Raw genomic sequence first — 230,686 nt, 5'->3', positions numbered from 1 at the left:
CCGGGCCACCGATCAGATGCGCAAGCCCACCGCCAACATCACGGCGGTCGTAGAAGCGAGCTTCGAGGTGATGGAAGCCTGCTGCCAGGTTGTCGACAACCCCTATCTCACCGAAGCGCTGTCCAACTTCAAACCCGCGGTCAGCCGGGCCTACTACCTGAGTGCGGATCGCTACCGGCAGGGACTGCAACAAACCCGCGCCTTTTTTACTGATCTGCCCAAGGCAGTCCTGAGCCGGGATTCGGAGCGGGCCCAGGCGCTCATTCGCCGCTTCGCCGAACATCAGAAATCCCTGATCCGTCAGGCGCTCGATCCCGAGACACCTGTCGTGGAAGAAGGCAGTTTGTGACCTGTCGCACAGAACCCGATCCAGCCCCGATTTATCGTAACAACCTGTAACAAACCAGAACCCGCAGTTCAGGTTGAGATGTCCCTGCGGCCCGGGTGCCCGATGACGGCCCGGAGAACAAGAAACCGATAAATGGATTTTGGGGCCATCACCATGACTCAACCCACCATCACCGCCCTTTTGCGGCGTCCGGTGTGCGCCACACTCTCGATCGCGCCGTTTCTGCTGGCAGCCTCGGGAAGCGCCCTGGCCGAGTTCCGGCCACTGGACGACAGCCGCCTGTCGGACGTCACCGGCCAGGCTGGCGTTACCATCGAAATGGCTGCGAAGGTCGAGGTAGGCCAACTCCGCTGGCAGGATGAGGGCTCTGTGGATGTCAATGGCATTCGCCTTTCAGGGCAGAACAACACCATGCTGGACAACATGAAGCTGACGCTGGATGTCGCTGGTGATGGTGAGGTGCTGAATTACGGATTTTCTGAACTCGCCGGACAAAACATTAGCGACCCCGAAGCCGTCAATGTTCTTGCGGGCTATGCGGTAAACGGCTCCTACGGCAAACAGTTCAACGACGGGGATCTGGTCATGCATCTGGGCGCCATCGACTATGGCGATCCCACCAACCTGACTGACTTCCTTCATGCGGTGGATTTCGAACTGGCGATCGACAGCATCAAAAACACGGGTTCCCAGGGAAGTTCAACGATGTTCTCCGACATCCTTTTGCAAGGTTACCTCGGCCCCACCGACCTGGTTATCCGGAACGATAACAGTACACGAACACTCTCCAACGGCGACGTGGTCTCCGGCTCCGAATTGCAGCTCGAAAGCCATTTCGAGATTACCAATGGCCATCTGAATTGGGACAAAGCGGATCTGATACTGATTTTCAATCTAGCCGCAGTCAGTATCGACGGTCTGGAGATCCACAACCGTCGCGGCAACGACACCGCCGGCCACTTGGGAATGGCGTCTGTCAAAGCAAGCCTCTCAAATGGAACCGGGGGCATCTCAGGTACAGACGGCCTTTCCGTCCACGACGTGGAGTTCAGGGCAGACGTCGACATGCCTGTCTTTCGGGTCGGGAGTAACAGCATCGGTGGTGTTTATTTCACGGACTTCGCCATCACCGACACCAACATGATGGTATATGGCCACTAAGGCGCCACTGGACAAGCACCGCCTCCTCCCCTGTAAACTGCCCGTCTTGATCTGACGGGCAGGCCATGACTGACAGCACGGATATCGACTACCAGAAGGGAACTTCCTGGCGGAAACTCGGCGTTTTCGGCCTGGTGTTCGTGGTGCTGACCGCCGCGGGTCTGTTAACGGTCTACCACCAGTTCGCCGATCGCAGCTTCACCTTCGATGCCCGGCTGATCGCGCCCGAAACACTGCTGGCCGTAGGCGGCCTGCTGCTGGTTTACTTCGCTTCCGACGGTCTCCGGCTGTATTACACGCTCCGGGCCCTCGACTACCGCCTGCCCTTCCGGGTGATGTTCAAGCTGGTGTTCATCAACCTGTTCTTCTCCAACGTAACCCCGATGGCCACGGGCGGCGGTTTCGCGCAGATCTGGTACCTGACCCGGCACGGAGTCCCGATGGGCCGGGCAACCGCTGCCACAACGATTCGCACGGTACTGGCGGTGATGTTCATCTTTTCCCTGACACCGGTCTTCCTGTTCACCCTGCAACCACTCCAGGGCCAGTCCATCTCCGGTCAGGTGGGCACCGCTCTGGCGGTTTTCGTGTCACTGTACCTCGGCTTTTTCATTATCCTGCTGTTTCGTACCCGCTGGCTGATCACCCCCCTTAGCAAGCTGTTTTCACTGATGCGACGGCTGCACCTGATCAGCGAGCGACGTCATGACCGCTGGCAGTTCCGGTGCCGAAGGGAAATGCTGCGATTCTCGTTCAGCTTCAACGACTACCTCAAAGGGCGCCCCCGGTACGTACTGCTGTCGATCCTGTTTACCGCCGTGTTCCTGCTGAGCCTCTTCAGCTTTCCCGCGCTTCTGATCCATGCACTGGGTTACCAGGTGGACTACCTGCTCACCGTAGGATTGCTGGTGGTCACCACCTTCATCATGTATTTCTCGCCCACACCGGGGGCCTCGGGTATTTCCGAGGGCGTGTTCGGCAGTTTCTTCCGCGGTATCCTGTCGGGTAACCATCTGGTCCTGGTCACTGTGGCCTGGCGACTACTGACCATTTACCTCGGTATGATCATCGGCCTGATTGTGTTGCAACGGGAACTGACAAAGGACAAACGGACGTGATCCTTCGCAATCCACTCAAGCTGCTGTTTTATCTGTGCCTGCTGATCGTCATCCTGCTGGTCGGCTATAAGACCTACCTGAACCTGTTCATGAAGGACTTCAGCGGGCTGCACAGCGCGGAGGTGGAGAAGATCTACGACCGGGTCAAGCCGGGGGAGCCGGTCAGCTTTGCGGTGGTGGGCAACATCAACAACTCCATCGGCATTTTCGAGGACCGCATCATTCCTGAGCTGAACGCTTCGAACCTGGATTTCATGGTGTCGGCGGGCAACGCGGTCAGCGGAGGCGGAGAAGACAAATACCGGGCGCTGTATGGTTCCCTCGGGCACCTGAAAATTCCCTACCTGCTCACTTTCGGCCCTCACGAATACGAGGACTTCGGCAGCTTCCGGTTCTACGATCACTTTGGTCCGCATTTCTACAGTGTACGGACTGGCAATGTCCGGCTGATTTTCCTCGACAGCACCGGGAAAACGCCGTGGCGATGGCAGATCCGCTGGCTAAGTGATCTGCTGAACCAGGACACCAGCAATGCCCGCATCCTGTTTATTGCCAATCCACCGCTTCAGCCAGAGCAGAACCCACTGTTCGACCAGAAAGACGACTACCTGCAGCCGAAGGCCTTCCGGGATGCGCTGCTGAAAGTGATCGACAGCCACGATATCGATGCGGTGTTTTCGACCAACGTCTCTACCTACTCGGAGCAGGAGCGCAACGGCACCGAGTTCATCACCACCGGCGGTGCCGGCGGTCTGGTGTTGAACAACGACACCAGCTTCTACCACTATGTCCGCGTCAAGGTCAGCCCGGACGGCGCCGTGAGCCACTCGCTCGTTCGCCTTAAAGTGGGCCAACACCCGGTGTGGAAAACCCTCGAGAGTCTCTGGTTCTTTATCTACTCGCTGTTCTACACGGGCTACCTGAACTTTATCCTGATCGTGGCGGTGTTTGCGGCCATTACCATCAAGCTCTACCAGCTGATTTTTATCGGCAAGGACTACTACCCGGACTACGATCTGGACCCGACGCCCTGGCTGGAGAAGCCGCTCAGGATTGCCATGTTCACCAACAACTATCTGCCGTTCATTGGCGGAGTGCCGATTTCCATTGAACGCCTAAAACGCGGTCTGGAAAAACTCGGCGATACGGTGATGGTCGTTGCGCCCAGCTACCGGGACCAGGCCAACGAGGAGCGCGTCCTGCGGGTACCGTCCCTGCTGACCATGGGCGAAAACCGGGAATTCCGACTGGCCAACATTTTTCTTGCGCGGATCCGAAAGGCCGTCCGGGCCTTCAAGCCGGATGTCATTCACCTCCATCATCCTTTCTGGCTGGGCAGCCTCGGCCTGTTCATCGGGCGCCGTCTGCATGTACCCGTGATCTACACCTACCACACGCGGCTGGAGCACTACGCGCACTTTGTACCGTTACCCGGCATGCTGTTCCGGAACCTGATTTCCCATGAACTGATCAAGCGCTTTGCCAACAAGTGCGACGCCGTGATCGTACCCACCTACTCCACCGAGGAGTACCTGCGCATGATCGGTGTAAAAACCCCGACCTTCGTGCAGCCTACCGGTATTGAATATGAGCGGTTCCAGTCGGTAGAGACGGCTCAGATCGAAGAACTCCGCTCCCGACTCGGACTGACCACCGAGAAGGTATTCATCAGCGTCTCCCGGCTCTCCAATGAAAAGAACATCGACTTCATGATCGATGCCATCGACACCCTGAGAAAACAAACGACAGAGCCATTCCGTTTCCTCATGATCGGGGATGGTCATCAAAAAGAGAGACTCCAGAGCCGGATCTCGGAGCTGGGTCTGACCGGACATATCACGCTGGCAGGCTCGGTGCCGCCGGATGAGATGCCCCTGTGGTACCGGCTCGGCGATGCCTTCCTGTTTGCCTCGAAATCGGAAACCCAGGGCATGGTGATCCTGGAGGCCATGGCCGCCGGCCTTCCGGTGGTGGCGGTGCGTTCCAGCGGTATAGACGATGTGGTCCGCCAGGGCATCAATGGTTTCAAAACGCCCGAACGCCAGGACCAGTGGCTGACACAGGTAAAACGACTGCTGGAAGACGACGAACTGCGTGAGGCAATGGCCGACCGGGCCCTGGAATTTGCTGCCGATTACTCGGTGGAACAGTTCGCCACGGACATTCGCCAAATATACGCCAGCGCACTGGCCATGGTGGACAAGAAACGCCATCAGCGGCAGCAGAGCTGACCGGAGCGGCTTTTTCCTGACGGGCAGATCGGTCTAGACTGTTGGAGCGTAATATTAGCAACCACAGCACAACCGGAGACTCAAGGTGAGCGGCATCCCTGTAGGAATCAGTACTTGCCTGTTGGGCAAGGAAGTTCGCCACGACGGCGGGCACAAGCATTCCCGTTACTGTACCCAGGTACTGTCAAAGCATTTTGACTTTCACTCCATCTGTCCTGAGCTGGAAGCTGGTCTCGGGGTCCCCCGGCCAGCCATCCACCTCCGCGAGTATCAGGACGGCCTCCGTTTGATCGAGAGCAAAGGATCCGCCGACCATACCGACGAGATGAACGCGTTCATCGGTCGTATCCTGCCGGATCTGGCCCACCTTCGCGGCTACATCCTGATGGCCAAGTCCCCCAGCTGCGGGATGGAGAGGATCAAGGTTCACAATGAGGAGGGCCGGGTAACCCGCCGGGATGGCCGGGGCCTGTTTGCCGACGCCCTGATCCGGGCCTATCCGCTGATGCCGGTGGAGGAAGAGGGTCGCCTGAACGACGACATGCTGCGGGAGAACTTCATCGAACGGGTCTTCGCCTACGACGACTGGATACAGAATGTGGCGGGCGACGCGCTCACGCCCCAGGCGTTGATCGAGTTCCATACCCGTCACAAGTTTCAGCTACTGGCCCACTCGGAAAGAATCTACCGCCAGCTTGGTCCACTGCTCAGTGACCTGAAATCCGAACCGCTCGAGAACATCGCCGACCGTTACATCCACCTGTTCATGGAAGCCATGAGCCAGCGGGTCAGCCGCGGATCCCACATGAACGCCATGCAGCACCTGATGGGCTACCTGAAGGACTCCATGCCGGACGAAGACAAGAAAGTGCTGATCGAGCAGATGGAGGCTTACCGGCGTGGCGAGGTACCCCTGGTGGTGCCGATGACACTGCTCAGGTTGGCCCAGCGACGAGAGCCGGTGGACTATCTGCACGTGCAGAAATACCTCACCCCCTACCCGGATGAACTGGGCCTGAGGAACACCCTCTAGACAGGGTTCAGAATCCGTAAAGCAGTGACAGGGACATCTCTGTGTCCGTTGCCTCGGAGTCGGGCGGCGGACTGGACAGATGCTTGACACGATAGGCCGCCTTCATGGAGAGATTGCCAACGATATTGGCCTGCAGCGCGGTTTCGGACTCGGTGATCACGTTGTTTTCATCCAGTCCGATCTCGGAACTCAGGGTCTGGCGAAACAGCGCGTTGTCCGAAAGGGCATAGTCAAACTGACCGGCCAACCGGGCGATCGCCTCTTTTTCGGCGTCCTGTCCGTCCGCATTGGTGTCATCCAGCTTGTTGTACCGGTAACCGAGACCCGCAGAGAGGTCCAGGAAGGAACGCTTACCTGACCGCCAGACCCGGTTACCGTAACCGGTCGTCAGGGACGATTCGAAGTCATAGCCGGAGAAACGGTCTGCCTCGTAGGCGCCCCGCAGGAACCAGTACTGACGCTCGGAGAACTTGTAATCGGTTTTGGCCGATGCCTTGTATTGCTCAGCGGTGGTTTCGTTATCGGATTCGGAGTACTTGGAACTGAGCTCGCCGTTATTCCGCCACCGCTGGGTTTCATGGGCCAGCGCAAACCGGCTGTTCAGGATCGTTTCGTCGGTATTACCGGAAGTGACCAGAACGCCGAGTTCGGCCTCTCCTTTCCAGTCCGGCGATTCCTGGGCGTGCACAAGTGGCACAAAAGCGGTAATCCCAATGGCAACGGCCTGCCTGAAACCCATCTGTCCTCCTGTCGTCTGGTTCAGGCCTCCGCGGATCTACGAGATTGCTCGCCCTCCAGACTCTTTTTTGCCTGACGCTCCCGTTCTGCCTTTTTGCGCGCCTTGCGCTCGGCAATGATCCGGGCCGCCTCACCACCAACATGCGCCTCGCCCCGTTCTTCCGCCAGACGCATCTGTTTTTCGCGCTCTTTGAATCGTTGGCGCTGCTCCACTGTCAGCGAATCGATGCACTGGTGACAACTTACGCCTTGTTCATACTCGGGCCGCTTTTTATCGTCTTCCGTGATCGGACGGCGGCAGGCGTGGCATTGATCGTAGGCGCCGCGCTCCAGTTTGTGGTTGACCGTCACCCGGTCATCAAACACGAAGCATTCGCCATGCCAGAGACTCTGTTCTTCTGGTACGTCTTCCAGGTACTTCAGGATGCCACCCTTGAGGTGATACACCTCATCGAAGCCCTGCTCTTTCAGGTAGGCCGTTGATTTTTCGCAGCGAATGCCCCCGGTGCAGAACATCGCGACTTTCTTGTGCTTCGCCGGATCGAGCTGTTCCTTCACGTACTCGGGGAATTCCCGGAAGGTATCCGTGGCAGGATTGACCGCATTCTGGAAGGTGCCAATCTCCACCTCGTACTGATTGCGGGTATCGATCAGCAGGACCTCGGGGTCGGAGATCAGGTCGTTCCATTCTTTGGGATCGACATAGGTGCCCACGATCCGTTTTGGGTCAATGCCTTCCACACCCATGGTGACGATCTCTTTCTTGAGCTTCACTTTGGTGCGTTTGAAGGGCTGGATGTCCACGAACGACTCTTTGTAGTCGATACCGTCGAAACGCTCATCACTGGCAATCCAGGCTTTGACAGCATCAATGCCTTCGCGGCTACCGGCGATGGTGCCGTTAATGCCTTCACGGGCCAGTAGCAGGGTGCCGTGGACGTCTTTTTCCAGCATCAGGTCGAGAAGGGGCTGACGCAGATCTTTGTAATCGTTCAGGACTGCGAACTTGTACAGTGCGCAGACAACAACGTTGTTGCTCATGGTTTTCTCCTGCGGGCCGGATCGTAAATCCGGAGCATGGGTTTTGAATCTGACACGGACGTGGCCGTGAGAGCGCAAAGTTTAACCAACTGAGGCTTGGACGCAAGTCAGGGGTGGCCGCAGCTTCTCCAACGTTCACGCCCTTGGATGGGGCAATCCAGACAGAATACGCTGTTAATACATCCCTGTACGCTCGGCTCCGCCATCCATGGCTCCGCACGATTCTGTCTGGATTGCCCCACCCAAGGGCTCACTCTTTACTCGGCCTGAGAATTGAGTTCCCTATCCACAACAGCCGACATCTGCGCCCATCCGGGACGGGTCAGGCGGATGTTATCCACCATCACGGTCGGAGTGCTGGTCACCCGTAACTGGATGGCCACGCGGCGACTCTGTTCCACTTCTTCGCGGTGGAGTTCCGTGGTCATGCAGGTCTGGAACCGGCGCTCCTCCAGCCCCAGGTCACCGGCGTAGCGGGTGAAGACCGCCACGGCATCGTCGGCGTCACTCCACTCGGACTGGGAGGCAAACAGTTTGTTGTGCATGGGCCAGTAGGCGTTCTGGTCGCCCGCGCATCGGGCTGCCAGGGCGGCGGGCATGGCGTTCTTGTGTTGTTGCAGGGGCAGGTCGAAATAGACGAAGCGAACCTGGCCGCTTTCCACGTACTCTTTTTTCAGGCGTTCGGTGGCGCTGAAGAAGCGGCCGCAGGCCGGGCACTGGTAGTCGGCGAATTCGCGGACCACGACCGGGGCATCCTCGGGGCCGATGGACACTCCGAACTGATCCAGCTGCTGGGGAAAGGGTTCCGCGCCGGGATCTGCCACCGGCAATTCGTCCGAGCTGGGCGCCGGGGGTGCCGTCAACAGGTAAATCCCGGCAAGCACCGCGATCGCAGCCAGAATACCAACAGCGATAAAGAACGGTCGGTTACCGGATTTGCTGGCTGACGGTGCACCGGTCTGCTTTCGGCGTTTCGCTTCACCCATGCTGAAATCTCCTTCTGCGTTGTTATTCGAGGTCCATGGTGATTCAGGTTGTCGTTTTCAGAACCGTTACGGCACGCTAGGATCCGTTATACCTTATAAAAGTTCCGTCTCACACAATAAGGACAATCGATGCCGCTCCCAACCCGTTTTGAAAATACACTCGCCCTGCCGCTGGTCGCAGCCCCGATGTTTCTTATTTCCGGACCGGAGCTGGCGCTAGCCTGTTGCAAGTCGGGCATTGTCGGCAGCTTTCCGGCGCTGAACCAGCGGACCAGTGAAGGGTTCGAGGAGTGGCTGGTTCAGATGAACACAGAGCTGGAACGCTACCAGAGGGAAAATCCCGATGCGGTCGTGGCGCCCTGGGCCGTCAACCTGATCGTGCACCGGAGCAATCCGCGCTGGCAGGCGGATCTGGAGTTGTGCGTCAAGCATGAGGTTCCGTTGATCATCACTTCCCTGGGGGCAGCCAGCCAGGTGGTCGAAGCCGTGCATGGATACGGTGGGCTGGTGTTTCACGACGTGACCAACCAGAAACACGCCCGGAAAGCGGCGGAAGCCGGTGTGGACGGCATCATTGCCGTGGCCGCCGGCGCGGGCGGACATGCCGGAACCATCAACCCTTTTGTGCTCGTGCATGAAATCCGTGAGGTGTTCGACGGGACCATCCTGCTGGCCGGCGGCCTGTCCCATGGGGAGGACCTTCTGGCCGCACAAGCGCTCGGCGCCGATCTGGCCTACGTGGGGACCCGTTTCATCAACACGGTGGAGTCCCGGGCGGACGAGGCCTACCGCAACATGATCATCGAAGCGGTCTCGGCGGATATCATCCATACGCCGGCCGTGTCAGGGGTACCGGCCAATTTCATGCGCCAGAGCCTGGAGGCCGCCGGTTACCCCATGGACCGCCTCCACGAAGCCGGCGATATCAATTATGGCGAAAAGCTCAAGCCGGTGGATGACGAAGCGAAAGCCTGGAAAACCGTCTGGTCCGCCGGCCAGGGCGTGAGCCAGATCCACGATGTACTAAGCGTTCAGGATCTGGTCGCACGCCTTTCCGATGAATACCGGCAGGCGCGGTCCCGGCTTTCACTACCGTCGGGCTAGACCCGGAACTGGGAAGCTTTGGACTGCAACGCCGTCAGCAGCTCCCCGATCTGATGGCTGGCCCGGTCGGATCGTTCGATGGACTCAACGGTTTCGCGGGACGACTGGGCGATTTCTTCCACGCTGACACTCACCTTGCCGGCGTGCTGCCCTTCCGTTTCAGCGACGGAGGCGATGGACAGTGCGCGCTCCTGCAATCGAGCAAGCAGGCTGTTGATTTCTTCGAAGTGCTCATCGGCCCGACGGAATTCCCGTGAGGACTCGGCGACGCGGCCCGACACCTCGCCAATGACGTTCACCGCCTGTTTGCTGCCCTTCTGCAGCCGCTCGATGATGCCCTGGATCTCGGTCGTGGACTCCTGGGTACGACTGGCCAGTGTGCGTACCTCGTCGGCCACCACTGCAAAACCTCGGCCGGATTCACCGGCCCTGGCGGCTTCTATCGCAGCATTCAACGCCAGAAGGTTGGTCTGTTCCGCGATCTCGCCGATCACTGACAGCACCGACTCGATCTGATTGCTCTGGCTGTCCATTTCGTGGACGGCGGCAACGGCCTGTTCGACCTCACGAACCACCTGGTCAAGGCGATTGCGCACGTCCCTGGAAATGCCCGCCGTCGCCTCACTTTCAGAACTGATCGTCTGCACCGATCCGGCCACCTCCTGAATGCTGCCAGCCACTTCCGCGATGCTCCGGGACATGGCGGCCATGGTGTCGGACACGTCCGCCACTTCCTGCTGCTGGCGGCTGACCGCAGAAACTGCCGTCTGACTGACTTCTCCCTGCTGACGGGCCTGATCCACAGCGCTTTCCGCCGAGGCCTTCACATCCGACACCAGCGCCTGTATGCGGGCGATGAACTGGTTCATGCCACTCGCCATCTCGGTCAGTTCATCCTTGCCTTTGAGCGTAACCCGGCGGGTGAGATCGGCCTCACCATCGGCGATATCCCAGATCGCCGAATTCAGCCGCAGGACCTTCGGCAGCAGCCCGCCACCAAGCACCGCTGCGACCGCCACGATAAGGATGAGGGCCGCGGCTACCGTCAGCCAGCTGAGATTCAGCGCCATGCTTTTGGCTTCTGTGTTGAGCGCATCCACCGTTTCGGTAATCCGGTTCCGGGTGACCTTGTCCATGCTGGCAAGCTGCCCCTGAAGGCGCTGGTTGACCTGATCGGTTTCCGACTCAAGGGTGTTTTTCAGGGCGGTGACACTGCCGTTGATGGTGGCACTGAACTCTTTCTGGAGAGTCGCCAGATCACTGTTGATACCTTCCAGGGAGAGCCCCATCTTCAGCTCACCGATCTTGGATCCCTGGGGTTTGATGTCAGCGCTGATGATCACGACGTTCGGATCCCGGCTGGCCGCATCAAGGACCTTGTTCGCGGCACCACGCCCCTCCCCCTTGTCCATGAGGGCCCGGACGCGGTCGTCAGTCCGGTCGACGTAGCGCGTCATACGCTTGCCATACTGGTCGTAGTAGACGGCAAACAGCACGGAGTCCCTGGCATCCGCCAGTTCCACCAGATCGGTGAGGCGGGGGATATCCCGGTCCCAGATCATCGGCGCCGCAACGGCCGCGAGTACATTGGCGAGGCCCTGAGCTTCAGACATCACGGCCTTACGAACGTTCTCCGCCATCCGCTGCTGCTGGGCTTCCTGCTGACGGGTCAGTTCGGCCGACAGCTCCTGGGTGGTCTGTTCCCGCATGGTCTGCAGGCGAGCTTTGACTTCCTCGCGCGTGTCACCAAAGGAGCCGCTGACGTGCCTCGCGCTCTCTTCCAGTGCGTTACCTGCGGTATCGACGAGGCCCTGCACCTGATTGGTGATCAGCCACTGGCTAACCAGTACCTGAACCACCCCGACGACAATGAGGATGACAAAGACGGGTCGCAGCAACCGGCTGCCGGCCAGTTGCCTGAAATAACGAAGGGTCATACGGACTCCGTAAACTGAGTGCCCCGGCTTCCTGCACGTTTGTTTCCAGCGTCCTGTGCCAAACGATTGTCCGTATGTATAGCAAACCTCAAGCCATTTTTGGGAGAACTTGTGTAGCGTTTGTGTTTCCCGGGACTGGCTTGAGGCCTGGTATCACTCCCCCATGAGGTGTCTCAGCCGCTGATCCAGCCGGGCGACTTCCCTCCGCAGCTCCTGGACTTCGTCCAGCAACTCCAGGGACATGGCCAGGCCCGGCAGGTTCAGTTTCAGATCCCTCTGCAGGCGCAACGCCTTGTGCATCCGGTTTAGCGCCGGCACATCAAATTGCCAGAGCCTGGCTTCCTGCGCCTCCTCCAGCGGAGCGATAATGCCGTAATCCACCAGCTTGATGACGAACTCCGCATGGCAATCGCCCCGTTCGCATATCTCCCGGAGGGTGAAGGTGTTCCCCTCCGATTCCACCACTTCCACGGTCAGAATCTGGTCCTGTTCACTCATCCCTTACCCTCGCTCAGACGTGAAGCTTGCTGCGTGGATTGAAATCTTTCTCGGCCTCGGCCAACTGCTCATAGAGCTTCTCCGCCCCGGCAGAATGCTCCTCCGGCATGGCAATCTGAAGGATCACGATCTGATCCCCGGGATGCTTGCCCGGCAAGCCTTTGCCTTTGAGCCGCAATTTCCGGCCGCTCGTGGAGCCCTTCGGCACCTTGACGTTTACCTTCGAGCCAACGGTCGGCACGGTGACCGTTGCACCAAGAGCCGCTTCCCAGGGTGCGACCGGCACGTTCACCAGTACGTCCCGACCTTCCACCGCGAAGTGCGGGTGCGGCGCATACTCGACTTCGATAAACAGATCGCCGGGCTCGCCACCGCCTATTCCCGGTGACCCCTGGCCCTTCAGGCGAATGTGCTGGCCTTCCCGCATACCGGCAGGGATCTTGACCTTCAGGGTCTTCTGGCGAGGACGGATACGTCCGTGTTCGTCAGCATCCTGCACGGTAAAGCTCACCTGCTTTTCACACCCATGAAAGGCTTCTTCCAGGAACAGGGCCAGTTTGGCATGGACGTCCTCTCCACGCATGCGGGCACTCTGGCGGAAGCCGCCACCGCCAAAGCCACCGGAGAAACCGCCGCCACGGCCACCCCCGAAGATTTCCTCGAAGAAATCACTGAACTGCCGGGCATCGGCGTCGGTAAATCCGCCACCGCCAAACCCGGACGCACTCTGCCAGCCGGGTGGCGGCTCGAACGAGCCATCGCCCCGGGCGCCGTATTTGCGCAACTGATCGTATTCGGCGCGCTTTTCCGGGTCCTTCAATACTTCGTAGGCTTCGCCCACGTCTTTGAATTTCTCGTCGGCATTCTCTTCCTTGCTGACGTCCGGGTGGTACTTCCGGGCCAGCTTCCGATAGGCCTTTTTGATCTCCTCGGGAGAGGCAGACTCACTCACACCGAGTACGGCGTAATAGTCTTTGAATTCCATTAGGGTCCTCACCACTGATTAGTCGTTATGAGCCGTTTTGCTCGTTTGCTAATCACTATATTTGATGAGGTTGGGGAAATTACAAGGGCTGGGTGTTGGTTACTTGAGGTGAGTCAGACGAAATGGGAGCGGAGGCCCCCGCAACCTTCAGGCTACAGGGGCGATCAACTACGATCTTATTTGATCTTCGGATCCAGCTCGCCAGCCGCATAACGCTCGAACATGCGCTCGAGGTTGATCGGCTTGATCTTGCTGGCATTGCCGGCGGTACCGAAGGCTTCGTAGCGGGCCACGCAGACTTCGGTCATGGCCTTCATGGTTTCCTTCAGGAATTTGCGCGGGTCGAATTCGGCCGGGTTTTCCGCCAGGAAGCGACGAACCGCACCGGTGCTGGCCAGGCGCAGGTCGGTGTCGATATTGACCTTGCGAACGCCGTGCTTGATGCCTTCCACGATTTCCTCAACCGGTACACCGTAGGTCTCCGGGATCTCGCCGCCGTATTCGTTGATGATCTTCAGCCACTCTTGCGGTACAGAGCTGGAGCCGTGCATGACCAGGTGGGTATCCGGGATGCGTGCGTGAATCGCCTTGATCTGGTCGATGGCCAGGATGTCGCCAGTAGGCGGACGAGTGAACTTGTAGGCGCCGTGGCTGGTACCGATGGCGATGGCAAGGGCGTCAACCTGAGTCTTCTTGACGAAGTCCGCGGCTTCTTCCGGATCGGTCAGCATCTGGCTGTGATCCAGGGTGCCTTCGGCGCCAATGCCGTCTTCTTCGCCGGCCTGGCCGGTTTCCAGAGAGCCCAGGCAGCCCAGCTCGCCTTCCACGGAAACGCCACAGGCATGGGCCATTTCCACGGTGCGGCGGGTGACATCGACGTTGTACTCATAGTCGGTCGGCGTCTTGCCGTCCTCACCCAGGGAACCGTCCATCATGACGGAGCTGAAGCCAAGCTGGATAGAGCGCTGGCAGACGGAGGGGCTGGTGCCGTGGTCCTGGTGCATGACCACCGGGATGTGCGGGAATTCCTCGATGGCGGCCAGGATCAGGTGGCGCAGGAAGGGTGCGCCGGCGTATTTGCGGGCACCGGCAGAGGCCTGGACAATCACCGGGGAATCGGTCTTGTCGGCCGCTTCCATGATGGCGCGCATCTGCTCGAGGTTGTTGACGTTAAAGGCTGGCACACCGTAACCATGCTCGGCGGCGTGGTCCAGAAGTTGCCGCATCGAAATCAGGGCCATGGGTTGTCTCCTTCGTTGGACTTTGGATGTTTGAATTCGGTCTTGTTACAGACTCTTTGAATTTCGCAATGGAGTCTGCTGCGGCTGGTGGCGGGGCAGGCCTTCCGGGACACGCTCTATATACATCCCTGTACGCTTGAGCGCAGCGTCCTTGCTGCGCACAGTCCCGGAAGGCCTGCCCCCCACCACCAGCCTTGCGATTCTTACTCTCTGCTAGCGCTATGCTTACGCGCCACGTTCTTCCAGTACGGCTACAGCTGGCAGTGTCTTGCCTTCCACGAATTCCAGGAACGCACCGCCACCGGTGGAGATATACGAGATTTTGTCAGCAACGCCGTACTTGTCAACGGCGGCAACGGTGTCGCCACCACCGGCAAGGGAGAAGGCATCGCTTTCAGCAATAGCGTGGGCGAGTGCCTTGGTGCCGTTGCCGAACTGATCGAATTCGAAGACGCCGACCGGGCCGTTCCAGAGGATGGTTTTGGCGTTCTTCAGCAGTTCGGCGAATTCACCGGCCGTTTCCGGGCCCACGTCGAGGATCATGTCGTCGTCGCCGACGTCGGAAATGTTCTTGGTGGTGGCTGTGGCGTTTTCAGAAAACTCGGGTGCGACCACCACATCCACCGGCAGGGGAATTTTCACGCGGGAGGCGATGTTCCTGGCGGTGTCGATCAGGTCGTGTTCACACAGGGATTTGCCCACCGGGTGTCCGGCTGCGGCCAGGAAAGTGTTGGCGATACCGCCGCCGACGATGATCTGGTCACAGACCTTTTCCAGAGCGTTCAGTACGTCGAGCTTGGTGGATACCTTGGAGCCGCCTACGATCGCGACGACCGGCTTGGCCGGGTTGTCCAGGGCCTTGCCCAGGGCTTCCAGTTCGGCAGCCAGCAGCGGGCCGGCACAGGCTTCGGGAGCGAATCTGGCCACACCATGGGTGGAGGCCTGGGCACGGTGGGCGGTGCCAAAGGCATCCATCACGTAGACGTCGCACAGGGCCGCGTACTTTTTGGCGAGGGCTTCGTCGTCTTTCTTTTCGCCCTTGTTGAAACGGACGTTCTCGAACAGGACCACTTCGCCATCGGCCACTTCCACGCCGTCCAGGTAGTCCTTGATCAGGCGGACTTCCTGGCCGAGGACGTCAGTCAGGTGATCGGCAACCGGCTTCATGGAGGAAGCCTCGTCGTAGACGCCTTCTTCCGGGCGCCCCAGGTGGGACATCAGCATGACCTTGGCACCGGCGTCCCTGGCGGCCTTGATGGTGGGCAGCGAGGCGCGGATACGGGCGTCGCTGGATACCTTGCCGTCTTTGACCGGAACGTTCAGGTCTTCACGAATCAGGACCCGCTTTCCGGCGAGATCCAGGTCAGTCATCTTTTTAATGGCCATTATCTTGTTCCCTTGATGTGGTCAGAAAATCATTCGTCAATCTTGCCCAGCCAACACTGGCTGACATCCAGCATCCGGTTCGCGAACCCCCACTCATTGTCGAACCAGCAGAGTACTTTGACCATGGTTCCGCCGGTGACTCGCGTCTGGCCACCATCGACGACGCCGGAGTGGGAGTCGTGGTTGAAATCGGAGCTGGCCAACAGTTCGTCGGTATACCCGAGGATACCTTTTAAAGATCCCTTTGAGGCGCTCTCTAACAGCTTGTTAACGGCATCGACGGACGTTGCCCTGCTCACATTAACAACCATATCGATAGCGGAAACATTCAGGGTGGGCACCCGCATGGCCACGGAGCTGAATTTGCCTTCCATGGATGGCAGGAGCCGCTCTATACCGCGAGCCAGGCCCGTTTCTACCGGCACGATATTGTGGAGCGCGCTTCGGGTCCGGCGAAGGTCCTGATGGTGGTAGGCATCGATGACAGGTTGGTCATTCATTGCCGCGTGGATGGTTGTCGTGGTGCCCTGCTTTACGCCAAGCGCTTCGTCCAGCACCTTGACTACCGGGACCAGGCAGTTGGTGGTACAGGAGCCGGCAGCCACAATGACGTCTTCACCGGTCAGCTCGCCGTCATTGATCCCGAACACCACGGTACGATCCACATCCGATTCGGCGGGCTGGGAGAACAGCAGCCTGCCCGCGCCGGACTCAATGTGCTTCTGTGCCGTTGCCCGGTCGGAGTAGGCACCCGAGCATTCAAGTACCAGGTCGACATCCAGCAGGCGCCAGGGCAAGTCGGCCGGATCCGGATGACGAAGCACCCGAATCCGGTCGCCATTCACAACCAGCTCGTCACCATCCACTTCAATGTCGCCCCGGAATCGACCGTGGGTCGAGTCATACCGGGTCAGGTGGGCAATGGTGTCAATGTCCGAAAGCTCGTTGATCGCGACCACCTGGAGGTGGTCGCGATAGCCATTCTCGAACAGCGCCCGCAACACGCACTGGCCGATACGACCGTACCCGTTGATGGCAATGCGAAACGGCTTTGGTTTGCTCATCAGGCGTCCAGCAGTTCGTCGGCTACTTCCAGGATGTTGTCGACGGTAAAGCCGAACTCCCTGAACAGCTCGCCCGCCGGTGCCGATTCGCCAAACGTGGTCATGCCAATCACCCGGCCGTCGAGGCCCACGTACTTGTACCAGTAGTCGGCGATGGCCGCTTCAATGGCGATACGGTTAGTCACCTCCAGGGGCAGAACACGCTGTTTGTACTCCGCCGGCTGGGCGTCAAAGACATCGGTGGACGGCATGGAAACCACGCGTACGGCCTTGCCCTGCTCCCGAAGCTTGTCAGCGGCATCCTGGGCCAGTGCGACCTCGGAACCGGTCGCAATCAGAATCAGATCCGGCGTGCAATTGCTGTCGGACAGGATGTAGGCCCCTTTGGCCACGTCCGCCAGCTGCTGGGCATCGCGGACCTGGGCCGGCAGCCCCTGACGGGAGAAGACCATGGCGGTGGGTCCATCCTTCCGTTCCAGGGCGGCTTTCCAGGCCACTGCGGATTCCACGGTATCGGCCGGGCGCCAGGTGCTCATATTCGGGGTGGTGCGCAGGCTGGCCAGCTGCTCGATCGGCTGGTGAGTCGGACCATCCTCGCCCAGGCCGATGGAGTCGTGGGTGAACACGAAAATGGACCGCTGCTTCATCAATGCGGCCATGCGCACGGCGTTGCGGCAGTACTCCATGAAGATCAGGAAGGTGGCGCCATAGGGCACGAAACCGCCATGCAGGGCGATGCCGTTCATGATGGCGGCCATGCCGAATTCACGCACACCGTAATAGATGTAGTTGCCGGACGCGTCTTCTTTGGTCAGCCCCTTGCTGCCGCTCCAGATGGTCAGGTTGGAGCCGGCCAGGTCGGCAGAGCCGCCCATCAGTTCCGGCAACAGCGGGCCATAGGCATTCAGGGTATTCTGGGAAGCCTTGCGGGAGGCGATGGTCTCGCCATTGTCCTGGCACTCCTGGATATACGCCTGTGCCTTCTCGGCGAAATCGGCAGGCAGATCACCGGCCATGCGGCGGGTAAACTCGGCCGCCAGCTCGGGCTCGGCCTTTTCATAGGCGGCGAACGTCTCGTTCCACGCTTTCTCGGCCGTGGCCCCTTTGTCTTTCGCATTCCAGGCGGCGTAAATCTCCTCCGGAACTTCAAACGGACCGTATTCCCAACCCAGTTGTTCGCGGGTCAGCGCGATTTCGTCATCACCCAGCGGGGCGCCGTGACAGCTTTCCTTACCCTGCTTGTTAGGTGAACCGAAACCGATGATGGTCTTGCAGCAGATCAGGGTCGGCTGTTCCGTGTTGGCGCGGCCAGCCTCGATGGCGGCGCGGATCGCGTCGGCGTCGTGTCCGTCCACCGCCGGGATCACCTGCCAGCCATAGGACTCGAAACGCTGCGGGGTGTTGTCGGTGAACCAGCCGTCTACCTCCCCGTCGATGGAGATGCCATTGTCATCATAGAAGAAGATCAGCTTGCCCAGACCCAGAGTGCCTGCCAGCGAACAGACTTCGTGGGAAATACCTTCCATCAGGCAGCCGTCGCCCAGGAACGCATAGGTGTAATGGTCAACAATCTCGTGACCCGGACGGTTGAACTGCGCCGCCAGGGATTTTTCGGCAATGGCAAAACCAACGGCGTTGGCAATGCCCTGCCCCAACGGGCCAGTGGTGGTTTCAATGCCGGGGGTATAGCCATATTCCGGATGGCCTGGCGTTTTGGAGTGCAGTTGACGGAAGTTCTTCAGATCGTCGATGGAAACGTCGTAACCGCTCAGGTGCAGCAGGGAATACTGGAGCATGGAACCATGGCCGTTGGACAGCACGAACCGGTCGCGATTGGCCCAGTGCGGGTTGGCCGGATTGTGGGTGAGGTAATCGTTCCACAGCACCTCGGCGATATCCGCCATACCCATTGGCGCACCCGGGTGGCCGGACTTGGCTTTCTGAACCGCATCCATGCTCAGCGCGCGAATGGCGTTGGCGAGATCTTTACGAGACGGCATTGACGTTTCTCCAGTGTTTTGCAGGAAAAGAATTCTAGTGATTAAAGGGCGATCAAAAATAAGGCGCGTATTTTCGCTGATTAGTGTGTGCCGGGGCAAATCAACGTGGTGGCGTTTCACGATTGTTTGCCTGCGGATTGCCGAAACGGACGGATTTCACAAAGCCATAAACCTATATCAAAATATTTTGATATGCCTATTGATTGACCACCGGAAGCGACCTACACTTCGCAACCATGACATCAATGAATGCACACGCAGGTGAACTGTCCCCGGTGGACGCGCTGGCTCCGATCTTCAAGGCGAGCGGCGATCCCCTGCGTCTGGAAATCCTGCGTGTGCTTCGGCGGGACACCTTTGGTGTACTGGAACTGAGCCAGCTGTTCGATATGCGCCAGTCCGGCATGAGCCATCACCTGAAAGTGATGCACAAAGCGGGATTGCTGGAACCCCAGCGAGAGGGAAACGCCATTTTCTACCGGCGCCCCCTGCACCTGGACAGTGACAAACTGACCGATCACACGATCCGGCAGATTTTTGAAACCGTGGACCGGGCGCCCCTGGCCACCCACCTGCAGGAACGGATAGACGCGATCCGTGCCCAGCGTGCGGATCAGTCCCAGGCATTTTTTGCCCGCCACTCGGACCAGTTCCGGGAACAACAGGAACTGATTGCAGCGTTTGACCTGTACGCAGAGCCCACGGCGGAACTGATCCGCAAGCGGGCAAACAAGCAGGACTGGACCACGGCCCTGGAAATCGGCCCCGGCGAGGGCGCATTCCTGCCGGTACTGTCGGAGCTGTTCGCCCAGGTGGTGGCGCTGGACAACAGCCGGGACATGCTCGCCAAGGCCACCCGTACCTGCATCGACGAGCGACTGGCCAACGTTGATCTTGTGGAGGGCGTGACCGACACCCTGCTGGCCCGCGGAGACGCCTTTGACCTGGTGGTCGCCAACATGGTGCTGCACCACGTCCCGAGCCCGGCGGATATTTTCCTGGACGCGGCGGCCCTCATGAACAACGGCGGCTGTTTCATCGTCAGCGACCTGTGCAGCCACGACCAGGACTGGGCCAAGGAAAACTGCGGCGACCTCTGGCTGGGTTTCGAGCCGGAAGAGCTGACCAGCTGGGCGGCCGACGCCAATCTGGTGGCCGGAGAGCAACTGTTTATCGGTTTGAGGAATGGCTTCCAGGTACAGGTTCGGGAGTTCTGGAAAAGCGCGCCTGTGTCATGACAGGACAAAGAACCGGGAACATCAAAAAGTTTTGATATACGCATACGTGTTTTTACGTATGCCTGATAACCACTGACAAACACAGCCGCCGGAATCGGTCATTTCAGGCCCCGGCACGAATTTGAAGCGCTCACAGAGGAGCAGAGAACTATGTCCGATTACAACATCTTTACCTCCGAATCGGTCTCTGAAGGCCATCCGGACAAACTGGCGGATCAGATTTCCGACGCCGTCCTCGACGCGATCCTGACCGAAGACAAGCACGCCCGCGTGGCCTGCGAAACCATGGTCAAGACCGGCGTTGCCATCATCGGTGGCGAAATCACCACCAGCGCCTGGGTGGATCTGGAAGACCTGGTTCGCGGTGTAATCAACGACATCGGCTACACCTCCTCCGACGTGGGCTACGACGGCAGCACCTGCGGCGTGATCAACATCATCGGCAAGCAGTCGGTGGACATTGCCCAGGGCGTCGACCGCCAGAAGCCGGAAGATCAGGGCGCAGGCGACCAGGGCCTGATGTTCGGGTTCGCCAGCAACGAGACCGACGTACTCATGCCGGCACCGATCAACTTTTCCCACCGTCTGGTCCAGCGCCAGGCAGAAGCCCGCAAGAGCGGCCTGCTGCCATGGCTGCGCCCGGATGCCAAGAGCCAGGTCACCTGCCGCTACGAAAACGGCAAAGTGGTCGGCATTGACGCCGTGGTCCTGTCGACCCAGCACGATCCGGACGTCACCCAGGCGGACCTGAAAGAAGCAGTGATGGAGCTGGTGGTCAAGCACACCCTGCCGGCCGAACTGCTGCACAAGGACACCCAGTTCCACATCAACCCGACCGGTAAATTCGTGATCGGTGGCCCGGTGGGCGACTGCGGCCTGACCGGTCGCAAGATCATCGTCGATACCTACGGCGGCATGGCCCGTCACGGCGGCGGCGCGTTCTCCGGCAAAGACCCCTCCAAGGTTGACCGGTCTGCCGCCTACGCCGGCCGTTACGTGGCCAAGAACATCGTCGCCGCCGGCCTGGCCGACAAGTGCGAGATCCAGGTGTCCTACGCCATCGGCGTGGCACAGCCGACATCCATCTCCCTGAACACCTTCGGCACCGGCAAGATCAGTGACGACAAGATCATCGAACTGGTCCGCCAGAACTTCGACCTGCGTCCGTACGCGATCACCCGGATGCTTGACCTCCTGCACCCGATGTACCGGGCAACCGCGGCTTACGGCCACTTCGGTCGCGATCCGTTCGAGATGACCGTCAACGGCGAGACCTTCACCGCGTTCCCGTGGGAGAAGACCGACCGCGCCGACGCACTTCGGGACGCGGCTGGTATCTGAGGTGTTTAAGGTCTGACTTTTGGAGTTGGACCTCGGTTTTGCCAAGCCCGCCATCCTGTGGGGTGGCGGCGCTGAGGCAAGGCCTTTGCGGACACGCTACAAGCACATCCATGTGCGCTTGTTTCGGGCCATCCCTGGCCCTCTACAGTCCGCAAAGGCCTTACCTCACCACCGCATCCAGACAAACTGGTGCGTGCTTATCAGGAGCAAGCCGTTCACGGCAGGAATGTCGAGAGGGCTGAAGAGGCACAGAACGCGTATTCAAGACAGCATACGCCGATAGACTGACAGGAGAACACCAATGAGCACTCCGGCAGAAAAACTGAACAGCTTTGACGACTACAAAGTTCGTGATATCGCCCTGGCCGACTGGGGCCGGAAGGAAATCAAGATCGCCGAAGGCGAAATGCCCGCATTGATGGCCCTGCGCAACAAGTACAAGGCAGAGCAGCCGCTGAAAGGCGCCAACATCATGGGGTGTATCCACATGACCATCCAGACCGCCGTGTTGATCGAAACACTGGTCGAGCTGGGCGCCAACGTCCGCTGGTCGTCGTGCAACATCTTCTCCACCCAGGACCAGGCCGCAGCCGCGATTGCCGCCCAGGGTATCCCCGTATTCGCCTGGAAAGGCGAGACCGAGGAAGAGTACGAGTGGTGTCTGGAGCGCACCGTTGGCGCCGATGTCGACGGCTGGGAACCGAACATGATTCTGGACGACGGTGGCGATCTCACCGCTCTGCTCCACGACAAGTACCCGCAGATTCTGGACAACTGCCACGGCATCACCGAGGAAACCACCACCGGTGTTCACCGCCTGCAGGAAATGCTGCGTGACGGGACGCTGAAAGTTCCGGCGATCAACGTCAACGATTCCGTCACCAAGTCCAAGAACGACAACAAGTACGGCTGCCGCCACAGCCTGAACGACGCCATCAAGCGTGCCACCGACCACCTGCTCTCCGGCAAGAAAGCGCTGGTTATCGGCTACGGTGACGTAGGCAAGGGCTCCGCCCTGTCCCTCCGTCAGGAAGGCATGATTGTGAAGGTTACCGAGGCGGACCCGATCTGTGCCATGCAGGCGTGCATGGATGGCTTCGAGGTTGTATCGCCCTACATCGACGGTGTGAACACCGGCACTGAGCAGGGCATCAACAAGGACCTGCTGGCCAACACCGACCTGCTGGTCACCACCACCGGCAACGTGAATGTGTGCGATGCCAACATGCTCAAGGCACTGAAGGTCGGTGCCGTGGTATGCAACATCGGCCACTTCGACAACGAGATCGACACCGCCTACATGCGCAAGAACTGGGAGTGGGACGAGGTCAAGCCGCAGGTGCACGTGATCTATCGCGACAAGGCCACCAACGACCACCTGATCCTGTTGTCGGAAGGTCGCCTGGTGAACCTGGGCAACGCCACCGGCCACCCGTCCCGCATCATGGACGGTTCGTTTGCCAACCAGGTACTGGCCCAGATGTACCTGTTCGAGCGCAAGTTTGCCGACCTGCCCGAAGAGTCCAAGGCCAAGGGTGTGTACGTGCAGGTGCTGCCCAAGCAGCTGGACGAAGAGGTGGCCCGTGCCATGGTGGAAGGTTTTGGTGGCGTGATCACCAAGATGACCCCGGACCAGGCCAAGTACATCGGTGTACCGGTCGAAGGCCCGTACAAGCCGGAAAGTTACAGGTACTAATCGGACACGATCATGGAATCCCAGAAGCAATTCAAGCGTCGCTTCAGCTTCGAGTTTTTCCCGCCCAAGACGGATCAGGGCAAGGAAAAACTCCAGGTTGTGCGCAACACACTGGCCGAGGTGAATCCGGATTTCTTTTCGGTCACCTTCGGGGCCGGCGGTTCCACACGGGACCGCACCATCGAGACCGTGCTGTCACTGCACAAACAGGGCATATCCACAGCGCCCCACCTGTCCTGCGTCGGGGGTACCCGCCAGGAAATCGGTGAGCTGCTGGATCTGTACAGGGAAAACGGCATCAACCGCATCGTCGCCCTTCGGGGCGACCTGCCCTCGGGCATGGGCGCCTCCGGCGAATTGCGTTACGCCAACGAGCTGGTGACGTTCATCCGGGAGCACAGCGGCGATCATTTCAACCTGGAGGTGGCCGCCTATCCGGAGTTCCATCCCCAGGCCCGCAACGCCGAGGAAGACCTGAAGAACTTTGCCCGCAAGGTGGAAGCCGGTGCCAATAGCGCCATCACCCAGTACTTCTTCAATGCGGACAGCTACTTCTACTTCATCGAACGGCTGGAAAAGATGGGCGTGACCATCCCGGTGGTCCCCGGCATCATGCCGATCGTCAACTTTTCCAGCCTGGTACGCTTCTCCGATATGTGCGGCGCGGAAATTCCACGCTGGATCCGGAAGCAGCTCGAAGCCTATGGCGATGATACCGACAGCATCCGCAAGTTCGGCGAAGAAGTAGTAACCGATATGTGTGAACGGCTACTGAAGGCCGGCGCGCCAGGCCTGCACTTCTACACGCTGAACCAGGCGGAGCCCAGCCTGAGCATCTGGAAAAACCTCGGCATCAGCGACCGGGAAAAAATCGCTTTTTAAACTCAGAAAATGCCTACAGGGGGCGAGGCGCCTGCCTAGCCCCCGTTTTTTCTTCCCGTCCCCAAACCCCCACCAATGCCTGCGAACGGCTTCCAAGCATTTGATTTTCGGCATCTCTCCGGGTAATAGTCTAAAGTGTACTTGATGCAGTTCCATTAACGCTCCCCGGAAACCACAGTCATCAGCAGTGGCCATTCCGGCTTGCCTTATCGGGCAACTGGAGCCTGACGAAAGAAAAAAAGGAGAAAGCATGAGCACGAAATGGCTGAAGACCCTGGGCGCCAGCCTGGCACTGACCGTGGCGGCAGGGACAGCGAGCGCGGAAACACTCAAGGTCGTTACCGACCCGAGCTTCGTTCCGTTCGAAATGATGGACCAGAAAAGCGGTGAGATGATCGGTTTCGACATGGAGATCATCGCCGAAGTCGCCAAGCGTGCGGGCTTTGACTACAACCTGCAGACCATGGACTTCAACGGCATCATCCCTGCCCTCCAGACCGGCAACGTGGATATCGCCATCGCTGGTATCACCATTACCGACGAGCGTGAGCAGATTGTCGACTTCTCGGACCCGTACTACGACTCCGGTCTGCGTATTCTGGTTCGTAAAAATGACGACAGCGTGAAGTCTTTTGATGACCTGGAAGGCAAGAAGATCGGCACCAAGATCGGTAGCACCTCCTACGATTACCTGGTGGACAACCTGGACAAGGATGACGGCGTTACTCCGTATCCGGGCAGCTCCGACATGTACATGGCGCTGATGTCCCAGGCTATCGACGCGGTGTTCTACGACGCGCCGAACGTTGGCTACTTCGCCCGCACCAAAGGCGAAGGCAAGGTCAAAACCGTTGGGCCCCTGTACGAGGGCCAGCAATACGGTATCGCTCTGGTCAACGGCAGCAAGTGGGTGGAGCCGGTGAACAAGGCCCTGGCTTCCATGAAGGAAGATGGTACCTACAAGAACATCTACGAGAAGTGGTTCGGCCCGATGCCGGAAGGCATGTAAAGGGCAGAAAGGCCGCAAGGTCTGATTCCCGCGCCGGGGCGCCATGCCCCGGCACTTTCGAGTCCAACTTCCTGCGGAGACACTGACCGTGGATTTTTCCTTTCAGTTCGATTGGCAAGCAGCCATCGATTCGATTCCTTTCCTGCTCAAGGGTATTCCATACACCCTGCTGATTTCCTTCGGCGGCCTGCTCATCGGCTTCGTCCTGGGCATCATCTTCGGCCTGCTGAGCATCAACAAGAAGTGGTTCCTGCGCTGGCCGGCCACCGCCTACATCGAGATTTTCCGGGGCACTCCGATCCTGGTGCAGGTGCTGTTCATTTTCTACGGCCTGCCGGATCTGATCGGCTCGCCGATCAACCCGCTCACCGCAGGCATCGCGGCGATCGCCCTCAACTCCGGCGCTTACATTTCCGAGGTGGTCCGGGGTGGCGTGCAGTCCATCGACAAGGGCCAGTCTGAAGCCGGCCTTTCCCTGGGCCTCTCCCGGACCCAGACCTTCTGGTCCGTTATCTGGCCCCAGGCCTTCCGTCGCATGATCCCGCCCCTGGGCAACCAGGCCATCGTCAGTATCAAGGACACCTCCCTGTTCTCGGTCATCGGCGTCGGCGAGCTGGTCCGTCAGGGGCAGATCTACATCGCCAATACCTTCACGGCATTCGAGGTGTATTTCGTGGTCGCACTGCTCTACCTGGCCATTACCCTGTCACTGTCCATGATTCTCCGTTTCGTCGAACGGCGCGGGCTGGCTTCTGTCTGAAGGAAAGGTACCCATGACTCATATCGTTGAAATGAAGGGCATGAACAAGTACTTCGGCAAACTGCATGTCCTCAAGAATATTGATCTGACCGTCGAGCCCGGTGAGGTTGTCGTAATCATCGGCGCCAGCGGCTCCGGCAAATCCACACTGATTCGTTGCGCCAACGGTCTGGAGGAATACGAATCCGGCAAGCTGATCGTAGACGGCCACCCGCTGGCCCCCAAGGGTGGCAATCAGAAAGCCCTGGCCGAGATCCGTAAGGAAGTGGGTATGGTGTTCCAGCAGTTCAACCTGTTCCCACACCTGACGGTGAAGAAGAACATCATGCTGGCACCCATGAAGGTCAAAAGCACACCGGAAACCGTCGCCAATGCCACGGCAGAACGATTGCTGAACCGGGTCGGGATTGGCAACCAGGCGGACAAGTATCCAAGCCAGCTTTCCGGCGGCCAGCAACAGCGGGTAGCGATTGCCCGGGCCCTGGCCATGGAGCCACGCCTGATGCTGTTCGACGAGCCGACGTCGGCGCTCGATCCGGAAATGATCGGTGAAGTACTGGACGTCATGCGCGAACTGGCAAAGGAAGGCATGACCATGATGGTCGTCACCCATGAGATGGGCTTTGCCCGCGAAGTGGCGGACCGCGTGATCTACATCCACGAAGGCCAGATCGTGGAACAGGGCAAACCCGACGACGTGTTCGACAATCCGCAGAACGAGCGCACCCAGGCGTTCCTGTCGCGAGTGCTGGCGCACTGACGATCACCTCGCATCGGCAATCCCGAAGCCTCACCGGTCCGGTGGGGCTCTTTTATAGAAGCCGGGCGGTTACACCATACTCACGGTCTATCTTGATACGGGAATCTTCGGCCAGGAACTTTGCGATTTTCTTGCCGAGCAAGGGCACATCGCAGCGCACATTCAGGATCACGTGATTGGTGCACTGATCCTCCGAGCCCTCCAGACGCATCATCCCCTTGATCCGCGCCGGCACACCCTCAATGTGGACACGGAATTCGCAATGCCATTCGCCGTCGCTCTTCTGAAACCAGTGCTCTTCCTGACGCACCGGATTCCACTCCCGATGAAAACTTGCCAGCATACCGGGCACCTCGATTGAGGGGGTCATCTCCCGCTCCACGACGAGCTTTGCCGAAGACTCCTCACGGACCAGTTCCGCAACCCGCACGTTCCGGGCGCCCAACTGCTCGTTTTTCTCCAGGATGTGCTCCTCATCGAAAAACCTGCCCAGAACATGCTCAATCCCCGCTGGGTAGGGGTGTGTCAGTTCCAGTTCCATTCGTCACCTCCGTTTTTGTTGTTCCCTGGATTGTGCGTTAACCGCACCTTTTCCAACATTGGCCCGGAGTTCATACGACGAAGGCACGGTGGCCAGATCTCGCCGTTAACTGTAATATCCGCGAAGGTTAACAGCGCCCACTCAGAAAGACGCCGAAAGACAAAGCGGAGACCCAGCATGCGTAACGCCGACCTCGTCGCCCGAGACCTGAAATCCGTCTGGCATCCCTGTACCCAGATGAAAGACCACGAATCCATCCCGCCCGTGCCCATCAAACGCGGCGAAGGCGTGTGGCTCGAAGATTTCGAGGGCAACCGCTTCATCGACGCTGTCAGCTCCTGGTGGGTCAACCTCTTCGGACATGCCAATCCACGGATCAATAACTCCATCCAGGAACAGATCGGCCAGCTGGAACACGTCATTCTCGCCGGGTTCACCCATGAGCCAGTCGTGAACCTTTCCGAACGGCTCATCGAAGTCACGCCGGCGGGCCTGAACAAATGCTTTTACGCGGACAACGGCTCCTCGGCCATCGAAGCGGCCCTGAAGATGAGCTATCACTACTGGAAAAATCACGGCCGGCCGGGCAAGAAAAACTTCGTGAACCTGAGCAACAGCTACCACGGGGAAACCCTTGGCGCCCTCGCCCTCGGCGACGTTGGCCTGTACAAGGACACCTATCAGCCCTTGCTCATGGAGGTAATGACCGCTCCGTCCCCCGACGCCTTCAACAAGGAGCCCGGCGAAACCGACGAGGCCTACGCGCTGCGGCAATTCGAGGCCATGGAGAAGCTGCTCGCCGAGAACCACGAGGAAATCTGCGCGGTGGTGGTGGAACCGCTGGTCCAGTGCGCCGGCAGCATGCGCATGCACCACCCGATCTATCACACCAGACTCCGGGAAGCCTGCGATCGCTATGGCGTGCATCTGATTGCAGACGAGATTGCCGTGGGCTTCGGCCGTACCGGCACCCTCTTCGCCTGTGAGCAGTCGGGGATTTCACCCGATTTCATGTGCCTGTCCAAGGGCCTGACGGCCGGCTATCTGCCCCTGTCGGTTGTACTCACCACCGATGACGTTTATAACGCTTTCTACGACGACTATGAGACGCTTCGGGCGTTTCTCCACAGCCACAGCTACACCGGCAACCCAATCGGTTGCGCCGTAGCCCTGGCGACCCTGGACATCTTCCGGGATGACAACGTGATCGACAACAACCGGCGACTGGCCACCTGCATGGCGGAATCCGTGGCGCACCTGGCAGACCACCCCAACGTGGGCGACATCCGCCAGCACGGCATGACACTGGCCATCGAGATGGTCAAGGACAAGGCCAGCAAGACCCTGTTCCCCTGGCAGGAACGCCGGGGCATGCGCGTCTTCAAACATGCGCTGACCCGCGAGTCACTGCTTCGGCCGCTGGGTAACGTGGTCTACTTCATGCCGCCCTATGTCATCACCGAAGAACAGATCCGTCATCTGGCCCAGGTCGCCACCGAAGGCATCGAAATCGCAGTGAGGGACTAAAGCTTCCATGCGCATACCGCGGATCTACACCGATTCGGATCTGGCGGCAGGACACACCTGCCAACTCGACGACAACGCCGCCCAGCACGTAGGGCGCGTTCTCAGGATGCAGCCTGGCCAGGAACTGCTGCTGTTCAACGGCGACGGGCATGATTATCAGGCAACCATCGTCGAAGCCGGCAAAAAGCAGGTCACCGTCGAGGTGACCGACAACACGCCCAACACCACCGAGTCGCCGCTCCACATCACCCTCGGCCAGACCCTGTCGAAGGGCGACCGGATGGACTACGCGGTCCAGAAAGCCGTGGAAATGGGCGTCACACGCATTGTCCCCCTCACCACCGAGCGCTGCGACGTCAAACTCAAGGGCGACCGGGAAGACAAGCGCCTGCGCCACTGGCAACAAGTGGCCATCAGCGCCGCCGAGCAGTGTGGACGCGCCCGGGTGCCGGAGATCCTGCCGGTCATGACGCCGGAACAATGGTTCGCAGAAGCCGGAACCTGCGACCTGAAACTGGTTCTCCATCACCGGACAGAACAAAGCCTGGATTCCCTGGCCAGACCCACCTCCGTTGCGCTGATGATCGGCCCGGAGGGCGGACTTACGGCGAACGAAATCACATCAGCCGAACAGGCTGGCTTCCTGCCCGTTGCACTGGGCCCCCGGGTATTGCGGACAGAAACCGCACCCGTCGCCGCCATGGCCCTGTGCCAGTGGCTCTGGGGGGACGTCGGCGGCTAGCTCATACGACCGTGCCGCCGTCCCGTTTCGGCGACTCAGTCATTGACAGCAGATGGCCCCATCAACATTATTCTTGTCTGACAAAAATGCCGTAAACGGTCCTTCCCAGATCGGGGCGGAGAAGCGGCGTGACCGACCCGGAACTGTGCGGAGCCATGGATGGCGGAGCTCAAGCGCCACATGGATGTGCCGCAAGGAGCGTGTTCCGGGGCGGTTACGCCGCTTCTCTGCATGCGACCCGGCATAAAAACAAAGAACGAGTGCGAGTACCGGATGACAAGCCTGCTGACGTCCCAAGAATTCTGGCAATACCTGAGTATTCCCGTCATCGCCGCCCTGATCGGCTGGTCCACCAACTGGCTGGCGATAAAGATGACCTTCTACCCCCTGGAATTCATCGGCAAACCGCCGCTGCTGGGCTGGCAGGGCATCATCCCGTCCAAGGCCCGGAAAATGGCTGCCATCAGCGTTGACGCCACCATCTCCAAGATCGGCACCGTCCAGGAAATCTTCCAGCAGATCGACCCCAAAGTACTCGCGGCCCACATCGTTCATTCCGTGGAGCCTCGCATCGAAGAGTACGTCGACGAGCTCATGCTTCGGGAATACCCGACGTTCTGGGAGAACCTGCCGACCTCGGCCCGCAAGATGGTGTACGACCGGGTCCGCAAATCGACGCCCCAACTGGTCGACAACCTGGTGGAAGACATCTCCGACAACATCGAAGACCTGCTCGACATCAAAGGCATGGTCATTGAACGGCTGGCCCGGGACAAACAGCTACTGAACCGCATCTTCCTCGAATGCGGCGAGGTGGAGTTCCGCTTTATCGTCAATTCCGGCCTCTACTTCGGCTTCCTGTTCGGCCTGGTTCAGATGGCCGTATGGTATGTCTACCCGAGCTGGTGGGTGCTGCCCTTCTTCGGCCTGCTCGTTGGCTGGGCCACCAACTGGATCGCCCTGAACGTGATTTTCCGGCCGCTGCATGCGAAAAAAATCGGCCCCTTCCGGATTCAGGGCCTGTTCCTGAAACGCCAGCCTGCGGTGGCAGAATCCTTCTGCCACATCGTGACCCATGAAATCCTCACCGTTGGCAACATCATCAATGCCATCCTCGAAGGACCCAAGGGAGATCGCGCCCGGAACATGGTGAAAAAGCACATCAAACCCCTGGTGGACGAAACTGCGGGAATGGGCAAGGCCCTGACCCAGATGGCCTTCGGCCCGACCGGCTTCGCCACCCTGAAAAATCAGGTCGGCGAAAAGGCCATCCAGATCTCCCAGACGTCTTTCAATAACCCGGTGTTCGAACAAGACCGGGCCCGTGCCGTCGAATCCATCATGGTGGAACGCATGATTGCCCTCTCCTCGGAAGAGTTCCAGGATCTGCTGCGCCCCTGCTTCCAGGAAGATGAAATCAAGCTGATTCTCGTAGGGGCCTTCCTGGGCCTGGCGGCGGGGGTCTGCCAGCTTGTCTTCGTTTTCGGCGAAACGGCTTTCTCATTTTAAGTAGGTTCCGTTGCTTCCAGCGCTGTCCAAGTACGGCACGCCCCACTATACTCTCCCGAGGGGATACGTACTTAATCGCGACTGATCGAACCGGAGGCAACGGATGCCAGGCTTTCTCTCCTGGATATCGGGCTTTTTTTCCAGTGGACAAATCGGCGAACCGGCGCCTGAAACCCGGCTCTTCAATCCTGCCAGTGAGAAGCTGGCTAACGAACAGTCCCACTCCGACAGGGAGCTGGCCACACAGCTTGAGGAACACCTGTTCTGCTGGCTCCTCGATTCTCCTCCCCAAACGCTCAGAGCAGATATCGGTCATCGTCAGCAGGAACTGGAAACGCTGGACCAACGCCTGCAATCGGGCGTGCTGGAGGAGTTGCCCCGTCAGCCACTGAGCCTGCCCATGCTGATGCGGGCACTCTCGGATGAGAGCACCGACCGCCAGAAACTGACGGACATTATCCTGAAAGATCCCGCCCTGACCGACCAACTCCTGCAGGTTGCCAATAGCCCATATTTCCGGCCCGGGGAACACACCATCGAGTCGGTGGACCAGGCGGTATTTGTGCTGGGAATCGATGGCATCCGGAACGTCATTGCGGCAGCCGTCATGCGGCCGATGATGGCGGCGCGCAACAGTCGCGAAGCCCTGTTCGCCCAACGATGCTGGCGCTGGGGGTTGAGCTGCGGGCGGGCCGCGGAGATGGTTGCGCGGCTTCAGGGCGCCGACCCCAGTGCCCATTTCATGACCGGACTGCTTCCCTCCCTCGCCTACCTGACCCTGCGCCGGGAGCTCAACCGCATCTGCCGCACCAGTGCCTCCGGTGCGGAACCGGAGCCCGCCTTGATCCGGCAGGTTACCGCCCGCTACCAGTGGACGACCTGCCAGTTGCTCGCCAACGAATGGGCCTTGCCACCGAAATACCATGCGCTGCTGATGTCAGCTGAGCGACCGTCACCGCGTCAGGTACACACACCGTTAACCGATGGCATGGTGCTGGCCAGTCGCGAAGTGCTTCGGCACGCCCACCAGAGAAACCTGGCGGAAGAAGATCTGCCCAGGCTGGTTTTGCTCAATGCAGAACAGATCGGCCAGGTTCGCAAGGCACTGCGTCGAATGCTTCAGGACGGCTAAGCCTTCTGAGGTATCCCGTCCCGCAACAACGACGCCAGGGTTGCAGAGTTGTGGCCATGGACGTTCGCCAAAAGGTCGGGCGGCAATATCGGCGGCAAACGGTCTGCAATCCCGTCCTCGTCTTCGCGTACCACCGTCAGGATATCGCCAACGCTGATCAGGTCCAGCGCCCGGCCGGGCGCCAGCTGGTCCCCCTGCCCGCCGGCCAGGGTCAGGAGTCCGGCGCGGATGAGTTTGTCACTGACGGTCCTGGTAACCTCCCCCGGCACCCTCAAGGCCTGCTCCAATGCTTCCTGCTGGGGAGCAGCGCGGCCTTCGCTGAAGGGTTTGGCCACCATCCAAATGAGAACCAGAGCCACTTTCTCCTGAAGTTCCGGGGCCATCTGGACACGGCTACGTTTGGCCACCGAACCGGGATTCTGCAAATAGAAGGCAAGACTGGCGCCCAGCAACAGCACCATCCAGTTCACGTAGATCCAGATCAGCAGGATGATGCCGATGGCGAAACTGGAATAAATGGCCGCATACTTTGAGGAACCCGCCACGAACGAGGCGAACAGCATGCCACCCGCCTGCCAGGAAATGCCGGCCACCAGACCCGCAATGAAGGCATAACGCAATTTTACCCGGGTGTTGGGAATGAACACATAAACGAAGGTGAACGCACCAACCACCAGGAAAAACGGGGTAAACCGGCTGATCGCGAGGATCAGCGACCCGAACGGCTCAATCGCCATCAGGGTCTGGACCATGTCGGAGGAAAAAATGGTCGCAGTAATCCCGATGGCAGACACCATCAGCAAGGGCCCCACCATGATCACGCTGAGGTAATTGCTGAAACGCTGGGACAGGGACCGCATGTCCGGCACGCGCCAGATCATATTGAAGGAACGTTCGATCTTCTGGACCAGCGAGATCACGGTATAGACCAGCAGGGCAAGCCCGACGGAACCCAGGACCCCCACCTTCATGTTATCCACGAACCCCAGGATCTTCTCGGCAAGGTCCACCCCTTCCGGCCCCATTGGCTGAAAGAACTGGAACAGGAAAGGTTCCATGCGCTGGTGAACCCCGAGCGCCTTGAGCACGGAAAAACTCAACGCCAACAGCGGCACGATGCTGAGCAACGTGGTGTACACAAGGCTCATGGCGTGCAGGGTCAACTGACCACTGATCACATCACGGATCAACGCATACGCCGACCGCCCGACCTTGTACAGCCATGTCCATGGCCAGCGTTGGGGCGGATTGGGATTCGCGAGTATCCAGTCTTCGGCCGCCTGCAGCCGTTCTTTTAATTGGAATGAAGCCACTTGAGGTCCCGTTTCCAGTGATTTTGCTCAGTTTATCAGCGATCTAGATCAACGCTACACAGTATGGCCCATCGTAGCCGGTTTGCGAGTTCAAACGGGCCAATATAACCATATTAGCTTTCATTACTTCAGCTTATAACCAATTTTCTGTATAAAACGAACCCACATTCAACATTTGCCAGATACGGGTTTTCGATATGCGCCTCAAAAAGGCTCTGACCATTGCCACCGCCAGCGCGCTGCTGCCAACGGCTGCATTTGCGACCAACGGCTATTTCAGTCACGGCTATGGCACCATCAACAAGGGTATGGCCGGTGCCGGCACCGCGCTTTCCCAGGACAGCATCGCCGCCGCTACCAATCCGGCGGGCATGGCGTTCGTTGGCAACCGGATTGACGGCGGCCTGGAGCTTTTCTCACCCCGCCGTGAGTACTCGGTGTCCGGAGCCAACCCCAACCCTGCTCCCAACAGTGCCTTTTATCTTCGGCCTGGTACCTATAAAAGCGACTCGAACGTCTTTGCGATTCCACACTTCGGCATCAACCACCAGCTGGATGACCGGAACACCGTGGGCGTATCGGTGTTCGCCAACGGCGGCATGAATACTGATTACTCCGGCGAGAACGGCGGCCCCTTCTATGGCGGCGACACCGGCGTCAACCTGGAGCAGCTGTTCATTGCCCCGACGTGGACCTGGAAATTCTCCGACAACCAGGCCCTGGGCTTCTCGCCGGTGATTGCCTACCAGCGCTTCGAGGCCAAAGGGCTTGAGAAATTTGCACCCTTCTCCTCGGATCCGGACCACCTCAGCAACAATGGTACCGATGACGCCTGGGGCTATGGCTTCCAGATCGGCTGGCAGGGGCAGATCACCGAGCATCTGCGCGGTGGGCTGAGCTGGCGCAACATCCTCGAGATGAACGAGTTCGACAAGTACCGTGGCCTGTTCGCCGAACAGGGGGATTTCGACATTCCCCAGATGTTCAATGCCGGGCTGGCCTGGTCCGGCATTGAGGACCACTGGATTGTGCTCGACGTTCAGCGCATCGAGTACAGCGATATCAACAGCGTGGGCAACCCGATGATGCCCCTGACCCCGGGATCACTCGGTACCGATGAGGGGCCGGGCTTCGGCTGGAACGACATGACCATCGTCAAACTGGGGTGGCAGTGGCAACAGACGCCCGCCCAGGCATGGCGAGCCGGTGTCAGTTACGGTGAACAGCCGATCTCCGAAGACAACGTCCTGTTCAACGTGCTTGCGCCGGGTGTTCAGGAGTGGCACTTCACCGGCGGATTCACCCGTACCCTGAGCAACGGTCTGGAAGTGTCCGGCATGGCCTTCTATTCCCCGGAAAAATCCGTCAAGGGCGAGAACCCGCTCGGTCCGGGCCAGGACATTGAATTGAGCATGCATCAGTTCGGCGTATCCGCCAGCCTGGGCTGGCGGTACTGAACGCGGCCGTCAGGAGGACAGGTTCTCCGCCGTAATCTCAACAATCCGTTGCCGCGCTTCCCGGCTGGCCCAGGCGGAGTGAGGGGTGATGATCAGATTGGGGATGTCGTCGGCCAGCAGCGGATTGCCATGGCGCGGTGGCTCCTCGGTCAGCACATCGAAACCGGCACCACCGATGGTGCCGGACCTGAGCGCATCCGCCAACGCCTGTTCATCCACCAGACCGCCCCGGCTGGTGTTGATGAGCAGGGCGTCCTTTTTCATCATTTCCAGCTCTCGCTTGCCAATCAGGTTCCGTGTCTCATCCGTCAGCAGACAGTGAAGTGACAGCACATCCACCTGTGGCAACAGCTCGTCCAGCGGAATCCGGGGATAACCATCCACCTCACCGGGCGCCTGCCCCGGGCGGGCACCGAGCAGGATCTTCATGCCAAACGCTTTGGCGCGCTCCACCACGCCCTGCCCCAGATCTCCATAACCGACGACCCCGAGTGTTCGCCCTTCGAGCTCAAGAATGGGGTGGTCCATCAAGCAGAACATGTCGCTTTTGGCCCAGCGCCCGGCGCGAACATCCCGATCGTAATCCAGCAGGCGGGTCGCCAGTGCCAGCATCAGTGCCAGGGTATGCTGGGCAACGGTCGAGCGGCCGTAGTGGGTTACGTTCAGAACCCGGATGCCATGTTCTTTGGCTGCGGCCTGATCGATGTTGTTGAGCCCGGTCGCGACCACGGCAATCGTCTTGAGTTCCGGGCAGGCTTCGAAATGCTCGCGAGTCAGCACGACCTTGTTGACCAGCACGGTATCGAACCCCCGCATGCGTTCCAGCACCTGATCCGGTGCGGTCCGGTCGTATTTTTTCAGTCCGCCCGTTGCGGTTTCGATGGATGACAGATCGACATCGTCACCCAGTGTGCTAGCGTCAAGGAATACCGCTTTCATGCTTTTCTCCTAACTCAAGAAGGCTACAGATTAAGGTAGACTGGAGAAAACGTCCAAATCCCGTGGAGGAACCGTCTGTGGAACACGAATTCTGGCATGAACGCTGGGCGAAGAAGGAAATCGGCTTCCATGAAGGAACCGTCAACCAGTACCTGCACGACCACTGGCCAGACCTTGCTGGCAAGGGCAGCGACGCGGTGTTCGTCCCACTGTGCGGAAAGGCCAGGGACATCTGGTGGCTGCATGACCGGGGCCACCCGGTGCTGGGCGTCGAACTGAGCGAGATCGCCTGCAAGGATTTCTTCGAAGAAGCCGGGGAGAAGGCAAAGGTGCGCCCCGGCGAACCGTTTACCCGGTTTGTCCACGACGACCTGGAGATCTGGTGCGGCGACTTTTTCCAGCTGGTCCCCGATGATCTCAAACACGTCCGTCTGGTTTACGATCGGGCCGCGCTGATTGCGCTGCCACCCTCCATGCGACAGCAGTATGTCGAGCATCTGACGACCATTATCCCCGATGGCACCCGGATTCTGCTGATCACCCTGGACTACGACACCGACATCAAGGGACCGCCGTTCAACGTCAGCAACGACGAGGTTCAGGAGCTGTACGGGCTCGACTACGAGATCGAGCACATCCTTACCAACACCCTCGCGAAGGACCATCCGTTTGCCAAGCGGCGGGGTCTGGAGGGCGCTTCGGAAAGTGTGTTCCGGTTGACCAAGCTTTGATGTTGCCTGTTTGGCCTGGATATTTCCTGCAAGTCTGATCGGAGTGTATCGGGGGTTCTTTTTCGGGGTGAATGTGATGTCTGAGCGAAGCGAGTTCACAATCCGCCCCGAAAAAGAACCCCCGGTGCGCTCCAGCCCCCCAGCCAGGAGAGCTACGAAAGCCCCGCCCCCGGTAACACAATTTAATGAACCTTAACCACTCCCTCACTGTCCAACCGTCCGAACCTGAACTAAGCTCAGGTTAAACAGGCCCGGAAGATCGAAACATCCAAATGGGCTTGTAAGTATCCATTCCTTCCACCCATAACCAGAAAACTACCGCCTGGACAGGCGGTGCCAACAGCAACGGGGAAATTGCGTGAATTGAATAGCTGAATAACAGCGAGCGAGGGGCCATCTATGAGCATACTGCAGCATTTCAAAGACCGGTATGAAGCGACTCAGGAGGAAGAATACTCCCTTGAGGAATACCTGGAGATCTGCAAAAAGGACCCAACGGCCTACGCCACGGCCGCAGAGAGAATGTTAATTGCCATCGGCGAGCCAGAGCTGGTCGATACCTCACGTGACCCGAGACTGTCACGCATATTTTCCAACAAAGTTATCAAGCGTTATCCGGAATTCTCCGAGTTCTACGGCATGGAAGATGCCGTTGAAAACATCGTCTCGTTTTTCCGCCACGCGGCCCAGGGCCTGGAAGAGAAGAAGCAGATCCTGTACCTGCTCGGCCCGGTGGGCGGTGGTAAGTCCTCCCTCGCTGAAAAGCTCAAGGCCCTGATGCAGAAAGTGCCCTTCTACGCCATCAAGGGGTCACCCGTGAACGAATCGCCGCTGGGGCTGTTCGATCCCGCCGAGGATGCCCAGATTCTGGAAGAGGAATACGGCATTCCCAAGCGCTACCTCAACTCCATCATTTCCCCCTGGGCGGTGAAACGCCTGCATGAATTCGGTGGCGACATCAGCCAGTTCCGGGTGGTGAAACGCTATCCGTCGGTACTGGACCAGATCGGTGTCTCCAAGACCGAACCCGGGGACGACAATAACCAGGACATTTCCGCCCTGGTGGGCAAGGTCAACATCCGCATGCTGGAAGATTTCTCCCAGGACGATCCGGATGCCTACAGCTTCAGTGGCGGCCTCTGCAAGGCCAACCAGGGTCTGTTGGAGTTCGTGGAGATGTTCAAGGCGCCGATCAAGGTCCTGCATCCATTGCTCACGGCGACCCAGGAAGGCAACTACAATACCACCGAGGGCATGGGTTCGGTTCCGTTCGACGGCGTGATCCTGGCCCACTCCAACGAGTCGGAATGGCAGACGTTCCGGAACAACAAGCACAATGAGGCGTTCCTGGACCGGGTCTATATCGTCAAGGTGCCCTACTGCCTGCGGGTGACTGAAGAGATCCAGATCTACAAGAAGCTGCTGACCAACAGTTCCCTGGCCGGAGCGCCCTGCGCGCCGGATACCCTGGACATGCTGGCGCAGTTCTCGGTGCTGTCTCGGATCAAGGAGCCGGAAAATTCCAGCATCTTCTCCAAGATGAAGGTGTATGACGGCCAGAACATCAAGGACACCGATCCGAAGGCCAAATCGATCCAGGAATATCGGGATGCCGCGGGCGTGATGGAAGGCATGGACGGGTTGTCTACCCGCTTTGCCTTCAAGATCCTCTCCAAGGTCTTCAACTTTGATACCACGGAAGTCGCCGCCAACCCGGTCCACCTGCTGTATGTTCTCGAGAAGCAGATAGAACAGGAACAGTTCCAGTCCGAGATTCAGGAGAAATACCTGCGCTTCATCAAGGAATACCTGGCGCCGCACTACGTTCAGTTCATCGGCAAGGAAATCCAGACCGCTTATCTGGAGAGTTACAGCGAATACGGTCAGAACCTGTTTGACCGTTACGTAACCTATGCCGACTTCTGGATTCAGGACCAGGAGTACCGGGATCCGGAAACCGGCGAGATTCTGGATCGCGCCTCGATCAACGATGAACTGGAGAAAATCGAGAAGCCGGCGGGCATCAGCAACCCGAAGGATTTCCGCAACGAGGTGGTCAACTTCGTGCTCCGGGCGCGGGCCAACAATCAGGGCCGGAATCCGTCCTGGCTCAGTTACGAGAAGCTGCGCAGCGTGATCGAGAAGAAGATGTTCTCCAACACCGAAGACCTGCTGCCAGTCATTTCCTTCAATCCCAAAGCCAGTCAGGAAGACCAGAAAAAGCACAAGCAGTTCGTCGAACGCATGGTCGAGCGAGGCTATACCGAGAAGCAGGTCCGGCTCCTGGCCGAATGGTACCTGCGTGTTCGCAAGTCTCACTGAATCAGTGATCGGTCACTGACAGGAGTAGCATTATGGGTACGACCCACATCGTCGACCGGCGGCTGAACGGCAAAAACAAGAGCGCAGTGAACCGGGAGCGGTTCCTGCGCCGGTACCGGCACCACATCAAAAAGGCGGTAGCCGATGCGGTGCACAAGCGCTCGATCACAGACGTGGAGCGGGGGGAAAGCGTCAGCATTCCCACCCGAGATATTGACGAACCGGTGTTCCATCACGGCCACGGTGGCCGCCGGGAGGTGGTGCATCCCGGCAACCAGGACTTTGTCGCCGGCGACACCATTCCCAAACCCGAAGGTGGTGGCGGCCAGGGCGGTGGCCCCGGACAGGCCAGCCCCGACGGCGAAGGCATGGACGAATTCGCCTTCCAGATCACCCAGGAGGAATTCCTGGATTTTCTGTTCGACGACCTCGAACTCCCCAACCTGGCGCGCAAAAAGCTCAAAGATACGGAAGCTTTCAAGTACGTGCGTGCTGGTTTCACCAACCAGGGCATTCCCGCCAAGCTCGATGTGGTGCGTTCCCTCAGGGGCGCCCATGCCCGTCGACTTGGCCTCGGTGGTGCCCGCCGGAAAAAGATCCGCGACCTGGAAAGGCAGCTCGAGGAACTGAAATCGGCCCCGGAGGAGCTGGATCCGGCGTTCAGTCACGAGGACCAGATCAAGGCACTGGAGGAGGAGATCGCACGGCTGAAGGCTAACGTGCGGCGGATTCCTTTTATTGACGAGATTGATCTTCGTTACCGTCAACACGTGAAGCAGCCCAAGCCGGCCACCAGCGCGGTCATGTTCTGCCTGATGGACGTGTCCGGGTCGATGACCCAGATGCACAAGGACATCGCCAAACGCTTCTTTATTCTTTTGTACCTGTTCCTGAAGAAGAACTACAAGAAGATCGAAGTGGTCTTTATCCGCCACCACACCAGCGCCAAGGAAGTGGACGAGGAGGAGTTCTTCTACAGTCGGGAAACCGGCGGCACCATCGTTTCCAGCGCCCTGAAACTGATGCAGAAGATCATCGAGTCCCGTTACTCCCCGTCGGAATGGAATATCTACGCCGCCCAGGCATCCGACGGCGACAACTGGAACGATGACTCCCCGGTCTGCGGCAAGTTGCTGGCCAATCAGATTCTGCCACTGGTGCAGTACTACGCTTATGTGGAAATCACGCCCCAGGATCACCAGATGCTCTGGTACGAGTATGAGAAGATCATGGAGCGATTCCCCCAGAGCTTTGCCATGCAGCAGATTGCGGATCCTGGAGAGATTTACCCGGTGTTCCGCCAGTTGTTCGAGAGGAAAGCCGCATGAGTGATATCGTCGATCGTCCGAATACACCGGACAACGCACCCTCCGACACCCGGAAGCCCATCTCCACAAGCTCGGAATGGACGTTCGACCTGATCCGGGAATACGACGAGGCCATTGCCGAGTGCGCCAGAGAGTTTGGCTTGGACACCTACCCCAACCAGGTGGAGGTTATCAGTGCCGAGCAGATGATGGACGCTTACAGCTCGGTGGGCATGCCAGTGGGTTATCACCACTGGTCATTCGGCAAACAGTTCCTCAACACCGCCAAGGGCTACCAGCGGGGCCAGATGGGACTGGCGTATGAGATCGTCATCAACTCCAACCCCTGCATTGCCTACCTGATGGAAGAGAATACCCTGCCGATGCAGGCGTTGGTCATTGCCCATGCCTGCTACGGCCACAACTCTTTCTTCAAGGGCAACTACCTGTTCCGCACCTGGACCGATGCCAGTGCGATCATCGATTACCTGGTGTTCGCCCGCAATTACGTGGCCGAGTGCGAAGAACGCTACGGCCTGGATGCGGTGGAACAGATCATCGATTCCTGTCATGCCCTGATGAATTACGGGGTTGACCGATACAAGCGCCCACCACCCATATCAGCGTCTGAGGAGGCGCGTCGTCAGAAGGAACGTGAGGAATACCAGCAACGTCGCATCAACGACCTGTGGCGTACTATTCCGAAGCTGGACGACGATGAGGACCCGGTGAAGAATCAGCGGCGTTTCCCCGAGGAACCACAGGAAAACCTGCTCTACTTCATCGAGAAAAATGCACCCCTGCTGGAAACCTGGCAGCGCGAGATCATCCGTATCGTGCGCAAGCTGGGCCAGTACTTCTACCCGCAACGCCAGACCCAGGTGATGAACGAGGGCTGGGCGACCTTCTGGCACTACACCCTGTTGCACCGGATGTATGAAAAGGGCCTGGTCAACGATGGCTTCATGCTGGAGTTTCTCCAGAGCCACACGGCCGTGGTCTATCAGCCGCCCTTCAACAGCCCCTGGTATTCGGGCATCAACCCGTACACCCTGGGCTTCTCGATGTTTACCGATCTGCGCCGCATCTGCGAGCACCCCACCGATGAAGACCGTGAATGGTTCCCGGATATTGCCGGCTCGGACTGGGTGGAAACGCTGCACTTTGCCATGCATAACTTCAAGGACGAGAGCTTTATCCAGCAGTTCCTGTCTCCGAAAGTCATGCGGGACCTGAAGCTGTTCTCTATTGAAAACGACGACCAGGAAGATCATTACACGGTCACCGCCATCCACGACGATCCCGGTTACCGGCCATTGCGGGAAAAGCTGGCGCGCCAGTACAACCTCAGCTACCGGGAACCCAACATCCAGGTCTGGAATGTGGACGTCCGGGGCGACCGCTCGCTGACCCTGCGGCATATTCCGGTCGACCGGGTTCCGCTGGGCGAAGACACCGAAGAGGTGGTCCGGCATGTCCACCGACTCTGGGGATTTGACGTGCATCTGGAAAGCGTCGATGAAGGCACCGTGGTGGAGGAATACCACTGCCCACCGCCTGATTTCGAGGATCTGGACAACCACTGAGGGCTGTCTGCGGAGCAGGAGACTCTGGGGAAACCGGGGCCAACAGGCCCCGGCTGAATGCACGTATCAGGCAGAAACGGAGGGCAGACCCGACAGGGCCATTGCCAGTTCCTGATCGTCGTACTCGTGATCGCTCAAGTCGCCGGCAAAGTACGCCGTGTAGGCCGCCATGTCGAAATGACCGTGGCCACACAGGTTGAACAGGATCACCTCGTCCTTACCCTCGCGCTTGCAGCGCAGGGCCTCTTCGATGGCCCCCTTCACCGCGTGATTGGCCTCCGGTGCCGGCACAATGCCCTCATTCCGGGCAAACAGTACGCCTGCCTCGAAACACTCCCGCTGGGTGTAGGACACTGCATCGAACAGGCCCAGCTCCTTGGCGTGAGACACCATGGGTGCCATGCCATGGTATCGCAGGCCACCGGCGTGGAAACCCGGTGGCGTGAAGCCGGAACCAAGCGTGTGCATCTTGGTCAGCGGCGTCATGTGCGCGGTATCACCGTAATCGTACGCGTATTTGCCACGGGTCAGCGTCGGGCAGGCGGAAGGCTCCACCGCTACGATGCGGGACTTTTCGCCACCGCGCAGAGCATGGCCCATGAACGGGAACGCGATGCCGGCAAAGTTGGAACCGCCACCGGTACAGCCGACGATCACGTCCGGCCAGCAATCGGCCATTTCCATCTGTTGCATGGCTTCCAGCCCGATAACGCTCTGGTGCAGCAACACGTGGTTGAGTACCGAACCGAGAGCGTACTTGGTGTTGGGATCCTGCACCGCCAGCTCCACCGCCTCGGAGATGGCAATCCCCAGGCTGCCGGTATGATCCGGATTGTCCGCCAGCACCTTACGGCCAAATTCGGTCAGCTCCGACGGTGACGGAACGCATTTGGCCCCGTACGTCTCCATGACCGCGCGGCGATAGGGCTTCTGATCGTAGGAGACCCGCACCTGGAACACGGTGACGTCGATATCGAACAGGGAACCGGCAAACGACAGCGAAGTCCCCCACTGGCCGGCTCCGGTTTCGGTGGTAAGCGTGCGGATACCCGCCTGCTGGTTGTAGAACGCCTGCGGGATGGCGGTGTTGGGCTTGTGACTGCCCGCCGGGCTGACGCCCTCGTATTTATAGAAGATCTTCGCAGGCGTGCCGAGCGCCTTCTCCAGACGATGAGCCCGATACAGCGGCGCAGGGCGCCAGAGCTGGTACACGTCCCGAACCGGCTGAGGAATCTCGATCTCCCGCTCGGTGGTCACTTCCTGCTGAATCAACTCCATCGGAAACAGCGGCTCCAGATCCGACGGCCCCACCGGCTGCTGGGTGCCCGGATGCAGGACCGCAGGCAACGGCTCCGGAAAGTCGGCCTGCAGGTTGTACCAGTATTTCGGCATCTGGCTTTCGTCGAGAAGAAACTTCGTTTGCATGGTTGGCTTGCCTCTGCGTGTTGTTGTCATCGTCTTTTAACGTTGTGCATGGAAATGTGCCTTAAAACAGCGCCTGCATCCAGTCCACCAGCCAGGGTACCAGTACAGCGGTCGCAAACGCCGACAGTGCCATGGCCAGGCCGGAAAACGCTCCCATCTGGGAACTCACCTGAAAGGCCCGTGCCGTGCCGATGCCATGGGCCGCCACCCCCATGGCAATGCCTTTTGCAGTATCGTCCCGGACCCGTATCAGCTCGAACAGCTTGGTGCCAAGCACGGCGCCGGTGATGCCGGTCACTACCACCAGCACCGCCGTGAGCGAAGGCAACCCTCCGATTTTCTCGGAGATCCCCATCGCCACGGGCGCCGTTGCCGACTTGGGGGCCAGGGACATCTGGATTTCCGTGGAACCGCCAAAGAAGCGTGCCAGCCAGATGGAACTCCCGGCGGCGATCACGACACCACTGAGCAGGGAAATGGTTACCGGCAGCCAGAGCTGGCGCAGGCGGGAAAACTGCTGGTATAGCGGCACCGCCAGTGCGACGGTCGCCGGACCGAGCAGGAAGTGAACGAACTGGCCACCCTCAAAGTAATCATCGTAGGAGGTGCCGGTCAGCAGCAGGAGCCCTATCAGCATGGCAACCGACGTTACCACCGGATTCACCAGTGGATTGGAATGGCTTTTCAGATAGAGGCGATAGGCCAGACCATAGGCCACGAGGGTGATGGTCAATCCCAGCAGTGGCGAAGCCGCCAGGTAGACCCAGATATCCTTCAGTCCGGGATCAGTCATTGCTCTGCTCCTCCGTCATCGGCTGTTTCACCAGCCATCGGGTCGTTGCCTGCATGATCAGGGCGGTCGCGACCATGGTGATGACCGTACTGAGCAACAGCGACAGGGTAATCGGCACCCACTCCTCGGCGATGCGATGAAAGTGGGCCATCATTCCGACACCCGCCGGAACAAACAGCAACGACAGGTGGCTGAGCAGTGCCCCGGAGGCCTGCTCCACCGAATCCGGCGCCGCCCCTCTAATCATGAGGGTGATGAACAGCATCACCATCCCCAGTACCGGCCCCGGAATCGGGATCCCCAGCAAACGCACGGTGACTTCACCCACCAGTTGGTAGATAAGAAGCAGGGTAATGCCATTGAGAAACTGCATATCAATCTCCGCCAGCCAATCGTGAAACCACTCAAAATCAGAGAACTTTAGCACCTATTTCATCGTGCATACTGTTGGATATCAGTATACTTGCACCCTGTGAATAGAAATCCCTTATAGGTGGAGTTAAACAAGGAATGAAACGTCTGGGAACACTGGATGCCTCATGGTTGGCCGTGGAATCTGAAGACACCCCGATGCACGTGGGTACGCTGCAGATTTTTTCACTGCCGGAGGGCGCTCCCGAAACCTTCCTGCGGGACATGGTCATCCGCATGAAAGAAGCCGGGGATGTTGCCCCGCCCTGGGGTTACAAACTGGCCTGGTCCGGCTTCCTCGGCCGTGTCGTCGCGCCCTACTGGAAGAAAGACAAGGACATCGACCTGGATTACCACGTTCGTCATTCCGCCCTGCCCCGTCCCGGGGGAGAGCGGGAACTCGGTATCCTGGTCAGTCGCCTGCACTCAAACCCTCTCGATTTTTCCCGCCCCCTCTGGGAATGCCATGTGATCGAGGGGCTGGAAAACAACCGCTTCGCCCTTTATACCAAGATGCATCACTCCATGATCGATGGCATCAGCGGCGTGCGGCTGATGCAACGGGTGCTGACAACGGATCCGGACAAGCGGGATATGCCACCGCCGTGGACAGTCAAGCCCCAGCGCCGCCGGGGCAGTAAAACCGACTCGGAAGCCAGCATCCCCGCCGCCGTTTCCCAGGCCATGGACGCGCTGAAGCTGCAGGCCGATATGGCACCGAGGCTGTGGCAGGCCGGTAACCGGCTGTTCCATTCGGTCCGCCACCCGGAAGACGGGCTGACGGCGCCGTTCACCGGACCCCAGTCGATACTGAACCACCGGGTCACCGGCCAGCGCCGGTTTGCCACCCAGCATTACCAGCTGGATCGCCTGAAGGCCCTGGCGCATGCCTCCGGCGGGTCGCTGAACGACATCGTCCTGTATCTGTGCGGTACCGCTCTGCGGCGTTTTCTGGTGGAACAGGACAATCTGCCCGACATTCCGCTGACCGCCGGCATCCCCGTAAACATCCGGCCGTCGGACGACCAGGGCACCGGCACCCAGATCAGCTTCATGATCGCCTCGCTGGCCACCGACGAAGCGGATCCGCTGACGAGACTCCAGGACATCAAAACCTCGACCCGTCGGGCCAAGGAACATCTGCAGAAATTGCCGCGCAGTGCCCTGACCCAGTACACCATGCTGCTGATGTCGCCGTACATCCTGCAGCTGATGTCAGGCATGGGCGGGCGCATGCGCCCGGTGTTCAATGTGACCATCTCCAACGTACCGGGACCGGAACACACGCTCTATTACGAAGGAGCGAGACTCGAAGCCATGTACCCGGTGTCGCTGATTGCCCACGGCGGTGCCCTGAACATCACCTGCCTGAGTTATGCCGGTTCGCTGAATTTTGGCTACACCGGCTGCCGGGACACTCTGCCGAGCATGCAAAAACTGGCGGTGTACACCGGCGAGGCACTGGACGAGCTCGAGAGTCTCATTCTGCCACCGAAACCGAAAACGGCCCGCCGCAGGAAAGCCGCCAAACCCGCCACACCAAAATAGTCAAAGAGTGGTTCAGGCGCTGTCGCTCTGCCAGTGGCCAGCGCCGAGGAAGATCATCTGAAGGAAGCGGGTCGTCCGCTTCCGGATCTGGCCGATCTGGTAATCGTCGTCCTGCGAGACGCTGAGCAGGTCGGTGAGGCTGAATGCCACGGTCCGGACTACCAGATCGCATGTCAGGTCCAGGTCAGTGTCGCTCAGATGCTCCATCAGCCGGAGCCGCCGCAGGTCGTTGGCCAGTTCACTGGCGAAAAAACGCATTTCGCTCCGGATACCTTCCTGCACCGCACGACTCTCTCCCGCCAGCCCCTGGGCCATGAACAGAAAAAAGCTCCGGTTGGCCTGGGCGTGGGCAACAAAAATCCCAACCGATTCCTCGATCAACTTGTCGGACTGCAGGACGTTGGCCCGGGCTTCCCGCATCATTCGCCGCAGCACCAGTCCCAGCTCATCCACCAGCTGCAACCCCAGATCGTCCATATTCCGGAAGTGCCGGTAGAAGGACGTGGGCACGACGCCCGCCTGCCGGGTGACTTCCCGAATTCCCAGACTGGCAAAGTGCCGGCCCTTGCCAACAAGCGCCAGCGCCGCATTCATCAGTTTCTCCCGGGTTTCGCCGGGCTTTCGCCGTTGTCGTTCTGTCATCTGCCATGCGCCATCGGAATACCAGGTTCACAAGTGTACACATTTCATAAAAAGAAAGTCTTTGAACCTTGTCATTTTGCGCCAACCCATCGACATGGATTGTTGCCGGATCAACTCGTGTGTACAGTCGTACACATTAGTGAACAAGTGTACACATCGATGAACGATGAGTACCAAGGATCCCATGGAGACCATGACCATGTTATCGAGCAACACACGCACCAAAGCGCTTCACTGGCTTGGAAAACAGCTATCCAACCAGAGCAATCCAACCTCCTGGCTGGACCCACTGTTATCAGAAATCAACCCGATGTGGGTACAGGCGTACACACCTGCTCGCGTACAACAGGTGATTCACGAAACCGAAGACACCAAAACCTTTGTCCTGAAGCCGGCTGGACGGTGGCAGGGATTTCAGGCGGGCCAGCATGTGAACATCTGTACCGAAGTGGATGGCGTACGCCGCACCCGTACTTTCAGCCTGTCCAGTTCGCCCCGGCTCTGGAAAGCTCAGGGACAGATCACCCTGACCATCAAACGCCTGCCCGGCGGACTGGTTACCAACTGGATGCACGACCATCTCGAACCGGGCGATGTCATTGGCCTGGGCGAGGCTTTTGGCGACTTCCTGATTCCGGATCCCGCCCGGCCGGTGCTCTACATTGCCGGTGGCAGCGGCATCACACCGGTGCTGAGCCAGCTGGAAACCATGGCGGCCCGGGACTACAACGCACCGGTCACTTTGCTGTACTTCGTGCGTACAGAAAACGATGTGATTGCCGGAGAAAAGCTCCGGGCTCTGGCAGCCCGCTATCCGGCTCTGACGCTGAAGATTGTTGCCACCAACGAGTCGCCCGATCCCCGGTTCCTGACCGGCAGTGATCTTGACGATGTCCCGGGCCTCAAGGCCCGACAGGTCTTTTTGTGCGGCCCCAAGGGGTTGATGGACCTGGCCAACGACTTGCTGGCGCAGCGCGGCATCCGCGAAGACCAGATTCACAGCACCTTTTTTGCGCCCCCGGCCCCGGCTCGCCTGGAAGGCGACACCGGTGGCAACGTGACCTTCACCAACAGTGATGTGCAGGTGAGTTCCGAGGGCGATGCCAACCTTCTGGAGATCGCCGAGGCCGCGGGCCTGACGCCTCAATACGGCTGCCGCATGGGCATCTGCCACCAGTGCAGTTGCCGCAAGACCAGCGGCACCGTGATCAACCGACTGACCGGCGAGGTATCCGGGCCGGGCGAAGAAAACGTCCAGCTGTGTATCTCGGTACCCCAGGGGCCGGTTTCCGTCGACGTTTAACCCGATTGAATTGAGTAATCGCAGACTTTTCGTTTAACGACGCTGCAAGGAGCTGATCATGAAAAAACTGAACGAAACCCAACTGCAGGAACTGGAGCAGGATCTCAATGCGATCCGCGATGACGTACTGGCAGACCTCGGCGAGCGCGACGCGCAATACATCCGCCGCATGGTTCGACTGCATCGGACGCTCGAGATCGGCGGCCGGGTCCTGATGCCCTTTGGCTTCATTCCGCCGGTCTTTGTGGCGGCCACTGCCTCGCTGGGCGTGGCGAAAATCCTGGAGAACATGGAAATCGGCCATAACGTGATGCATGGCCAGTACGACTGGATGAACGATCCGAACCTGCACTCCCAGACCTACGAATGGGACACAGTCTGCAGTGGCGATTCGTGGCGCCGCACGCATAACTATGAGCACCACACCTACACCAACATTATTGCCAAGGACCGGGACTACGGCTACGCCGTACTTCGCCTCAGCGATGACGAAAAATGGAAGCCCTGGCACGCTTTGCAGTTCATCAATTATGTTTTGCTGACGGTGCTGTTCCAGTGGGGCGTCGGCCTGCACGAACTGGAAACCGAAAAGCTGCATCGGCGTGAAATCCGCTGGCGCGACAAACTGCCGTTCCTGAAAGAGTTCGCGCGAAAAGGCGGCCGTCAGGCGTTCAAGGACTATGTTTTCTTCCCGCTGTTGACGCTGCCGGTTGCCCCGATTGTTCTGGCAGGCAACATTGGCGCCAACCTGATTCGCAACCTGTGGTCATCCACCGTGATTTTCTGCGGGCATTTCACGCAGGATGCGGAAACCTTTACCGAGGAAGAGTGTGAAGGGGAAAGCAAGGGCCACTGGTACCTGCGCCAGCTCTCCGGTTCGTCCAACTTTACCGGCGGGCGCTGGCTGCACATCCTGAGCGGGCATCTGAGCTACCAGATCGAGCACCACGTATTCCCGGACCTGCCGGCACACCGGTATCCGGAAATTTCAGAGCGCGTCCAGGCCGTCTGCAGAAAGCATGGAATCCACTACAACACCGGTTCCTTCTTCAGGCAGTACAGCACGGTACTCAAGCGAATCGGACAGTATTCACTGCCCGACCGGATGCGGCTTCGGCTGGAACGGGCCAACACACCTCAGGCGATCTGAAGCAGGCGCAATAACTGTGGCCGATGTCTATCCTGGATAACATCGGCCAGAGTGTATTTGTCGAGCACCGCAAGAAAAGCGGTCAATGCTTCTCCGAGCATCGATTTAAGGCCACACACGGGGGTTATCCGACAGGCGTTCTTCGAAGAGAAGCATTCGACGATGTTCAGGTCCTGCTCCGTCTCACGGACCAGAATACCAATATTGATCTCTTCGGGCGCCATGTGCAGACGCATGCCGCCCTTCTTGCCTCGAATGGTCTCGATGTACCCTTTCTTGTTCAGCTGATGCACGACTTTCATAAGGTGATTCTTGGAAATGTCGTAGCTGTCGGCGATTTCCTGGATGGTCGCAAGCTCATCACCCTGCACTGCCAGATAGATCAGTACGCGAAGTGAGTAATCCGTATAACGGGTGATATGCATTCTTTACTCCGGTATTCGATGGTCAATCTTGCAGCCAGGAAGGAGCTTTCAGAAATCGGTCCCCTACGCCGGCCAACTCTCTTTTACGCTGAAAACCAACATCCGGTTTTCCGGCAAGGCGCAATTTTCAACGTAACGACCGGCACCATTTCCTGTATCTATTATACCCGGAATCAGTGTAGAGGTCTGCCCAGCCGACTCAGGAAGGCAAGCCTGGCAACGTACGACACCTTGACGCCAACGGCAAACAGCAAGGTCCCGATGTGAGCCAGGATTTGCACAGCCATTGAAAAGGCCTCTGCCAGTGGATAGGCGATCAGAATTGTAGCGCAGAGTCCTGCGACACAAAGGGCCAGGGAAGAGTTAGCCAACGTGAGAAAGCGCTCCATAAGACACCTCATTAAGATATATTTTGTATATTTCTTATACTAGGCGCACAGACTAATGATTGCAACAGACTCCTCCTTCGGCGCATCTAAATACATACACCTACCCCAAAAGCATTACTCACTTTACTTCTTTTTAATTTAAGATGTATTCTTTATGAATCTTTATGAGGAGGAGAACACCATGAACAAGGTATTGCATTCATCGTCCCGGGCCGCGACCGAGGATCTGCCGACAGAGAGTCTGATCGAGCACATCCTCACACGTTTTCATGACGTGCACCGCGACCAGCTCCCCGAACTGATTCGCCTGTCAGAGCGGGTGGAGCGGGTACACGGTGGTCATCCACTCTGCCCCTCGGGTCTCACCGGGCAACTGCAGGACATGCAGGCTGAACTGGAGTCCCACATGGCCAAGGAGGAGCAGATCCTGTTCCCCATGATTGCCAGGGGAATCCAGGGCATGGCTGCGGGGCCGGTCTCCGTCATGCGGCACGAACACGATGACCACGGCCAGGCCCTGGAGGCCATCCTGGACACCACCGACACGCTTTCGATCCCTGAGGACGCCTGCAAGACATGGCAGGCGCTCTACGAGGGAATAAAGACTTTCAGGGACGACCTTCTGGCGCACATCCAACTGGAAAACAACGTTCTGTTCACCCGGGTAGACGGGGGTATGGGAGGAGCATCTCATGGCTAATTACCGAAGACTGTGGCTGATTCTGATCGCCACACTGGCTGTCACCTTTGCCCTGTTGGGCTACTTCGGCACGGAGGTTTACCGCGCCGCACCACCGATACCCGATCAGGTCGTGAACGAGAACGGCCAGACACTCATGACCGAGGACAGCATCCTCGACGGTCAGACCGCCTGGCAGTCCGTGGGCGGCATGCAGTTGGGCTCCATCTGGGGCCATGGAGCCTATCAGGCGCCGGACTGGACCGCCGACTGGCTGCACCGGGAACTGCTTGCGTGGTTGAACATCGCCGCGCTGGAGACCTATGGCACGCCATACAGCAACCTCAGCGGCCCGGAACAGAACGATCTGCAATACCGGCTGAAAACCGCCTACCGGACCAATACCTATGATCCGGAAACCGGAACACTGACCCTGTCCGATCGGCGCATTCGCGCCATCCGGGAAACCGCCGACTATTACAGCCGACTGTTCAGCGATGCCCCGGAGCTGAGAACCACACGCGAACACTACGCCATGAAGGAAGACACTCTGCCGAATGCGGAGCGCCGGGAGCGGCTGACCGAGTTCTTCTTCTGGACAGCCTGGGCCGCGTCCACCGATCGCCCGGGCAGCGACGCAACCTATACCAACAACTGGCCCCATGAGCCGCTGATCGACAACCAACCCACCGCGGAGAACATTGTCTGGTCCATTGTCAGCATCGTACTGCTCATCGCCGGCGTCGGCGGACTGGTCTGGGCCTGGTCGTTCCTGCGCAAACATGACGAGGAGGAACCGTCCGCCCCGGCGTCCGACCCCCTGTCCCTGGTCAAACTCACCCCATCCCAGAAAGCCCTGGGCAAATACCTGTTCCTGGTGGTCGCCCTTCTGGCATTCCAGGTAATGATGGGTGGCGTAACCGCGCACTACACCGTCGAGGGGCAGAGCTTCTACGGCTTCGACCTGTCGAAATGGTTCCCCTACTCGCTCGTACGGACCTGGCATATCCAGGCAGCGCTGTTCTGGATTGCCACCGGATTCCTGGCGGCCGGTCTTTTCCTCGCCCCCATCATTAACGGCGGCAAGGACCCGAAATTCCAGAAGCTTGGCGTCGATATCCTGTTCTGGGCCCTGGTATTGGTGGTCACCGGTTCGTTCATCGGCAATTTCCTCGCCATCGCCCAGATCATGCCACCGGAGCTGAACTTCTGGCTCGGTCACCAGGGCTATGAGTTCGTGGACCTGGGGCGTCTCTGGCAGATCGGCAAATTTACCGGCATTGCCTTCTGGCTGGTACTCATGCTCAGGGGCATTGTTCCTGCTCTGAAGCAGCCTGGCGACAAGAACCTGCTGGCCCTGCTGACCGCCTCCGTGGTTGCCATCGGACTGTTCTACGGCGCCGGATTCTTCTACGGCGAGCGCACACCGATTTCCATCATGGAGTACTGGCGCTGGTGGATTGTCCATCTGTGGGTCGAGGGCTTCTTTGAGGTGTTTGCCACCACCGCACTGGCTTTCATCTTCTGCAGCATGGGCCTGGTCTCAAGAACCATTGCCACCAGCTCCAGCCTGGCCTCCGCCAGCCTGTTCATGCTCGGCGGCGTTCCCGGCACCTTCCACCATCTCTACTTTGCCGGCACAACCACACCGGTGATGGCCGTCGGCGCCACCTTCAGCGCCCTGGAAGTGGTACCGCTGGTTGTGCTGGGCTACGAAGCCTGGGAGAACTGGCGCCTGAAATCCAGCGCACCCTGGATGGAAAAGGTCCGCTGGCCGCTGATGTTCTTCGTGGCTGTGGCCTTCTGGAATATGCTCGGGGCCGGTGTCTTCGGGTTCATGATCAACCCGCCAATTGCGCTCTACTACATCCAGGGGCTGAACACCACGCCGACCCACGCCCACGCGGCACTGTTCGGAGTGTATGGGTTCCTCGCCCTCGGCTTTACGCTGCTGATCCTCCGGTATCTGAGACCGAACCTGGTGTTCAACGAGCGGCTGATGAAAACGGGGTTCTGGTGGCTGAACGGTGGCCTGGTGCTGATGCTGTTCACCAGCCTGCTGCCCATCGGCATCATCCAGTTCCTCGCCAGCGCAGGTGAAGGGCTCTGGTACGCCCGGAGCGAAGCGTTCCTTCAGGGTGACCTGTTGCAGACGCTGCGCTGGGTCCGCACCTTTGGAGACGTGGTCTTCATTGTAGGGGCGCTGGCCGTCGGCTGGCAGGTGGTCTCGGCCCTGTTCTTCCCGAACCGGGTTCCCGTCGGCGCAACGCCGGCCGAGGCCGCCTCTGAGGCGTAAAGCGGACTATCCCGACACCTTCCGGTGTCGGGATTACCCCTCGGGAGGTATCGGATTCATTGATCCAATCTGCAATACTGCGACTATACTCATTATCAATCCACGGAGTCCCGGGATCCGATCCATGCCGAAGAGCAAGCTGACCGACCGTTTTGGTCGCACCGTCAATTATGTTCGTCTTTCCGTCACGGACCGCTGTGACTTCCGCTGTGTGTATTGCATGGCCGAAGACATGACCTTCCTGCCACGGCAGCAGGTTCTGACGCTGGAGGAAATTGCCCGGGTCGCCCGCAATTTTGTCGATCTTGGCACCGAAAAGATCCGCCTGACCGGCGGCGAACCCATGGTTCGCAAGGATATCCTGGAACTGGTCCGTGAAATCGGCACCTACGGGCTTCGCGATTTTGCCATGACCACCAACGGCAGCCAGCTGTCCCATATGGCCGAACCATTGCGCAAGGCCGGACTGCACCGCCTGAACATCAGCCTGGATTCCCTGGATGAGGACAAATTCCGGACCATCACCCGGACCGGCCGACTGAGCCAGGTGCTCGACGGCATTGATGCCGCCCGCGAAGCGGGATTCCGGGGCATCAAACTGAACACGGTGGTGATGAAGGGACGCAACGATGAGGAAATCCCGGAGCTGATCGAGTTTGCCCGGCGCAAGCAGGTCGATATCAGCTTTATCGAGGAAATGCCGCTGGGCGAGATCTCCGAACACGACCGTGGACTGGCTCTCTGCACCAGTGACGAAGTCCGGGACATCATTCGCAAACGCCACGACCTGGTACCGGCGACCGAGGATTCCGGTGGACCCGCACGCTATTACCGCATGCCGGACAGCCCGATCCGCGTCGGCTTCATCTCACCCCATTCCCACAATTTCTGCTCGACCTGCAACCGGGTGAGGGTCACCGTGGAAGGCCGGTTGCTGCTGTGCCTTGGGAACGAGCACTCGGTGGACCTGCGCCGGGTCCTCAGGGGCAACCCCGTCAATGATGAAAAGCTCCGGCAAACCATCATCAACGCCATGGACCTCAAGCCCGAGCGCCACCACTTCTCCAGCGATGGCGACGTGCAGATCCTCCGATTCATGAACATGACCGGCGGCTGATAGCCCTCGAACGAAAACGGGGTCAGATGAAAGCCTTCATCTGACCCCGTTTTTCACGGCATGGATTGTTAATGATCCATGTCGCCCATCTCGCCCATCGCCATACCGCCGCTGACATCCGCCAGCGTGATCTCACCATACCTCAGTACCCTGCCTCCATGGCTGTTCGCAAACTTCCGGGCTTCGGCTTCCAGGGCAAAGGACGCCAGGGTCGGCCCCATTGCGCCTTTGGCGTCCGAGCCGGCCACGTAAAAGGCGTCACGGGCATCAACCAGGGCGGTGTCAGCCGGGTTGTCCCAATCGGTCTGTGCCATGTCGTGGACGTACAGGGTGTCGTTCTGATGAATGTTTTCCGGCTGGAGTTTCCAGGCGAACAGCTCCCGGGTGGAACAGAACTTCCTGACCCGCTGACTGTCCCCGGCAATCGATTCGCCTTTGGGGCCAGGGAAACCACTGATGATCATCCCACATACATGGCATTCGTCGCCGGACTCGATGTGGACCGGCGCCGGCTTTTCAGCGACAGTTTCCTCGCCACCGGAACATGCGCTGATCGTGAAAGCGCTCAGAATAATCAGAAACCAGTGAAACCTGGGTATGTTCAACCTCATAACACTCTCCATCAGATACGACGATTCCGGAACAGCGCCAGGGCACCCGCCAGGGGCAGCGCCACCCATAACACCAGCGCAGCCCACAGGCCGGCCATGCCGATCGGCAGATCCGCCCCGAGGCTGAGGACACCGGTGAGCTGGGGCCCGTTGCCGAATGCCACGATATTGAGCAGACGGTATATGTCGGTGGGATTGAGCATCAAAAGCCAGGGCAGCAGGTCTGCGTTCAGCTTGCCCTCGCTGGCCACGAGACTGCCCAGTAGCAGAAGATCGAAAATCAGCACAAAGAAAAACCAGATCGCCAGAGCCAGACCCGCCGCCACCGGCTTCTCGCCCACCCTGACGCTGACCAGGTAAGCCAGTGCGATAAAGCCCCACCCGAGCAGCACCGTGGAACCGATGAAACGAAGCATGGCGATGGCCAGGTTGCCGATCGCGACGTCCTCCACCAGCGCAGCGATCGCCAGACCAGCCACGCCAAAACCGATCACGGTGGCCAGGGCCAGGGTCAGTCCATGGCCCAGGAACTTGCCAAGCAGCAGCTGGCTGCGACTGATGGGATAGGTCATCAGCAACAGCAGCGTCCCGCCCTCGTCCTCACCCACGATGGCGTCATAGGCCAGCAACAGGGCGATCAGCGGAATCAGGAAAATGCCGAGACTGGCCAGACTGGCAATCGTTGCGGGCGTGGAGGCATAACCGACCTGGCCGGACGCCGCGGCTCCGAACCAGGCGATGCCGAGGGCCAGGGTCGCAAACACCAGCGCGATGGCCACCAGCCACCGGTTACGCAGGCTGTCATTGAGCTCCTTGCGGGCAATGGTCCAGACACGGTTCATTGGGAACCTCCCCGGTGCGCCAGTCCGCCCGTTCCGATAAAGTGCACGTAGATGTCCTCCAGACTCGGCTGGTGAATACTGATGTCGGCCACTTCGCCCGAGGCCACAACGGCCTCCAGCATCGCCATTTTCTCTCCCGGTCTGATCTCCACCCGCAGCCGCCCGTTGTCGGCCCGGGTCAGCAATCCCCGTCCCCGGGCGCCCTGATCAATGACCGCTTCCAGCGCAGCCACTGATCGCACCGGATCCAGAAACAGCGTCACCGGCATGTTGGCCTGACGCCGCAATGCCGCCAGATCGCCCACCGCCTGAAGGGCGCCTTCGGTGAGAATCGCCGCACGGTCGATGTAGGGCTCAACGCCCGGCAGAACGTGGGAGCACAGCACAATCCCCGTACCCATATCCCGCAAATCCCGCAACAGCCGATAGAGATCGGCGGTGGCCACCGGGTCCAGGCCCACCGTCGGTTCGTCGAGTATCAAGAGCTTTGGCTGCCCCAGCAATGCCTGAGCCAGACCCAGACGCTGCCGCATGCCTTTGGAATAGGTCTTGGTGCGGGCTTCCATGGCATCACCGAGGCCCACCCGCTCAAGCAGTGCGGGCACCTGCCTGACGGACGCTCCCTTCAGGCGTGCGAAATGGCTGAGGATTTCCCGGCCGGTCAGCTGCGGATAGAACATCACGTTCTCCGGCAGATAACCGAGATGACGGGTGATCTGTGGATCTCCCGCCTGCCCGCCGAGAACCGACAGGGTACCCCCATCCGGCTGCATCAACCCGAGAATCAGCTTGATCGTGGTGGTCTTTCCGGCACCGTTATGACCGAAGAGACCAAGGATTTCGCCCGGCTCCAGACGCAGATCGATACCCTGCAACACCGGCCGTTTCTCATATCGGTAACTCACATTTTCAAGGTGAAAACAGCTCATGGTGTCTCCGGTTTCAGTGCTGAAGGAATGCGCATCAAAGGGTGGGAGTCGGTCACGCCCGCGGATTTCACCACCGGAAAGGCCTTCTGTACCCACCGCAGGGTGTCCACGGCGGGACTGAACATGAGTACCCGCGCCTCCGGATAGGTCCAGAGCAGGCGGTCCACGTTGTCATTGGGTTCATAGGGCACATCGCCCACGCCGTCCTGATTCCGGTCCCACCCCAGGTAATCGCTCCAGTAATTGCCACGTCCGTCCAGCGACCATTCCTGCTCCCGCGTGGCCACATACTTCACCTGGCGCCGGTTATTGACGAACGCATTCCCGAACAACCGGTTGTCTTCCGACCCGGCGGTCAGGTGAATGCCAATATTGCTGTCGGCAAACAGGTTGCCCTCAAAGGTGTTGTACAGCGAGTTGTAGATAAACACCGCCTTACCCTCGGCACCATCGATCGCCACGCCGGCGGTCTGCCCCTGGCTGACCCCGGTAACCACATTGCCCCGGAACTCGGACTGGGTGATGAAATTCATCAGGATGCCGTAGTTCTCATCGTTCTCGGAGCGGTTATTCAGTACCGTGAGCCGCTTGCTCTGCATCAGGGCATAACCGGTCCGGGTGCCGTGGGTCACGTTATCTTCCAGCCGGTTATCCATGGAGTACATGTAGTGGACGCCGTAGCGCAGATCCGCCATCCGGTTGCCCCGGATCGTATTGTGGTTGGAGGTCTCAATGTAGATAGCGTCTCGGGTCTGACGGATGTCGTTTCCGACGATCAGCGCTCCGGTCGTGTTATGGAGATGAATGCCATTGCCCCGATCCTGGGATCGCAGACTGGCATCCCCCCGAATACGATTACCACGAACGGTCACATCCGGTGTGCCATCCAGCCAGATCCCGAACGCCGAGCCCTCCAGGCGATTCTGTTCGATCACCGCTCCCTTCGCCTCGCGCGCCACAAAGATGCCGGAATCCAGTTCATTCAGGTCACGCCCCCAATGGCGGATGGAGCATCCCGACAACGTCACCTCCGGCGCGACAATCTCCACCGCATTACCCTTTCCACCCGCGTCAATGACCGTCTCCGGAGCACAGGCAAGCCGCACGCCCGGCACCCGGACGACCAGAGGCGCAAGCTGTTCGGGGGGCAGCTCAAACGCAGCCCCGGGCGCGAGCGCATCAAGGCGCAGCTGCAGATCTGCACCTGCGACGGCACCTACCGAGAAAACCGCCATGATCAAGGCCACGCCGAACCGTACCTTCTGACGCATTAAAAACTCCCGAACGTAAAAATCAGACTTCACCTGAGAAGTCTGGCAAACCAGCGGGGGAGATCTTTCCAAAACTGTGCGGCGCCATGGATGGCGGCGCCCAAGCGACACAGGGACGTGCTCGAGCGGGTTTTGGAAAGATCTCCCCCGGTGGTTTGTTTCTCACTGGCCCTGTTTGCCGGCACTCCCTCAGAAGTGCCGGCAAACCCGGTTCCTATCAGGCCGGCTCTACCAGCATCCGGCCACGCATCTCCATATGTAGCGCGTGACAGAACCAGTTGCAGTAGTACCAGTGAACACCCGGCTGATCCGCCACAAAGGTCACGGATGACGTCTGCTGCGGACTGATCTCCATGGCGACGCCATGGTTCACCATGCAGAAGCCGTGGGTGACATCCTCAACCATATCCAGGTTGGTGATATAGACCGTCACCTCATCACCCTGCTTCACCTTGAACTCCGTGGTGCCATACGCGGGAGCGACCGACGTCATGTAGACCCGCACCTTGTTGCCATCCCGGATGATCTTGTTGTCCATCTCCAGGGTGACGCCGTCCTTCTCCGCCTGCTCACGGGCACTGGCAAAGAAAGGATCGTTGCGCTCCCAGATCTTCTTGGTCTTGATCTGGTCACGGCGCACCAGGATGCAGTCATGGGGTTCCGCGAAGGCGGGACCGTCATGTACCAGCTTCATTTCCTCGCCGGAAATATCAATCAGCTGATCGTTCTCCGGATGCAGCGGACCCACCGGCAAGAAGCGGTCTTTCGAAAACTTGGACAACACCACCAGCCATTTGCCGTCGGCATCCCGGGTCTCGGTCAGCGACGCATGGTTATGGCCAGGTTGGTAATGAACATCCAGCTTCTGGCGGATATAGTTCACCTTCTCACCGTTGTAGTGGCGGATGGCATCGGCCACGTTCCATTTGCACACCTGGCTGTCGATAAACAGCGTGGTATAGGCGTTGCCACGACCGTCATAGGTGGTATGCAGGGGACCAAGGCCCAGCTCCGGTTCGGCCACAACCACATCCCGCTCGTCCTTCAATTTGCCGGCGAACAGGTCATCCAGCTTGTCGATGGCGATCACCGTGCAGGTGGGTGACAGCTTGCCGTTGGCAATGAAGTACTTGCCGTCCGGCGATGTGTTCAGGCCATGGGGGTTCTTCGGCACCGGAATATAACGGGTCAGCTCGGAGCCGTGACGACCGTCAACCACCGGCACTTTGGAATCGCCGAGGGTCTTGAAGTTACCGTTCTTGATCGCCTGCTCAATGCGCGGCACGTTGAACACCACCGCCCAGTCACGGTCGTTGCGCATGGTGCCGGCCAGGTCCAGTGCCTTCTCGGAGTTGTAGCAGGTGGAGGCAAAGTATTTGCCAGTGAAGTCGGCATCGGTGTTGTCCAGATTGCCATCAACGATGACCTGCCAGGCCACTTCCATGGTTTCCGCGTCGACAGCGTTGAACATGGTATAGCTATCCTCCATGCTGAAATCACTGCCATCGTTGGGATGGGGAATCGTGAACTCGGCATTGCAGAAGACGTATTTGGTGTGCGGCACCTTCTGACAGCGCAAGCCGTGTATAGCCTGCACGTTCGGGATGGTGGTGATCTTGTCGCACTTCATGATGTCCAGGCGGATACGCGCTACGCGGGAGTTTGCCTTGTCGTTGATGAAGAGGTACTTGCCATCGTAACGACCATCCGTCATCGAAATATGGGGGTGGTGACTGTCGCCGTTATGCACCTTGTTATCATGCCCCAGCACATCCTTGCTTTCGTTGGTAAGGCCCCAGCCAGTAGCACCATCCAGGTTAAACACCGGAATCCGCATCAGCTCCCGCATGGAAGGCACGCCCAATACGCGCACCTCGCCAGACTGGCCACCACTCCAGAATCCGTAGTACTCGTCCAGTTCACCCGGATGGATCGCGAATTTGTTGCGGGCTTCCTCCGATGCAGCGGCAAACGCTTCCCGAGACATCACGGCAGTTCCCAGCCCGGCAGCGCCGGCAACACCGGCCATGGCGGCAGCGCCCATGAACCGGCGGCGACTCAGGCCTCCCTCAGCGATTTCCGGCGCATCCTTGGTCAGTTCATCTCGTTTTTTCATAGCTCCAACTCCGTTGTTGGTAATGGCGGTTTTTGACTTCTCTGTTTTTCTTTTGAACAACTCAGTTCACCTGGACGACCGGTATCTCCTCGGGATGTCCCGGTGCGTTGTGGCCCCGACGTTTGCCGCGGCGCTTGACGATCAGCGGCGGGCATTTGTGGTCGTCGAAATAGGTCATCTGGCAGTCCAGGCAGTAATGGCATTCCATGTGGTTGATGTGCCCATCCGGATGAATGGCCTGGACTTCACATTCGTGATCACAGAGTCGGCAGGGATTGCCGCACTCCTTGCGCCGCTTCAGCCAGTCGAACACCCGCAGGCGTGACGGCAGTGCCAGGCCAGCCCCCAGGGGACAGAGGTAGCGGCAGTAGACTTTCCGGGTAAACAGGTTCACCACCAGAAGCAGGACGGCGTATGCCACAAAGGGCCAGTCACGGACAAAGTGCAGGGTGATGGCGGTTTTGAACGGCTCGACCTCGGCCAGTCGCTCGGCGGTTGCCATAGAGTCCAGTGACACGCCGAACAACACCAGCAAAATTAGATACTTGATGGCCCAGAGTCGTTCATGCCAGGCGAAGGGAACGGTGTATTGTGGCACCTTCAGCTTACGGGCAATCTCATTCACCAATTCCTGCAACGCACCGAACGGGCACAGCCAGCCACAGTAGACGGAGCGCCCCCAGAGCAGGACGATACCGGCAACCACCGCCCACAGGATGAACAGCATCGGGTCGATCAGGAAGGTATCCCAGCTGAAGCCGTGGATCAGGCTGCCTACGAACGTCAGCACATTCACGATGGAGAGCTGTCCCAGTGCGTACCAGCCAATGAACACCAGGGTGTAAGTCAGGAAGGCATGACGGATCCAGCGCATCATCTTCGGCTTTTTCACCAGCCAGTCCTGGAAGAACAGGATGAACAGCAAAACGCCGATCCCCACCGCCAGCACCACGATCTGGAACTGGCGCTGATACCAGACCTGAACCCACATGGGCTGGTCCGCCAGCTGATCCTCGGCAGACAACACCGGCTCCGGACGGGTGTAGTACTGATCCGGCAGCTGGTAGGTCACCGGAAAGACCTGAAATTCGCTGTCCAGCGGGCCGGTCTGGCGCTTGACGGTCAGTTCGAGGGTCCACTCCGTGCCCGGATCGAAGTTGTATTGCTGGCGCACGATGAAAATGGCGAGTTCTTTGAACTCCGGCATGCCCGCAGCATAGACGTCGCTGAGCCGGTAATAGTCCAGGTCCCGGAAATTGAAGGTATCGCCGAATTGGCGGATCTGAATCCGATCGAAAATGCCGCCCCGCACATATCCGGACCCCTTGAAGGAGTATTTCCCATTGGCCATCACCGCGATGGCATGCTCACCGTCTTTCAGCTCCGACATCAGCCACTGGTACTGACTCTCTCCCAGCAGGTTACGGCCAATGGTCGGCACATTCAGATAGGCAGTATAGAGATCGATCAGGGGTTGTTTACGCCGACGCGCCGGCGCCGCATCCACGCCTTCCGCTGCGGTGCCTCGGAAGGCATCATCGACCTGCCCCCGGGTCAGCTTGAGCCGCCGGACCGACCCTTCCCCCGTCAGGTCCTGCCAGCTCTTTTCCTGGAAGTCGTCTGTCTGGACCTGTGCCACCGGCGGGCGGCTTTTTTTGCCCACGGCAGGCACCAGTCCCAGCTCCGCGGCCACCCGGTGGGCGGACTTCATGGTGATTTCATTAACCACCATCACGGTGACAGTGGCCCCGGAGAGGCCGTCCACGGCCACCTTGTGCTCTGAGGAGGTTCCGCCCACAGTCACCCGCTGGTCGGCCTTCAGGCCGGTGTACTGGTCGGTAAACGCGTGCAGCTTGCTCTCGGGAATACCCACCAGAAGAATGGGTTCGTGGTGTTCAATTACATGGGACTGGACGATACGCCCTTCGGTATCAAGCACCACCACGATGTTGAGGGGTTTGCCGGAATAGGCCGGTGTCTGGAGAAAGTCCAGGCTCTGGTAGGCGTAGCCCAGGAGTTTGTCTCCGGCGTAGAGTTCCTGGATCGCGCGGTTGTCCTCCCGGGGCTCAACGCGAGTCACGGAGGGCAGGGCCTTCTGGATCACCTGGCGCGCGGCGACCGGCTCGTACTGATCCACGGGCATCGCCCGGGCAATGGCGCTGACAAAGACCAGAAGGATGGCCAAAACGGTAAGAAAACGTGTGTTCACAGAACCCCCGACATCAACAACAGGATCAAGCTTCGTCGATATTTGATGAACATCAAACACCTCTTATTACATAGTCCCCGCGGGCATGCGGGGTAGGTTATGAGGTATCAGCCGAGGTCGATGGCGGCGCCTTCGGAATTGAGTGGCAGGTAGTTGCCGACGTGGCCCAGCCGGATGCTTTCAACCATCATGGTCAGTGGCTGCTGGACGTCGTCACTCGACGGCGGCACACCCCCACGCCCGGACATGGCGGCCACAAATACCATGTCCCAGGCCTGACCGGTTTCCCGCGATTCCTCCACGAGGCTCCGGAAATCCGGGGCTTCCTCCGGCGCCTTGTCAACGCAGATGACCGGCGTCAGCGCGCCGCCTTCGCCCCGCTCGAAGGCGGCCTTCTCCTCCGCTGACGCTTCGTCTGGCAACTCGGCGCGGCAAAAGACGAACAGGAGTCGCTGGGGCTCTTCCTGCTGACGGGAGGCCTGGATAAGATCTTGGTAGCTGGTAATCATGGGGCAATTCCTTGAAGAGGGGCGCCAGGCTCAGGCCCGGCAGGCAATGATCAGATACTGGTTCCAGCGCTCAATGACGTCGTCACACACGGCTGAGACGGCATCATCGTCATAGCTTTGTCCGTAGTGCTTCTTGAACCCCGACTCATAGAGCCGGACGTGCTCATCGGGGACAACGCCAACGTTCTCGAGGCAGGCACGGGCACAATGCAGGGGGCAGCCATCGATGACGGTAATCGGGCGGCCCGAGCGGGCGGTCTTGACCAGTGCCGGGACTTTCCCACCGACACCGGAAATACACGACATCTCGAATACCCCGGCATGATCCAGACGGACAGCGGCATCATTGGCCAGCTGGGCGACGTCGGAACAGCCGGAACAGGAATAGATCAGCGGGCGCTGCTTTCGGGGTGTCATACAACCTCCTCCAAATGAACCTGGAGATAACCACCGGGTAATTACTGGCTGATCGCAATCAGCCGCTGGGGATCGGAAATGAATAACTTGCTCCGGTTGACCCGCACCAGCCCGTTGGATTTGAGATCCGCCAGAATCCGGGAGAAGGTTTCCGGTTGCATGGCCAGTCGGGAGGCCACCAGGCATTTAGGCAGTGGCAATTCCACTTCCCCGCCCTGCTCGGCACCATTTGGCAACAGATCAATCAGATAACGAATCAACCGGTCCCGGGCACTCTGGACCGTCATGATTTCCAGATCGTGGAAGCGGGACACCGCACGCATGGCGTAGTGGCTGAGAGCCGCCTGGGCGTACTCGGGGTGCTTGTCCAGGAGATCACGATAGGCCTTGACCGGGATCATCAATACTTCACTGGACTTGAGCGCTTCGGCGTAACAGGCGTAGCGGGCGGGTTCGGCGTAGATCATGACCTCGGCGAAGCAGTCACCGGGGGCAATGCTGTCCAGGGTACGGTCGATGCCGGAGGAATCCAGTCGGTAAAGACGCAGGCGACCGGAAATCACGAAAAAGAAATGATGCGCCGGCATGTCCTGACAGTACAGCAGCTGGTGGTGGCCGAGCCGCAGGCGACGGGACTGGTGAATGAGGCTTTCCAGGTCCCGGGACCGGAGGTGTCGGAACAACGGATGGCTGCGCAAGGCATCCAGGCCGTCTTCCTCTGCCAGGGGTTTGTTGATGGCCACCAGTACCGGCTTGCTGTATCGGGTTTCAGCGGTTTGCATCGCTACCATGGAGTTTCCCTCCCGCATATACATTCATCAAAAATCTTGATTTAAATAGTAGATGGGAACGGTCGCGAAAGCGCTCCCCCGATGGGGGTAGTTTGGGGGTTATTACTGGGTAAGTGATCTGGATCAATGGGTGGTATTGCAACCCTTTCGGCGCATCGTGGTTCGGTGCAGAGGCTGGTGCCTACGTCTTTCCAAAACACGCTCAAGCACATCCATGTGACGCTTGGGCTCCGCCATCCATGGCTCCGCACAGTTTTGGAAAGACGTAGGCACCACCCTCCCGAATAAGGCGCAGGAACGCTACTGCATCAACGGCGAATCCGGAATCTCCAGATCCACGCCTTCAACACCGGTTTCCGCCGCGAGTACCTGAAGGTACTGGCGGAAAGCCCGGCGGGTGACGCTCTCGCTCAGGTACTGGCGGATCTGGGGTTTGACGTGTTCGTAGGGCAGCGTCTCGCCGTCGATGCGCTGGTCGACACGGACGATGTGCCAGCCGTACCGGCTTTCGATCAGGGCCGGATGCAGGCCTTCGTTCAGTGCCAGCACCGGGCGCTCGAACTCGTCCACGGTTTGGCCCTTGCTGATCTGGCCGAGGCTGCCGTTCTGATGTCGCGATTCGCAGGCGGAGTACTGTTTGGCCAGGTCGACGAACCGGGAACGGCCGTCGACCAGGGCAGACAGGAGTTGCCGGCCCACTTCTTCCTGGCGGATCCGCTCCTGTACGTCGTCCGGTGCGGCTGCGAGCAGGATGTGGCTGACGGCCATCAGGGTCGGGCTGCGAAAGCGTGACGGATTCGCGGCGTAGAAGCGTTCACAGGCGTCTTCGCTCAGTTCCGGTACGGCAAGTTCGAGTTCCAGCACCCTGGCAATGCGGTCTTCTTCGTCCTCGAGGCTGTCGAGGTTCAGGCGGCTCGCCTGTTGCAGCAGCAATTCCCGGATCGCGAGGCTTTTGGCAGCCGCGTGCCAGGCTTCGGCCAGCTCTTCCGCTGGATGATGCTGCATCTCCCTGGCGATGTCGTCTTCCGGTATCAGTGTGTCTCCCACGTAAACCGGTGGAAACTGGTTTCTGGGTTTGTCGGCTTCGCCGGTTGGGATCAGTTGCATGGTATTCACCTTGGTAACATTGGGGGCAGATCATGGGGTCAGGGGAATCGCGCCTCTGACCCCGTTTTCCCATACTCAGGCGCGCTTGCGCACGACCTGGTAGCGGCGACCGAAGTACTCCAGCGGCACACTCAGCATGTGCACCAACCGGGTAAACGGGAACAACACAAAGATGGTCAGCCCGAGCAGGATGTGGATTTTGTAGATCCAGCCCATGCCCAGGAGGTTGTCCGCCGCATCGCCCTGGAAGGTGAAGATGCCCTGGGCCCAGCTGGCCAGGCGCAGCATGTTGCCGCCGTCAAGATGGCCGAGTGTGGGCGGGATGGTCAGCAGGCCCAGTGCCACCTGGATCACCAGCACCACAATGATCATGTTGTCGGCAAAGGTACTGCTGGCCTTCACCCGGGGGTCGGTCAGGCGGCGATACGCGAGCATGCCGCCACCGATCAGGGTCATCACACCGGCAATGCCGCCGACGACGATGGCCATCACCTGTTTCTGGCCGGCAGTAATCAGCCATTCATAGGCCCAGTGAGGCGTCAGCAGCCCCACCAGGTGACCGAACAGGATCACCAGGATACCCACATGGAACAGCACACTGGCGATCACCATGTTTTTCTTGCGCAGCATCTGGCTGGATTGCGCCCGCCAGGTGAACTGGCCCTGGTCGTAGCGTGCCCAGGTGCCCAACAGCAGGACGACCAGCGCGATGTACGGATAGATTCCGAATAACAGTGTATTGAGATAGGACATGGTTGTTTCCTCCTGCGCCGTCAGGCGCGACCGGCCTGACGGGGTGTGGCGTCCGTCATCAGTTGATCACTCAGGTGAATGGTCTGGGTCTGTTCCAGTTCGCGGCGGCGCTGTCCAACCACGCCGCCGGTGCTGCAGGAACTGCCCTGATCGTCGACAAACTTCACCATCTCCTCTTCCCAGACTTTGTCCAGCGCTTCCGGGGTATCGTCCCGCTCTTCCGAAGCCACCAACTGAGCCAGCTCCTGGCGGTTGGCCTGGCGACCGGACAGCTCCAGCAGGGAGTCCATGACTACGTGATAGAAGCTCTCGCGCTGATATAACCGCTCACCCAGCAGGCCGAGGATGTGGTGAATGTCTTCAAGCCAGTTCTTTATCTCGTCCCATGGACGGGTGGAGAGGTATTCCAGGAACAGCGGCAGGTAGTCCGGCAGTTCCCGGGCATCGATTTCCAGGCCGTTGGCGCGGTATTCCTCCATCAGGTCCACCATGGCCTGGCCGCGATCCCGGGATTCGCCATGAACGTGTTCGAACAGCAGCAGGGACGTGGCCCTGCCCTTGTCGAACGTGCCCACGTAGTTCTCCTGCAGGTCCAGAAGTTCGCCGCGGCACAGCATGTCGATGCCGCGCAGCAGTTGTTCCTTGTTCTGCCGGGGCAGCCGGCCGTCCTCCAGGACGGCAGCGACCAGAGCGTCCTTGGAGGCCTGTAGCTCCTCGGTGGGGTACTCGAGTACCCGTGCCAATACTTTCAAGAGTTGCATCGTGGCCTCCTTATTCCTGTAGCTGTTTCGGATCAACCTGCTTCACGGTGGACAGTTTCTGCACCATGCTGGTGGTCTGCTTGCGGCCACCGAACATGTTGAATTTGCTGTCACCGTTGCAACCATCACCGAAGCTGAAGCCGCAGCCGTTACGCTCGCCGTATGCGGTGGCATCCGGGAAGGCTTCCTTGGCCAGTTCGCGGTGGCTGGTGGGGATCACGAAGCGGTCCTCATAGTTGGCAATGGCCAGGTAGCGGTACATTTCGTCCGCCTGCGCCTTGCTCAGGCCGGCTTCCTCAAGGGCCCGCAGGTCTTCCCGGCCTTCCACGGTTTCCGCCCGCTTGTACAGACGCATGGCCATGATCCGCTTGAGCGCGCGCACGATGGGTTTCTCGTCGCCGGCGGTCAGCAGGTTGGCCAGGTATTTCACCGGAATCCGCAGGCTTTCGATCTTCGGCAGTACGCCGTCGAACTCCACCTTGCCGGCTTCGGCCGCCGACTGGATCGGGCTGAGCGGCGGCACGTACCAGACCATCGGCAGGGTGCGGTATTCCGGGTGCAGCGGCAGGGCCAGTTTCCAGTCCACCGCCATCTTGTAGACCGGGCTTCTCTGGGCGGCTTCGATGACATTCATCGGGATGCCGTCCTTTTTCGCCTGCTCGATCACTTTCGGGTCGAACGGGTCCAGGAAGATCTCCAGCTGCTTCTCGTAGAGCTCCTGCTCACCCGGGGCGCTGGCCACTTCCTCGATGCGGTCGGCGTCGTACAGCAGGACGCCGAGGTAACGGATCCGGCCAACACAGGTTTCGGAGCACACGGTCGGCATGCCCGCTTCGATGCGCGGGTAGCAGAAGATGCACTTCTCGGACTTGCCGGTTTTCCAGTTGAAGTAGATCTTCTTGTACGGGCAGCCGGAGACGCACATGCGCCAGCCGCGGCACTTGTCCTGATCGATCAGGACGATGCCGTCCTCTTCCCGCTTGTAGATGGCACCGCTCGGGCAACTGGCGACACAGGCCGGGTTCAGGCAGTGCTCGCACAGGCGCGGCAGGTACATCATGAAGGTGTTCTCGAACTGGCCGTAGATATCCGCCTGCACCTGGTCAAAGTTCTTGTCCTTGCGGCGTTTGGCGAACTCGGTACCGAGAATTTCTTCCCAGTTCGGGCCCCATTCGATTTTCTGCATGCGCTGGCCGGAGATCAGCGAGCGCGGCCGGGCAATCGGCTGGTGCTTGCTGTCGCCAGCGGTGTGCAGGTGCTGGTAATCGAAGTCAAACGGCTCATAGTAGTCGTCGATTTCCGGCAGGTCGGGGTTGGCGAAGATGTTCGCCAGCACCCGGAAACGGCCGCCGATCTTCGGGCGGATCTTGCCGGAGTTGTCGCGCATCCAGCCGCCTTTCCATTTGTCCTGGTTCTCCCATTCCTTCGGGTAACCGATACCGGGTTTGGTTTCGACGTTGTTGAACCAGGCGTATTCCATGCCTTCCCGGCTGGTCCAGACGTTCTTGCAGGTCACTGAACAGGTATGGCAACCAATGCACTTGTCCAGGTTCAGTACCATGCCGACTTGGGAACGGATTTTCATTTTACAGCCTCCTGAACGGTGTCATTGCCTTCGCCATCAAGCCAGTTAACGTTGTGCATCCTGCGAACCACCACGAATTCGTCGCGGTTGGAGCCTACGGTGCCGTAGTAGTTGAAGCCGTAGGAGTACTGGGCATAACCACCAATCATGTGGGTCGGCTTCGGGCACACCCGCGTGACCGAGTTGTGGATGCCGCCCCGGGTGCCGGTAATCTCGGAGCCCGGAATATTCACGATCCGCTCCTGGGCGTGGTACATCATCACCATGCCCGGCATGACCCGCTGGCTCACCACCGCCCGGGCCGCAATAGCACCGTTGGCGTTGAACAGCTCGATCCAGTCGTTGTCCTCGATGCTCAGTTCCCTGGCGTCGTCTTCACTCAGCCAGACAATCGGTCCACCGCGGGACAGGGTCAGCATCAGCAGGTTGTCGCTGTAGGTGCTGTGAATACCCCATTTCTGGTGCGGGGTGATCCAGTTCAGGGCCTTTTCCGGGTTGCCGTTGCTACGCTGGTTCAGCATGTGGGACACGGTTTTGGTGTTGATTGGCGGGCGGTACACCAGCAGGCTCTCGCCAAACGCACGCATCCACTCGTGATCCTGGTAGAACTGCTGACGCCCGGTCAGGGTCCGCCAGGGGATCAACTCATGCACGTTGGTATAACCGGCGTTGTAGGACACATGCTCGTCTTCCAGGCCGGACCAGGTCGGGCTGGAGATGATTTTTCGGGGCTGCGCGACGATGTCCCGGAAGCGGATTTTCTCCTCTTCCTTGTTGGTGGCCAGATGGGTGTGATCCAGACCGGTAAATTCGGACAGCGCGGCCCAGGCTTTCACGGCCACCTGGCCATTGGTCTCCGGCGCCAGCGTCAGGATCACTTCCGCCGCGTCGATGGCCGACTCAATCTTGGGACGGCCCGCGTTGGCCCCCTCAATATGGGTGTAGTTCAGGTTCTTGAGGAAATTGACTTCCTTCTCGGTGTTCCAGTTGATGCCCTTGCCACCGTTACCCAGCTTGTCCATCAGCGGACCGAGGGAGGTGAAGCGGGCGTAGGTGTTCGGGTAATCCCGCTCAACGGTGATAAAGTTGGGCGCGGTTTTGCCCGGAATCAGGTCACATTCGCCTTTCTTCCAGTCCTTCACGTCGAACGGCTGGCCCAGTTCGGCCGGCGCGTCGTGCAGCAATGGCAGGGTCACCACGTCTTTCTCGACGCCCAGATGGCCCTCGGCGGCTTTGGAGAAGGATTTAGCGATGCCCTTGTAGATTTCCCAGTCACTGCGGGCTTCCCAGGCCGGATCCGTGGCGGCAGTCAGCGGGTGAATGAACGGGTGCATGTCCGAGGTGTTCAGATCGTTCTTCTCATACCAGGTGGCGGTCGGCAGAACGATGTCTGAATACAGGCAGGTGGTGGACATGCGGAAGTCCAGGGTCACCAGCAGATCGAGCTTGCCTTCCGGCGCCTCGTCGTGCCATTTGACTTCGTTCGGCTTGGCGCCACCTTCCTGGCCCAGATCCTTGCCCTGCAGGCCACTCTTGGTGCCCAGCAGATACTTGAGCATGTATTCATGCCCCTTCCCGGAGGAACCCAGCAGGTTGGAGCGCCAGATAAACATGTTGCGCGGGTGGTTCTGAGGCGCTTCCGGATCCTCACTGGCAAACGCCAGGGAGCCATCTTTCATGGATTGCGACACATAGTCAGCCACTTCCATGCCGGCTTTTTCGGCCTCGGCGGCAATACCCAGCGGGTTACGGTTGAGCTGTGGTGCCGACGGCAGCCAGCCCATGCGCTCGGCACGCACGTTGTAATCGATCAGACTGCCGCCGAATTTCGCCTTGTCCGCCAGCGGCGACAGGATTTCGTCCACACCCAGTTTTTCATAGCGCCACTGGCCCGAATGAGCATAAAAGAAGGACGTGCCGTTCATGTGGCGAGGCGGGCGCTGCCAGTCCAGGCCAAACGCCAGCGGTTGCCAGCCAGTCTGCGGGCGCAGTTTTTCCTGGCCAACGTAGTGAGCCCAACCGCCCCCACTCTGACCAATACAGCCACACATGATCAGCATGTTGATCAGACCGCGGTAATTCATGTCCATGTGGTACCAGTGGTTCATACCGGCACCGACGATGACCATGGAACGGCCCTTGGTCTTGTCTGCGTTGTCGGCAAACTCACGGGCAATGCGGATCACCTTCTCGGCGGGTACACCGGTGATCTTTTCCTGCCAGGCCGGGGTATAGGGCTTGATCTCGTCGTAGGAGGTAGCGCCGTCATCGTCGCCCAGGCCGCGGCTGATGCCGTAGTTGGCGACCATCAGGTCATAAACGGTGACCACGTGACCTTCGGAGCCATCGGCGAGCTTGACCTTTCGGCTGCCGAGCTTGTGGGTCAGGGTGTCGCTGATTTCAACGTGCTGGAAGTGGTCGTGTTCGATGCCACCAAAGTACGGGAAGGCGACATCCACCACCTCGTCGTGCTTCTCCACCAGGGACAGCTGCAGACTGACGTCCGCGCCCTTCGCGGTCTGTTTCAGGTTCCAGTTGCCCTTCTCACCCCAACGGTAACCGATGGAGCCGTTCGGTGCGGTCAGTTCACCGGACGTCTCGTCGATGGCGATGGTTTTCCACTCGGGGTTGTTTTCCTCGCCCAGGCCATCCACCAGGTCACTGGCACGCAGGAACCGGCCGGGTACATAACGACCGTCATCCCGTTGCTCCAGCATGACCAGGTACGGCATGTCGGTGTAACGGCGCACGTAGTCGGTGAAATACGCGCTGGGCTTGTCAACGTGGAATTCCTTCAGGATCACATGGCCCATGGCCATGCCAAGGGCGGCATCGGTGCCCTGCTTGGGGTTCATCCACTCATCGGAGAGTTTGGAGACTTCTGCGTAGTCCGGAGTAATGGCGACGGTCTTGGTGCCTTTGTAACGGACTTCGGTAAAGAAGTGGGCATCCGGGGTCCGGGTCTGGGGCACATTGGAACCCCAGGCGATGATGTAGCCGGAGTTGTACCAGTCGGCGGATTCCGGCACGTCGGTCTGCTCACCCCAGGTTTGCGGTGACGCCGGCGGCAGGTCGCAGTACCAGTCATAGAAGCTCAGGCAGACACCGCCGATCAAGGAGAGGTAGCGGGCGCCGGAAGCATAGGACACCATGGACATGGCCGGAATCGGCGAGAAGCCGATGATGCGGTCCGGGCCGTACTTCTTGGCCGTGTAGACGTTGGAGGCGCCAATCAACTCGTTGACTTCGTCCCAGCTGGAACGCACGAAACCGCCCATACCCCGGCGGGGCTTGTATTCCTCCGTTTTCTTGGGATCTTCAACAATCGACGCCCAGGCATCCACTGGATCCTTGTGCTCAACTTTTGCCGCCCGCCAGAGTTTCATCAGGTGCTTGCGCATCAGCGGGTACTTCAGCCGGTTGGCGCTGTACATATACCAGGAGTAGCTGGCGCCACGGGGGCAGCCGCGGGGCTCGTGGTTGGGAAGATCGGGGCGGGTACGGGGGTAGTCTGTCTGCTGGGTTTCCCAGGTAACCAGACCGTTCTTGACGTAGATTTTCCAGCTGCAGGAGCCGGTGCAATTCACGCCGTGGGTGGAACGCACAATCTTGTCGTGCTGCCAACGCTGGCGATAGCTGTTTTCCCAATCCCGATTGACTTCGTGGGTTTCGCCGTGGCCGTTGGCAAAGGGCTCGCGCGTCTTCCTGAAGTAGTTCAGTTTGTCGATCAAATGACTCATGGTCTCTCTCCGTTCTACGGATCGCTCTGATTTAGAGCCATTGTGGGAGAGAGAACCCTCGAAATCTGCATGGTTACTACTACATAACCGGGCTCTACCCCCCATTGGGTAGATCGCCTATATCCCCGGATGGAGAAGGTTCATGCGTTCCCGATGACGGCTGTCCCGGGAAAACAGCAGCAAGCAGAGGCTGAGGAGCAGGAACAGAATCATGAACACGGCGCTGCGAATGCCCAGCCAGTGGTTCACCGCGCCGAAGATCAGCGGCAGGGCAAAGGCCACAAAACAGGCAGCCACCAGAAGCAGCCCCGCGATAAAGGATGCAGCGTGCCGGTTGTCCAGGATGACGAGACGCTGGAGGCCGCCCATTGCGCACCCCAGGGCAAGCCCGAGAATGAGGACGAACAGGCGTTCGATGACCATGGGCAGCGCATACTCCACCGTGATAATGGCCTCGATACCGTGGATGGAGAGCGTCATGGGTGGGTACGACAGCACAAACAGCGCCAGCAGGCAGATCATGAGTGACCGGCTGATGACTGTCAGGCTGCCGAACCGGTCCGACAGGCCACCGCCAAGGATCTGAGCCAGGGCACCCGGGATCACGAACCATTGGGCAAGATGGGCGCCGGACCCCACCGACAGGCGAAACTGGGAGGAGAGATAATCCGGCATCCACAGTGCCAGGGAAAAAAAGCTGCCGGCCACCATGCCGAAATAGACGCAGTGGCTCCAGATATGCCGCTCCTTCAGCTTGCCGAACAGCACCCAAAGGGGCTCATCCGCCCCTTCCTCGCCGATGGAGTCCTCGGGCGAGGTCAGCATGATCAGCAGGATCAGAACGAGCAGAAGCACGATCAGATAGGCAAGCGGCACCCCCTGCCAGGAAAACGCCTCGTGGAAAAGAGGGACGAGGTAATAATTGAATCCGGCACCAGTAACGCCGGAGCCAAACACGCCAAGCGCCAGCCCCAGACGTTTGACGTCACAGTAGCGGGTGATAAACTGCAGCCCGGCGCTGTAAAAACCGCCGGCCAGGCCCAGGCCACTGGCGATCAGAAGATACCCCGCGAAAGAATCGGCGGTCAGCATTAGCAGCATGCACAGCGCCAGCCCGCCGAGGCAAAACAGCATGACTTTCCGGGCCCCCAGACGTCGGGCCGCCAGGCCGGCGGGGACAGCCAGCAGGGCACTGACCGCCATGGGCACTGCCAGCAGAACGCCGAACTGGACGCTGCTGAGTTGCAATTCCTGACGCAAGTGCACACCCGCCACCGCAAACAGCGTCCAGCACCCGGCCGCAATGACAAAACCGAATAGCGCCAGAGGCAGAACCACGGCCAGCGATGTCATTCTCTCGTCGTCCAGATCCTCTTCGGTCCTCATAGCCTTTTCCTGAAAACTTGTCTTCTAATTTCATCTTTTGCCTGAAAAATGGTCAAAGACTATGATGGGTTATCGACTATCGGGGTAAATGACTATCCTCAAAGAGGTATGAGCGGCGACACTCTCCCTGCATAATGGGAGGGTTGCCGTCATCGCACGGAATCAACATCTGCAGGCCGGTGTGAACATGAATTCCAGAAAATCCCTGGTCAATCGAATTGCCATTGTGGTGGGCGCCATCGTGCTGACCGCCGTGGTCAGCATGGGTGTGACCCTGGCGGTTTCGAAAAGCATCGAGGGTAACGCCACCGCCATCAACCTGGCCGGCGCACTCCGGATGGGAGCTTTTCATATACTCTCCCGCTCCGCTACGGCCCCCTCAGATACCGGTGCAGAACCGGCATTCAGTGACCTGCTGGACCAGTACGCCAGTCAACTGTCCAATCCGGCCCTGACCCGCGCGATTCCGAAGCGCAGTGATCATCCCCTGAGCCAGCAATACCAGGACATTCTCGCCGCGTGGCATCAAAACCTGAGGCCGGCGCTGAGCCAGCATGAGATCGGCACTGCTATTGAGCCTGAGATGCTGGCGGCCGCCAGCCACTACGTCCAGCAGGTGGATGCCCTGGTAAAAATGCTGGAACAACGGACCGAAGCCCGCATCGACCTGCTGCACCTGATTCAGGTGATCAGTCTGACGTTCTCCATCCTGATCGCGTTTGCCCTGTTCATCGATCTGAAAAACCGGGTATTGCGGCCACTTAGAAAGCTGGTCCGCATTGCCGTCGCGGTTGGCGAGAAGGATTTTTCCCAGCGGGCCGACCTTCCCGGGTCCGACGAACTGGCCCATCTGGGCCAGGCGTTCGACCAGATGACCAGCGACCTGGCATTGACCTATCAGGAGCTTGAACAGCGGGTGATGGCAAAAACCGAGGAACTGGAACGGAGTCATGCCGCACTGGAGCTGTTGCACTCCTCAAGCCGCAACCTGTTTGCCAACCACGATCTGTGTAACGGGGCTGTCCCGATGTTACAGGAACTCGAACTGCTCCTGGGCATTGGCCCGATTCATATGTACCTGCATGACCGGGAATCGTCGGAGCCGGTCAAGGCCGTGACCACGGCCACCCGCGAGCGCCCCTTCTACTGCCGGGATCACCACTGCAACGCGTGTCTGGTCACACCGGAGCAATACGACACGATGCCCGTGGAAGAAAACGACGGGCGTCGGCTGCTTTTGCCGATACGCACGCCGGGCATACTGCTGGGTACGCTGGAAATCTGGTATCCCGCCGACAAGGGGCTGTCGGACACCGCCAGGCGCCTGCTTGAAACCCTGAGCGACCAGTTGGCAACGGCGATCTTCCTGGAGCGGCAGATCACCGAAGAACAACAGATGACCCTGGCTGAAGAACGTACGGTCATCGCCCGGGAGCTCCACGACTCGCTGGCGCAATCCCTGTCCTACCTGAAAATGCAGGTGGCGCGACTTCGCCGTCTGGAGATCAACGGCGAGCAGAAGGAAGCCCACGACGCCATCCTGGATGAGCTGAGCACCGGGCTGAACAGCGCCTACCGTCAACTGCGCGAATTGCTGGCAACCTTCCGGCTCAAGCTGGACACGCCCGACCTGTCCACCGCGCTTCACAAGACCATCGACGAGTTCTCCGAGCGCCTCGGTAAGCCGGTCAAACTTTATTACAACCTGCCCCAGCAGACGTTGTCCCCCAACGAAGAAATTCATACCCTGCAGATTGTGCGCGAGGGTCTGGCCAACGCGGTAAAGCACGCGGAAGCAACGGATATTTCGGTGGAAGTGTTATTCGAATCACCGCGGGTCCGGGTACGGATCCTCGACAACGGCAAAGGCCTCCCCGGGGGCGATCAGCCGGTCAACCACTACGGCCTGATCATCATGGAAGACCGCGCCCGAACGCTGGGCGGACAGGTCAAAGTACGCAACCGGGATGAAGGCGGCGTGGAAGTCACGCTAATATTTGTGCCCAAGAGCCGGAATCTCATTTCCACGGAAGCATCCAGTGCCTGACAACAAGAGAGCAACCATGTCTGATTCACCTGCGAGTATTCTGCTGATCGACGACCACCCGCTGCTCCGCCAGGGCATCAAACAACTGGTGGACATGGAAGAAGATATTGAAGTGATCGGCGAGGCCAGCAATGCCGCCGACGGCATCCGCCTGGCGACCGAACTGGAACCCGACCTGATCCTGATGGACCTGAACATGCCGGAGATGGATGGCATTGAGGCACTGCGAAAGCTGCGCGAGCAGAACGTGGGATCCCGCATTGTCATGTTTACGGTTTCCGACCAGGAAGACGATGTGGTGGCCGCGCTGAGAGCCGGTGCCGATGGCTACCTGCTCAAGGACATGGAGCCGGAGGACATGATCGCTCAGCTGCACCAGGCGGCTGTCGGCAAGATGGTCATCAGCGATCGCCTGACTACGCTGCTGGCGGAAGCACTGCGCTCCAACAAGCCACAGGCCAGCACGCGCCCGGATTTCGACAGTCTGACACCGCGGGAAAAAGACATTCTCCGGCTCATTGCCGAGGGCCTATCCAACAAGATGATCGGCCGCAAGCTGGACATCAGCGATGGCACCGTAAAGGTTCACGTGAAGCACCTGCTCAAGAAACTCAACCTGCGCTCCCGGGTTGAGGTCGCGGTGTGGGCCGTGGAAGAAGGGCTGCACAAGGCCTGAGTTATATCAAACCAATCGGGCCGATTCCGGATTACTCTGGGCGTTTCCACCAACGCCCGGAGTTGTCCCATGAACCTGTCCCTGCCCTCCATGACCTCCCTACCCCGGCCCCCGGGCCTTGTCAGGCTTCAGAAACTTCATGACGACATCGTTTGTACTTCACTGTTCCGGCAGGCCAACGCAGTCGCACAGGCATACCTGCCCTCCTCCAGCCCCCTGTTTGCCGCCGTTGATCGCAGTGTTCCCGTCCCCATTAAGCAACTGATCGCCGAAGCCCCTTTGAACCGGATGTTCGCCGAAGCGATTGCTGAAGGCGAGTTTGACGAATTTGAGGGCCGGCGAATCCGGCTTGAAATCTCTGGCGGCCAGCCTGGCCTCACCCTGGGATTCTGGGCCGGCCGACTCAGGGTCATTGACGGTCCGGGAGAGGCCACCATCCGGGGCTCCGTTTCCGCCTTCAGAAAACTGGCCCGGCGCGAGCAGGATCCCGATCAGCTGTTCTTTCAGCGCAGGCTGGTCATTGAAGGCGACACCGAGCTGGGTCTGGGGCTGAAAAACCTGCTGGACAGCCTGGATTGGTCAGGGCCGGTCTGAACGGGTCCATTGCGGAAAGGGCTTCCAGTGGGCCAACCATTGCGTCAGTTTGTCGGGCGCTGGCGGGACGTGCGGCGCTTCCGCTCTTTCACATCCAGAAAAAGCCAGCTACCCCTCAGCTCTTGCTTGGCCCTGAACAGCGCGTGGTCGGCCTGCCGGAGAAGGATGTCCGCTTCGTCCGACGCAAAACCTGTTTCCTTACTGGGGAAGCAAACGATGCCGGCGGTAAACGTGGTGGACGTTGAGGCATCACCCAGTTCGAAGGGCTGGAGACACGTGAGCTGCAGCGCCTTCAGCCTGGATTCCACCTGACTGGCGTCCGTCAGGAGCAGGACAAATTCGTCCCCGCCAATCCGCGCCAGCGCAGCCTCTGGCGGCAAGGCGTCCTGCCATCGACGGGCAAGCAGCCCCAACATACGATCGGCGGCTTCTTCCCCGACTCGGCCATTGATCTCATGGAAATTATCCAAGTCGATTGATACCAGGGCGGCAGATTTGTCCTCGTGGGATTCGTTCTCAAGGAACTCATGAACCGCTCGGATGATTCCATTGCGATTCAGCAGTCCGGTAAGAGGATCCCAATAGGCCAGAAAAGCGATCTGCCTCTGATGATCCTGAGCCTGAATTTCGAGTGCGTGATGCAATCGCTCACTCTGCAGGCGTGCCAGTTCGTCCTCGGCTCGCTGCCTGGCCAGCTTTTCATGCATTAGCTGGATTGCACTCGTAGACAACCTGCCATAGATTTCCAGCAGTGCCGTGACCATGATCGACATTGGCCCGCTCAGCTCGTTATCAACCTGATCCCGAGCTTGTGGTAACGGAGCGCCGGCTTCCACCGCCTTCACGGTGAGCGCCATACGTCGATCCGATTCCAGAATATGGAACGCCAGCCAACGGGTGAGGTAATCAAACAGCTCGGCCAGCACCTCTTCCTCGGGGGCCTCGCTCTGACGCAACCACTGAATTCGGTCGAAGAACAGCTGGTGAGCGTCGTGGTGATTCCGACACATCTCCGACTGCCCCAGTGTTCTGCTCCAGACCTCCTCCTCATACCGGAAATGATAGGAAGCGTACCCAAGAAGTTCATCAAGCAGATGCGCAGTGTCCGTCTCAGGGGTTCCGGAGGCAAAATGCCACGCCAAACGGTTGAGAATATTGACCAGCACCCGATGCTGATCATCAATATCCTCAAGGCCCGTTTCGAAGTGACGGCTCCATGGAAAGATCTCGAAGCCTTGGGAATCCTGGTTCCGCGACATCTTCATGCCTATACCCGTCCCCGAGTTCAGTGATAGAACAATCCGTGACAGCTTAGAGCAAATTAATGTCGCGGTTTTTGCGAAATGTCAGGAACTCAACGGCTAACCCTGCTGCTCGTTCCGGCGCTTTTCACGCTCGCGCTTTTCCCGGTTGGACCTGCACTCGTTACTGATCAGGTCCAGCCATCTGAGATGCTGTTGCCAGATTTCGTCGCTGCCAGTGTTTGGCTTGTTGCTGCTCATTGTAGTCTCCTCCAGGTTGCTGCCCCTTATGCCATAGATCAGGGCTTCCGATCATAATGAGAACAGTTCTTGACACTCATTAAAATGTATTTTATATATATCTTAAGGCAAGAGAGGAGAATCAGCAATGAACTATCAGAACATCGTCAACAGCGGCCAGCACTCCACCATCGAGGATCTGGACACCGATGTGCTTCTCGAGTTGATCCAGCGTGGCTACGATGTCGGTCACCTGCAGCAACTTCCCAAGCTGCATCGACTCGCCCGTAAGATCGAGGCTGTTCACCGTGCCAACCCGGAAGTACCCAAAGGCATTACGTTAGCCATTAAAAAGCTGGAGTACATGCTTGCCGATCATATTGAGCGGGAGAATGCCTATGTGCTCAAGCATATGGAACATGATCAGCCGCCCAACCCGCATACTCCGATCGCGCAGATGAATGAGGAGCATTCCTATCTCAGGCAACAACTGCGGAAACTGCGGCGGATGACCCGCAACTACCGGGTTCCAGACTCTGCATGCCGTTCATGGCAGCGATTTTACCGGGAGCTGAAAACTCTGGATTTCAGCTTGTCTGAACAGATTTATCTGGAACGGGAGGTGTTGTTCCCGAGGTTCCAGTTCTGACGGAGGGCCGGATCATGGCTTTCAAACAACTGAAAGACGTTATCGAGTGGATCACTGAATACCACGAGATGCTCGAAAGGCAATACGAAACCCTGGCAAGCCGCCAGAACAATGAACGGATGCAAATGGCGCTGAGCTTTCTCGCCAGCCGGGAACACAACCTTGCGGAACGAATGGAGGATTTCCTGCAGGATGCGGATGACGACCTGATGGATAGTTGGGTTGTGGATTCACAGGAGTTCGACCTGCGGAAAATTCCGACCCGACTCCCAGCATGCACTGGCTGCGGGGATATCCAGGATGTTCTGAAGAATATTCTTCAGGCCCACAAGACCCTGACCAGCATGTACGAACTACGGTCTTCCCTGGCCCAGAACATCCGCGAGGCCGCTCTGTTCCGGGAACTGGCAGCCAACCAGCAGGCCGAGGCCCGCCTGCAATCGCGGGATATTGGAAGGCTGGAGATGTACTAGCGCCGGCTCATTGATCCCCCGGAATTCTCCGGGGGATTGTCTTATGCTCCAGATACTGCCGATAGACCCGGATTGAAGCCTCTAACCGCACCCGATAGGCGGCCCCGTATTGGTTGCCCCCGGAATCCGCCTCGCGAATGGCGGATTCGTACTGGCCAATTCCCTGCTCGGCAAAGGCAAGGGCTGCCTGGACACCGCCCCGACTCTGCACGAAAGCCATTCTGTCCCACTCTCGGCGTTGAGTGCTATCCATACACCAACCTCGCTGCTCGAAGATACCGGCCCATCTGCTAACCTTTATACTGAATGCGCTTTTTGAGCACATCAAGTCAATGTGCAGGGGAGCAAGGACATGAGTGGTTTTACCGTCAGACTCTACCGTTACAATCCAGAACACGATGAAACACCATACAGCCAGGATATCGAAGTTGATGACGTATTCCGTAACCGGATGGTCCTCGATGTACTGGAACACCTGAAGACGCGGGATACCACCCTGGCCTTCCGGCGCTCATGCCGGGAGGGCGTCTGTGGCTCGGACGGATTGAGCATCAATGGCCGCAACGGTCTGGGCTGTATTACACGGGTAGCGGATGCGCTGGGCAAAAAAGACATTCTGGAGATTCGCCCCCTGCCCGGCATGCCGGTGATCCGGGACCTGGTGGTAGACCAGTCACTGTTTTTCAAACAGTACGAGCGGGTGCAACCCTGGCTGATGAACGATACGCCAGCCTCCTCGATCGAGAGACTGCAGAGCCCGGAAGACCGTGCAAAGCTGGACGGGTTATACGAATGCATTCTCTGCGCCTGCTGCACCTCCGCCTGCCCTTCCTGGTGGTGGAATCCGGAAAAGTACATCGGGCCATCGGGATTGCTGCAGGCCTATCGGTTTTTGGTGGATTCCCGAGATACCGCGACAAGAGAACGCCTGGCAAAACTCGAAGATCCGTTCAGCGTGTTCCGCTGCCGGGGCATTGGCAACTGCGCCGCATACTGCCCCAAGGGGCTCAATCCCATGAAAGCTATTGGCCATATCAAGGCCATGCTGGTTCGGGAACAGGTCTGATCACGTCACCGGCTTTTCTTCCTTGAACCCCAGTTTCCGGAGGACCGCCATGGCCGGGCACCATTTGGTAAACGCCGACTGGATCAGGTTCAGCGCGATGAACGCTGTGAAGAAAAGCCAATAGGGACTGACATAGTGGGCAAGCAATATGGAAATCAGCGTGAACACGCCTGCCATCAGGCGAAGACCTTCGTTGACTGTCATAAAGCACCTCGACTCAGGCATATGGTTATACCATCAATCCGAACGGGTTCCTTTTCCATGACCTGAATCATCTTTTCCGATCCCGACAGGAACTGCCTGTCCTGCCAGGGCCTGGACTAGGCCGCCCCTGAAACCAGGCGACGCAGTCGGGTCATTACATCCAGATTGTTGGTTTCCATCGCCTGCAATGCCTTTAAAGCATCATCGGGTCGATTGTCATAATGCGCATTAACCGCCTCTGCCGCATAGACATGTACCAGCCGATGAGGCTCCTCAATAGCCCGGAAATCCATTCGCCCGGCGTATTGATCGTTGCCGTCACCCTGATAGTACCACTGGCCGAGGCGACACTCATCTTCAGCGGGAAGGCTGTCCGACCGGCGATCAGAAAGCCCGGCAAGGATCTGATAGACGGTCAGCTTGATCTCCAGTTCTTCCAGGTTGGCCAATTCAATTTCCGCCAACAGCGCGGCGTTACCCAGTGCGGCTGATGAGGTGTCTGCCAGACCAATGAGCGACAACAGCCGCTCCCGGGCTGTTTCAGCCTCCTCCGCCAGCCTTTCCATCTCTTCACTGCTGGCCTTGCTGGCTTCGGATACGGATTTCGTCTGTGCTCGAATGCGGCCGATGGCGCCCTCGATTTCCCGGGTGGACTCACCGGCCCGGAACGCCAGGTTTCGTACTTCGGTCGCCACCACGCTGAAGCCCCGACCGTGTTCACCGGCGCGGGCCGCTTCAATACTTGCGTTGAGCGCCAGTAACGACGTCTGATCCGAGACACCATCGATCACATCCACCAGCGAGGTAATGCTCCCTGTTTCGGCTTCCAGGGATTCAATCTGCCCGGCGGAACTGGCTACCCTTCCCCGGGCCACACCTAAACGATCAACCAGCGATGCCATGCCATCACGCACCTGACCGGACTCATCCCGGGTTCTGAGGGCCTCACTGCGACGGGAGCCCAGCAGATCGGACAGTTCACTGAACGACCCTTTGAGCGCTGTCAGGGACGAACCGAACTGTCCGAGTCCGGCCATCAGACGTTGACTGAGCTGGAGCTCGGCACGGCTTTGTGCCAGAGCCTGGTCGCCCTCGTCCAGACGAGCTTCAAGAAGGCGGTTCTTATCACAGACCTCGGCAAGCCGGTCCTGCATTGCCAACAATTCAACCTCAAGTGCGTCTGCACGTTTACTGGACGGCCAAAACCCCATGGTCCTACTCCGGCTCGATTATTTAATACATATTATATATATGTTTTTAGGGAACACTGTACGGGTATGTAACAACATGGAGTCAGGCGACTGAGAGATTCGCCAAACCAGTGTCAGAGGCGATCATTCAGAAGAAAGTCACGAAGCGCGACGGCATTGTTGTGCTGCTTGTCTTTGGCCGCAAACACCAGCGTTATGCGGGCGTGCTCTTCAAGCAGGCCCTTGAGTGTTTCCAGGTCAGGACTGGCCGCTTCGGACGACAGCTCCCCAAGATACCGTTCCCGGAACTCCGGCCATTTTTCCGGATCGTGACCGAACCACTTGCGCAGTTCGGTGGAGGGTGCCAGGCCTTTCAGCCAGTGGGCGATGTCAGTGTCGGCTTTCGCCACCCCCCGCGGCCAGATACGATCCACGAGTATACGGGGCCCGTCCGAACGGGCCGGTGAGTCATAGGCACGTTTGAGACGAATATCCATCGGTCAGCTCACCTCCACGAGATCCATACCCGGCTTACCATACCAGTACCCGTTGCAGGGTGGCACCTCCACCAGTTGCAGTGGATCCGTTTCAGGCTGTTGTCCACGACGCACCTGATCGAACCGTCTTACCACCGCTTCCATGCCCTGGTGTTCCGGACTCAGGCGGACCGTACCAACGCCCATTCGATCCATATCCGGCAACTCCCGCATCAGGTCATAGCGGGATCCCGAGAGGGTTGAAATACCATTCAGCCGGAACAGCTCCTGGGATTCCCGCGAACGCAACGCCAGGCCATCCGGGTGCTGGAGACAGCGAAACTCGCAGTTGTCCTTGGGCAGATTGTAGTGGCGCGCGGTGAAGCACCGGGACGACCAGGCCAGCGGCAGGAAGCCCCAGGAGAAGACTTCGGCAGGCAGATCCAGGCCGGCCTGCTCAAGCTCCCGGATCAGGGTGCCAAGTGTGTCCTTGCCCAGCTCCACCGGAAGATTCCAACCCTGCAGACCCTGCCGTGCAAGCACCTTCAGGGTGGCCAGGTTGTAGATGTTCATGGACGGCCCGGTGACAAAGGGCAGCCCATTGCGGACCGCCACCTGCAGGGCACTCTGGTCGTTTGCCTCAACCAGAAACTCATCCTGCTCGCAGAACCGGCGCAAGCGCCTGAGATCTGCCTCGGATTCGATCAACGTGAGCGTAGAGAGTACCACCTGCTTGCCACAGGCTTTCAGATCCCGGGCCAGGTCGAGCCAGTCGTCGGGTTTCAGTTCACGCCGGCGGGAGCACACCACTTCACCCAGATAGATCGTATCCACGGGCCACTCGGCGGCCTCGGCATAGAAGTCGAACACCGACTGCCGTGACCAGAACCAGAGGATGGGTCCAAGAGACAGCTTCATCATAATGGGCAGATCCTTATTTCCACTTGCGATGGTAGGCGCCAATCGTGGTCAGGCCACCCTCGGAAAGCCCCGCCAGCGTGGTATTCCACTCGCTTTGGGTGACGAACGTATCGGGATTGGCTTGAACCCGATCCAGGGCCTGGCGCCATGTACGGGCAACGTCGGCAATGTAGGCAGGGCTTCGCTGGCGGCCTTCGATCTTCACCGCGCTGATTCCCAGCGCCTTCAACTCCGGCAGGAGGTCCAGGGTGTTGAGACTGACCGGTTCTTCGATGGCGTGATAGACACTGCCCTCCACCTCAAATCGCCCTTTACACAACGTGGGATACCCCGCCGACTCTCCCCGCCCGTAGCGATCAATCAGCACGTCGTTAAGCCGGGATTCCAGACCGTCTGGCGTTTCCTCCCAGCGCACCGCTTTGGCCGGGGAACAGGCACCCCGGGTGTTCGGAGATTCATCGGTGAGATACGAGGACAGGTAACACCGGCCTTCCGCCATGATGCACAGGCTGCCGAAGGCAAAGACCTCCAGTTCGACCGGGCTCTGTCGGGCGACGCCTTTCACCTGGTCGAGTGAGAGTACCCGGGGCAGGACCGCCCGACGGATATCGAAATTGTCTTTGTAGAACGACAGGGCCTCGTGACTGGTGGCTGAGCCCTGAACGGAAAGATGACGCGGGATATGGGGGTGTCGATTGGCGGCGTATTCAAGCAACCCCATGTCCGCCAGGATAATGGCGTCTACACCAAGGCCCGCCGCACGATCAACGGCCGCTTTCCACTGTTCCCAGCCGTCCGGCTGGGGGTAGGTGTTGATGGCGCAGAACACGCGACAGCCTCTTGCGTGGGCATACTCGATGCCCTCAGCCGCGCGCCGGTCGTTGAAGTTCAGGCCAGCGAACTGGCGGGCATTGGTACTGTCGCGGAAGCCGAAATAAACCGCATCGGCACCATGATCCACGGCCTTTTTCAGGGCCGGAAGACTACCGGCCGGACAGACAAGCTCCATGGGGTTCTCCAGTGAAAGCGTTGGCCGGAGCCTATCGCGCCCTCCGCCCGGGTGCCTTGACCTTTGTCACCGGTGCCGCAGCTACTCCTTTCGGGGTACCCAGCCCTATGGCACGCCTGATCGATCCTTATAATAAAGATCAACGACTTATCTTTATATTACAAACACTTACATTACGTCCACTACCCCCTCACCTACCCCATCGAGCGAATAGCTGTGATCCGGCATTAACACGGACAATGTTCGCCAGATGCACTTTTTCTGGAACAGAACCATGACACTCATCAACAACCTCTCCATGCGAGGCAAGCTCATCACCCTGATGGTGCCCGCCCTGTTGGTCATCCTTTACTTCGCCAGTGAAACCGTTCTGGTGAACATCGGCGAGCTGCGCGATATGCGCGAGTTACACACCATGATCCAGTTGGCGGACATCGGGGATCCGGTCACCGAGTCCCTGCAGAAGGAACGTGGCCGATCGGCGGTTTATCTGTCGAGCAAGCCCGGTTCGGATAGCGCCCGTCAGGCCAGTGCCGATCTTGCGGGGCAACGGCAGGCAACTGACGACCGACTCACTGAGTACCACACCCGGCTTGAATCCCTCACCGCCGATTCCGTGCTTCCAGAGGCAGTCAGACACAGTATTCAGACACTGGATGCCGAACTGCGGGATCTGGGTGGCCTGCGCAGGGCCATTGACGACCACGACGTATCGGCCCGCGATTCCGCCGCGCGGTATACCTCACTGATCACTCAGCTGATTGACCGCACAGCCCTGATCCTGCGTCGCGCAAATGCACCGGAACTGGTCCGCGATGTCACCGCCTATTACGCCCTCGCGGAGTCAGCGGAGCGTGCCGGTCGGGAAAGAGCCGCCGGTGCGTCGCTGATTCGCAGTGGCGATTTCAGCCTGCCCGCGCTTCAACGCATCGCTGCTTTGGCAGGTGAACAGCAAGCCTATACCAATCAGGCACTGGCCATGTTGCCGGCGGAATCCGATTCGCGGGCGACGCTCGAGGGCCTGGCGAACACAGCGGCGAGTCGGGACGTGAACCTGAAGCGCGACACTCTGTTCAGCAGTTCCGCAGGGATGTACGCCCTGGATGCCTCCGAGTGGTTCGACGCCACGACCTTGCGCATTGGTACCCTGAACCAGGGACGAAGCGAACTGTTGGCCGGAATCCGGTCACTGGCCGAGCAACGCCTCTCCGATGCCCGCGACGGCCTGATCGTGGCCGCATCGCTCGCCGGCTCCGCAGTGCTTGGCGTCATCCTGCTGATGGTTGTGATTACCCGAGCCATCAACCAGCAGGTGGGCAACCTGCTCAACGGTGTCCGTTTCGCCATGGACAACAAGGACCTCCGGCAGGAAATCGACATCTCCAGCCGGGACGAAGTGGGCGTCATCGGCCAGGCCATCAACGAACTGTTCCGTCGTTTCGGCAATGCCCTGCTGCACATAGACCGGTCCAGTGTGCAGCTGGCAACCGCCACCGAGGAAACCAGTTCCACGGCAGGGCAGAACGCCAGCCAGGTGAAAAACCAGCAACAGCAGATCGAGCAGGTGGCCGCCGCTACCGAAGAAATGTCCGCCACTTCCGAGGAAATCTCCCGCAACACCCAGCAGGTGGCGGATGCCGCCCGGAGTGCGATGGAGAAAAGCCGGACAGGGGAAGAAGTGCTCCATGGCAATGTGCGCCGTATCCGGTCTCTGGCGGACTCGGTACAGAAGGTCAATGCGGTGATTGAGGAACTGGAACAGCGTAGCGCCACCATCAGCGACGTGGTGGATGTCATTCGTCAGGTCGCGGACCAGACCAACCTGCTGGCCCTCAACGCGGCCATCGAGGCGGCCCGCGCCGGCGAACATGGTCGCGGCTTTGCGGTGGTTGCGGATGAAGTCCGGACCCTGGCCCAGCAGACTCATGAATCCACCACCCGGATCGAAGAGATTATCGGTGGTTTCCAGGCGATTACCGACAATGCCAGCCGGTCTATCATGGAAAGTCACAAGCTCGCTCATGAGACCAGCGAGCAGGCTTACGAGATGGAACAGACCTTCGCCGACATCCTGACCGACGTAAACAGCATCTCGGACATGGCCGGTCAGATTGCCACGGCCTCTGAGGAGCAGGTTGCGGTAACCCGGGAACTGGCGGGCAGTATGGAATCAGTCAGCGAAGCGGCCATCCTGACGTTGACCGGATCCCAGGAAATCACCCAGGTGACCGGCGAACAGGCTCGCCTGGCCAGGGTTCTCCAGGATCTGGCGAACGAGTTCAAAACGCCTGCGCAACTGTCTGAGGCCTGACAAATCCGGGCCAACCAGAACGCAAAAGGGGCTGCCACCGGCAGCCCCTTTTTTTGTATCCGGGCCCCTGCCCCGGCTTAGATGATCCGCGAGAAGCGCTGGCTGGCGCCCTCTTTGCGATACAGATCGAAGATCTGGCAGATCGCCCGGATCAGCAGGCGGCCGGCCGGCTGAACCTGAAGGGTTTGACCATCGTCGGCGATGAGTTCGTCCTGCACCATCGGCTTGAGCCGGGTCAGCTCATCCGCGAAGTATCGGTCCAGGTCTTCCTGCCAGACATCGGCAAACTGCTGACGGTCCAGCCGGAACTGGCAGATCAGCTGGCCGATCACCCAGCGGCGGATGCGGTCGTCACGGGTCAGCCCCACGCCCCGGATAACGGCCAGCCGGCCGGCGTCGATCTCGGCCTCCCAGGCTGGCAGGTCGTGATTGTTCTGGAAGTAGGCATCGTCGGTCTGGCCAATGGCCGAGACGCCCAGGGACACCAGATCACAGTCTGCGTGGGTGGTATAACCCTGGAAATTGCGGTGCAACCGACCTTCACGCTGCGCCACTGCCAGACTGTCATCCGGCTTGGCAAAGTGATCCATGCCGATGTATTCGTAGCCCGCATCCAGCAACCGGTTGATGGTGTTGTGCAGGATGCTCAGTTTCTGCTGTGGCGTCGGCAGGGTCTCTGCCTGAATCCGGGTCTGTGGATAGAACCGGTCTGGCAAATGCGCGTAGCTGAACACCGACAGCCGGTCCGGTGACATCTCGATCACCGCCTCCAGGGTCTCCGCGAAGCTTTCCGGTGTCTGGTATGGCAAACCGTAGATCAGGTCCAGATTGATCGAGCGGAAGCCGAGACGCCGGGCCTCGTTCAGCACCGCTTCGGTCATGTCCCGGGGCTGGATCCGGTTGACCGCTTTCTGGACCTTCGGATTGACGTCCTGCACCCCCAGACTGATGCGATTGAAACCCAGTTCCCACAGGGTTGGCAGCGTGTCCTGATCGACCTCACGGGGATCGATCTCCACACTGTAATCCCGGTCATCGCCGGATTGCAGGTTAAAGAGTTCGGCGTACCCGGCCATCAGATGCTGCATCACGTCCCGCGGCAGGAAGGTCGGGGTACCACCGCCCCAGTGCAGCTGCTGGACCGGTCGGTCCGCGCCAAAGAGTTTCGCCTGGAGAGCTGCTTCTTTCAGCACCCGCTCCACGTAGGGCATGGCCTTGTCGCGCTTCTTGGTGATCACCTTGTTGCAGGCACAGTAGTAACAGAGGTGTGCACAGAACGGCAGATGAGTATAAAGCGACAGCGGCCGACCACTAGCCTTGCTGCGGCCGGCGGCCTTTACCATGTCCTCAACGCTGTAATTCGGGGTGAATTCCACCGCCGTCGGATAGGAGGTATAGCGGGGACCACTGAGGTCGTACCGGCGAATCAGGGCATCGTCCCAGATAAAGGCGGGAAGCTCGTTGGTGGATGCAGCGAAGGCGGTGTCGGAAGCCATAGTGAAAACTCGGAATGGTCGGGATTAATCGAAAGGTCGGAAACTGCGCCAATTATGGCGAAGTCCGGCCATACAGTGGTTGATGCGGGTCAGTTGGTTCACAGGTTGAGTCTAGCAGTACCGGCGCTGAACCACTCTTGTGCCGTTGGCGTATTCTGGCTACCCCCTTTGGGGAAGATGGGCAGCACAAAAAATGGAGAACGACATTCCTCATGGCCAACCTGATCCTGATTCTTGGCGATCAACTCACCACAGACATCAGTGCCCTCAACGGCGCGGAACCCAGTCGGGACCGTATTGTGATGGCGGAGGTGCATGAGGAAGCCTCCTACACCAACCATCACAAGAAGAAGCTGGTATTGCTGTTCAGTGCCATGCGCCACTTCGCCGCGCGTCTGCGGGAGGCCGGCTGGGAGGTGCATTACCAGGCCTATCACCCGGATAATCCACACCAGAGCCTGGAAGACGTCATTGCCGAGCAGATCCGGGAAACCGGGGCGGAGCGACTGATTACCACAGAGTGCGGCGAATGGCGATTGCATGCGCAGATTGAGCAGTGGCACAGGCGGCTCGGGATTCCAGTCGAGATCCGGAACGATGGACGCTTCATTGCCAGCAAAAAGGAATTTGCGGACTGGGCCGAGGGACGCAAGCAGCTGCGGATGGAGTTCTTCTACCGGGAAATGCGGCGAAAGACCGGACTGCTGATGACCCCGGAGAACGGCCCCGAAGGCGACCAGTGGAATTTCGATGCCGACAACCGGAAGAAGTGGTCCGGCAAGCCACCGGTGCCGGCGCCTTTCCGGGTTGAACCGGACGCCATCACGCGAGACGTCATCGAGCTGGTGGACGAGCACTTCGCCGATCATTTCGGCACCACCGACGATTTTCACTTCGCGGTCACGCCCGAGGATGCCGAAGCGGCGTTGGAGCACTTTATCGACTTCGCCCTGCCCTGTTTCGGCGATTTTCAGGATGCCATCTCCGACAGCGAGGACTGGCTGTTCCACTCGATTCTCTCACCGTACATCAACTGCGGGCTGCTTGACCCGCTGGCCGTCTGTGAGGCGGCCGCACAGGCCTGGCATTCCGGCCGCGCGCCCCTCAACGCAGTGGAGGGCTTTATCCGCCAGATTATCGGCTGGCGCGAGTTTGTCCGGGGCATCTACTGGCTGCATATGCCCGAATACGCACAGGAAAACGGGCTCAGCAACAGCCGTGCCCTGCCCTGGTTCTACTGGACCGGCGAAACCAGGATGCGTTGCATGCACAAGGCCATCGACGCGACCCGGCGCAATGCCTACGCCCACCATATCCAGCGGCTGATGGTGACTGGCAATTTCGCGTTGCTCGCTGGTGTAAAACCCGAAGAAATCTGCGACTGGTACCTGGCCGTCTACGCCGACGCCTACGACTGGGTGGAGTTGCCTAACGTACTGGGCATGGTCATGCACGCCGATGGCGGCTATCTCGGCTCCAAGCCTTACGCCGCCAGCGGCAAATACATCCACCGCATGTCAGACCACTGCGCCAACTGCCACTACAACGTGAACAAGTCGACCGAGGACGACGCCTGCCCCTTCAATGCGCTCTACTGGCACTTTATTAACCGGCACCGGGAGGACTTTGCCAGCAACCCCCGGATGGGCATGATGTACCGCAACTGGGACAAACAGGATCCGGACAAGCGGACCGCGCTGCTCCGGCGAGCGGAACGCCTGCTGGTTAATATCGAGGAACTCTAGGGAGGCCCTACCTCACAGGCCAGCACCAGGGCCCAGAACTCCGAGAAATCATTAACCACCACGTCCGGCTTGTCCGGGTGTTTGTGGGTGCCGGGAAAGATCTTGTTCAACCACCCCTGGTCCCACTGGGCGCCATTGAAGAATACCGACGTCAGACCCGCCCGCTTGGCAGCAATCACATCGGTGGTACTGTCGCCCACGTACCACACGCTCGGATCCGGGGGATAATCCAGTTTCTGGACCGCCAGCAATAGCTGGTCCGGGTGCGGTTTTCGAAGGGGCGTATCATCGCCGCACACGTCCACGTCGAACAGGTGGGACCAGCCCGTACCTTCCACGGCTGCCAGTTCGTGTTCGAAGAACTCCCGGTCCCGGTTGGTGATCACCCCCACCTGTATGCCCAGTCCCCGCAGCCCGTTCAGCACATCACGAACCCGGGGTTCAAAGGCCTTTACCGTGCCGTAATGGCTGCGGTAGTGATGGTTGAACGCTTTGTGAGCAACCTGCTTGGCCTCCTGGTTGTCACCGAACAGCACCTCAAAAATGTCCGTGCGGGAGATTTTCCGATCGGCCTTGACCTTGGGGTGCAAACGGGCAAATTCGCGCACATAGCTCACCAGTCTGGCATCTTCCACCGTCTTGCTGTCCTCGGGCGCCACCATTCGATCCATGAGCCCCAGCCTGTGAAAATCCGGAAGCATGTCATCCACCGCGTGGTACATGGCATCGAGCGTATCCACGAGGGTGGCATGCCAGTCGAACAGCACCACCGCAGGACGAATCAGTTTGACCACCGCCGGGTGCCAGTCCGGCTCGATTCGTGGTTCCGGACGCTCGGGGGGCGGGAAGGGTCTGGGCCGGACTTCCGCTGGTGCCTGTTCGAAGGCCTCCGGATGCTCCCGTTCCAGCAACGCCAGCAGGTCCAGCAGATCTTCGAAGCTGTCCAGAATCGCGGCCGGCGCGTCGCGTTTGGTGAACCAGCTCTCGATACGATCCTGCTCCCAACAGGCTCCGTTGTAGAACACCCCGGAAACGCCCGCCCGATGCGCCGTCAGCATGTCGACATAACTATCGCCGACGTACCAGGCCCGGCTGTCCGCCGGCAGGTCCAGTTTCTCCACCGCCTTCAGGATGACTTCCGGATCCGGCTTGTATTCGGTGACGTCGTCCGCACAGACCGTCGCGTCGAAGAGGCGTTGCCACCGGCCCTCGTCGACGGTTTTCAGTTCCTTGTCCAGAAACTCCCGGTTGCGATTGGTGGACACCGCCAGTCGGATGCCCATGGCCTTGAGGGCGGACAGGTATTCGTAGGCGCCGGGCTGAAAGGGTTTCACCTGGCCGAAACACTTCCGGTAAGCGGCGTTGTAGGCCTTGTGGGCGATCAGCTTGGCGTCCTTGTCGTCACCGAAAATGGCATTGAAGATATCCGTCCTCGAGACCCGACGTTCCGCCAGGATCCGCGGGTGCAGACGGCGGAAGATGCGGATGTAGCGAACCAGACGGGCATCGTCTTCCGTCCGGCATTGATCCTCCGGCAACAACCGCTCCACCAGTCCCAGTTCTTCGAGCTGGGGCAGCATCTCTTCCATGGCACTGAACATGGCGTCATGGGTGTCCACCAGCGTGCCGTGCCAGTCGAAAATCAGTACGGAGGGCGCGGGTATCCCCTCGTTGAATCGGGCCATTACACATCTCCATCGGGAAGGCCGTCGTTCACCTTGCAAAGCGCAAGGCGGGGGTCAAGACTCAAGGTAGCCTGATAAAAAAGATAAACCCGGTTGGCTGCGATTGCACACAGAGTGGTTTCAATGATCGATCTGGATTTTCTCGCGCCTTACGATGTCTCGCCCGTGACCCTGATGGCATTTGCGCTGACGCTGTTGGGGTATGGCTACGCCTTGCCGCGGCTATCCCCCGACGAACGTCCCGGCCGGCTACGCGTCTTCACCTTCGTGATCGGCGTTATGCTGTGTTACGTGGTCATGCAGACCCGGTTCGACTACTACGCCCAGTACATGTTCTTCATTCACCGGGGCCAGCATCTGATCCTGCACCACATCGGACCGTTTCTCATTGCGCTTTCCAACCCCCTCCCGATTCTCCGCTTCTGGCATGCGCGTGTATCGCCCGCGGGTCGACGCTGGCTGCGACCGTTCGCAGTGGCCTATCGCATTGTCCAGCATCCTGTTGTGGCGCCCGTCCTGTTTGTCGGTCTGATCTATTTCTGGCTCTGGCCGCCGGTGCATTTCGACGCCATGCTGTCACGCCAGCTGTACTGGACGATGAACTGGAGCATGCTGATCGACGGGCTGTTGTTCTGGTGGCTGATGTTCGACCCGCGTTCACCGGCCACCACTGCGGCACTGGGCCATGGCAAACGCATCCTGATCCTGGCCGTTGTCGCGATACCCCAGATGATCCTGGGCGCCTCGATCGTGTTCTCCCGCGGCATGGTCTACGACGTCTACGAAGTCTGCGGGCGGGCCTGGCCCATGGCGCCGGAGACCGACCAGTTGCTCGGCGGGCTGCTCACCTGGATTCCGCCGGCCATGATGAGTATTCTCGGAATCCTGTTACTGCTTCGCCGAGCCATGCACGCGGATGAACAGCCCGCGATACGGTCAGCCATTGCCGAAGGAAACACACCATGAGCCACCCACTCCGGGCCCTGCTCGTGCTGGTTCTCGCCCTTGCCGGTTGTTCCGATCCCGGCCCGGACTGGCATGGAAAGGACATCCGGAACCTGATGCCGGACCTGGCGTTCACTCTGACCGATGCCCGGGGCCAGTCGGTGACCGCCGATCAGACCGCCGGCAAGATCCGCCTGCTCTACTTCGGTTACACCTCCTGTCCCGATGTCTGTCCCACCACGCTGGCCGACCTGCGTCAGGCAGTCCGGGCATTACCCGAGACCACCCGGGACGACATCGTGACGCTCTTTGTCAGCGTCGACCCGGAACGGGATTCCCCGGAACGCCTGGCCAGCTATGTGCGATTCTTTGGCGATAACGTCATTGGCATGACCGGTTCGTTAACGGAACTGCGTGATCTGACCCGGCGCTACCGCACCACCTTCGGTTACGACGAACCGGATGAGCATGGCAACTACGACGTTTCCCACAGCAGCGCAGTCTACGTTTTCGACCGCAGCGGCGAAGCCCGTCTGCTTCTGAGACCCAACAGCATGCCGCCCGGACAGATTCGGGACGACCTCGAACAGCTGGCACGGGAACAACCGCCATCGTGATTTGACCCTGTATTAACTACAGGGTTTTAAATACGAGCCAATCACGAACCGGAAGACACCGAGGTTTCCATGCACAGCCATCATGATCACGGCCATAGTCACGGACACGGCCACAGTCATGCCCATCACTTCGACACTCACAACCGGGCGTTTGCCCTGGCGGTGTTTCTCAACGTCGCCTTCGTCGCCATTGAAGCCATTTATGGGGTCCTGTCGAATTCGCTGGCCCTGTTGGCCGATGCCGGCCACAACCTGAGTGACGTGCTTGGCCTTCTGATGGCCTGGGCCGCGAGCTGGCTGGCCAGCCAGAAAGCAACCGATCGAAACACCTATGGCCTGAAGAAAACCACCATTCTGGCGGCCCTGTTCAATGCCCTGTTCCTGATCGCCGCCGTGGGCGGAATTGCCTGGGAGGCCATCCGGCGCTTCACCGAACCGGCTTCCGTTGCCGGCATGACCGTGATTGTCGTCGCCGGCATCGGCGTGCTGATCAACGGCATCACCATGATGCTGTTCATGAAGGGCCAGGAGGGCGATCTGAATATACGGGGTGCGTTCCTGCACATGGCCGCCGACACCGCCGTATCGGTGGGTGTCGTGATAGCCGGTCTGGTGATCATGGCGACCGGCATGAACTGGATTGATCCGGTGGTCAGTCTGGTCATTGCGGCGGTCATTTTCATCGGCACCTGGCAACTGCTGAAGGATTCGGTCAATCTGGCCGTCGATGCAGTGCCCCGGGACATTGATCCTCAGGCCGTACAACAGCGGCTGGCCGAACTGCCCGGCGTGGACTCGGTGCACCATCTTCACATCTGGGCGCTCAGTACCACGGAAAATGCGCTAACGGTGCATCTGGTCAAGCCAGATCCGGCCGACGACGACCAGATGATCGAGGACGCGACGGAGATGCTGGCACACGACTTCAACATCCGGCACGCAACCATCCAGTGGGAGCGCACACCGCAGGACTGCCCGAACGAGGTGCATTGCTGATACCGGTGATCCCGGCCACGTGATCCGGCGTAGATGGCACAAACACCCCACAGGTTGAGTGACATGCCCCATCGCAAGCCGGATCTGCCGACCAAAATGTGCCCGGTCTGCCAGCGCCCTTTTACCTGGCGCCGGAAATGGGCCAGAGACTGGGATCAGGTGCGATATTGCAGTGAACGGTGTCGCCGCTCCCGGGGGCGGACATCATGACAACGGTGGTCTGGTTCAAGCGCGATCTCCGGACGCGGGATCACGCGCCACTTCGTGCGGCGGCAGAGCTGGGCGAGCCGGTCATTCCTCTGTATGTCATCGAGCCGGATTACTGGCAACTTCCGGATACCTCCGCTCGCCAGTGGGCCTTCATTCACGACTCCCTGACCGACCTGAAGCGGCAATTGCGACAACTGGGCACGGACCTGGTGGTCCTGCAGGGGACCGTCACAGACGTACTGAACCGGCTCCAGAAATCCGTCTCCTTCGACCGGATTTTCTGTCACCAGGAAACCGGGGGCCAATGGACCTTCGATCGGGACCGTGCCGTGATCGACTGGTGCGCCCAGGCCAACGTGGAGCTTCGGGAGTGGCAACAGTTCGGTGTGACCCGTCGTCTGCCCGACCGGGATCTTTGGGACGATCAGTGGAGCCGGCTGATGTCCTCCGACCTGCTCGAACGACCGAAGCCGCTACCCTCACTGCCTGCCGGCCTGTCCGCTGCGCAGGACTGGGATGCGCCCCATCTGGCCGACACCAGCGCATGTCCAGACCGACAGGCCGGAGGATCCAGCCAGGGTGAGCGTTTACTGACATCCTTTCTGGACCGCCGCTGCGTCGGCTATCAATACAATATTTCCAGCCCGAACACGGCGTATCGTGCCTGTTCCCGGCTTAGCCCACATATTGCCCACGGCACCGTCAGCCTGCGCCAGATCTACCAGCAGGCCCGATCGATCGGCTCCCACCGCAACACGCTTCCGCGGAAAAAGCGCAGCCTCACCAGCTTTCGCTCCCGCCTCCACTGGCACTGCCATTTCATTCAAAAGCTGGAGGATGAACACGAGCTGGAATTCCGGGCCATGCACCGGGAAATGGAGGAACTGAAATCCGGCCCGAATGACCCGGAGCGGCTGGCCAGGTGGGCCGAAGGTCAGACCGGCTGGCCATTGGTGGATGCGAGCATGCGGGCGCTACGCCACACGGGCTGGATCAATTTCCGCATGCGGGCGATGCTGATGGCTATTGCCGCCTACCAGCTCTGGCTGCACTGGCGTGACCCGGCCCTTCACCTGGCCCGGCAGTTCACCGATTTCGAGCCCGGCATTCACTATCCACAGGCACAGATGCAGTCGGGACAGACCGGCATCAACGCACTGCGCATCTACAACCCGGTTCTGCAAAGCCAGAAGCTGGATCCGGACGGCACCTTCATCCGGCAATGGGTGCCCGAACTTCGGGGCGTTCCCCGGGAACTGATCCACACACCCTGGCTGATGACCGCGGCCCAGACTCAGCGCTACGGAGGCAATACCTATACCCGCCCTGTGTGTGACCACGAACAGGCCGCAAGGGTGGCCCGCAAGGCCATCGGCGACTTTCGCAAACGCTGCGTCAGCCTGGCGGAGACCGACCGGGTTCTCAGGCGCCACGGCAGCCGGAAGGGCCCCAGACAGTCCCGTCCGAAGGCGTCCTCGCCTTCAATCGATTCCGGTCAGCTGTCGCTGTTCGAATGAGCAACGCTTTCACCGTCGGACCCCGGCTTATCCAGTACCGGCAGGACCAGAACCGCACAAGGCGCGTTGACGGTGACATACTCGACGGTGGCGCGGCGTAGCGGCCAACGACCACTCGCGCCCCGGGATACCAGGACAATCAGATCGACACACAGCTGCCCGGCCAGTGCGACCAGTTTTTCACTCGGAGTACCCGCCACCACGTGCAAGGTCGCGTTGAGCGGGTGCGGCAGGTATTTTCTGGCAATGAGGTCCAGCGATTCCCGAACCTTCGCTTCCTTGTCTTCCGGGGCGGCCTCGGTCACGTGCGGGAAAAAGCCGCCGCCACCCGGATCGTAGACGCTGGCAAGGTGCATTTCGCCCCCCTCCGCCAGCAGCTCCGTCCCCGCTTCCAGCGCCCGCTCACCCTCGGCATCGTCCTCGGGATCAATTGCGATCAGCAGCTTCCGATACATACGTACTCTCCTGTCTGGATGAAGGGGACGCTTCCACTTCCGGAAACGCTCGTCCCTTTACCAGGTCGTTAACTGAGTAGCCCCGGTAGTCCGCTCTCAGCGCCCGGAACAGTGACACGGCCATGAACACGAGCAACACAGAGAATGGCAGACCGAGTGAGGTAATCACATTCTGGAGCGCATCAAGCCCTCCGGCGAGCAACAGGGTCGCGGCGATCACACCCTGGGCAGCGGCCCAGAAGATTCGCTGGCGAACCAGGGACGGCTGGTCCTCTCGCCGGGTCAGCATGTCGATGACCAGCGACGCCGAGTCCGAGGATGTGGTGAAGAAGATGACAATGATGATGACACTCAACAACGACGCCAGCTCCGTCCAAGGCAGCGCCTGAAGAAAGGCAAAGATGGCGACCGACGGATCAGCCCGAACCTGCTCGGAAAGACCGATCTGGTCGCTCATCTCGACATGAATGGCGGACAGACCGAAGACGCCGAACCAGATAAGGGTGAACGCGGTCGGCGCGAACAGGACGCCAAATACGAACTCCCGAATCGTCCGACCCCGGGAAATCCGGGCAATAAAAATGCCCACGTACGGTGCCCAGGAAATGGTCCAGGCCCAATAGAACAGGGTCCACCGGCGCTGCCAGTCCGTATCTCGAAACGATTCCGTCCAGAACGAGAGCCACGGCAGGGCGTCGAGATAGTCGCCAATGCTCTGCACCATGCCCTTGGCGATAAACACCGTCGGGCCGGCCACCAGGACAAAACCGAGCAACAGCATCGCCAGCAGGATATTGAGCTGGGAGAGCCGTCGGACACCTTTATCCAGGCCCAGTGCGACGGAGGTCGCCGCGATCCCGGAGATCAGGACAATCAGAAGCACCCAGACGGTTCCGCTGGCACGAATGCCGAACAGGTAAGTCAGTCCGCTGCTGAGCTGAAGCGTTCCCAACCCCAGCGAGGTGGCAACACCAAACAGCGTGCCCAGTACCGCGATAATGTCCACGGCCCATCCCAATGGCCCGAAGGCCCGATCTCCGAGTATCGGATAGAACAGGCTGCTGATCCGCATGGGCAAATCATGGCGATAGGCAAAGTAACCAATGGCCAGCCCTGGCATCGCAAAGATGGTCCAGGTGTGCAAACCAAAATGGTAGAGCGAGATCGTCATGGCGTCCCGCGCTGCCCCGGCGGAATCGGCGACGACCCCCTCAAACGGAGGATGGCCAAAATGGGAAATCGGTTCGGCCACGCCCCAGAACATCAGGATGGTGCCAATGCCTGCGGCAAACAGCATGGTGAACCAGGTGAGATTCGAGTAGTCGGGGCGACTGTCGTCGGCGCCAAGACGGATCTCACCGTAACGGCTCACCGCCAGGCCCAGCAAAAAAACCAGCAACGCCGAGACGGACAGGATGTAAAACCACCCGAGGTTACCGGCCACCCAGGCCGTCAGTAGCCCGAAGCTCCGGGAAACCTCATGCTGAAACGGGATCGCCAGGACCACGAACAGGAACGCGGTCCCGGCGGATGTGAAGAACACGGCGGGAATGGTCTGCAGGCCAAGCCGGCGTTGCAGTCTGTCAAGCACATGGCCCTCCGTTCAGAGCGTAGTGAGCGGTCTCGGCCGTGATCAGTTGCGCCCCTCAAGACGCTGATGTTCGAGCATCTGCTCCATCATCAACTGCATCTGGTTGAGCCGGTTTTCCATTCGTTGCAGACGCTGATCGTAATTCAGCGACCCGTTGTCTGCATTTCGGCCCTGAGCACCCTGGCTATTTCGCATGCCCTGGTTGTTGTTCATCATGCCCTGATTATTGCCCATCATGCCCTGGCCGTTATTCATCATGCCCTGACCATTGTTCATCATGCCGGGACCGTACCCCATCATGCCGCCATGCATCAGCTCCATCTGCTGTTCCATGGCTTCCATGTGCCGTTCCATGAGGCGCTCGCGGGCCTCGCGAGAACCGGCATCCGGTACCTGCTGCATCATGTTCTGCATTCGGGACCAGTTTTCGTGCATTTCCTGCATCTGCTCCGGATTCATCATGCCCGGTCCATACCCGCCATGATCATCCCCATTACCGTGGGCCAGCCCCAGAGCCGGCGTCACAAGCAATGAGGCTCCCAAAAAAAGAGGTTTCAGATCTTTCATAGCGACTCTCCTTTTCCCGTAAGAATATTCACTTTCACTGTGACCCATTTACAATGATAGAACACGCATTTTCGGCACAGATTAACCGACCTTTGATATGCATCATAATCAGGCCGCGCAATCGCATCCTGTGCCTGTCATGGAGTGGTCATGAAGATTGGCGATATATCCAAACGCTCGGGAATCCCGGTAGAGACGGTCCGGTATTATGAAAAAATCGGCTTGCTCCCGGAACCCCAACGCAACGCCAATGGCTATCGATCCTACAGCCCCGCTCACCTGGACCGGCTGCTCTTCATAAAGCGCTGCCGCAATCTGGACATGGCCCAGGATGAAATCCGCGAACTGATTCGTCTGGCAGAGCAACCCGAGGCCGACTGCAGCGATGTCGACGCCCTACTGGCCCGTCACCTGAATCATGTCCGGGAGCGTCTCAAGGAACTGCAAAGTCTGGAGCAGACCCTGCTGACATTGCAGGCGGCCTGTGCCGACAGTCGCACCGTTCGGGAGTGCGGCATTCTCGATGGTCTGAATGCCGACCTTGAGGCGCTCGATCCAAAGCCCTCTCACACTCACGTTCCCGGTACCCACCGCCGGGGCAATCACTAACGGGCCATTGACCCTGTAGTCGCTACAGGGTGTTTACTTCTTGCAGTTTAAAAGGAGGATACCATGGCCTGCAGTTGCTCCGCCCCCGAACCCAAAGGCCCGGCCCCGGGCTTCCGAAAAGCTCTCTGGGTAGCCCTGGCGCTGAACCTCGCCATGTTCGTTATCGAAGGGCTCGCGAGCCTGAGTGCCGGTTCCGTGTCATTGATGGCCGACGCCATTGATTTCTTCGGTGACAGTGCCAACTACATTCTGTCATTGAGCGTGCTCTCCATGGGCATGCTGTGGCGAGGCCGCGCCGCCATGGTGAAAGGCCTGACCATGGCGACCTTCGGCGTTTTCGTCTGGGGCCGCGCCATCTGGATGGTCCAGACCGGCAGCACCCCGGAACCCCTGACCATGGGCGTGGTCGGCATTCTGGCACTGGCGGTCAATATCGGCGTCGCGGTCATGCTGTTCCGGTTCCGCGAGGGCGATGCCGACATGCGGTCGGTCTGGCTCTGCAGCCGCAACGATGCGATCTCCAACATGGCCGTCCTCGGTGCTGCACTCGGCGTTTTCGGAACCGGCAGTGCCTGGCCGGACCTCGTCGTGGCCGCCGTCATGGGGACCCTCGCGGTTACCGCCGGCACCAGCGTGGTTCGTCACGCCCGCCAGGATATGCTGGCAGCACAGGGCGAGGACAGAGCAACAACGACCGTCGAATCGTCCGCCAGCACGCGATAATCCCACGTGGCCCTCAGAAGGCCATGGAAACCATGACGGGAATAAACACCAGCGCAAAGAGAGTGGTCAGCAGGACTGTACCCGCGGCCTGCCTTGGCGCTGTGTCCAGCAGGGTCGCAATCACCACCGTATTGGCAGCGATCGGAGTAATGGAAATCAGGAACATGGCCTTGTGCACGGCGGGGCCATAAATGCCGAACACGTGGGCGTCCAGCCACCAGAAGGCCGCGGCGGTGACAGGCCAAACCACAAATTTGCCCACAAACGCCAGCCCGGTAAAACGAAGATTGCCCGCCAGCCCGCGGAAACTGGTGATGCTCATGCCGATGATCATCATGCCAAGAATGCTGTAGGCGCCACGCAGATTATCGAACAGCGGCACGAACACGGGCGGAATAGCCGCTCCGGAGAGATTCAGCACGACCGCCGCCAGAAACGCATAGACCGATGGCAGGCGAATAACCCTCCGAAGCGCGTCCTTGAGATCGTAACGCCCTCTTGCCGCCAGGTAGAAGCCGAGCGAATTCTCAAACAGAGTGGTTCCCAGCATGCAGACGATGTACAGCCCCAACCCCTCTTCGCCAAACAGCAGCAGGGCCACCGGCACACCGAAATAGCCGGTGTTTCCGGACCCCACACACAACGGAATAATGCTGGCACTGCCGTCTGTGATCACTTTCTGGGCGAACTTCAGTTGCACGAGGGCCAGAACGGAACACAGCCCGAAGGTCAGAAACGGCAGCAGGATGACTTCCGGCGACAGGGGTGCGGCCATCACCCCTGAAAACACCACCGATGGCGTCACGATATAGAGCATGATCCCGGCAATGTGACGACCGCTGGCCTCCAGGTAGCGTCCGGCAACCCACCCGAGGGCGACCGTGACATACAGCGGGATCAGTTTTACGAACAGGGCCAGCGCGGCGGTCATCAAATCTCCAGGATTATTACGGCGGGACGGGGCGGCAATTCTAGCAAAGGGCGCCCGGGACTGCGCCCGGTACTCCCGCGGCAGGCGCCGATCAGGTTACCACAGCATGACGAAGCCTTAATGATTTACGTCATTTCAAGCGACCCTTTTCTGCTAGCATAGAGACCCTGACAGTCATTACCGGGTCGTCACGATGAACAGCATTTTCAGGTCGGATCTTGCCTCAGCGCCCTGCATGCTGGGTGATCATAACCCTGACATCATCCAGCGCGACAGCGCCTCCGCAGAAACCGCTCTACTCAATGGCCTCAGCCGCGTGTTCGGCATACGTCTGAGCGACCGGCAGAACAGTCCGGAGTCCCGTTTTCTCAGCGATCTCACCCGCCTGTTCCACCAACGCCGGGTCGAGCAGGAAACCAATCTCGAGAAACACGATGAACCCTGGGCCAACGTTTACCTGATCCAGTACGGCATCCTTCGCCTTTACCGCGAGGCACCCGGTGGGAAAGTGGCCATCCACCATTTTTTCTCGGAGGGGGATCTGGTCTGGCCGGTGTTCGGACGAACCCGAACCGTTCGCAATACTCTGTGCCTGACCTCGACGTCAGCCGCCACTCTGTGGGTGGCCAATTTTGCCGAGTTTCGTTCGGCAATACAGTCCCATGGCGACGGGCTCTGGCCCCGTTTCGCATTAGCGCTGACCGAAGAACTGGCCGAACTCACCAGCATGCGGGAATTCCGCAAACACACCATGCCGGCCTCGGACCGTTACCAGCTGCTTCTCGATGAGTATCCGGAACTGGTCAAGCGGGTGCCCGACAATCAGCTCGCTTCCTGGCTCGGTGTTGTTCCGGCCACTTTCTCCCGACTGAAAACCGGCGCCCAACGTCCGGACAACGTTTAGGCAAGCCAAAAAAAGGGGAGCGATCAACCGCTCCCCTGCAAACGCTCAACGCTTTCTCTGCAGTATTCAGTCGTGCAATTTCGAGGCGATGTTTGCAACGTGCTTCCCCTGGAAGCGCGCAATCGTCAACTCTTTCTCGTTAGGTTGCCGTGAGCCGTCGCCGCCAGCAATGGTCGATGCCCCGTACGGCGTGCCTCCGCTGACTTCAGAAATGTCGAAAAATTCCGGGATGCCATAGCCCAGCGGAACCAGCACCATGCCGTGATGCGCCAGCGTGGTCCAGAACGAGGAGATGGTGTGCTCTTGGCCGCCACCGGTACCGGTCGAGGTAAAGACACTCGCCACCTTGCCGTGCAGCTTTCCTTCGCCCCAGAGTCCGCCGGTCTGATCCAGAAAGTTGCGCATCTGACCGGACATGTTGCCAAAGCGGGTCGGTGTGCCGAAGATGATCGCATCATAGTCGGCCAGTTCCTGAGGCGATGCTACCGGAGCCTCCTGATCTGTCTTGCCCCCGGCGTTACGAAATGCCTCGTCGGGCATGGTTTCAGGGACGCGCTTGATGACGACCTCGGTTCCGTCCACGCTGGACGCTCCCTCTGCGACGGTTTTCGCCATGGTTTCGATGTGACCGTACATGGAGTGATACAAAACCAGCACTTTCGCCATTGGAACAGCCTCCTGTGTTAACGATTTAGTAAAAGGCTAACGAACGTCGTCATGCCATGAAACCGGAAGATTTCCGTCGGGTTCATCAGATTTTCTGATCGTCATCACAAGATGTTCATCCTGCGCCATTGCGTACACGTGTACGCTGAAGTACCTTAGACCTATGGCTAATATGGAAACTGCTTCAATGACCCGAAACACACCCACCGTCGAATCAATCCATCACCGCGTTGAGGAATGGCTCAATAGTGCCACCCACGGTATTGGCGCCCTCCTCAGCGTGATTGGTACTGTGGCATTGGTTGTCGCTGCCAGCCATTCCGGGGATGTCTGGAAAATTGTCAGTTTCAGTATCTTCGGAGCGTCACTGATTCTGCTCTACCTGGCATCCGCGCTTTACCACGGGGCCCGTCGCCCGGAACTCAAACGCGCTTTCAAAACCCTCGATCACTGCGCGATTTTCCTGCTGATTGCTGGCACCTATACACCCTTCCTGCTGGTCAATATGCGGGGAACGGTCGGCTGGACCCTGTTCGCCATCATCTGGTCACTGGCCCTGACCGGGGTGGTTCTGAAGGTCATCTTCAAAAACCGGTTCAAACTGGCCCGGGTCGGTATTTATATTGCCATGGGCTGGCTGATCACCTTTGCCTCCTCTGATCTGGTGGCCAGCCTCAGTGAAACCGCCCTCACCCTCACGATTGCCGGAGGCATCGTCTACACTGCTGGCGTCGCCTTTTACCTTGCCGACCGCATTCCGTATATGCACGCCATCTGGCACCTGTTCGTGATCGGCGGGAGTGCCTGCCACTTCAGCGCGATCTACTACGGCGTGCTACCGCACGTGGCCTGATCAGAACGCCCAGACCATCGCCATCAGGATGCCCCACGCCAGCAGGGAAGCGGCCATGACGGTGTAAGTCGCCGACATGGCCTCGACATCATGGGCCGATCGCCGGCCCAGAGACCGAACGCCCTGGTACACCAATGCGCACGAAAGAAACATACCGGCAAATACCGCAACCACACTGACCGCCAGCACGGGTACCAGCAGTGCCAGGGACGCCAGCCACAGCGGCAAGGGTGCAATTGCGGCGAGCGTGTAGGCATCGCGGTACTCCACGGACATCCTGTGCGCTTCCAGAACCGCATGGATCAACCAGCCCATGACAAAGAACGTCAACAGTTCCGCAAGGAACAGAATCGTGGTGATGAAACGCCATTCCTTATCGCCAAAGCCGGTCAGAAAGCTATCTCCGTAGTGCGTCCCCGCGTAATAGAGCAGGACTGGCGGGAGAAAGGACATGGGGACAACCACCACCCAGGCCAGAAAGGGGATGGACAGGTCCATTCGCTGTAATTCGGCCCAGGCGCCGTCCCCTGAAAACGGCAACCGAAGCATCTGCATGATTGTCATAGCTCACCTTTTATATCACGTTATGATATTTTATATTATGTAGCCTCTTAATCACCCACGGTCAAGCTCACGACATGACACCTGACACAAACGACCATTCGAACACCGACCTGACCAAGGCAGACTTTGAGCGCCTCTCCCACTTTCGCTACCGGCTTCGCGTCTTTCTGCGGCACAGTGAAAACATATGCCGAAAACACGGTCTGACGGCACTCCAGTATCAGTTGCTGCTTCATTTAAAGGGATTCGAGGATCGGGAGTGGGCGACGGTCAGCGAACTGTCGGACAAGCTACAGGCCAAGCACCATGGAACAGTGGCGCTGATCGATCGATGCGTCGAGGCAAAGCTTGTCGAGCGCCGGCCCTCTGCTTCAGACGGCCGCCGCATCGAAGTGCACTTACTGCCCCGAGGCGCGGAACTGACCGAAACCATCGCCCGTGAACACCAGCCGGAACTGGCGTATCTTCAGGACGAATTCCGGTTGCCCGGATGGCCGACCGGCGAGGAGAGCTAGGCGATCATGACAGGATCATCCCGGCCTCGCCCCATCTTCGCATTCTGGTTTTTCTTCCCCGCTGCCGCGACCTGGGCCACGTTGGCGGTGCCACTGTCCCTGCTCGGACCGTTATCCGGACAGGGCTGGGTGCCGGGCCTGATCGGCACGAGCCACGGTCACGAAATGATTTTCGGATTCGCGCTTGCGGTGATTGCCGGGTACACCCTCGGCCCACAACCCGTTTCCGTCCTTCTACTTCTCGCTGGTGTCTGGCTGCTTGCACGGTCAGCCTGGCTGATTGCACCGGAGACGACCATTGCCCAGACTCTGAGCCCCGCTTTCGCGCTGCTTCTCGCACGTTATACCGTCCCTCGTTTCAGTGCAGCCAAGAAATGGCGCAACCGGATCGCCGGCCCGCTGATCCTTTTGTTGTGCCTGCTGCCCATCGGCTTCTGGTTCACAGACACCAACGCGCCAGCCAATTACCCAGGGCCCGATACCCATCAGTTGATGCAGGCGGGCGTCGTTGGGCTGCTCCTGCTGATGACCTTCATGGGAGGCCGGATTCTCGCGCCCGCCGTTGCCGGCACCCTGGAGAAAAAAGGGATTCCGTTAACGGCACGGGTTCAGCCACGGATCGAGGGCGCACTCCTGGTGCTACTGTCCGCAGCCTTCCTGCTCAGTCTGGGCGCCGTTCTTCCGGAACTGGCAGCGACGTGCCTGATGGCCTCCGCAGCACTGATTATCATTCGGCTGGGCCGATGGCGTTTGTGGCGGTGCCCGGAGCGACCAGACCTGCTGATGCTCGGCCTCGGCTATGGCTGGCTGGCAGTCGGAAGCGGCTGTCTGGGAGTAGCACTGGCGATGGGCGAGGCATCCGTCCCGGCCTTGCACCTGATTACCATTGGCGGCCTGGGCACCCTGTCGACGGGCGTCATGCTTCGTCTGACCTGGCAAAGAGCGCACCGCACACCGCCGCCACACTGGCAGGTTCTCGGGCTTGCGGGCCTGATCGGTGGTGCGGCCGTCTGCCGTTTTCTCGCCGGGTCCCATCCGTTTAATGCCCCGTCGTTGCTCTGGGCCTCAGCCACGCTCTGGTCGATCGCATTCACGGGCGTTGCTGTACAGACCATTCGCCTCATCCAGCCGGCCCATTTACGCCGGAAATGAGTGGCTACCTCCACTGCGCCAGCGGCCTCACGGCCTACCACCTTGGAAATATCCCACCTGCATCCTGCTGTTTTAAAAGAACTTTAAAGGCCACTTTTTGCCCTTCGCCGGCGCTGGTTGTGGGCGATAAATGCCCGCTCTGAATTCCTTGATTTTTCTCAAGTGGGGCCAGGCCTTCCGGTTTGCACAATGTCTGCAACGACCAAAAGCCACGAGCACCGTGGCAGCGGATTCGCAAACCAAGGAGCAGACATCATGGCCAGAACCGCAGCAGACGCCGGTCCCCTGGGCGTCAAAGACAAAACCAACGCAGACATCGAGCACTGGGATGTCGAAAACGAAGATTTCTGGGAACGGGAAGGCAAACGGGTCGCCACCCGAAACCTCTGGATTTCCATTCCCAGCCTGCTGATCGGCTTCGCCGTTTGGCTGATGTGGGGCATGATCACCACCCAGATGAAAAACCTGGGCTTTCCGTTCTCGGTGGATCAACTCTTCACCCTGAGCGCGATCGCCGGGCTCTCCGGCGCGACCCTCCGGATTCCCGCCTCGTTCATGATCAAGATTGCCGGTGGGCGGAATACCGTGTTCCTCACCACGGCGTTGCTGATGATCCCGGCCCTCGGCACCGGCATTGCGCTGATGAATCCGGGAACCCCCTTTATTGTCTTCCAGGCCCTGGCACTGCTGTCCGGCATTGGCGGCGGTAACTTCGCCTGCTCCATGAGTAACATCAGTGCCTTCTACCCCAAGAGCAAACAGGGGTATGGACTGGGCATGAATGCGGGTCTGGGCAATTTCGGCGTCACCACCATGCAGGTGCTGATTCCTCTGGTGATGACCGTCGGCCTGTTCGGTGCACTCGCCGGGGATCCCATGCAATTGCAGAGCCCCAGCGGTACCTTGATCGGCCGTATTGAAGCAGGCACTGACACCTGGATCCAGAATGCCGGTTTCATCTGGCTGGTCTTTCTGATCCCACTGGCCTTCGCCGGCTGGTACGGAATGAACAACCTGAAAGTCGTCACGCCCAATCCCGGAAGCCCTCTATCAGCGTTCGGAAAGATTCTGGGGCTCTACGGTGTGGGCATGATCACATCCATCGTCGGCGTGTGGGCACTGGGCATTCTGAACATGTGGGTGGCACTGCCGCTGACCATCATCCTGACCGTGGTTCTGCTTCGCCTGATCCCGGGTGACATCAAGCCCAACATCCGGAACCAGTTTGCGATCTTCAACAACAAGCACACCTGGTCCATGACCATCCTCTACATCCTGACCTTCGGGTCCTTTATCGGCTTCTCGGCCGCGCTGCCACTGTCCATCACCGTTATCTTCGGCAACATGATGCAGGTAGGCGCAGACGGGACCCTGATCCGCGTGGTGAACCCGGATGCGCCCAGTGCCCTCACCTGGGCATGGATGGGGCCCTTTGTAGGCGCCCTGATTCGCCCGGTCGGCGGGTGGATTTCAGACCGCATGGGCGGCTCCATCGTTACCCAGATCATCTCGGTGGTCATGGTGGTCGCCTCCGTGGCAACCGGTTACGTGATGATGCTGGCCTACAATTCCACCGATCCGAACACTTACTTCCCGCTGTTCCTGATCCTGTTCATCGTGATGTTCGCCGCCAGCGGCATCGGCAACGGCTCCACGTTCCGCAGCATCGGTTTCATCTTCAATCAGCAGCAGAAAGGACCGGTACTGGGCTGGACCTCTGCCGTAGCCGCCTATGGTGCTTTCATTGCGCCCCGGGTCATGGGCCAGCAAATCCAGGCGGGAACACCGGAGTATGCCATGTACGGCTTTGCGGTCTTCTATGCGGCCTGCCTGTTCGTGAACTGGTGGTTCTACCTGCGCAAGAACGCCTACATCAAAAACCCGTAAGCTCTGCTCTTTCACAACCCTCAACCGGTTTCGGCAACGAAACCGGTTTTTTTGTGTCCGGCCGATGGTGTGCTGCCACCAATCTCCTCCTTTGTGCCCACCGCCACAGAAAAACCCACCATCGGAGGTACCCGGGCCGTGGGCAGCGAAACCGAGTTCGACACGAACCTGCCCATCCAGGTCAACACCTACCTCCAGCAAAGCGGACAGACCGCCGATGCAGATGCTCTTTACATCGTCATCATTGGTGGCAATGACCTGTTCGATGCCCAGAAGATCCGGGCCACCTCCGTACCCGAGGACTCGGGAAAGACTCGCCAGGACATCCGCAAGGCGGCCGAACAACGGGTGACCGATGCCGTGCTGTCTGTGGAATTGCAGTTGACCAAGCTGGTACTGGCGGGCGCCCGCCACATCGTGGTTGGTAACGGGCAGGCAAGTTCTACAAGTATTCCTCCCGCCTTGCGACGCAATTCAACGAGGAGCTGGCTGCGGCGCATTGCCGGATTGCGACGGCTTTGTCTTCTTTGACGGCGTGCATCCGACAACGGTGGTTCACCAGCGCGCTGGACAGAATATCCTGCAACTGCTGGCTCAATAATTCACGAGCACTGTAATCTCCGGACAAAAAAAGCCCGCAGGCGTTACCACCTGCGGGCCTTTTTTCGGTTTCAAGACTCAGCTGGACGCCGCTGCGGCCTGCCGCCGGCGCTCTTCCTCCTCGATCTGGAGATCCACTGAGGACACCTGGTACTCATCCGCGAATCCGGACTCCGGCTCTTTCAGCCACATCATGCAGAGGACCCAGCTGATGAAGGCACCGGCCGCTATGATCTGGAAGAATTGAGTGGGGGTCACGAAGGTGAGGATGGTCAGGTACACCACAGCACCGACATTGCCGTAGGCCCCCGCCATGCCGGAAATCTGTCCGGTGAGCCGGCGCTTGATAGAAGGAATGATGCCAAATGTGGCCCCCTCTGCCCCCTGCACGAAGAAGGAGGTGAAGACGGTAATACCGACGGCGACGATCAGCGGCCAGTTGGAATCGAGCAGCCCCATCAGGCCGAACCCGACGGCGATGCCGAACATGTAGCTGAGCATCACGAAGCGCCGGTTACCCATGCGATCCGAAACCAGTCCGCCCATGGGCCGGGCAATCAGGTTCACAAAGGCAAAGGACGCCGCAATCAGCCCGGCTGCAGTGGCACTCAGGCTCCAGGTCTCTTCGAAGAACATCGGCAACATGGACACCACCGCCAGCTCCGCGCCGAAATTGGCAAAGTAGGTGCTGTTCAGCGCGGCAACACTGTTGAACGGGTATTTGTCGTCCTCCGGCACGCCCTGCTTCAGGATGGGCACGTTAACACGAAGAATCTGGACGATCTGATAGCACACCACGAGGAAGATGGCGCCGTAGGCGACCAGGGCACCGGTGAAACCCAGGTATCCCATGTTCTGTATGCGCCAGACGAGAATGGCGAGCACACCTACCAGCGGGATGGTCCAGAGAATCAGTTTGATCATGTCTGCCCAGGAGCTGACTTCCAGTGCAACGGCCTTGCGGGGCTTGCGGTGAACGGTACCGGCAGGACCATCGGTGATCGCAAACCAGTAGTAGATACCATAGGCGGCCATGACGATCGCACTCTGGGCAATTGCCCAGCGCCATCCGTCCTCGCCTCCGTAGAGCTGCAGTGCGATGGTCGGCAGGGTAATGGCTGCAGCGGCAGAGCCGAAGTTGCCCCAGCCAGCGTAAAAGCCTTCCGCAAAGCCGATGTCCCTTGGCCGGAACCAGAGTGCGGTCATGTGGATTCCGACCACGAAGCTGGCACCGATGGAGCTGAGCACCAGCCGGCTTACGAGCAGCTGGGTCATGGTGTTGCCAAAGGCAAACACGAGGGCCGGAATCGACATCAGAATCATCAACAGGGAAAACACCCGGCGCGGCCCGAAGCGATCGAGCGCCATGCCGACGACAATCCGTGCGGGTATCGTTAACGCCACGTTACAGATAGCGAACAACTTGAGATCGTCCGCGGTCAGCCAGTCCACGCTTTTGAGCATGCTGGACGCCAGCGGTGCCATGTTGAACCAGACATAGAAGGTAATAAAGAACGCGATCCAGGTCAGGTGCAGGGCCTTGATCTCGGCATTCTTGAAGTGGAAAACATCTGCGACTTTCATGTCAGCCTCCTTGGGCCAGGCAATCAAAAATCCGGGTGCCGTTTATCGGCTGGGGAGAATCAGGAGCGGACATTGGATCCGGCGGGCGAGAAAGGAACTCACGCTGCCGAAGGTCATGTAATCCAGTTCATCCACGAAATGGGTCAGGGAGCGGGCGATAAAGCCACCATCCGGTTCGTGACTGTGCCGCGCAATAACCAGCATGTCCGGCCGGATTTTTTTCTCGGCGGCAAAGAGCAGCATTTTTCGGGCATCCCCCTCCAGTAACAGGGGCTCGGCAGATATGTCTTCCTGCCGGCACACCTCCACCGCTTCGGCAAGAAAGCCGTTGAGCTCGGAGACTTCCTGTTGAAAGAGGTCCTCGTTGCCCGCGGTAATGTCCCGGGGGTTTTCGGCAACGGCAACAAGGGTGATTCCGGGCCGAAGGTCCCGGAACATGGTCAGCGTCTGCGCCAGGGCCAGCCTGGCATTCCGCGAACCGTCATAGGCAATCATGATTTTCATGGGCTTCTCCAAAGACAGAATCTGCCCCGCTGAACCGGGGCTGCTATTGATATCTGTCAGCCATTAGCCCACACCCCTGTGGCGCCGATAATTGATAAACATCAACGCCCGGGCCGCCTACCCCACCAGAGAAACAGACCGCCTATCCCTATGGCGGTGAATCGCCAGAAACCGGCTACCACCCCCTTCCCAGCTGGAGGTACCTCCAATGCCCCCAAGGGAAAAACGCCGCTTTTTGGTAGTGTGAAAACAGGAAAAAAGGCAGAACAGGAGCTCTGCAATGACCGGCCCACTTTCAAAATCCCGGCAGTACCGTGCACTCGGTCTGTCGACCTTCGCGTTCACCCTGTGCTTCGCGGTCTGGACCATTTTCTCGATCATCGGCATCCGGATTGCCGAAGACCTGTCACTCTCCGATACCCAGCTCGGGCTGCTGATGGCAACGCCGATCCTCACCGGATCGATCAGCCGGCTGTTCCTGGGGATCTGGACAGACCGGTATGGCGGTCGCTGGGTGTTCGGGATTCTGATGCTGACAACGGCGGGATGCGTGTACCTGCTCACCTTTGCGAGCACCTACGCCATGCTTCTGATCGGTGCTCTGGGGGTCGGTCTCGCCGGAGGCTCATTCATTGTCGGGGTGGCCTACACCGCAGCCTGGTTCGAACCTGAGCGCCAGGGCACCGCTCTCGGTATTTTCGGGGCCGGCAACGTGGGGTCGGCGGTCACCAATTTCGGGGCACCGTTCCTGCTGGTGGCGTTTGGCTGGGAATCGACAGCACAGATCTACGCCACGGTTCTGGCGATCATGGGGGTGGTGTTCATTGCCCTGGCAAGGCCCGACCCCCTGTCCGAAGAGCGTAAAGGCGAACGCAGCAAATCATTCATGGAGCAGATGGAGCCGCTGAAAGAACTCCGGGTCTGGCGTTTTGCCCTGTACTACTTTTTCGTCTTCGGGGCTTTCGTGGCATTGGCTCTCTGGCTGCCCCATTTTCTCATCGGCGTCTACGGACTCGACATCAAGACGGCCGGCATGATCGCCGCCCTGTACACGATTCCTGCATCGCTGTTCCGGATTCTCGGGGGCTGGCTATCCGACCGATACGGGGCCCGCAAGGTCATGTACGGTACGTTTCTGGCCGCCGTGGCCTGCACATTCCTGCTGAGCTACCCGCCAACCGACTACCGGGTGCATGGCATCGACGGTGACATCCAGTTCACCCTGGCCATGAACCTGCCCATGTTCGTGGCATTGATCTTTACGCTGGGATTCTTCATGTCACTGGGCAAGGCAGCGGTCTACAAGCACATACCGGTTTACTACCCTCTTCATGTGGGCGCCGTTGGCGGTGTCGTCGGCATGATTGGCGGGCTGGGGGGCTTTATCCTTCCGCTGGCTTTTGGCGTCCTGAACGACCTGACCGGAGTCTGGCAAAGCTGCTTCATGCTGATGTTCGTGATCGTCACCGCGGCGCTGATCTGGATGCATTACGCCATACGATCCGCCGAGCGGGTGGAGTGGGCCGCCAACGAGGAACGGACGGATCTCCCGGAACTGGCTACCCCACACCTGTTCTACCCGTTGAAACACCGCAGCCCCTCAGCGGCCTCAGCCGAACACCGGCTTGGTCATGGCCAGGTGAAAGATGGCGCCGACCTGTAGAAATGCCAGAGCGGCGGCGATGACACGCACGTGGACCGGCGCGGAGGTCTTCAGGGCAAAGACCCCCGCGCCGATGTAACCGAGCAACAGAAAGATCTTGGCGGTCAGCCACCCGTGCACGAACGGCATCCAGGGAGTCACGATCACCAGCCCGATGGCGGCCGACAGCAGCACCGTATCGTTGACGTGGGGAATCCAGCGCATGGGGGTCTGCCGCCAGCCGGGCCGACCGACCGCGTCCAGCAGCAGACGCAAGGTGAACAGGACGACCGTGATGTAGGCGGCGCTGACGTGAATGGCCTTTAGAATCGGGTAAGCACCCATGGTATTTCCTCAATAAATCAATCATTTGATCGGATTGTACGCATTATTACCCGGTTGCGGGTATGGTCCGTCGCGGCAAAACCCTTTAACATATATATTATATTCATCTTTATCGGGGTGCCAGCATGCAGGCCATTCCAACATCTCAGTCAGTCGAATCCGCGCGGATCAGGCAGCTCTTCAGTTACCCCTTCCGCATCTTCTTTCTGTCCATGGCGGTTCTGTCGATCACGGTGATCCCCCTCTGGGTGCTGACGGTCACCGGCGCAATCAGTCTCCCCCTTGCCTTACCCGGCCTGATCTGGCATCAGCACGAAATGCTGTTCGGGTTCCTTTCGGCAGCGATCGCCGGTTTTCTGCTGACCGCCGTGTGTGTCTGGACCCAAACCACCCGGATGCACGGTCTCCGACTGGCGGGTCTTTGGGGCATGTGGCTTGCCGGCCGCCTGCTTCTGGCCTTTGGAGCGGGCCTGCCCGACTGGCTCGTGCTTGGTGTTAACCTGGCGTTCCTGCCCCTGGTGGGCCTGGATGCCGGTTGGCGCATTTGGAAAGCCCGCCAACGCCGGCAACTGATGATACTGGTGGTCCTCGGGTTGCTGTGGCTCATGCAGATCGGGTTCCTGCTGCGTATGGACATGGTCTACAGTCACGGTGCACTGATCATGGCCATGGCACTGATCGGCATCATTGGCGGTCGCATCACCCCGGCCTTTTCCGGCGCCTGGTTGCGCCAGCGCGGACATGATGGGTCCGACATCCGGGTGGTTCCCGCACTGGACATGGCAAGTATCATCACCATGATCGTGCTGTTGGCCGCCATGGTGAGTGGCTGGTCCCGTGTCACCGGAGTGCTGGCATTGACCGCCGCCGTCCTGATGGCAGTCCGGTTGATCGGCTGGAAAGGCTGGCTGGTGCGCCGCGAACCGTTGCTCTGGAGCCTGCACCTGTCGATCCTCTGGGTCCCCGTATCGTTGTTGCTCCTGGCAGGCAGCACACTGGCCGGCTGGCCCTCCAGCGCGTGGAGCCACGCCGCCGGTGCCGGCGCGGTGGGATGTCTGGTACTCGCGGTCATCGCTCGTGTTTCGCTCGGCCACACAGGTCGACCACTGGTGCTTCCCCGGGGCCTGGTCACCGCCTTCGTGGCCATCCAGATTGCAGCTGCGCTTCGTGTCCTGACGGCCTTTTCGATCATTCCCTGGCAACACGGGATCGCAGTCAGTGCCTTGTTGTGGATGCTCGCCTACGGGATTTTTCTGGTTCGCTATGCGGGTATCCTCTCGGCTCCCCGCCCGGATGGCCGCGAGGGGTGAGCCGGCAGGGGCGGCCACTCAGGCCGCCCGCTCCCTCTCGTAAAGGCCGGCAAAGACTTTGCGGGCCGTGCGGAAGCGATCAGCCGGAAAATGGATACTGATTCCCTCCAGTGCGGCCAGCAGCATTTCAAGATGCGCATCCCAACCGGCGCAGGAGATCGAGACCAGATCATCATCCGGCAACGACAGCGTCAGGCTGAGCCGGGTCTGGTCTGGGTCTTGCCCGCAGGGCTCGAGTTCCCAGGTCAACGGACGCTCGGGATGATCGCCACAACTCCAGGAATAGGACAACAGCCGTTCCGGCTCAAAGGCCCGGATGCGACAGTCGATTGGCGTGCCGCTGTTGCCGAAATCCAGCTGCACCCTGCCACCCTTACGGGGATCGATAACCCCGGGTGCCAGCCACTGTGACAGATACACCGAATCGGTCAGCATTTTCCAGACTCGCTGGGCATCGTGCTCGATCAGCCGCTCCATCCGAACCTCGACACGGCCGCCATCCATCCTCAGCTGGCCGCAAATTGACGTGTGATCCGCCTCCATAATGACCTCCGCTATCGTTGGCCGGGCCCGGCATTGACCGTCAATACCGGGCCCGGACTTCAGCCTGTCCATGACGATAACAGTCCGCTCGGACGCGATCCTTGATGACGATTAATTGCACAACGGAAAGTCGGTAAACGTACTTCGGGCAAGGAAGCCCGGGCGGCAATCATCCACTAAAGGTCAATAGCGACTTCAGGATTTAGCGCTAAAGTATCAGTAAACCATTTTGTAACAGAGATACTGGCACTATGAACCCTGATCATTTTGACAAAGAAGACTTGATCAAGTGCGGCCATGGCAAGCTGTTCCCCGGCAACATGCGCCTGCCGATTGACCAGATGCTGATGTTCGACCGCATCACCCACATCGCAGACGACGATGGCCTGTATGGCAAGGGCAGCATCGTGGCCGAACTGGACATCAACCCGGACCTCTGGTTCTTCAAGGTCCACTTTGTTGATGATCCCGTCATGCCCGGCTGCCTGGGGCTCGATGCCATGTGGCAACTGGTCGGCTTTTTCCTGGCCTGGGGTGGCGGTGAAGGCAAGGGGCGTGCGCTTGGTTCCGGTGAAGTGAAATTTACCGGCCAGGTACTGCCCACGGCCAAGAAGGTAACCTACCGCCTGGATCTCAAGCGCGTGATCCGGCGCAAGCTTACCATGGCGATTGCCGATGGAAGCATGGAGGTGGATGGCCGGGAGATCTATACCGCCAAAGACCTCCGGGTTGGTATGTTCAACTCTACCGATGACTTTTAGGAGTTAGCTGCATGCGTCGCGTTGTGATTACCGGCATGGGGATTGTCTCCAGCCTGGGGACCAACCAGAAGGAAGTGACCCGATCGCTGAAAGAGTCCATCTCGGGTATCGGGTTCAGCCAGGAGGCGAAGGACAATGGCCTGCGCAGCCACGTCTGCGGCCAGATCAACCTGAACCTTCCGGAACTCATTGACCGCAAGATCTGGCGCTTCATGTGCCCGGCCTCCGGCTACACCTACCTCGCCATGAAAGAGGCGATCGAACAGTCCGGCCTGACCGACGACCATATCCGCGCGGACACCACTGGCCTGATCTTCGGCCAGGGGGGCGCATCAACGGTTGAACTGCTCGATTCGATCGATACCCACCGGGATAAAGGGATCCGGCGGGTTGGTCCCTATCGGGTGCCCCGGACCATGGGCAGCGCTATCAATGCCTCGCTGGCGACCGCGTTTGGTATCCGCGGCGTCAATTACGGCATCACATCTGCCTGTGCCACCAGTGCCCACGCCATCGGCCATGCCGCGGATCTGATCGCCCTGGGGCGCCAGGACATCATGTTCGCCGGCGGCGGTGAAGACATTCACTGGAGCCTGAGCCTGCTGTTCGACGCCATGGGCGCGCTGTCCACCAAGTACAACGATACACCGGAAGTCGCCTCGCGGACCTATGACGCCAACCGGGATGGCTTTGTGATTTCCGGGGGTGGCGGCGTCCTGGCTCTCGAGGCGCTTGAACATGCCGAGGCCCGTGGCGCCAATATCCTTGCAGAGATTGTCGGGTTCGGTGCCACCTCGGACGGAGCCGATATGGTTGCGCCCAGTGGCGAAGGCGCGGTGCGTTGCATGAAACAGGCCATGAAGCAGGTCGATGGCGAGATCAGTTACGTCAACAGCCACGGCACCAGCACGCCGGCCGGTGACATCACGGAACTGAAAGCGCTCAGGGATACCTTCGGCGACCGAATCCCACCGGTCAGCTCCACCAAGCCCCTGTGCGGCCACGCCCTGGGTGCCGCTGGCGTGCATGAGGCCATTTACAGCCTGATCATGCAACGGGAGGGATTCATCGCACCGTCCGCGAACATCGAGAACCTCGATGAAGGGGCCGAAGGCTACCCGATTGTCCGCGAACGCATGGACAACCAGAACCTGGACCTGGTGATGAGCAACAGCTTCGGATTTGGCGGCACCAACGCCACCCTGATTTTCAGGAAAGTCTGACGGAGCGGTATTCAGCCGGGGAAGTGCCCATCCAGCGCTTGAACGCCCGGCTGAAAGCACTCAATTCCGAAAAACCAAGCTGCTCGGCGATTTCCACCAGCGGCTTGGTTTTGTCCTGCATATAGGTCAGCGCCTGCTTGCGGCGTACCTCTTCCAACAGGCTCGCGAAGGTCAGTCCCTCACGTTTCAGTTTCTTGTGCAGCGTGTATCGGCTCATGTGCAACTGCGACGCCACCGCCTCGACACCAACCCTGCCTCGCGCCAGCTGGGACACAATCAGTGAACTGACCCGGCTACTCAGAGATACTCGAATCATCTCCGGCCTCAGGGGATCAGATGGCATGGGGTTCCTCCTTCTTTTGAGTCCGACCGTGTGTGCCAGAAAAATCAGCGTACATATGTTAGCCGAAAATAATCAATACGACCTTTGAGCGAGATCAACGCCAGATCGTTATCAACCGTCCACACTAGCAGCCTTTTCGAACACCACCCCGAACCATCCTGCGAGAAATATCCCGGAGCATTCAATGACCACCCCGGAACTGCTTGCCCCGGCGGGTACACCAGATCATCTGGAAACCGCCTTTGCCTATGGTGCCGACGCGGTCTACGCGGGCCAGCCCCGCTATTCGCTGAGAGTACGAAACAACAGTTTCAAGGATGTTGCAGCGCTGGGAGCCGGCATTGAGCGAGCCCACGAGCTCGGCAAGCAGTTTTACCTCGTATCGAACATTGCGCCGCACAACAGCAAGGTCAGGACCTATCTGCGGGATCTGGAGCCGATCATTGAGCGGGGCCCGGATGCACTCATCATGTCTGACCCCGGCCTGATCATGCAGGTCCGGGAGCGATGGCCGGATCAGCCGGTGCACCTTTCGGTCCAGGCAAACGCCGTCAACTGGGCCACCGTGGAGTTCTGGCGCCGCCAGGGCCTGAGCCGGGTCATTCTGTCCCGGGAACTGGCCCTGGATGAAATCCGGGAAATCCGGGAGCGGGTGCCGCAGATGGAACTTGAAGTCTTCGTTCACGGCGCCCTGTGCATGGCCTACTCCGGTCGCTGCCTGCTGTCCGGTTACATGAACCACCGGGACGCCAACCAGGGTGCCTGCACCAACGCCTGTCGCTGGAACTACAAGGAGGTGCAGCACGGCCACGACCAGACGGGCGATCTGATCGCCACTTCTGCCGATGCGGTGCAGGAAGTTGAACCCAGGGAAATCCTCCTGGAAGAACCCAATCGCCCCGGTGGCTTTATCCCTGCCTACGAGGACGAACACGGCACCTACATCATGAACTCGAAAGACCTCCGGGCCGTTCAACACGTGGCCGAACTGGTCAAAATGGGCGTGCATTCACTGAAAATCGAGGGCCGCACCAAGAGCACCTACTACGTTGCCCGCACCACCCAGATTTACCGGCGCGCCATCGACGATGCCATGCGCGGACAGGCTTTCGACATGGGGCTGATGGATCAGCTGGAGGCGCTTTCCAATCGCGGTTACACCGAGGGGTTTCTCCGGCGTCATCTGCCCCAGGAATATCAGAGCTACGAACAGGGCTCCTCCTTCCTGGGCACCCAACAGGTGGTCGGCACGATTGCAGACAGTGACGACCATTGGCTGACCGTGGATGTGAAGAACCGGTTTGCGCCCGGTGACACACTGGAACTGATCACGCCGGCCGGTAATCTCCGGTTCTCTGCAGAGCGGATGGAAAACCGCCAGGGAACCACCATGACCCACGCCCCGGGCAGCGGCCACGTGGTTCGGATACCCCGGCCGGACAATCTTCCCGCCTCGCTGGCGAACAGTTACCTGACACGGCTACTGGAATGATTTCCCGTCGATAGGACGAGTTTCGGTAATGAGAGTTAACGCAACGATTGGCCCGGGCCGTGTCGCTACCCTGCCCGGATGACCCAATCTGGAGCGGACTCATGCGCCATTACACCACCATCCTCGCGGGACTCACAGCCTCACTGCTGAGCCTCCCGGTACCCGCCGACAGCCTTCCGGACCGAATGGCGATCAGCGAGAAGACGCAGGCCTTCATGTCAGCCGCAAGATCGGGTGACATTACTGGCGCCTACGAGCGCCTCAAACCGGTGCTCGGCGTTGAGGCGTCGCCCTACGAGGAATCCGCCCGAAATGCCGCCAGCTATTTCAAGCGGGTGACCGACAAGGTTGGCGAGCCCATCGCCGTTTCACGGGTACGTACGGATGTGATCGCCGAAGACTTCACCCGGGAAATCTGGCTCGAAAAGTTCGAAGCCGCCGCCATCGCCTGGACTTTCACCTTCTATCAGCCCCACCGGAACGGATGGAAGCTGGTGGGCATCAGCTACTCCACCGAACTGGACGATCTCTACCAGCCGCTCACCGCCCCTGACTGACCCGACATCGGGAATCCCCATGGTCGTAATAACCGCAGCCTTAGTGCCGTGTGGGTTGATTAAGGTATAATCTCCCTACGCTCGATTTAATACCTGACTATTTTACTCTGGTATTGTATAATCGCTCGCCAGAAGTAACGGAATCCGGCCCGCTTATCATCAGGTGTCCGGCCTCCGTCATCCAAAAATCGATTGCGGGGCGTACTCATCGTTTGAACGACCACCGCAACACCCTGTGAACAGATTATCAGACCACCGGCCCGGCACTGGGCCGATGGTGACACCAAGGGCCAAAAGCCCGAGATGAGAGAATTACGGAGCGACGATCATGGCGACCACCGACCAAGAGGTGAACGAGCTGATCAAACGGGAATACGAGCACGGATTCGTTACCAACATTGAATCCGATACGTTCGAGCCCGGCCTTAATGAAGACGTTATCGCCCGCCTGTCCGGGATCAAGAAAGAACCGGAATGGATGCTGGAGTGGCGCCTGAAAGCCTACCGTCGCTGGCTCGAGATGGATGAGCCCGACTGGGCTCACGTGGGCTACCCGAAAATCGACTACAACTCGATCTCCTATTATTCCGCACCCAAGCGGAAGGAAGACATGCCCCAGAGCCTGGACGAAGTGGATCCGGAGCTACTGAAAACCTATGAAAAGCTGGGCATTCCCCTGCACGAACGGGAAAAGCTCGCCGGCGTCGCCGTCGATGCCGTGTTCGACTCGGTGTCAGTGGCTACCACGTTCAAGGAACCACTGGCAAAAGCCGGCGTGATCTTCTGCTCCATTTCCGAAGCCATCCGGGATTACCCGGAGCTGGTGCAGAAATACCTGGGTTCCGTGGTCCCCCACGGCGACAATTTCTTCGCCGGGCTGAACTCCGCCGTCTTCTCTGATGGCACCTTTGTCTATGTGCCCAAAGGCGTCCGCTGCCCGATGGAGCTGTCCACCTATTTCCGGATCAACGCCGCCAATACCGGCCAGTTCGAGCGCACGCTGATCATTGCCGACGAAGGCAGTTACGTCAGCTACCTTGAAGGCTGTACCGCCCCCATGCGTGACGAGAACCAGCTTCACGCTGCGGTGGTTGAACTGGTGGCGCTGGACGATGCCCAGATCAAATACTCCACGGTCCAGAACTGGTACCCGGGTGACGAAGAGGGTAAAGGCGGCATCTACAACTTCGTGACCAAGCGTGGCGCCTGCATCGGCAAGAACTCCAAGATTTCCTGGACCCAGGTGGAAACCGGCTCCGCGGTTACCTGGAAGTACCCGAGCTGCGTGCTTCGCGGTGACAACAGTGTGGGCGAGTTCTATTCAGTGGCACTCACCCATAACTACCAGCAAGCCGACACCGGCACCAAGATGATCCACCTCGGCAAGAATACCCGGAGCACCATCATCTCCAAGGGTATCTCTGCGGGCAAAAGCTCCAACGCCTATCGGGGACTGGTGAAATTCGGCCCCGGAGCGGAAGGAGCGCGCAACTTCACCCAGTGTGACTCGCTGCTGATCGGCGACCGCTGCGGCGCCCACACCTTCCCGTACATCGAGAGCAAGAACAAATCTGCCATTGTCGAACACGAGGCGACCACCTCGAAGGTCAGCGACGAGCAGATGTTCCTCTGCCGCCAGCGCGGCATCGACCCGGAGCAGGCCGTATCCATGATCGTGAACGGCTTCTGCAAAGAGGTGTTCAAGGAGCTGCCGATGGAGTTTGCTGTGGAAGCCGGCAAACTGCTCGAAGTGAGCCTTGAAGGGTCCGTTGGTTAAATAAATCTGCCCCGCTGGCCTCAAGTGGAGGTCAGCGAGCAGGGAGCGCCTTCCGGGATACGCTGTAAATACATCCCTGTACGCTCGACAAAATCATCCATGATTTTGACGATCCCGGAAGGCGCTCCCCGCTCACTGCCCGAAAATTCATTCGGGCACAAAACGGGTTTAAGTTACATACAGAATTTCAGAATACAGAGAGAAGCCGACAAATGCTGAGCATCAAGAACCTGCACGCATCCGTTGAGGGCAAAGAAATCCTCAAGGGCATCAACCTGGAGATCAAAGCCGGGGAAGTTCACGCCATCATGGGGCCGAACGGGTCCGGCAAGAGCACCCTGTCGCAGGTGCTGGCAGGCAATGAAGCATTTGAGGTCACCGACGGTGAAGTCGTCATGAATGGCGAAAACCTCCTGGAACTGGAGACCGAGGAGCGCGCCCGTGAAGGCATTTTCCTGGCGTTCCAGTATCCGGTCGAGATCCCCGGCGTCAGTAACATGCAGTTCCTGCGGACTGCGGTGAATGCCATGCGCAAGCATCACGGCGAAGAGGAAATGAACGCCGCCGAATTCATGAAACTGGCAAAGGATGTCTCCAGGCAGGTCGACCTGGATCCCGCCTTCCTCAAGCGCGGCGTGAATGAAGGCTTTTCCGGCGGCGAGAAGAAGCGGAACGAAATCATGCAGGCGCTGCTGCTGCAGCCCAAGCTTGCGATCCTCGACGAAACCGACTCCGGTCTCGATATCGACGCACTGAAAGTTGTCGCGGACGGCGTCAATGCGCTGCGTTCCCAGGACCGCGCGATTCTTATGGTGACCCACTACCAGCGACTGCTCAATCACATCGTGCCGGATTACGTCCACGTTCTGGCCGGCGGCAGGATCATCAAGTCCGGAGGTCGTGAACTGGCCCTGGAACTCGAAGAGAAAGGGTACGGCTGGCTCGGCATCAAGGATGAAGCAACTGCCGACAACGCTGCCAACTAAGGAGGTCGCGGAATGAAACCAGCACCAACCCTTTCCATGGCGTTCCTCCACCCCGCCGGACAGTTGCTACCGGAGCCACTCGCGGCCCTGCGCAAACAGCGCGGAACCGCGCTGGTCGATATGCCGCTGCCGACGCGGAAAACGGAAAACTGGAAGTATTCCAGCAGGCACCTGAAGCTGACCGACGACATGGCTATTTCGTTGCCGGCCGAAGGCAAAACCGGCAGCAGCCTGGCGGTGCCCGGCTACAAGGTGGCATTCCTGAACGGCGTGATGATGCCCGAAGCCAGCGAGTACCCGGACCTGAGCGGAATCCGCATCCAAAGCTTTGGCGACCTCGATGACGACGAGGCCTCCGAACTGGCCCAGAGGCTGGATGACACCCTCGGCGGATCCGACGAAAAAGGCGCCGTGCAGATGGCGCGCCTGAATTCCGCCCGGTTTGAAGACGGCCTTCTGATTCGCCTCAAGCCTGGCGCGGCTCTGGACCAGCCCCTGTTCATCATTCACGAGACCAGTGCCGACGCCAGTGGCTCGGCTTACCCCCGGATTTTTGTGGACGCCGGCGCCAACAGCCAGATCACGCTGGTCGAAGAATATATTTCCAGTGGCAGTGAGCCCGCCATGGTGAATACCGTCACCGAAGTCATGGCCGGAGAAGGCGCCAATGTCACCAGCATTCGCCTCAACATGGAAGGCGACAATATCCAGCACATCGGTGCAACCGGTGTCGTTCAGCAGCGCAGCTCACGGTTCGAGAGCCACAGCGTCGGTTTTGGCGGCCCACTGCGCCGCCACGACCTGCGGGTGCGCCTGGAAGGCGAAGGGGCGGAATGCAAACTCAACGGTGTCGTTGCCACCCGTGACAAACAGCACTACGACAACCACACAAGCATTGAGCATGTGGTGCCCCACTGCAACAGTGAGGAAACCTACCGGAACATTGCTGCGGATCAGTCCCACGCGATATTCAGCGGGCGGATTCATATCCATCAGGATGCCCAGAAATCCAACGCGGATATGAACAACAAGAACCTGCTGCTGTCCAACGGAGCAGAAATCGATACCAAGCCGGTCCTGGAGATTTACGCGGACGACGTGAAATGCGCCCATGGTGCCACCATCGGCCAGCTGGACGAGATTTCCCTGTTCTACCTGGTGTCACGGGGTATCGGACGGCGCGAAGCCAATGTTCTGCTCACCATGGCCTTTATTAACGAGCTGGTTGAGCAGATCCCGGTTGAAGCGGTCCGGGAAACGGTTCAGGGCCGCCTTAGCCACTTCTTTGAACAGACATTTCTGGAGGCGTAACCGGTTATGACCGATCTGTCTGTGGCAAGCACCGCCAGACCTCCCACCTTTGACGTGGAAGCCATTCGCCGGGATTTCCCGATCCTGTCACAACAGGTGAACGGGAAGCCTCTGGTCTATCTGGACAATGGCGCGTCGGCGCAAAAGCCGGAGGCCGTGCTGAACGCCATGGACCGCTACTACAGGGAAATGCATTCCAATGTGCATCGAGGGGCCCATACCCTGGGCGACCGGGCAACCGCTGCGTTTGAAGGCGCGCGGGAGACAGTACGCCGATTTCTGAATGCCGAGAGTACCCGGGAGATCATCTGGACCCGCGGCACCACGGAAGCCATCAACCTGGTGGCCAACGGGCTGGCACCACGACTGAAACCGGGTGACGAAATCCTTGTCAGCCACATGGAGCACCACGCCAACATCGTTCCCTGGCAGATGATCGCGGAACGCACCGGTGCCCGGGTACTCCCGATCCAGGTGACTCCGGACGGCGAGCTGGACCTCGACTCCTTCCACAGCCTGCTGAACGACCGGACCCGCATACTGGCGCTTACCCACGTGTCCAATGTACTCGGAACCGTGAACCCGGTTGCACCGCTGATCGAAGAGGCCAAGAAGCGGGGTATACTGACGCTGATCGATGGCGCACAGGCCGTGCCCCATTTCCAGCCGGACGTTCGGGCACTGGACTGTGACTTCTATGTGTTTTCGTCCCACAAGGTCTTTGGCCCCACAGGTATTGGAGTGCTCTATGGCCGGGCCCAGTTGCTCGAGGAAATGCCCCCGTACCAGGGCGGCGGGGAGATGATCGAACGGGTCTCCTTCGAGCGGACCACCTGGAATGTTCTGCCTTACAAGTTCGAGGCCGGCACGCCCGCTATCGCAGAGGCGGTAGGGCTCGGCGCAGCACTGGATTACCTCGGCGGTCTGGATCGCGCGGCGGTAGAGGCGGCCGAAAATGCGCTGCTGGCGCGCGCCAATGAACTGGTCGACTCGGTTCCCGGCATGAAGATCATAGGCACCGCCCGGGAAAAAGTCCCGGTCATGTCCTTTAAAATCGAAGGGCTGCACCCCAGTGATATAGGCACGCTGCTGGATCAGCAGGGCATCGCGATCCGGACCGGCCACCACTGCGCCATGCCCCTGATGGATTTTTACGGGGTGCCGGGCACCGCCCGGGCATCGTTCGCGTTTTACAATACGCTGGAGGAAGTGGACCGCCTGTTTACCGGTCTGCAGAAAATCCAGCGCCTGTTTGCCTGATGGAGGTGGAATCATGACAGCAGAAGTCTTCACCCCGACCAACGAAGTGTCCGTGACCATGACACCAACGGCCGTGCGGCACGTTCAAAAGCAACTGGAGCGCAAGCCGGAGGCCAGGGGTATTCGGCTGGCTATCAAGAAAAGCGGCTGCTCCGGCTTCAAATACGAAACCCAATGGGTGGAATCCGTCGAGGATGATGACCGCGTCTTTCACATCGACGGGGTGGATGTCTTCGTCAAGGAAGCCCACCTGCCCATGGTCAACGGCATCGAGATCGATTTTGTGACCGAAGGCGTGAACTCCCTGTTCCGTTTCCGGAACCCGAATGCGACCGCGGAATGCGGATGCGGTGAGAGCTTCACCGTCGCCTGATACACCAGAACACAGCGAGGCCAGAGTCGGCATGCAAGAACGGGAAGTGGTCCTGACCAAGCGAGAGGTGGAAGCCCGCCTCGTCCCCTCCGGAACCGAGATCATGATTCCGTCGGACACCTTCGTGACCATCACCCAGGCGCTGGGCGGTACCTTTACCGTAGCGGTGAACGGCAACCTGGCCCGCATCGAGGGCCACGACGCCGATGCATTGGGCAAGAAGCCGCTGGAAAGCAGTTTCGAGACCCCGGCCGATGGTACGGTCAACGAGAACCAGGTTTGGGAAGCACTGAGAAACTGCTACGATCCGGAAATCCCGGTCAATGTCGTGGACCTGGGACTGATCTATGAGTGCCGGATTGAAAACGGCACCGATGAAGGCAACCAGATTCATGTCCTGATGACACTCACGGCAGCAGGCTGCGGAATGGGACCGGTCATCACCGACGACGTGAAGCGGAAACTCGAACATGTCCCCAACGTCGACAAGGTGACGGTTGAACTGACCTTCGATCCCCCCTGGAGCAACGACATGCTCACCGACGAAGCGAAGCTGGAACTGGGAATGCTGTAATGACCGCAAGCGAACAGGACTTTCTGAATAACCCGCTCGGAACCAAGACCACACTCGAGGATGTCATGGACGCGTTCGAGTTCCTGGATGACTGGGAAGAGCGCTACGCCTACATCATCGACCTCGGCAAACAACTGCCTTCGTTTCCCGATGACGCCCGTATCGAAGAGAACTACGTCCACGGCTGTCAGAGCCAGGTGTGGCTGATCCACCATTACGATGAAGCCAGTGGCAAGCTGTACCTGCTCATTGACTCGGATGCGATGATCGTGCGCGGACTGGCAGCCATCATTCTGGTTGCGCTGAACGGTAAAAGCCCGCGGGACTTGCTGACGACCGACATCGACGAGCTGTTCGAACGCCTTGACCTGTTCCGTCACATCTCTCCGACACGCGGCAACGGCCTGCGTGCCATGGTCGGTAAAATCCGGGATATCGCGGCCGCCGAGGCGGCCTGATCATTACCAGACGATCGCCAGATCGTCCCTCTGAATATTCACCTCGCGACCGTCCTGCGACATCCGGCCGGAACTGAAGTCCGGATGCACGTTGTTCAGCGTGACGGTCAGACCCGCATCGGTCAGCTCCGGCGTACCATCCAGCGTGGTCCAGTGACGGGCACTGCGGTAAAGGTGCAACTCATCACCGGGCCGAAGACCTGCCGTGGCGCCGGAATCCAGCGTCACAGTTCGACCATCCACCCGAGCGATACGCGTCATGAACGGCTGGCAGGCCAGTGCCTCATCGACAGCGCTTGCCATCCGGTCGACGATCCCTGCAACCGCCTGGCCATAGGCGGTCTTCTGGAAGCCGGCCGAACCGAATCCGACGGAACTGCCGGGCTCGGCGTCCCAGTCACCCGTTGCGGAAAACCGTTCCTGATAGACCGGTGAGCCGCTGAACCCGTCAAAAACCATCAGGTCCACGGCAAAGCGACGACTCCGGTCCGTTGCGCCGATGCCGCGTTTGAAACCGGCCCACAGGGACGTATTCCAGGCCGCCGGATCGGCAATGCCCAGATCCCGGATGACACCGGTGACCACAAACTGGGCCCCCATTTCCCGGGCCAGCCGAAGCACGTTCGTTAACTGGTTGTTGTTCAGCTGAACCGTGGGTGCATTGATGGCGTCGCCGAACAGACTCGAGGTTGACGCGGACAGGATCTGCAGATTGCCCCGGGAGCGCAACCGGGCCTGAATCTGCTGCGGCAGGTTTTCGCCGGCGTCACCGATCTGCCCTACCCGCGCCTGGTCCGGCCTGAGGATCGGGAAACCGGCAATCGCAACCCGCTTTCTCAGATGAAGCGCATCGCTGGCCTGGCAACTGGACTGCTGTGCTGACACATCCGCGCGAACCGTAACCCGCAACAGATTGCCGGAACGTTGTTCGTCGACAATCCGAACCTGCCGGGCCTGCGCACTGGCGGCCAATTCCATCCGTGAATGGGTGATGACGCCATTTTCCATGGTGTCCCGAGTACTGACACTGGCCTCGTATTGCAAGGCCAGATCCCGGAGGGCTGCTTCCCGGGCCTTTTCCCGCGCCGCATCCACATCCCCGTTGATAATCGAGGCATGGCCAACGCCCTCGAGGACAACGGCCCCGGCTGGCCTGGCGCCCAATATCGTCACCAGCACAAAGGCCAGAGCCATGAGTACGACCAGCCCCGGGTGCCCGGCCAAAGCCAACCGGCGAAAAATAGCCACGCTCATAGTCACTCCAGATAGTACAGCGAATCCACATTCCGGGATTCAACATCACCCACCGAATCGTTAGTCATCGGCATGGGAATCGGGCATCGCTCGCGCACCTGGTCATCTGCCACCGCGGCTACACAGGCCCGGAACCGGGGTTCAAGTTTCAGCTCCATAACGGTTTCAACGACCCCATCGCTGTGCTCGTTGACGGCAACCATCTTGGCACCCCGTATATAGCTGTCGACGTAGGTGCGGAACCTGTCGTTATGCAGCACGAAGTCGTTCACCGTGGAGCTCCCGTAGATCACCGTGCCATACACCCGTTCAGCCAGGTTGCGATAGGCATCCAGTTGCGAGGCACGGCGCGCCAGCAGTCTCTTTCGAGTGTCCAGCCGGTCTTTTCCGGCATCCTCGTAGGTTCCGAATCCGCTCACGCGAACCACAATCGGTTTCAGGTTCTCGTCGAGACGCGCGTCGCGATTACTCTCCTGATAGCTGCCCACCGGGGCGCAGGCCGCCACAACCAACGCAAACAGCAGAACGGGAATCCGGCGCAAGATCATATCCAATCTCCGAAAAATCAATCTTTCGCCTGACCATGAAAAAATCACGCCAAGTTATGCAACCGGTTGATCTACCGGACATCATGGTAACTGTAGCGTGATACATCTCGCAAAAGCGGCAAGTTATTGCCTTGACTTACACTCTGGAAACACCCGTTTACGATTCTGCACTTTGAGGCACGGGCCGGTTCTGCTCTAATCCAAACACTAACTATTTATTAATGAAAGATAAAAGAGCGTCATTCACTCATGAAACACCGAAACACCACCCGACTTTGCCTTGCAATTTCCACTGCTCTCGCCGCCAATGCTGCCTTCGCCGGACCGCAAACCTTCTCCTCTGCCCGCTCGTTCGCCATGGGCGGAACCGGTGTCGCCGTCGCTCACCCGGCGGAAGCCGCTGCGGACAACCCAGCTATGATGGCCTCCAACCAGAATGACTGGTCCGATGATTTCGGACTGATCCTTCCATCGATTAATGCCCGCGTAGCTGATGAAGAAAAAGTGGTCGATCAGGTTGATGACATTCAAACCGTGATCGACCAATTCGAGCAGCAAATTCGATCTGGCACAGCGCCCGAGACTGTTCAAAAAACCGCTGCAGATCTACGGGATCGGCTTGTATCGTTCGATCAGGACAAGATGCGGGCCAACCTGGGCCTTGGCCTGGCTCTGAGTGCCCCCAGCCAATCATTCGCCGTAGGCGCTTTCACCAACGGTACCTTGGTGATGACCGTAGAGGGTGAAGTTTCCACCGATGACCGTACCCTGCTGGACAACATCGTCAACGCTTCCGATGCCACGGATGCACAGAACAAGATCGACGCCGCAACCGACTCCAACGGCAACCTGAACCTCACCTCAAAGGGCAAGGTATTGGCCGCCGCAGTCGCCGAAGTCGGCCTGTCTTTCGCGCGGCAATTCGAACTGCAGAACGGAGCCAACCTGCAGGTGGGCGTCTCCCCCAAATACGTTCAGCTGAAGACCTTCCAGTACACCGAGACGGTTTCCGGCTTCGATGACAACAACTTCGACAGCGACAACAACACCACCGATAAAAGCGGCTTCAACCTGGACCTGGGCACCGCCTATACCTTTGGTGAACGCCAGCAATGGAACCTCGGCGTGGTGGCCAAGAACCTGATCCCCATGGAACTGGATTCGGCGGCCAGCCGGCCCGATCTTGACGAGAAGGTGCGCACTCTGGAATTGAACCCAACCGTCACGGCGGGGATCGCCCATACCGGCGACTTCCATGTGCTCACCGCCGAGCTGGATCTGACCAAGAACAAGGCGTTCGGCTTTGAAGACGACACCCAGTGGCTGGCTCTCGGCGCCGAACTGGATGCCTGGCGCTATGCCCAGCTGCGCTTTGGTGTGCGCCAGAACCTGGCCAGCAACGACAATAACGATGGCATCGAAGAAAAGACCCAGTACACGGCCGGTTTCGGTCTGAACCTGATGGGATTACGCCTGGATCTCGCCGGCCTCTACAGCAACGCCGATGTCGGTGCTGCCCTGGAGCTGGGCACGTCCTTCTGACCGGCCCCGCCTGAGCGAAAGCCCGCCCGGAAACCGGCGGGCTTTTTTGTGCCCGGGTTTGCGAACTCTGGCCCTGCGCCGGATAATCTCGGTGTATTCCCAACACCTACCGGCGGAGACCTTTCATGCAAACCTACCTGGTCGGCGGCGCCGTCCGCGACGAACTGCTTGGCCTTGAGGTCAAGGATCGGGACTGGGTCGTTGTGGGCGCCACGCCTGAGGAGATGCTGGCAAAGGGATTCAAACAGGTCGGGGCAGATTTCCCGGTGTTCCTGCATCCGGAAACCCGCGAGGAATACGCGCTCGCCCGAACCGAGCGCAAGCAGGGGCGCGGCTATCACGGTTTTTCGGTCTACAGCGCTCCGGATGTCACCCTGGAAGAGGACCTCAAACGCCGGGACCTCACCATCAACGCCATGGCCAGGTCCGAAGAAGGCGAACTGGTTGACCCGTTCGATGGCTTTCGGGACCTTAAAGACCACGCGCTCCGGCACGTTTCTCCCGCCTTTGCCGAGGATCCGCTTCGCATTCTCCGCACAGCCCGCTTTGCCGCGCGCCTCACCCCCCTCGGCTTCCGGGTATGCGACGACACCATGCGGCTGATGCGGCAGATGGTGGCAGAGGGCGAGGTAGACCACCTGGTGCCGGAACGGGTCTGGCAGGAAATCCAGCGGGCGCTCCATGAACACGAACCCGACACTTTTTTCGAGGTTCTTCAGGCCTGCGATGCTCTCGCCGTGCTGATTCCGGAACTCGCGGTTCCGGGCGTGCTGGAGGAGGCTCTTGAAGCCTTACGCTGCATCAGCGGCTCGGACACGGAAACGGACCAACGCGTGGCAGCGCTGTTCTCTGTGCTGGATGAAGAGACCGCCCGTCACCGCGCGGCGACGCTCAAGGCTCCCAACGATTGTCGGTCGCTCGCCGGCCTCACCGCCCATTTCAAAGCCGAAGTGACTGAATTATGCTCAATGGACCGGTTACCGGCCGACCGTCTGCTGGAACTGCTCGATACGGCCGATTTCTGGCGACGACCGGAGCGATTCCAGGCGCTGACGGAAGTACTTGAATGCGCCCTGCCCGAACCGGAACGGGCATTCCTCAAGGTTCTTGGGAAGGCCGCCGACAGTGCGACCGGCGTAAGCCCGAAAGCACTGATGGAGCAAGGATTAAGCGGCAAGGCGCTGGGGCGTGCAATCCGGGAGGAACGATTGACTCGTATACAACAGTCATTGCCTGACACCAACAACTGAGGATACCCATGACTGCCAACGCACCTGTTGCACTGGTTACCGGCTCGGCCCACCGTCTGGGCGCCCGTACCGCAGAAATGCTGCATGACCGTGGCTGGAACCTCGTGATTCACTATCGGTCCCGGCAGACCCAGGCGCAGGCGCTCACCGAAAAGCTCAACGAGGCTCGGCCGGGGTCCACCATCTGCCTACAGGGCGACCTGACCCGCCTGGATGACGTGCATCGCCTGGGCAAGGAAGCGCTCGCCCACTGGGGCCGCCTGGACGGCCTGGTGAACAATGCCTCGGTGTTCTATCCCACACCAAACGGTGAAGCCATGCACGAGGACTGGGACCGGATCATGAACACCAACCTCAGAGCGCCTTTTTTCCTGCTGCAGACCTGCCTGACGGCCCTGCGAAAAAGCCATGGCAGTGTGGTGAACCTGATCGACATCTACAGCGAAAAGCCCCTGAGCAACCACCCGCTCTATTGCGCCAGCAAAGCCGGCCTTGCCGCCATGACCCGTTCCTGGGCCAAGGATCTTGCGCCGGACGTGCGGGTCAACGGCGTATCCCCCGGTGCCATCCTCTGGCCTGAAAACGACGGCGCCATTGATCGCAGCTACCAGAAAGCGATCGTCGAGAAGACGCCACTGGCGACCACCGGTAACCCGGACGATATCGCCGGTACCATCGTGTTCCTGATGTGCGACGCGCCGTTCGTGACGGGGCAGATCATCTCCGTGGATGGCGGGCGCAGCCTGAACATGTGACCGGCCCCGTTTGGGTCGGTCACGGCTTTCCGGATACAATGCCCGGCAGTTTGCCATCCCCCAAGGTGCGACGCCGATGGCTCGCGCCACCAGATACTGGAGAATCCTCATGCGTGATGTCGTCATTGTTGCCGCCAAGCGGACTGCCATCGGGACCTTCGGCGGTGCGCTATCCAGCCTGCCCGCGGACCAGCTTGGCAGCGCCGTCATCAAGGCGCTGCTGGAAGAGACCGGCGTTGCCGCCGATCAGATCAACGAAGTGGTTCTGGGCCAGGTGTTGACCGCTGGCTGCGGGCAGAACCCGGCGCGCCAGGCAGCCATCCACGCTGGTATCCCGGCGTCGGTACCGGCCATGACCATCAACAAGGTCTGCGGCTCCGGCCTGAAGGCGGTGCATATGGCTGTGCAGGCGATCCAATGCGGTGACGCGGAGCTCATGGTGGCCGGTGGCCAGGAGAGCATGAGTCAGGCGCCGCACGTACTTCCCAACAGCCGGAACGGGCAGCGCATGGGCAACTGGACCATGATCGACACCATGATCAAGGACGGTCTGTGGGACGCGTTCAACGACTACCACATGGGCATTACCGCCGAAAACATCGTGGAAAAATACGGCATCAGCCGTGAAGAGCAGGATGCCTTTGCCGCATCCTCCCAGCAGAAGGCGGTCGCCGCCCAGCAGGCCGGTTACTTCGAGGGTCAGATCGTTCCGGTCAGCATCCCCCAACGCAAGGGCGACCCGCTGATCGTCAGCAAAGACGAAGGCCCCCGGGAGGGTGTCACCGGCGACGGCCTGTCCAAGCTCCGCCCGGCCTTCAAGAAAGATGGAACGGTCACCGCCGGCAACGCTTCCTCCCTGAACGATGGTGCTGCGGCGGTGCTGGTGTGCAGCGCTGAAAAAGCCAAAGAACTGGGCCTGACTCCGCTGGCCACCATCAAGGCCCACGCCAACGCCGGCGTGGATCCGACCATCATGGGGACCGGCCCCATTCCCGCCAGCCAGCGCTGCCTGGCGCGGGCAGGCTGGACGGTCGATGACCTGGACCTGATCGAGGCCAATGAAGCTTTTGCGGCGCAGGCCATCTCCGTTAACCGTGACCTGAAATGGGATACCGACAAGGTTAACGTCAACGGTGGCGCCATTGCCCTGGGCCACCCCATCGGTGCATCCGGATGCCGCATACTGGTGACCCTGCTTCATGAAATGGTTCGCCGGGATGCGCACAAGGGCCTTGCCACACTGTGCATTGGCGGCGGCATGGGCGTCGCCCTCGCTGTAGAACGCTGACGCCGTGCTGCATGTGGTGCTCTACGAGCCGGAGATACCGCCGAACACCGGCAACATCATCCGGCTCTGTGCCAACACCGGTTGCCAGCTGCACCTGATCGAGCCGCTGGGTTTTACCCTGGAAGACAAGCAGATGCGCCGGGCCGGACTGGATTACGGCGAATACGCTACCGTCAAGGTCCACAGGGACTATGCCGGCTTTCTCGCAAGCGAACAGCCGGCACGGCTCTATGGCCTGACGACCAAGGGGAGCAGCCATTACCACGAAGTCGACTTCCAGGATGGTGACTATCTGATGTTCGGCCCGGAAACCCGTGGTCTTCCTGGCGACGTCCGCGAAAGCTTACCGGCAGCTCACCGGCTGAGGGTTCCCATGCGGCCGCAGAGCCGTAGCCTGAATCTCTCCAACACGGTAGCCTTGGTGGTGTATGAAGCCTGGCGCCAGCTGGGCTTTGACGGGGCTGTGTAACCCGGGATCCAGACACAAAAAAACCGGCCATGGCCGGTTTTTTTGTCTTTCGAGGCGTGATCAGTGCGTCTTGGACTCTTCTTCCGCACCGCCTTCGGCTTCCTGCTGTTTACGCTGGAGCGCCTGGGCGTAGATCGCATCGAAATTGACCGGTGCCAGCATGAGAGCCGGGAAGCTACCCTTGTTGACCACGTTATCGATGGACTCGCGGGCGTAGGGGAACAGGATGGTCGGGCAGTAGGCGCCCAGCATCTGACCAAGCTGAGGGCCTTCAATACCATGAACCAGGAACACACCGGCCTGCTGAATCTCGACGATGTACGCCACCTTGTCACCAATCTTGGTCGTGACCGTCAGGGACAGCACCACTTCGTACTGGTTATCGCTGACCTTCTCGTGGGACGTATTCAGGTCCAGGTTTACCTGCGGCTGCCACTGCTCCTGAAATACCAGCGGAGAGTTCGGTGACTCGAAAGACAGATCCTTCACGTAAATGCGCTGAAGGGCAAACTGGGGTTGGTTCTGGTTGTCATTGCCTGCGGCTTGCTGATTCTCAGCCATGTTCGGTCCTTTAGGTTTCATTCCTGGGCTCAGGGCCCGTTGTTATCGGGTAGCTGCCGGAACAGTCTACTGCGTGCCTACGCCGGCTAATGTGAAACAGTGCGGCAGAACCGCACGGAGATCAAGACCGGGCCGACCTCACTTCTTGACCAGCGGCAAGTTGGCGTCCTTCCACTCACTGATGCCACCGCCGAGCCGCACCACGTTGTTGAACCCTTCGGCATTCAGCTGCTTGACCGCCATGGAAGAATGCTGGCCCATCTTGTCCGCAATAATGATCTGCTTGTCCTTGAACCGATTCAGTTCGGAGGCCCGGCTCTTGAGACTGTTCAACGGGATGTTGATAGAACCCGTAATACGTCCGGTCCCGAAATCCTTCCGATCCCGGATATCCACTACGACCGCCTCGTCCTTGTTGATCAGGTTTACCGCTGCCTGAGCTGAAACCTTTGAGCCGCCACGGCGTGTCTCAAGCGCAAAGATGGCCAGCAGGAAAGCGACGAACAGCGATGCCAGGATGTAATGGTTAACGACGAATTCAAACAAGCGGTCCATGAAATTACCCTGAAAATTGGTTTGGCCGGATTATACACACCCCGCCTGCCCGACAGAAGGTGACGGAAGTGGCGAGAAAATGCGAAAATAGAGACACTCTCATTTCGTTTTTCGCAAATTGACTGACATTTTCCTTCCGGACACAAACATGACTGCAAACCGCAAGCCGACGGCACTGATTATCCTCGACGGCTGGGGCTACCGAGACCCGGCAGATGACAACGCCATCAGCAAGGCCAACACACCTTTCTGGGACCAGCTCTGGGCCAACCAGCCGAAAACGCTGATCAACACCTCCGGTATGTTTGTAGGGCTCCCGCAGGGACAGATGGGCAACTCCGAGGTTGGCCACATGAACCTGGGTGCCGGCCGGGTGGTGTATCAGAGCCTGACCCGAATCGACAAGGATCTGGAGGACGGCCACTTCCAGGAGAACCCGGTCCTCTGTAATGCCATCGACAAAGCAGTTGCAAGCGACCGGGCCGTGCACCTGATGGGTCTGCTGTCGCCGGGCGGCGTACACAGTCACGAAGACCATATTCTGGCTGCCGCAGAGATGGCCGCAAAACGGGGCGCAAAGCAGGTCTACATCCATGCTTTCCTGGACGGGCGCGACATGCCGCCGCGGAGCGCCAAACCCTCCCTGGAAAAAGCCGCTGCCAAACTGAAAGGCCTCGGCGTGGGACGGGTCGCCACCATCGTGGGCCGGTATTTCGCGATGGACCGGGATAATCGCTGGGACCGGATCGAGTCTGCCTACAACGCCATGACCCTCGGCGAGACCGAGTTCACTGCCGAGGACCCGATCAGCGCGCTGGAGCAGGCCTATGAACGGGGCGAAAACGACGAATTTGTGAAAGCCACCCACATCCAGCCGCCGGGCGAAGCCGACGGTCTGATCCGGGACGGCGACACGGTACTGTTCATGAATTTCCGTGCAGACCGGGCACGGGAAATGACCCGTACCTTCGTGGATAAAACCTTTGATGGCTTTGAGCGCCGCCGGCATCCGGAACTGGCGGATTTCGTCATGCTCACCGAGTACGCTGCAGACATCAAGACCGCCTGCGCCTACCCGCCGGAGCAACTGTCCAACGGACTGGGCGAATACGTCTCCAAACTGGGCAAAACCCAGCTCAGGATTGCGGAAACCGAAAAATACGCCCACGTCACTTTCTTTTTCAATGGCGGCCTGGAAACGCCGTTTGAGGGCGAAGAGCGTATCCTGGTTCCCTCCCCCAAAGTGGCGACCTACGATCTGCAACCAGAGATGAGCGCGCCGGAAGTCACCGACAAACTCGTCGAAGCCATCAAGAGCGGCAAGTACGACCTTGTCGTGTGCAACTACGCCAACGGCGACATGGTGGGCCACACGGGGAAACTGGACGCAGCCATCAAGGCGGCAGAATGCCTGGATACCTGCGTGAAACGGGTGGTCGAAGCCCTGGATGAAGTTGGCGGCGAAGCCCTGATCACCGCAGACCACGGCAACTGTGAACAGATGACCGATCCCGGTTCCGGACAGGTGCACACCTCCCACACCATCGGTCCGGTTCCTCTGGTCTACACCGGCCATCGCCCGGTCCATCTGCGGGACGACGGTAGCCTGAGCGATGTGGCGCCTTCGCTACTGACCCTCATGGGCCTTGAGCAACCCAGCGAGATGACCGGGCACAGCCTGGTAGAACTCGACTGAACCAAGTTCCCGGATTTTGAAACGACTCCACCTTCTGGCGCTGTGCCTCACCCTCGTGGTGTGGGCAGCGCCTGTGAGCGCCCAACAGGACGTCACCCCGGCCCAGGTCGAGGCCTTGAAAGATCGCATCAAGGACATTGACGACTGGCTGGCCGACGCCGAGGATGATCGCTCGGACCTCGAACAACAGTTGGCAGCAACGGAACGCCGCATCAGCTCCCTGACCCGGGAGCGCCGGGATCTGCGCCAGAAACTCGAGCAACAGCAGCAGCGACTCAAACAGCTTTCGGAAGAAGAAGCCGAACTTACGCGCACGCTGGACCGGCAGCGGGAAAGCCTGAAACGTCAGATCCGCGCAGCCTGGATGGAGGGCGATGCGCCGGCGGTCAAGGTGCTGCTGAACGAAATCGATCCTGACCGGATTGCCCGGACGATGACCTATTACGAATGTCTCAGCCGGGATACGGTCGCCCAGCTCGAAACCTTTCATGACAACCTGCAGGCCCTGAAGCGCACGGAAGATCAGGCCCGGACCACCCAGGATCAGCTGAAGCAGACCGAGCAGCAACTGGCCGAAAGGCAGAAACAGCTGGCCGGCTCCCGCAAGGAACGGGAACAGACCCTGGCAGCGCTGAAAGCGGACATCCGTAACAAGCGCAGCGAACGGGAAGACCTGGAAGCCGATCGTAAGCGCCTGGAGCGTCTCCTCAACGAGGTGCAACAGGCCATTGCCAACATCCCCTCCCCGAACGAATCCCAGCCATTCAAGTCGCTTCGCCGAAAGCTCCCATGGCCGGCAAACGGCAAGGTCATCAGCGGCTTTGGCGATCACTACGCCGATGGCAAACTCCGGCGTAACGGCCTGCTGATCGGAACCAAGGCGGAAGCACCGATCAAGGCCGTCCATTACGGACGGGTGGTTTTTGCCAACTGGTTGAGGGGGTTCGGACTGCTCACCATCATCGACCATGGCGATGGCTACATGACACTCTATGGTCACAGTAGCAGCCTCTTCACCAGCCCGGGCGACTGGGTGAACGCCGGGGAAACCATTGCCCTGGCGGGACGCACCGGGGGTGCCGACACACCGGAGCTCTATTTCGAGATCCGCCACAATGGAAAACCCGATAACCCTCGGCGCTGGCTGGCAAAATAACGAACAGTCATCCGGAGGGCTGACAAACGGGCCCGCTGACGCCATACTGTCGTGAATCCGGAAAAATCCGTCCAACTAGTGGAAACAAAACGGGATCTATTAATGAAACGGGACAGAAGTATTCTTTCATCACGACCATTGAGAGCCATCCTCCTTGTCACCTGTTTCATCACCGTTCCCGGACTGGCGCTTGGTCAGGATCAGAACAGCGAGACCGAGAAATTACTCAAGGGCCTTCAGAATAATGGCCAGGTGGAAATCACCCTGCCGGATCCCGAGAAGCAGCTCCCTCTGGATGACCTGCGAAAATTCACCGAGGTCTTCGCCCGCATCAAGGACGCATACGTCGAGGAAGTCTCCGACCAGCAACTGCTGGAGAGCGCCATCAAAGGCATGCTTTCCGACCTGGATCCCCACTCCACCTACCTCGCTCCGAAAGACTACGAAGAACTCGAGGAGAGCACCTCCGGCGAGTTCGGCGGCCTCGGCATTGAGGTCGGCATGGAGAACGGCTTTGTGAAAGTGATTTCGCCGATTGACGACACTCCGGCCCAGAAGGCGGGCGTGCAGGCGGGCGACCTGATCATCAAGCTGGACGAGAAGCCGGTCAAGGGCATGTCACTGGAAGAGGCCGTGAAACTGATGCGCGGGAAACCGGGCACCGTGCTTACCCTGACCATCATGCGCGAAGGCGAAAGCGCGCCGATCGAGATTGACGTCAAGCGGGACGTAATCAAGGTCACCAGCGTGAAGAAGCGCATACTGGAAAACGGATACGGCTATGTCCGAATCACCCAGTTCCAGGCCGATACCGGTACCCAGTTCTCTGACGCACTGAAGGCGCTGAAGAAAGAACATGGCGGCGATCTCGACGGCCTTGTCATCGATCTCCGGAACAACCCGGGCGGCGTTCTTCAGGCGGCCGTCGCCACCGCAGACGCACTGCTTGACGATGGCCTGATCGTTTACACCGAGGGCCGGATCCAGAGTTCAAGGCTGCGCTTCAGCGCGACGCCCGGCGACGAGATCGAAGGCACACCGGTCGTGGTACTGATCAACGGCGGTTCCGCCTCGGCGTCGGAAATTCTGGCCGGCGCCCTGCAGGATCAGGAGCGGGCCGTCATCATGGGCACCCAGTCCTTTGGTAAAGGCAGCGTGCAGACCGTGATTCCCCTCGATGAAACCCACGCCATCAAGATGACCACCGCCCGCTATTACACACCGAGCGGCCGGTCTATCCAGGCTACCGGCATTACGCCGGACATCGTGGTTCGTCCCGCCGAGCTCAAGGAACTCGACAGCAAGCCCTTCTTTACCGAAGCCGACCTGAGCGGCCATCTCAAAGGCCAGAATGAAGGCGACGGCAATAACGGCGCCACCGATCAGGGCGAAGAGGGCACCGGCAACCTGGCGGCACGGGATTACCAGCTCCGCTCCGCCCTGAACCTGCTCAAGGGTCTCCACATCCTGGGCAAGAAGGACATCCGCGAAACAACCGGAGCCAGCGAGTGAGCCGTCTGCGGCCCATTCTGGTTGCGTTCGCCTGCCTGATCGCAGCGAACGCCTTTGCCGCAGGGCCACGGTCCGGCTTCCCGCCCACCATCGCGATTATCATCGATGATATGGGCCACGACCTGGAACAGGGTGAGCGGCTGGCGAACATGGATCAGCCGTTGACGCTGTCTTTCCTGCCCTACCGCCCCTACACGGTCCGGCTGGCAACCCTGGCGCACCAGCATCAGAAAGAAATCATGCTGCATTCACCTATGGCCAACACCCATCACTATGGTCTTGGCCAGGGCGGTCTCACCCCCGACATGGACGAGCAGGCCATCGCCCAGACGCTGAGGCGCTCCTTGCAGTCCATCCCGTTCGTTTCCGGCGTCAACAATCACATGGGCAGCCTTCTGACCCAGGAGTTGAAGCCGATGGATTGGGTGATGAAGGAGCTTGAGAAATACCCGGTTTATTTCGTGGACAGCCGGACCATTGCCTCAACCGTCGCTGGCAAGGTGGCCGAGGCCTACCGCATCCCCACGCTATCCCGGGACGTTTTCCTGGATCACCAGCAGACCGAGGCGTACGTGGACAAACAGTTCAAGCTTCTGATCAAGCGGGCGCGGGAGAACGGCAGTGCTGTGGCGATCGGCCACCCCCACAAGGTCACCGTTGACTACCTTGCGAAGCACCTTCCGGAGCTGGACAAGCAGGGAATTGCCATTGCGACGGTGAGCGGCCTTTGGGCCATGCGGAATGGCAATCGCCCCATGTTCGCCGAGGGCGAAAAACAGGCGATCCGACCGACCTACGCCAAACGCCCGTAATCAAAAAAGGGTCAGATGAACATTTCATCTGACCCTTTTTTTCAATCCCGGACTTCGATCCCCTGCGCTTTCATGAAGGCCTTGGCTTCCGGGATCGTGTGCTGACCGAAGTGAAAAATGGAGGCCGCCAGCACCGCATCGGCGCCACCCTTGGTGACACCGTCCGCCAGGTGTTGCAGTTCACCGACACCGCCCGAGGCAATCACCGGTACCGCAACGGCATCGCTGATGGCCCGGGTCAGACCCAGATCGAAACCGACCTTGGTTCCATCCCGATCCATGCTGGTGAGCAGCAGTTCGCCGGCGCCCATCTGTACCATCTTGCGGGCCCACTCAACAGCATCCAGGCCGGTCGGCTTACGACCGCCATGGGTGAAGATTTCCCACCGGGGGTCCTCACCCTCTCCGCTCACCTGTTTGGCATCAATAGCCACAACGATGCACTGGCTGCCGAAGCGATCGGCAGCTTCTTTCACAAATTCCGGATTGAAGACCGCCGCGGTATTGATGGACACCTTGTCGGCACCGGCGTTCAGCAGTTTCCGGATATCCTCGACGGTACGGACCCCCCCGCCGACGGTAAGCGGAATGAAGACTTCGGCCGCCATACGCTCGACGGTTTCGTAGGTGGTATCCCGACTCTCGTGGCTGGCCGTGATGTCGAGAAAGGTGATTTCGTCGGCGCCCTGCTCGTTGTAGCGGCGGGCCACCTCTACCGGGTCCCCGGCGTCCCGGATGTCCACGAAGCTCACGCCTTTGACGACGCGGCCCTTGTCCACATCCAGGCAGGGAATGATGCGTTTTGCCAGTGCCATACCAACTACCTCAACCGTTCAGGCTGTCACAGAAGGCCTGGGCCTCGGCGACATCGAGCGTGCCTTCGTAGATCGCACGACCGGTAATCGCCCCCAGGATTCCCTGATCGGCCACCTCGGCCAGGCGCTTGAGATCGTCCATATTGGTCACGCCACCGGAGGCAATCACCGGTATACCGCCCTCTTGCGCCAGCTTTGCCGTGGCTTCCACGTTCACGCCCTGCATCATGCCGTCGCGGCTGATATCGGTGTAGACAATCGCATCGACACCATCATTGGCGAAACGCTTGGCCAGATCCACCGCCATGACTTCGGATACTTCCGCCCAGCCATCGGTGGCCACGCGACCGTCTTTGGCATCCAGGCCAACAATGATGTGGCCGGGGAAGCGCTTGCACATCTCGGTGACAAACTCCGGCTCCTTCACTGCCTTGGTACCGATAATAACCCACTGAACCCCGGCCTTGAGGTAAGCCTCAATCGTCTCTGCGGACCGGATACCACCGCCGATCTGTATCGGCAGTTCCGGGTATTTCCGGGCAATGGCCTGAACGATCTCGCCGTTCACCGGCTCGCCGGCAAAAGCGCCATTCAGATCCACGAGGTGCAGGCGGCGGGCGCCCGCCTCTACCCAACGGGTTGCCATTTCCACAGGGTCGTCGCCAAAGACGGTGGAGTCATCCATCCGACCCTGACGCAGGCGTACACATTTGCCGTCTTTGAGATCAATGGCAGGGATAATCAGCATAGAGCAATGTCCGTAAGTTAGATCTGATGGCCGGCGTTATTTGCCGGACCAGTCAACAAAGTTCTTCAGGAGCTGCAGACCGGCCCGGGCACTTTTTTCCGGGTGGAACTGCACAGCAAAGATGTTGTCGCGGGCAACCGCTGCCGCCAGGTCGACCCCGTAATGGGTCCGTCCGGCCATGTCGGCATTACCCTCGGCTTCGGCGTAGTAGCTGTGAACGAAGTAGAAACGATCACCGTCCGGGATGTTATGCCAGAGCGGGTGCTCCACGGTCTGGAACACTTCGTTCCAGCCCATGTGCGGAACTTTCAGACGTTCGCCGTTTTCCTGGAGGTTGTCGCCAAAATAGCGAACTTCGGACGGGAAAAGATCGATGCAATCCACGCCGCCGTTTTCCTCGCTGCGGGACATCAACGCCTGCATACCCACGCAGATACCGAGAAACGGGCGATCCCGGGAGACTTCGCGTACCAGAGAATCCACGCCCAGCCGGCGGATTTCCGCCATGCAGTCGCGGATCGCGCCAACGCCGGGCAGGATTACATGATCCGCCTCGCGAATCTGGCTGGCGTTATCGGTAACCAGCACAGTGACCTCCGGAGCCACGTGCTCCACGGCCTTGCGTGCGGAATGAAGGTTACCCATACCGTAGTCGATAATGGCGACGGTTTTCATGGTGTTGTCTGATTCCTGATCGGTAGCCGGTTACAACGAACCCTTGGTGGACGGGGTAATACCTGCCATCCGCTCGTCCATCTCGATGGCCATGCGCAGGGCACGACCAAAGGCCTTGAACACGGTTTCAATCTGGTGGTGCGTGTTCTTGCCTTTCAGGTTGTCGATGTGCAGCGTCACCATGGAGTGATTCACAAACCCGTGGAAGAACTCTTCGAACAGGTCCACATCGAAACCACCGACCGCGCCGCGGGTATAGGGAACGTCCATGGACAGGCCCGGCCGCCCGGACAGATCGATCACCACCCGAGAGAGTGCTTCGTCGAGCGGCACGTAGGCATGGCCGTAACGGCGAATGCCCTTCTTGTCGCCAACCGCCTGCTTGAAGGCCTGCCCCAGGGTAATGCCGATGTCTTCAACCGTGTGGTGGTCATCGATATGAAGATCGCCCTTCGACACGATGTTCAGATCCACCAGACCATGGCGGGCGATCTGGTCCATCATGTGCTCAAGGAAGGGAACGCCCGTGTCAAAACGGGACTGACCGGTGCCGTCGAGATCGATCTCGACGGTAATCTGTGTTTCGAGGGTGTTGCGTTCTACGCGAGCCTTACGTTCGGCCATGGAGACTCCGTCGTCATAAACCGGCACAGATGCCGAAAACATGTATCCGCGGATTATACCTTTTATGACGTCCGGAGTCCCGCAACCGAGTCAACGACTGCGATCGTTCAGAACGCCTTTTTCAGGTTGTTCATGTAGGTATCCACGAGGCTGTTGAACTCGTGCTTGATGACCGGGCTGATCGCCAGCTTGAGCAGGCTCGGCAGCGGCACCGTCAGCTCTGCACTGGTCTGGAACTTCACCGCAGTGGCACTGTCACCCTTTGCTTTCAACGTCCAGGAGCCACTGACCACCCCGTTGCCTTCACCACGGACCGGCTCCCAGGTAATCTTGCCCGCGTCTTTGTCCGCGTAGTATTTACACGCGTAGACGGACTGAATGGCGTGCTTGTCAACGCCGACCTTTTCCATTTCCCAACGGTAGGCGTTGTCGCCCAGATCCGTGAGTTGGTGTACTTTCGGGAAATGACTGGCAGATCGGGGAACGTCCGCCAGCAGCTCGAAAACCTCGTCGTAACCCGCAGGAAGCTCAAGTTCCCGGTTCAATTCGATCGACACGGTGATTGCCACAGCCTACTCCTTGTTATCTTTATAAAGCGCGTTCAAGAGGCACAGGGCCTCAAGCCGAGATGTTTCGGGAGGTGTATTTTGGCCTATCAGTACCACATTGTCATATAGCTGCGCTGTTAATTTGTTAACCCTGCGTTATCCTTGGTTTTATCCGCACCGGGACTTCGCCGAAGCACCCGACGCTCATCGGAAAAGGAAGCCTTGAACATGAAAGCGCTGCGTTATTTCCTCATTGCGATCGTCGCCCTCGTCATACTCGCGGTGGCCGCTGTCGCCATTGCGATGGCCGTGATCAATCCCAATGACTTCAAACCACAGATCGAACAGGCCGTTGAACAACAGACCAACCTCGACCTTCAGCTGAACGGCGATATCGGCTGGTCATTCATTCCACTGGGCCTGGAACTGAACGATGTCGAAGCACAGCTGGATGGCAACCGGCTGGTTGCGCTTGACCAGCTCATCGCCCAGGTGGACTTCTGGTCGCTCATCGGCATGTCGCCCCGGGTCAATACCTTCGTACTCAGTGGCCTGGACGCCAATCTGGTTGTGGATAAACAGGGCGTCGGCAACTGGACCCGCATCATGCCGGAGCCTGCCGCTGGAGAATCCAGGCAGCCGGAACAACCGGCCCAACCCGCGGATCAGCCGCAAGAGACGGCTGGCGGCGGCACTCCGCTCAACTTCAATGTCGAAAGCGTTGAAGTCAGTAATGCGCGAGTTCACTACAGTGACGAGCAAAGCGGCCAGAGTGTGACCCTGGACAACTTTACGCTGAACGCCAGCAACATCACCCTTGGCGGCAGCTTCCCGATGGATATCGGCTTCCAGGTCGAGACGGCCAAACCGAAGCTGACTGTTGATGGCAAAATCAGCGCACGCATTGCCGCCAACCAGGCATTGAACGATTTCGCCCTGTCCGGCCTCGATGCGGTCTTTGATATGAAAGGCGAGCCATTCGGAGGCAAATCCGTTACCGCCAAACTGTCCGGTTCGGCAGCAGCCAACCTTGAAAAGGAAACCGCGTCGCTGTCGGATTTCTCGGCGAGCCTCGCCAATCTGACGCTGGACGCCAACCTTCAGGTTCAGGGCTTCGGTGACAAGCCGGCACTGAAAGGCAACGTCGCCGTCAAGGAGTTCTCACTCAGGAAGCTGCTGGACAATCTCGGTCAGCCGGCTATCGAGACCAGCGACCCGGATGTGCTCCAGGCCATCGCCTTCTCCACGGACATTGGCGGGTCGCCCGGCCAGATTGCCCTGAACAACCTGTCACTCAAACTGGACGATACCTCGTTCAAAGGTTCAGGCAGCTACACCCTGGCCAACACCGGCATCGTCTTCAACCTCGATGGTGACAAGCTGAACGCTGATCGCTATCTGCCACCGAAAAGCGAGGAAGGGCAAGCTGCTGCCAGTGAACAGAGCGGCTCCCAGACCGCATCCGCGGCCCCGGAATCCGACTTGCTGCCACTGGACACCATGCGTTCGCTTCGCCTGGATGTGAACTTCGGGCTCGGCCAACTGGTCGTCAGCAACCTGACCATTAACCAGATCAAGGCGTCCACCACCGCTAGAAATGGTCTGGTCAAGGTCGACGAATTCAGCGGCAAGCTTTATGACGGCAGCTTCAATGCCAATGCCACGATTGACGCCCGCAAAGACAACCCGGCCTGGGCCTTCAATTCCGATGTATCGAACGTACAGACACTGCCTTTGCTGACGGACCTTGCCGAGGTGGACATGCTTTCCGGAGGCGCCAACATCAAGATCAACGCGACGTCCCGCGGCAATCGCGTGTCTGCTCTCCGGGAGAATGCCGACGGCCAGATCACCTTCAACCTGGCCAAGGGCGAGTTCCGTAAGATGAACCTCACCCACATGGCCTGTGAGGGCATCGCGCTGGTCAATCAGGAGAAACTGACCACCACCGACTGGGGCAGCACCACCCCGTTCAATGACATGAGCGGTACCCTGAAGATCAACGGCAACACGCTCAACAACACCAGCCTGGTCGCGGCCCTTGCCGGCATGAAGCTGGAGGGCAACGGCACTGTGGACCTGAAACAGACCAAGCTGGATTACGAGGCCGGCCTGCGCATTGTGGGCGAGGTTCACCGTGATCCGGCGTGCCGCGTGACCAAGTACGTTGAAAACGTGGTCATCCCCGTGGAATGTCGCGGCAACTTCTCCGAAAACCCGGGAAGCCTGTGCTCATTCGATGGCTCGCGTTTCCGGGATACGCTGAAAACCATTGCGGAGAACGCTGCCAAAGCGAAGGTGAAGAAAGAAGTGGACAAAGCCAAGACCAAGGCCGAGGACAAGGTGAAAGAGAAGATTCAGGAGGAACTGGGCGACAAACTGAAGGGTCTCTTCAAATAATGAGTGACGCCTTCGCCGACCGACTCCTGGCGTGGTACGACCAGCACGGCAGGCATGACCTGCCGTGGCACCACGATCGTAACGCCTACCGGGTCTGGGTTTCGGAAATCATGCTCCAGCAAACCCAGGTGACCACCGTAATCCCCTACTTCGAGGCATTCATGGAGCGCTTTCCGACGGTCCGGGATCTCGCCGAAGCGCCGGAAGACGATGTCCTCAGCCACTGGTCGGGCCTGGGTTACTACGCCCGGGCCCGCAACCTCCACAAGGCCGCCAGGCAGGTGGTTCAGGAACACGGCGGCCAATTTCCGGATGACCAGGAGACCCTGGAAACCCTGACCGGCATCGGTCGCTCGACGGCCGCTGCTATCGTTGCGCAGGCATTCAACAAGCGGGCAGCCATTCTCGATGGCAACGTCAAGCGAGTGCTGGCCCGGTATCACGCCATTCCCGGCTGGCCTGGCAAGACCTCCGTCCTGCAACAGCTGTGGCAGCATGCCGAGGCGCACACGCCGACCGAGCGGGTGCGGGACTACACCCAGGCGATCATGGACCTGGGCGCCATGGTCTGCACTCGAACCAGACCGGCCTGCGAGGACTGCCCCCTGCAGACAGACTGCCTGGCACGGCAACGGGATGAAGTTACTCTCTATCCGGGATCAAAGCCAAAGAAAGCCAAACCGGAAAAAACCACCTGGATGCTGATCCTGGAGGACGCCGAGGGCCGTATTCTCCTGGAACGGCGACCTCCCTCGGGCATCTGGGGAGGCCTGTGGAGCCTGCCGGAAATCGACCCGGCCCACGGGGTCGACGAACTACAGGAGGCCTGTGACCGGAATCTGGGCCTGTCCTGCGCCGAGCCGGAGCTGATCAGCGGATTTCGCCACACCTTCAGTCACTACCATCTGCACATCCGCCCGGCCCGACTGACCGTCACCGGCGATGCCACCGTTGCGGATTCGGACCGATTGCGCTGGTTCTTTCGCGACGAAGCGCTGACACTCGGACTGCCCGCGCCCATACGGTCCCTGATCACCGAACCGGAGCAAACCGCCCTGCTCTGAGCCCACGGATGCCCCATCCGATCTGTTATGATGACGCCAGATTCGATATCGACACAGGAGCCGACATGAGCCGCACCGTATTCTGTCGCAAATACCAGAAAGAAATGGAAGGCCTGGACTTCCCCCCCATGCCCGGCGCCAAGGGCCAGGACATCTTCGAGAATGTATCCCGCCAGGCCTGGGAAGAATGGCAGAACCAGCAGACCATGCTGATCAACGAAAAGCACCTGAGCCTGATGGACCCGAACAACCGGAAATACCTGCAGGCGCAGATGGAACGCTTCTTCAACAACGAGCCCTTCGACAAGGCCGAAGGCTACGTTCCGCCCGAAAAATGAAAGGGTTGGTCAAGGTCTGATCAACACCGAAAAGTTTCCGAATTTTTTGCCGGCCAGCCTTGACTCAAAACATCGAAACCGGTTTAATAGCGCCCCGTTGCAGCGCAGTACCGCAACACGCCCGGATAGCTCAGTTGGTAGAGCAGGGGATTGAAAATCCCCGTGTCGGTGGTTCGATTCCGCCTCCGGGCACCATCAAGAATTCTGACAAAGCCCGCCTTGTGCGGGCTTTGTTGCTTAAGGGTGGAAATTTGTAAGCGTTATCCAAGCAAATTTCATCACCACACGGCTGGCATCAACTGACCTAACGATGACTTAATATTTTTGTACAGCGCCAACTCCAACCGATACTATTGTTCGTAGATCACCTTCAAACACCAATCGCCGTCAGCTTCAAAATCATCCAAGTCGGGGAACGAAAATGGCTAATTCCTCACAGTTAAAAGCCCTGCTTCGAAGTCACGCTGATGAGGATGACGATCGTTTCTACGCAGTAATGCTGCAGGTTGCAGCTAATGAAGCGAGGAAAGGTCATCAAAAGCTCGCATCTGAAATAAAATCTTTAGTCGAGAAACTACAGATCGAGTCGCGATCGGATAAACTCGACAATTCTTCACCGACGCCCTTAACCCAGACGCCTGACGATTTAGGCCTCCTTCTCGAAAAATCAAATCAGGTTACACATTTATCCGAGCTAACCCTCCCGGAAGGATCCCGCTCACATGTGTTTCGCATCCTGCTTGAACAAAGGCAACGGGACAAACTTAGAAGCTACGGGTTGATCCCAAAGAGAAAGCTTCTTTTCTGCGGCCCTCCAGGCACAGGGAAAACAATGACCGCATCGGTTCTAGCGACCGAATTGAAACTCCCCCTGTATACCGTGCTATTAGACGGACTGATCACTAGATATTTGGGTGAGACTGCTACGAAGCTTCGCCGAATCTTTGAGTTTATTGCTTCCACTCGAGCGATCTTTTTATTTGATGAGTTCGATGCCATCGGCAGCAAAAGAGATAGCGATAATGATATCGGGGAAGTCAGACGGATACTGAACTCTTTTTTACAGTTTCTCGAGAAAGACAGATCCGAAAGCATAGTTATTGCCGCCACCAATTATCCATCCCTCCTCGACAAAGCATTATTTCGTAGGTTTGATGATTTAATCGAATTCGAACTACCAAGCAAAGACCAAATTAAGCTTCTCATCTCGAATCGATTATCCCGTTTTTCAATTGACCGAATTAATCTGAACAGCACGGTCGAATTCGCCGAAGGTTTAAGCCCATCTGAGATCGTACAAGCCTGCGATGATGCTGCGAAAACTGCAATTTTAGAGGCGGATGGTGAGTTAAAATCAGATTTCATCTTAGAAGCATTACAAAAGCGAAACGCGAAATAAGGCAACAAAACCATGGCAGAAAGGAAGCGCCATTTATTAGTAAAGCGTCATTCATTTTCCGAACCATTCTCTAATCGCTCCCCTGTTCCCTCTAAGGGCGTCCCTAGCAGGCAAAGAGAACAACACGGCAGACAGCTGCTCGAAAACATTCGAAACTCGTTCATAGAGCATGATCAAAAGAGACAAAACCAACAGAATTTCTTAGATGAAAACCCTGGTATCTACATAGAGATTAAGGGATACCCAAATCAGCCTTTGCCGCTCGAAAAATTAGACAATAGAGACTTTGATCTCCGCCAAGTTCGATTGGATGGCGAGATTGAGGCAGCCCTAGTTTTCATTCCCGAAAACCGGAGAAACGCTTTCACACGCAAGATCGAGAAATATCTCGATCCCAGAAAAGATGCTCGCGGCAAGCCAGGCAATCAAGCATTGGTAGACAGCATAGAGTCAGTAAGACTCGCCAATATTCGGAGCTTCTGGACCGACGCGGCTTCGGCTTTTCCCCGTGACCATAACCAGAGAAATTGGTTGGAATTGTGGCTGAAGGCACCTAATCAACTTGAAAGCATACCGACTATAAAAGCTCAGCTGGCTGAAATCACCAATGCCACAATCAGCTCACATCAACTAAACTTCTTCGACACTACCGTATTATTAGCTCATGCATCTACCGCAGAATTAGAAAGAGCCGTTACTCTGTTTGGTTGCTTAGAAGAACTCCGATTGGCGAAACAGCCAGCAACTTTCTGGGGCGGACTTTCTAATCAAGATCAACAAGAATGGGCCGACGAACTATTAAATAGATTACAACCTTCAGACGATTTTGGGGTAACCAGCGCCACCATTCTTGACTCGGGCGTCAATCACGACCACCCATTACTAAGGCCTTTCACGGACGGTCAGAAAAGTACTGTTTGGGCCCCGATGTGGCCGAAATACGATTTTTACAATCCACCCGCACCATACGAGCCCCACGGATCTTTGCAAGCAGGATTAGCGATCTATGGAGACCTTCGAGATACATTAGCTAGTCCTCATCCCTTCTCTGTGCCATTTGATTTGGAGTCGGCGCGAATTCTTCCTCCCGCCGGAGGCAACCAGCCAGACTTATACGGAGCGATAACTCGCGGTACAGCTCTTAAGCTTGAGATTGATCGCCCCAATCGCAACCGAGTCTACTCACTAGCAGTAACGGCTGAGCCAGAACCAATTACCGGACAGCCTTCCTCGTGGTCTGCAGAGATAGATAGCTTCACGTCAGGGATTGAGGATGACGTTAGGCGCATCTTTCTCATTAGCGCAGGCAATGCAACGGCGGTTCAACCTACACCAGATCATTGGGATCAAGTGAGTAACACGCCTATAGAAGACCCTGCGCAGGCCTGGAACGCCGTGACAGTAGGAGCATTTACCGACAACGACGTAATTGATGACCCGACATTCCAGGGCTGGACCCCTTTAGCATCTAAAGGTGACGTAGCACCACAAAGTCGTTCTTCGCTCTGTTGGGATTGGGTAGATCAGGCACCGTTTAAGCCCGACTTCGTAATGGAAGGTGGAAATTATCTTTTGTCTCCAAATCAAACGACAACTGATGCGGCCGACACAGTAGCTTTGCTCACGACATCAGGGCGCTCGACTAGCCCTCTATTCGAATATCATGGGGACACCAGTGCAGCGTGTGCTTTGGCTACTAATTACGCAGCTCATCTGTGGGCTACCTATCCCGATTATTGGCCAGAAACTATTAGAGGACTACTAACCCATTCCGCCGAATGGACCGAGAAAATGCGCTCAAGGTTTAAGTCTTTATTGGCCAATAAAAGCCCGGCTGAGGCCAAAGCAGAAATGCTCCGCGTCGTTGGCAATGGAGTGCCTAACTTGGGCAAAGCAATCTCGAGCGCGAACAACTACCTAACTCTCATAACAGAAAATTACATACAGCCATTTCGGAAAAAGGACGGAGCACGACCGAGTGATGATCCGAGTCTCAATGAAATGCATCTGGTGCGACTCCCATGGCCGAGAGCAAAGTTAGCAGAATTACCCCCAGAAACACGGGTACGGCTCAAGGTCACGCTTTCCTATTTCATTGAGCCGAACCCTGGTAGAAGAGGCTACCGATCCAAATTTCGTTACCAATCCTTCGGCTTACGATTTGCGGTGCTCCGTCCTCAGCAATCTGAGCCAAACTTCCGAGCGATGATAAACGACGAAGCAAAAGATCCAAGCTATGACGGGCCCGAAGGGGATGACAACGGATGGCAATTTGGGTCAAGACTTAGGTCCCGCGGCTCCATCCATTGCGACACATGGGAAGGCACAGCAGCAGATTTGGCGCTACGACATACGCTCGCAGTCTACCCTGTATCGGGATGGTGGAAATACCGAAAGGCCAAAGAGCGCTGGCGTTCAAGTGCACGATACTCCCTTATCGTCTCTCTAGAGGTTCCCGAAAATTCAGTCGATATCTACAGTGAGGTTGAAAACTACGTTTCAGTGGGTGCATCTACTTCGGTCCAAGTTTAATTGATTTTAAATTACAGCTGACCCTGACCTCGTATCAGGTCCACCCAGAGTTGGAACAATCCGGCTCCTGACCCGGGCACCATTAAGAATTCTGACAAAACCCGCCTTGTGCGGGCTTTGTTGTTTCTGACGTCCCCGAAGTATCAACAGACTCGCAAGCACACTATTCTGCAACATCTCCGACAACCCCCTCCCGCACAAGCGAATCAATCGTTTCGGGCGACAACCCCAACACGGTTTCCAATACCTGCCTGGACTGTTCCCCAAGCAACGGAGGTGCGGTGCGATAATCCACGGGCGTGAGGGTCAGCTTGAGCGGGTTGCCAACGGTGGGGACCTCGCCGAGTTTTGGATGAGACAGGTGGCGTTTCATATCCCGGGCCAGGACCTGGGCATCTGAGAATACGCGATCAATGGTATTGACCGGTCCACAGGGAACCTGTGCCTTTTCCAGTTCCAAGACCCACTCGTCAGTCGGTCGCATCACGGTCGCCTGCCGGATTCTTGGCACCAATTCTTTTCGGTTCGCCACCCGTGCGCGGTTGGTGCTGAAACGTTCGTCATCGGCCCATTCCGGATGTCCCAGAACCTCACACAATCGGGCGAATTGTTTGTCGTTCCCGACGGTCAGCACCATGTCTCCGTCGGCGGTGGGGAAGGCTTCATAGGGAACAATGTTCGGATGGGCGTTTCCCATTCTCTGGGGAACCTTGCCACTGGCGAGGAAATTCATTGCCTGATTGGCCAGGGAGGACACCTGCACATCGAGTAACGCTGTCTCGACATACTGCCCTTCCCCGGTTCGCTCCCGGTGATTCAGCGCTGCCAGGATACCGATGGTGGCGTAGAGGCCCGTCATAATGTCGGTCAGCGCCACACCCACCTTTACCGGCCCGGCGCCCGGCTCTCCGTCAGGTTGCCCGGTGATGCTCATCAGGCCTCCCATGGCCTGGATCAGGAAGTCATACCCGGGACGACTGGCGTAAGGCCCATCCTGGCCGAATCCCGTAATGGAGCAGTAAATCAGACGTGGATTGATCGTTTTCAGGCTCTCGTAATCCAGGCCGTACTGCCTTAACCCGCCGACCTTGAAGTTCTCCAGGAGGATGTCCGACTCGGACACCAGCTCCCGGATAAGCTGCTGTCCCTTGTCGCTGGCGATGTCGATTGCCAGGGACTGTTTGTTCCGGTTAGCAGAAAGAAAGTAGGCGGACAGCTCGGACGAGCCGTCCACTCCCGTGAGGTATGGCGGGCCCCAGTTTCGAGTATCATCCCCCGAAACCGGACGCTCGATTTTGATGACGTCGGCACCCAAATCCCCAAGAATCTGGGCGGACCAGGGACCGGCCAGCACCCTCGACAAATCCAGAACACGAAGACCCGACAACGGTCCCGACATCCAACTCTCCTCTTCAACGGGTGGTCAGCTATTCAACGGCCGGCGTTGGCCTCACCAGAATTTCATTCACATCCACATGAGCGGGCTGCACCACGGCATACATCACCGCATTGGCAATATCTTCCGGCTTCAGGGCATGGGCGGGTGGTTTGTCGAAGAAGGGGGTATCGACCATGCCGGGCTCAATCAGTGTAACGCGGATGCCCGACCCACGAAGCTCTTCACGAACACCGTAGCCAATGGCGGATACCGCCCACTTGGTGGCACTGTACATGGAGCCAGGGATAGTGACTCGACCGGCGGCCGAGCCGGTTAGCAACAGGTGCCCCCTGCTCTCCCGCAGTGCCGGCAGACAGTGCTGAATGGTCAGTCCGACGCCCAGTATGTTGGTGAGGATCATGTCTTTCCAGACGTCCGGATCGGCTCCGCTGAATCCGCCAGGTTCACCGCCGCGACCGGCATTGGCGAAGACAGCATCAATCCGGCCGAAGGTCTCCAGCGCCTGGCTCACCATTCGTTTCTGGTCTTCACCATTCTGAACATCACACTGGACGGTCAACACACTTTCCGGCCCGCCCAGCTCTTTCTGGAGCCCTGCCAGCTTATCCTCTGAGCGGGCTGCCAGTACCAGTCGGTAGCCCTGTTTTGCAGCAGCTCGTGCAGTTTCTGCGCCAATGCCCGAGGAAGCACCGGTGATCAGCATAACGGGTGTATCTGCCATAAGGCTTGTCTCCTTCTATCAGCGAGTCAGTAACCGGGTTACGAATCCAGTATGTTCCCGGACCTGTCCGCCATCAAATCGAGGCTGCTTCTGCTTGTCATAGAACATGCAGATTAGAGTAGAAAGCCCCTGACGCTCCGGATGGATAATTTTCTCATGTTTTGCATAGCCCCAGCCGCGTTCCTATAATCGATTTTCGGGCTTTCTCGCCGGTTTAGCGTCATTCTGACCACGTCAATAAAAAGGAAAACAACATGTTGAAACGTTGCTCTGTGTTGGCTGCAGTCGCAGCTTCGGTCCTGTTCAGCACCGCCTCCCAGGCTCAGTACAAGGATGAATATACGGTCTCCACAGTCCTGCCCTCGGCCTTTCCCTGGGGACAGGCAGCAGACAAGTGGGTCGAACTGGTGAAGGAGCGATCCGACGGACGCATCAACATGAAGATCTATAGCAACTCCCAGCTGGTGGCCGGCGACCAGACCAAGGAGTTTTCGGCCATGCGCTCAGGTCTGATTGATATGGCGGTAGGTTCCACCATTAACTGGTCGCCCCAGGTGCCTGAGCTGAACCTGTTTTCCCTGCCCTTCCTTATGCCGGACTATGCCGCCCTCGACGCCATCACCCAGGGTGACGCCGGCAAAGCCATTTTTGCTGCCATTGAAAAGCGTGGCGTAACGCCACTGGCCTGGGGCGAGAACGGTTTCCGGGAGCTATCCAATTCCAAGCGCACCATTCAGGAACCCTCAGATCTCGACGGGCTGAAGATCCGCGTGGTCGGCTCGCCGTTGTTCCAGGACACCTTCACTACCCTCGGCGCCAACCCGACTCAGATGAGCTGGGCCGATGCCAAGCCGGCGCTGACCACCGGCGCAGTGGACGGTCAGGAAAACCCGCTGTCGGTGTTTGACGTGGCGCGCATCGACCAGGTTGGCCAGACTCACCTGACCCTCTGGCACTACATGGCCGACCCTCTGGTGTTTGCAGTTAGCAATCAGGTCTGGAGCCAGTTCAGTCCGGAAGACCAGGCCCTGTTGAAGCAGGCAGCTATTGATGCCGGCCAGTGGGAAATCAATAAGTCCCGGGCCGAGCTGGACGATACCCTCGCAGCAATCAAAGAGCGCGGTGTAGAAGTGACCGAGCTGACCCAGGCTCAGCACGATGCTTTCGTCAAAGCGACCCAATCTGTTTACGAGAAGTGGACGCCCCGCATCGGCGAGGATCTGGTCAAGCAGGCTCAGAAAGCTGTCACCAATCGCGACCAGTAAAACCTCAACCGGGGCTACCGACCCCCGCCCTTCCAGCGCCCGCCAGTCGGCGGGCGCGCCCTGATACAACGGAGTTGTGATGCCGTCGCGCCGCCCTCGTAAATTCCAGCCGGAATCCTGGCTGGCCACCCTGGCCCTTGCAGCCATCTGCGTGATCAGCCTGGGCAATGTCATTGTCCGCTATGCTACAGACGCCTCGTTTGCGTTCACCGAGGAATTCTCCGTATTTTGCCTGGTTCTTCTCACCTTTGGCGGGGCCGCCGCGGCGGCACGGCATAATCAGCACATCCGGATTGAGCTGATCGAACATCGTCTCCCACCAACTCTGTGCAAGTTGATCTATGTTCTGCAATGGGCAGCAGGAGTTACCGTGTTGGGGGTTATGGTCTGGTACGGAAGCACTTTTGCCTGGCAGGAATACCAGTGGGAGTCGCTGTCACCGGGCCTGGGTTTGCCCAACTGGATCTATGTTATCTGGCTACCGCTGCTATCGCTGGCGATTCTCATCCGCCTCACGCAGAATCTTGTTGATCGTCTGCGCGGCAAGTCCGGCCCGGAGGTCATCCATGAGTCCTGACTGGCTGATGATCGGCACGTTCCTGTTTGCACTGCTGATCGGCGTACCTGTGGCAATGGCTCTGGGCTTTGGCGGGCTGGCTGGCATTGTCGCTGGGCTCCCGCCGGCGATGCTCGGCACGTTTGGCACCAACACCTACAACAGTGTGGCGAAGTATCCGCTGATTGCCATTCCGCTGTTTATCCTCACAGGACTGATCTTTGAGCGAGCGGGTGTGGCTGCCAGCCTGGTCCGGTTTGCCCAGGCCATAATCGGCCCGCGCCATGGCGGGCTTACCGTCGTCGCGGTGCTGGTGTGCCTTATCATGGGAGGCATGAGTGGTTCCGGCCCTGCAGATGCGGCCGCTGTAGCGATGGTGATGCTGCCAAGCATGCAACGAGCCGGCTATCCCAAGCCGTTCTCTGCGTCCTTGATTGCGGCGTCCTCGTCAACCGCCATCCTGATTCCACCGTCTATCGCCCTTATTCTGTACTCCATCGTGGTCCCTGGTGTGGATCTTCGGGCGCTGTTCGCAGCCGGTCTGTTCCCGGGTATTCTGGCGGGTTTATCACTGCTGATTCCAGCGCTGTTTTTTGCCCGTAAATACCGCTGGGAAGATCCTGCGGTCGTCGACCGCCCATCCTTCTGGCCAAGCTTCCGGGAGGCGATTCCGGCACTTTTTGCGCCTGTGATCATTCTGGGCGGCCTGCGCTCCGGCCTTTTCACCCCCACCGAAGCGGCCGTCGTCGCCGTCGCGTATGGTTTGGTGGTGGGCTGTCTCGTTTACAGGAACCTGAGCCTGAGAGATCTCTGGCACCTGATGAACGAAGCGGCCCTCACCTCCGGCGTGGTGATGTTTATTATTGCTCTGGCGGGCATATTCGCCTGGGCCGGTACTACCCTTGGCACATTCGGGCATCTGGCGGATGCCCTATTGGCTTTGTCTGATAACGGCTGGGTGCTGCTCGGACTGGTAATGATCCTGGTATTGGTTGCCGGCATGCTACTGGATGCCATCTCGATCTACCTGATATTGATCCCCATTGTGCTTCCGATGATGAATCACTTCGGCTGGAACCCGATCTGGTTCGGTATTCTACTGGCAATGAACATCGCCATCGGACAATTCACTCCACCGGTGGCGGTGAACCTGATGGTAACTACCCGGGTGGCAAATATCCGCCTCGAGCACACCATCGGCTGGTCACTCGTATTCATTGCCGCCATGTTGGTCAGCTTGCTTCTGGTCATGCTGTTTCCCGGCATAGCCCTGTGGTTGCCGGAGTCTCTGGGCTACGTGGTAGGCGCACGCTGAATCCGGCAGAAAGATATAAGCTCAAGGGAACCCGATTTCCGCCGATAAACCTGAGATCAGATACCGGAAACTGAGGAACCCATGCCCATATCCATTCGCAACCGACTTTTTATTCTGGCGCTCCTGCCTGTCATCCTCCTGGCCGTCGCCATCTTCTTCACCGTGCGGATCCAGACCCAGCAACTGGTCGACAATGAAATGGCCACGGTTAAAACCAGCGTCACCCAGTTGAAACGGTCAGAGCTTAAAGACCTGATGGACATGGCCTACTCCTCCATCAAGCATATTTACGAGAACGGGGGGACCCTCGAAGAGGCCTTACCCATCCTCCGAAACCTGAAATTCGGTGACAGCGGCTATCTCTTCGGCTACACCGATTCGGGAAAGCGGGTGTTACTGGGCCAATCAGACAAGGGAATGGGTGAGAACTTCTGGGATCTTCAGGACAAGCGCGGCAACTATCTGGTTCGCGGCCTGATTGACGCGGCGAAGAACGGCGATGGCTTCTATACCTACTGGTTCCCCAAGCCGGGCGCATCCGAGCCATCGCCGAAAGAGTCTTATTCCATTTATCTGGATCGCTGGGGCATCATGCTCGGAGCCGGTTTCTATCTGGATGATGTCGCCACCGTTCTGAATGATGTATCAACGGCAGGCCAGGAAACCCTGGAGAGTAGTCAGACCACATTCACGCTGATCTCCATCGTAGCCGTGGTCATCGCAGGCATCATCGGCTTCATGATCAGCCTGACCATCAGCCGGCCGATTAAACGCATTTCCGATTCCGTGCGGGAGCTGTCCACTGGCGAAGCAGACCTGACCGCTCGGGTCACGGTCAACGACCGGTATGAACTGGGTCAACTGGCCGATCACATCAACACCTTCATCAACACCCTTGCCGACCTGATCCGGGACGTGAAGAAAAACTCCGAGCTCACCCACCAGAACGCCGAGACGATCACCCGGCACACCACGGATCTCTCAAGGTTGGTCAACGAACAGGATGCCGAAACCGATCAGGTTGCCACAGCGGTGACCGAGATGACCTCGGCCGCGAGCGAAATCTCTGCCAGTGCGGCCAGCGCCGCCAACTCGGCTTCCGAAGCGTCCGAAGAAACCACCCGCTCCAAGGAAATCATCTCCAACGCAGCGGCCGAGATGAACGCACTCAACAACGACATCGGTGCGTCGGCCTTCGAGGTAGAGGAGCTTGGAAAGGGCGTAGAGTCCATCAACGCCGTTATCCAGGTCATCAACGCCATAGCCGAGCAGACTAACCTTCTCGCGCTCAATGCGGCCATCGAAGCCGCCCGGGCGGGGGAACACGGTCGTGGCTTCTCCGTCGTAGCCGACGAAGTCCGAAACCTGGCTCAGAAAACCCAGAGCAGCACCGAGGAAATCGCCAACACGATTTCCGATCTGACCCAGAAGGCTACCGCCGCAGTCCAGTCCATTCGCACCTCCACCGAGCGCAGTGGCAAGGCACTCAGTGCCAACAGCGAAGCGGTTGAAGCTATCGAACGTGTCGTTCAGGCCATCGGCCAGATCAACCAGATGAATGAACAGGTCGCGTCCGCGTCCGAAGAGCAAACCAGTGTCTGCGAGGACATCACAGAGCGTCTGGTGACCATCTCCGACAAGTCCAAGGAAACCAGCGAAAAGGGACGTGAGAGCCACGTTTCCGCCGAGACCCTTCTGGCGAACTCGGAGGCTCTGGCGCAGCTGGTTGAGCGATTCCGAATCAGCTGAGGTTTAGCCTGTCAGAGGGGGCAGGCGCCCACCCGCGCTTCGGTCAACCAGCTGGTTAACTCGGGCAATGCCATCGGCCTTGCAAAGAAGTACCCCTGGAAGGCCGCACACCCATAGCCGGAGAGCGCACCGGCCTGGGCGCCGGTTTCAACCCCCTCTGCCACGACCTTCAGTCCCATTTCCCTGGCCAGGCCAATCACGCCCTTGCAGACCGCAGCATTCTTTTCACTGGTGGTGATCTGGCTGACAAAACTCCGGTCGATCTTGATCTTGTCGACGGGCAGATCCCGCAGGTAACTGAAGCTCGAGAAGCCGGTTCCAAAGTCGTCAATTGCCGTGGCTATCCCGATGTTGGCAAGGGCGTTCAGAGTCTGGATGGCACTCGCGGTGTCCTTCATGAGGATGCCTTCGGTCAGTTCCAGCTCAAGTAACCCGGCCTCAAGTCCGGTTTCTTCCAGAATATCCTGTACGGTATTCAGGAAATTGGGTCGATGAAACTGCATGGGGGACAGGTTGACCGCCATTCTCCCCTTGAGGAGGCCACGTTCAGCCAGGTAACGCGCATCGTTGCAGGCCTGAGCTGTCACCCATTTGCCGATCTGTATGATCTGCCCCGTCTCTTCCGCGACAGGAATGAAGTCGGCGGGGGAAACGTAACCTTTTGACGGGTGTTTCCAGCGAACCAGGGCCTCCAATCCGCAAACGGCGCCAGTCTGGTCAACCTGTGGTTGATAGTGCAAGGACAGCTGGTTTGTCTTCAGTGCCTCCTGGAGATCGTTCCGCAGTGTGACTCGCTTTGAAAGCGAGTCATCAAGATCCGGAGAATACACCTCGTAGGTATCGCGCCCCTGCTGCTTGGCCTTGTACATCGCCATGTCGGCCTGTTGCAGAAGCCGTTCGGCGTGATCCATGCTGTCTTCCAGCAGGCTGATACCGATGCTTGCGGAAATATGAAGCTCATGGCGGCCAATTCTGTGAGGTTTGCTGAGTTCGCCGAGAATCCGCTCCGCAACGTCCTCTGCCTCGCTGGCATGTCCGAGGTTCGGCAGTATCAGGACAAATTCATCGCCACCGAATCGAACCAGGGTGTCGCTTGGCCGGAGAATGCCTTTCAACCTGACCGCCACGCTGATAAGCAGCCGGTCCCCGACCTTGTGGCCCAGGGTATCGTTAATGGGCTTGAACTCGTCCAGGTCAATGAACAACACCGCGAGCAGCTTTCCATAACGCCGTGCCAGTGAGAAATCGTGGTCGAGGCGATCCTCGAAAAGGGCGCGATTGCCCAGCCCCGTCAGCGCATCATGGGTTGCCTGGTAGGCCAGACGCCCCTCCTGCTCCTTACGCTCGGAGATATCTCGCATAATGGCGGTGTAGTGGGTTACGACCCGGCGGTCATCGCTTACCGGGGCGAGGGAAATCTGGTTCCAGAACGGCGTTCCATCCTTTCGATAGCTCTTCATGGTCAGGCTGAGCGGTTGACCGGCCGTCGTGGCGCGATCAATCAGATCAATATCCTGTCTGTCGGTCTCCGGCCCCGCCAGCAACTTGACGGTGGCACCGAGCAGTTCCGACTCGGTGTAACCGGTCATCTGACAGAAAGCCGGGTTCACAAAGACCACAGGCAGGTCACGGCTCCTGTGATCGACAACGATCACTCCGTTATCACTCGACTCCAGGCTTCGCTTCAATATGCGCTCACTTTCCTGTGCCTGCAGTCGTTCCGTTATATCCTTGCCGATGATGAAGACACCCGTGACGCGTCCGTCCACCAGAACCGGCAACATATCCGCCTCGTAATCCCGCGGTTCGGCCCCGTCCGGCGAGGCGAACCTCACCTCAAAGGACTGGGTTTGACCGGAAGCCGCGGCACGGAAGGCCGCCTCAAACCGGCGCTGGTCGCACTCGTTGATCCGGCCGGCATTCAGGACATCCAGAAAATGGGTTGTGCCCACGTCTTCTGGTCCCAGCTTGACGATGTTCTCCGCCATGGAGTTCAGGGACTGATAATAGCCCTGCTCATCCACCGCAAAAATCGCATCGGGCGACTGTGAGAAAAGTGACCGGAATTGCTGGCCGGCAACATTGAGCTCCCGGGTTTGTCGCTCATAGGCTCCGAGAACACTTCGCCCCATGATCAGCAGGTAGCTCATCACCAGACCAAACCCCAGTAACGCGATCGGGAACAGGCCCTGAAAGGACAGAAGCTCTGGCGGCCCGGCCTGTGCTACCAGGGTCAGGCTTCCACCATCCTCGAGAGGGATTCTGGCAGCCTCAAAAACCTCCGGCGCCGCGCGTCCACGGCGTTCACTCACATTCCGCGAAAACGAACCGGGCGGCATTAGCGTTACCTTGAACTGGGAGTCCCGGTCAGGAACCTCGTAGTCCAGCAATGTCTGAAGATCCAGAACCGCCAAAAAGGAGCCAGCACTGTCGGCATTGCCTCGAACAGCAAACAGTGCTCGCAGGGGAGCGGCTCTGTCGGGGAAAAACCAATCGCCATGACGACCCTCCCCCCCGGATTCAGTGAGCCACGACCGAACCGACGGCTTGCCGCCTTGTCGCGCCATCCAGCGAACATCCGGATCTGACTTCGATGCTTGCAGGACAATACCACCCTCCTTCGTCACTATCGCGACAGCGTTGAGAGCCGGCGTATCGTCGAGGTAGCGCTGGATCTCACCCTGGAACAGGTTCGATTGGTCCCTGTCGAATGCCGGCGTGAATCGATCCGCCAGGCGACGGATCAGCTGTTCATGGGCGTGGAGACCGTGTTTGAGAGTACTGGCATAGTGGGTCAGTGTTGCTTCCGCACCTTGGTGACGCTCCATGTGAACACCCCAGTTCGCCACCAGAAACAACAGGAAAGTTCCAACGACACCCAGAATTCCAACGACGATGCTCCGTCGCGCAAACGGGAGTTCCAGGGCAGCCTGACGACGGGACAATGCCAGTAGCGCCGCGCCGAAGCCGACACAGAGCACGCCGGCGGCATCAGAGAAGCCAACGACAAACGCCTGTAGGCCAATCTCTGAGTCCAGCTCCGGGTATCCCAACAACAGAGCGGCACCGGCAATCACCCCGGTACCGCCCGCCACAAAACCAGCCCACTGACCGGCTTTACCTTGCAGACCAGAGATGGATATCAGTGCCAACGTCAACAAGGCCAGCGAAGCGAAAAGACCTTGCAGCTGCGAATCGGCGCCCAAACCATCAATCGCAATAGTCCCTTCCCCAAAACAACGGAGAACGCCATAAGCGCCGATCACCGCGAGCACCATGCCAGCCGTTATTCGCCATCGGGTCAGGTCATACGCCAGGGCAATCAGGGCAAATCCGGCGACAATCACCGCAGGGGCCCCCTCTGGCGTCACCGACAGGCGATCGGGGACGGCCAGGATCGGAAAAGCCTCCACTGCCAGACTGAGCAAGCCGATGCAAATGGAGCATATGCAAAGTATCAATAGGGATGCCTGGAGCCTGAAATCATTGGGCGTCTGTAACATGGGGAAAACCGGAATGAAGAGATAAAGAACAGGGGAACCGCACCTGAAAAGCTATAGGAGCATATTTCAGGGGTCAATTTCGCCGTAAAGCAGACATCACTTCAACAGGAGTTTTGTGAATAGACGTCAGGAAAATCGCGTTTTTGCAAAAGATTACTTTCCAGGCTTTATTTGCATATTCGCGCGACACGCTTTCAGCCTGACGACGCTGCGTTCGCCCTCATAGAGCGGGCCAGTCCGGCTAGCATTCTTGTCATCAGGAACCTCGAACGGCTCCGTACCGGCAACACCTCTGGTTTGGGCCAACTGCTTCAGCAGCTGGCCTCTTGAATGGTCGAACGCGGCATCCACCTCCGGCACCAGGTGCCAGCTGGGCAAATGCTCGTGCCCGGTGGAGGCAACCAATACGTCTGTCCCTCCGGCCGCTGTTAACGACGTGCGCCAGATCCGTAGAAAGGATCGATCAAACACCCGGTCAGGTCCATCCGGCCGGGACCACTGCTGGAGGGGAGTTCGATCGCTCCAGAACCACGGAGACAAGGGGGCGGCCGGATTGCCACGGCTGAGCAACACGTCCCGGTAGGCCTCAAACACCGTTTGCCAACGGGTCGTCTGCGCAGCATGCCAGCCAGCGGCCCTCAGGCAACTGTCCAGTGATGACGGGGTGGCGAGGAAAACCAGGTTGATCGGTGCCTTTCGGGTGCCGGTCACGGATAGCGCATAGCGCGCCTCCGGGTCTGAAAAAAGCTGTTGGGGGCCGGTGTATTGCTCAGGGCCTGAGGCCGGTGCACTTTCGTACGATAATAAGGGGGGCTGGGCATTCAGTCTGAGAAAGACGGTCATCCATACAGCTCCGAGGAGAACCACAGCCACTGTCGCAGCACTTCGGCTTGTCCTCGCCCGCAGAGGTTTCAGGCGAATGCCCTGCCAGCCACCGAACACCATCGCGCTGCCGATGAGGAGCCCCAGCCCTCCCAAAAGGTATCCGGCCAGCACATCACTCAGGTAATGAACGCCGAGATACAATCGACTGAAACCGATGGAGAGCGCCAGAAAAGCCGCCCCGAATAAGAGGTTGACCCGAGCACGCCATTTCCGGGTTGCATGCATGACAATAAAAAACAGAAACCCGTAGAAGGCCAGACTGATGGCGGCATGGCCACTGGGAAACGAATAGCCGCCGGGTTCCAGCAATGCCTGCGCAGGCCTTGGCCGGTGAAACGCGAGTTTGCTCAAAAAAACCAGGCCCTCTGCTGCGACCACCGAGACGATCATCGGCAGGACGAACCGGGTTCGTTGCAAACGAAATAGAACCGCGATACTGAGCAAGAGACCCGCAACCACGACCCGGGGATTCCCAAGGCTCGTGATTCCGTAGAAAAGGTGAGTGAGGGTGTCCGTCCGAAAGCTCGCAATCAGGCTATCAATGCGTGCATCCGCCGCCACAATCGCCTCCCTGGTCAGGAGGTCCTCAACCAGCCCCCCGAACAGCAGAAGCACATACAGTATTGCCAGGCCGACCAGCGTCATTGGCAACCCTGTCAGGCGGGTCTTGTCTCCTCGCCTCTTGAGAAACCCGATGAAGCCGGGATGACGCTGCCCCCAGGCGGCCAAGTCGGGATTCTTCCGAATGGCTTCAACGATCGACCGGATCACCGAGAGGGTGAGCTGCGCCGCGCCCGGACCATACCGAATCGCAAGCCACCTCAACAGGTAGAGCAGGACAACCAGGGTAACGCACAGGAAAAGCAGGAGCCCCAACCGGGACAGCCAGGCGTGGGCCAGTGACAGGGATTGAGAGAAGACGTAGCCAGGAAGGATCCATTGAACGGCCCATCCAACGGCACCCAACAGGTTCCAGACAAAGAACGGCAAGCGCTCCATTTTCGCCATGCCGGCAATAAACGGCATCAACTCTTTGACGGAGGGGACAAAACGCCCGAGCAGAACACTCTTGCCACCGTGGCGATCAAAAAAGCCCTCGGCCCTGGACAGATAGTCCGGTTTGAGAAACCAGCGCTTCTGGCTCAGCCATCGGTAACCGTATTTCCGGCCCAGGTAATAGTTGATGTTGTCGCCAAGCACGGCGCCCGCCGCAGCGAAAATCAGCAGGTCACCCAGGTCCAGCACGCCCTGCCCGGCCAGAATGCCCATCAGAAGCAAAAAGCTGGACCCGGGTATCAGCAGACCAACCACCAGCGCGGTCTCGGCAAACGCGGCAAACAATGCAATCCAGTAACCCAGGACTCCGGTATCACGCACCAGCGCCAGAACTGTCTGAGTAAGGTGTTCCATGAGTTACCCTGCCAATCAATCGCAATCGCCACGTTCTCTCAAACGACGGCGCTGAATAATCACCAAGGCCAGCGCGACAATGGCGAAAACCGCGCCCGCGAGAAAGGTATTGGCCGAGCCGGCCATGTCCCACAATGCTCCGGCAATGGTACTTGCCGCCAGCAGTGCCAGGCCGGTGACCAGGTTAAACATACCAAAGGCGGTGCCCCTCAGTTCGGCCGGCGCCGTCTCGGCAACCAGAGTCGCCAGTAGTCCCTGGGTAAACCCCATATGCAGGCCCCACAAAGCAACTCCCAGTCCGACTCCCACCAGGCCGGATGACCGGGCCAGCACCAGATCCGCAACCACTAACAGAATGAGACCGATGGCGAGAAGGGTCGGCCGATCGGTCCGGTCCGCCAGCACGCCAACAGGATAGGCGGAGAGCGAATAGGTAAAACTCATGATGACCAGCACCAACGGAATGAACATGACCGCCAGCCCCGAATCCTGGGCTTTCAGTACCAGGAAGGCCTCACTGAACCGGGCAAGTGTGAATACGGTTGCGATGACAACGATCCACCAGTAGTTCGGCCCCAGATACCTCAGTTCTGAACGCCGTAAGGGCATTCTCACCTTTCGTTGCGTGAAGGAATGGGCAGGCTCTTTCACCGCCACCAACAACACCATCACGGCGAAAAACGCCGGAATCGAGGCAATCCAGAACACGGTTTTATACTGGTCTGCGGTCAGCCACATCAGACCGATCGCCAGAAGCGGACCCAGAAACGCTCCCACGGTATCCAGCGATTGCCGCAGTCCGAAGCTCGCACCTCGCATTTCCGGTGGCGACAGGTCTGCAATCAGGGCGTCCCTGGGAGCGCCGCGAATCCCCTTTCCTATCCGGTCGACAAACCGTGCCACAAAGACCAGACCAACCGAGTTGGCCAATGGAAACAACGGCTTGACCAGCGCTGCGAGACCATAGCCAGTAACGGCCAGCACTTTTCGCTGCCCTAGCCAGTCACTCAGCGCGCCCGAGAAAACCTTGGTCACCGATGCGGTCGCCTCGGCCACTCCCTCAAGGACACCTACGGCCAGGGCAGAAGCGCCAAGCGCGGTCACCAGATAGACCGGAAGAAGCGCATGAATCATCTCGGATGAAATGTCCATAAACAGGCTGACCAGTCCGAGCGCCCAGATGCCCTTGGGAATCTGCCGGGACATACTGGTGTGGGTAGCGCTGGGTGACGGTGACTCTTGGGACATATTCCAGGCTCTCAGGGATTGGGATTCTGCTCTTCAAACACCCGTTGGGCGTACCCGTCCAGCAAGGCTTCACATTTATCAAGCCAGGCGCTGGCCTCGGAAGACAGGGGCGCGTCATAGAAGTCGAGCGCGCGAACTTTCTCCAGCCACCGCTGGAGTTTCTGGAGTTCCGCCTCTTCTTCTTCCAGCTCGGCATAGGTGAATTTGTTCTTCGAGAACTCTTTGGCGATTTCCGCTTCGAAGGCCTCGCACTGGCCGATGAACTCGCGATATTGGTCGTTACGCTCGGCGGTGAAGCGTTCCAGCACTCTTTCCTGCTGCCCGGCATCCATGGCCATGGAGTCGAGGAGCAAAACTTCGCCCCCCATACCGATGATGTCGTTTTCAATCAGCTTGGCCTGGCGGATCAGGCGATCGGTTTTGGGCAGCATGCACACACCATTCTGCATGTAGACGGCGCCCAATCCTTTCAGCCTGCGCCAGAGCGCAACCCGCTTGGAAGAGGGTTCAGAGGGAATCTTGTAGATGAGCGTAAGCCACGAATCTCTTTTCATGGTTTCAACCTTAATGTAACGGCCGTTACATTAAAACATACCATTCTGTAATCGTGTTTAACGCAGGCGGAAGGAGCCCCTCCAACAGACGTAACGGAGGGGCGAAGCAGAAGCGTGATGGGGGGAGTATTAACGACCGGTCGACTGGACGAAACGGGCCACGGCCTTGCCCACCAGAATGCCAGTCCTCTCGCTTTTTCGGCTGGATTACTGGTTCGATGCTCTGGCGTGGCCGGTAATCAGATCGACAAGTCGCGGCAACGCCGCTTCCGGCAGATAGTGCCCCATGCCGACGATGGTCTCGTGGCGGGCTCCGGGAATAGCGGCAACGGTCGCCTTCCCGCCGCTGGGATGAACCATTCTGTCGGTGTCGCCATGGATAACGAGGGTGGGCGCTGTGACCTTGCCCAATTCCCGGGTTCGATCCCCGGATTTCAGTATCGCACCGATCTGACGCGCAACCCCCTGATGGGCCCTTGGACCTGCTCCACGTTCCCAGGCTTCCGCCGCGTAGGTCCTTTCCCGTCTTTCATCCAGCGGAAGCGCTTTGGTGCTGATATGCCGCATCATCGCCAGGTGGCGCTCGATAGCCTGGTCCCGGGTTTTGGCGGGCGGCCGGACCAGTCGCAGGAGCGTTGAGTTCGCGGGCTGCCCCACCCGGGGATGGCCGGTGGTCGAGAAGATGGAGGTCAGTGTGCGAGTCCGCTCGGGATACCGCGCGGCGATTGTCTGGGCGATCATTCCGCCCATGGACATACCTACCAGGTGTGCTCGATCTATCTCAAGGTGATCCAGCAGAGCCACCGCATCCCCTGCCATATCGCCGAGGTCGTAGGCATCCGGCGGCGGCCTTCGAAACAGTTGCTGCATCCTGCCTGGCGGCCGGGAAGGAATCTGAGAAGATTGGCCCACGTCGCGATTATCGAATCGGATAACGAAATAGCCCCGATTAACCAGCTCTTCCACAACTGCGATCGGCCAGGACGTCAGCTGCTGCCCCAGCCCGGCAATCAGCAACAGGGGCGTATTTTCGGAGTTCCCTTGCACCCGATAGCAGATTCGGTGGCCATTCCGGAACACGCAGAAACGATCGGCACCGCTACGCGATGGCGGAGCAACTGTATTCATATACCTATCTCCGTTTTATCTCAGAGTAGACCGACAACGATAAACGCTCGATCCGAGATCATAGACTCCAATCATCTCAGAGTCAGCGACGGCAGCAAGGTATTATCTACGCATATTTTCAACAAAAATAGTGCGAAGCAGAAAAAAGGCCGATTAGCCAACCGGTCCCTTGAGATCCTTCTCGATTTCAGCCCAAAGCTGACGAAAGGCGGCAGCGGCCGGAGTGGCCGGAGCCAGCACCTCCAGGGGAAGCCCTTCCTCTCCCATCCGCTCAACCACGCTGGCATAGGGAATCGACACGCACAGGGGCTCACCCAGGCGAGGATCCGGGGACTCAGTCAGGTCCTTGTGAAGTTTCTTTCGCCGGTCAACCAGAGAGAAGAAGGGACGAAGTTTTTTGCGCCCCAGCTTTTTGCTGCGGACGAACGCCTGCAACTGCTCCCAGCTGTTGAGAGATAGCCAGGTGGGCACGAGCGGCACATAAACCCTGTCCGAGAGTTCAAGCACCTGTTCGGTCAGCCGGGAGAGCGAGGGGGGACAATCCAGAACAACGAGGCTGGTCTCCTCGGAAAATGGCGCCAGCACGCTCTTGAGCGACTGCCCGCCTTCTTCGAGCTTGATATCAAAATTCCGGAAACTGGGATGGGAGGGAATGAAATCCAGGCCAGGATAGACGTTGTCACGGACGAACTCGGCAACCGGTGCTTTGCCGGCCAGCAACTTCGACAACTTCCGCCCCTTGACCGGCTCCGCTCCAGACAGATAGAAGCTCGCCGCGCCTTGCGGATCAAGGTCCCACAGCAACGTGGTGAGGCCCTGCTGACTGGCAAGGTACGCGACGTTCACGGCCGCGGCGGTCTTTCCCACACCGCCCTTGGGACTGTAAAACGCAATAATCCTCATGGATCTGAAAGCTCAAGTTAGTCAAGCAAACCCAGAAGAATAGCAGCCCCGGCGCGGTGGACCTGTGAAGGTTTTATGACAGCCAACTACTGTCGGCTGTACTCGTTAAAAACCTTCCAGTCGATGATGTTGCCGTCGGGATCAAAATGCACGAAGCCCGCATAATCCGTGGCGTCGTGCCAGGCTTTGACATAACCAATCACCTTGCCGTCGTCAGCCAGCACCTCGAAAGAGGCCTTGTCTTCAGAGGGTTGGGGATCAGACTGGTCATGAGACACCGGTTTGACGGTGACGGAAGGACAGCTCAAACGTGCGAGGGTAAGCAGGTGAGGATTCATAGAGTCGTACTCCGTAAGTTACGAACGGTAACAACCTGAAGCCCGGACACTATAACCCCTGAAAGAAATGTGAACACGGTCTCATATCAATTTTTAAAGACTGATTCGGCATGAAAGGAAACGCTCTGATAACGAGCAGACCGGCCGTCCGGTTCACGCCCGCTGGGGACGACCTCCGTCCTCATCCGGCAAAGCCGCAAGCGCCTTGCGAACCGAAGCCGGAGCGCCCAGTGCCAGTGCCAGCGCCAGGAACACGCACACCGCCATGGTCAGCACGATTGCAATCAGCGACTCGCCGAAAACCGCGGCGGATAAAGCACTGACCGCACCGGAGATCGAAAACTGGGCGGCGCCCAGTAAGGCCGCGGCCGTTCCTCCCAGCCGTGGGAAGAACTCCAGCGCATTGGCCAGATTGTTCGGCACGATGGCCCCCATGCAGCCCACGGTGGCGATGATACAGGCGGCAACCGCCCAGTACGGCAGGCCCGCCCAGGCGCAAATCACCAGACTGACAACCGCAATCGCCTGGATAATCACAAAGGTCCGAAGTATGGCGGCCGATTCGAAATACTGAAGCAGCTTCCGGTTCAGCAGATTCAGACAGGCCATGGCGGCGATATTTGCCGCAAACAACCCGGAAAACAGGCTCTTGGAGAGGCCGAACCATTCCTGGTAGACGAAAGAGGCATTGGTAATGAACACGAGCATGGCACTGAAACACAGAGCCTGAAGCCCGACGAACCGCATGGTGACCGGATGCTTCAGGACCAGCATGTAATTGGTCACCAGGGTGTGCACGGGCGTGCGCACGGGTGCCGGTGGTGTCAGGCGCCGAAACAATGCCACGTTGAGGACCAGAGCCAGGAACACAGCATACAGGGCCAGCACCCAGAAGATCGCTGGCCAGGCCGCCAGCTCCAGCATCAGTGACCCGATCGTGGGCGCCAGGGCGGGCGCGACGAACATGATCAGCCCGATCAACGCAAATAACCGGGCCGAGTCCGCACCACTGGACTGATCACGGACAATGGCCGGCACGGAGACCGCACAAAAGGCACCGCCAACCCCCTGGATCAGGCGCCACATCATCATGTGGGCCAGGCTGTCAGCCTGGGCAACCATCAATGCGCCAACTGCAAAAATAGCCAGCCCGCACAGAAGGATCACCCGTCTACCGTATCGATCAGACAGGGGGCCACCCACCAGCTGCGCCAGCCCGAGGGAGGCCACGTATGCGCTCAGGGTCAGGCCCACGTCCCCATGGCCGACACCGAGACTATCGGCAATATCCGGGAACGCCGGCAGGTAAGCATCGAGCGCGAGCGGCCCAAGGGCGACGGTCATTCCCAACAGGAGGGCAAGTTGCACGTGTGGCACAGACGTCTCCGAAGAGAAGAAAAGTTTGTAAGCTAGGTATTACGGCGGCCGGTCAGACCAGGATCACCAGCCAGGCCACGGAAATCATGACCAGCCCAACAAACTGGGCGGCACTGCCCATGTCCTTGGCCTTCTTTGATAGCGGGTGCAGGTCCAGCGATACCCGATCCACAACGTTCTCAATGGCGGTGTTCAGCAGTTCGATCGCCAGCGACAACAGCGGCACCAGCATGAGAATCGCGCGCTCCACCCGCGTCACATCCAGCCAGAGGGCGATGGGCTGGAGGACAACATTGATGTACACCAGTTGACGGAAAGCGGCCTCGTTCAGAAAGGCCGCTTTGAGACCCATCATTGAGTATCGGGTGGAATTGAGTATACGGGTAATGCCGGTGCCGCCTTTAAGCGAAGAGGCACTGCCGGGTTTCACAGAATCGGTCATGGATCGAGAGTTTATCGGGTGATGGAAGATTTTCGTAAAACCACGCTCACGCGGCCTTGCGAAAATCCTCCATCCGCACCGCCTTGTCCCGGCTACGCTTGTACCGGCTCTTGTCTTCGACAACCCGCATCTGGTACTTCGGTGTCCTGAGTTCGCGCTGAACAGCGCTGTGCTGCGTTGCTTTTGCCCGTTTTCTGGCCATAATCGTAACTCCATTGGTAGATTACTATCTAACAATGGGGATTATACCATCCCGGAACAACACAAGAGCGTACGGAATGACACTCACTCTCTGGCTGACCTTTCTACTCGCTTCGATACTGATCAGCGTGTCCCCCGGTGCAGGGGCCGTCAACACCATGAGCAACGGTCTCAGGTATGGCGTCCGGCGATCTTTGCCCGCCATCATGGGTCTGCAGCTCGGCTACGGCACCCAGATCCTGCTGGTCGGCGCCGGCCTGGGAGCTCTGGTGTCAACCTCCACCATCGCGCTCACCGTTATCAAATGGATCGGCGTCATCTACCTGATCTGGCTGGGCATCCAGAAGTGGCGGGAACCGCCTATGACCACGACCAAGGACGAACAGGCGCCCCTGAGCCACCGTAAACAGTTCTGGAACGCCGCTCTGGTCAATCTCACGAATCCGAAAGCCACGGTATTCCTGGTGGCCCTGTTTCCCCAGTTCCTGGTCGCCGACGCACCGCATGGGCCCCAACTGCTCACCATGGGTACAACCCTGATACTGGTGGACTGCCTGGTCATGGTCGGGTATGCCCTGCTGGCCAGTCAGCTTTTCCGCTTCATGACCACGCCCCGGCGACAGCAACAGATGAATCGGGTGTTCGGCGGCCTGTTCGTGACCGCCGCCATGGCATTGGCGAGTTTCAAGCGAACCGCCTAGCGCAGGATACATTCCCGGCTGTAGGCATTACTGATCTTGCGCCGTTGCTGCCGGAGGCTATTCCCCCGGTCATTTTTGTAGCCGGCCCGAAGACGGGACTGGATGCCGGCAAGCTTTTCCTGGTAACGGGCGCACTGCCGGGCCTGCTGTTCTTTCTTCTGTGCCGCAGCACCTGGTTTCCGCGGCCGATCCGAGGAAGACAACATATCCGAGACTTCCTGGTGAGTCTGCGTGACCCGCTTTGACTGGCCGAGGTTTTCCGACATTGGCACCGTCGAAGGCGCCCTCACGTTCAGGGTTTGATGGGGCAGTCGCGTCGGAGGTTCGTCGGAAAAATGCACCGATCCACGGGCGTCGATCCACCGATAGATTTCGCTGTGGGCGGGAAGGCTGATAAACAGACAGCAACAGGCAACGGCCAGAGTCCTTGGCATCATGATCCACATCCTGTGGTTTTGAAATGAAGCGGGCAGTATACCCGGTATAGAAGGGAAAGTGGGGGCGGAGGGTTTAACCCACCCGCCCCCGGATCTCCGGGGTCAGCCGGAAGAACTAATGATCGAGCAACTCGATCCAGTGCTGGACCGACACCGGAGATTTTGTCTCCAGATGCATCTGACAGCCGATATTGGCGGTAACGATGCGGTCGGGATTATCCACGGTCAGCGCCTTGATCTTGTTATCCAGGAGCTTCTGGCTGAGCTCCGGCTGCAAGACCGAGTAGGTGCCGGCAGAGCCACAGCACAGATGCTTGTCTTTGGTTTGCGCCAGATCCACGCCCGCCTTGGCCAGCACCTGTTCCACCACACCGGTCTGTTTCATGGCGTGTTGCAGGGTACAGGGGCAGTGGAAAGCCACTTTTCCGGGGCTCTGGTCAAGCTTGAGCTTTTCCAGGTCCTGTTTCAGCAGGAACGCGCCAAGATCGATGCACAGCTCGCTGACCTTCCGGGCCTTGGCGGCATAAACCGGATCGTCCTTGAGCAGGTGACCGTAGTCCTGCACCATGGCGCCGCAGCCCGACGCTGTCATGATGATGGCTTCGGCACCGGCCTCGATCGCCGGCCACCAGGCATCGATGTTCTGGCGCATCCGCTCCAGACCTTTCTCGTGTTCGGAGAGGTGATAGTTCACCGCCCCACAGCAGCCGGCATCCGGCGCCTCGACCATGGTGATGCCCAGTTTGTCCAGAACCCGCGCCGCTGCCGCATTGGTGTTCGGCGTTGCCGAAGGCTGGACACAGCCGGCCAGGGCAAGCACCACCCGATTGTGGCTGGCTGCCGGCCAGGGACTGGCGGTTTTCCGGGGCGGAACCTTGGTTTTCAGTGCTCCCGGCAGTACCGGACGGAACACCTGCCCAAGGCGCAGCAGCAAGCCGAACAGCTGCCGATTGGGGAGTACGCGGGCCAGGGCCCAGCGCATCCACTTGTCTTTCGGCTCGCGGGGCACTTCTTTCTCGACCAGGGCACGGCTGATGTCCACCAGGCGACCGTACTGGACACCCGAGGGACAGGTGGTCTCACAACTCCGGCAGGTCAGGCAGCGGTCCAGGTGGTCCCGGGTTTTCTCCGTGACTTCCTCTCCTTCCAGAAACATCTTCATCAGATAGATCCGGCCACGGGGCCCATCCCGTTCGTCATTCAGCTCCTGGTAGGTCGGGCAGGTCGCCGTGCAGAAACCGCAGTGCACACAGGCACGCAGAATGGATTCGGCTTCCTGACCTTCCGGAGTATTGGCAAATTGTTGAACCAGATTCGTTTGCATAATTACAACCAGCTATAAAGACGGCCCGGATTGAAAATGCCGTCGGGATCAAACGAGTTTTTCACACGGCGCTGGATGGCTTTCAGCGCCTCGGGCTGCGAGTGCATGACCTCACCGCTCCGGTCACCACCACGGAACAGGCTGACCTGGCCACCGGCGGCCTTTGCCAGCGGTTCCAGGTCACTCAGGGTCGCTTCACCGCGATACCAGCGCTGAGAGCCCGCCCAATCAATGAACCAGTTGCCTTCCATGTTCAGTGTTGCCGCGGTGGAATCCACCGAAAAGCGCCACAGCGGGACATCGTTTCCGGCGAAGAAATCATGCTGCAGGTCACGCACCTGCTGCCAGAAATCGTCGCCATTCTCCATGACGTCTCCAGACCATTTTTCCGCGGTCGCTTCGACGGCGGATCGGGCGCCAGAAAGGCGCAGATATACCTTGCCATCCAGCCAACACGCACCGGTGATCGGCTTGGGCTCACCTGCACGCCGGTTCATGTAGTCGATGACCTCGTCCATGGCCATATCCTGGATCAACGTCATGGTGGCTGCCGGCTTTGGCATCACCTTCAGGCTGACTTCCGTGATGACACCCAGCGTGCCCATGGCACCTGCCTGGAGCCGGGAGACGTCGTAGCCTGCCACGTTTTTCATGACCTGGCCGCCGAAACGAAGATGTTCACCCTTGCCGTTGAGAAGCCGGACACCCAGCACCTGGTCCCGGACGGAGCCGCTCCAGGGGCGTGCGGGGCCTGAAAGGTTGCAGGCCAGTGTGCCGCCAATGGTTGAGGCGGAGCCGAAACGGGGCGGCTCGAAGTGCAGGCACTGCCCTTCTTCGGCCAGCGCCGCTTCAATGTCCTTGATGGGCGTTCCGGCCCGAACGGTGAGCACCAGCTCCACCGGATGGTATTCAACGATGCCGGTGTGCTCGGCAACGCTGAGGGCACCGGCATCCGAATCGGCGGCGCGCCCCATGAAGGCCTTGGTACCGCCACCGACGATATTGAGTTTCTGCCCGTTGCTGCGGGCCTGGAGCACCTGCTCCTGTAACTGTTGGGTCATATCAGCCATGGGCGGCATCCGTTTGTTCATGCTTGTGTTGCTTGTGTTCGATGGAGCGGTATTCCTGACAAAACTTCAGGGTGGGAACCCCCTTGCCCGGGTTCAGGATACCGGTCGGATCGAATGCGGCTTTGACGTCGTGGAACTGCTGCAGTTCTTCGTCGTTGAACTGCACCGCCATCTGCCGGATCTTTTCAACCCCGACCCCATGCTCTCCGGTGATACAGCCACCCACTTCAACACACAGCTCGAGAATGCGGCTGCCGAAGGCCTCGGTGGTCTCGAACTCGCCCGGTACGTTCGCATCGAACAGGATCAGCGGGTGCAGGTTGCCATCGCCCGCGTGGAACACGTTGGCCACACGCAGCCCATACTCCTCGGACATCTTTTCCATCTCGAGCAGGACTCGGGCCAGGTGACGGCGGGGGATGGTGCCATCCATGCAGTAGTAGTCCGGCGAGATCCGGCCCACTGCCGGGAACGCGGACTTGCGCCCTTTCCACAACAGCGCCCGCTCCTCTTCACTCTGGGAGGTGCGGATAGAGGTCGCTCCGAGTTTGCGGAACAGTTCCTCCGCCTCGGCGATGTGCTCGTGGACCTCTTCTTCGGTACCGTCCACTTCACACAGCAACAGCGCCTTGGCCTCGCGCGGATAGCCCGCCTGTGCAAAGTCGTCGGCGGCGACAATCGCGTGGCCGTCCATCATCTCCAGACCACCGGGAATGATGCCATGGGAGATAATCCCACCGACGGCATCGCCGCCCTTTTCCACACTGTCGAACCCGGCCATGATCACCTGCGCCACTTCCGGCTTCGGCAGGAGTTTGACCTTCACTTCCGTCACCACACCGAGCAGCCCTTCGGACCCGGTCACCAGGGCCAGCAGGTCCATGCCGCAGCTATCCAGGCCATCGCTGCCTACGGTGATCAGCTCTCCCTCGGCCGTCACCATTTCGACACTCAGGAGATTGTGCACCGTCAGGCCGTATTTGAGGCAGTGTACGCCGCCGGAATTCTCCGCCACATTGCCACCGATAGTGCAGGCGATCTGGGACGAAGGATCCGGACCGTAATAAAGCCCGAACTGGGCCGTTTCCTCACTGATCGCCAGATTCCGGACGCCGGGCTGGAGCCGTGCCGTTCGACCCAGCGGGTCGATGTTGAGAATCCGGTTAAACTTGGCCAGCGAGAGCACCACCCCCTCTTTGTGCGGCATGGCGCCGGCACAGAGTCCGGTGCCGGCACCGCGGGCGACCACCGGGACATCGTTTTCATGGCAGATACGCATGACCCGCTGCACCTGCTCCACGGTCTCCGGCAGCACCACGAGCATCGGCATTTCCCGATACATCGCGAGGCCATCGCACTCATAGGGTTTGAGGGTTTCGTCATCGGTGATGACGTATTCCGGATCGATGAAAGACCGGAATTGCTCCGCCAGCTGCGCTTTGCTGGCTTTCGGCTTGGTAGTCATAACAATCTCTGATTCTGGATATCGTCGGTCCCGCGCCCGCGGGACTAACCGGGGCGGGCCCGAAGGCCCGCCTGTTCAGTTCAGACAGCGCTTACTGACGTTTGGTTTCGAAATAATCGAGTCCCGCCTGCGCGCAGTCCATATCCTGCTGCGGGGTGCCGGAGCTGATACCGATGCCTCCGACCACCTCGCCATCGACGATCACCGGCAAGCCACCACCCACGGAACTGATGCGCCCGCCCACTTCGGTATGGATACCGAAAGCCAGGCTGCCGGGCGTATTCACCTTGTTGTACTCGTGGGTCGCCTTCTTGGCCGCCGCAGCGGTGAACGCCTTGTCCTGGGCGATGGTCACGCTGGTGATCTTGCCACCGTCCATACGCTCGAATGCGATCAGGTTACCAGACTCGTCAACCACCGCGATGCACATCGGCACCCCGATTTCACGAGCCTTTTGCGCGGCTCCCTCAATGAGGATTCTGGCTTCGGCCAGATCAAGCCGGTTAATCGTCAACATACTCTGTTACCCCTCTTTTTAGTGGCCATATACGAGATTCGGCAACCAGGTCACCACACCCGGAATCAGGATGCAGATGAAGAGGCCGAACGCCTGGATCGCCAGGAACACCAGGGAAGACTTGAAGATGGTTCCCATGGTGATTTCCGGCGGGCATACACCGCGAATGTAGAACAGTGCGTAACCGAACGGCGGACTCAGGAAAGACATCTGCATGTTTACCAGGTAAAGCACACCAAACCACAGCACCACGTCCTCACCGGCCACCGCCGGGAATCCGAACAGCCCCGGGAATTCCAGCGCCTGGACGATGGGAATGAAGATGGGCACAGCCAGCAGGAGAATGCCGACCCAGTCCAGGAACATACCCAGAACCACCAGAAGCACCATCAACAGGAACAGAATGCCGTAAGCATGCATGCCCGTTCCCAGAATGGACTCGGTGATGAAGTCCTGACCACCCTGAAGAATGTAGAACCCGACGAACACGGACGCACCGAACATGATCCAGAGCACCATCGCGGATGCCTTGGCGGTGGTTACCGACGCATCGCGCAGGGTAGCAATGGTAAACACCTTGTGCTTCATGGCCACCAGGATCGCCCCGAAGGAACCGATACCGGCCGCTTCCACCGGCGTAGCAATACCACCGAACAGCAGGCCCAATACCAGGAACACCAGAATGAGTGGCGCAATCAGGTCTTTCAGCAGTAACAGCTTGTCCTTCAGCCCAATACGATCCTCTTCGGGAATCGGCGGCCCCAGTTCCGGGTTAAGCTTGGCACGGAGCCAGACGTAAGACACATACAGGCCCGAGAGGATCAGGCCGGGAATCACCGAACCAAGGTACAGCTCACCCACGGATTGCTGCGCCACAACCGCGTACAGGATGGCAAGGATCGACGGCGGAATCAGGATGCCCAGCGTACCGCCAGCCATGATCGAACCCAGGGCAATCTTGTGGTCGTACCCGCGCTTGAGCATCGCCGGCAGTGCGATGATGCCCATGGTAACCACCGCCGCACCGATAACACCGACCATGGCGGCCAGAATGGTGGAGGCCACGATGGTCGCAATGGCCAGGCCACCGCCAACGCCGCCCATCCATTTGTAGACCACATTGAACATCTCTTCGATCAGCCCTGCCCGTTCGAGCATGGAGGCCATGAAGATGAACAGCGGTATGGCCGCCAGATCCGAGTTGGTCATCATCGGGAAGATCCGGCTGGGGATGATGTTCAACATCAGTGAATCCCCCACCAGATAGATAAAGGCGACGCCCAGGCCGCCGGTTACGAAGGCCAGCGGCAAGCCCATCATCAGCGCCACCAGCAGCGACCCGAACATCAGGTAGGTCAGCGTCCCGATTTTGACGTCTGACAGACTACCGGCCAGCTTGAACAGGAATTTGTCGTCACTGAACGGATCGTAGAAAAGGATATTGACGATCTCGACAAACATCACGAAGGCCAGGGCCACCGTGGCGATGATCATCAACCAGGTGCCCAGCTTGCCCCGCAGGTTGCCGGCACCGGCATTGTTTACAGTCGTGGAACTCATGCTTGCTGCTCCCGGCCAAGCTTGACGAACAGGGCAATGTCCTTAATCAGTTTGGACAGGCCCGCCAGGGTGATCAGGATGGCGCCCAACAGCATCATGGCTTTCACCGGCCAGTACTGTATCTGCCAGGTTTCAACGGTCCGCTCGTCCATCGAGTAGGAATTCTGGAAGAACGTCCAGGATGTGATCGCCAGTCCGAGGGAGAACATGAAGAAAAACATCGACGTGAAGATGTCCATTCCGATTCGACCACGGACGGGCAGCAGGTTATAGATTACATCCACACGCACATGGGCCCCGTGCAGCAGGGCAAACGCACCCGCCAGCAGGTATTGCATACCGAACAGCAGGAAGCTCGCTTCGTGCACCCAGATGGTCGGCATGTTGAACAGATAGCGCATGACCACTTCGAAGAAGTAGAAAACCACGGCGTTCACTGTCCAGAAGGAAATGAAGATGCCGGATTTGTCACTGATCCAGTCGATCACGCGGGTGAACCGGTTTTCATAGTCCGACTCGATTGTTTTCGACATCTCAGCTTCGATTTCCTGAAGCTTTTCATTGGCCAGCGCGTTCTTGTCGATGGCCTGGGTGCCCCGCTTACTGGACCAGCGATCCCAGGCCATCATGATCAAGGGCATTACAGCCAGCCAGCCCCAATAGAACCAGTGGGGCAGCACGAAGCCGAAACCACTTAACTCAGACATAGTGTTACCACCTCAGTCACAACGCGGGGAAGGGAGGAAGCACCTTGAACCCAAGGCACTCCCTGCCCTTCCCCGTGATCGTTTATTGTTGAAAGTCAGCGTTTACATTTCTTTCTTCGCTTCATCCAGCTCAGCCTGATCGATGTAGCCCACCAGCGGGTTCATCATGTACTTGAGCTGCATTTCGAAGATTTCCTTGGCGTCCTCATCCTTGTTGGCCCAACGGAGCCAGACAGGGATGGCCGCGCGACGGAACTCACGAAGATCTTCCTGGCTCAGACGGGTCACCTGGTCGCCGTCAGCCTTGAACTTCTCCATCGCTTCAACGTTGCGCTTCTGAATCGTGAGGTAGTGCTTCTGCGAGTAGATCCGTACCTCGTCCTCAACCAGCTTCTGCAGTTTCGGGTCGAGGGCGTTCCAGGCGCGCAGGTTTACTGTCAGGTCCATCAGGTCTACCGGCTGGTAGATGGACATTACCCCTGGCGGTCCCAACAGGATGTAGTCGGTGACCTGGGAGAAACCGAGCTCGTAGTTCACGGCCGGGCCGACGTAGTCAGCCGCGTCGATGGTGCCTTTCTCCAGAGCCGGGAAAATGTCGGACCCCGGCAGACTGACGGTGGACACACCGAACTGCTGGAACACCTCGGCCACCATGCCGCCCGGGACACGGATCTTCATACCCTTCAGGTCCGCCAGGCTGTTAACCGGCTTCTTGGAGTGAATGATGTTGGCGTCGTGCTGGATCGGGCCGACGTAGAACAGGCCATACTTCTTGTAGATTTCACGGGTCTTCTCAAGCATACCCAGGGAGTAGAACATGGTGTCCCACTGGCTGGGCTGATCCGGACCGGCCGGATAGGAAGACAGGAATACCGATGCCGGGATCTTGCCGGACCAGTACAGGGTAAAGGGGTTCATGCCTTGCAGTACGCCGTTGCGAACGGCATCAAACAGGGCGTTGTTATCCGCGGCAACCGACTTGGCCGGATACGGCTTGAAGACCAGTTCTCCGCCGGATTTTTCCTTGATGCTGTTGCACCATTCCTCGAACAGGTTGTAGCCAACCGTCCCGGCATCCCAGACAGACTGGATTTTCCAGGTGGTTGCGGCCTGAGCCTGTCCGGCTCCCATCATCATCGCGCCTGCGAAAGCGGCGCCCACAGCGGCAGTCTTGAGAAATTGACGACGAGGTGAGGACTCACCTGTGTCATCGTGCTTACGCGTCTTTTTTATCGATAACATCGAGACGTCTCCGTTGGCGTTGTTTTTATCAGCGTCAGGTTAAAACGTCGGCAAAGGCCGACATTACAAAAAAGATATTCGTAGGCAATCTGGTTTTAGTCCAGCCGATATCGCACTGGTCAGACCAGTTTTTCCTGTATGGAAAATGGACGAATAATGCGAAATCAGCCATATTTACGGGGCTCGGGGGCACAAAGCCTTGAGGCTTTATTTACCGTCACAGCACCCTCGACTGGTCAGACCAGACGATCATCAAAGGCAAGGGCATGGCAATATCCCAGGAAATCTCATACCGATTGGAGCGTCTGATCCTCGATGGCGGCCTGGCTCCGGGCCAGAAAATACCGTCTGAGCGGCAACTGGCGAGCCGCTTGCGGGTGTCCCGGGCCATCATCCGGGAAGCCCTGCACGAACTACAGGGACGAGGCGTCATCGAAACCCGCCATGGCAAGGGGTCATTCGTAGCATCCCTGGTCGCCGGCGCCGAAGACCTTGATGAACAGGGGCCTCTGATGCACCTTTTCGAAGGCCATCCAAGAACCCTCTATGACCTTCTTGAAGTGCGTGAACAGCTGGAGGGACAGGCGGCCTTCCTGGCCGCCCAGCGGGCGACCAGCCTGGATCGTCATCGGATTACCAAGGCCTTCAGGGCCCTGGAGGACACCGACCCTCTCAGCAATGCCAAGCCCGATCACGGCTTCCATCTGGCCATTGTCGAAGCCTCGCACAATCCGATCCTGGTCCACGTGCTGAACGGTCTGAAAAACATGATGCTGCTGACCGTCCAGGCCGCTGTTTCCAATCTCAACCCGAGGGAGGAGATGCGCAAGACGATCGTTCGCCAGCATCGCCAGCTCTATGACGCCGTGATCTCGGCCAAGCCAGCGTCTGCCCGCAAAGTGGCGATGGCCCACGTCCGTTTCGTCAGCGATATGCTCAAGGACATGGAGCAACAGGGGGACAAGGTCATTCGGGCGTCCCATATCCCCGGGGCGATTGCACCGGATCAATCAGGTATTGATTTCCGGCGCCACAGCCCGTAAAACATGCGCCTTTATCCAAAGCTCAGGAGTTACCCATGGCGGACCAAGCGCCCTTGATCTGCAGGGACATCACCAAAACCTTTGATCAGCTTGAAGTTCTCAAGGGTGTGTCACTGGAGACCCGAAAGGGCGATGTGGTATCCCTGATTGGAAGTTCCGGCTCTGGCAAGAGCACCTTTCTACGCTGCATCAACCTTCTGGAAACCCCCACCTCCGGCGACATTATCGTGCACGGTGACCCAATCCGGTTCACCAACAACCGCAAGGGCGAGCGCATTCCCGCCGACAACAAGCAGGTGGAGCAGATCCGGTCCAAGCTTTCCATGGTCTTCCAGAGCTTCAATCTCTGGTCCCACATGACCGTGCTCGAGAACATCATCGAGGCACCGGTGCATGTGCTCAAGGTACCCAAAAAGGAAGCGATCGAACGGGCCGAAGCCTATCTCCAGAAAGTGGGCATCTACGAGCGTAAGGATTACTACCCTGCCCAGATGTCGGGTGGTCAGCAGCAGCGCGCGGCCATTGCCCGTGCGCTGGCAATGGAGCCGGAAGTCATGCTGTTCGACGAACCGACCTCGGCATTGGATCCGGAGCTGGTTGGCGAAGTGCTCCGGGTTATGCAGAGCCTGGCCGAGGAAGGCCGCACCATGATCGTGGTGACGCACGAAATGGCGTTTGCAAGGGATGTGTCCAGTCAGGTCCTGTTTTTGCATCAGGGCGTGATCGAGGAACAGGGTACACCGGAAAAGGTGTTCGACCACCCGGACTCGGAGCGCATGAAACAGTTCCTGGCTCCCAACTTCTGAACACCGGTGCTATCTTGAACCCGTGTTGGATCAAAACATCCAAAAAACTATAAGCCCACAAGGCAAACAACTGGAGAAGTGACACATGAAGAAACTGATTATTGCAGCAAGTTGCATGCTGGCGCTGGTTGCCGGCTCTGTGCAGGCCAAAGACTGGAAAGAAATCCGCCTGGCATTCGACGTGCCTTACGAGCCGTTCGAGTACAAGGACGAAAACGGAAACCTGACCGGTTTCGAAGTTGAACTGGCCAAAGCCATGTGTAAGGAAATGAAGGCCGACTGCGAGTTCGTGATCCAGTCCTGGGACGGCATGATTCCCGGCCTCCTGGCCCGCAAATTCGACGCCATCTTCTCGTCCATGTCCATTACCCCGGAACGGGCCGAGCGCGTCAATTTCTCCGAGCCGTACTACAACACCCCGGGCGGCTGGTTCGCACGCAAGGACTTCAATGCTGACGTCACCAGCAAAGAGGACATGAAAGGCAAGGTGATCGGCGTCCAGCGGGGCACCACCATGGACACCTACGCCACCAATGAATTCGGCGGCATCGCTACCATCAAGCGCTACACTACTGCTGACGACATGGTTCTGGACCTGGAAGGCCAGCGTCTGGACGTGATCTTCGTAGACTACCCGGTGGGTGAGCAGACCATCCTGACCAAGGATGCCTTCAAGGAAGTGGGCAAGCCGGTCAAGCTCGGTCAAGGCGTTGGCGTTGCCATGCGCAAGCGTGACAAGGACCTCGCCGCCAAGGTCAACGCAGCCCTGAAGAAACTGAAGAACGACGGCACCTACGATGCCATCATGAAGAAATACTTCAGCTACGACATCAAGATGTAAACTGCGTGGGGCGGTCTTCCCGACCGCCCCTCATGACCGGATTACCCCATGTTCGACCTCAAAGGCTATGGCCCCGAACTTCTGGACGGTGCGGTTGTTACCGTCGAACTGGCCTTCCTCTCCCTTGCCCTTTCGCTGTTTCTGGGGCTGCTCGGTGCCTCATCCAAGTTATCCGGGAACCGGATTGCCTACGGCATCGCGACGTTCTACACCACCGTCATCCGGGGCGTTCCGGATCTGGTCATGATGCTGCTGTTCTATTACGGCGGCCAGGTGATGGTTAATTCTCTGTCCGATTTCCTGTACGACCATTACCAGATCGACTTTTTCTTCCAGTTCGATCCATTCATTTCCGGCGTTGTGACGATTGGCCTGATCTTCGGTGCCTATATGGCCGAAACCTTCCGGGGCGCCTTTCTCGCCGTGGATACGGGGCAGATTGAAGCCGCCCGTGCCTATGGCTTTACCCGCTGGCACACCTTCCGGCGGATCATGGTGCCCCAGATGCTGCGCCATGCGCTGCCCGGGCTCGGTAACAACTGGCAGGTGCTGCTGAAGTCCACCGCGCTGGTGTCCATCATCGGTCTGACTGACATGGTTCGTGTGGCCGAGGAGGCCGCCAAGGCAGAACGCATGCCGTTCCACTTCTTTATGCCCGTCGCGTCGGTCTATCTGCTGCTGACGGCCGGCTCCGAACTGTTCATCAAGTGGCTGAATAAACGCGCCAACGTTGGCGTGGCTCAGGGTGCGCAAAATGCCTGACTTTATCGCGCAATGGCTGAACCAGAACGACATTTTCACCGCGATGACCATGATGGAATACTGGAACGGGCTGGTGAACACCATCCAGCTGGTATTCCTGTCTCTGATCATCGGCCTGATGTGCGCCGTCCCGCTGGCGATCCTGCGGACCATGAAGAACCCGTTCATCTCCGGTCCGGTTTGGGTCTACACCTACCTGTTCCGGGGCACACCGCTGCTGATCCAGCTGTACATCATCTATTACGGCATTGCCCAGATCCCCGGCATCCAGGACACCTTCTGGTGGGAAATCTTCCGGGAGCCCTTCTACCCGGCCCTGCTGGCGTTTGCCCTGAATACCTGTGCCTACACCACGGAAATCATCCGGGGTGCCATTGTGTCGACACCCGCCGGTGAAATTGAGGCGGCGAAGGCCTACGGTATGAACTGGTGGATGCGGATGCGTCGGCTCATTCTGCCCAGTGCGGCGCGTCGTGCGGTACAGGCTTACTCGAATGAGGTCATCTTCATGCTGCACTCCAGTGCGATTGCCAGCGTAGTGACAATCGTGGATCTCACAGGTGCCGCCCGGAACATCTACTCCCGGTTTTATGCGCCGTTCGATGCGTTCATTTTTGTGGCGCTGATCTATCTGACACTGACCTTCATTCTGGTGTTTGCGTTCCGCAAATTGGAAAATCATTTGTTGAAGCACCAGCGGCCGGTTGGGTCCTGAATTCACGAATGACCAGCCTCTGGTGCATGGTCAGGCGAAGAACCTCCCTCCGGGAAACGCTACAAGCACGTCCATGTGCGCTTGAGCGAAGCCGTCCATGGCTTCGCACATTCCCGGAGGGAGGTTCTTCGCCTGACCCCAGACCTTTTTTGGGGATTTCGCGATGAATGCATCCTCTGTACTTTTTGATTCCTCGGATAGCTGGCTGGATCACACGCTGGCCAACGCCTCAGAATCTCCTGACCCAACAATGGCCCGACTCCCTGACGGAACCACGGTCACCCGTCCGCATGTGGGCATTCTGGAGATAACACCCGCAGCCACGCACCAGAACCCCAACGGCGAGGCCCTGATTGTTTCCGTGGGAGTCCATGGCAACGAGACAGCGCCCATTGAAGTGCTGGACGGGCTGATCAGCGAGATTCTTGCGGGCGACTGGCAGGTGGCCTGCCCGTTGCTGCTGGTCATGGGCAATCCGCCCGCCATGGTGGCCGGCGAGCGATTCATTGATGTGAACATGAACCGGCTGTTCGCGGGTGCGCATGGCCGGGACGAGTACAGTGGATTGCCCGAGGCAGCCCGGGCCTCTCAGATTGAAACGTTGTGCCGTGAGTTTGCCCATCGGCATACCGCATTGGCGCTCAACCACTACGATCTGCATACCGCCATCCGTCCGTCCCATCGGGAGAAGTTTGCGCTCTATCCTTTTGTGGAAGGCCGCCAGATACCGGAGACCCAGTGTGAATTCCTGCTGGAAGCAGGCGTAGAGACACTATTGCTCCAGCACAGGGCCGGAACGACGTTTTCGTCGTTCACCTCATCGGAACTGGGTGCGGAGAGTTTCACGATTGAGCTGGGCAAGGTTCGACCCTTTGGTCAGAACGACCTGACCCGTTTTGCCGGCATCCGGGACGCGTTACGCCGTCGCTTCCGGGGTGATCCGCCACCCGTTTCGGCCGCCGGGCAGCCTCCATTGACTGTCTTCGAGGTAGTCCACGAGATTCTGAACACCGGTGAGGGCTTCCTGTTTCACATCCCCGATGATGTTGCCAATTTCACGGAGTATGAGCCCGGCACGCTGATATGGGAGGATGGGTCACGGCATTATCGGGTTGGCGCCGTACCCGAGGCCATTGTGTTCCCGAACCGGGAGGTGCCGGTCGGTCAGCGCGTTGGTCTGATGATCCGTGAACTTGGGGTCAGATGAAGGCGTTCATCTGATCCCGGCTTCTGGAAATGGTCGCTTATAATTGGAAGTCGTAAATCGAGCCAACGCCCAGAATGCCCGTTAATTCATCCAGGGCCTTACGCACTTCGTCGAGCAGCATGGGATCGCCCAGATCCTCCTGTGACAACTGATCACGGTAATGGGCTTTCACCCAGGTGGTCAGCCGCTCGTAGAGGTCATCGGTCAGGATCACGCCCCGGTTCAGCGCCTGCAATTCGTCGTCGGTCAGTACCACCCTCAGGCGCAAGCAGGCAGGGCCGCCGCCATTGCGCATGGACTGCTTGACGTCGAACACCTCAACAGCCGTGATCGGGCCGTCTTCCGCCACCAGGGCATCCAGGTAACGACTGACAGAAGCCACTTCCCGGCACTCGCCCGGAACCGCCAGAAGCATGCCGTCCGGGGCATTGAGGAGCTGACTGTTGAACAGGTAGGACGCCACTGCGTCCCCGATCGGAACGTCGGCGCTCGATACCCGCACGGGCTGTAGATCCGTCCCCGTCAGCCTTGACCGGATATCGGCCAGAACGCGGTCTTCCTCCAGGAACGCCATCTCGTGATAGAACAGGGTATTGCCGTTGCCCACCGCAATGACGTCGTTGTGAAAGACGCCCGCATCGATGGCATCCGGATTCTGCTGGGCAAATACGCAGTGTGCGTCTTTCAGTCCGTGAAGGCGGGCAATGGCCTGCGATGCTTCCAGGGTCTGGCGCGCCGGGTATGTCCGGGGTGCCGGGGCCTGATCATTGAAAGCCGCCTGCCCGTAGACAAAAAGCTCTACGCCGGCATCGCCATAACCTGCGCACAGGCGGGTATGGTTGGCCGCACCCTCGTCGCCGAAGTGGCTGACCGACGGCAAGGCAGGATGATGGGCAAAGTAGCCTTCATCGGTAAAGATCGCCTTGAGCATCCGGCCCGTCACCGGGTGTTCGATGGAACGGTGGAACTTGGCACTCAGGTTCGCCGGTGTGAAGTGGACCCGATGATCCGACGTGTCGGCACTGGGCGAGACGGTAGCAGCGTTGGCCGTCCACATGGCAGAGGCGGAAGAGACTGCGGCCAGGACGGCGGGCGCCTCTCTGGCGGCCTTTCCCAACACTTCGGCGTCGGATCCGGTGAATCCGAGGGAACGCAGGGTTGGAATGTGTGGACGCTCATGGGGCGGAAGTACGCCCTGTACGTAGCCACGGTCCGCCAGACGCTTCATTTTCGCAAGACCCTGCAGCGCGGCCTCTCTGGGGTTGGATACCGCATGCACGTTCGACTTTGAAGCCACATTTCCCCAGGACAGGCCCGCATAATTGTGGGTGGGCCCGACCAATCCGTCGAAGTTCGCTTCTACTGCATGTTGGCTCATGATGCGTCGTCCGTTATTCAGTCGAAGTTGAGTCCGGGCGCCAGGCTCTCTGGCACTTCGCTCTTGCGTGCTTCCAGCGAAGCCATCGGCCAGGCGCAGTAATCCGCGGCGTAATAGGCACTGGGGCGATGGTTACCGCTGGCGCCCACACCACCAAAGGGCGCCGCACTGCTGGCGCCGGTCAGCGGCCGGTTCCAGTTCACGATGCCGGCCCGGATTTCTTCCACCAGGCGCTCGTACAGTTTCCGGTCATCGGACAACAGACCGGCAGAGAGGCCATAGCGCGTGTTGTTCGCCAAATCCAGCGCGTCGTCAAAGCTCTTGTAGCGATAGACCGTGAGCAGCGGCCCGAAGAATTCCTCATCCGCGACATCAAGGCCGGTCGCATCCACGATGCCGGGAGACAGGAGGCCGGTATCCGGCCGAAGCGACCGCATCTCCAGCAGAGGTGTCGCGCCCAGCTCAAGCAGGCTTGCCTGAGCCGCCAGTAGCTTATCGGCGGCCTCTGGCGAGATGACGGACCCCATGAATGGCTGGGGTTCGGCGTCGAATTCGCCGACCTGGATGCGACTTGCCACGGCGACCAGTCGTTCCAGGAAGTGATCGCCCTTCTTACCCTTGGGCACCAGAAGGCGACGGGCACAGGTACACCGCTGGCCGGCGGACAGGAATGCCGACTGGATGGCGTGGTGAACGGCACCGTCCACATCGGCGACGTCCTGAACGATCAACGGATTGTTACCGCCCATTTCCAGCGCCAGGATTTTTTCAGGCTGGCCACCGAACTGTTCATGCAACAGGTGCCCAACGTTGGAACTGCCGGTAAAGAACAGACCGTCGATCATCGGATGGCGAGCCAGGGATTTACCGGTGTTGCTCGCACCCTGCACCAGGTTGATGGCACCATCAGGCAGCCCGGCTTTCTCCCACAGCTTCACCATTATCTCGGCAACGCCCGGGGTCAGCTCGCTGGGTTTGAAAACTACGGTGTTGCCCGCCAGGAGGGCCGGAACAATGTGGCCGTTGGGCAGGTGACCCGGAAAGTTGTAGGGGCCGAACACGGCAACCACGCCATGGGGGCGATGGCGCAACACCGCATTGCCACCGGCGACCTCCGATTCAGAGCGACCGGTGCGATCATGGTAGGCCTTGATGGAGATGGCCACCTTGCCAATCATTGCGGACACCTCGGTGCGGGATTCCCACAGAGGTTTTCCGGTTTCCAGCCCTATCTGATTCGCCAGCTCTTCCTTGTGGTTTTCGAGCTGCTCACGGAACCCCTCGACAACCGCCTGGCGCTCAGCAAAACTCTTTCGACGCCACTTCAGGAATGCATTACGAGCCTCACGCACCGCGGCGTCCACGTCTTCGAGATTGGCCCCTGTGCCATCCCAGACGGTACCGCCGGTTACCGGCTGGAAAGATTCAAAATATTCTCCATGACCTGTAAGCCACAGGCCACCGATGAACAACTCGCCGGTCAGGTTAAGGTTCGCCATGGCGCCTCCCTATTGGTCCTAAAAATACATCAGGGACTGATTAATCCCACGAAGAGTGACTGCGATGTGGCCTGCCCCGTCCAGACAGATCCGACATACCATTGGCCCCACCACCATGGGTGGGCCGGACGCTTCCTTCTTTCAAGGGTGCCAGGCGCACCGAGTCGCCGGATTCGACCTGCAGCGCCCGGGCGACATCTTCCGGCAGACTCACGGTGTCCGGCCCGATGCAACTGGCAGGCAAGGTTGTCACCCGGAAGTCCCGGAACGCCCGATTCGACACCATGACCCGCTCAGCGGGAGGCACATCCAGATCCATGGACTTATGGGTTACAAGAACGTACCGGTTGATGCTCTCACGGACCGTGCGGATATTATGGATGAAAGCCTCGACCACCGGGCCGCCGTCAAAAATATCCACCAGTCCGTTGAAGTTGAAACCCTCGGCCTGCAACATTTTCAGCGCCGGAGCCGTGTTCTGGTGAACCCGGCCAATCACGGACCTCGCGGAGTCCGGCAGCATGGGGAGATAAATCGGGTATTTGGGCATCAACTCGGCAATAAACGACTTGTTCCCGAGCCCGGACAGGGTATCCGCCTCACTGAACGGCATGTCGAAGAACTTGCAGCCCAGTGCATCCCACAGCGGACTCCGCCCGGCCTCATCCGAGACGCCGCGCATCTCCGCAAATACCTTTTCAGAAAAGTGTTTGCGGAACTCATCCAGGTACATGAACCGGCAGCGGGACAGCAACAGCCCGTTCCCGCCGCCTTTGTAGTCGTCCGAGAGCAGCAGAGAGCAGATTTCGCTGGTGTCGGTCATGTCGTTGGACAGGTGCAGCGTGGGCGTCCGCACATGCACGTCCAGCTCCCGGGAGGCGTTCACCGTCAGGCTCAGGCGATAGTTGTAAAACACCTCGTCCAGGCCAACCCGGGCCTGGATGCCGCTGATACCCACCGCCCGGCCGGATTCAGTATCTTCCAGAGCAAACAGGTACAGGCCCGCCTCCGGCGCACAACGCTGGCTGAAGGTCTCGCGGGCATGGTCGATCTTGCGGGCCAGAAGTTCACGATCGGCCGGCAGGGTCGTCAGGCCTTTTCCGGCGTTCAGTGCCATGGTGTAAAGATCATCGAGATCCTTGTCCTGCAGCGGGCGTATCAGCAGCATGGCCAGTTCTCTCTCGTCGTTGTTCGGTTCATAACGGCGCGATCCTCACCGTGTCTCCGGCACTCCGGTTGAGCCGCTGCCAGGTTTGCACCGGCACTTTCAGGGTCTCCTCAAGGCTCTCTGTGACGGTGGTCAGAGTGCACCGGAATTCGCGGCCCTCACCTGCTGAAATCAGGCAGGTCTCCCCGGACTCGTCATGGCTCCCATGCAGGTCTTTCCGGTGACTGGTGACCAGTGTCCGCAGACTGTCTGTACGGGCCTCGAGCACCGGTCCGGCGTCGAAAATATCTAGGTAACAGCCGGCCTGGAAACCTTCACGCTGGAGCAGCTCCAGATTCGGGACCGTCAGGGTATGAGGTTGCCCGAGAGCCGCCTGCGCAGCAGGGCTGAGCAACGTCACATAGATCGGATTGGGCGGCATCAGCTCGGCGATGAAGGTTTTGCTCAGGATGCCCGAATATTGATCCGCGGTCTGGAAATCCATGTTGAAGAAATGCCGGCCCAGACTGTCCCAGAATGGCACGTGGCCATCGTCGTCCTGCACACCCTGAATCTCCACCACGGTGCGTGCATGGAACCACCCACGGTGCTCGGCCATAAACAGGATTCGCGAGCGCGAGAGCAACTCAAACGCATCCGTGCCCTGCAACTCGGGTTTGATTGTAAGCCCGCAAAGGAGGCTCTGATCGGTCAGGCCGTGGCTGGGATACAGCACCTCGACCCGGCGGGAAACCCCCAGTTCATGGGAGGCATGGATCAGGGCATCCCGGCGATAGTTGTAGAAAGGCTGACCGTTACCCGCCCGGGCGTCGATACCGGCCGTTCCCATGATGTTCCCGGAATCGATTTCTTCCAGTACAAACAGGAACCGGGCGGGGGCATCCTCAGTAGCCTGCCCCTCGAAAGATCTGCACGAGTGCTCGATTTTACGGGCCATCGCCTCGCGCTGTTTGGGCAGCGTTGAGGACAACCGCGCGCCCTGTTCGCCGGCGATGTCCAGGATCTGATCGAGATCATCCGGCCTGGCCGGACGGACTAGCCACATACCACGTCCTTCCCGTTTTCGACTCAGGCCGTCAGTTTTTTAACGGCCGCTTCAAAACGCCCCAGCGCTTCATCGATATCCTGTTCCGGAATAATCAGTGACGGTGCCAGACGCACAACATTGGCCCCGGCCACCAACACCATCACACCCTCATCAAGACCGGCGTTCAGGAAGTCCTTGGCCTTGCCCTGCCATTGCTCGGTCAGGACGCAGCCCAGCAACAGACCTGCACCGCGCACCTCGCTGAAAACGCCATAACGCTCGCCAATATCCATCATGCCCTTGCGAAGCTTCTCGGAACGCGCCTTCACCCCTTTCAGGATTTCCGGCTGGCTCACGGTATCGATGACTTTCTGGGCCACGGCACACGCCAGTGCGTTGCCGCCATAGGTGCTGCCATGGGTACCAACACCGAGGCTGGCGGCCACTTTTTCCGTGGTCAGCATTGCTGCCACCGGGAAGCCGCCGCCCAGCCCTTTGGCTGTGGAGAGGATGTCCGGAATCACGCCATACATTTCGTAGGCGTAAAGGTGGCCAGTGCGGCCGACACCGGTCTGCACTTCGTCGAATACGAGCAGGGCATCGTGTTCGTCACACAGGGCCCGGAGCCCTTCGAGGAACTCGGGATTACCGGGCAGAACGCCACCCTCGCCCTGGATCGGCTCGACGACAACCGCACAGGTTTTCTCTTTGGAAATGAGCGCCTTCACCGAATCCAGATCGTTGTAATCGGCATGGTGTATACCACCTGGCGCCGGCTCGAACCCTTCCAGGTATTTGGGCTGGCCGCCAACGCTGACCGTGAACAGTGTCCGGCCGTGAAACGCGTTCTTGAACGAAATGATTTCGTTCTTCTCGGGGCCGAAGTGTTCCCAGGCATAGCGACGGGCCAGCTTGAAAGCAGCCTCATTGGCTTCACCGCCGGAATTCGCGAAAAACACCCGCTCGGCGAAGGTCTGATCGCACAGGGTCTTGGCCAGTCGCAGCGCCGGCTCGTTGGTCATGACATTCGACAGATGCCAGATTTTCTCCGCCTGCTCCTGAAGTGCTCCAAGCAGTCCGGGATGGGAGTGACCCAGGCAGGTCACGGCGATACCGCCCTGGAGATCCACGAACTCCCGACCGTCCTGATCCCAGATCCGTGAGCCTTCTCCACGCACCGGGATGATCTTGCCGGGGGCGTAGTTGGGCACCATGACTTCATCAAACAGTTCGCGGTTAACGGGCTCTTTATTCATAGATCTCTCTCAACGAATTTCAGACTTAAACATAGCAGGCGACGCCAAAAAGTCGCACTAGGTAGGAGTGCGGACAGATTCATGATACGCCAGTCAGGGCATCATCACATCCGGGATACCTGTTTTCGACAATTCGACAATGTATTGAGAAGAGGCTCCCTGTCCCATCAGTGTTTTGACGAGGAGTTTGTAGGAGTCGAGATCGAAGGTCACCGGCCGGCCACCCAGGGAAAGATCATGCAGTTCGTTTTCGTCGTGCACCGTCCCCACATGAATCCAGTTGTACACCACCAGGATGTCCGTGCGCTCGCGTCGGGGGTTATGTTCGATGACGCCGACCGGACCATCCCAGGGCCAGGTTCTCAACCGCAGGCCATGGAATGCGATCTGCATCCTCAGATTGTACCGGGTGATATCCTCAAGCCCTTCGCAGGCGCCCTGGCAACGGCCCAGCGCGCGCTGGAAACAGGGCCCCTCATGAGCCGGCTCCAGCCCGAGCAAGCGGTTACACAGATCGTTTTTGGCAGCGATACCACTGAGCGCCCGCTCCGCGTCCCGCTTGCTGCGGAACAGCCCGTAATAGTCACCCAGCCGCCCGGGATCGATCTCCCGTACCAGACGGGCTTGCAGATAACCCTGCGGATTGGCCACCAGCTCGATGCTGACCAGACTCTTGGCGGCCCGGGAGCGTCGATTGAACAGCGGCTTCAGTGACTTGATCTGTTTCAGTTCCAGCAAAAGTGCGCCCAGCTCACCGGCGGTCTCTGTCCACTCAACACGGCGAAGACTCTCGGACATCCGGACGCCACGGCTCGACTGATGGTCTCCGGAAAAATGAGAGGCGACTCGCTGAGCAATGTTGGTGCTTTTGCCGACATAGAGCAGCACATCGTTCTCTCCATAGAACCGGTAAACACCAGGAACGGATGGCAAATCCTTCATGATCTCCGGGGGCAGGTGCGATGGCACACTTGGCTTTTGCAGCAACGCTCCGATCGCCTGCTCCAGCTTTTCCTCACCATGCTCCGCCAGACTGTGCTCGAAAAACGCCAGCATCGCCGCGACATCACCCATGGCCCGGTGGCGCTGAACTTTCGCCAGGCCGTGCCGGGCAATCAGGGCGTCCATGTTGTGACGGCGATGCTGGGGATACAGTCGCCGGGACAGCTTGACGGTGCACAGTACCCGCGCTGAAAACGGACGCGACAGTCGCCGGAACTCAGACTTGATAAAGCCGTAGTCGAATCGCGCATTGTGGGCGACGAACACACATCCCCGAAGTTGCTCTTCCAATTCGTCGGCGATCTCCGCAAACACCGGGGCCTGCGCCACCATCGCATTGTTGATGCCGGTAAGCTGCTCGATAAACGGGGAAATCCGGGTCTCCGGATTGATCAGCGTCTGCCACTCCCGAACCACCGTCCCGGCCTTCCAGAAACGGATACCAATTTCGGTAATGCGATCGCGGGCGGAGTTACCGCCCGTAGTCTCAATATCCAGAAAAGCAAAGAGGAAATCGTTGAGGCATGTACTTTTGGAGGTCATAAGACAGGATTACGTTGCAAGGTCAACTGCAGATGTCTGTATAACAACGAAATCTGCCTATAGACATTGGTCTAAATAAACTGCAATTTTATTTGAATTGTCACAGATTCGTAACTACCTTGTTTCTGGGTCCAACAACAAAAAGTGTGTGGAGACAACAATGCAAAGCAACAAACTGAGAATTGCAATTCGTGCGACGGCAGCAGCAGCTGTGTTTGGTATGGCCACTCAGGCCCATGCCTTTAACTTCAGCGCCGGTGACGTTGATGCGAGTGTTTACGGTTATGCTCGCCTGAACATGAGCTACGACATCGACGAGAATGTCGCTAACTCCGGCCACCGGGGCGGTAACTTCCCGACTATCAATGATAGCAACGATGTCAACGGCCACTTCGGTGCCGCGGCTTCTCAAAGCCGGATTGGTGTAAAAGCCACCCACGCCAGCGGCGTCATGGTTAATATCGAAGGCGACTTCATGGGTGCTGACTACTCTGGCGGAGCTCTTCGCCTTCGTCACGCCTACGGTACCTACAAGGGTGTTCTGGCTGGCCAGACCTGGTCCAACTACAACAGCTTCGTCGGCTCAACCTCAACGCTGGACTTCGACGGCGTGGTAGGCGTAGCGGGTTACGGTTCACGTACCGCCCAGCTGCGTTACACCTCCGGCCCTCTTTCCCTGGCTATTGAGGACCCGAAAGGCTCACTGGCAGGTACTGCTGCCAATGCCGTTAAGAAAAACGGCTTGCCCGCTCTGACCGCTCGCCTCGAGGACAAAGCTGGTGGTCTTGGATACTCTGTTGCGGCACTGGTTAAGCAGAACGCCTACGATGATGGCCAAGGCAACGACGATTCAACTATGGCCTACGCCGTATTCGGCGCTGCAAGCATGGCCGTGTCTGACATGATTAGCGTCCGTGGCGCAATCAACTACACCGACGGCGCCAATGGCTATCTGTACCGCTCTGGTGGCGCAGATGCCTATATCGATACAAACGGCGACCTGAAGAACCTGTCCGGCGTCGGCGGCACGGTTGGCACCTCCATCAGCCTCGGCGGCGGCCGCACCATCAACGCCACCTACGGCATGGACAAGCTGGATGTGAACGATCTGGCTGCCACTACCATTGAAACGCGCCAGAACGCTTTCGTGAACTACCAGTGGACTCCGGTAGAGAACGTCATGATGGGCGTTGAATACGGCTACTATAAACAAGAGACCCAAGGCGGCCAGAGCGACGACGCTAACCGTCTGATGTTCGCAACGCAGTACAACTTCTAATCCTTCCTTTTAGAAGTTAACTCAGCAGATACCCCGGCTCCGGCCGGGGTGTTTGCTTTTATGGCCTACTCACCGGCCCTCAGACGGGTCCGCATTCCCCGGGTAGCCATCACGCCAAGCACCTCCACCAGCGACAACACACCGCGATCGTGTTTCCTGGGCTTCTTGCCCTTGGCCATTCGACCAATCTGACGCGCATACCAACTGACTTCCATCAAGGCCAGATCATCGACCATGCGGATGCCGGTCCTGATTGGCCGGACGGCACTGACAGCCGGCTCCCCACCAAGAATACGAAGCGGCAGATCAGGCTCCACCACCAGTGGCCGCGCCAGCCCGACCAGATCGGTCGCACCTGACTCCAGCGCCTCTGCCATCCCCTCTGCCGTGCGGAATCCGCCCGTCACCATCAACGGCACAGCCACACGAGCCCGAACCTGCTCCGCGAATGCCAGAAAATACGCCTCCCTTGCGCGGGTACTCTCTTTCATCTTGCCCGAGTGATCGCCTTTCGCCATCGCCGGGTTCTCGTAGTTACCTCCGGAAATTTCCACCAGATCGATGCCTTCCGATGCCAGCGAATCAATGACCGCCAGCGACTCCTCCTCGGTGAACCCGCCACGCTGGAAGTCCGCGGAATTCAGCTTGATTCCCACATTAAAATCGGGCCCACAGGCTTCCCGGATGGCCCGATAGACCGCCAGCACAAACCGGCGACGCTTCTCGGCGGAACCACCCCATTCATCCGTTCGCTGATTGTGGTGCGGCGACAGAAACTGACTCACCAGGTAGCCGTGGGCCCCATGAATCTGAACCCCGTCAAACCCGGCCTTCTGAGCCACCGCAGCACTCTGGGCAAAGCGCTGGACGATGTCTTCGATTTCCGCCGGAGTGAGTTCACGGGGCGTCGCAAACATGCCCTGCAGCTCCTTTCGGAAGGGGATCGTGGAAGGAGAGACCGGATCCCGATTCAGCATCCGCGGGCTCTGCTTGCCCGGATGATTCAGCTGCATCCAGATCTGACCACCATCGGCCTTCCCTGCCTCTGCCCAGGCTGTCAGCAGGGTCAGATCCCGCTCGTCTTCCACTACCACGTTCTGCGGCTCACCAATATGCCTGCGATCGATCATGACATTGCCAGTGATCGACAGGCCGGTACCACCCTCGGCCCAGGCCCGGTAAAGCTTTACCAGCGACCTGGTGGGGTGATTGTCGATCGTGCCGAGCGTCTCGCTCATGGCGGACTTGGCAAAGCGATTGGGAATAACAGAGCCGCTGGGGAGCGTGAGCGGCTGGGAAAGAATTTCTGCGGGTTTCATGATGGCCTCAAGGTGTCGGATAACTCCATGAGGCTGATAGTGCGTTCCACCGCATCGAGAGGCATTGGCTCAACCGACGTCAGAACGGAGCGAGGCGGGGCATGCAATTCAGGACTGTTGAGGGCCATGGACGGCCCGAAACAAGCGCACATGGATGTGCTCGTAGCGTGTCCTGAATTGCATGCCCCGCCTCTCGACGCCCCACAACTCAAAGGCTGGGAACGGGTTCAGCGACTACTGTTAAAGCAGCAGAGTCCGAATATCCCCCAGCAGCTGAGTCAGCAGATTGGTAAACCGGGCCGCATCGGCACCATTCACCGCCCGGTGATCGTAGGACAGCGACAACGGCAACATCAGCCGTGGCTGGAAGTCGCCCCCGTCCCAGACCGGCTTCATGGCCGCCTTGGACACACCCAGGATCGCCACCTCCGGCGTATTCACGATCGGCGTGAACGCCGTACCGCCAATACCGCCGAGGCTGGTGATCGTAAAGCAGGCGCCCTGCATTTCGGCAGGCTTGAGCTGCTTGTCCCGGGCCTTCTGTGCGAGCTCGGCACTCTCCGCTGCCAGATCCCAGAGACCCTTCTGATCGACATCCCGGATCACCGGCACCATCAGACCGTGGGGCGTATCCACCGCGATACCGATGTGGATGTACTTCTTGCGCACCACTTCCTTGCGCTCCATGTCCAGCGACACGTTGAACTGGGGAAGTTCTGCCAGCGCTGCCGCACAGGCCTTCAGCAGGAAAGGAAGCGGCGTCATCTTGACGCCCTTCTTCTCGCCCGCCGTCTTCTGCGCCTTGCGGAAGCTCTCCATCTCGGTAATGTCGGCTTCATCGAACTGGGTGACGTGAGGCACGTTCAGCCAGCTGCGCTGCATGTTGGTAGCGGTAGCCGCCATCATGCGGGACATCGACTCGCGCTCCACCTCACCGAACTGACTGAAGTCCGGCAGCTTCACACCGGGGATGCCCGAGCCGGTGGCAACGCCACCACCCTGCTGCGCCTGCTGGAGCTGACTCTTCACATAGGCGTGCACGTCGTCCTTGAGAATCCGCCCCTTGGGACCACTGCCCTTCACCCGGGTCAGATCCGCTCCCAGTTCCCGGGCCAGCTTGCGCACTGCCGGGCCGGCGTGGACTTTGGTGCCGGGGCTGGGCGGCTCGTAGGTCGAACCCTGTGGCTGCGGCGCCTCCGATTTCTCAGTCTGCGCTTTCGAGCTGTCTTCGGATTTTGACTCTTTCTTCGGAGCCGACTCGGAGGGCGCTTCCTCCTCGTCACCGCCCTCGTCCTGGACGGTCATTTCGAGCAGGTCGTCGCCCTCGGAAAGCTTGTCACCCTCTTTCACGAGAATCTTTTCGATCTTGCCGGCATAGGGTGACGGCACTTCCATGGTGGCCTTGTCAGACTCTACGGTGACCAGCCCGTCCTCCGCCTCGACGGTATCCCCTTCGGACACGTTGATCTCGATCACCGGCACATTGTCGAAGCCATCCAGCGAGGGAACCTTCACGGTCTCCTTGCGAGTGCCACCGGGCTTCTTCTTCGGCGCCGACTGTTTGTCTTCGGCCTCCGTTTCTGACGACTCGTCCGATGACTCCTCTTTTTCCTCCTGCTGAGGCTCCTCCTGGTCGTCGGATCCACCCGACTCATCGGACGCCTCGATCATGCCAACAACGTCTCCTTCCTTGACCTTGTCACCGACCTTGACCGTTACCTTGGTGATCTTGCCGGCAACCGGTGCCGGCAGCTCGACGGAGGCCTTGTCGGACTCCACGGTAAGGATCGGATCCTCTACCTCAACGGAATCGCCCGCACTGACGATGACCTCAATAACCTCGACCTCGTCTGCACCGCCGAGATCGGGAACCTTGATTTCCTGTTCACTCATGGCGGTCTCCTTAGCTCTGCACCGGGTTCGTTTTGTTGCGATCGATTCCGTACTTGCGCATGGCCTCGAGAACCTGGTCCTGCTTGATCTCGCCATCTTTTGCCAGTGCCGCCAGAGCGGTGACTGTGACGTAGTAACGATCCACCTCGAAGAAGTTACGCAACTTCTCCCGGGTATCGCTTCGTCCGAAACCGTCCGTGCCCAGCGTCATGAAGGTCTTGGGAATGAAGGCACGCAATTGCTCGGAATGCAGCTTGATGTAATCGGTGGACGAAACCACCGGCCCCTGCTGCTTCTCGAGCATCTGGGTCACGTAGGGCTTTTTCGGTTTGTCGTCCGGGTGCAGGTGATTCCAGCGCTCCACATGCTGACCGTCCCGGGCCAGCTCGTTGTAGCTGGTGACACTCCACACGTCGGAAGCCACTCCCCAATCGTCCTTGAGCAGCTGGGCCGCCGCACGGACTTCGTTGAGGATGGCGCCAGAGCCCAGCAACTGAACCCTCGGCGTTTTCTTCCGGCCTTTGGTTTCAACCGACTCGAACTGATACATCCCCTTGATGATGCCGTCTTCACAGTCTTTCGGCATGGCGGGTTGCTCGTAGTTCTCGTTCTCGATGGTCAGGTAGTAGTAGACGTTCTGATTATCCTCGAACATCTCCTTCATACCGTGGCGAATGACCACCGCCATCTCATAGGCGTAGGCCGGGTCGTAGGCCTTGCAGTTCGGAATGGTATTGGCCAGCACGTGGCTGTGGCCGTCCTGATGCTGGAGGCCCTCGCCGTTCAGGGTGGTCCGCCCGGCCGTACCGCCGATCAGGAAGCCCCGGGCCTGCATATCACCCGAAGCCCATGCCAGGTCGCCGACACGCTGGAAACCGAACATGGAGTAGAACACATAGAACGGAATCAGCGGGAAGTTGTTGGTGCTGTAGGAGGTCGCAGCCGCCATCCAGGTCGCCATGGCGCCGTCTTCGTTGATGCCTTCCTGCAGGATCTGACCTTTCTTGTCCTCCCGGTAATACATGATCTGGTCACGATCCTGGGGCACGTACTTCTGCCCCTCGGAGGTGTAGATGCCCAGCTGACGGAACATCCCCTCCATACCGAAGGTTCTGGCTTCGTCCGGCACAATGGGAACAACCCGCTTGCCGATCCGCTTGTCCTTCACCAGGGCACTGAGGATCCGCACGAACGCCATGGTCGTGGAAATTTCCCGGCCGTCAGAACCTTCCAGGACCTGCTTGAAGATATCCAGATCCGGAATCTGCAGGGGCTGGCAATCCTTGATCCGTTTGGGATAGAAGCCGCCCAGGTCCTGACGCCGTTTTTTCATGTACACCAGCTCTGGGCTGTCCGGTGCCGGCCGGTAATAGGGCACTTCTTCCAGTTCGTCGTCCTTGAGCGGCACGCCAAACCGATCCCGGAACGCCTTGAGCGTGTCGATATCAAGTTTCTTCAGGGAGTGCGCCGTATTCTGCGCCTCGCCGGCCGCACCGAAGCCATAGCCCTTGATGGTGTGGGCAAGAATGACCGTGGGCTTGCCATTGGCCTGGTTCACGGCCTTGTGATAGGCGGCGTAGACTTTATAGGGGTCATGGCCACCCCGGTTCAGTTTGCTGATGTCGTCATCAGACAGGTTTTCAACCAGCTTGGACAGCTCGGGGTATCGTCCGAAGAATTCCTTGCGGGTATAGGCCGGGCCCTTGAACGTCAGGTTCTGGAGTTCCCCGTCACACAGCTCATCCATGGTACGCTGCATGATGCCGTCTTCGTCTTTCTCGAACAGCGGATCCCACATCCGGCCCCAGACGACCTTGATGACATTCCAGCCGGCGCCCCGGAACACACCTTCCAGCTCCTGAACGATCTTGCCGTTGCCACGAACAGGGCCATCGAGCCGCTGCAGGTTGCAGTTGACCACAAAAATCAGGTTGTCGAGGTTTTCCCGGCCGGCCTTGGAGATCGAGCCCAGGGTTTCCGGCTCATCGCACTCACCGTCGCCGACAAAGGCCCAGACCTTGCGGCCGTCCATGTCAATGAGTTCCCGGCTGTGCAGGTATTTCATGACATGCGCCTGGTAAATGGCCTGAATCGGCCCGAGGCCCATGGATACCGTGGGGAACTGCCAGTAATCCGGCATCAGCCAGGGGTGCGGGTAGGACGACAGGCCATCGCTGTCGACCTCTTCCCGGTATTTGTCCAACTGCTCTTCGGTGAACCGTCCTTCGAGGAAAGAGCGGGCGTAAATACCCGGCGACGCGTGCCCCTGGAAATACACCAGATCCGACTCACGCTTTTCGTCGCCACCGTGGAAGAAATAGTTGAACCCCACATCGTACAGGGTGGCGGCCGAGGAGAAGGTGGAGATGTGCCCGCCAAGGTCGCCGGGGCGCTTGTTCGCCCGGACAACCATTGCCATTGCGTTCCAGCGGATCAGGGAGCGGATACGACGCTCCATGAACAGGTCACCCGGCATCCGGTTTTCCTGGGTCACCGGAATGGTGTTCCTGAAGGGCGTGGTAATGGAATAAGGCAGCTCGGTGCCGTCGCGGCTGGCGCGCTCGGAGAGTCGCTCCAGAATGTATTTGGCCCGGTCCACGCCTTCGTTCTCGATCAGAGACTCGAGCGCATCAAGCCATTCACTGGTTTCAATGGGATCATCGTCCTGGTACATCAAACCCTCCCCTTGGCATCAAAAGGTGCTGCGCGGGCCACGATCAGCGGCCACGGCGCGGTGTCGATAAACTGCGTAACCTGCAGAGTGTTGTTATGGGTGTATCAGCCTGATAGCGGTACTGCCATTCAGTACCCGGAACTTCCATCAAGCATAGAACAGCTTTCACAGTTTTCCTGCTGGGCCGGCGCACGGTAACGGGCTTTTGGCCTCCCGAATACCCGGACAGCGGACTGTACGTTGCAACGCAACGCTATTTTCGTATTTTTACTACCTTTTAAGTCACTTCTACAACCGTTTGGCCCGATATCGGCCGTTTTTACGGCATTCTTTTCGGTTAGTTACGCAAGAATGACCTTTTTCAGAGCAGCAGACAACCAGGCTCAGACGAAGGTCTTAATGCACAACAAACGCCCGAATGCATAGCAACTCTAAATGCTTCGCCTGCCTGAGAATATTTCTGCGCGAATTTTAAGCCTTTATTTTCAGCTAGTTGAACGATTCCCCAGCCTCCTCTCGGGCCAAGCATTCCCAACTTTTTAATTAGACCTGAAAATAAATGTCCTTTTATGTATACTGCGCTGCCCGATTTTTAACCAACGAAAAGTGGTCAGACCACTTTTCCCACAGTCCGACACACGACAGAGGGCGATCTATGAACTCCATCGTCACGTTTCCGAACCGTATTCCTGTCACGGAATTCGAGGAGCGGCGTTTCAAGGTCTACACAGACCGCCAACTCGACAAGATCGACATCATCCAGAACCTCCCCGAAGACACCCTGTTCGAAATGAAAGTGGTAGCCAGCGTGCTGCCCTTCCGGGTCAATGAGTACGTGATCAATGAACTGATCAACTGGGACCAGGTACCGAACGACCCGATCTATCAGCTGGTATTTCCCCAGAAGGGCATGCTGAAGGACGAACATTTCGAGCGCATGGCACAACTTCACCGGGACGGTGCGGACAAGAAGGAAATACAGGCGGTCGCCAAGGAGATCCGGGACGAGCTGAACCCGCACCCGGCCGGCCAGATGGAAATGAACATGCCGGAACTGGACGGCGAAGTTCTCGACGGCGTGCAACACAAGTATCGCGAAACGGTGCTGTTCTTCCCGGCCCAGGGCCAGACCTGCCACTCCTATTGCACTTTCTGTTTCCGCTGGGCGCAGTTTGTCGGTGACAAGGACCTGAAAATGTCCAGCACCGAGGCAGAGAAGCTGCACGGCTACCTGAAAGAACACACCGAGGTAACCGACCTGCTGGTTACCGGTGGCGATCCGATGGTGATGAAGACCAAGAACCTGGTCCAATACCTGGAGCCGCTGCTGGAGCCGGAATTTGACCACATCCAGACCATCCGGATCGGCACCAAGGCCCTCACCTTCTGGCCATACCGGTTTGTCACCGACAAGGACGCGGACGAACTGATCGAACTGTTCGCAAAACTGGTCGACGCCGGCAAGCACGTGGCAATCATGGCCCACTACAACCACTGGCAGGAGATCACCACGGACATCGCCGAGGAGGCCATCCGCCGGATCCGCGCGACCGGGGCCGAAATCCGTGCACAGGGCCCGCTGATCAAGCACGTAAATGACGATGCCAACGCCTGGGCCAAGCTCTGGAAGAAGGAAGTGAAGCTGGGCATCATTCCCTACTACATGTTCGTCGAGCGGGACACCGGCGCCAAGAACTACTTTGAGGTGCCGCTTGCAGAGGCCTATCACATCTACCGGGAGGCGATGAAACAGGTTTCCGGCCTGGCCCGCACCGCCCGCGGCCCCTCCATGAGCGCCGGCCCCGGCAAGGTCGAGATCCAGGGCATCACGGAGATCAAGGGTGAAAAGGTCTTCGTACTGCGCTTCCTCCAGGGTCGCAATCCCGACTGGGTTCAGCGGCCGTTCTTTGCCAAATACAGCGACACTGCCACCTGGCTACACGAGCTGGAGCCGGCCTTTGGCGAGGAAAAGTTCTTCTTTGAAGACGAGTACGAGCAGATGAAGAAGGGCAACGGTTAACAGCGTGAACCCGGGGTCAGATGAAAGTTTTCATCTGACCCCTTTTTCAGGATCAATGCATGAGCGTGTATAGCTTCCGGCGATAAGTCCGAACGTCCGGGTTGTTGTTGCCCAGCTTGTCGAACAGCTCAATCAGGGTGGTCCTGGCAACGCCGTCCTTATAGGTGCTGTCAGCCTGCATCAGCCGAATCAGCAGATCCATGGCTTCCGCGTTTTCCTCTCTCAAAACACGATGCAAGGCCAATTGGTGCAGTGCGTTCGGGTCCTTCGGATTCTGCTCCAGCGCCATCTCCAGATCCTTGACCGGAGGCAGCTCCGCCGACTGTTTCAGGAACTTCACTCGCGCCGCCAGCTGCCGGGCCTGGTGCTGCATCTTTTCTTCCGGCGGGAGGCTCTCGAGTACCTGCTCTGCGGTCTCAAGGTCGCCCATTTCCGCCTTCAGCTGGGCCAGATCAATCAGGACTTTCAGGTTTTCGGGATCTTTCTGGTTCATCTCAGAGAGGATCGCCAGGGCACCTTCCGCATCGCCCTCTTCCCAGATCCGGTGAGCTTTGTCGTAGGGGTCTTCCTTCGGTGCTTCAACATGCTTGTCCAGAACCTTGCGGATCTCGCTCTCGGGCAGCGCGCCGTTGAAACCGTCCACGGCCTGGCCATCCTTCACCAGGATCACGGTCGGCAGGCTCCGGACACCCAGGCTGGCGGTCAACTGCTGCTGCTCATCGGCATTCACCTTGGCCAGCATGAAAGCGCCTGCATACTCATCCGCCAGCTTCTGGAGCAGCGGCATGAGTTGCTTGCAGGGCGCGCACCATTCCGCCCAGACATCGACCAGGATGGGCGTTGTTGCAGAGGCATCCATCACCTGCTGCTGGAAATTCTCCATGGTGGCATCGAAAACGTACGGCGAATTGCTCATTGGGGTACCCGAACCGTTAAGTGCATTGCGTGAATGAATCTGACTGATTCATGGGGCCGGCGCCCGGAAAATCAAGCGCCACTGGCGACAGACTCCTTGCGCCTACGGTAAAACCAAATCCTTGAAATAGCCGTAATCGCCGCTAGATAGGCTAGTAACACGATGGCACGGGCCAGCGACGACGAATATCAACTCCGCCCGACGACAACTTTCAGGATGGACGCATCACGGCATGAATGACGAGCACCACAAAGACGGCTTTGAGGAATTCGAAGAAGACGTGACCGAGTACATTGGTAAGGACGAACACAGTAAAAGCCTCGCCCTGCCCCGGCAGATCATGCCGAGGCGCATGTATGTCCTGCCGGTGTCGAACCGGCCCTTTTTCCCGGCCCAGGTACAGCCGGTGATGGTAAATCAGGACCCCTGGCACGAAACCCTCAAACGGGTGGGCGAAACCGACCACCACGTTCTGGGCATCTGCTACGTTGAGGAACACGACGCCGAACAGGGCATTCCGGACAGCGCAGACCTGGAAACCATCGGCTGTGCAGTCCGGGTTCATCATGCCCAGAAGGAAGGCGGCAAGGTCCAGTTCATCGCCCAGGGCCTCCAGCGATTCCGGATCGTCCAGTGGCTCCGGCGCAAGCCCCCCTACCTGGTGGAAGTGGAATATCCCGCCGAGCCGGAGGAGGACGCCGACGAGCTCAAGGCGTACACCCTGGCCATCATCAGCACCATCAAGGAGTTGCTCCGCACCAACCCGCTCTATGGCGAGGAAGTGAAGCAGTACCTGTCACGCTTTGGCCCGGATGACAGTTCGCCCCTGGCCGATTTTGGCGCGTCCATGACCAGCGCACCCGGGGCTGAATTGCAGGATGTCCTCGATACCGTCCCTCTGCTCAGACGCATGGAAAAGGTGTTGCTCCTGATGCGCAAGGAGCAGGAGGTCGCCCGCCTGCAGTCCGAGATCAGCGAAGAGGTCAATGAAAAAGTCCAGAAACACCAGCGGGAATTCTTCCTGCGCGAGCAGCTGAAGGTGATTCAGCGCGAACTGGGTATGGCAAAGGACGACAAGACCGCCGATGCCGAGCGGTTCGAGGAACGCATGGCGAAACTCGACCCACCCGAACCGGTACTTGAGCGCTATCGGGACGAACTCCAGAAGCTGCAGGTACTGGAGCAGGGCTCGCCGGAGTACGGTGTGACCCGCAATTACCTGGACTGGATCACTCAGGTTCCGTGGGGACAATTCTCCGAGGACCACTTTGATCTCGCCGAGGCCCGACGCATCCTGGACCGGGACCACGATGGCCTTGACGACGTCAAGGACCGCATCATCGAGTTCCTGGCCGAAGGCACGTTCAAGGGGGAAGTCAGCGGCTCCATACTGCTACTGGTGGGCCCACCGGGCGTTGGCAAAACCTCCATCGGCCACTCGGTCGCGGATGCGCTCGGCCGCGAATTCTATCGCTTCAGCGTCGGCGGCATGCGCGATGAGGCAGAGATCAAGGGCCATCGGAGAACCTACATCGGCGCCATGCCCGGCAAATTTGTCCAGGCCCTGAAAGACTCCAAGGTCGCCAACCCGGTGATCATGCTGGATGAAATCGACAAGATCGGGGCGTCCTATCAGGGTGATCCCGCCTCGGCATTGCTCGAGACCCTGGATCCGGAGCAGAACCGGGAGTTCCTGGACCACTACCTGGATGTCCGCATGGACCTGTCCAAGGTGCTGTTCATCTGTACGGCGAACCAGCTGGACACCATTCCCCGGCCACTGCTGGACCGGATGGATGTTATTCGTCTGTCCGGCTACATCACCGAAGAAAAGCTGGCCATTGCCAAACACCACCTGATGCCCCGACTGCTGAAGCGGGCCGGACTGCTGAAAAAACAGCTGAACGTCACGGATGCAGCCCTGAAGCAGGTGATCGAGGGCTACGCCCGGGAAGCCGGGGTCCGAAACCTGGAAAAGCTCCTGCACAAGATCATTCGCAAGGGCATCGTGAAGCTTCTGGGCCATCCAGACAAACCGGTGAAGGTCGGCGTGGCTGATTTGCCCGACTACCTCGGCCAACCCGCGTTCCGTCGGGAAAAATCCCTCAAGGGCATTGGCGTGGTGACCGGTCTCGCCTGGACCGCGATGGGCGGCGCCACCCTTAGCATAGAGGCATCCCGGATCCACAGCAGCCAGCGCGGCTTCAAACTGACCGGCCAGCTCGGGGATGTCATGAAGGAGTCGGCGGAAATCGCCTACAGCTATGTCTCCTCGAATCTGAAGCGGTTCAAGGGCGATCCCACATTCTTCGACAAATCGTTCGTGCATCTGCACGTGCCCGAGGGTGCGACCCCCAAGGATGGGCCAAGCGCCGGCGTCACCATGGCCACGGCCCTGCTTTCCATTGCCCGCAGGGAAGCACCGCAGCTGAACGTCGCCATGACCGGGGAGCTCACGCTGACCGGCCAGGTACTGCCCGTGGGCGGTATTCGGGAAAAGGTCATCGCGGCACGGCGGCAACGAATCGACAATCTGATCCTGCCGGAAGCCAACCGTGGCGACTACGAGGAATTACCGGACTATCTGAGGGAAGGTCTGACGGTCAATTTCGCCAGGCACTACAATGACGTGTTCCAGGTGTGCTTCGGCAACAAGCCGAAGTCGAAATCCTCGGTACACTGAATGGAAGGGGAAAGGCAGGGGTCAGCCTTTCCCCTTCCAGCCGTCATCTTTCAGAACAGAGCCGACGGTCAGCACCGGTGACGCATCAATGTCGTCAGCATCCATCATGTTGGCGACGCGCTGCAGGGACGCCAGGATCATGGTCTGCTCCCATTCATGCAGGCTCTGGAATTTCTGGATGAAGTCTTCCTGCAGCGGATTCGGGGCCCGGGCCAGAATCTCAGATCCCTCCTCCGTCAGGTGAGCGTGCACCTTGCGCTTATCCTTGGTGCTGCGCACCCGGTAGACGAGTTTGCGATGCTCCAGCCGGTCCAGGATGGTGGTGACCGTCGCCTGGCTCAGGCTCACCTTGTCGGCTATGGTCCCGATGGTCACCTCGCCCAGATCCCTGATGGTGCGCATGATCAGCAACTGTGGGCCAGTCAGGCCAGCGTGCTTGCTCAGACGCTTGGAATGAAGATCCGTCGCCCGGATCACACGACGCAACGCCACGAGTACCTGCTCGTAGTTGTTCGCAACGTTACTCCGGCCCTGGTCCGTACTCTCGACCTGATCACTGCCTTGGGACGAGTTGGCACTCACAGTCTTTGGACTGGACATCAGCATCTGCCTCGTTTTCGTAATCTCTGCCATGGACTGACTTGCTTATACCTCTAATTATTAGAGGTCTTTGCACCGCGGAATGCAAGTACGGGGTTTTACCGGCAAAGTATACTGCGCCCCCTTCTGCCAACCGGCGTTTCTTCTCGTAGCCACTATGCTAAGGTCATGACCTTCTTCATTTTCCGAAAAACGGACGAAACCCGATGACCAGACATCTCGTCGCCCTTTTCGTACTGCTTGGCATGGCCGGCACCCTGCAGGCCCAGGAAACCACAACACCCGACAAGAGCGTCACCGCCGCGGACGTACAGAAGCGGATCCAGAATCTGGACAAGCCCATGTACACCCCCTTTGTGGAGAGTTACCTGCTTCAGGAAACCAAAGACCTGCGCCGGGAAATCCAGAATACCCGGGCAGAACTGATCGAGAAGGTCGTCGACAAGGAGCTGTCCGTGGCGGACAAGAGCATGTCCTACGCCACCGACACCGTCACCTATTTCTTCTACCTCATTGCCGGCGCCACCTCGATACTCGTGGTCATTGGCTGGAACTCGATCCGGGACATGCGAAACCAGCTTGGCAGCGTGGCGGAAAAGCGCGTGAACGAGCTTGTCGTCGAATATGAAAGCCGCCTCAAGTCGATCGAGGAGCAGCTGCAGCAGAAATCGGACATCATCCAGCAGAACCAGGAAGAAATCGAGCGCACCAATGAGGTGCATTCGCTCTGGCTTAAAGCAAGCCAGGAAACCTCCCAGCAGAACAAGATCGCCGCCTACGACCGCATCCTCGACATGCGACCCGACGACGTCGAGGCTCTCAGCTACAAAGCCGACGCGGTTCTCGAAATGCAGGAACCCCTGTGGGCCATCAGCCTGTGCCAGCGGGCGCTGCGACTGGCCCCTGACAATGGGCACGCGCACTATCAGCTGGCCTGTGCCTACGCGGAGATAGGCCGCTGGGAGGACGCCGTCAGCACACTCGAGAAGGCGATCGACATCTCCGAAGCCTACCGGGACGACGCCTCGGTGGATCCGAGTTTTGAGCAGTTGCTTGAACACGAAAGCTTCCGCACACTGGTCTTCCCCGATCAGGACGAACCGACAGACACATAACGGAACTCAGAGCGGCACGCAGTTTGCTCCCCTACTCGGTGTTAATGACATTGCCGCTGTGCAATGCCCTGTTCCGGAGCAAACACTGGCCCGATCTGCTTGACAAGGGGTGGTGCGTGGTGTTTGTTTAACGCTCTGAGAACACAAGAATAACCCTGAACCAAACAGGACTGACCCAATGAGAATCTCAGTTAAGAAACTCGCAACCGCTGTTAGCGCCTCCGTTGCCCTGATGGCCGCTGGCCAGGCATCCGCAGAAATCCAGATCGGCATTGCCGGCCCGATGACCGGACCCGTTGCCCAGTATGGCGACATGCAGTTTTCTGGTGCGCGCATGGCCATCAAGCGGATCAACGAAAATGGCGGCGTCATGGGCGAGAAGCTCGTCGGCGTTGAATACGATGACGTGTGTGACCCCAAACAGGCGGTCACCGTTGCCAACAGCCTGGTGAACGATGGCGTTCGCTTCGTGGTTGGCCACCTCTGCTCCAGCTCCACCCAGCCGGCTTCTGACATCTACGAAGACGAAGGCGTGCTGATGATCACACCGGCATCCACCAACCCGGACATCACTGACCGTGGCTACGAGCTGGTATTCCGGACCATCGGCCTGGACAGCATGCAGGGACCGGTTGCCGGTAACTACATCGCCAGTCAGAATCCGGAGCGGGTCGCGATCATTCACGACAAACAGCAGTACGGTGAAGGCATCGCCACCGCGGTACGCGATACCCTGAAAGACAAAGGCGTTGATATCGCCATGTTCGAAGGTATCACTGCCGGCGCCAAGGATTTCTCTTCGCTGATCTCCAAGCTCAAGCAGGCAGACGTCGACTACGTCTACTATGGCGGCTACCACCCGGAGCTGGGTCTGATTCTGCGTCAGGCAAAGCAGGCGGGTCTTGACGCCCAGTTCATGGGCCCCGAGGGCGTCGGTAACAAAGACATCAACACCATCGCTGGCGATGCGGCCGAAGGCCTGCTGGTCACCCTGCCCCCGAGCTTCGATAAAAAGTCCGAGAACCAGGATCTGGTCAAGGCGTTCGAAGATGCTGGCGAAGATCCGACTGGCCCCTTCGTACTCACCTCGTACACAGCGGTTCAGCTGATCGCCGATGGCATCGAAAAAGCGGATTCCACCGATCCGTTTGACGTCGCCGAGGCACTTCGCAGCGGCAGCTTCGACACACCGATCGGCACCGTTCAGTACGACAAGAAAGGTGATCTGAAGTCCTTTGACTTTGTCGTATACCGTTGGCATTCAGATGGCACGAAAACTCCGGTAAAATGAGCCAAAATCGTTAACTAACGGTAATAATGAGAGCACCTTCTCACCGCGATCCGGGAGAAGGTGTTTTTCTAGGTTCCCGTCGATTCTCCCCTACCCCCAGAGCGGAAAACCCGGTCTGTCGGTACGGAAGTGGAGGGAGCGGGCTTTCGGAGTTCAAAAACAATGCAAGACCTCCTGTATTTCTTTCAGCAGCTCGTGAATGGGCTGACGATCGGGAGCACCTACGCCCTGATCGCCATCGGTTACACGATGGTTTACGGCATCATCGGCATGATCAACTTTGCCCATGGTGAAATCTACATGATCGGCGCCTACACGGCCCTGATCGCCATTACCGGGCTGGCAACGCTCGGTGTTACCTGGCTTCCCCTGGTCCTCATCGTTGCCCTGATCTGCGCCATGATCGTATCGAGCGCCATGGGCTGGGCCGTTGAGCGGGTCGCCTATCGTCCGGTTCGCGGTCGACATCGCCTGATCCCGTTGATTTCGGCGATCGGCATGTCCATCTTCCTGCAGAACTACGTTCACCTCGCCCAGGGATCGCGCAACATCGGTTTCCCCGCCCTGATCCACGGTGGCTTTACCTTCGGCTCTCCGGATACCTTCCAGGCCCAGATCTCCTACATGCAGATCACCATATTCATCACCACCCTGATCTGCATGACGGCACTGTCGGTGTTCATCTCCCGCTCCCGGACAGGCCGCGCCTGTCGCGCCGTCTCCCAGGATCTCGGGATGGCAAACCTGCTGGGCATCGACACCAACCGGATCATTTCCGCCACCTTCGTCATTGGCGCAGCGCTTGCTGCGGTCGCCGGCCTCCTGCTGGGCATGTACTACGGCTCCATTGATCCGCTCTTCGGCTTCATCGCCGGGCTCAAGGCCTTCACGGCAGCGGTTCTCGGGGGTATCGGAAGCATTCCCGGCGCCATGCTGGGGGGACTGGTCCTCGGAGTAGCGGAGAGTCTGACCTCCGGCTACCTGAGCGGGGAATACAAGGACGTGGTCTCGTTCGGCCTGTTGATTCTAATTCTGCTGTTCAAACCGACCGGCCTGCTCGGCAAACCGGAGGTTGAGAAGATCTGATGGCTGCTAACAATGTTCGACACGCGTTCTTCAGCGCGCTGATCACACTGATCATTTCCTACCCGATCCTCGGGCTTAATCTCGAGGCCCAGGGCATCAGCGTCACCCTCACGGGCGCTGACACTTCCACCGTGATTGCTATTTTCATTGCCGTCATCGTGGTCTTTGTATTCCAGTTGTTCCGCGAACGACTGATGGACAAAATCCGGGAACTGCCAATCCTGAGTGCCCGCGCACACAAGGAACCGATGGCCGAGAACAAGCGTGCCAAAATTGAGTCCTGGATCATTACCGGCATCGTCGTACTGGCGCTATTCTGGCCGTTCTTCGTATCCCGGGGTGCGGTGGATCTGGCCACACTGGTACTGATCTACATCATGCTGGCGCTGGGCCTGAATGTGGTTGTCGGCCTTGCCGGCCTGCTCGACCTGGGTTATGTGGCGTTCTATGCGGTCGGGGCCTATACCTTCGCGCTGCTGGCACAGTACGCCGATTTCTCCTTCTGGATGGCCTTGCCCGTCGGCGCCTGCCTGGCCGCCCTGTTCGGCCTGGTGCTCGGTTTCCCGGTCCTGCGACTTCGAGGCGACTATCTGGCGATCGTCACGCTCGGTTTCGGTGAGATCATCCGGATTCTCCTGAACAACTGGACCACTCTGACCGGTGGCCCGAACGGTATTGGCGGGATCCCCGATCCGACGCTGTTCGGCATGGAGTTCGGTCGCAGGGTCAAGGGTGAAGGCAACACCTCGTTCCACGATACCTTCGGCATCGCCTACTCCGGTGAGCACAAGGTGATTTTCCTGTACCTGATCGCACTGGTACTGGCGGTGTTCACCGCCATGGTGATCCGCCGGTTTATGCGGATGCCGGTCGGCCGCGCCTGGGAAGCCCTACGTGAGGATGAAATCGCCGCCCGCTCCCTGGGCCTGAGCCGGACCGCTGTCAAACTGTCCGCCTTTACCATTGGCGCATTCTTCGCCGGCTTCTCCGGCACCGTCTTCGCATCCAAGCAGGGCTTCATCAGTCCGGAATCGTTCGTGTTCCTGGAATCGGCCATTGTTCTGGCCATCGTCGTACTTGGCGGCATGGGCTCGCAGATCGGGGTCATTCTGGCCGCCATTGCGGTCACCATCCTGCCGGAGCTGGCTCGCGAGTTCTCCGAATACCGGATGCTCATCTTTGGCGCCGCCATGGTGCTGATGATGGTCTGGCGACCCCAGGGCCTGATGCCCATGCGCCGCATTCATATCGAACTGAACAGGCAGGAGTAACGGACGATGCTTGAAGTACAGAATCTGTCCATGCGCTTCGGCGGCCTGCTGGCGGTGGACCAGGTATCCCTGGATGTCCAGGAACGGGAAATTGTCTCGATCATCGGCCCCAACGGGGCCGGTAAAACAACCGTCTTCAACTGCTTGAGCGGGTTTTACCGGCCAACCGGCGGCAAGATCATTTTTCAGGGCAAGGAAATCCAGGGCAAACCCGACTACAAAATATCCCGACTGGGAATGGTGAGAACCTTCCAGCATGTGCGGCTGTTCAGCAGCATGACCGTGGTGGAAAACCTGCTGGTGGCCCAGCATCGGCACCTGAACACCAACCTGATCGCGGGTCTCCTGAAAACGCCGGATTACCGGGAACGGGAGAAAAAATCCCTGGAACGGGCACGGTACTGGCTGGAGCGTGTTGGCCTGATCGATCTGGCCAACCGGGAATCCGGCAACCTGGCGTATGGCCAGCAACGTCGGCTGGAGATCGCCCGTTGCATGGTGACCGAGCCCAAGCTGCTGATGCTTGATGAGCCCGCCGCAGGCCTCAACCCGGCGGAAACGAAAGACCTCAATCAGCTGATCGTCAGCCTGAAAGAGGACTACAACGTGTCCGTGGTGCTGATCGAGCACGACATGAGTCTTGTCATGGACATCTCCGACCGGATCAATGTCATCAACCAGGGGCGCCCCCTGGCCAGCGGCAAACCGGAAGAGATCCGTAACAACGACGACGTGATCAAAGCGTATCTGGGTGAGGCCTGAGGAATAACCATGCTAGTACTTGAGAATGTTCATACCCATTACGGGAAGATCGAGGCGTTGCACGGTGTTTCCGTTGAGGTCAATCAAGGCGAGATCGTATCGCTCATCGGCGCCAATGGCGCCGGCAAGACGACTCTGCTGATGACCGTCTGCGGATCGCCGCAGGCAAGTTCCGGCAGTGTGTTTCTCGAAGGCCGGGACATTACCCACGCGCCGACCGCCAGCATCATGCGATCGGGTATTGCCATTGTCCCGGAAGGTCGCCGGGTGTTCTCCGGCCTGACCGTCGAGGAAAACCTCCATATGGGGGGCTTCTTCAACAGCAAGGCCGAGATCCGGAAGAGCCAGGACCACGTCTACGAGCTCTTTCCCCGCCTGAAGGAGCGCGAGCACCAGCGCGCCGGCACCATGTCGGGTGGCGAGCAACAGATGCTGGCCATCGGCCGGGCATTGATGAGCAAGCCCCGGATGATCATCCTGGATGAGCCGTCGCTGGGACTGGCGCCGATCGTAATCCAGCAGATCTTCGAGATCATTGGCCAGCTCAGGGAAGAAGGCATTACGGTCTTCCTGGTGGAACAGAATGCCCACCAGGCCCTCAGCCTGGCTGACCGCGGCTATGTACTGGAAACGGGGCGGATCCGGCTGCACGATACCGGCGCCAACCTGCTGGCCAATCCGGACGTCCGGAACGCCTATCTGGGCGGCTGATCCGCTGGTTTTCTCCTCTGAATGAAACAGGGCTTCTCCGGAAGCCCTGTTTTTTACTCCCGATTTTCCAAAAAAATCAACCAGTCATCGACTGCTACATTTCCTAATCGCAGTTTTGAACTATACTCCAGATAACGGTCTCCCTGTCTCCACAGGATCCCGTCAGGGCCGTTTCTGCCGGGCCGGCCTTTGAGCTGGCCCGGCGGTCAATGCGACGACAGCAAAATCAATACAAGGAGTGGATAATGAAAAAACTGATCGCAGGTGCAATTCTTCTGGGTGCCTCTTCCATGGCCTTCGCCCAGCCAGGCTGTGGTGTTGGCGCCATGATCTGGAAGGGTCAGTCCGGTATTGCTCCACACGTTCTGGCCGCCACCACCAATGGTACCTTTGGCAACCAGACGTTCGGCATGACCACTGGCACCCTGGGCTGTCGCACCAACGAGGCCGTTCAGTCCATGGCCATGTACATGAACAGCAATATCGACAAGGTAGCGCGTGACATGTCCCGCGGCTCCGGTGAAAACCTCGATACACTCGCCGTTCTGATGGGTGTTGACGAAGCCGACCGTGGCACTTTCCGTAAGGTAATGCAGGACAACTTCGCAACGATTTTCCCGAGCTCTGACACCACGTCCGACCAGGCGGTGGACGCTATCCTCGCATTGATGGAGCAGGACCAGAACCTGAGCAAGTACGTTCCCGCGTAATCACGCTCTCATCCAGGGATGACACGGCGCCATGGATGGCGCCTCATCACTCTCTTTACCAGGCCGGATAGATCATTTCCCATGGGCACTACCCTCCGTCGTACCGGGCACGCCTTGCTGTGGCTCTTGTTCAGCGTTCAACTCCAGGCCGCCGAACACCCCAACCTGAAAACACTGTCGAAAGATCCCGTCTGGCTTACCCTTGGCAATTACAGGCCTGATACATTCGGAGACGGGTATACCAGCCAGGCTGATGATCCCGCGTTTTTCCTCAGTCAAAACGGAAAACATTCGCCAGAGGCGGAGCTCGAAGCCACATTGACTGCCATCCAGAAACCGGGCGGAGGCGACAAGCACGCTCGGTGCCGTTTTCCGGCCCGGGATGCGTGGCTTCGCAAGACCCTCAAACTGCCCCGGACCAAGGTTTCCTGTCCCGCGTACGATGCCTGGCGGTCAAAGCTGAACACAGAAACCGTGACCCTGGTGTTCGCGGCCTCCTATCTGAACAGTCCGTCATCCATGTTTGGCCACACTTTCCTGCGGCTCGATCCGCCAGGCGATGATGAACACACCAATCTTTTGCTCGCCAACACCATTTCCTACGCCGCCGATGCCGGCGCAAGGGACAACGAGCTGATGTTTGCCTATCGGGGCATCTTCGGCGGTTATCCGGGGATCACCACCGTCCAGCCCTACTATGAAAAGGTCAAACTCTACTCAGACATCGAAAACCGGGATCTGTGGGAATACCGACTCAATCTCACCGACGAAGAGGTAGACCGCCTTCTTGCCCACGCCTGGGAAGTCGAGGACAAGAATTTCGATTACTACTTTTTCGACGAAAACTGCGCCTACCGCCTCCTTGCACTCATTGATGTGGCAAGGCCAGGCACCAACCTGCTGGACAAGGTGACCACCCACGCCATTCCGTCCGATACGGTCCGCTGGGTCGTCGACAAGAATCTGGTCAAGCAGGTCTATTACCGGCCATCGGCGAGCACGACGGTGAGCTATGAAGTCTCTACTCTTCCCGACGATCAGCAGACGCTTGCCGCCGCTATCGCCAATGGCTATGTAAAACCCGATGGTCCCGAACTGACGGCCCTCAGCGATGAGGCGCGGGCCCACGTGCTCGACGCCACCTACGACTACGTGCGCTATCAGAGCACCGAGGAAGCGTGGCCCAGAGACTATTCAGCACCTTTGTCGCGCAATCTCCTGGTAGCCCGCAGCCAGATCCAGGATGTCGATCCGATCCCGAGCCCCCCGGAGCCGGAGGTCCGGGACGACCAGGGCCACGATACTTTCCGGCTCAGCCTGGGTGGAGGTCGACTCGACGACCGGAATTTTACCCAACTGACGGTACGGCCGGCCTATCACGACCTGCTGGACCCGCCGGAAGGATATCGACCCGGCGCGCAGCTCCAGTTTCTTCGTCTGGACGCCCGTCTTTACACTGATAACGACGAACTCCAGCTGGAGCAGCTGACGGCAGTCGAAATCCGATCCCTGAGCCCCCGCAACCAGTTCTTCTCCCCGTTGTCCTGGCAGGTGGGCGTCGGCGCACGGCGAACGGAAACCGTCGACAAGCGGGTGTTATCGCCCTATCTCGATGGCGGCGCCGGCGGTAGCTGGCGGCTCGGCCCCTGGCTACAGGGCTATGCCATGGGCACCGCAGATCTGGAAGTGGATGATGACCTGAAGCGCGGATACGATTTCGCGCCGGGAGCCGATCTCGGCCTCATCCATCAAGGGACCCGTTTGAGCACCATGCTCGGCGTTCGATCCAAAGCCTGGATTGTAAGCAGCCAGCACCGGCAGGATGAACTGTACACACGTGCCTCCTGGCATGTGTCCCGGGACATCAGCCTGTATGGCCAGTTCAACCGGGAAAGACACTACGACAGGTACCAGAGCACATGGCAAGCCGGGCTTCATCTCTATTTCTGATCGTTCGCCGACTGCTCATCACAATCACACTGGTTGCGGCCGCCATCAGTCAAAGCGGCTGCAGCAGCGTATTTTTCTATCCGGACAAGGTCACCTACGTTACCCCGGACCGCCTCAACCTGGACTACCAGGACATCTATCTCGACACCGCCGATGGCGAAACCCTGCATGGATGGTGGCTTCCGGCCCAGACCAAAGGGTCAGCCCCCAAAGGCACGATCTACTACCTGCACGGCAACGCCCAGAACATCAGCAGCCACATCTTCAACGTGGCCTGGCTCCCCCCCGAGGGCTATAACGTTTTTACGATCGACTATCGGGGTTACGGAGAATCCACGGGTTCACCTGACCTGGAGGGTTCATTGCACGACGTGGAAGTGGGAATGCGGTGGCTGGCGACCTATCCCCCAGCACAACAAGGCCCCCTGTTTCTCCTCGGGCAAAGCCTTGGCGGCGGGCTTGGCATCGCGCTGGCCAGCGAATGGCAAACGCGGGGCGAACAGCCGCCCCTCTCAGGTGCCATTTTCGACAGCACCTTTGCGGGATTCCGGGCCATCGCCCGCGAGAAGCTGGGCAGTTTCTGGCTGACCTGGCCGTTCCAGATCCCCCTGAGCTGGACCATACCGGACGATTATGAAGGGGTGGACCGCATCGGCGACATAAGTCCCGTGCCGGTCATGATCATTCACAGCGTACGAGACGGGATTATCCCGTTCCATGACGGTCTGGCACTTTACCAGGCAGCAAAGGAGCCCAAAGAATTTCTCCGAACCGATACGCCTCACGCATCAACTTTTGTGATACCGGCCTACAAACAGGCGCTTCTGGAGTTTCTCGAAAAGACCGGAGACTGAAACGAAAAAACCCGCCAAATTGGCGGGTTTTTCAATGCCAGGGCCGGTCACCGACCGGCCACAGGGCTCACTCAGAAAAGTCGGTCGGCTGCTCGCCTTCCTTGACTTCCTTCATGGACAGCTTGACGCGACCACGGTTATCGACATCCAGCACTTTCACCAGCACTTCCTGACCTTCGCTGAGCTCGTCAATGACGTTCTCGATCCGACGATCTGAAATCTGGGAAATGTGCACAAGACCATCCTTGCCAGGCAGGATGTTCACGAAAGCACCGAAATCAACGATGCGCTCAACGCGACCCTTGTAGATAGCGCCGACCTCGATCTCCGCCGTGATTTCCTTGACGCGGTTTACCGCAGCCTGAGCGGCTTCCTGGTTATCGGCATAGATCTTCACATTGCCATCGTCGTCGAGATCGATGGAGGCTCCGGTCTCGTCACAGATGGCGCGAATGGTGGAACCACCCTTACCGATGACGTCACGGATCTTGTCCGGATGAATCTTGATGGTCGTAATGCTCGGCGCGCGTGAGGACAGTTCCGGACGCGACTCGGCGATCACCTTGTTCATCTCACCCAGAATGTGCAGGCGCGCTTCGTGGGCCTGCTCCAGGGCGAGTTCCATGATCTCGTCGGTAATGCCGTTGATCTTGATGTCCATCTGCAGAGCGGTGACACCGTCTTTGGTACCGGCAACCTTGAAGTCCATATCGCCGAGGTGATCTTCATCACCCAGAATGTCGGTCAGAACAGCAAACTTGTCGCCTTCCTTGACCAGGCCCATGGCAATACCGGCCACCGGCGCCTTGAGGGGCACGCCCGCGTCCATCAGCGCCAGGCTGGAACCACACACCGATGCCATGGAGCTGGAACCGTTGGATTCGGTGATCTCGGAAACCGCACGGATGGTGTAGGGGAATTCTTCAATCGTCGGCATGACCGCGGCAACACCACGCTTGGCCAGACGACCGTGACCGATCTCGCGACGACCCGGGCTGCCCATCCGACCGGCTTCACCGACCGAATACGGAGGGAAGTTGTAGTGGAACAGGAACGGATCCTTGCGCTCACCCTCGAGGGCATCGATGATCTGCATGTCACGGGCAGTGCCCAGAGTAGCAGTCACAATGGCCTGGGTCTCGCCACGGGTAAACAGGGCAGAACCGTGGGTGCTGGGCAGGACGCCTACTTCGATCTCGATCGGACGAACGGTCTTGTGGTCACGTCCGTCGATACGCGGCTTGCCATCGAGAACCTGCTGGCGAACCACGGTCTTCTCGATCTTGCCGAAGTACTTCTTGACCTCTTCCTCGGAAGGCTGGCCTTCCTCTTCACCGGCAAATTTCTCGACGGCGGCTGACTTGATCTCACCCAGACGAGTGTAGCGGGCCATCTTGTCACGGATGCTATAGGCTTCCTCGATGGCACCGGCGAACTCACCCTTGATCAGGTTCAGCAGTTCGGTATTTTCCGTCTCAGGCTGCCACTCCCAACGCGGCTTGCCATGCTCTGCCGCAAATTCCTTGATAGCGGTAACCGCAGTCTGCATCTGCTGGTGGGCGAACAGCACCGCACCCAGCATCTGGTCCTCGGTGAGGCCCTTGGCTTCGGACTCAACCATCAGAACCGCATCTTCGGTACCGGCCACAACCATATCCAGCTGAGAGGTCTCGAGTTCCTGGAAGGTCGGGTTGAGGAAGTAGCCGCGCTCATCGGTGAAGCCAACGCGTGACGCACCGATCGGGCCATCGAACGGAATACCGGAAATGGCCAACGCGGCAGACGCTGCCAGCATCGCGGCAATATCCGGGTCCTGGGTCTTGTTGGCCGACATTACCGTCAGCACGACCTGAACCTCGTTCATGTAGCCATTCGGGAACAGCGGACGAATCGGGCGGTCGATCAGGCGACTGGTCAGGGTTTCCTTCTCAGAAGGACGACCTTCGCGCTTGAAGAAGCCACCCGGGATCTTGCCCACGGCATAGGTCTTCTCGGTGTAGTTAACGGTCAGCGGGAAAAAGCCCTGGCCCGGCTTCGGTTCCTTGGCGCCAACGACGGTACCCAGCACGGATACGTCATCGATGGTGACCAGAACGGCACCCGTGGCTTGACGCGCAATGCGACCGGTCTCAAGGGTGACGGTCTTGTCGCCCAGCTCAAATGTTTTCGTAACAGGTTTCAATTCCACGAAAAACTCCTGCGAATATGTCAAATAAACAACGTGCTTTCCGGTTCATCCGGAAAACACTGAGAGCTGCAGGATTCTTGGGATATCGGCAGGCAACCCGTCTGAAAGCTAACAGGCTGTTGCAAAAACCCTGGGATGACAATGGCACCAGAAACGGGCCGGGGCTTTTCAACAACCTGCTATCAATTTCGGCTTTCGGTTACGACAGGGAACCCTGGAAATCACCGACAAATCAGCTGCAGATTTTCAAGGGTGCGGGGAAAAGCTCAACCGGCCCCCGAGGGTTGCCGGTTGATGGCCTGCTTCCGCACCGGAAACAGGCCCCAGGTCGTAAAGACCGGATTAGCGACGCAGGCCCAGACGCTGGATCAGGTCCAGGTAACGGTCAGCGTTCTTGCGCTTGAGGTAGTCCAGCAGCTTACGACGCTGGTTTACCATCCGGATCAGGCCACGGCGGGAATGGTGATCCTGCTTGTTGGCCTTGAAGTGATCCTGCAGCTTGTCGATGTTGGCGCTCAGCAGTGCCACCTGAACTTCAGGGGAACCGGTATCGCCATCGCCTTGCTGAAAATCCTTAACGATCTGTGCTTTTTCATTGGCAGAAAGTGCCATATTTCACCTCATTGGTTGCGATGCTTGTAAATCCGGCCGAACCGCGCATCTCTACAGCCCGGCTAAACAGCACCTTGACTATCGTCCGGCGCTGCCTTTTACCAGCCGACGAGGCACGAGAACCGTTTGCTCGCCGTCCGGAAAAGCTTCCGCCAACCCGACAAAGCCCCGATCACCGTAAATGCGAACGAAACCCTTGTCGACTTGACCTTCTATTCTAACTTGTTGGCCGTTCAATATCGACACCAGTGGTGACCCGCCCAGACGGGTTTCCGGAAACATCGAGAGCGCACTGTCGGGTGCAAGAAGCAGGCCGTCGAGACTTTCGCCTCGTTCCCTCATGGCTTCCAGATCACTGACAATATGGGCATTCGACAGGGTGTAGCCGGATGCCATGGTCCGGCGCAGGGCGCTCACATGAGCGCCACAGCCGAGCGCTTCGCCGATGTCTTCGACGAGTGAGCGAATATACGTACCCTTGGTGCAACTGACCGCGAGATCCATTTCCTGATCCCGCAGCTCAAGCAGGGTAAGTTCATGAATGGTCACCGGCCTTGCAGGGCGCTCCACTTCGATACCCTCCCGGGCGTATTCGTAGAGTGGACGCCCCTTGTGCTTGAGGGCCGAATACATGGAAGGGACCTGGGCAATGTCACCGCGAAACCGGTCCAGCACCTCTTCCACCGCTTCTTTCGTCAGTGGAGGTACAGGTTTTTCTTCGACGACCCCGCCCTCACTGTCACCGGTCTCGGTACGGACACCCAGTCGTGCCGTGGTGACATAGGCCTTGTCGCTGTCCAGCATCATCTGGGAGAACTTGGTCGCCTCGCCAAAGCACAGTGGCAACACCCCGGTCGCGAGCGGATCCAGGGCGCCTGTGTGACCGGCTTTGGCGGCCCCGTATAGACGCTTGACCTGCTGCAGAATACCGTTGGACGTAACACCCTGGGGCTTATCAATCACCAGGATGCCATTGACGTCCCGTCCCTTACGTCTCCGGCTCAAGCGTCGCGCTCCGGATTACCCGATACCGGATCGTCGTTGTCATCCCGTGGCACGGCCGGCTTTTCGCCCACCGCTTCACGAATAAGCCGATCCATTTTCCGACTCTGCCCCAACAGGGTATCGAAGTGAAAGCGCAGATGGGGAACCACGCGGAGTTTCATGGCGCGCCCCACCTGACCGCGCAGGAAGCCAGCCGCCTTGTTCAGCACGGCCAGCGATTCCTTCACTTCCGGGGATTCCTCGGTCAACTCTTCGGTCGACAACAGCGACACGTAAATGTCGGCATAGCCCAGGTCACGACTGACTTTCACGTCATTGACCGTCACCATACCCACCCGCGGGTCTTTGACTTCCCGCTGGATGAGCTGGGCCAGCTCCCGCTGCATCTGATCGCCAATGCGATCTACACGACTGAACTCGCGTGCCATCAGGCCCCCGTTGATTCGAGCTTGCGCTCAACCTTGACGCGGTCGAAGACCTCGATCTGGTCGCCGACTTTTACATCGTATCCCTTAACACCGATACCGCATTCCATGCCGTTGCGGACTTCCTGGACGTCGTCCTTGAAGCGGCGCAGGGACTCCAGCTCACCTTCAAAGATCACGACGTTGTCCCGAAGTACCCGAATCGGCTTGTTACGGAAGACCGTGCCTTCGACCACCATACAGCCGGCAACCTGGCCGAACTTCGGCGAGCGGAAGGTATCACGAACCTCGGCGATACCGACGATGTCCTCACGGAACTCCGGCGCCAGCATACCGGTCAGGGCAGCTTTCACGTCATCGATCAGGTTGTAGATGATGCTGTAGTACCGCAGATCCAGGCCTTCCTGCTCGACCAGGCGCTTGGCAGCCGAGTCGGCACGAACGTTGAAACCGAAAATGACGGCATTGGTCGCTGCAGCCAGACTGACGTCGGTCTCGGCGATACCACCGACACCGGAGGACACGATCTTGACCTGCACCTCGTCGTTGCCCAGATCGAGCAGCGCCTTGGTGATGGCCTCCAGGGAACCACGAACGTCGGTCTTCAGAACCACATTGAGGTTCTTGACCTCGTCCTTGCCCATGTTCTCGAACATGTTCTCCAGCTTGGCAGCCTGCTGGCGCTGCAGACGCTGCTCACGCTCACGGGTCTGACGGAATTCGGCCAGTTCTTTGGCCTTCTTCTCATCCGCGACCGCGAAGAATTCATCCCCGGCGTCCGGAGTGCCATTCAGACCCAGGATTTCCACCGGGATGGAAGGCCCGGCTTCCTTGACCTGCTTGCCGGCTTCATCGGTCATGGCACGAACCTTACCGAAGAAGGAGCCAGCAACAACCATGTCGCCCTGACGCAGGGTACCGTTCTGAACCAGAACCGTGGCGACGGAGCCACGACCACGTTCAAGGCTGGATTCAACCACCACACCCTTGGCCGGTGCATCCGGGGACGCTTCCAGTTCAAGGATCTCGGCCTGAAGCAATACCGCTTCGAGCAGCTCATCAATACCCTGGCCTGTATGGGCCGATACCGGAACGAACTGGGTGTCTCCACCCCAGTCTTCCGGGATCACGTCCATGCCCGCGAGCTCATTCTTGATCCGGTCCGGATCCGCCTCTTCCTTATCCATCTTGTTGATGGCGACCACGATCGGCACGCCCGCAGAGCGAGCATGATCAACCGCTTCTTTGGTCTGCGGCATGACGCCGTCATCAGCGGCCACCACCAGGATAACGATATCCGTACACTGAGCACCCCTCGCACGCATGGCCGTAAACGCCGCGTGGCCCGGGGTATCCAGGAAGGACACCATGCCGTGGTCGGTCTCTACATGGTAGGCACCGATATGCTGGGTGATACCACCGGATTCGCCCGACGCGACTTTGGTGCGGCGAATGTAATCCAGCAAAGAGGTCTTACCGTGGTCAACGTGACCCATGACGCTGATCACGGGGGCACGCTTGATCTTTTCGCGGCCTTCGGATTCGCCGGTAAGTTCGCTGAGCACTTCCTCTTCAAAGGCGTCCTCGCTGACCGGCTTGGCCTTGTGCCCCAGCTCCTCGGTCACCAGAATGGCGCTCTCCTGATCCAGAGCCTGGTTGATGGTGGCCATCACGCCCATGCCCATCAGGGTCTTGATAACGTCGGCCGACTTGACGGCCATACGCTGTGCAAGATCGCCTACGGTAATCGTTTCAGGAATCTCTACTTCTCTGACCATTGGTTTGGTCGGCCTCTCGAAGCCATGACGCTTCTCTTTGGGTTTCTTTTTCATACGCAGCGATTTACGCGGCGCAGATTCTTCCTCGTCCTCCGACAGAATCACCGGCTCTTCTACCGGACGACTGCGAGGACCACGATGACCAGCCTGCTTCTTCTTCGGCTTGCCCTCTTCGATTTCTTCACCGCGATCACGCCCTTTTTCCTTCTTCTTCTTGGGCTTGCGATCCTTGCCTTCTTTTTCAGGCGGCGGGATGGGCACGTCCTCCGGGGCAACCGCAGGCTCTACAGGAGCTTCAGCAGCCTCGGCGACCGGCTCTTCGGTAGCCGGAGCTTCAGTCTTGGCAGCCACATCAGGCTCGGAAGGCTTCTCGGCCTCCGTCGACGAAGCCTCTGCGGCCACCTTCGGTGCCTCCTCAGCTGCCGGAGCCGGGCTCTCAGCGATTACCGCTTCGTCAGCCGTCTCTTCCGGTTTGGGCGCTTCCGCTTCAGGCTGCAACTCAGCGCGCTTGATGTACGTGCGACGCTTGCGAACCTCCACGTTCACCGTCTTGGCCTTACCGGCCTTGAGAGTTGTCGTGGTCTTGCGCTTCAGGGTGATCTTGCGGGGTTCTGAATCCGCCTCACCGTGGGTTTTTCTCAGATAGGTCAGCAACTGCTGCTTCTCATCGCTGGTCACAGAATCGTCTTCGGAGCGGGCTTTCAGTCCTGCTTCAACGATCTGCTTCAGCAAACGATCCACGGGAGCGCCTACATCCTCGGCCAGTTGTTTTACCGTCACTTCAGCCATACTGGTCCTCCTCCCGAATTAAGCCTGGTCTTCAAACCAGGGGGCACGCGCCGTCATAATCAACTGACCGGCACGCTCTTCATCCATACCTTCGATCTCGAGCAGGTCGTCCACCGACTGCTCAGCCAGGTCTTCCATGGTGCGAACACCCATACCTGCCAATTTGAATGCCAGAGCGCGATCCATACCGTCCATTTCCAGGAGATCATCCTCCGGCTCGGAACCCTCAAGTGCCTCCTCGCTTGCGATGGCCTGGTTCAACAGGACATCCTTTGCCCGGCGCCGGAGTTCGGTCACGGTCTCTTCGTCGAAACCTTCAATCGCCAGCATCTCCTCCATGGGTACGTAGGCGACTTCCTCCAGTGAGGTAAAGCCTTCCTCGATCAGAACGCCGGCGAACTCCTCGTCGACATCCAGGTTCGAAGTAAAGCGCTCCAGCAGGCGGTTGTATTCCTGCTCCTGACGCTCACCCGCTTCCTCTTCGGTCATGACATTCAGAGTCCAGCCCGTCAGTTCGGTAGCCAGCCTCACGTTCTGACCGTTACGACCAATGGCCTGGGCCAGGTTGTCCTCGGCCACGGCCACGTCCATGGTGTGCCGATCCTCATCGATCACGATGGATGCCACCTCGGCAGGGGCCATGGCGTTGATAACCAGCTGGGCCGGATTGTCGTCCCACAGCACAATATCGACACGTTCACCGCCAAGCTCGTTGGACACAGCCTGAACACGGGAACCACGCATGCCCACACAGGCGCCCACCGGATCGATACGGCGATCATTGGTTTTGACCGCAATCTTGGCCCGGGAGCCCGGGTCACGGGCAGCCCCACGAATTTCGATCAGTTCCTCGGCAATCTCGGGAACCTCGATGCGGAACAGTTCCACCAGCATTTGTGGCGCGGTCCGGCTCAGAATCAGCTGCGGCCCACGGTGGTCCGTACGAATCTCCAGCAGCAGGGAACGCACCCGGTCGCCCATGCGGAACGTTTCACGGGGAATCAGGTTCTCACGGGGCAGCAGTGCTTCGGCGTTGCTGCCCAGATCGACGATGACATTGTCGCGGGTCACTTTCTTTACGGTGCCGGACACCAGCTCACCAACGCGATCCCGGTAGCTGTCCACGATCTTGGACCGTTCGGCTTCCCGGACCTTCTGGAAAATGATCTGTTTTGCTGCCTGGGCACCAATGCGACCGAAGGAGACGGATTCGACCTTCTCTTCGTAGAGATCGCCCGGCTTCAGGTTCTTGTCGATTTCTTCCGCTTCCTGAAGCGTCAGCTCCGTCCCGAGGGCCGGCACTTGATCGTTGTCGACAACCAGCCACCGGCGGAACGTCTCGTACTCACCGGTCCGGCGATCAATGGCAACCCGGATGTCGGCTTCTTCGTCTTCATAGCGCTTCTTTGCAGCGGTAGCGAGCGCCAGCTCGATCGCTTCAAAAATGACGTCCTTCTCGACACCCTTCTCGTTCGAGACGGATTCGACCACCAGCAAGATCTCTTTACTCATTGGATTGCCCTGCCCTCAAAATAAACTGTGCGTCTACAGACTTGTTCAATGCGAATCACTCAAAAACGGGAATGATGTGCGCCTTCTCAATGCTGTCGAACGGCAGCACGTATTCGTGATCATCGACAACGATCACCACATCCTCTCCCTCGATACCCTTGATCAGGCCCTGAAACTTGCGTCGGCCTTCAAAGGCCATGCGCAGACGAATCTGCACCTGATGGCCTGCAAATGCCTCGTATTGTTCGAGACGAAACAGAGGACGATCCATACCCGGCGATGATACTTCCAGCGTGTATTCGGTCTGGATTGGGTCCTCGACGTCCATGACGCCACTGATCTGACGACTCACTTTCTCGCAGTCATCAATGCCAATGCCGTTCTCCTCATCGTCGATAAAGACTCGCAACAGGGAATGGTGACCCTGGGAGCGGAATTCAATTCCCCAGAACTCGTACCCTAACCCTTCGACGACCGGGCGAAGCAGATCTTCCAGTTGTTTAAGCTTGGCTGACAAAGTAACGCCATCTCCATTTCGGAATTTTTAACCGGCCCACAAACAAAAAAAGGGCTGTTGATCAGCCCTTTTTATGCACCAGGGCCCGATGCGCCAGGCCCCTTAATCAAAAAGCCCCTGAATTGGGGCTCTTTGTTGCAAGAACTCACAGGAAGAAAAACACCAAATCACTTCCTGCTGACAGACACCTGGCCTGCCAGGAAACCGGGGCACTAACGGCACCGGCTCCAATATCCGCCGGAGTATAGAGACGCCGACGGAACTGGTCAAGGACTGACCAAAAAAAACGGCCTGGAAAATCCAAGCCGTTTCTTCTTGATATGGTGCCCGGGGCCGGACTCGAACCGGCACGGCTTGCGCCACTACCCCCTCAAGATAGCGTGTCTACCAGTTTCACCACCCGGGCATCATTCTTTACTCGAGAGTCGGAAGATCGGAACTCTTCCCACTCTCGGTGTCGCTGGACTGCTTCTGGTCTGCCTGATCAGCCGGCGCCGAGGCCTGCTTATCCTGCTTGGCAGGCGCCGGCGCGGAAGATTCTTCGGCAACGGGAACACCCACATCACCGGCAACTTCAGCGCGCTGCTTGGCAAAAACGCCCAACGAAAAACTCGTCACAAAAAACACGATCGCCAGAATCGTGGTCAGGCGGGTCAGAAAGCTTCCGCTCCCCTGACTGCCGAACACGGTCTGCGAAGCGCCGCCACCGAAGGCTGCGCCAGCATCTGCACCTTTACCCTGCTGGATCAGGACCAGGCTTACGAGCGCTATGGCAATCACCACGTGCACAACGACAACCAGTGTTTCCAACCAACTCATAACAATTCTCGCGACACTTTAGTCTTTGGCACTCGCCGGCATCGACCGGCAAATACTCACAAATTCTTCAGCAATTAACGATGCGCCACCGATCAAACCGCCGTCTACATCTGGCTCGGCGAAAAGCGCGGCCGCATTATCCGCTTTTACGCTGCCGCCGTAAAGCACTGAAATCTGCTCCGACGGCGCACCCATGTCAGCCAGCACCCGACGGATTTCGGCATGCATACTCTGGGCGTCTTCCGATGTGGCGGTCTTTCCGGTCCCTATCGCCCAAACCGGCTCATAGGCAACCACGACTCTCGACCACTGATCCGCTTCCACACCAGCAAGCCCACTGGCCACCTGGGATGACACGACGGCTTTCGCTTCGCCGCGCTCGCGCTCTTCAAGGGTTTCACCAACACACAGAACAACCTGAAGGCCGCTCTGCAAAACCCGTCCGACCTTGGCCGAGACCAGCTCATCGGTTTCCCCGAAGTACTGACGGCGCTCGGAATGTCCAACCAGCGCCCAGTCACAGCCCAGATCTTTCGCCATATCAGCGGAAATCTCTCCGGTGAACGCACCAGACGCCCACTGGCTCACGTTCTGGACACCAACACCAAGGGAATCGCCAGACAACCCCTTAACACTCTCAACATACAGAGCGGGTGGAATAATAACAGCCTCGACACCATTATCAAGCCCACTCAACCGGGCTTTCACATCACCAACCAGGCTGCGGACAAGGTCCTGAGACCCGTTCATCTTCCAGTTTCCGGCTACGATCTTGCGTCGCATATCCTTTCCCGAACGTGAGGGAGGGCGAACTATACAGCAGCACCCGCCCACACACAACCATCTGAAAATACAAAATATCAGGAGCAGGAGCGCTCAACGATTCTGGCCAGCTCCTCGACGACCCGAACGATCTCCGACTCGACCTGACCTTCGGCCATCACCCGAATCAGTGGTTCGGTCCCGGACGGCCTGAGCAGCACCCGGCCACTATCCCCCAACCGGGCTTCGGCCTCGCGGATTGCATCGACGATCTCGGCCCTCGCCAGAGGATCAAAACGCTCCGCAACTCTCACGTTTACCATTTTCTGTGGCAGCTTGCTCATTCCCTGGCGAAGCTCACCCAGACGTTTTCCGGATTTATCGATGGCCAGCAGGACCTGAAGCGCCGAGACGATCCCGTCACCGGTCGAGGTGCAGTCCCGGATAACCATATGACCTGAACCCTCACCACCGAGGAGCCAGTTGTTCGCCAGGAGCCGCTCCATCACATAGCGATCTCCCACCTTGGCCCGCTCGAATTCAATGCCGATTTCCTTGAGCGCAAGCTCGACGCCGAGATTGGTCATCAGGGTGCCAACCACTCCGCCATTCAACCGGCCTTCGAGATGGCGCTGGGAGGCAATGATGTACAGCAGTTCGTCACCATCAACCTCTGAGCCATCCCGGTCCACCATGAGTACCCGGTCCCCGTCACCGTCAAAGGCCACACCCAGGTCGGCCTTCTTTTCCAGCACAGCCTGCTTCAGTGCCTCCAGGTGGGTGGAACCGACATTGAGGTTGATATTCAACCCGTCGGGTTCGGCACCAATCACGGACACCCTGGCCCCCAACTCCCGGAACACCTTCGGCGCTACGTGGTAGGTCGCGCCGTGGGCGCAATCAAGCACGATGTGCAGGCCGTCCATGGTGAACTCGTTGGGTACGGTGCTTTTACAGAACTCGACATATCGGCCCGGCGCATCATCCACACGGGATGCCTTGCCAAGCTCAGAGGGTTCACAGACCTGTAGCGGGCGATCGAGCCACCGTTCGATTTCGGCCTCCAGGGCGTCATCCAGCTTGGTCCCGGCCGAAGAAAAGAACTTGATACCGTTGTCCTCGTGGGGATTGTGAGAGGCACTGATGACGATACCGGCGGACGCGCGGAAGGTCCGGGTGAGGTACGCAATTGCCGGCGTTGGCATGGGCCCCAGCAGCTTCACGTCCACACCGGCCGCGGAGAGACCCGCCTCGAGGGCAGACTCGAACATATAACCGGACAAACGGGTGTCCTTGCCAATCAAGACACTGTTTCGCTGCCCATCCTTTTTGAACGCCTGGCCAGCCGCCCAGCCAAGGCGCAGCATGAACTCCGGCGTGATGGGAAACGCCCCAACCCGGCCACGGATGCCGTCGGTACCAAAATACTTCCTGTCACTCATAATTCTGCCTCCTTCATCGCGGCCACCACCCGGATGGCATCGACGGTTTCCCTCACGTCGTGAACACGCACAATGCCTGCACCTTTCATGGCGGCTATTGTCGCGGCGGCGAGGCTTGCAGGCAACCTTTCATCAACGTCTCGCCCGGTGATCTGGCCCAGCATGGATTTGCGGGAGATACCGATAAGCAGCGGGTGCCCGAGGATGTGCAACTGTTCCATGGAAGCCAGCAACTGGAGGTTGTGTTCCAGCGTTTTTCCAAAGCCGAACCCCGGATCCAGCACTATGTTCTCGGGTCGGACACCAGCCGCTTCTGCCACTCGCATGCGCTCGGTGAGGAAGGAGCTGACCTCCCGCCGGACGTTACGGTAGGCAGGACGATCCTGCATCGAATCCGGCTCCCCCTGGATGTGCATGATGCATACCGGTATATCGGCACTCGCAGCGGCCTCCGGCGCACCTTCACGCTGCAGTGCCCGGACGTCATTGATCAGGCCAGCACCGAGCCGGGCGGTCTCGGCCATGACTTCCGGCGCACTGGTGTCCACGGAAATCACCGTATCCAGTTCCCGGGCAATGGCTTCGACGACGGGACACACCCGGTCCAGTTCCTCCTGCAACGACACCGGCGCCGCTCCCGGCCGGGTGGACTCCCCGCCGACGTCAATGAAAGTAGCGCCATCGGCGACCATTTGCCGGGCCCGAACCAGTGCCGCCTCCGGGGAATTGAATCTTCCACCGTCAGAAAAAGAGTCCGGCGTGACATTCAGGATTCCCATCACATGGCAGCGGGACAAATCCAGCACCCGCCCGGCAAAATTCATTTCCATAGCGAACCAATCTCGAAGTGATATTTTCAGGTAAGACAAAAACAAACGCCGCCCGGAAGCCGGGCGGCGCAATCAATCGACCATACGGTCAGAAGTGGGTCAGTGCTCCCCAGCCGGCCGTCCCACGCCCGGCTGGCGACCGTCGTCAGCCCCCTTGGACTCGGGCGCTTTCTCCGGCTCTTCGACCTGAACACCGCCAGTCGGACCGTTGTCACCCCACCCTTTCGGGGGCCGGGGCTCACGCCCCTCCATGATGTCGTCGATCTGGTAACGATCGATGGTTTCGTACTTCATGAGGGCTTCGGCCATCATGTCGAGCTTTTCCCGATTATCGATCAGGATCTGCTTCGCAGTGGAGTAGCACTCGTCAATGATGTTCCGGACTTCCTCATCGATACGCTGGGCCGTCTCGGGTGAATAGACCGTATGGGCCTGACCAGCGGAACGCCCGAGGAACGGCTCTTCACTGTCGGTATCATACTGCAGCGGACCGAGTTTCTCAGACAGGCCCCAGCGCGTCACCATATTTCGAGCCAGGCTGGTCGCCCGCTCGATATCATTGGAAGCACCCGTGGTGACGCCCTCGAAACCAAGCGTCAGCTCCTCGGCGATCCGACCACCGAACAGGCTGCAGATCGAACTGATCAGGTAACGCTTGGAGTGACTGTACTTGTCTTCCTCGGGAAGGAACATGGTCACACCCAGCGCCCGTCCGCGAGGAATGATGCTCACCTTGTAGACCGGATCATGCTCTGGCACCAGTCGACCCACAATGGCGTGACCGGACTCGTGATAGGCCGTATTCCGCTTTTCCTTCTCGCTCATCACCATGGACTTGCGCTCGGCGCCCATCATGATCTTGTCCTTGGCGAGCTCCAGCTCCTCCATGGACACCAGACGCTGGTTCCGGCGAGCCGCGAACAGCGCGGCCTCGTTCACCAGGTTTGCCAGATCGGCACCCGAGAACCCGGGGGTACCGCGGGCGATGACGGCCGGATCGATCCCGTCGGCCAGCGGAACTTTCTTCATGTGTACTTTGAGGATCTGCTCGCGTCCGATGATATCGGGCAGACTGACCACCACCTGGCGATCGAACCGACCCGGGCGCAGCAGCGCCGGATCCAGAACGTCCGGACGGTTGGTGGCCGCGATCACGATCACACCTTCATTGCCCTCGAAACCATCCATCTCAACGAGCAGCTGGTTAAGGGTCTGCTCACGCTCATCGTGACCACCACCCATGCCGGCACCACGGTGACGACCGACGGCATCGATTTCGTCGATAAAGATGATGCAGGGGCTCTGCTTCTTGGCCTGCTCGAACATATCCCGTACCCGGGAGGCACCGACACCCACGAACATTTCCACGAAGTCGGAACCCGAGATCGAGAAGAACGGCACCTTCGCCTCGCCGGCGATTGCTTTCGCCAGCAGTGTCTTACCGGTACCGGGAGGACCGACCATCAGAACGCCCTTGGGAATACGACCACCAAGGCGCTGGAATTTGCTCGGATCACGAAGGAAGTCCACCAGCTCCTTGACGTCTTCCTTCGCTTCGTCGACACCGGCGACGTCGGCGAAGGTGGTCTTGATCTGGTCTTCACTCATCAGGCGGGCCTTGCTCTTGCCAAACGACATGGGGCCCTTGCCGCCGCCACCGCCCTGCATCTGTCGCATGAAGAACACGAACAGGGCGATGATGATGAGAATCGGGAAAGCCGCAACCAGCAGCTGCGTCCAGAGACTCTGACGCTCCGGTTCTTTACCGATGACCTCGACGTTGTTCGCCAGCAGATCGTCCATCAGCTTGTTGTCCGCCACCTGGGGACGGATGGTCCGGAACTGGGATCCATCACCCTTGGTGCCCTGGATATCCAGGCCATCGATGGTTACCCGCTGCACCTGACCCTGCTGGACCATTTGCACGAACTGCGAATAGTTGACTTGTTGCCCGCTGGTGGTGGGAGAGAAATTCTGAAACACCATCAGCAGAACCGCGGCTATGATTAGCCAGAGAACCAGATTTTTTGCCATATCGTTCAAGGATCATCACCTGTGAATTGAAGGACACCTTCGCAAAGACACCCTTTTCGACACCTTACACCAATTGTACGCCTGTCCACCAGAAACGGCCCATCCGTAACAGCCACAGACCCATCGCATTGCGATCAGCCTTTGAAGCCCTTACCGACCAGATAGACCTCGCGGGACCGGGCCCGAGATGAATCCGGTTTTCGGCTGACAACCGTCTTGAAGCTGCCTCGCATGTCTGCCAAAAGGGCATCAAAGCCTTCACCCTGAAACACCTTGGCCACAAACACGCCACCAGGCCGCAGTACCCGCTGGGCCATATCGAGCGCAAGCTCAACCAGACCCATGGCTTTCGGGATATCGACTGCAGCCATACCACTCATATTGGGCGCCATATCGGAAATTACAACGTCGGCCCGGCGATTATCGAGCAGATCCAGCAGCGCCTCGAAGACCGAATCCTCGGTAAAGTCGCCCTGCACAAAGTCAACGCCGGCAATGAGATCCATCGGCAGGATATCGCTGGCGATCACGACGCCACTGTCACCAACCTTCTCCACGGCGACCTGGGACCAGCCTCCGGGTGCCGCACCCAGGTCGACCACCAACTGGCCGGGCCGAAACAGCTTGTCTTTCGCATCCAACTCTATCAGCTTGTAGCTGGCACGGGAGCGATAGCCGTCTTCCTGGGACTTTTTGACCCAGACGTCGTCGAAATGTTCCTTGAGCCAGCGGTCACTGGACTTGGACCGAGCCAAATTCACCTCCGATTGTTCCTGTTCGGCCAACGCCCGCCACTGATACGGGTTAACAGCCATTTCCGGGACCCGGGGATCTGTTACAATCCGCCGATTATACGATTATGCCAGCAAACACGTTGCCGGCGTTTTATTAATTGCACCGATAAAGAGATTCCATCATGAGCCTTTCACCGGAACAGCGCCGGGAATACCGGGCGATCGCCCACAACCTCAAACCCGTGATCATTGTGGGTGACAAGGGCCTGTCCGAGGGACTCCAGGAAGAACTGGAGCGGGCCCTGAATGACCATGAACTCATCAAGGTGAAGATCGCCAGCCCGGATCGCGATGTCCGTCAGGAAGCGATCAATGCCCTGTGCGAGGCCTCAGGAGCCGAGCTGGTGCAGAGCATCGGAAAAATCGCCGTGATTCTGCGCCGCGCGAAAAAGCCCAACCCGAAGCTCTCCAACCTGCTGCGTCACAAGCACTGATCGGCGCCCCAGGGCGCCGCCGACAAAAAAGCCGACTCCGAACGAACGGAGTCGGCTTTTTTATTCCGGAGCAGTCCGGAGTCAGATGTACTCGACTTCCGAAATCTCGTACTCGACAGTACCGGAGGGGACACGGATGGCTACCACATCGCCTTCATCCTTACCCACCAAGGCACGGGCAATCGGTGACGAGATAGACAGCTTACCCTGCTTGATGTCGGCCTCATCCTCGCCCACGATCTGGTAGGTAACTTCTTCGTCGGTATCCACATTGATAAGGTGAACGGTGGTGCCGAAAATCACCTTGCCGGTATTTTCCATGGTAGTAACGTCGATCACCTGAGCCGACGCCAGCTTACCCTCGATTTCCTGGATCCGCCCCTCGATGAAACCCTGCTGCTCACGGGCGGCATGGTATTCGGCATTCTCTTTGAGATCGCCGTGCTCACGAGCCTCGGCGATAGCCGCAATCACCTTGGGCCGATCGTCGGACTTCAGCTTTTTCAGCTCCTCGCGCAGGCGGGCTTCACCCGCCTTGGTCATCGGTACTCTGTCAGCCATGATTTACTTTCCTGCGTGTAGTTCCTGGAGGCGACGAACGGTACGCTCCGGGCCAAATTTGATGGCCCGGCAGAAGGCTTCGCCACCCGCCAGGGTCGTTGTATAGGTTACCTTGGCCTGCAGGGCCGACTGGCGAATCTGCGCCGAGTCGGAAATCGCCTTGCGGCCTTCGGTGGTATTGATGATCAGCTGAACCTTGCCGTTCTTGATGGCATCCACGATGTGGGGACGCCCTTCGCGGACCTTGTTCACCGGATCCACCTCGATCCCCGACTCTTTCAGGGCCTTGGCAGTACCGGTGGTGGCGATGATCCGGAAACCGGCATCCACCAGGTCGCGGGCCACCTTGGCTGCACCCGGCTTGTCCACGTCACGCACGGACATAAAGGCTGTTCCCTGCTCCGGCAGGCGTTCGCCCACCGCCAACGCTGCCTTGGCAAAGGCCTCATCAAAACTGTCGCCCAGGCCCATGACCTCACCGGTAGACTTCATTTCCGGACCGAGGATCGGATCCACCGCCGGGAACTTGTTGAACGGGAACACCGATTCCTTCACCGCGTAGTAGGTCGGTACGATCTCCTGGGTGAAGTTCAGTTCCTTCAGCGTCTTGCCCGACATCACCCTGGCCGCCACGGCCGCCAGGGAGACACCGATGGCCTTGGACACGAACGGCACGGTCCGCGAGGCCCGCGGGTTCACCTCGATCACGTAGATCTCGCCGTCCTGCCAGGCCAGCTGCACGTTCATCAGGCCCACCACGTCCAGCTCGATGGCCATCTTCTTGACGGCGTCGCGCATCTCATCCTGCACCTGCTGGGACAGGGTGTACGGCGGCAGTGAACAGGCGGAGTCACCGGAGTGGACGCCGGCCTGTTCGATGTGCTGCATGATGCCGCCAATGACCACGTCGGTGCCGTCGGAGATGGCGTCGATGTCCACCTCGATGGCGGCGTTCAGGAAGTGGTCCAGCAGTACCGGGCTGTCGTTGGACACCAGCACGGCGTTGCG

General features: G+C 58.9%; 209 protein-coding genes and 2 tRNA genes (1 of these 211 cut by a window edge). 101 read left to right on the top strand and 110 right to left on the bottom strand.

The window, feature by feature from the left end; all coding sequences use genetic code 11:
- The 5 genes from MLD04_RS01055 to MLD04_RS17695 all read left to right on the top strand — a co-directional run.
- A protein-coding gene (locus MLD04_RS01055; protein ID WP_248153884.1) for a GntR family transcriptional regulator crosses the window boundary here: on the top strand, positions 1-349 show its 3' portion. 341 nt of this gene lie to the left of the window's left edge; only the last 349 of its 690 coding nucleotides appear in the window; its start codon lies beyond the left edge, outside the window; it ends in the stop codon at positions 347-349.
- A gap of 153 nt (positions 350-502) precedes the next feature.
- The gene (locus MLD04_RS01050) at positions 503-1,510 is read left to right on the top strand and encodes a DUF6160 family protein (protein WP_248153882.1); all 1,008 of its coding nucleotides are present in this window, start codon (positions 503-505) and stop codon (positions 1,508-1,510) included.
- A gap of 65 nt (positions 1,511-1,575) precedes the next feature.
- Entirely contained in the window at positions 1,576-2,628 is a 1,053-nt protein-coding gene (locus tag MLD04_RS01045) for a lysylphosphatidylglycerol synthase transmembrane domain-containing protein (RefSeq protein ID WP_248153880.1), read from the top strand.
- Positions 2,625-4,859: a glycosyltransferase gene (locus MLD04_RS01040; RefSeq protein ID WP_248153878.1), complete on the top strand. Its 2,235-nt coding sequence runs from the start codon at positions 2,625-2,627 to the stop codon at positions 4,857-4,859. The genes MLD04_RS01045 and MLD04_RS01040 overlap by 4 nt, the downstream gene beginning before the upstream one ends.
- A gap of 85 nt (positions 4,860-4,944) precedes the next feature.
- Complete coding sequence (locus MLD04_RS17695) at positions 4,945-5,892, top strand: YbgA family protein (RefSeq protein ID WP_248153876.1); 948 nt, start codon at positions 4,945-4,947, stop codon at positions 5,890-5,892.
- Positions 5,893-5,899: 7 nt separating this feature from the next.
- On the opposite strand, the gene MLD04_RS01030 is transcribed toward MLD04_RS17695, so the two are convergent.
- From MLD04_RS01030 to MLD04_RS01020, 3 genes are all read right to left on the bottom strand, one after another.
- A complete protein-coding gene (locus MLD04_RS01030; protein ID WP_248153875.1) occupies positions 5,900-6,631 on the bottom strand; it encodes a DUF481 domain-containing protein in 732 nt (243 codons plus the stop codon).
- A gap of 20 nt (positions 6,632-6,651) precedes the next feature.
- Positions 6,652-7,671 carry an oxygen-dependent tRNA uridine(34) hydroxylase TrhO gene (gene trhO / locus MLD04_RS01025; protein WP_248153873.1) on the bottom strand — a complete coding sequence of 340 codons (1,020 nt, stop codon included), beginning with the start codon at positions 7,669-7,671 and terminating at the stop codon, positions 6,652-6,654.
- A 257-nt stretch (positions 7,672-7,928) separates the two neighbouring features.
- Positions 7,929-8,657: a DsbA family protein gene (locus tag MLD04_RS01020; protein ID WP_248153870.1), complete on the bottom strand. Its 729-nt coding sequence runs from the start codon at positions 8,655-8,657 to the stop codon at positions 7,929-7,931.
- A gap of 129 nt (positions 8,658-8,786) precedes the next feature.
- On the opposite strand from MLD04_RS01020, the gene MLD04_RS01015 reads away from it, so the two are divergent.
- Positions 8,787-9,761 carry an NAD(P)H-dependent flavin oxidoreductase gene (locus tag MLD04_RS01015; protein WP_248153868.1) on the top strand — a complete coding sequence of 325 codons (975 nt, stop codon included), beginning with the start codon at positions 8,787-8,789 and terminating at the stop codon, positions 9,759-9,761.
- On the opposite strand, the gene MLD04_RS01010 is transcribed toward MLD04_RS01015, so the two are convergent.
- The 7 genes from MLD04_RS01010 to tkt all read right to left on the bottom strand — a co-directional run bounded on the left by MLD04_RS01010 (position 9,758) and on the right by tkt (position 18,872).
- The gene (locus MLD04_RS01010) at positions 9,758-11,698 is read right to left on the bottom strand and encodes a methyl-accepting chemotaxis protein (RefSeq protein ID WP_248153866.1); all 1,941 of its coding nucleotides are present in this window, start codon (positions 11,696-11,698) and stop codon (positions 9,758-9,760) included. The genes MLD04_RS01015 and MLD04_RS01010 overlap by 4 nt on opposite strands.
- A 153-nt stretch (positions 11,699-11,851) precedes the next feature.
- Positions 11,852-12,196 (bottom strand): chaperone modulator CbpM, encoded by a 345-nt coding sequence (locus MLD04_RS01005; protein ID WP_248153864.1) that lies wholly within the window; start codon positions 12,194-12,196, stop codon positions 11,852-11,854.
- A gap of 13 nt (positions 12,197-12,209) precedes the next feature.
- Entirely contained in the window at positions 12,210-13,181 is a 972-nt protein-coding gene (locus MLD04_RS01000) for a DnaJ C-terminal domain-containing protein (RefSeq protein ID WP_248153861.1), read from the bottom strand.
- Between the two features lie 176 nt (positions 13,182-13,357).
- Positions 13,358-14,422, bottom strand: coding sequence for a class II fructose-bisphosphate aldolase (gene fba, locus MLD04_RS00995; RefSeq protein WP_248153859.1), 1,065 nt, complete (start codon positions 14,420-14,422; stop codon positions 13,358-13,360).
- Positions 14,423-14,647: 225 nt separating this feature from the next.
- Positions 14,648-15,808, bottom strand: a complete 1,161-nt coding sequence (locus MLD04_RS00990; protein ID WP_248153857.1) for a phosphoglycerate kinase — start codon at positions 15,806-15,808, stop codon at positions 14,648-14,650.
- Between the two features lie 29 nt (positions 15,809-15,837).
- Entirely contained in the window at positions 15,838-16,872 is a 1,035-nt protein-coding gene (locus MLD04_RS00985) for a type I glyceraldehyde-3-phosphate dehydrogenase (RefSeq protein ID WP_248153855.1), read from the bottom strand.
- Complete coding sequence (tkt, locus tag MLD04_RS00980; protein ID WP_248153852.1) at positions 16,872-18,872, bottom strand: transketolase; 2,001 nt, start codon at positions 18,870-18,872, stop codon at positions 16,872-16,874. Before tkt ends, MLD04_RS00985 begins: the two co-directional genes overlap by 1 nt.
- A gap of 236 nt (positions 18,873-19,108) precedes the next feature.
- Here tkt and MLD04_RS00975 point away from each other — a divergent pair, with 236 nt between their 5' ends.
- The 7 genes from MLD04_RS00975 (at position 19,109) to MLD04_RS00945 (ending at position 26,558) form a co-directional block, all read left to right on the top strand.
- On the top strand, positions 19,109-20,110 hold the full coding sequence (locus tag MLD04_RS00975; RefSeq protein ID WP_248153849.1) for a metalloregulator ArsR/SmtB family transcription factor: 1,002 nt from the start codon (positions 19,109-19,111) through the stop codon (positions 20,108-20,110).
- Positions 20,111-20,260: 150 nt separating this feature from the next.
- Complete coding sequence (gene metK / locus MLD04_RS00970) at positions 20,261-21,451, top strand: methionine adenosyltransferase (RefSeq protein WP_248153844.1); 1,191 nt, start codon at positions 20,261-20,263, stop codon at positions 21,449-21,451.
- Between the two features lie 301 nt (positions 21,452-21,752).
- The gene (gene ahcY, locus MLD04_RS00965) at positions 21,753-23,147 is read left to right on the top strand and encodes an adenosylhomocysteinase (RefSeq protein ID WP_248153840.1); all 1,395 of its coding nucleotides are present in this window, start codon (positions 21,753-21,755) and stop codon (positions 23,145-23,147) included.
- A gap of 12 nt (positions 23,148-23,159) precedes the next feature.
- Positions 23,160-24,029 (top strand): methylenetetrahydrofolate reductase [NAD(P)H], encoded by an 870-nt coding sequence (gene metF / locus MLD04_RS00960; RefSeq protein ID WP_248153838.1) that lies wholly within the window; start codon positions 23,160-23,162, stop codon positions 24,027-24,029.
- A 250-nt stretch (positions 24,030-24,279) separates the two neighbouring features.
- Positions 24,280-25,038: a transporter substrate-binding domain-containing protein gene (locus MLD04_RS00955; RefSeq protein WP_248153837.1), complete on the top strand. Its 759-nt coding sequence runs from the start codon at positions 24,280-24,282 to the stop codon at positions 25,036-25,038.
- Between the two features lie 88 nt (positions 25,039-25,126).
- Complete coding sequence (locus tag MLD04_RS00950) at positions 25,127-25,798, top strand: amino acid ABC transporter permease (protein ID WP_248153836.1); 672 nt, start codon at positions 25,127-25,129, stop codon at positions 25,796-25,798.
- A gap of 13 nt (positions 25,799-25,811) precedes the next feature.
- Positions 25,812-26,558: an amino acid ABC transporter ATP-binding protein gene (locus tag MLD04_RS00945; RefSeq protein ID WP_282451701.1), complete on the top strand. Its 747-nt coding sequence runs from the start codon at positions 25,812-25,814 to the stop codon at positions 26,556-26,558.
- 52 nt (positions 26,559-26,610) lie between these two features.
- On the opposite strand, the gene MLD04_RS00940 is transcribed toward MLD04_RS00945, so the two are convergent.
- Positions 26,611-27,099, bottom strand: a complete 489-nt coding sequence (locus MLD04_RS00940; protein WP_248153835.1) for a DUF2505 domain-containing protein — start codon at positions 27,097-27,099, stop codon at positions 26,611-26,613.
- A gap of 177 nt (positions 27,100-27,276) precedes the next feature.
- Between MLD04_RS00940 and MLD04_RS00935 the strand changes: the two genes are divergently transcribed.
- From MLD04_RS00935 to MLD04_RS00920, 4 genes are all read left to right on the top strand, one after another.
- A complete protein-coding gene (locus tag MLD04_RS00935) occupies positions 27,277-28,626 on the top strand; it encodes an adenosylmethionine--8-amino-7-oxononanoate transaminase (protein ID WP_248153834.1) in 1,350 nt (449 codons plus the stop codon).
- A gap of 7 nt (positions 28,627-28,633) precedes the next feature.
- Positions 28,634-29,368: a 16S rRNA (uracil(1498)-N(3))-methyltransferase gene (locus MLD04_RS00930; protein ID WP_248153833.1), complete on the top strand. Its 735-nt coding sequence runs from the start codon at positions 28,634-28,636 to the stop codon at positions 29,366-29,368.
- A 273-nt stretch (positions 29,369-29,641) separates the two neighbouring features.
- A complete protein-coding gene (locus tag MLD04_RS00925) occupies positions 29,642-30,877 on the top strand; it encodes a DUF445 domain-containing protein (protein ID WP_248155357.1) in 1,236 nt (411 codons plus the stop codon).
- A gap of 103 nt (positions 30,878-30,980) precedes the next feature.
- A complete protein-coding gene (locus tag MLD04_RS00920) occupies positions 30,981-32,009 on the top strand; it encodes an HDOD domain-containing protein (RefSeq protein WP_248153832.1) in 1,029 nt (342 codons plus the stop codon).
- On the opposite strand, the gene MLD04_RS00915 is transcribed toward MLD04_RS00920, so the two are convergent.
- Complete coding sequence (locus MLD04_RS00915) at positions 32,006-33,322, bottom strand: YihY/virulence factor BrkB family protein (protein WP_248153831.1); 1,317 nt, start codon at positions 33,320-33,322, stop codon at positions 32,006-32,008. The genes MLD04_RS00920 and MLD04_RS00915 overlap by 4 nt on opposite strands.
- A gap of 197 nt (positions 33,323-33,519) precedes the next feature.
- Here MLD04_RS00915 and MLD04_RS00910 point away from each other — a divergent pair, with 197 nt between their 5' ends.
- Positions 33,520-34,779 carry an OmpP1/FadL family transporter gene (locus tag MLD04_RS00910; RefSeq protein WP_248153830.1) on the top strand — a complete coding sequence of 420 codons (1,260 nt, stop codon included), beginning with the start codon at positions 33,520-33,522 and terminating at the stop codon, positions 34,777-34,779.
- Between the two features lie 9 nt (positions 34,780-34,788).
- On the opposite strand, the gene MLD04_RS00905 is transcribed toward MLD04_RS00910, so the two are convergent.
- Positions 34,789-35,718, bottom strand: a complete 930-nt coding sequence (locus tag MLD04_RS00905) for a D-2-hydroxyacid dehydrogenase (RefSeq protein WP_248153829.1) — start codon at positions 35,716-35,718, stop codon at positions 34,789-34,791.
- A gap of 77 nt (positions 35,719-35,795) precedes the next feature.
- Between MLD04_RS00905 and tmpT the strand changes: the two genes are divergently transcribed.
- From tmpT to MLD04_RS00885, 4 genes are all read left to right on the top strand, one after another.
- The gene (gene tmpT / locus MLD04_RS00900; RefSeq protein ID WP_248153828.1) at positions 35,796-36,449 is read left to right on the top strand and encodes a thiopurine S-methyltransferase; all 654 of its coding nucleotides are present in this window, start codon (positions 35,796-35,798) and stop codon (positions 36,447-36,449) included.
- 399 nt (positions 36,450-36,848) lie between these two features.
- On the top strand, positions 36,849-38,771 hold the full coding sequence (locus tag MLD04_RS00895) for a PrkA family serine protein kinase (RefSeq protein WP_248153824.1): 1,923 nt from the start codon (positions 36,849-36,851) through the stop codon (positions 38,769-38,771).
- A 32-nt stretch (positions 38,772-38,803) separates the two neighbouring features.
- Positions 38,804-40,099 carry a YeaH/YhbH family protein gene (locus tag MLD04_RS00890; RefSeq protein ID WP_248153822.1) on the top strand — a complete coding sequence of 432 codons (1,296 nt, stop codon included), beginning with the start codon at positions 38,804-38,806 and terminating at the stop codon, positions 40,097-40,099.
- Positions 40,096-41,664, top strand: a complete 1,569-nt coding sequence (locus tag MLD04_RS00885) for a SpoVR family protein (protein WP_248153818.1) — start codon at positions 40,096-40,098, stop codon at positions 41,662-41,664. Before MLD04_RS00890 ends, MLD04_RS00885 begins: the two co-directional genes overlap by 4 nt.
- Before the next feature lie 66 nt (positions 41,665-41,730).
- Here the strand turns inward: MLD04_RS00885 and MLD04_RS00880 are convergent, their stop codons facing one another.
- The 3 genes from MLD04_RS00880 to MLD04_RS00870 form a co-directional block, all read right to left on the bottom strand.
- On the bottom strand, positions 41,731-43,089 hold the full coding sequence (locus tag MLD04_RS00880; RefSeq protein ID WP_248153814.1) for a TrpB-like pyridoxal phosphate-dependent enzyme: 1,359 nt from the start codon (positions 43,087-43,089) through the stop codon (positions 41,731-41,733).
- A gap of 61 nt (positions 43,090-43,150) precedes the next feature.
- Positions 43,151-43,882, bottom strand: coding sequence for an LrgB family protein (locus MLD04_RS00875; RefSeq protein WP_008939312.1), 732 nt, complete (start codon positions 43,880-43,882; stop codon positions 43,151-43,153).
- Positions 43,875-44,255, bottom strand: a complete 381-nt coding sequence (locus MLD04_RS00870; RefSeq protein ID WP_248153811.1) for a CidA/LrgA family protein — start codon at positions 44,253-44,255, stop codon at positions 43,875-43,877. The genes MLD04_RS00875 and MLD04_RS00870 overlap by 8 nt, the downstream gene beginning before the upstream one ends.
- Positions 44,256-44,392: 137 nt before the next feature.
- Here MLD04_RS00870 and MLD04_RS00865 point away from each other — a divergent pair, with 137 nt between their 5' ends.
- The gene (locus MLD04_RS00865; RefSeq protein ID WP_248153807.1) at positions 44,393-45,841 is read left to right on the top strand and encodes a WS/DGAT/MGAT family O-acyltransferase; all 1,449 of its coding nucleotides are present in this window, start codon (positions 44,393-44,395) and stop codon (positions 45,839-45,841) included.
- Between the two features lie 12 nt (positions 45,842-45,853).
- Here the strand turns inward: MLD04_RS00865 and MLD04_RS00860 are convergent, their stop codons facing one another.
- Positions 45,854-46,483 carry a TetR family transcriptional regulator gene (locus MLD04_RS00860; protein ID WP_248153801.1) on the bottom strand — a complete coding sequence of 210 codons (630 nt, stop codon included), beginning with the start codon at positions 46,481-46,483 and terminating at the stop codon, positions 45,854-45,856.
- Positions 46,484-46,682: 199 nt separating this feature from the next.
- Here MLD04_RS00860 and MLD04_RS00855 point away from each other — a divergent pair, with 199 nt between their 5' ends.
- Both MLD04_RS00855 and MLD04_RS00850 read left to right on the top strand, forming a co-directional pair.
- Positions 46,683-47,786, top strand: a complete 1,104-nt coding sequence (locus MLD04_RS00855) for a ferredoxin reductase (RefSeq protein WP_248155355.1) — start codon at positions 46,683-46,685, stop codon at positions 47,784-47,786.
- A gap of 58 nt (positions 47,787-47,844) precedes the next feature.
- On the top strand, positions 47,845-48,936 hold the full coding sequence (locus tag MLD04_RS00850; protein WP_248153795.1) for a fatty acid desaturase family protein: 1,092 nt from the start codon (positions 47,845-47,847) through the stop codon (positions 48,934-48,936).
- On the opposite strand, the gene MLD04_RS00845 is transcribed toward MLD04_RS00850, so the two are convergent.
- Positions 48,924-49,361: an RrF2 family transcriptional regulator gene (locus MLD04_RS00845; RefSeq protein ID WP_248153791.1), complete on the bottom strand. Its 438-nt coding sequence runs from the start codon at positions 49,359-49,361 to the stop codon at positions 48,924-48,926. The genes MLD04_RS00850 and MLD04_RS00845 overlap by 13 nt on opposite strands.
- A gap of 570 nt (positions 49,362-49,931) precedes the next feature.
- Here MLD04_RS00845 and MLD04_RS00840 point away from each other — a divergent pair.
- The 3 genes from MLD04_RS00840 (at position 49,932) to moaA (ending at position 53,842) form a co-directional block, all read left to right on the top strand.
- Positions 49,932-50,450: a hemerythrin domain-containing protein gene (locus MLD04_RS00840; RefSeq protein ID WP_379883271.1), complete on the top strand. Its 519-nt coding sequence runs from the start codon at positions 49,932-49,934 to the stop codon at positions 50,448-50,450.
- Entirely contained in the window at positions 50,443-52,725 is a 2,283-nt protein-coding gene (locus tag MLD04_RS00835; RefSeq protein WP_248153788.1) for a nitric-oxide reductase large subunit, read from the top strand. The genes MLD04_RS00840 and MLD04_RS00835 overlap by 8 nt, the downstream gene beginning before the upstream one ends.
- A 124-nt stretch (positions 52,726-52,849) precedes the next feature.
- Positions 52,850-53,842, top strand: a complete 993-nt coding sequence (gene moaA, locus MLD04_RS00830) for a GTP 3',8-cyclase MoaA (RefSeq protein ID WP_248153785.1) — start codon at positions 52,850-52,852, stop codon at positions 53,840-53,842.
- 68 nt (positions 53,843-53,910) lie between these two features.
- Here the strand turns inward: moaA and MLD04_RS00825 are convergent, their stop codons facing one another.
- From MLD04_RS00825 to MLD04_RS00755, 15 genes are all read right to left on the bottom strand, one after another.
- Positions 53,911-54,453: a nitrous oxide reductase accessory protein NosL gene (locus MLD04_RS00825; protein WP_248153781.1), complete on the bottom strand. Its 543-nt coding sequence runs from the start codon at positions 54,451-54,453 to the stop codon at positions 53,911-53,913.
- Between the two features lie 11 nt (positions 54,454-54,464).
- The gene (locus MLD04_RS00820) at positions 54,465-55,295 is read right to left on the bottom strand and encodes an ABC transporter permease (protein WP_248153776.1); all 831 of its coding nucleotides are present in this window, start codon (positions 55,293-55,295) and stop codon (positions 54,465-54,467) included.
- Entirely contained in the window at positions 55,292-56,224 is a 933-nt protein-coding gene (locus MLD04_RS00815; RefSeq protein ID WP_248153772.1) for an ABC transporter ATP-binding protein, read from the bottom strand. The genes MLD04_RS00820 and MLD04_RS00815 overlap by 4 nt, the downstream gene beginning before the upstream one ends.
- Complete coding sequence (locus tag MLD04_RS00810) at positions 56,221-57,495, bottom strand: nitrous oxide reductase family maturation protein NosD (RefSeq protein WP_248153768.1); 1,275 nt, start codon at positions 57,493-57,495, stop codon at positions 56,221-56,223. Before MLD04_RS00810 ends, MLD04_RS00815 begins: the two co-directional genes overlap by 4 nt.
- 217 nt (positions 57,496-57,712) lie before the next feature.
- A complete protein-coding gene (gene nosZ, locus MLD04_RS00805) occupies positions 57,713-59,611 on the bottom strand; it encodes a TAT-dependent nitrous-oxide reductase (protein ID WP_248153765.1) in 1,899 nt (632 codons plus the stop codon).
- 61 nt (positions 59,612-59,672) lie between these two features.
- A complete protein-coding gene (gene nosR / locus MLD04_RS00800; RefSeq protein ID WP_248155353.1) occupies positions 59,673-61,754 on the bottom strand; it encodes a transcriptional regulator NosR in 2,082 nt (693 codons plus the stop codon).
- Positions 61,755-61,927: 173 nt separating this feature from the next.
- A complete protein-coding gene (locus MLD04_RS00795) occupies positions 61,928-62,329 on the bottom strand; it encodes a ribonucleotide reductase subunit alpha (RefSeq protein WP_248153761.1) in 402 nt (133 codons plus the stop codon).
- Positions 62,330-62,359: 30 nt separating this feature from the next.
- Positions 62,360-62,746: a putative zinc-binding protein gene (locus MLD04_RS00790; RefSeq protein ID WP_248153757.1), complete on the bottom strand. Its 387-nt coding sequence runs from the start codon at positions 62,744-62,746 to the stop codon at positions 62,360-62,362.
- A gap of 41 nt (positions 62,747-62,787) precedes the next feature.
- A complete protein-coding gene (locus tag MLD04_RS00785; RefSeq protein ID WP_248153751.1) occupies positions 62,788-63,537 on the bottom strand; it encodes a Crp/Fnr family transcriptional regulator in 750 nt (249 codons plus the stop codon).
- A 300-nt stretch (positions 63,538-63,837) separates the two neighbouring features.
- A complete protein-coding gene (locus MLD04_RS00780; protein ID WP_248153747.1) occupies positions 63,838-64,644 on the bottom strand; it encodes a peptidylprolyl isomerase in 807 nt (268 codons plus the stop codon).
- A 75-nt stretch (positions 64,645-64,719) separates the two neighbouring features.
- The gene (gene narI / locus MLD04_RS00775) at positions 64,720-65,397 is read right to left on the bottom strand and encodes a respiratory nitrate reductase subunit gamma (protein ID WP_248153745.1); all 678 of its coding nucleotides are present in this window, start codon (positions 65,395-65,397) and stop codon (positions 64,720-64,722) included.
- A gap of 20 nt (positions 65,398-65,417) precedes the next feature.
- Positions 65,418-66,158, bottom strand: a complete 741-nt coding sequence (narJ, locus tag MLD04_RS00770) for a nitrate reductase molybdenum cofactor assembly chaperone (protein ID WP_248153742.1) — start codon at positions 66,156-66,158, stop codon at positions 65,418-65,420.
- Between the two features lie 10 nt (positions 66,159-66,168).
- Positions 66,169-67,743, bottom strand: coding sequence for a nitrate reductase subunit beta (narH, locus tag MLD04_RS00765; protein WP_248153739.1), 1,575 nt, complete (start codon positions 67,741-67,743; stop codon positions 66,169-66,171).
- Positions 67,740-71,483: a nitrate reductase subunit alpha gene (locus tag MLD04_RS00760; RefSeq protein WP_248153737.1), complete on the bottom strand. Its 3,744-nt coding sequence runs from the start codon at positions 71,481-71,483 to the stop codon at positions 67,740-67,742. Before MLD04_RS00760 ends, narH begins: the two co-directional genes overlap by 4 nt.
- A 117-nt stretch (positions 71,484-71,600) precedes the next feature.
- Positions 71,601-72,869, bottom strand: coding sequence for an MFS transporter (locus tag MLD04_RS00755; protein WP_248153734.1), 1,269 nt, complete (start codon positions 72,867-72,869; stop codon positions 71,601-71,603).
- Between the two features lie 187 nt (positions 72,870-73,056).
- Between MLD04_RS00755 and MLD04_RS00750 the strand changes: the two genes are divergently transcribed.
- From MLD04_RS00750 to ubiT, 3 genes are all read left to right on the top strand, one after another.
- Entirely contained in the window at positions 73,057-74,916 is a 1,860-nt protein-coding gene (locus tag MLD04_RS00750) for a histidine kinase (protein WP_248153732.1), read from the top strand.
- A gap of 16 nt (positions 74,917-74,932) precedes the next feature.
- Positions 74,933-75,592 carry a two-component system response regulator NarL gene (narL, locus tag MLD04_RS00745; RefSeq protein ID WP_248153729.1) on the top strand — a complete coding sequence of 220 codons (660 nt, stop codon included), beginning with the start codon at positions 74,933-74,935 and terminating at the stop codon, positions 75,590-75,592.
- 69 nt (positions 75,593-75,661) lie between these two features.
- Positions 75,662-76,186: a ubiquinone anaerobic biosynthesis accessory factor UbiT gene (gene ubiT / locus MLD04_RS00740; protein WP_248153726.1), complete on the top strand. Its 525-nt coding sequence runs from the start codon at positions 75,662-75,664 to the stop codon at positions 76,184-76,186.
- Between the two features lie 44 nt (positions 76,187-76,230).
- Here ubiT and MLD04_RS00735 read toward each other — a convergent pair whose 3' ends face one another.
- Together MLD04_RS00735 and MLD04_RS00730 are read right to left on the bottom strand one after the other, a co-directional pair.
- Positions 76,231-77,451 (bottom strand): GGDEF domain-containing protein, encoded by a 1,221-nt coding sequence (locus MLD04_RS00735; protein WP_248153724.1) that lies wholly within the window; start codon positions 77,449-77,451, stop codon positions 76,231-76,233.
- Between the two features lie 96 nt (positions 77,452-77,547).
- Positions 77,548-77,688, bottom strand: coding sequence for a hypothetical protein (locus MLD04_RS00730; RefSeq protein WP_248153721.1), 141 nt, complete (start codon positions 77,686-77,688; stop codon positions 77,548-77,550).
- A 127-nt stretch (positions 77,689-77,815) separates the two neighbouring features.
- Between MLD04_RS00730 and MLD04_RS00725 the strand changes: the two genes are divergently transcribed.
- The gene (locus MLD04_RS00725) at positions 77,816-78,316 is read left to right on the top strand and encodes a hemerythrin domain-containing protein (RefSeq protein WP_248153719.1); all 501 of its coding nucleotides are present in this window, start codon (positions 77,816-77,818) and stop codon (positions 78,314-78,316) included.
- 14 nt (positions 78,317-78,330) lie between these two features.
- On the top strand, positions 78,331-78,789 hold the full coding sequence (locus MLD04_RS00720; RefSeq protein ID WP_248153716.1) for a hypothetical protein: 459 nt from the start codon (positions 78,331-78,333) through the stop codon (positions 78,787-78,789).
- A gap of 7 nt (positions 78,790-78,796) precedes the next feature.
- Here MLD04_RS00720 and MLD04_RS00715 read toward each other — a convergent pair whose 3' ends face one another.
- The gene (locus MLD04_RS00715; protein WP_248153714.1) at positions 78,797-79,009 is read right to left on the bottom strand and encodes a hypothetical protein; all 213 of its coding nucleotides are present in this window, start codon (positions 79,007-79,009) and stop codon (positions 78,797-78,799) included.
- A gap of 132 nt (positions 79,010-79,141) precedes the next feature.
- On the opposite strand from MLD04_RS00715, the gene MLD04_RS00710 reads away from it, so the two are divergent.
- Positions 79,142-79,855 carry a succinate dehydrogenase iron-sulfur subunit gene (locus MLD04_RS00710; RefSeq protein ID WP_248153712.1) on the top strand — a complete coding sequence of 238 codons (714 nt, stop codon included), beginning with the start codon at positions 79,142-79,144 and terminating at the stop codon, positions 79,853-79,855.
- Here the strand turns inward: MLD04_RS00710 and MLD04_RS00705 are convergent, their stop codons facing one another.
- From MLD04_RS00705 to ubiU, 5 genes are all read right to left on the bottom strand, one after another.
- Entirely contained in the window at positions 79,856-80,059 is a 204-nt protein-coding gene (locus tag MLD04_RS00705) for a YgaP family membrane protein (protein WP_248153710.1), read from the bottom strand.
- Between the two features lie 116 nt (positions 80,060-80,175).
- Positions 80,176-81,270, bottom strand: coding sequence for a methyl-accepting chemotaxis protein (locus MLD04_RS00700; protein WP_248153708.1), 1,095 nt, complete (start codon positions 81,268-81,270; stop codon positions 80,176-80,178).
- Positions 81,271-81,383: 113 nt separating this feature from the next.
- On the bottom strand, positions 81,384-81,746 hold the full coding sequence (locus MLD04_RS00695; protein WP_248153706.1) for a DUF488 domain-containing protein: 363 nt from the start codon (positions 81,744-81,746) through the stop codon (positions 81,384-81,386).
- A 3-nt stretch (positions 81,747-81,749) separates the two neighbouring features.
- The gene (locus MLD04_RS00690) at positions 81,750-82,646 is read right to left on the bottom strand and encodes a U32 family peptidase (protein WP_248153704.1); all 897 of its coding nucleotides are present in this window, start codon (positions 82,644-82,646) and stop codon (positions 81,750-81,752) included.
- Between the two features lie 13 nt (positions 82,647-82,659).
- Positions 82,660-83,655 carry a ubiquinone anaerobic biosynthesis protein UbiU gene (gene ubiU, locus MLD04_RS00685; protein ID WP_248153702.1) on the bottom strand — a complete coding sequence of 332 codons (996 nt, stop codon included), beginning with the start codon at positions 83,653-83,655 and terminating at the stop codon, positions 82,660-82,662.
- A gap of 274 nt (positions 83,656-83,929) precedes the next feature.
- On the opposite strand from ubiU, the gene MLD04_RS00680 reads away from it, so the two are divergent.
- Positions 83,930-85,966: a methyl-accepting chemotaxis protein gene (locus MLD04_RS00680; RefSeq protein ID WP_248153700.1), complete on the top strand. Its 2,037-nt coding sequence runs from the start codon at positions 83,930-83,932 to the stop codon at positions 85,964-85,966.
- 77 nt (positions 85,967-86,043) lie between these two features.
- On the opposite strand, the gene hemN is transcribed toward MLD04_RS00680, so the two are convergent.
- Entirely contained in the window at positions 86,044-87,462 is a 1,419-nt protein-coding gene (gene hemN, locus MLD04_RS00675; protein ID WP_248153698.1) for an oxygen-independent coproporphyrinogen III oxidase, read from the bottom strand.
- Between the two features lie 212 nt (positions 87,463-87,674).
- Between hemN and MLD04_RS00670 the strand changes: the two genes are divergently transcribed.
- A complete protein-coding gene (locus MLD04_RS00670) occupies positions 87,675-89,207 on the top strand; it encodes a cryptochrome/photolyase family protein (protein WP_248153694.1) in 1,533 nt (510 codons plus the stop codon).
- On the opposite strand, the gene MLD04_RS00665 is transcribed toward MLD04_RS00670, so the two are convergent.
- On the bottom strand, positions 89,204-90,892 hold the full coding sequence (locus MLD04_RS00665) for an HAD family hydrolase (protein WP_248153692.1): 1,689 nt from the start codon (positions 90,890-90,892) through the stop codon (positions 89,204-89,206). The genes MLD04_RS00670 and MLD04_RS00665 overlap by 4 nt on opposite strands.
- Positions 90,893-91,015: 123 nt before the next feature.
- Here MLD04_RS00665 and MLD04_RS00660 point away from each other — a divergent pair, with 123 nt between their 5' ends.
- The 5 genes from MLD04_RS00660 to MLD04_RS00640 all read left to right on the top strand — a co-directional run bounded on the left by MLD04_RS00660 (position 91,016) and on the right by MLD04_RS00640 (position 95,177).
- A complete protein-coding gene (locus MLD04_RS00660) occupies positions 91,016-91,858 on the top strand; it encodes a cytochrome c oxidase assembly protein (RefSeq protein WP_248153688.1) in 843 nt (280 codons plus the stop codon).
- Positions 91,855-92,454 (top strand): SCO family protein, encoded by a 600-nt coding sequence (locus MLD04_RS00655; protein ID WP_248153683.1) that lies wholly within the window; start codon positions 91,855-91,857, stop codon positions 92,452-92,454. The genes MLD04_RS00660 and MLD04_RS00655 overlap by 4 nt, the downstream gene beginning before the upstream one ends.
- A gap of 69 nt (positions 92,455-92,523) precedes the next feature.
- The gene (locus MLD04_RS00650) at positions 92,524-93,450 is read left to right on the top strand and encodes a cation diffusion facilitator family transporter (RefSeq protein WP_248153679.1); all 927 of its coding nucleotides are present in this window, start codon (positions 92,524-92,526) and stop codon (positions 93,448-93,450) included.
- 63 nt (positions 93,451-93,513) lie between these two features.
- Positions 93,514-93,660, top strand: coding sequence for a DUF2256 domain-containing protein (locus MLD04_RS17735; protein WP_379883694.1), 147 nt, complete (start codon positions 93,514-93,516; stop codon positions 93,658-93,660).
- Positions 93,657-95,177, top strand: a complete 1,521-nt coding sequence (locus MLD04_RS00640) for an FAD-binding domain-containing protein (protein WP_248153675.1) — start codon at positions 93,657-93,659, stop codon at positions 95,175-95,177. Before MLD04_RS17735 ends, MLD04_RS00640 begins: the two co-directional genes overlap by 4 nt.
- Here the strand turns inward: MLD04_RS00640 and MLD04_RS00635 are convergent.
- Genes MLD04_RS00635 through MLD04_RS00625 form a run of 3 tightly spaced genes read right to left on the bottom strand, consistent with a single transcriptional unit; the run spans position 95,156 to position 97,790 of the window.
- Complete coding sequence (locus tag MLD04_RS00635; RefSeq protein ID WP_248153670.1) at positions 95,156-95,632, bottom strand: universal stress protein; 477 nt, start codon at positions 95,630-95,632, stop codon at positions 95,156-95,158. The genes MLD04_RS00640 and MLD04_RS00635 overlap by 22 nt on opposite strands.
- Positions 95,604-97,223, bottom strand: coding sequence for a BCCT family transporter (locus MLD04_RS00630; RefSeq protein WP_248153666.1), 1,620 nt, complete (start codon positions 97,221-97,223; stop codon positions 95,604-95,606). Before MLD04_RS00630 ends, MLD04_RS00635 begins: the two co-directional genes overlap by 29 nt.
- Before the next feature lie 42 nt (positions 97,224-97,265).
- Positions 97,266-97,790 (bottom strand): EMC3/TMCO1 family protein, encoded by a 525-nt coding sequence (locus MLD04_RS00625; RefSeq protein WP_248153661.1) that lies wholly within the window; start codon positions 97,788-97,790, stop codon positions 97,266-97,268.
- 150 nt (positions 97,791-97,940) lie between these two features.
- Between MLD04_RS00625 and cadR the strand changes: the two genes are divergently transcribed.
- Positions 97,941-98,399 (top strand): Cd(II)/Pb(II)-responsive transcriptional regulator, encoded by a 459-nt coding sequence (cadR, locus tag MLD04_RS00620; protein WP_248153658.1) that lies wholly within the window; start codon positions 97,941-97,943, stop codon positions 98,397-98,399.
- A 63-nt stretch (positions 98,400-98,462) separates the two neighbouring features.
- On the top strand, positions 98,463-99,122 hold the full coding sequence (locus MLD04_RS00615) for a cation diffusion facilitator family transporter (protein WP_248153654.1): 660 nt from the start codon (positions 98,463-98,465) through the stop codon (positions 99,120-99,122).
- 13 nt (positions 99,123-99,135) lie between these two features.
- Here MLD04_RS00615 and MLD04_RS00610 read toward each other — a convergent pair whose 3' ends face one another.
- Positions 99,136-100,053, bottom strand: coding sequence for an AEC family transporter (locus MLD04_RS00610; RefSeq protein ID WP_248153651.1), 918 nt, complete (start codon positions 100,051-100,053; stop codon positions 99,136-99,138).
- A gap of 193 nt (positions 100,054-100,246) precedes the next feature.
- Here MLD04_RS00610 and MLD04_RS00605 point away from each other — a divergent pair, with 193 nt between their 5' ends.
- Positions 100,247-100,957, top strand: a complete 711-nt coding sequence (locus MLD04_RS00605) for a Crp/Fnr family transcriptional regulator (protein ID WP_248153647.1) — start codon at positions 100,247-100,249, stop codon at positions 100,955-100,957.
- A 66-nt stretch (positions 100,958-101,023) separates the two neighbouring features.
- On the opposite strand, the gene wrbA is transcribed toward MLD04_RS00605, so the two are convergent.
- The gene (gene wrbA, locus MLD04_RS00600) at positions 101,024-101,623 is read right to left on the bottom strand and encodes an NAD(P)H:quinone oxidoreductase (protein ID WP_248153644.1); all 600 of its coding nucleotides are present in this window, start codon (positions 101,621-101,623) and stop codon (positions 101,024-101,026) included.
- Positions 101,624-101,810: 187 nt separating this feature from the next.
- On the opposite strand from wrbA, the gene trhA reads away from it, so the two are divergent.
- Positions 101,811-102,476: a PAQR family membrane homeostasis protein TrhA gene (gene trhA, locus MLD04_RS00595; RefSeq protein ID WP_248153640.1), complete on the top strand. Its 666-nt coding sequence runs from the start codon at positions 101,811-101,813 to the stop codon at positions 102,474-102,476.
- Here trhA and MLD04_RS00590 read toward each other — a convergent pair whose 3' ends face one another.
- Positions 102,477-103,040 carry a Yip1 family protein gene (locus tag MLD04_RS00590; RefSeq protein ID WP_248153637.1) on the bottom strand — a complete coding sequence of 188 codons (564 nt, stop codon included), beginning with the start codon at positions 103,038-103,040 and terminating at the stop codon, positions 102,477-102,479.
- A gap of 74 nt (positions 103,041-103,114) precedes the next feature.
- On the opposite strand from MLD04_RS00590, the gene MLD04_RS00585 reads away from it, so the two are divergent.
- The 4 genes from MLD04_RS00585 (at position 103,115) to MLD04_RS00570 (ending at position 107,125) form a co-directional block, all read left to right on the top strand.
- Positions 103,115-103,555: a MarR family winged helix-turn-helix transcriptional regulator gene (locus tag MLD04_RS00585; protein ID WP_248153634.1), complete on the top strand. Its 441-nt coding sequence runs from the start codon at positions 103,115-103,117 to the stop codon at positions 103,553-103,555.
- Positions 103,556-103,561: 6 nt separating this feature from the next.
- Positions 103,562-104,707: an NnrS family protein gene (locus MLD04_RS00580; RefSeq protein ID WP_248153632.1), complete on the top strand. Its 1,146-nt coding sequence runs from the start codon at positions 103,562-103,564 to the stop codon at positions 104,705-104,707.
- Positions 104,708-104,962: 255 nt separating this feature from the next.
- Positions 104,963-106,594, top strand: coding sequence for an MFS transporter (locus tag MLD04_RS00575; protein WP_248153630.1), 1,632 nt, complete (start codon positions 104,963-104,965; stop codon positions 106,592-106,594).
- Positions 106,595-106,663: 69 nt separating this feature from the next.
- Positions 106,664-107,125 (top strand): SGNH/GDSL hydrolase family protein, encoded by a 462-nt coding sequence (locus MLD04_RS00570; RefSeq protein ID WP_248153628.1) that lies wholly within the window; start codon positions 106,664-106,666, stop codon positions 107,123-107,125.
- A 147-nt stretch (positions 107,126-107,272) separates the two neighbouring features.
- On the opposite strand, the gene MLD04_RS00565 is transcribed toward MLD04_RS00570, so the two are convergent.
- Both MLD04_RS00565 and MLD04_RS00560 read right to left on the bottom strand, forming a co-directional pair.
- Positions 107,273-108,778 (bottom strand): MFS transporter, encoded by a 1,506-nt coding sequence (locus MLD04_RS00565; protein WP_248153626.1) that lies wholly within the window; start codon positions 108,776-108,778, stop codon positions 107,273-107,275.
- A gap of 42 nt (positions 108,779-108,820) precedes the next feature.
- Complete coding sequence (locus MLD04_RS00560) at positions 108,821-109,282, bottom strand: universal stress protein (protein WP_248153624.1); 462 nt, start codon at positions 109,280-109,282, stop codon at positions 108,821-108,823.
- A 280-nt stretch (positions 109,283-109,562) separates the two neighbouring features.
- On the opposite strand from MLD04_RS00560, the gene MLD04_RS00555 reads away from it, so the two are divergent.
- Positions 109,563-110,945: an MFS transporter gene (locus MLD04_RS00555; protein ID WP_248153622.1), complete on the top strand. Its 1,383-nt coding sequence runs from the start codon at positions 109,563-109,565 to the stop codon at positions 110,943-110,945.
- On the opposite strand, the gene MLD04_RS00550 is transcribed toward MLD04_RS00555, so the two are convergent.
- Entirely contained in the window at positions 110,892-111,269 is a 378-nt protein-coding gene (locus tag MLD04_RS00550; protein WP_248153620.1) for a SirB2 family protein, read from the bottom strand. The two genes, MLD04_RS00555 and MLD04_RS00550, sit on opposite strands and share 54 nt — an antisense overlap.
- Positions 111,270-111,394: 125 nt before the next feature.
- Here MLD04_RS00550 and MLD04_RS00545 point away from each other — a divergent pair, with 125 nt between their 5' ends.
- Positions 111,395-112,579 (top strand): NnrS family protein, encoded by a 1,185-nt coding sequence (locus MLD04_RS00545; RefSeq protein ID WP_248153618.1) that lies wholly within the window; start codon positions 111,395-111,397, stop codon positions 112,577-112,579.
- An 18-nt stretch (positions 112,580-112,597) separates the two neighbouring features.
- On the opposite strand, the gene MLD04_RS00540 is transcribed toward MLD04_RS00545, so the two are convergent.
- Positions 112,598-113,194 carry an SRPBCC family protein gene (locus tag MLD04_RS00540; RefSeq protein ID WP_248153616.1) on the bottom strand — a complete coding sequence of 199 codons (597 nt, stop codon included), beginning with the start codon at positions 113,192-113,194 and terminating at the stop codon, positions 112,598-112,600.
- Between the two features lie 179 nt (positions 113,195-113,373).
- Here MLD04_RS00540 and fabA point away from each other — a divergent pair, with 179 nt between their 5' ends.
- A complete protein-coding gene (fabA, locus tag MLD04_RS00535; protein WP_248153614.1) occupies positions 113,374-113,883 on the top strand; it encodes a bifunctional 3-hydroxydecanoyl-ACP dehydratase/trans-2-decenoyl-ACP isomerase in 510 nt (169 codons plus the stop codon).
- A gap of 11 nt (positions 113,884-113,894) precedes the next feature.
- Positions 113,895-115,106, top strand: coding sequence for a beta-ketoacyl-ACP synthase I (fabB, locus tag MLD04_RS00530; protein ID WP_248153612.1), 1,212 nt, complete (start codon positions 113,895-113,897; stop codon positions 115,104-115,106).
- Here the strand turns inward: fabB and MLD04_RS00525 are convergent.
- Positions 115,093-115,449: a helix-turn-helix transcriptional regulator gene (locus MLD04_RS00525; protein WP_248153611.1), complete on the bottom strand. Its 357-nt coding sequence runs from the start codon at positions 115,447-115,449 to the stop codon at positions 115,093-115,095. The two genes, fabB and MLD04_RS00525, sit on opposite strands and share 14 nt — an antisense overlap.
- Positions 115,450-115,633: 184 nt before the next feature.
- On the opposite strand from MLD04_RS00525, the gene trhP reads away from it, so the two are divergent.
- From trhP to MLD04_RS00480, 9 genes are all read left to right on the top strand, one after another.
- The gene (gene trhP / locus MLD04_RS00520) at positions 115,634-116,941 is read left to right on the top strand and encodes a prephenate-dependent tRNA uridine(34) hydroxylase TrhP (protein ID WP_248153609.1); all 1,308 of its coding nucleotides are present in this window, start codon (positions 115,634-115,636) and stop codon (positions 116,939-116,941) included.
- A gap of 101 nt (positions 116,942-117,042) precedes the next feature.
- Positions 117,043-117,498, top strand: a complete 456-nt coding sequence (locus tag MLD04_RS00515; RefSeq protein ID WP_248153607.1) for a hypothetical protein — start codon at positions 117,043-117,045, stop codon at positions 117,496-117,498.
- Between the two features lie 328 nt (positions 117,499-117,826).
- The gene (gene sufB, locus MLD04_RS00510) at positions 117,827-119,275 is read left to right on the top strand and encodes a Fe-S cluster assembly protein SufB (protein ID WP_248153605.1); all 1,449 of its coding nucleotides are present in this window, start codon (positions 117,827-117,829) and stop codon (positions 119,273-119,275) included.
- Positions 119,276-119,487: 212 nt separating this feature from the next.
- The gene (sufC, locus tag MLD04_RS00505) at positions 119,488-120,261 is read left to right on the top strand and encodes a Fe-S cluster assembly ATPase SufC (RefSeq protein WP_248153603.1); all 774 of its coding nucleotides are present in this window, start codon (positions 119,488-119,490) and stop codon (positions 120,259-120,261) included.
- Between the two features lie 12 nt (positions 120,262-120,273).
- Positions 120,274-121,572, top strand: a complete 1,299-nt coding sequence (gene sufD / locus MLD04_RS00500; protein WP_248153601.1) for a Fe-S cluster assembly protein SufD — start codon at positions 120,274-120,276, stop codon at positions 121,570-121,572.
- Between the two features lie 6 nt (positions 121,573-121,578).
- A complete protein-coding gene (locus tag MLD04_RS00495; RefSeq protein ID WP_248153599.1) occupies positions 121,579-122,832 on the top strand; it encodes an aminotransferase class V-fold PLP-dependent enzyme in 1,254 nt (417 codons plus the stop codon).
- Between the two features lie 13 nt (positions 122,833-122,845).
- Positions 122,846-123,205: a HesB/IscA family protein gene (locus tag MLD04_RS00490; RefSeq protein ID WP_248153597.1), complete on the top strand. Its 360-nt coding sequence runs from the start codon at positions 122,846-122,848 to the stop codon at positions 123,203-123,205.
- A 31-nt stretch (positions 123,206-123,236) separates the two neighbouring features.
- Positions 123,237-123,779 carry a putative Fe-S cluster assembly protein SufT gene (gene sufT, locus MLD04_RS00485; protein ID WP_008939388.1) on the top strand — a complete coding sequence of 181 codons (543 nt, stop codon included), beginning with the start codon at positions 123,237-123,239 and terminating at the stop codon, positions 123,777-123,779.
- Positions 123,779-124,237: a SufE family protein gene (locus MLD04_RS00480; RefSeq protein WP_008939389.1), complete on the top strand. Its 459-nt coding sequence runs from the start codon at positions 123,779-123,781 to the stop codon at positions 124,235-124,237. Before sufT ends, MLD04_RS00480 begins: the two co-directional genes overlap by 1 nt.
- A gap of 3 nt (positions 124,238-124,240) precedes the next feature.
- On the opposite strand, the gene MLD04_RS00475 is transcribed toward MLD04_RS00480, so the two are convergent.
- Complete coding sequence (locus MLD04_RS00475; RefSeq protein WP_248153595.1) at positions 124,241-125,491, bottom strand: flagellar assembly protein T N-terminal domain-containing protein; 1,251 nt, start codon at positions 125,489-125,491, stop codon at positions 124,241-124,243.
- 2 nt (positions 125,492-125,493) lie between these two features.
- On the bottom strand, positions 125,494-126,039 hold the full coding sequence (locus MLD04_RS00470) for an LPP20 family lipoprotein (protein ID WP_248153592.1): 546 nt from the start codon (positions 126,037-126,039) through the stop codon (positions 125,494-125,496).
- A 249-nt stretch (positions 126,040-126,288) separates the two neighbouring features.
- Here MLD04_RS00470 and traF point away from each other — a divergent pair, with 249 nt between their 5' ends.
- The 5 genes from traF to trmL all read left to right on the top strand — a co-directional run bounded on the left by traF (position 126,289) and on the right by trmL (position 131,343).
- Positions 126,289-127,581, top strand: coding sequence for a conjugal transfer protein TraF (gene traF / locus MLD04_RS00465; protein WP_248153589.1), 1,293 nt, complete (start codon positions 126,289-126,291; stop codon positions 127,579-127,581).
- A 125-nt stretch (positions 127,582-127,706) separates the two neighbouring features.
- Positions 127,707-128,831, top strand: coding sequence for a tRNA nucleotidyltransferase/poly(A) polymerase-related protein (locus MLD04_RS00460; RefSeq protein ID WP_248153587.1), 1,125 nt, complete (start codon positions 127,707-127,709; stop codon positions 128,829-128,831).
- An 8-nt stretch (positions 128,832-128,839) separates the two neighbouring features.
- The gene (locus MLD04_RS00455) at positions 128,840-129,586 is read left to right on the top strand and encodes a pteridine reductase (RefSeq protein ID WP_248153584.1); all 747 of its coding nucleotides are present in this window, start codon (positions 128,840-128,842) and stop codon (positions 129,584-129,586) included.
- A 109-nt stretch (positions 129,587-129,695) separates the two neighbouring features.
- Positions 129,696-130,874, top strand: coding sequence for an acetyl-CoA C-acetyltransferase (locus MLD04_RS00450; RefSeq protein WP_248153581.1), 1,179 nt, complete (start codon positions 129,696-129,698; stop codon positions 130,872-130,874).
- Between the two features lie 4 nt (positions 130,875-130,878).
- The gene (gene trmL, locus MLD04_RS00445) at positions 130,879-131,343 is read left to right on the top strand and encodes a tRNA (uridine(34)/cytosine(34)/5-carboxymethylaminomethyluridine(34)-2'-O)-methyltransferase TrmL (protein ID WP_248153578.1); all 465 of its coding nucleotides are present in this window, start codon (positions 130,879-130,881) and stop codon (positions 131,341-131,343) included.
- 60 nt (positions 131,344-131,403) lie between these two features.
- On the opposite strand, the gene secB is transcribed toward trmL, so the two are convergent.
- Positions 131,404-131,904, bottom strand: coding sequence for a protein-export chaperone SecB (gene secB / locus MLD04_RS00440; RefSeq protein WP_008939397.1), 501 nt, complete (start codon positions 131,902-131,904; stop codon positions 131,404-131,406).
- Between the two features lie 138 nt (positions 131,905-132,042).
- Positions 132,043-132,459, bottom strand: coding sequence for a rhodanese-like domain-containing protein (locus MLD04_RS00435; protein WP_248153576.1), 417 nt, complete (start codon positions 132,457-132,459; stop codon positions 132,043-132,045).
- 148 nt (positions 132,460-132,607) lie between these two features.
- Between MLD04_RS00435 and gpmI the strand changes: the two genes are divergently transcribed.
- From gpmI to MLD04_RS00415, 4 genes are all read left to right on the top strand, one after another.
- On the top strand, positions 132,608-134,155 hold the full coding sequence (gene gpmI, locus MLD04_RS00430; RefSeq protein ID WP_248153572.1) for a 2,3-bisphosphoglycerate-independent phosphoglycerate mutase: 1,548 nt from the start codon (positions 132,608-132,610) through the stop codon (positions 134,153-134,155).
- 16 nt (positions 134,156-134,171) lie between these two features.
- On the top strand, positions 134,172-135,311 hold the full coding sequence (locus MLD04_RS00425; RefSeq protein ID WP_282451700.1) for a murein hydrolase activator EnvC family protein: 1,140 nt from the start codon (positions 134,172-134,174) through the stop codon (positions 135,309-135,311).
- 102 nt (positions 135,312-135,413) lie between these two features.
- Positions 135,414-136,823 carry a S41 family peptidase gene (locus MLD04_RS00420; protein WP_248153569.1) on the top strand — a complete coding sequence of 470 codons (1,410 nt, stop codon included), beginning with the start codon at positions 135,414-135,416 and terminating at the stop codon, positions 136,821-136,823.
- Positions 136,820-137,635, top strand: coding sequence for a divergent polysaccharide deacetylase family protein (locus MLD04_RS00415; RefSeq protein WP_379883248.1), 816 nt, complete (start codon positions 136,820-136,822; stop codon positions 137,633-137,635). The genes MLD04_RS00420 and MLD04_RS00415 overlap by 4 nt, the downstream gene beginning before the upstream one ends.
- Before the next feature lie 41 nt (positions 137,636-137,676).
- Here MLD04_RS00415 and hisF read toward each other — a convergent pair whose 3' ends face one another.
- The 5 genes from hisF to MLD04_RS00390 all read right to left on the bottom strand — a co-directional run bounded on the left by hisF (position 137,677) and on the right by MLD04_RS00390 (position 141,066).
- Positions 137,677-138,450 (bottom strand): imidazole glycerol phosphate synthase subunit HisF, encoded by a 774-nt coding sequence (hisF, locus tag MLD04_RS00410; RefSeq protein WP_248153565.1) that lies wholly within the window; start codon positions 138,448-138,450, stop codon positions 137,677-137,679.
- 10 nt (positions 138,451-138,460) lie between these two features.
- Positions 138,461-139,198: a 1-(5-phosphoribosyl)-5-[(5-phosphoribosylamino)methylideneamino]imidazole-4-carboxamide isomerase gene (hisA, locus tag MLD04_RS00405; protein WP_248153562.1), complete on the bottom strand. Its 738-nt coding sequence runs from the start codon at positions 139,196-139,198 to the stop codon at positions 138,461-138,463.
- A gap of 36 nt (positions 139,199-139,234) precedes the next feature.
- Complete coding sequence (hisH, locus tag MLD04_RS00400; RefSeq protein WP_248153560.1) at positions 139,235-139,873, bottom strand: imidazole glycerol phosphate synthase subunit HisH; 639 nt, start codon at positions 139,871-139,873, stop codon at positions 139,235-139,237.
- A gap of 30 nt (positions 139,874-139,903) precedes the next feature.
- Complete coding sequence (gene hisB, locus MLD04_RS00395; RefSeq protein WP_248153559.1) at positions 139,904-140,497, bottom strand: imidazoleglycerol-phosphate dehydratase HisB; 594 nt, start codon at positions 140,495-140,497, stop codon at positions 139,904-139,906.
- Between the two features lie 107 nt (positions 140,498-140,604).
- Positions 140,605-141,066: an SRPBCC family protein gene (locus MLD04_RS00390; RefSeq protein WP_248153555.1), complete on the bottom strand. Its 462-nt coding sequence runs from the start codon at positions 141,064-141,066 to the stop codon at positions 140,605-140,607.
- 207 nt (positions 141,067-141,273) lie between these two features.
- On the opposite strand from MLD04_RS00390, the gene MLD04_RS00385 reads away from it, so the two are divergent.
- The 6 genes from MLD04_RS00385 to MLD04_RS00360 all read left to right on the top strand — a co-directional run bounded on the left by MLD04_RS00385 (position 141,274) and on the right by MLD04_RS00360 (position 148,778).
- Positions 141,274-143,445 carry an AsmA family protein gene (locus MLD04_RS00385; protein WP_248153552.1) on the top strand — a complete coding sequence of 724 codons (2,172 nt, stop codon included), beginning with the start codon at positions 141,274-141,276 and terminating at the stop codon, positions 143,443-143,445.
- Entirely contained in the window at positions 143,445-144,509 is a 1,065-nt protein-coding gene (gene mutY, locus MLD04_RS00380; protein WP_248153549.1) for an A/G-specific adenine glycosylase, read from the top strand. The genes MLD04_RS00385 and mutY overlap by 1 nt, the downstream gene beginning before the upstream one ends.
- A 65-nt stretch (positions 144,510-144,574) precedes the next feature.
- Entirely contained in the window at positions 144,575-144,847 is a 273-nt protein-coding gene (locus MLD04_RS00375) for an oxidative damage protection protein (protein ID WP_008939410.1), read from the top strand.
- 119 nt (positions 144,848-144,966) lie between these two features.
- Positions 144,967-145,042: transfer RNA gene (locus tag MLD04_RS00370), tRNA-Phe, on the top strand.
- Between the two features lie 226 nt (positions 145,043-145,268).
- Entirely contained in the window at positions 145,269-146,246 is a 978-nt protein-coding gene (locus MLD04_RS00365; RefSeq protein ID WP_248153546.1) for an AAA family ATPase, read from the top strand.
- A gap of 12 nt (positions 146,247-146,258) precedes the next feature.
- A complete protein-coding gene (locus MLD04_RS00360) occupies positions 146,259-148,778 on the top strand; it encodes a S8 family peptidase (protein WP_248153544.1) in 2,520 nt (839 codons plus the stop codon).
- Between the two features lie 163 nt (positions 148,779-148,941).
- Here MLD04_RS00360 and MLD04_RS00355 read toward each other — a convergent pair whose 3' ends face one another.
- Both MLD04_RS00355 and MLD04_RS00350 read right to left on the bottom strand, forming a co-directional pair.
- The gene (locus MLD04_RS00355) at positions 148,942-150,177 is read right to left on the bottom strand and encodes a CaiB/BaiF CoA transferase family protein (RefSeq protein ID WP_248153542.1); all 1,236 of its coding nucleotides are present in this window, start codon (positions 150,175-150,177) and stop codon (positions 148,942-148,944) included.
- Positions 150,178-150,205: 28 nt separating this feature from the next.
- Positions 150,206-150,898: an SDR family oxidoreductase gene (locus MLD04_RS00350; RefSeq protein WP_248153540.1), complete on the bottom strand. Its 693-nt coding sequence runs from the start codon at positions 150,896-150,898 to the stop codon at positions 150,206-150,208.
- A 254-nt stretch (positions 150,899-151,152) separates the two neighbouring features.
- On the opposite strand from MLD04_RS00350, the gene MLD04_RS00345 reads away from it, so the two are divergent.
- From MLD04_RS00345 to MLD04_RS00330, 4 genes are all read left to right on the top strand, one after another.
- On the top strand, positions 151,153-152,163 hold the full coding sequence (locus MLD04_RS00345) for a DctP family TRAP transporter solute-binding subunit (protein WP_248153538.1): 1,011 nt from the start codon (positions 151,153-151,155) through the stop codon (positions 152,161-152,163).
- A gap of 79 nt (positions 152,164-152,242) precedes the next feature.
- Positions 152,243-152,740 (top strand): TRAP transporter small permease, encoded by a 498-nt coding sequence (locus MLD04_RS00340; protein ID WP_008939419.1) that lies wholly within the window; start codon positions 152,243-152,245, stop codon positions 152,738-152,740.
- Positions 152,730-154,034, top strand: coding sequence for a TRAP transporter large permease (locus MLD04_RS00335; RefSeq protein ID WP_248153536.1), 1,305 nt, complete (start codon positions 152,730-152,732; stop codon positions 154,032-154,034). Before MLD04_RS00340 ends, MLD04_RS00335 begins: the two co-directional genes overlap by 11 nt.
- An 81-nt stretch (positions 154,035-154,115) precedes the next feature.
- The gene (locus tag MLD04_RS00330; protein WP_248153534.1) at positions 154,116-155,783 is read left to right on the top strand and encodes a methyl-accepting chemotaxis protein; all 1,668 of its coding nucleotides are present in this window, start codon (positions 154,116-154,118) and stop codon (positions 155,781-155,783) included.
- 11 nt (positions 155,784-155,794) lie between these two features.
- Here the strand turns inward: MLD04_RS00330 and MLD04_RS00325 are convergent, their stop codons facing one another.
- The 10 genes from MLD04_RS00325 to MLD04_RS00280 form a co-directional block, all read right to left on the bottom strand.
- Entirely contained in the window at positions 155,795-159,211 is a 3,417-nt protein-coding gene (locus MLD04_RS00325) for an EAL domain-containing protein (RefSeq protein WP_248153532.1), read from the bottom strand.
- Between the two features lie 228 nt (positions 159,212-159,439).
- Positions 159,440-161,581, bottom strand: a complete 2,142-nt coding sequence (locus MLD04_RS00320) for a bifunctional DedA family/phosphatase PAP2 family protein (RefSeq protein WP_248153530.1) — start codon at positions 161,579-161,581, stop codon at positions 159,440-159,442.
- Between the two features lie 15 nt (positions 161,582-161,596).
- Positions 161,597-162,829, bottom strand: coding sequence for an MFS transporter (locus MLD04_RS00315; protein ID WP_248153528.1), 1,233 nt, complete (start codon positions 162,827-162,829; stop codon positions 161,597-161,599).
- An 11-nt stretch (positions 162,830-162,840) separates the two neighbouring features.
- Positions 162,841-163,383 carry a Chromate resistance protein ChrB gene (locus MLD04_RS00310; protein ID WP_248153526.1) on the bottom strand — a complete coding sequence of 181 codons (543 nt, stop codon included), beginning with the start codon at positions 163,381-163,383 and terminating at the stop codon, positions 162,841-162,843.
- Between the two features lie 207 nt (positions 163,384-163,590).
- Positions 163,591-164,511: an alpha/beta fold hydrolase gene (locus tag MLD04_RS00305; protein ID WP_248153524.1), complete on the bottom strand. Its 921-nt coding sequence runs from the start codon at positions 164,509-164,511 to the stop codon at positions 163,591-163,593.
- Between the two features lie 153 nt (positions 164,512-164,664).
- Positions 164,665-165,414, bottom strand: coding sequence for a ParA family protein (locus MLD04_RS00300; protein WP_248153522.1), 750 nt, complete (start codon positions 165,412-165,414; stop codon positions 164,665-164,667).
- Between the two features lie 86 nt (positions 165,415-165,500).
- Entirely contained in the window at positions 165,501-165,752 is a 252-nt protein-coding gene (locus MLD04_RS00295; protein WP_248153520.1) for a hypothetical protein, read from the bottom strand.
- A 153-nt stretch (positions 165,753-165,905) separates the two neighbouring features.
- On the bottom strand, positions 165,906-167,129 hold the full coding sequence (locus MLD04_RS00290; protein ID WP_248153518.1) for a multidrug effflux MFS transporter: 1,224 nt from the start codon (positions 167,127-167,129) through the stop codon (positions 165,906-165,908).
- 52 nt (positions 167,130-167,181) lie between these two features.
- Positions 167,182-167,571 (bottom strand): diacylglycerol kinase, encoded by a 390-nt coding sequence (locus MLD04_RS00285; protein WP_248153516.1) that lies wholly within the window; start codon positions 167,569-167,571, stop codon positions 167,182-167,184.
- Between the two features lie 46 nt (positions 167,572-167,617).
- Positions 167,618-167,773, bottom strand: coding sequence for a hypothetical protein (locus MLD04_RS00280; protein ID WP_008939431.1), 156 nt, complete (start codon positions 167,771-167,773; stop codon positions 167,618-167,620).
- Positions 167,774-167,849: 76 nt separating this feature from the next.
- Between MLD04_RS00280 and rhtB the strand changes: the two genes are divergently transcribed.
- The gene (rhtB, locus tag MLD04_RS00275) at positions 167,850-168,473 is read left to right on the top strand and encodes a homoserine/homoserine lactone efflux protein (RefSeq protein ID WP_248153514.1); all 624 of its coding nucleotides are present in this window, start codon (positions 167,850-167,852) and stop codon (positions 168,471-168,473) included.
- Here the strand turns inward: rhtB and MLD04_RS00270 are convergent.
- The 8 genes from MLD04_RS00270 to dctP form a co-directional block, all read right to left on the bottom strand.
- Positions 168,470-168,910 carry a DUF4124 domain-containing protein gene (locus tag MLD04_RS00270; protein ID WP_248153512.1) on the bottom strand — a complete coding sequence of 147 codons (441 nt, stop codon included), beginning with the start codon at positions 168,908-168,910 and terminating at the stop codon, positions 168,470-168,472. The genes rhtB and MLD04_RS00270 overlap by 4 nt on opposite strands.
- A 115-nt stretch (positions 168,911-169,025) precedes the next feature.
- Positions 169,026-170,234 (bottom strand): glycolate oxidase subunit GlcF, encoded by a 1,209-nt coding sequence (gene glcF / locus MLD04_RS00265; RefSeq protein ID WP_248153510.1) that lies wholly within the window; start codon positions 170,232-170,234, stop codon positions 169,026-169,028.
- A 2-nt stretch (positions 170,235-170,236) separates the two neighbouring features.
- On the bottom strand, positions 170,237-171,304 hold the full coding sequence (gene glcE, locus MLD04_RS00260; protein WP_248153508.1) for a glycolate oxidase subunit GlcE: 1,068 nt from the start codon (positions 171,302-171,304) through the stop codon (positions 170,237-170,239).
- The gene (locus MLD04_RS00255; protein WP_248153506.1) at positions 171,297-172,769 is read right to left on the bottom strand and encodes an FAD-linked oxidase C-terminal domain-containing protein; all 1,473 of its coding nucleotides are present in this window, start codon (positions 172,767-172,769) and stop codon (positions 171,297-171,299) included. The genes glcE and MLD04_RS00255 overlap by 8 nt, the downstream gene beginning before the upstream one ends.
- A 91-nt stretch (positions 172,770-172,860) precedes the next feature.
- Complete coding sequence (locus MLD04_RS00250) at positions 172,861-173,286, bottom strand: GlcG/HbpS family heme-binding protein (RefSeq protein ID WP_248153504.1); 426 nt, start codon at positions 173,284-173,286, stop codon at positions 172,861-172,863.
- 18 nt (positions 173,287-173,304) lie between these two features.
- Entirely contained in the window at positions 173,305-174,846 is a 1,542-nt protein-coding gene (locus MLD04_RS00245) for a TRAP transporter large permease (protein ID WP_248153502.1), read from the bottom strand.
- The gene (locus MLD04_RS00240) at positions 174,843-175,553 is read right to left on the bottom strand and encodes a TRAP transporter small permease subunit (RefSeq protein ID WP_248153498.1); all 711 of its coding nucleotides are present in this window, start codon (positions 175,551-175,553) and stop codon (positions 174,843-174,845) included. Before MLD04_RS00240 ends, MLD04_RS00245 begins: the two co-directional genes overlap by 4 nt.
- Positions 175,554-175,655: 102 nt before the next feature.
- A complete protein-coding gene (gene dctP, locus MLD04_RS00235) occupies positions 175,656-176,795 on the bottom strand; it encodes a TRAP transporter substrate-binding protein DctP (protein WP_248153495.1) in 1,140 nt (379 codons plus the stop codon).
- A 266-nt stretch (positions 176,796-177,061) separates the two neighbouring features.
- On the opposite strand from dctP, the gene MLD04_RS00230 reads away from it, so the two are divergent.
- The 6 genes from MLD04_RS00230 (at position 177,062) to MLD04_RS00205 (ending at position 182,169) form a co-directional block, all read left to right on the top strand.
- The gene (locus MLD04_RS00230) at positions 177,062-177,838 is read left to right on the top strand and encodes an FCD domain-containing protein (protein WP_040886864.1); all 777 of its coding nucleotides are present in this window, start codon (positions 177,062-177,064) and stop codon (positions 177,836-177,838) included.
- 35 nt (positions 177,839-177,873) lie between these two features.
- Positions 177,874-178,644, top strand: a complete 771-nt coding sequence (locus tag MLD04_RS00225; RefSeq protein WP_248153492.1) for an ABC transporter ATP-binding protein — start codon at positions 177,874-177,876, stop codon at positions 178,642-178,644.
- Positions 178,645-178,729: 85 nt separating this feature from the next.
- Positions 178,730-179,485 carry a transporter substrate-binding domain-containing protein gene (locus MLD04_RS00220; RefSeq protein WP_248153490.1) on the top strand — a complete coding sequence of 252 codons (756 nt, stop codon included), beginning with the start codon at positions 178,730-178,732 and terminating at the stop codon, positions 179,483-179,485.
- A 48-nt stretch (positions 179,486-179,533) separates the two neighbouring features.
- Positions 179,534-180,247, top strand: coding sequence for an ABC transporter permease (locus MLD04_RS00215; protein WP_248153487.1), 714 nt, complete (start codon positions 179,534-179,536; stop codon positions 180,245-180,247).
- Positions 180,240-180,962 carry an ABC transporter permease gene (locus MLD04_RS00210; protein WP_248153482.1) on the top strand — a complete coding sequence of 241 codons (723 nt, stop codon included), beginning with the start codon at positions 180,240-180,242 and terminating at the stop codon, positions 180,960-180,962. The genes MLD04_RS00215 and MLD04_RS00210 overlap by 8 nt, the downstream gene beginning before the upstream one ends.
- 163 nt (positions 180,963-181,125) lie before the next feature.
- On the top strand, positions 181,126-182,169 hold the full coding sequence (locus MLD04_RS00205; protein WP_248153479.1) for a succinylglutamate desuccinylase: 1,044 nt from the start codon (positions 181,126-181,128) through the stop codon (positions 182,167-182,169).
- 37 nt (positions 182,170-182,206) lie between these two features.
- Here MLD04_RS00205 and astB read toward each other — a convergent pair whose 3' ends face one another.
- From astB to MLD04_RS00175, 6 genes are all read right to left on the bottom strand, one after another.
- Entirely contained in the window at positions 182,207-183,547 is a 1,341-nt protein-coding gene (astB, locus tag MLD04_RS00200) for an N-succinylarginine dihydrolase (protein WP_248153475.1), read from the bottom strand.
- Positions 183,548-183,564: 17 nt separating this feature from the next.
- A complete protein-coding gene (gene astD, locus MLD04_RS00195) occupies positions 183,565-185,046 on the bottom strand; it encodes a succinylglutamate-semialdehyde dehydrogenase (RefSeq protein ID WP_248153472.1) in 1,482 nt (493 codons plus the stop codon).
- Positions 185,047-185,086: 40 nt separating this feature from the next.
- The gene (astA, locus tag MLD04_RS00190; protein WP_248153468.1) at positions 185,087-186,214 is read right to left on the bottom strand and encodes an arginine N-succinyltransferase; all 1,128 of its coding nucleotides are present in this window, start codon (positions 186,212-186,214) and stop codon (positions 185,087-185,089) included.
- A 28-nt stretch (positions 186,215-186,242) separates the two neighbouring features.
- Positions 186,243-187,259 carry an arginine N-succinyltransferase gene (locus tag MLD04_RS00185; RefSeq protein WP_248153464.1) on the bottom strand — a complete coding sequence of 339 codons (1,017 nt, stop codon included), beginning with the start codon at positions 187,257-187,259 and terminating at the stop codon, positions 186,243-186,245.
- Positions 187,260-187,282: 23 nt separating this feature from the next.
- Complete coding sequence (locus tag MLD04_RS00180; protein ID WP_248153460.1) at positions 187,283-188,497, bottom strand: aspartate aminotransferase family protein; 1,215 nt, start codon at positions 188,495-188,497, stop codon at positions 187,283-187,285.
- 93 nt (positions 188,498-188,590) lie between these two features.
- The gene (locus MLD04_RS00175; RefSeq protein ID WP_248153457.1) at positions 188,591-190,042 is read right to left on the bottom strand and encodes an exonuclease domain-containing protein; all 1,452 of its coding nucleotides are present in this window, start codon (positions 190,040-190,042) and stop codon (positions 188,591-188,593) included.
- A gap of 160 nt (positions 190,043-190,202) precedes the next feature.
- Between MLD04_RS00175 and MLD04_RS00170 the strand changes: the two genes are divergently transcribed.
- Positions 190,203-191,321 (top strand): DcaP family trimeric outer membrane transporter, encoded by a 1,119-nt coding sequence (locus MLD04_RS00170; protein ID WP_248153454.1) that lies wholly within the window; start codon positions 190,203-190,205, stop codon positions 191,319-191,321.
- A gap of 65 nt (positions 191,322-191,386) precedes the next feature.
- On the opposite strand, the gene MLD04_RS00165 is transcribed toward MLD04_RS00170, so the two are convergent.
- The 3 genes from MLD04_RS00165 to aceE all read right to left on the bottom strand — a co-directional run bounded on the left by MLD04_RS00165 (position 191,387) and on the right by aceE (position 197,207).
- Positions 191,387-192,640, bottom strand: a complete 1,254-nt coding sequence (locus tag MLD04_RS00165) for an NADH:flavin oxidoreductase/NADH oxidase family protein (RefSeq protein ID WP_248153451.1) — start codon at positions 192,638-192,640, stop codon at positions 191,387-191,389.
- A gap of 240 nt (positions 192,641-192,880) precedes the next feature.
- Complete coding sequence (aceF, locus tag MLD04_RS00160; protein ID WP_248153447.1) at positions 192,881-194,533, bottom strand: dihydrolipoyllysine-residue acetyltransferase; 1,653 nt, start codon at positions 194,531-194,533, stop codon at positions 192,881-192,883.
- 10 nt (positions 194,534-194,543) lie between these two features.
- On the bottom strand, positions 194,544-197,207 hold the full coding sequence (aceE, locus tag MLD04_RS00155) for a pyruvate dehydrogenase (acetyl-transferring), homodimeric type (RefSeq protein WP_248153445.1): 2,664 nt from the start codon (positions 197,205-197,207) through the stop codon (positions 194,544-194,546).
- Positions 197,208-197,862: 655 nt separating this feature from the next.
- Here aceE and MLD04_RS00150 point away from each other — a divergent pair.
- Positions 197,863-199,227, top strand: coding sequence for a KamA family radical SAM protein (locus tag MLD04_RS00150; RefSeq protein ID WP_248153443.1), 1,365 nt, complete (start codon positions 197,863-197,865; stop codon positions 199,225-199,227).
- A 52-nt stretch (positions 199,228-199,279) separates the two neighbouring features.
- On the opposite strand, the gene MLD04_RS00145 is transcribed toward MLD04_RS00150, so the two are convergent.
- Entirely contained in the window at positions 199,280-200,143 is an 864-nt protein-coding gene (locus MLD04_RS00145; RefSeq protein WP_248153441.1) for a thioredoxin family protein, read from the bottom strand.
- A 232-nt stretch (positions 200,144-200,375) separates the two neighbouring features.
- On the opposite strand from MLD04_RS00145, the gene lon reads away from it, so the two are divergent.
- Complete coding sequence (gene lon / locus MLD04_RS00140; RefSeq protein ID WP_248153439.1) at positions 200,376-202,826, top strand: endopeptidase La; 2,451 nt, start codon at positions 200,376-200,378, stop codon at positions 202,824-202,826.
- 21 nt (positions 202,827-202,847) lie between these two features.
- On the opposite strand, the gene MLD04_RS00135 is transcribed toward lon, so the two are convergent.
- A complete protein-coding gene (locus MLD04_RS00135; RefSeq protein WP_248153437.1) occupies positions 202,848-203,432 on the bottom strand; it encodes a MarR family winged helix-turn-helix transcriptional regulator in 585 nt (194 codons plus the stop codon).
- A gap of 200 nt (positions 203,433-203,632) precedes the next feature.
- Here MLD04_RS00135 and MLD04_RS00130 point away from each other — a divergent pair, with 200 nt between their 5' ends.
- The 9 genes from MLD04_RS00130 to MLD04_RS00090 all read left to right on the top strand — a co-directional run bounded on the left by MLD04_RS00130 (position 203,633) and on the right by MLD04_RS00090 (position 213,176).
- On the top strand, positions 203,633-204,541 hold the full coding sequence (locus MLD04_RS00130; RefSeq protein ID WP_248153436.1) for a tetratricopeptide repeat protein: 909 nt from the start codon (positions 203,633-203,635) through the stop codon (positions 204,539-204,541).
- A 178-nt stretch (positions 204,542-204,719) separates the two neighbouring features.
- Complete coding sequence (locus MLD04_RS00125) at positions 204,720-205,832, top strand: branched-chain amino acid ABC transporter substrate-binding protein (RefSeq protein WP_248153434.1); 1,113 nt, start codon at positions 204,720-204,722, stop codon at positions 205,830-205,832.
- A gap of 162 nt (positions 205,833-205,994) precedes the next feature.
- Positions 205,995-206,918 carry a high-affinity branched-chain amino acid ABC transporter permease LivH gene (gene livH / locus MLD04_RS00120; protein WP_248153432.1) on the top strand — a complete coding sequence of 308 codons (924 nt, stop codon included), beginning with the start codon at positions 205,995-205,997 and terminating at the stop codon, positions 206,916-206,918.
- Positions 206,918-208,189, top strand: coding sequence for a high-affinity branched-chain amino acid ABC transporter permease LivM (locus MLD04_RS00115; protein WP_248153430.1), 1,272 nt, complete (start codon positions 206,918-206,920; stop codon positions 208,187-208,189). Before livH ends, MLD04_RS00115 begins: the two co-directional genes overlap by 1 nt.
- Positions 208,190-208,195: 6 nt before the next feature.
- The gene (gene livG / locus MLD04_RS00110) at positions 208,196-208,951 is read left to right on the top strand and encodes a high-affinity branched-chain amino acid ABC transporter ATP-binding protein LivG (RefSeq protein ID WP_248153428.1); all 756 of its coding nucleotides are present in this window, start codon (positions 208,196-208,198) and stop codon (positions 208,949-208,951) included.
- A gap of 9 nt (positions 208,952-208,960) precedes the next feature.
- Positions 208,961-209,662, top strand: coding sequence for an ABC transporter ATP-binding protein (locus MLD04_RS00105; protein WP_248153426.1), 702 nt, complete (start codon positions 208,961-208,963; stop codon positions 209,660-209,662).
- 245 nt (positions 209,663-209,907) lie between these two features.
- Positions 209,908-210,372: a DUF3015 domain-containing protein gene (locus tag MLD04_RS00100; RefSeq protein ID WP_248153424.1), complete on the top strand. Its 465-nt coding sequence runs from the start codon at positions 209,908-209,910 to the stop codon at positions 210,370-210,372.
- Between the two features lie 81 nt (positions 210,373-210,453).
- The gene (locus MLD04_RS00095) at positions 210,454-212,322 is read left to right on the top strand and encodes an Lnb N-terminal periplasmic domain-containing protein (protein WP_248153422.1); all 1,869 of its coding nucleotides are present in this window, start codon (positions 210,454-210,456) and stop codon (positions 212,320-212,322) included.
- Positions 212,292-213,176, top strand: coding sequence for an alpha/beta hydrolase (locus MLD04_RS00090; RefSeq protein ID WP_248153420.1), 885 nt, complete (start codon positions 212,292-212,294; stop codon positions 213,174-213,176). Before MLD04_RS00095 ends, MLD04_RS00090 begins: the two co-directional genes overlap by 31 nt.
- Before the next feature lie 67 nt (positions 213,177-213,243).
- On the opposite strand, the gene pnp is transcribed toward MLD04_RS00090, so the two are convergent.
- From pnp to rlmE, 14 genes are all read right to left on the bottom strand, one after another.
- A complete protein-coding gene (gene pnp / locus MLD04_RS00085) occupies positions 213,244-215,358 on the bottom strand; it encodes a polyribonucleotide nucleotidyltransferase (RefSeq protein WP_248155345.1) in 2,115 nt (704 codons plus the stop codon).
- Between the two features lie 348 nt (positions 215,359-215,706).
- Entirely contained in the window at positions 215,707-215,976 is a 270-nt protein-coding gene (rpsO, locus tag MLD04_RS00080; protein ID WP_248153418.1) for a 30S ribosomal protein S15, read from the bottom strand.
- Positions 215,977-216,054: 78 nt separating this feature from the next.
- Positions 216,055-216,981 carry a tRNA pseudouridine(55) synthase TruB gene (truB, locus tag MLD04_RS00075; protein WP_248153415.1) on the bottom strand — a complete coding sequence of 309 codons (927 nt, stop codon included), beginning with the start codon at positions 216,979-216,981 and terminating at the stop codon, positions 216,055-216,057.
- Positions 216,978-217,409, bottom strand: a complete 432-nt coding sequence (rbfA, locus tag MLD04_RS00070) for a 30S ribosome-binding factor RbfA (protein ID WP_248153413.1) — start codon at positions 217,407-217,409, stop codon at positions 216,978-216,980. The genes truB and rbfA overlap by 4 nt, the downstream gene beginning before the upstream one ends.
- On the bottom strand, positions 217,409-219,973 hold the full coding sequence (gene infB, locus MLD04_RS00065) for a translation initiation factor IF-2 (RefSeq protein ID WP_248153411.1): 2,565 nt from the start codon (positions 219,971-219,973) through the stop codon (positions 217,409-217,411). The genes rbfA and infB overlap by 1 nt, the downstream gene beginning before the upstream one ends.
- 18 nt (positions 219,974-219,991) lie before the next feature.
- On the bottom strand, positions 219,992-221,485 hold the full coding sequence (gene nusA, locus MLD04_RS00060) for a transcription termination factor NusA (protein WP_248153408.1): 1,494 nt from the start codon (positions 221,483-221,485) through the stop codon (positions 219,992-219,994).
- Positions 221,486-221,540: 55 nt separating this feature from the next.
- Positions 221,541-222,002: a ribosome maturation factor RimP gene (gene rimP, locus MLD04_RS00055; RefSeq protein WP_248153405.1), complete on the bottom strand. Its 462-nt coding sequence runs from the start codon at positions 222,000-222,002 to the stop codon at positions 221,541-221,543.
- A gap of 321 nt (positions 222,003-222,323) precedes the next feature.
- A tRNA-Leu gene (locus MLD04_RS00050) sits at positions 222,324-222,408 on the bottom strand.
- 8 nt (positions 222,409-222,416) lie between these two features.
- Complete coding sequence (gene secG / locus MLD04_RS00045; RefSeq protein WP_248153403.1) at positions 222,417-222,821, bottom strand: preprotein translocase subunit SecG; 405 nt, start codon at positions 222,819-222,821, stop codon at positions 222,417-222,419.
- A gap of 18 nt (positions 222,822-222,839) precedes the next feature.
- Complete coding sequence (gene tpiA / locus MLD04_RS00040; RefSeq protein ID WP_248153401.1) at positions 222,840-223,604, bottom strand: triose-phosphate isomerase; 765 nt, start codon at positions 223,602-223,604, stop codon at positions 222,840-222,842.
- 77 nt (positions 223,605-223,681) lie between these two features.
- On the bottom strand, positions 223,682-225,025 hold the full coding sequence (gene glmM, locus MLD04_RS00035; RefSeq protein WP_248153397.1) for a phosphoglucosamine mutase: 1,344 nt from the start codon (positions 225,023-225,025) through the stop codon (positions 223,682-223,684).
- Entirely contained in the window at positions 225,022-225,855 is an 834-nt protein-coding gene (folP, locus tag MLD04_RS00030) for a dihydropteroate synthase (RefSeq protein WP_248153395.1), read from the bottom strand. The genes glmM and folP overlap by 4 nt, the downstream gene beginning before the upstream one ends.
- A 99-nt stretch (positions 225,856-225,954) precedes the next feature.
- Positions 225,955-227,898 carry an ATP-dependent zinc metalloprotease FtsH gene (ftsH, locus tag MLD04_RS00025; RefSeq protein ID WP_248153392.1) on the bottom strand — a complete coding sequence of 648 codons (1,944 nt, stop codon included), beginning with the start codon at positions 227,896-227,898 and terminating at the stop codon, positions 225,955-225,957.
- 125 nt (positions 227,899-228,023) lie between these two features.
- Positions 228,024-228,644: a 23S rRNA (uridine(2552)-2'-O)-methyltransferase RlmE gene (gene rlmE / locus MLD04_RS00020; protein WP_248153389.1), complete on the bottom strand. Its 621-nt coding sequence runs from the start codon at positions 228,642-228,644 to the stop codon at positions 228,024-228,026.
- 161 nt (positions 228,645-228,805) lie between these two features.
- On the opposite strand from rlmE, the gene yhbY reads away from it, so the two are divergent.
- The gene (gene yhbY, locus MLD04_RS00015; RefSeq protein ID WP_008939484.1) at positions 228,806-229,117 is read left to right on the top strand and encodes a ribosome assembly RNA-binding protein YhbY; all 312 of its coding nucleotides are present in this window, start codon (positions 228,806-228,808) and stop codon (positions 229,115-229,117) included.
- 81 nt (positions 229,118-229,198) lie between these two features.
- Here yhbY and greA read toward each other — a convergent pair whose 3' ends face one another.
- Both greA and MLD04_RS00005 read right to left on the bottom strand, forming a co-directional pair.
- Positions 229,199-229,678, bottom strand: coding sequence for a transcription elongation factor GreA (greA, locus tag MLD04_RS00010; RefSeq protein WP_227498010.1), 480 nt, complete (start codon positions 229,676-229,678; stop codon positions 229,199-229,201).
- Positions 229,679-229,681: 3 nt separating this feature from the next.
- Positions 229,682-230,686: ATP-binding protein (locus MLD04_RS00005; protein WP_248153385.1), on the bottom strand; the 1,005-nt coding region annotated here is incomplete at its 5' end.

It is taken from the genome of Marinobacter koreensis (assembly GCF_023156285.1).
Lineage (GTDB): Bacteria > Pseudomonadota > Gammaproteobacteria > Pseudomonadales > Oleiphilaceae > Marinobacter > Marinobacter koreensis.
The sequence above is the reverse complement of the archived record's forward strand: the minus strand, read 5'-3'. Positions and strand labels throughout refer to the sequence as shown.

Excerpts from the sequence above, each read along its gene's own strand:
- MLD04_RS00890 (WP_248153822.1), top strand. The coding sequence starts at position 38,804 with ATGGGTACGACCCACATCGTCGACCGGCGGCTGAACGGCAAAAACAAG.
- MLD04_RS00605 (WP_248153647.1), top strand. The coding sequence starts at position 100,247 with ATGAACAGCATTTTCAGGTCGGATCTTGCCTCAGCGCCCTGCATGCTG.
- MLD04_RS00650 (WP_248153679.1), top strand. The coding sequence starts at position 92,524 with ATGCACAGCCATCATGATCACGGCCATAGTCACGGACACGGCCACAGT.
- tkt (WP_248153852.1), bottom strand. The coding sequence starts at position 18,872 with ATGCCGTCTCGTAAAGATCTCGCCAACGCCATTCGCGCGCTGAGCATG.
- livH (WP_248153432.1), top strand. The coding sequence starts at position 205,995 with ATGCAAGACCTCCTGTATTTCTTTCAGCAGCTCGTGAATGGGCTGACG.
- MLD04_RS00695 (WP_248153706.1), bottom strand. The coding sequence starts at position 81,746 with ATGGATATTCGTCTCAAACGTGCCTATGACTCACCGGCCCGTTCGGAC.
- MLD04_RS00920 (WP_248153832.1), top strand. The coding sequence starts at position 30,981 with ATGCCAGGCTTTCTCTCCTGGATATCGGGCTTTTTTTCCAGTGGACAA.
- MLD04_RS00820 (WP_248153776.1), bottom strand. The coding sequence starts at position 55,295 with ATGAACCGTGTCTGGACCATTGCCCGCAAGGAGCTCAATGACAGCCTG.
- yhbY (WP_008939484.1), top strand. The coding sequence starts at position 228,806 with ATGAGCCTTTCACCGGAACAGCGCCGGGAATACCGGGCGATCGCCCAC.
- MLD04_RS00845 (WP_248153791.1), bottom strand. The coding sequence starts at position 49,361 with ATGCATATCACCCGTTATACGGATTACTCACTTCGCGTACTGATCTAT.
- MLD04_RS00255 (WP_248153506.1), bottom strand. The coding sequence starts at position 172,769 with ATGACTACCAAGCCGAAAGCCAGCAAAGCGCAGCTGGCGGAGCAATTC.
- MLD04_RS00230 (WP_040886864.1), top strand. The coding sequence starts at position 177,062 with ATGGCAATATCCCAGGAAATCTCATACCGATTGGAGCGTCTGATCCTC.
- MLD04_RS00240 (WP_248153498.1), bottom strand. The coding sequence starts at position 175,553 with ATGTCTGAGTTAAGTGGTTTCGGCTTCGTGCTGCCCCACTGGTTCTAT.
- narH (WP_248153739.1), bottom strand. The coding sequence starts at position 67,743 with ATGAAAATCCGTTCCCAAGTCGGCATGGTACTGAACCTGGACAAGTGC.
- MLD04_RS00480 (WP_008939389.1), top strand. The coding sequence starts at position 123,779 with ATGACCGCAAGCGAACAGGACTTTCTGAATAACCCGCTCGGAACCAAG.
- MLD04_RS00955 (WP_248153837.1), top strand. The coding sequence starts at position 24,280 with ATGAGCACGAAATGGCTGAAGACCCTGGGCGCCAGCCTGGCACTGACC.
- MLD04_RS00795 (WP_248153761.1), bottom strand. The coding sequence starts at position 62,329 with ATGATTACCAGCTACCAAGATCTTATCCAGGCCTCCCGTCAGCAGGAA.
- nusA (WP_248153408.1), bottom strand. The coding sequence starts at position 221,485 with ATGAGTAAAGAGATCTTGCTGGTGGTCGAATCCGTCTCGAACGAGAAG.
- MLD04_RS00470 (WP_248153592.1), bottom strand. The coding sequence starts at position 126,039 with ATGATCTTGCGCCGGATTCCCGTTCTGCTGTTTGCGTTGGTTGTGGCG.
- MLD04_RS00565 (WP_248153626.1), bottom strand. The coding sequence starts at position 108,778 with ATGAAAGTCGCAGATGTTTTCCACTTCAAGAATGCCGAGATCAAGGCC.
- MLD04_RS00875 (WP_008939312.1), bottom strand. The coding sequence starts at position 43,882 with ATGACTGATCCCGGACTGAAGGATATCTGGGTCTACCTGGCGGCTTCG.
- trhO (WP_248153873.1), bottom strand. The coding sequence starts at position 7,671 with ATGAGCAACAACGTTGTTGTCTGCGCACTGTACAAGTTCGCAGTCCTG.
- MLD04_RS00150 (WP_248153443.1), top strand. The coding sequence starts at position 197,863 with ATGAACTCCATCGTCACGTTTCCGAACCGTATTCCTGTCACGGAATTC.
- narJ (WP_248153742.1), bottom strand. The coding sequence starts at position 66,158 with ATGCAACTCTTGAAAGTATTGGCACGGGTACTCGAGTACCCCACCGAG.
- MLD04_RS00655 (WP_248153683.1), top strand. The coding sequence starts at position 91,855 with ATGAGCCACCCACTCCGGGCCCTGCTCGTGCTGGTTCTCGCCCTTGCC.
- MLD04_RS00145 (WP_248153441.1), bottom strand. The coding sequence starts at position 200,143 with ATGAGCAATTCGCCGTACGTTTTCGATGCCACCATGGAGAATTTCCAG.
- MLD04_RS00320 (WP_248153530.1), bottom strand. The coding sequence starts at position 161,581 with ATGGAACACCTTACTCAGACAGTTCTGGCGCTGGTGCGTGATACCGGA.
- MLD04_RS00785 (WP_248153751.1), bottom strand. The coding sequence starts at position 63,537 with ATGGTAGCGATGCAAACCGCTGAAACCCGATACAGCAAGCCGGTACTG.
- MLD04_RS00625 (WP_248153661.1), bottom strand. The coding sequence starts at position 97,790 with ATGAAAGATCTGAAACCTCTTTTTTTGGGAGCCTCATTGCTTGTGACG.
- livG (WP_248153428.1), top strand. The coding sequence starts at position 208,196 with ATGCTTGAAGTACAGAATCTGTCCATGCGCTTCGGCGGCCTGCTGGCG.
- MLD04_RS00555 (WP_248153622.1), top strand. The coding sequence starts at position 109,563 with ATGACCGGCCCACTTTCAAAATCCCGGCAGTACCGTGCACTCGGTCTG.
- MLD04_RS01010 (WP_248153866.1), bottom strand. The coding sequence starts at position 11,698 with ATGACCCTTCGTTATTTCAGGCAACTGGCCGGCAGCCGGTTGCTGCGA.
- MLD04_RS00840 (WP_379883271.1), top strand. The coding sequence starts at position 49,932 with ATGAACAAGGTATTGCATTCATCGTCCCGGGCCGCGACCGAGGATCTG.
- metF (WP_248153838.1), top strand. The coding sequence starts at position 23,160 with ATGGAATCCCAGAAGCAATTCAAGCGTCGCTTCAGCTTCGAGTTTTTC.
- MLD04_RS01015 (WP_248153868.1), top strand. The coding sequence starts at position 8,787 with ATGCCGCTCCCAACCCGTTTTGAAAATACACTCGCCCTGCCGCTGGTC.
- MLD04_RS00210 (WP_248153482.1), top strand. The coding sequence starts at position 180,240 with ATGCCTGACTTTATCGCGCAATGGCTGAACCAGAACGACATTTTCACC.
- narI (WP_248153745.1), bottom strand. The coding sequence starts at position 65,397 with ATGTCCTATCTCAATACACTGTTATTCGGAATCTATCCGTACATCGCG.
- folP (WP_248153395.1), bottom strand. The coding sequence starts at position 225,855 with ATGGAAATGAATTTTGCCGGGCGGGTGCTGGATTTGTCCCGCTGCCAT.
- MLD04_RS00170 (WP_248153454.1), top strand. The coding sequence starts at position 190,203 with ATGCAAAGCAACAAACTGAGAATTGCAATTCGTGCGACGGCAGCAGCA.
- aceE (WP_248153445.1), bottom strand. The coding sequence starts at position 197,207 with ATGTACCAGGACGATGATCCCATTGAAACCAGTGAATGGCTTGATGCG.
- MLD04_RS00710 (WP_248153712.1), top strand. The coding sequence starts at position 79,142 with ATGAGTGGTTTTACCGTCAGACTCTACCGTTACAATCCAGAACACGAT.
- MLD04_RS00700 (WP_248153708.1), bottom strand. The coding sequence starts at position 81,270 with ATGGGGTTTTGGCCGTCCAGTAAACGTGCAGACGCACTTGAGGTTGAA.
- hisH (WP_248153560.1), bottom strand. The coding sequence starts at position 139,873 with ATGAAAACCGTCGCCATTATCGACTACGGTATGGGTAACCTTCATTCC.
- MLD04_RS00925 (WP_248155357.1), top strand. The coding sequence starts at position 29,642 with ATGACAAGCCTGCTGACGTCCCAAGAATTCTGGCAATACCTGAGTATT.
- MLD04_RS00550 (WP_248153620.1), bottom strand. The coding sequence starts at position 111,269 with ATGGGTGCTTACCCGATTCTAAAGGCCATTCACGTCAGCGCCGCCTAC.
- nosR (WP_248155353.1), bottom strand. The coding sequence starts at position 61,754 with ATGCCCGTGGATCAGTACGAGCCGGTCGCCGCGCGCCAGGTGATCCAG.
- MLD04_RS00385 (WP_248153552.1), top strand. The coding sequence starts at position 141,274 with ATGAAAGCGCTGCGTTATTTCCTCATTGCGATCGTCGCCCTCGTCATA.
- MLD04_RS00185 (WP_248153464.1), bottom strand. The coding sequence starts at position 187,259 with ATGTGGCTAGTCCGTCCGGCCAGGCCGGATGATCTCGATCAGATCCTG.
- MLD04_RS00715 (WP_248153714.1), bottom strand. The coding sequence starts at position 79,009 with ATGGCTTTCGTGCAGAGTCGGGGCGGTGTCCAGGCAGCCCTTGCCTTT.
- MLD04_RS00100 (WP_248153424.1), top strand. The coding sequence starts at position 209,908 with ATGAAAAAACTGATCGCAGGTGCAATTCTTCTGGGTGCCTCTTCCATG.
- tpiA (WP_248153401.1), bottom strand. The coding sequence starts at position 223,604 with ATGCGACGCAAGATCGTAGCCGGAAACTGGAAGATGAACGGGTCTCAG.
- rhtB (WP_248153514.1), top strand. The coding sequence starts at position 167,850 with ATGACACTCACTCTCTGGCTGACCTTTCTACTCGCTTCGATACTGATC.
- MLD04_RS00300 (WP_248153522.1), bottom strand. The coding sequence starts at position 165,414 with ATGAGGATTATTGCGTTTTACAGTCCCAAGGGCGGTGTGGGAAAGACC.
- MLD04_RS00285 (WP_248153516.1), bottom strand. The coding sequence starts at position 167,571 with ATGACCGATTCTGTGAAACCCGGCAGTGCCTCTTCGCTTAAAGGCGGC.
- MLD04_RS00375 (WP_008939410.1), top strand. The coding sequence starts at position 144,575 with ATGAGCCGCACCGTATTCTGTCGCAAATACCAGAAAGAAATGGAAGGC.
- MLD04_RS01000 (WP_248153861.1), bottom strand. The coding sequence starts at position 13,181 with ATGGAATTCAAAGACTATTACGCCGTACTCGGTGTGAGTGAGTCTGCC.
- astB (WP_248153475.1), bottom strand. The coding sequence starts at position 183,547 with ATGAGCCAACATGCAGTAGAAGCGAACTTCGACGGATTGGTCGGGCCC.
- MLD04_RS00735 (WP_248153724.1), bottom strand. The coding sequence starts at position 77,451 with ATGAAGATGTCGCGGAACCAGGATTCCCAAGGCTTCGAGATCTTTCCA.
- MLD04_RS00515 (WP_248153607.1), top strand. The coding sequence starts at position 117,043 with ATGCGCCATTACACCACCATCCTCGCGGGACTCACAGCCTCACTGCTG.
- MLD04_RS00935 (WP_248153834.1), top strand. The coding sequence starts at position 27,277 with ATGCGTAACGCCGACCTCGTCGCCCGAGACCTGAAATCCGTCTGGCAT.
- MLD04_RS17735 (WP_379883694.1), top strand. The coding sequence starts at position 93,514 with ATGCCCCATCGCAAGCCGGATCTGCCGACCAAAATGTGCCCGGTCTGC.
- hisB (WP_248153559.1), bottom strand. The coding sequence starts at position 140,497 with ATGGCCGAACGTAAGGCTCGCGTAGAACGCAACACCCTCGAAACACAG.
- MLD04_RS00105 (WP_248153426.1), top strand. The coding sequence starts at position 208,961 with ATGCTAGTACTTGAGAATGTTCATACCCATTACGGGAAGATCGAGGCG.
- hisF (WP_248153565.1), bottom strand. The coding sequence starts at position 138,450 with ATGGCACTGGCAAAACGCATCATTCCCTGCCTGGATGTGGACAAGGGC.
- sufC (WP_248153603.1), top strand. The coding sequence starts at position 119,488 with ATGCTGAGCATCAAGAACCTGCACGCATCCGTTGAGGGCAAAGAAATC.
- MLD04_RS00135 (WP_248153437.1), bottom strand. The coding sequence starts at position 203,432 with ATGCTGATGTCCAGTCCAAAGACTGTGAGTGCCAACTCGTCCCAAGGC.
- MLD04_RS00330 (WP_248153534.1), top strand. The coding sequence starts at position 154,116 with ATGCCCATATCCATTCGCAACCGACTTTTTATTCTGGCGCTCCTGCCT.
- MLD04_RS00930 (WP_248153833.1), top strand. The coding sequence starts at position 28,634 with ATGCGCATACCGCGGATCTACACCGATTCGGATCTGGCGGCAGGACAC.
- MLD04_RS00690 (WP_248153704.1), bottom strand. The coding sequence starts at position 82,646 with ATGATGAAGCTGTCTCTTGGACCCATCCTCTGGTTCTGGTCACGGCAG.
- metK (WP_248153844.1), top strand. The coding sequence starts at position 20,261 with ATGTCCGATTACAACATCTTTACCTCCGAATCGGTCTCTGAAGGCCAT.
- MLD04_RS00580 (WP_248153632.1), top strand. The coding sequence starts at position 103,562 with ATGACAGGATCATCCCGGCCTCGCCCCATCTTCGCATTCTGGTTTTTC.
- MLD04_RS00295 (WP_248153520.1), bottom strand. The coding sequence starts at position 165,752 with ATGAATCCTCACCTGCTTACCCTCGCACGTTTGAGCTGTCCTTCCGTC.
- MLD04_RS00615 (WP_248153654.1), top strand. The coding sequence starts at position 98,463 with ATGGCCTGCAGTTGCTCCGCCCCCGAACCCAAAGGCCCGGCCCCGGGC.
- mutY (WP_248153549.1), top strand. The coding sequence starts at position 143,445 with ATGAGTGACGCCTTCGCCGACCGACTCCTGGCGTGGTACGACCAGCAC.
- MLD04_RS00665 (WP_248153692.1), bottom strand. The coding sequence starts at position 90,892 with ATGGCCCGATTCAACGAGGGGATACCCGCGCCCTCCGTACTGATTTTC.
- MLD04_RS00245 (WP_248153502.1), bottom strand. The coding sequence starts at position 174,846 with ATGAGTTCCACGACTGTAAACAATGCCGGTGCCGGCAACCTGCGGGGC.
- MLD04_RS00215 (WP_248153487.1), top strand. The coding sequence starts at position 179,534 with ATGTTCGACCTCAAAGGCTATGGCCCCGAACTTCTGGACGGTGCGGTT.
- MLD04_RS00640 (WP_248153675.1), top strand. The coding sequence starts at position 93,657 with ATGACAACGGTGGTCTGGTTCAAGCGCGATCTCCGGACGCGGGATCAC.
- MLD04_RS00220 (WP_248153490.1), top strand. The coding sequence starts at position 178,730 with ATGAAGAAACTGATTATTGCAGCAAGTTGCATGCTGGCGCTGGTTGCC.
- MLD04_RS00095 (WP_248153422.1), top strand. The coding sequence starts at position 210,454 with ATGGGCACTACCCTCCGTCGTACCGGGCACGCCTTGCTGTGGCTCTTG.
- sufB (WP_248153605.1), top strand. The coding sequence starts at position 117,827 with ATGGCGACCACCGACCAAGAGGTGAACGAGCTGATCAAACGGGAATAC.
- MLD04_RS00990 (WP_248153857.1), bottom strand. The coding sequence starts at position 15,808 with ATGGCCATTAAAAAGATGACTGACCTGGATCTCGCCGGAAAGCGGGTC.
- traF (WP_248153589.1), top strand. The coding sequence starts at position 126,289 with ATGAAACACCGAAACACCACCCGACTTTGCCTTGCAATTTCCACTGCT.
- trhA (WP_248153640.1), top strand. The coding sequence starts at position 101,811 with ATGACCCGAAACACACCCACCGTCGAATCAATCCATCACCGCGTTGAG.
- MLD04_RS00175 (WP_248153457.1), bottom strand. The coding sequence starts at position 190,042 with ATGACCTCCAAAAGTACATGCCTCAACGATTTCCTCTTTGCTTTTCTG.
- MLD04_RS01050 (WP_248153882.1), top strand. The coding sequence starts at position 503 with ATGACTCAACCCACCATCACCGCCCTTTTGCGGCGTCCGGTGTGCGCC.
- MLD04_RS00670 (WP_248153694.1), top strand. The coding sequence starts at position 87,675 with ATGGCCAACCTGATCCTGATTCTTGGCGATCAACTCACCACAGACATC.
- MLD04_RS00885 (WP_248153818.1), top strand. The coding sequence starts at position 40,096 with ATGAGTGATATCGTCGATCGTCCGAATACACCGGACAACGCACCCTCC.
- MLD04_RS00810 (WP_248153768.1), bottom strand. The coding sequence starts at position 57,495 with ATGCGTCAGAAGGTACGGTTCGGCGTGGCCTTGATCATGGCGGTTTTC.
- MLD04_RS00585 (WP_248153634.1), top strand. The coding sequence starts at position 103,115 with ATGACACCTGACACAAACGACCATTCGAACACCGACCTGACCAAGGCA.
- MLD04_RS00850 (WP_248153795.1), top strand. The coding sequence starts at position 47,845 with ATGAAAAAACTGAACGAAACCCAACTGCAGGAACTGGAGCAGGATCTC.
- gpmI (WP_248153572.1), top strand. The coding sequence starts at position 132,608 with ATGACTGCAAACCGCAAGCCGACGGCACTGATTATCCTCGACGGCTGG.
- MLD04_RS00340 (WP_008939419.1), top strand. The coding sequence starts at position 152,243 with ATGCCGTCGCGCCGCCCTCGTAAATTCCAGCCGGAATCCTGGCTGGCC.
- MLD04_RS00945 (WP_282451701.1), top strand. The coding sequence starts at position 25,812 with ATGACTCATATCGTTGAAATGAAGGGCATGAACAAGTACTTCGGCAAA.
- ubiU (WP_248153702.1), bottom strand. The coding sequence starts at position 83,655 with ATGGAGCTTGTCTGTCCGGCCGGTAGTCTTCCGGCCCTGAAAAAGGCC.
- lon (WP_248153439.1), top strand. The coding sequence starts at position 200,376 with ATGAATGACGAGCACCACAAAGACGGCTTTGAGGAATTCGAAGAAGAC.
- MLD04_RS00365 (WP_248153546.1), top strand. The coding sequence starts at position 145,269 with ATGGCTAATTCCTCACAGTTAAAAGCCCTGCTTCGAAGTCACGCTGAT.
- MLD04_RS00490 (WP_248153597.1), top strand. The coding sequence starts at position 122,846 with ATGACAGCAGAAGTCTTCACCCCGACCAACGAAGTGTCCGTGACCATG.
- MLD04_RS00560 (WP_248153624.1), bottom strand. The coding sequence starts at position 109,282 with ATGAAAATCATGATTGCCTATGACGGTTCGCGGAATGCCAGGCTGGCC.
- MLD04_RS00865 (WP_248153807.1), top strand. The coding sequence starts at position 44,393 with ATGAAACGTCTGGGAACACTGGATGCCTCATGGTTGGCCGTGGAATCT.
- MLD04_RS00750 (WP_248153732.1), top strand. The coding sequence starts at position 73,057 with ATGAATTCCAGAAAATCCCTGGTCAATCGAATTGCCATTGTGGTGGGC.
- MLD04_RS00975 (WP_248153849.1), top strand. The coding sequence starts at position 19,109 with ATGACATCAATGAATGCACACGCAGGTGAACTGTCCCCGGTGGACGCG.
- MLD04_RS00310 (WP_248153526.1), bottom strand. The coding sequence starts at position 163,383 with ATGAAAAGAGATTCGTGGCTTACGCTCATCTACAAGATTCCCTCTGAA.
- MLD04_RS00790 (WP_248153757.1), bottom strand. The coding sequence starts at position 62,746 with ATGACACCCCGAAAGCAGCGCCCGCTGATCTATTCCTGTTCCGGCTGT.
- MLD04_RS00730 (WP_248153721.1), bottom strand. The coding sequence starts at position 77,688 with ATGAGCAGCAACAAGCCAAACACTGGCAGCGACGAAATCTGGCAACAG.
- MLD04_RS00860 (WP_248153801.1), bottom strand. The coding sequence starts at position 46,483 with ATGACAGAACGACAACGGCGAAAGCCCGGCGAAACCCGGGAGAAACTG.
- MLD04_RS00780 (WP_248153747.1), bottom strand. The coding sequence starts at position 64,644 with ATGCAACTGATCCCAACCGGCGAAGCCGACAAACCCAGAAACCAGTTT.
- MLD04_RS00435 (WP_248153576.1), bottom strand. The coding sequence starts at position 132,459 with ATGGACCGCTTGTTTGAATTCGTCGTTAACCATTACATCCTGGCATCG.
- sufD (WP_248153601.1), top strand. The coding sequence starts at position 120,274 with ATGAAACCAGCACCAACCCTTTCCATGGCGTTCCTCCACCCCGCCGGA.
- MLD04_RS00815 (WP_248153772.1), bottom strand. The coding sequence starts at position 56,224 with ATGAGCTGTTTTCACCTTGAAAATGTGAGTTACCGATATGAGAAACGG.
- MLD04_RS00115 (WP_248153430.1), top strand. The coding sequence starts at position 206,918 with ATGGCTGCTAACAATGTTCGACACGCGTTCTTCAGCGCGCTGATCACA.
- fabB (WP_248153612.1), top strand. The coding sequence starts at position 113,895 with ATGCGTCGCGTTGTGATTACCGGCATGGGGATTGTCTCCAGCCTGGGG.
- narL (WP_248153729.1), top strand. The coding sequence starts at position 74,933 with ATGTCTGATTCACCTGCGAGTATTCTGCTGATCGACGACCACCCGCTG.
- hisA (WP_248153562.1), bottom strand. The coding sequence starts at position 139,198 with ATGCTGATTATCCCTGCCATTGATCTCAAAGACGGCAAATGTGTACGC.
- rpsO (WP_248153418.1), bottom strand. The coding sequence starts at position 215,976 with ATGGCACTTTCTGCCAATGAAAAAGCACAGATCGTTAAGGATTTTCAG.
- ahcY (WP_248153840.1), top strand. The coding sequence starts at position 21,753 with ATGAGCACTCCGGCAGAAAAACTGAACAGCTTTGACGACTACAAAGTT.
- aceF (WP_248153447.1), bottom strand. The coding sequence starts at position 194,533 with ATGAGTGAACAGGAAATCAAGGTTCCCGATCTCGGCGGTGCAGACGAG.
- MLD04_RS00475 (WP_248153595.1), bottom strand. The coding sequence starts at position 125,491 with ATGAGCGTGGCTATTTTTCGCCGGTTGGCTTTGGCCGGGCACCCGGGG.
- MLD04_RS00495 (WP_248153599.1), top strand. The coding sequence starts at position 121,579 with ATGACCGATCTGTCTGTGGCAAGCACCGCCAGACCTCCCACCTTTGAC.
- MLD04_RS00305 (WP_248153524.1), bottom strand. The coding sequence starts at position 164,511 with ATGAATACAGTTGCTCCGCCATCGCGTAGCGGTGCCGATCGTTTCTGC.
- MLD04_RS00460 (WP_248153587.1), top strand. The coding sequence starts at position 127,707 with ATGCAAACCTACCTGGTCGGCGGCGCCGTCCGCGACGAACTGCTTGGC.
- MLD04_RS00825 (WP_248153781.1), bottom strand. The coding sequence starts at position 54,453 with ATGAGGTTGAACATACCCAGGTTTCACTGGTTTCTGATTATTCTGAGC.
- astD (WP_248153472.1), bottom strand. The coding sequence starts at position 185,046 with ATGGCGAACCTTAACCTGACCGGCGAGTTGTTCATCGGTGGCCTGTGG.
- MLD04_RS00985 (WP_248153855.1), bottom strand. The coding sequence starts at position 16,872 with ATGAGCAAACCAAAGCCGTTTCGCATTGCCATCAACGGGTACGGTCGT.
- glmM (WP_248153397.1), bottom strand. The coding sequence starts at position 225,025 with ATGAGTGACAGGAAGTATTTTGGTACCGACGGCATCCGTGGCCGGGTT.
- MLD04_RS01005 (WP_248153864.1), bottom strand. The coding sequence starts at position 12,196 with ATGAGTGAACAGGACCAGATTCTGACCGTGGAAGTGGTGGAATCGGAG.
- MLD04_RS00705 (WP_248153710.1), bottom strand. The coding sequence starts at position 80,059 with ATGACAGTCAACGAAGGTCTTCGCCTGATGGCAGGCGTGTTCACGCTG.
- MLD04_RS00755 (WP_248153734.1), bottom strand. The coding sequence starts at position 72,869 with ATGAGGACCGAAGAGGATCTGGACGACGAGAGAATGACATCGCTGGCC.
- MLD04_RS00225 (WP_248153492.1), top strand. The coding sequence starts at position 177,874 with ATGGCGGACCAAGCGCCCTTGATCTGCAGGGACATCACCAAAACCTTT.
- astA (WP_248153468.1), bottom strand. The coding sequence starts at position 186,214 with ATGCTGCTGATACGCCCGCTGCAGGACAAGGATCTCGATGATCTTTAC.
- MLD04_RS01030 (WP_248153875.1), bottom strand. The coding sequence starts at position 6,631 with ATGGGTTTCAGGCAGGCCGTTGCCATTGGGATTACCGCTTTTGTGCCA.
- MLD04_RS00855 (WP_248155355.1), top strand. The coding sequence starts at position 46,683 with ATGTTATCGAGCAACACACGCACCAAAGCGCTTCACTGGCTTGGAAAA.
- MLD04_RS00205 (WP_248153479.1), top strand. The coding sequence starts at position 181,126 with ATGAATGCATCCTCTGTACTTTTTGATTCCTCGGATAGCTGGCTGGAT.
- MLD04_RS00180 (WP_248153460.1), bottom strand. The coding sequence starts at position 188,497 with ATGAATAAAGAGCCCGTTAACCGCGAACTGTTTGATGAAGTCATGGTG.
- MLD04_RS00315 (WP_248153528.1), bottom strand. The coding sequence starts at position 162,829 with ATGTCCCAAGAGTCACCGTCACCCAGCGCTACCCACACCAGTATGTCC.
- MLD04_RS00250 (WP_248153504.1), bottom strand. The coding sequence starts at position 173,286 with ATGTTGACGATTAACCGGCTTGATCTGGCCGAAGCCAGAATCCTCATT.
- MLD04_RS00420 (WP_248153569.1), top strand. The coding sequence starts at position 135,414 with ATGAAACGGGACAGAAGTATTCTTTCATCACGACCATTGAGAGCCATC.
- MLD04_RS00940 (WP_248153835.1), bottom strand. The coding sequence starts at position 27,099 with ATGGAACTGGAACTGACACACCCCTACCCAGCGGGGATTGAGCATGTT.
- wrbA (WP_248153644.1), bottom strand. The coding sequence starts at position 101,623 with ATGGCGAAAGTGCTGGTTTTGTATCACTCCATGTACGGTCACATCGAA.
- MLD04_RS00610 (WP_248153651.1), bottom strand. The coding sequence starts at position 100,053 with ATGACCGCCGCGCTGGCCCTGTTCGTAAAACTGATCCCGCTGTATGTC.
- glcF (WP_248153510.1), bottom strand. The coding sequence starts at position 170,234 with ATGCAAACGAATCTGGTTCAACAATTTGCCAATACTCCGGAAGGTCAG.
- MLD04_RS00660 (WP_248153688.1), top strand. The coding sequence starts at position 91,016 with ATGATCGATCTGGATTTTCTCGCGCCTTACGATGTCTCGCCCGTGACC.
- MLD04_RS00725 (WP_248153719.1), top strand. The coding sequence starts at position 77,816 with ATGAACTATCAGAACATCGTCAACAGCGGCCAGCACTCCACCATCGAG.
- MLD04_RS00635 (WP_248153670.1), bottom strand. The coding sequence starts at position 95,632 with ATGTATCGGAAGCTGCTGATCGCAATTGATCCCGAGGACGATGCCGAG.
- MLD04_RS00680 (WP_248153700.1), top strand. The coding sequence starts at position 83,930 with ATGACACTCATCAACAACCTCTCCATGCGAGGCAAGCTCATCACCCTG.
- MLD04_RS00355 (WP_248153542.1), bottom strand. The coding sequence starts at position 150,177 with ATGTCGGGACCGTTGTCGGGTCTTCGTGTTCTGGATTTGTCGAGGGTG.
- MLD04_RS00450 (WP_248153581.1), top strand. The coding sequence starts at position 129,696 with ATGCGTGATGTCGTCATTGTTGCCGCCAAGCGGACTGCCATCGGGACC.
- MLD04_RS00835 (WP_248153788.1), top strand. The coding sequence starts at position 50,443 with ATGGCTAATTACCGAAGACTGTGGCTGATTCTGATCGCCACACTGGCT.
- MLD04_RS00880 (WP_248153814.1), bottom strand. The coding sequence starts at position 43,089 with ATGCAAACGAAGTTTCTTCTCGACGAAAGCCAGATGCCGAAATACTGG.
- ubiT (WP_248153726.1), top strand. The coding sequence starts at position 75,662 with ATGAACCTGTCCCTGCCCTCCATGACCTCCCTACCCCGGCCCCCGGGC.
- MLD04_RS00270 (WP_248153512.1), bottom strand. The coding sequence starts at position 168,910 with ATGATGCCAAGGACTCTGGCCGTTGCCTGTTGCTGTCTGTTTATCAGC.
- MLD04_RS00575 (WP_248153630.1), top strand. The coding sequence starts at position 104,963 with ATGGCCAGAACCGCAGCAGACGCCGGTCCCCTGGGCGTCAAAGACAAA.
- dctP (WP_248153495.1), bottom strand. The coding sequence starts at position 176,795 with ATGTTATCGATAAAAAAGACGCGTAAGCACGATGACACAGGTGAGTCC.
- nosZ (WP_248153765.1), bottom strand. The coding sequence starts at position 59,611 with ATGAAAAAACGAGATGAACTGACCAAGGATGCGCCGGAAATCGCTGAG.
- MLD04_RS00545 (WP_248153618.1), top strand. The coding sequence starts at position 111,395 with ATGCAGGCCATTCCAACATCTCAGTCAGTCGAATCCGCGCGGATCAGG.
- MLD04_RS00125 (WP_248153434.1), top strand. The coding sequence starts at position 204,720 with ATGAGAATCTCAGTTAAGAAACTCGCAACCGCTGTTAGCGCCTCCGTT.
- sufT (WP_008939388.1), top strand. The coding sequence starts at position 123,237 with ATGCAAGAACGGGAAGTGGTCCTGACCAAGCGAGAGGTGGAAGCCCGC.
- MLD04_RS00895 (WP_248153824.1), top strand. The coding sequence starts at position 36,849 with ATGAGCATACTGCAGCATTTCAAAGACCGGTATGAAGCGACTCAGGAG.
- MLD04_RS01045 (WP_248153880.1), top strand. The coding sequence starts at position 1,576 with ATGACTGACAGCACGGATATCGACTACCAGAAGGGAACTTCCTGGCGG.
- moaA (WP_248153785.1), top strand. The coding sequence starts at position 52,850 with ATGCCGAAGAGCAAGCTGACCGACCGTTTTGGTCGCACCGTCAATTAT.
- hemN (WP_248153698.1), bottom strand. The coding sequence starts at position 87,462 with ATGGCTTCCGACACCGCCTTCGCTGCATCCACCAACGAGCTTCCCGCC.
- MLD04_RS00720 (WP_248153716.1), top strand. The coding sequence starts at position 78,331 with ATGGCTTTCAAACAACTGAAAGACGTTATCGAGTGGATCACTGAATAC.
- fabA (WP_248153614.1), top strand. The coding sequence starts at position 113,374 with ATGAACCCTGATCATTTTGACAAAGAAGACTTGATCAAGTGCGGCCAT.
- MLD04_RS01020 (WP_248153870.1), bottom strand. The coding sequence starts at position 8,657 with ATGGGTGAAGCGAAACGCCGAAAGCAGACCGGTGCACCGTCAGCCAGC.
- trhP (WP_248153609.1), top strand. The coding sequence starts at position 115,634 with ATGACCACCCCGGAACTGCTTGCCCCGGCGGGTACACCAGATCATCTG.
- MLD04_RS00090 (WP_248153420.1), top strand. The coding sequence starts at position 212,292 with ATGGCAAGCCGGGCTTCATCTCTATTTCTGATCGTTCGCCGACTGCTC.
- MLD04_RS00905 (WP_248153829.1), bottom strand. The coding sequence starts at position 35,718 with ATGAAAGCGGTATTCCTTGACGCTAGCACACTGGGTGACGATGTCGAT.
- MLD04_RS00525 (WP_248153611.1), bottom strand. The coding sequence starts at position 115,449 with ATGCCATCTGATCCCCTGAGGCCGGAGATGATTCGAGTATCTCTGAGT.
- MLD04_RS00760 (WP_248153737.1), bottom strand. The coding sequence starts at position 71,483 with ATGAGTCATTTGATCGACAAACTGAACTACTTCAGGAAGACGCGCGAG.
- infB (WP_248153411.1), bottom strand. The coding sequence starts at position 219,973 with ATGGCTGAAGTGACGGTAAAACAACTGGCCGAGGATGTAGGCGCTCCC.
- MLD04_RS00590 (WP_248153637.1), bottom strand. The coding sequence starts at position 103,040 with ATGACAATCATGCAGATGCTTCGGTTGCCGTTTTCAGGGGACGGCGCC.
- secB (WP_008939397.1), bottom strand. The coding sequence starts at position 131,904 with ATGGCTGAGAATCAGCAAGCCGCAGGCAATGACAACCAGAACCAACCC.
- secG (WP_248153403.1), bottom strand. The coding sequence starts at position 222,821 with ATGAGTTGGTTGGAAACACTGGTTGTCGTTGTGCACGTGGTGATTGCC.
- MLD04_RS00280 (WP_008939431.1), bottom strand. The coding sequence starts at position 167,773 with ATGGCCAGAAAACGGGCAAAAGCAACGCAGCACAGCGCTGTTCAGCGC.
- MLD04_RS00130 (WP_248153436.1), top strand. The coding sequence starts at position 203,633 with ATGACCAGACATCTCGTCGCCCTTTTCGTACTGCTTGGCATGGCCGGC.
- MLD04_RS00910 (WP_248153830.1), top strand. The coding sequence starts at position 33,520 with ATGCGCCTCAAAAAGGCTCTGACCATTGCCACCGCCAGCGCGCTGCTG.
- MLD04_RS00360 (WP_248153544.1), top strand. The coding sequence starts at position 146,259 with ATGGCAGAAAGGAAGCGCCATTTATTAGTAAAGCGTCATTCATTTTCC.
- MLD04_RS00540 (WP_248153616.1), bottom strand. The coding sequence starts at position 113,194 with ATGGACAGGCTGAAGTCCGGGCCCGGTATTGACGGTCAATGCCGGGCC.
- MLD04_RS00165 (WP_248153451.1), bottom strand. The coding sequence starts at position 192,640 with ATGAAACCCGCAGAAATTCTTTCCCAGCCGCTCACGCTCCCCAGCGGC.
- rbfA (WP_248153413.1), bottom strand. The coding sequence starts at position 217,409 with ATGGCACGCGAGTTCAGTCGTGTAGATCGCATTGGCGATCAGATGCAG.
- MLD04_RS00335 (WP_248153536.1), top strand. The coding sequence starts at position 152,730 with ATGAGTCCTGACTGGCTGATGATCGGCACGTTCCTGTTTGCACTGCTG.
- cadR (WP_248153658.1), top strand. The coding sequence starts at position 97,941 with ATGAAGATTGGCGATATATCCAAACGCTCGGGAATCCCGGTAGAGACG.
- MLD04_RS00870 (WP_248153811.1), bottom strand. The coding sequence starts at position 44,255 with ATGCAGTTTCTCAATGGCATTACCCTGCTTCTTATCTACCAACTGGTG.
- MLD04_RS00345 (WP_248153538.1), top strand. The coding sequence starts at position 151,153 with ATGTTGAAACGTTGCTCTGTGTTGGCTGCAGTCGCAGCTTCGGTCCTG.
- MLD04_RS00455 (WP_248153584.1), top strand. The coding sequence starts at position 128,840 with ATGACTGCCAACGCACCTGTTGCACTGGTTACCGGCTCGGCCCACCGT.
- MLD04_RS00350 (WP_248153540.1), bottom strand. The coding sequence starts at position 150,898 with ATGGCAGATACACCCGTTATGCTGATCACCGGTGCTTCCTCGGGCATT.
- fba (WP_248153859.1), bottom strand. The coding sequence starts at position 14,422 with ATGGCCCTGATTTCGATGCGGCAACTTCTGGACCACGCCGCCGAGCAT.
- glcE (WP_248153508.1), bottom strand. The coding sequence starts at position 171,304 with ATGGCTGATATGACCCAACAGTTACAGGAGCAGGTGCTCCAGGCCCGC.
- greA (WP_227498010.1), bottom strand. The coding sequence starts at position 229,678 with ATGGCTGACAGAGTACCGATGACCAAGGCGGGTGAAGCCCGCCTGCGC.